This window comes from Lysobacter niastensis (genome assembly GCF_015453285.1).
Taxonomy (GTDB): Bacteria; Pseudomonadota; Gammaproteobacteria; order Xanthomonadales; family Xanthomonadaceae; genus Lysobacter_J; species Lysobacter_J niastensis.
This window is the reverse complement of record NZ_JADLZT010000004.1, coordinates 170,014-397,662: the sequence shown is the minus strand read 5'-3', so window position 1 is coordinate 397,662 and position 227,649 is coordinate 170,014. Positions and strand designations below refer to the sequence as shown.

The following is a 227,649-nucleotide window of genomic DNA, read 5'->3' as shown; positions in this document are numbered from 1 at the left end:
GCAAGCCGCGGATCCGTCAACCGGTTCAAGCCATCTTTTCGATCGCCTCAACCGCTCCAAACCCGTGCCGCTTCCGGCGCGCCCCGCTTCGATCAACTTCACCTCGGCGGGGCGCGCATTGTGCACAGCCGCAAACGGATTTGGAAGAGTTTTTTCGATAAATATTTTTGCGGCATCCGCTTGACTACCGATCACCACTAATATCTTCGCCGTCTCATCTCATGCCATGGAGCGAACCATGTACGCATCGCGCGTGTTGTTGGCCGGCTGCGCCCTGCTGCTCGCAGGATGCGCCTCGGGAAATGGCCTTTGGGTCGAGCTCGGCGGGCAACGCTACGCAATCGAGGTGGCGGACAACGATTCGGAACGCGCGCGTGGGCTGATGTTTCGCGACGAGCTTCCGAACGGCCACGGCATGCTGTTCATACACGAACAGCAGGAGCCCCTCGCGTACTGGATGAAGAACACGAAGATCCCGCTGGACATTCTCTACTTCGACGACACGCGCAAGCTGGTGTCGCAGCAGCGCGACGTACCGCCTTGTTCGCTGGGGGATCGCTGTCCGCCCTACCCAAGCAATGCGCCCGCGCGTTATGTGCTGGAGCTCAACGCCGGAGAGGCGGCACGACTGGGCATCGCCGAGGGGGCGGAACTGAAGCTCGGGCCGGGCATAGGCCCCGATAACGGCGGCGGCTGAGCCGCCGTGGGTCAAACCGCAACGCTCAGAGCGGCATCATCTCGAAATCGTCCTTGGTGACGCCGCAATCCGGGCACGTCCAGGTGTCCGGCACGTCCTCCCAGCGGGTACCGGGGGCAATGCCCTCTTCCGGCAGGCCCTGGGCCTCGTCGTAGATGAACCCGCAGACGACGCACATCCAGGTGCGGAAGGTGGTGGTCGCGGCGATCTCGGACATGGGCGGATAATGCGTGGTTTGCGAAGCGCGCATTGTCCCACCGCGCCCGCGCCCACGGAAGCTCCGAGCATGAATCCGCAATGGCCCCGACGCGGCCTGTATGCCATTACCCCCGATGACAGCGATACCGGACGGCTGCTCGCGCGCGTCGAGGCGGTACTCCGCGCTGGCGCCACGTGGCTGCAGTACCGCAACAAGACGGCCGACGCGGCCCTCCGGGAGCATCAAGCGCAGTTGTTGCAGCCGCTTTGCCGGGCTTTCGGGGTGCCGCTGATCCTCAACGACGACTGGCGGCTTGCTGCCCGGATATGCGCCGACGGTGCCCACCTGGGCGAGGACGACGGCGAAATCGCGGCGGCGCGGGCGGCACTGCCCACGGGCGCCATCCTCGGCGCGTCCTGTTATGCCGACCTCTCGCTCGCCAGCAGCGCCGCAGCCGCTGGAGCTGACTACGTGGCCTTCGGCGCATTCTTTCCGTCGCCGACCAAGCCTCATGCTCGTCGCGCTACACCCGGACTGCTCCATGACGCTGCTTCTCTGGGCCTTCCACGGGTGGCGATTGGCGGCATCACGCCGGACAATGCCCGTCCACTGGTCCAGTCCGGTGCCGACCTGATCGCCGTGATCAGCGGCGTGTTCGACACCTCCGACCCCGCCGCCGCTGTGCGCGCCTACCTTTCCTGTTTCGACGAAGCCCCCACGCCATGAACCAAGACCGCTCGCATGCCCTGTTCACCCGCGCCAAGGATCTGATTCCCGGCGGCGTCAACTCGCCGGTGCGCGCGTTCAAGTCGGTCGGCGGCGAGCCTTTCTTCGCCCAGCGGGCGGAAGGCGCTTACCTCTACGACGTCGACGGCAACCGCTACGTCGACTACGTCGGCTCCTGGGGCCCGATGATTGCCGGTCACGCACACCCGCAGGTGCTGGCCGCGGTCGAGAAGACCATGCGCGACGGGCTCAGCTTCGGCGTGCCGAACGCACTGGAAGTCACCATGGCCGAAGCGATCACGCGCATCGTGCCCAGCTGCGAGATGGTGCGCATGGTCAACTCGGGCACCGAGGCGACGCTGTCGGCGATCCGCGTTGCCCGCGGCGCGACCGGCCGCACGCGTATCGTCAAGTTCGAAGGCTGCTATCACGGCCATGGCGACAGCTTCCTGGTGAAAGCCGGCAGCGGCGTCATGACGCTGGGCCTGCCTAACTCGCCGGGCGTACCGGCGGCGCTTGCCGACCTCACGTTGACGCTTCCCTACAATGATTTCGATGCTGCGACGCGTCTGTTCAATGATGCCGGCAGCGAGATCGCCGGCCTGATCATCGAACCGATCGTCGGCAACGCCAACTGCATCCTGCCGCGCGACGGCTACCTGCAGCATCTGCGCGAGCTGTGCACGAAGCATGGCGCGCTGCTGATCTTCGACGAGGTGATGACCGGCTTCCGCGTGGCCCTCGGCGGCGCGCAGCAGCGCTATGGCATCACGCCTGACCTGTCCACGTTCGGCAAGATCATCGGCGGCGGCATGCCGGTGGGTGCTTACGGTGGACGTCGCGATCTCATGGAACAGGTCGCACCAAGCGGCCCGATCTATCAGGCCGGCACGCTCAGCGGCAACCCGGTGGCGATGGCGGCCGGACTGGCGTCGCTGGAGCTCATCGAGGCACCCGGTTTCCACGACGCGCTGGAGCGCGCGACGCACACGCTGTGCGACGGACTGGAAGCGGCCGCACGCGCCGCGGGCGTCGCCTTCACCACCACGCGCGCTCCCGGCATGTTCGGCCTGTATTTCCGCCATGGACCGGTGGAGACCTTCGAGGACGCGAAGGCTTCCGACACTGCGCGCTTCAATGCGTTCTTCCACGCGATGCTGGAACGCGGTGTTTACCTGGCGCCTTCGGCATTCGAGGCCGGGTTCATGTCGAGCGCGCACGGCCCTTCGGAAATCAAGCACACGCTGGAAGCGGCCCAGGCGGCATTCGGCTCGCTGTAAACAGAAACGCCACCGTGCGTCAGCGCGGCGGCGTTTCGATTCTCGGCAATTTGCTTACGGCGTCGCCTGTGCGAACGCCGCCAGCGCGGCGCGCAGCCGCTTGAGGCCTTCGGCGATGTCGTCGTCGCTGATGTTCAGTGCCGGCACGAAGCGCAGCACGTCCGGCCCTGCCTGCAGCAGCAGCAGGCCGTGCTCCACGCAGCGATCGAGGATCTCTCCCGCACGCCCCTGGAACGGATCGCGCAGTTGCGCACCGAGCATCAGGCCGCAGCCGCGGATTTCCGAGAACAGCTTGAGGTCGGCGTCGATCTGCGCGAGCGCATCGCGGATCGCGAGCGACTGACGCTCGACATTGGCCAGCAGTGCCGGCGAGGACAATTCGCGCAGCGCGGCGCGGGCCACTGCCGCCGCCAGCGGATTGCCGCCGAAGGTGGTGCCGTGCGCACCGAACTGCATGGCATCGGCGGCTTTTTCGCCGACCAGCATCGCGCCGATCGGGAACCCGCTGCCGAGTGCCTTGGCCAGCGTCACGACGTCCGGCGTGACGCCGTAAGAATGACAGGCGAACAACTGGCCGGTACGGCCCATGCCGCACTGGATCTCGTCGAGCACCAGCAGCGCGCCGTGGCGGTCGCACAGCGCGCGCAGGCCGAGCAGGAACTCCTCGCTCGCAGGCGTCACGCCGCCTTCGCCCTGCACCGGTTCTACCAGCACCGCGCACACATCGCCTGCTTCCATGGCCGCCTCAGCCGCTGCGAGGTCGTTGAAGTCGCTGTAGCGGAAGCCCTGCGGCAACGGTTCGAAGCCCTCGTGGTACTTCGGCTGCGCGGTCGCGGTCACGGCTGCAAGCGTGCGGCCGTGGAAGCTGCCGCGGAAGCTCAGGATGACGCGACGGTCCGGCGTGCGGCCCTGCGCGGTCGCCCACTTGCGTGCCAGCTTCACCGCGGCCTCGTTGGCTTCGGCGCCCGAGTTGCAGAAGAACACTCGCTGCGCGAAACGCGATGCAGCCACCAGTTCTTCGGCCAGGCGCAGCGGCGGCTCGCTGACGAACACGTTGCTGGTATGCCAGAGCTTGCCGGCCTGCTCGGTCAGCGCGGCGACCAGCGCCGGATGGGCGTGGCCCAGCGCGTTGACGGCGATGCCTGCACCGAAGTCGACGTATTCACGCCCGTCGCGATCCCATACGCGTGCGCCCTGGCCGTGATCGAGCACGATGCGGCGCGGCCGGTAGACCGGAAGGTAGTAGCGTTCGGAAAGCGAATAGAGGTCGGACGTGGTGGCGGTCATGGTGCGGGAGGATTGCGTGGGGCGGAAAACGCCATTGTCGCGCATCGCGCCCCCGGATGCCCGGCTCCCTCGCGTCGCGCACACCGGCGGCAGGGCACCATCGCCGGGCCGCGCCTCGCCCGGAGACCCCCATGCGCCTGCAGGCCGACCCGACGCTCGAACCGGCCAGTGAAACCGGCTGGCGGAGGACATGGTTCGACATCATCTACCGCCACGACACGCGGCGCGCACGCAATTTCGACCTGTTGCTGATCTTCGCCATCCTCGCCAGCGTGCTGGTGATCATGCTGGACAGCGTCGCCTCCATACACACTCGCCATGCCCGTCTGCTGTATTCGATGGAGTGGGCGTTCACGCTGCTGTTCAGCATCGAGTACGCGATGCGGCTTGCGGTTGTGCGCAATCCGCTGCGTTACGCTTTGAGCTTGTGGGGCCTGATCGATCTGTTCTCGATCCTGCCAACGTACCTGTCGTTGCTGGTACCGGGCAGCCAGAGCCTGCTCGTGGTGCGGGTCCTGCGCATGCTGCGGTTGTTCCGCGTGCTCAAGCTGACCCGCTATGTCGAGGAAAGTGGCGTGCTGATGGGCGCGCTGGTTCGCAGCCGGCGCAAGATCCTGCTGTTCCTGTCGGCGCTGGTGACGATCGCAGTGGTGTTCGGTGCGCTGATGTACGTCGTCGAAGGACCGCACCATGGCTTCACCGACATCCCGACCAGCATCTACTGGGCGATCGTGACGATGGCCACGGTCGGGTTTGGCGACATCGCGCCGCAGTCGGCGCTGGGGCGGTTCGTCACCTCGGTACTGATCCTGATCGGCTACAGCATCATCGCCGTGCCGACCGGCATCTACACCGCGGAACTCGCCAGCAGCCTGCGCGGCGGACCCGATGCCGGGCAGGCGGACCCTCGCCTGTGCACGGCCTGCGGCCTGCAGGGGCACGACCCACTGGCGGCGTACTGCCGCCAGTGCGGGCAAGCGTTGCCGCCTGCGCCGGGCTCGACCTAGCGCGGCTTGCGGGCGAGCTGCGACTCGGTCAGGAACAGGTCCGGAAGCAGGTGCTGCGCCCTCGGATCGACCGCATACTGGGTGAAATCGGTGACGCCAACGGCGAACAGCACGTCATCGTCGATGAGGAAGTGCCCGAAATATCCCTCCGCCGGCCGCAGCAGCACCGTGTGCGCGGCGTCGGCGACGATCTCGGGCTTGCGGCACTGCTCGGCCTGCACGCCGGGGATCATGTTGATCGCGTCCGTGGCGATGACGGTGCGCGGCCACAGGGCATTGACCGCCACGCCCTGCGGGCCGAACTCCGCCGCCAGGCCCAGCGTCACGAAGCTCATGCCCATCTTCGCCAGCGTGTAGGCCGTGTGCGGCGCCCACCATTTCGGCTCGAGGTTGAGCGGTGGCGCCAGCGACAGGATGTGCGGGTCCGGCGCTTTGAGCAGGTGCGGCAGGCAGGCCTGCGCGCACAGGAAGGTGCCGCGCGCATTGACGTCCTGCATCAGGTCGTAGCGCTTCATCGGCGTGTCGAGCGTGCCCCTCAGCCAGATCGCGCTGGCATTGTTGATGAGGATGTCGATGCCGCCGAACGCATCCACGGTCGCAGCCACGGCCGCGCGGACATCGTCTTCCTCGCGGATGTCGCACTTCAGCGGCAGTGCCTTGCCGCCGGCCGCCTCGACTTCGCGGGCGACGCTATGGATCGTGCCCGGCAGTTTCGGGTTGGGCACGTCCGACTTGGCGGCGATCGCGATATTGGCGCCGTCCTGCGCGGCGCGCAGCGCGATCGCACGGCCGATGCCCCGCGATGCGCCGGTGATGAACAGGGTCTTGCCGGACAGGGTACGCATGGCATGTCTCCTTGGAGCCCGCTTCGATCAGTGCCGAGAATTACGGCTTCGGGCCCTGGCCTTCATTGTCTTCCCATTGCAGCAACCGGCGCGTTACGAACCGGTAGACCGGCTTGCCGGTCGCGAACCATGCTTCGCGCAGCCATGAGTGGCGCTTAAGGACGCGCCGCTCGACCGGCGTCAACGCGGTCGCGCAATAGGTGCGCTTGTGCTTGAGCAGATGCCGCAGGTCCTCCCGCGCAAGCAGGCGCATCCAGCGGGAGCGCGGGCGGCCGCGGGTCGCCAGCTGGAAATCGATGATCGCCGGAGTGCCGTCGGCCAGAACCAGCCAGTTGGCTTCCTTGGCTAGGTCGTTGTGCGCCAGCCCGCGGCGATGCAGCAACTGGAGCAGGCGTCGTGCCTGGCGGAAGTAGGCGACATCCCCTCGTGGCGGGCGCTGGTACATCGCCGCACCGTCGAGGTAGCTGCGGTCGAGCCGCCGCCCGTCCCATCCGAGCAACTGCGGCATGGCAGGCAGGCCATCGACGCACTGCAGCGCGCGCGCCTCACGCCGTGCCAGCCACCAGGCTGGCAGCCGCACCCACAGCGGCACATGCCCGAGGTCGCGGCGTACGAACAGCCCGCGCTCGCCGCGCATCAGCGAGATCCGCCCGAAGGTGTCGGCCTTGAGGGCCTGCACTTCAATGGCGTCTGCACTGGCAACGGAATGGGCTCGCATGGCATCAGTGTACGTAATCGCCACCATCGGCCGCGAACGGCGCGCTTCACGCCGGTCCAGCCATCGCCCTGTCATCGACCCGCTGCCTATAATCGCCCGATGGAATCCGCCTGGCTCGAAAGCGCGACCGCATGGATCAGCGCCCACCCCACCGCTGCCGGCGCCCTCATCTTCCTGATCGCGTTCTGCGACGCCCTGGTGATCCTCGGCATCGTCGTGCCGGCGCTGCCGCTGCTGTTCGCCGTCGGCGCGCTGATCGGCCTCGGACACATCAATGGTCCTTACGCCCTGGTGTGCGCGACGCTTGGCGCCTTCATCGGTGATGGGCTGAGCTACTGGATCGGGCGCCGATGGGGGCCGCAGCTGCGCAGCCGCTGGCCGTTCTCGCGCTACCCGCAATGGCTGGACAGCGGCGAGTCGATGTTCCGGCGCCATGGCACCAAGAGCATCGTGATCGCCCGCTTCGTCGGGGCGGTACGCCCGTTCGTGCCGGCCATCGCCGGCATGCTGCACATGCCGCTGCGACGTTACGCGCTGCCCAGCCTGGCTGCCTGCGTCTTCTGGTCGGCATCGTTCCTGGCACCTGGCTGGGTGCTCGGGGCTTCCTATAACGCCGTCGCCGCGGTCGCCGATCGCCTCGCCATCGTGCTGGGCACGCTGGTGGTCGCGATCGCGCTGGTGTGGGCCTGCGTGCTCTACACCTGGCGCTGGTTCGCGGCGCATGCCGACAACCTGCTCTCCAGGGCGCTGCGATGGACGCGCGCGCATCCACACCTGGGACGCTACGCAGCAGCGCTGATCGACCCCAACCGCCCGGAGTCGCCTTCGCTGGTGATGCTGGCGGCATGCCTGCTGGCGATCAGCTGGGCCTGGTTCACGCTGCTGGCTTCGCTGCTCGCGAGCGGTGGCCCGCTTGCGATCGACCACCGCGTGCACGAGTTCATGTGGAACCTGCGCAACCCGCTGGCGGACCGCCTGATGGCGGCGCTGGCCAGCCTCGGCGATGCCGCCGTGCTCGGGCCGGCGGCGGTGGTCGCGCTCGGATATCTGCTGTGGCGCCGACGCTGGATGGCGGCGACGCACTGGGTGGCGGCGCTCGTGTTCGGCCTGGCACTGACGGCGTTGCTGGAACAGGCGATCGACATGCCACGTCCGCCCACTGCGCCGGAAGGCTTCGGCTTTCCGTCGGTGGCGGTGACGATGAGCACGATTGTCTTCGGCTTCTTCGCCGTGCTGATCGCACGCGAGTTGCCCGGGCGCACTCGCGTGTGGCCCTACCTGGTGGCCGGCATCGTGACCACGCTGCTCGGATTCGCGCGCCTTTACCTGGGCGCGCATTGGCCCAGCGACCTCGTCGGCGGCACGCTGTTCGGCATCCTGTGGCTGCTGATGCTGGGCATCGCCTACCGCCGCCACGTCGCCCGCTCCTTCTGGATGCGGCCGCTGGCGATCCTGTTCTACGGGACGTTCGCACTGGCCGCGGTGTGGCATGCGCCGCGCAGTGTGGATGCCCTGCTTGCGAAGTTCGAAGCCGCCACGCCGACCACCGTGCTCGCGCACGAGCAGTGGTGGCAACGGGATTGGGCGACGCTGCCCGACCAGCGCAACGAGCGCGACATCCGCCGCCGCTGGCCGCTGGACGTGCAGGTCGCTGGGCCACTGGAGCCGCTGCGTGCTCGCCTGGTCACCCAGGGCTGGCGCGTGCAGCCGCAGGCGGACTGGGTCGCGACCGTGGGCCTGCTCGACGAAGACACGCCGGCGCGCGAGCAGCCGGTGCTTCCGGCCACGCTGGATGCGCATGCGGAAACCCTGTTGCTGCTGCACGATGGCCGCGACGGCAATGAACAGTACGCCCTTCGCCTGTGGCAGGCGCCGGCGATACTCAATGACGGCACGCCGCTTTGGGTGGGCACGACGCAGACGCTGCGCTTGTCCCGCCCACTGGACTCGGCGGTGCTGTGGCTGCCCGAGAAGGACGACGGCCACGCGCACGCGCTGGTGAAGTCCGCGTTGAAGGACTTCGAGTCCGTCGAGAGTCCGCATCCCGCCAGTGGCGCGCCGGTGCTGCGGCTGCGCACCGCGCCGGCAACGTCAGGGCAGTAGCGCCAGCAAGCGATCCAGCCGCTGGTGCGGGTTGTCGATCTGCAGCAGCGCCTGGCGCTGCTCGTCCTGCAGGGGCAGCAACTCGGCCAGGCGCCAGCCAACCCAGGCGGCGTCGTCGAACTGCGCCTTGGGCGCACTCGCATGCTCGCCGCCGATGCGCTCGAGCAGCCGTTCCAGCAATGTTGTCAGCAGGCCGTGCTCGGGCCTGACCGATTCGCCGAGATCCGGGTCGCACCATTCCACGTCGGCCACCTGCAGGCCGTTGTCGCGAACCCGCACGCGTTGCGTGTGGAAGCGGCGGGCGCCGCGGACGCGCAACGTCAGCAGGCCGTCGTCGCCGCGGCCGAAGTCCTCGATCAGCGCCTCGGTGCCGTAGGCCGCGGCCGACGCGGGTGCGCCGACCTCCTCTCCGTCCAGGATCAGGCAGATGCCGAAGCCCTTGCCGACGCGGCCGCAGTCGCGGATCAGGTCGAGGTAGCGCGGCTCGAACACGCGCAACCCGAGCGAACCGCCGGGCACCAGCACGGTGTGCAGCGGGAACAGTCCGAGCGATTCGGTGGGCGCGTTCGGCATCGCGGCCAGTTTACGCGCGCCTGCACGACCGGCAAGCGCGTGCGGACACGATCAGCCCTGCTGCAGGACCGCGAGGAAACGGCGCGGGGCGCCGTCGAAGCCGCCGTTGGACATGAACACCACGTGGTCGCCGCGCCGTGCACGCTCGCGCAATGCTGCGATCAGGGCGTCGGCATCGGGGACTGCGACGCCCTCGCCGCGCAGTGCGCCGACCACCTTGCCGGCATCCCAGGCCAGCTCGGGGCGGTGCAGGAACACGACCGTGTCGGCGATGTCCAGCGACGGCGCCAGAGCTTCGGCGTGAGCACCCAGTCGCATCGAATTGCTGCGCGGCTCCATCGCCACCACGATGCGTGCGTCGCCGACCTTCGCGCGCAACCCGGCCAGTGTCGTCGCGATCGCGGTCGGATGGTGGGCGAAGTCGTCGTACACGGTGATGCCGTCGGCCTGGCCGATCACTTCCATGCGGCGCTTGACGCTGCGGAACTGGGCGAGCGCCGGCAGCACGCTGGCGACTTCGACGCCGACCGCGTGCGCGGCGGCCAGTGCCGCGAGTGCGTTCATCACGTTGTGCCGGCCCAGCAGCGGCCAGTGCACCTCGCCGACCTCGGCACCGTCGTGGATGACCCAGAACGCGCTGCCGTCCTCGTTGATCAGGCGTGCAGTCCAGTTGAACGCGGCATGCGCGGCGATGCGCTCGTCGGCGCGGTCGCCGTGCATCACGTGCGCTTCGGCGGCCTGCGGCACCAGGCTGGCGTCGAGGCCGAAGGTCTCCACCGGGGTCCAGCAGCCCATCGCCAGCACTTCGGCCAGGTGCTTGTCCTCGCCGTTGACGATCAGGCGGCCACGGCGCGGCACGGTGCGCACGAGATGGTGGAACTGGCGCTGGATCGCGGCCACGTCCGGGAAGATGTCGGCGTGGTCGTATTCCAGGTTGTTGAGGATCGCCACTAGCGGACGGTAGTGGACGAACTTGCTGCGCTTGTCGAAGAACGCGGTGTCGTACTCGTCGGCCTCGACCACGAACTCGCGGCCGCCGCCCACTCGCGCCGAGACGCCGAAGTCCTCGGCGACTCCGCCGATCAGGAAGCCCGGCTCGCGCCCGGCCGCCTGTAGCAGGTAGGTCAGGATCGTGGTGGTCGTGGTCTTGCCATGCGTGCCGGCCACCGCCAGCGTGTCGCGCCCGGGCAGGAGGTGTTCGCTGAGCCACTGCGCGCCGGAGGTGTAGCGGCGGCCGTCGTCCAGCACCTGCTCCACCGCGGCATTGCCGCGCGAAAGCGCGTTGCCGACGACGATCTCGTCGCAGCCGGCGGAGATGTGCTCGGGCTTGTAGCCCTGCCTGAGTTCGATGCCGAGCTGCTCGAGCTGCGTCGACATCGGCGGATACACCGCCTGGTCGCTGCCTTCGACCTCATGCCCGAGTTCGCGCGCGAGCGCGGCGACGCCGCCCATGAAGGTGCCGGCGATGCCAAGAATATGTAGCTTCAAAGTGACAGATCCCTACCCGTTCGCGGTCCGGTGCAGCGAAGCGACTCCCGCATGGCACCAACTCCCCCTCTCCCGCGTGCGGGAGAGGGCAAGGGGTGAGGGGGGCGGCCGGCTTCGCTGCCGGAGACTACCGCAGCAACCTCACTGCCCTCACCCCAACCCCTCTCCCGCAAGCGGGAGAGGGAGAAGAACCTCAACCGACTTCCTTCACCGGCGCCAGCGCCTCGATGATCCGGTTGAACACCTCGTCCAGCGAGCCCACGCCGTCGACGACGGTCAGCTGGCCATGCTGGCGATAGAACTCGATGACCGGCGCGGTGGAGTTCTCGTACACCTGCAGGCGCGTGCGCACCGATTCCGGGCTGTCGTCGGCGCGGCCTTCGGCCTTGGCACGGCCGGCGATGCGCTCGACCAGCAGTTCGGTCGGCACTTCCAGCTGCACGGCGAAGTCCATCGGCTGGCGGATGCGGCCCAGCAGCTTGTCCAGCGCGTCGGCCTGGGCCTGGTTGCGCGGATAGCCGTCGAGGATGAAGCCGCCGGCGGTGTCGGGGCGCGAGAAGCGATCCTCGAGCATGCCCAGCAGGATCTCGTCGCTGACGAGGTTGCCCGCGGCCATGATCTCCTTGGCTTCGAGGCCGAGCTTCGTGCCGGCGGCGACTTCGGCGCGCAGCAGGTCGCCGGTCGAGATGTGCGGCACCTGCAGATGCTCCTTGAGGCGCGCGGCTTGCGTGCCCTTGCCGGAACCGGGCGCGCCCAGAAGAACCAATCGCATCAACTTCACTCCTAGAACAAGAAAATCCGTGCGGCCCGTGGCGGACCCGCGCGACCTCGGGCCCTGCCCCAGCCGCTGGCCCGGGGTGCGGCGGCGCTACACTCGCGCGACACGCCCACCGGGCCCAACAATGCGGGCAGCTTACCGCATACCGGCCCCAATCCTGGAATGGACATGGCCTCCGGAACCTTGCTGTATGCGCAGTCTGGCGGTGTCACCGCTGTCATCAACGCGACCGCTTCTGCCGTTATCCAGACCGCGCGTGCGCGCCGGGTGAAGGTGCTGGCTGCCCGCAACGGCATCCTCGGCGCGCTGCGTGAGGACCTGATCGACACCAGCAAGGAGCCGGCTGCAGCGATCCGCGCCCTCGCCCATACGCCGGGCGGCGCGTTCGGCTCCTGCCGGGTCAAGCTCAAGTCGCTGGAACAGGATCGCGCCCGTTATGAGCGCCTGCTGGCGGTGTTCCAGGCCCACGACGTGCGCTGGTTCCTCTACAACGGCGGCAACGATTCGGCCGACACCGCATTGAAGGTGTCGCAACTGGCCGCCGAGTACGGTTACCCGTTGACCTGCGTGGGCGTGCCGAAGACGGTCGACAACGACCTGGCCGTCACCGATTGCTGCCCGGGCTTCGGCTCGGCCGCCAAGTACACGGCCGTGTCGGTGCGCGAATGCGCGCTCGACGTGGCCGCCATGGCCGACACCTCCACCAAGGTTTTCGTCTACGAGGCGATGGGCCGCCATGCCGGCTGGCTGGCCGCGGCGTCGGGCTTGGCCGGCCAGGGTCCGGACGAAGCACCGCACCTGATCCTGTTCCCCGAGCGTCCTTACGACGAGGCCAGTTTCTTCGCCCGCGTGAAGGCCACGGTCGAACGCGTCGGCTATTGCGTCGTCGTCGCCAGCGAGGGCATCCAGACCGCCGACGGCAAGTTTGTCGCCGATGCCGGCGCCGGCAAGGACGCGTTCGGGCATACCCAGCTCGGTGGCGTGGCATCGTTCCTCGCCGGTCGCGTCAAGGATGCGCTCGGCTACAAGGTGCACTGGACCCTGCCTGACTACCTGCAACGCTCGGCTCGCCATCTCGCGTCGCGGACCGACCTCGACCAGGCGCAGGCGGTCGGCATCAAGGCGGTGCAGTTCGCGCTCAAGGGCATGAACGCCGTGATGCCGGTGATCGTGCGCGCCAGCGATTCGCCCTATCGCTGGAAGATCGAGGCGGCTCCATTGGCGGACATCGCGAACCACGAAAAGAAGATGCCGTCCTCCTTCATCCGCAAGGACGGCTACGGCATCACCGATGCCGCGCGCCGCTATCTCGAACCACTGATCCGCGGCGAGTCGCCGCCGCCTTACGGACGCGACGGCATCCCGAAATACGTGCAGCTGAAGAACGTCGCAGTGGCGAAGAAGTTGCCGCCGTTCGAGGGCTGAGCAGTCACGCGATCAGCGGCAGGCCTCGCCCTCCACGGCCATCGTTGCCGCGTACATCGGCACCGCCGCCAACTGGTTGGCCGCTGCGGCCCGGCGTTGCTCTTCGAGGTAGATGCGCGACTTGCCCTGCGCATCGGTCTTCGGCGGCGCCGTGGTCGCTGGCTTGCGCCACACCCGCACCACCACCTGCTGCGATGGACAGTTCGCATTCGGCACGCGGATCAGGTCGTTGAACTTCCAACCCTTGGACGGTGACGGCTGCGCTTTCGTGGCATCGACGAAGCGCGCGCGCGGCTGGCAGGTCTCGCTGATGCGGACCACGGCGAACGCATAGGGATCGTCGGCCTGGCCGGTGAACATTCCTTCGAGGCGGGCGCAAGCCTCGGGAATCTGGCGCAGCGTGTGCACGCTGTTCTGCGGCTGGGGTTTGGCCGGATCGCGCGCGATCTCGGGCTTGGGGTCGCCCGGCGACAGCGTGGCCAGTGCAGGCAGGGCCATCGCGAACAGCAACGGGGCGAACACGGAGGGAACGGGACGCATGGGGGAAGGCTCCACAACGTGATGCTGGTCGCAGCCTCGCATGAAGGCGCTGAACCACGGTTTCACGGACAGGGTTCCGGTTCCACGGTCATCGCCCCTGTGCGATAGTCGGCGCGTTGCCGCGAGTACCCCACGCACTCGAGGCGGGGCACTCGAGGCCGGCAGCCAAAAAACGAAAGTACGAAATCGAAGGTTACGAGTCCGTTGTTTTCCGATGTCCACTCTGGGGAGGGGTTCATGCTGGAGCAATACGGTTTGACCTTGGCGCTGGTTTGCGCCGTCATTGCGATCCTCTACGGGATCATTTCAGCGCGCTGGATCAGCGCCCAACCCGCCGGCAACGAACGCATGCAGCAGATCGCCGGCGCGATCCAGGAAGGCGCACGCGCCTATCTCAATCGCCAGTACACGACGATCGCGATTGCCGGCGTCGTCCTGCTACTGGTGATCGGCTTCGCCCTCAACTGGCACACCGCGATCGGCTTCCTCATCGGCGCTGTGCTGTCGGGCGCAGCCGGCTACATCGGCATGAACGTGTCGGTGCGAGCCAACGTCCGCACCGCCGAAGCCGCACGCAAGGGCATCGGCCCGGCGATGGATGTCGCCTTCCGCGGCGGTGCCATCACCGGCATGCTGGTCGTCGGCCTGGGCCTGCTTGGCGTGGCCGGTTACTTCGCCGTACTCCACCTGCACATGGGCCTGAGCGTTGAAGCGACGCTGCACGCGCTGGTCGGCCTCGCATTCGGTTCCTCGCTGATCTCGATCTTCGCCCGCCTCGGCGGCGGCATCTTCACCAAGGGCGCCGACGTCGGCGCCGACCTCGTCGGCAAGGTAGAAGCCGGCATTCCCGAAGACGATCCGCGCAACCCGGCCGTGATTGCCGACAACGTCGGCGACAACGTCGGCGACTGCGCCGGCATGGCGGCCGACCTGTTCGAGACCTACGCCGTCACCGTGATCGCGACGATGCTGCTCGGCGGCCTGATGGCGAGCCAGGGTGCTGGCCAGCACGCGGTCCTGTATCCGCTGGTGCTCGGCGGCGTATCGATCATCGCCTCGATCGTCGGCGCGTTCTTCGTCAAGGTGAAGGCCGGTGGCTCGATCATGGGCGCGCTGTACCGCGGCGTGATCGTGTCTGCGGTCCTGGCTGCCATCGCGTTCTACCCGATCACGACCCAGTTGATGGGCGACAACAGCCACGGCGCAATGAATCTCTACGGCTGCGCGCTGATCGGACTGGTGCTGACCGGTGCGATCGTGTGGATCACCGAGTACTACACCGGCACGCAGTTCAAGCCGGTGCGGCACATCGCCGCCGCATCCACCACCGGCCACGGCACCAACATCATCGCCGGCCTCGGCGTGTCGATGAAATCGACCGCGATGCCGGTGATCGCGGTGTGCCTGGCGATCTGGTTCGCGTTCTACCTCGGTGGCCTGTACGGCATCGCCATCGCCGCGACCGCGATGCTGTCGATGGCCGGCATGATCGTCGCGCTCGACGCCTACGGCCCGATCACCGACAACGCCGGTGGCATCGCCGAGATGGCGGAACTGCCGCCTGAGGTTCGCAGCATCACCGACCCGCTCGACGCCGTGGGTAACACCACCAAGGCGGTGACCAAGGGCTACGCGATCGGTTCGGCGGCGCTGGCGGCGCTGGTGCTGTTCGCCGACTACACGCACAACCTGGAAACCGTCGCCGCCGCGAAGGCAGCCGCGACCGGCGTGGCCAGCGAAGCCCTGCGCTTCGACCTGTCCGACCACACAGTGATCATCGGCCTGCTGATCGGTGGCCTGATCCCGTACCTGTTCGGTGCGATGGCGATGGAAGCCGTCGGCCGCGCGGCCGGTGCGGTGGTCGAGGAAGTGCGCCGCCAGTTCCGCCAGATCCCCGGGATCATGGAAGGCACGGGCAAGCCGGAGTACGACAAGGCCGTCGACATGCTGACCAAGTCGGCGATCAAGGAAATGATCGTCCCGTCGCTGCTGCCGGTCGCGGTGCCGATCATCGTCGGCCTGCTGCTCGGCCCGAAGGCGCTGGGTGGTCTGCTGATCGGCACGATCGTCACCGGCCTCTTCGTCGCGATCTCGATGACCACGGGTGGCGGTGCCTGGGACAACGCCAAGAAGTACATCGAGGACGGCAACTTCGGCGGCAAGGGTTCGGACGCGCACAAGGCCGCGGTCACCGGCGACACCGTCGGCGACCCGTACAAGGACACCGCCGGCCCGGCGATCAACCCGCTGATCAAGATCATCAACATCGTGGCCCTGCTGATGGTGCCCCTGCTGTAACGGCCGGTTCTCCTGCGATACCGACGGCGGCCTGCGGGCCGCCGTCTTCGTTTGGGCCCCTCGGGACGCCCGTCACGCCCGCTCCCGGCCCGGCGTTCAGCCTTCCTGGCCGGTCCCTGCTGCGCCGCAGCACCGGGCCGCGTAAAATGCTGGGTTCCGCTTTTCGTAAACCCCCGGCCCCGCCATCACCGGCGCGGCCCCAGCAGTTGGAGCAACGCATGGGTCTGGACCTCGTCCCCACCGGCAAGAACCCGCCGGATGAGATCAACGTCATCATCGAAATCCCCAAGGATGCCGAGCCGGTCAAGTACGAGGTCGACAAGGCTTCGGGCGCGATCTTCGTCGACCGCATCCTGTCCACGCCGATGCGCTACCCGTGCAACTACGGCTATGTCCCGCACACGCTGTGCGGCGACGGCGACCCGGCCGACGTGCTGGTGATCCTGCCGCTGCCGCTGGTGCCGGGCTCGGTCATCCGCTGCGTGCCGGTCGGCGTGCTGAAGATGACCGACGAGGCCGGCAGCGACGAGAAGCTGATCGCCGTGCCGGTGCCGAAGATCTTCGGCGGTTACGCCCACATCACCGACATCGAACAGGTCTCCAAGCACTGGCTCGAGCGCATCGGCCATTTCTTCGAGCACTACAAGGACCTGGAAAAGGGCAAGTGGGTCAAGCTCGACGGCTTCGGCGGTGCCGAGGAAGCCAAGGCGATCCTCAAGGACGCGATGGCCCGCTACAACGCTGAAGAAGACAAGCCCAACTTCTAAGGGCTTGCTCCTAAGGGGCTTGCTCCCGCGCAAACAGGAAGGCCGCCCTTGGGGCGGCCTTCTTCGTTTCCAGCCCGGCAGTACGCCGGCCGCACTCAATGCACCCGCGTTACGCCGGCTACCCGCGCCGCGCGCTCGGCCGTGGCCTGCACCGAGGGCCAGACGCGCTGCAGGTCGGCGGCATGCCGGCGCACGATCTCGGCATCGGCCACGGTCGGCGGCTTGATCAATCCCGCGAGCCCTCCGTCGAGCGGACGGTCCCACGCGTAATCCAGCGACAGGCACAGGCGCGCGATCTCACCCGCCGGGTTCTCGATGAAGTCCTGGTAGCGCACCACGCGCCAGCGCTCGGCGTCGAGCGCAGCCAGGTCGTCCAGCAGCACCTCGGTCGCGGCACGCCACTGCCCGGCGACGATGTCCGCCAGCGGTTTGCCGGCGAGTTCGCGCCAGCCCGGCGTCAGCAGCAGCGACCAGTGCGGACGCGGCCAGCCCGGCAGCGTCTTGTAGGTGCAATAACGGTTCGACTCCCACGCCAGCAGCATGTTCGTCAGCGCCTCGCGCGGGTCGCGGTAGAGGTAGATGAAATGCGCCTGTGGGAATACTTCCGCGAGGAACGGAATGCGCAGCGAATGCTTCGGCGTCTTGTCGAGCAGGCGCAACGGCAGGCGGCGCGGATTCGCGCCATCGCGGTCGACGGCACCGTCGCGATAGCCCTGGCGAACCTGCGTGATGACCTCGGGCGTCGCATGCGCCGTGCCGAGGCGGTTGGAATCGAAGCCGTGCGCGCGCACGTGCAGCGCGTCGATGCCTTCGACCAGCTTGTGGCTGGCACTGCCGACCGTGAACACGCGCGGCGCGCGCATCAACGTCTCGAACAGCAGCTCCGCGCCAGACCGCGGCGAGGACACGATGAATACCGGACGGTCGAACTCGCTATCTTGGATATCGGACATGGGTCTTGATCGAAGGTCGTCAGGCGTTGTCGCCGACGTCGCGCTGCATCGCCGCGCTCACGGGAGCAGCGGCGCCCGACGTCACGGCGAACTTGGCGATGATGGTCTGCAGTGCATTGAACCAGCGCAGCTCGTTCTTCAGCACCAGTGGCTGCGCCGGGACGCGCAGTTCGTCGAGGAAGCGTTGCAGCGCCGCGCGGTAGCTGGCATGGCCTTCCGAGCGGTCGCCATATTCGAACCACAGGCCCTGCCAGGTGCGCGCGAACCGCTGCGCGATCTGCCGTACCTGGACCAGGTTGGGATGCGGCACTGCGTCGGCGAAAAGCAGGCCCAGATGCGCGTTGACTTCCCAAGGGCTCATCACCGTCGGCACGTTGACGGTTTCGCATGGGAACGATGCAACCGTGCCCGGCTTCGGCATCAGCGCCTGCATCGGCCAGCCCAAGCGCGGGGCATCGTGCGGACGGCCGCGTCCCACCAGGTCCCAGAAATCACCGCCGCCCACCGTGTCGATGACCAGGTGCACGCGCGACTCCACCGCGTCGTTGAACACGCGATGCTGGCGCCAGGTGTCGAAGATCCAGCACTCCCCCGCGGCCATGTTGATCGTCGCGTCGCCGCATTCGAAACGCACCGTCGGCTGCGTCATCACCGGCACGTGCACGCGCACGCGCTCGGTCCAGTAATACCCCTGGTCGGCGTGGCGGGTGACTTCGGCCTTGCCCGACAGGCGCATCAGCCGGCTGCGTCCGACAGTGGCGCCGAGGCTGGCGAACACCTGGGTGAGATACGGACAGGCGAGCAGCGCGGGCGTCGGCCGCATCGGGCCGGAAAACGCCTCGTTGCCGGCATCGCCGTTCACGGCCACCAGCGGCAGCATCGAGTTGCCGGGAAAACCCTGCGGGTGCGGCCGCCACGGCCCCTCGCCCAACGCGTCGATCTCCGCCGCCAGCGCCCCGGCGTCGATGGCCAGCGGCAATTGGATGAACGGCACCTGCAGCTTCATCTCGGATCCGGGAAAACAGTGAGCCGCTATCGTACAGGCCGCCACCCCACGAGGCAGCGTCCCGCTTGCCGGCGCCACAAAGAACTACGGCCCCTTGCGGGGCCGTAGTGGTCTTGCCTGATGGCCTTGCGGCTATCAGAAGCGCTGCTGGTACTTGAGGTACATGAAGCGACCGATGTCGAAGCCGCCGTAGTACGAGAAGCCCGAGTTCGGCTGCGCGTAGGCCGGAGCCGCGTAGTGCTCCCACAGGTTGTTGGCGCCCACGGCGATCGTGGCGTTCCACGGAGCGTTCCAGCGGACCTGCAGGTCGTGGAAGCTGTTGGAGCCCAGCTCGTTCATCGGAGTGATCGTGCCGCCGGTGTCCGGAGCAGCGTACTCAGGCAGCGAGCAGCGATCAGCGAAGAAGCACTCTTCCTTGGTACCCGAGTAGTAGCGGATGCCATAGGTCGCACCCCACGAGCCCTTCTCCCACGTCACGTTCATGTTCGAACGCAGACGGAAGTTGCCACCGAAGCCGTTGAGCTGCTGCGGGACGCCTTCGAGGTTGTCGGTCTTCAGCTCGTTCTTGCTGACGTAGGTGTTGAGCCAGGCCAGGCCAAACTTGCCGTAGTCGGTCGACAGCGAGTAGTTCAGGTCGAAGTCGAAGCCTTCGGTCTCCTGGAAGCCGGCGTTGCGGCCGCCGAACGACAGGAACGTCAGCTCGCCCGTGGTCGGATCACGCTGGAACGTGGTCGAGCTCTCGCAGCGCGACGAGATGCCACGGATGTAGCAGTCGTTGAGCATGTCGGTCGGCGTATCGGCAACGATGGTGTTGTCGATGCGGATGTTCCACCAGTCGAGCGACATGTTCAGACCTTCGGCGAAGGTCGGGCTCCACACGAAGCCCAGGGTCTTCGACTCGGAGGTTTCCGGCGTCAGGTTCGGGTTGGAACCGGACAGGAACGGAATCGGCGACTGCGTGCCCGGGCCCGGGGCAACGCCACCGGCCTGCGCCGGCTGGCGGTAACCGGCCGGAACGTCGGCCAAGCAGGCCGCGCTGCCGGCAGCAGAACCGAACAGGGTGTCGCACGGATCGGTGTAGTCCTCGAACGACTGCGAAACGCCACCGAACAGGTCGGCCACGGTCGGAGCGCGGAAGCCCTCGGACCAGGTACCGCGGACCAGCAGCTGGTCGAGCGGCTTCCAGGTGAAGCCGAACTTGCTGTTGGTGGTGTCACCGAAGGTGTCGTAGTCCGAGTAGCGCGTGGCGACGCTGAGGTTCAGCTCCTTCGCGAACGGCAGGTCGGCCAGCACCGGGATGCTGAGCTCGGCGTAGACCTCGTCCAGCGAGTAGCCGCCACCGGTCGGGCCAGCGGCCAGGTCGGTGGAGATGCCCGTCTGCGCCAGTGCGTCCGGCGAGAAGAAGCCGCTCTCATTGCGGTACTCGTAGCCCACCGCGACGCCGACGTCGCCGGCCGGCAGCGCGAACAGCGTGCCGCTGATGTTGGCGAAGTAGCTCTTGGTCTCGGTTTCCGAAATCGCCTGGCCCGGCAGGTACAGGAAGGCCTGGACGTTAGGATCGGCGAGGCTGTTCGGGGAGTCGTAGCCCTGCGGAACCAGCGGGTTCCACGGGGTGCACGCGCCCGGACCGAAGCCCAGCGGGATCGGGTTGGCGGCGGTTCCGCACTGGACGACGCCCTGGCTGTTGAGGAACGACGGACCCGTCGCCAGACCGACGGCCTGGGTGTTCAGGTTGCCGGTGCTGATCTGCACGCCCTTGTTCTGGTTGTACAGGTAGCCGGTGTCCCAATCCCAGTAGTGATCACCGGTCTGGAACGAGCCGCTGAACGCACCGGTGAAGCGGAACGTGGTCAGGCTGTTGTGGACTTCGCGCGGCACTTCCCAGCCACGGCGGATGTACTGGATCGCCTGCGGCGTCACGCCGGCCGGCAGGTTGACGGCCTGGTTGCCCACCGGGTTGAAGTAGCTGTCGGCCGACAGACCGCCCGAGGACAGGTCGAACGCGGCGCTCTGGAACGGATAGCCGGCGTTCTGCGCGAACGAGTCACGGTCCGTGTACAGCACGTCGGTGTCGAAGCCGATGTTGTCGGTGATGTCGAAGTGACCATTCACGAAGATCGACTTGCGCTCGATGCCCGAGTAGACCGTCGAGGCCTGGTTCGGGTTCGAGTTGTCGGTGGCGGCGTTGAAGGCGCGGTAGCTGGCGAGGTCGGCGGGATTCAGGCCGGCGACGTCACGGTTCAGGGTGAGCGTGCGGCCACCGAAGCTGAAACGACCGTACTGGGTGATGCCCGACGTGCCACCCGGACGCGGATCGCTCTTGTCGCCGGTCGGGAAACGGACTTCGGAGAACCAGCGGTCGCGCGCGAACACCGGATCTTCCTTCGAGTACTCGACGCCGGCGGTCACGGAGCCGCGGTCGCCGGTGAAGCCCAGCAGGAAGTCGTAGACCTGGCGGGTGCCGTCGCCCTGGTCGTACTGACCGAAGTAGGCGTTGGCTTCGGCGCCTTCGAAGTTCTTGCGGGTGATGATGTTCACCACGCCGGCGATGGCGTCGGAACCGTAGATGGTGGACGCGCCGTCCTTCAGGACTTCGATGCGCTCGACCATCGAGGCCGGGATCTGCGCGACGTCCTGCAGACCGTCGTTGGTGATGCCCAGGCGCTTGCCGTTGACCAGGATCAGCGTGCGGTTCGGGCCGAGGTTGCGCAGGTCGATGTACTGGCCACCGACGGCTTCACCCGACGACAGCGGCGAGGTGCGGCTGATCGCCGGCGAACCGGCAGCGGTGATGTTCTGCAGGATGTCGGCGACCGAGGCGAAGCCCTGGCCTTCGATGTCTTCGCGGGTCAGCTGCAGCACCGGTGCGGCCGTCTCGAGGTCGACCTGACGGATGCGCGAACCGGTGACTTCGATCTTGTCCAGCGTGGTGGCGTCCTGCTGGGGGGCGCCTTCCTGCGCGCTGGCAAACGCCGGCGCCAATGCGATCGCGATGCCGGCCGGGAGCAGGCCGAAGCGCATCGCGGTGCGCAAATTGCGATGGTTCATCTATCTCTCTCCAGAAAAAAGGGCGCGTCTGTTATGGGTGTGTTAAACGCCCATCAAACTTACGTTCCGGTGCGCGCCATCGCTTTGCGACCGGCGCCGAGAGACTTTGCAGATCCTGTCCGTGACGACTTTGCCGGTGATGACATGGCCGCGCTGTGGTGACGCGCGGCCGAAACGCCGAAGCGTGTGCGGAAAGCGCGCGAAGCTGCAGCAGTTGTCGAAGCCACTCGCTGCCGCGACTTCGCCGATCATCATCGTCGTCGAGGTGAGCAGGTCGGCGGCATGTCCCAGGCGCATGCGTGCCGAAGCCGCCTGCGGACTTTCCTCGTAGAGGCTGTGGAACGTTTGGAGAAGTACCAGTTGGAGAAACTGGTGAACTCGGCCAGCAGCTCGCTGGTGCGCACCACGCAATCGCAGCGGCCTTCCAGGTGCAGGCGCGCACGTTGCATCGCGGCTGGGCGAGCGGCCCAGGCAGAGGGGGGTGCGGGCGGCCAGCTCAGGCTGGACGCCCGGGACCATTACGTTCCGACGCGCACCATCGCCTTGCGGCCGGCGCCGAGAGACTTTGCGGAATCTGCCCGTGAGGACATGGCCGCGCTGCGGTAACGCGTCGCCGAAAGACCGAAGCGTGCGCGGAAAGCGCGCGCGAAGCTGCAGCAGTTGTCGAAGCCGCTCGCTGCCGCGACCTCGCCGATCATCATCGTCGTCGAGGTGAGCAGATCGGCGGCATGTTCCAGGCGCATGCGCGCCGAAGCGGCCTGCGGGCTTTCCTCGTAGAGGCTGTGGAACGTCTTGGAGAAGTACCAGCTGGAGAAGCTGGTCAGCTCAGCGAGTTCGCTGATGCGCACGACGCGGTCGCAATTGCCTTCGAGGTAGAGGCGGGCGCGCTGCAAACGGCCGAACACCTGGCGCTTGCGGCTGCGCGAACGGCCCGGGCAACGCGGGATGCGCGACGCCATGTCCTGCTGGATGCCGGCCAGGTGCAGCAGCACCGGACGCAGCCAGGTGACGTCGTGGGTCGAGGGGGCGACCCGGGCGGCGGCTTCGCGCCACAGGCGCAGGGTGATGCGGGCATCCCGGCGCGACAGGCGGCCGCGGCCGGCATACAGGCCTGCCTCGGAGAACCGCGCCATCGCCTTCAGCGCGTCGGGGCCGAGGGTGAGGCCGATGCAGGTGCCATAGCGGTCCGACTGGACGGTCGGCTTGGAGTCTTTCTCCAGGGCGATCCACTCACCCTGGCGGAGGCGGAAGCGCCCCTCCTTGGCCTCGACCCAGGAGCCGCCCCGGAGCTGGACCCAGATCGAGAACTGGTTGCCGGACAGCTGCATGCTGCCCAGTCGCGACACGCCCACGCATCCTGCCTGGCTGGTTCCTTCAGGGGGGTCGAGCTGCAGCAGCTGCCCGCGATCCGCCCACTGTGAATGCTCCATGGCCAACCTCATTGTGCTGAGAATGGCCTAACGATTTGCCTGACCCGGGCATGTGGATCAGGAAAGATCGCGGAGACTTATACGAAATCTTGACGATCCTGAAGACGAAAGAGTTCCGAAAGGACTTTTCGTTTATCGATCAATCACCTGGACCAACCCGGAGCAAACTTGTGAGGCTCCGAAGGCAACTCCATGAAACCGATATCAGCCCCATCCCACTCGGCAAGTGAGACGTAGATCACACCGCCGGGACCGGTGCTGAAGCCGGTCGGCGCCGATCGACGGGTCTGGTCGAGGCAACGCGGCGGCAGCGGCGTGGCGTTGCCCAGTTGGCGCAGGCGGGCGGCACAGTTCTGCAGCTGCTCCAGGTAGGCGATCTGCCCGTCCGGGCCGACGCTCCAGAAACGGTAGCGATCCGGGGCCGGACCCTCGTTGTCGACCTGGCGGACGCTGGCCAGGTCGAGGGCCAGGTTGGCCTCCCACAAGCCAGCCCGCGTCTGGCGGGCGAACAGCAGGCGCTGGCCGGTCTTATCCAGCTGGACATGCGAGACATCGTCGAGACTGGCCAGCTTGCGCCAAGGCTCGGCGCGGCGATCGTAGAGTTCCAGCTGAAGGCGGCCGTCGCCGGCAGCGGCCAGGACGAGCAGGCGATCCGGATCCGGCAGGTAGACGGCTTCGGCCGGATCGCGCACCGGCACCGGCAGGCGCACGACCTGTCCGCTCGACGGAGTGACCTCGAACACCGCCGCGTCCCCCGACGCATCGACACCCACCACCATCAGACGGCGGCTGTCCGGGGCCCAGACCGGCGCATAACGGGGCCGCGGCTGCAGCCCGGCGATCATGCGCAGCGATCCGGGGTCCGCCAAATCCGCCCACCACAGCGCCTGGACGCCGGAACGGTCAGACATGAAGGCGAGCTGCCGGCCGTCCGGCGACACCATCGGCGAGAGGTCGCGGGCCGACGACGGAAAGATCGGCTCGGCGACGTGGACGCCGGGCTGGCGCGGATCGGGCAGCACGATCTTGAAGAGGCCGTAGTAGGGCTTGCGCTGCACGAACGCGGCGGCCGGCCTGGCCAGGGCCACGGTTGGCGTCCAGACATCGTCGATGCCGAGGTCGCTGACCACGCCTTCGTCGAAGTCGAGCCGGTTCAGGCGCACCACGCCATCGGTCATGCGGCCGAACAGCAGGCCATCGCCGTCGGGCAGCCAATCCCAGCCGCGCACGTCGGCGCGCAGTTTGCTCAGCCGTTGCGCTTCGCCACCGTGTGCGGGCAGCCGCCAGAAGTCGCCGAGCGGGCCGTTGCGGACAAACACGATCCAGCGTCCGTCCGGCGAATACCGTGGCGACAGGTCGACGTCATCGGCACCGCTGCGGTACTGCACCGCGCGCCACGCGCCGTTGGCGAGGTCGAGAATGCGCAGGCCCGTGGAGCCGCTCTCGGTGACCATGCTGCCGAAGATCAGGCCCCGGCCGTCGGGCGTCCACGAGAACGTCGGCGCACTGCGGCGGTCGCAGTCGGCGACCTTGCGTTCGGCGCCACCGCCGGCGGCGACCACCATCACCTGGCATTGCTGGCCGGGGATCATGCGCACGTAGGCGATCTCGCGGCCGTCGGGCGACCATGCCGGTGCACTGTCCTCCGCCTCGCCGGAGGGCCGGGTCAGCTGGCGCGGCAGGCTCTGGTCGGTCGTCTGCACCAGGATCGCGGTGCTGCGCTGGCCTTCGGGCACTGCCATGTAGGCGACCATCGAGGCATCCGGCGACAGGGTGGGCGCAAGCTCGAACCCGGGCGCGGACGTGATCAGCCGATACGGTCGAGAGGCCGGCGGCGCCTGCTGCAGCCAGGCATCGCGCTGCATCGTCGCACGCCCATCGCCGCCGGCGCCTCGCCACCAGGCGAACAGCAGCACCAGCCCCAGCAGCACGAGCACGACAGAACTGGCAACGATGAGCTCGCTGTGCGACCGCCGCGGCGGCGCCGGCCATGGCACGACGTCGACCACGTCGTCGTCGGCGACATCCATGGCGAAGGTGGCGGCAGCCTCGCGTTCGCCAGCGCCCGGGCGCCCCTCTTCCTGCGCCAGCCATTCGACCGGCGCGAGCAGGCGGTAGCCGTTCTTCGCGATCGTTTCGATGTAGCGCGGATCGCCGCGCTCCTGGCCGAAAGCCTTGCGCAGCTGCGTGATCGCCTGGGTGATGACGTCGTCGGTCGGCAGCGTGTCGGGCCAGACCTCCGTCAGCAGTGCATCGCGACTGACCACCTTGCCCGCGTTCTCCACCAGCACCAGCAGCACGCCCATCGACTTCGGCGTGATGCGTTGCGGGCGGCGCGACGCTGGCGCACGCACCTCGCGCAGCGGCACATCGACGATGCAATCGCCGACGCGCAGGCGCTCAGAGGGGGGATGCAACGGCGATGGATCGAGGATGCGGGGCATGAATCCTGCGGATGGTGCGCGCCGGCCCGACGGCCGTCATGTGCCTGAATGAACAGATCATTCAGCTGCCACATCCGGCAAAGCGCCGCGACGGGATCCGGCAATGCGCAATACGAGGTTTCATTCTACCGTTCCGGGGATTACACGGGACGGACAGGACGCGCGCCGGGACCCTCTCCCCGGCCTCCGTCACAGGATTCAGCGTTCCATTGGCGCCCTCCGGGCGCTTTTTTTTAACCGCGCGACCGGGGCGGCACGCGCAGCATCGTCAGGCCGATCAGTCGCGACACCACGACGGCGACGTAGCCCACGCCGGCGAACTGCTCGAGCATGACCAGCACACGCGCGGTCGAGCCCAGCGGAATGACATCGCCCAATCCGACGGCGGAGAGGTTGGTGAAGCTCAGGAACAGCAGCTCCAGCCACGCGCGGGGGCGCTCTGGTTCGACCGCGCCGGTGAAGCTCCCCGGATACCAGGCCTGGCACACCAGGAATGCATAGGCGAAGCCCCACGCCAACAGCGTGAAGGTCGCGCCGGCAGCGAACAGTTCGTCGGTCGTGACGCGATGGTCGCTCATCATGTACGCGATCAGGCTGCCGGCGGCGTAGAAGTACAGCAGCGCCTCAAGCGCCGACGACGCCACCAGCAACGGTTCGCTTTCGATCGCCACCGACAACAGCGAAAGCACGAATGCAGGTGCCGCCAGCGCCCAGGCGATCCAGTTGATGGCCGGGCTGCGGTTCACCACCCAGACGGCCAGCGCCAGCACCAGCACGCCGAACGCACCGAACACCACGCGCCCGGCCGTGAGGTCATCGAACAACGGATAGATCAGCAGGCTCAACAACTGCGCGGCGAGCAGGAACGCCGACGGATGGCGGCGCGCCCTGATGCGCCAATGCTGCGAAGCGTTGCGTTGCTCGACCATGCCGGCGTCGTCAACCGATCATGCGGAAGTGATAGCGCAACGCGTAATAGACCACGTAGATCCACGACAGCAGGCCATGGACGATAGCCCACAGCAGCGACTTGTTCGCGGTCCACGAGATCACGATCGCCAGCGCGCTACCGAAGCTGATGCCCGCCTTGACCACCTGTCTGCCGCCGTCACCCATGACCCGTCCCTCGCGCGCTCACTATGGCAGGCCGAGCTTGCCCGGCCTGCCCTGATGGACGCAAGAAGCGACCAGCCCAGGCCGCCTCAGGTCTTGCGGCCTCAAGCCTTGTGATAAACCTGCGCGCCCTGTGCGCGGAACTCCGCCGCCTTCTCGGCCATGCCCTCGTCCAGCGCGGCCTCCTCGCCCATGCCGTGTTCCTTCGCGTAGTCGCGCACGTCCTGGGTGATCTTCATCGAGCAGAAGTGCGGGCCGCACATCGAACAGAAGTGCGCGACCTTGTGCGCATCCTTGGGCAGCGTTTCGTCGTGGTATTCGCGGGCGCGTTCCGGATCGAGGCCGAGGTTGAACTGGTCCTCCCAGCGGAACTCGAAGCGCGCCTTGCTCATCGCGTTGTCGCGCGCCTGCGCGCCCGGATGCCCCTTGGCGAGGTCGGCCGCGTGCGCGGCGATCTTGTACGCCATCAGTCCTTCGCGCACGTCGTGCTTGTTGGGCAGGCCCAGGTGCTCCTTCGGCGTGACGTAGCAGAGCATGGCGGTGCCGAACCAGCCGATCATCGCCGCACCGATGGCGCTGGTGATGTGGTCGTAGCCTGGCGCGATGTCGGTGGTCAGCGGGCCGAGCGTATAGAACGGCGCCTCGCCGCACTCGCGCAACTGCTTGTCCATGTTCTCCTTGATCAGCTGCATCGGCACGTGGCCGGGGCCTTCGATCATGGTCTGGACGTCGTGCTTCCACGCTATCTTGGTCAGCTCGCCCAGCGTTTCCAGCTCGCCGAACTGCGCGGCGTCGTTGGCATCGGCGATCGAGCCCGGGCGCAGGCCGTCGCCCAGCGAGAAGGCCACGTCGTAGGCCTTCATGATTTCGCAGATCTCTTCGAAATGCGTGTAGAGGAAGTTTTCCTTGTGATGCGCCAGGCACCACTTGGCCAGGATCGAGCCGCCGCGCGAGACGATGCCGGTGACGCGGCCGGCGGTCAGCGGTACGTAGCGCAGCAGCACGCCGGCGTGGATGGTGAAGTAGTCCACGCCCTGCTCGGCCTGCTCGATCAGCGTGTCGCGGAAGATCTCCCAGGTCAGTTCCTCGGCACGGCCGTCGACCTTTTCCAGCGCCTGGTAGATCGGCACCGTGCCGATCGGCACCGGCGAGTTGCGGATGATCCACTCGCGCGTCTCGTGGATGTGCTTGCCGGTCGACAGGTCCATCACCGTATCCGCGCCCCAGCGGATCGACCAGACCAGCTTTTCCACTTCCTCGGCGATGCCGGAGGACACGGCGCTGTTGCCGATGTTGGCGTTGACCTTGGTCAGGAAGTTGCGGCCGATGATCATCGGCTCGCTTTCCGGATGGTTGATGTTGTTGGGGATGATCGCGCGGCCGCGCGCCACTTCATCGCGGACGAACTCCGGCGTGATGATGCGCTGGATGTTCGCGCCGAAGCTTTCGCCCGGATGCTGCTTCAGCAGGTGCGCCTCGCGGATCGCCTCCAGGCGCTGGTTCTCGCGGATGGCGATGAACTCCATCTCCGGCGTGACGATGCCGCGGCGCGCGTAATGCATCTGCGTGACGTTGGCCCCGGCCACCGCGCGGCGCGGCTGCGGGCGCTCGCGGAAGCGCACGGCGTCGAGCTTCGGGTCGGATTCGCGGCGGCGGCCGAACTCCGACGACAGCCCGGCCAGCAGCTCGGTGTCGCCGCGCTCTGCGATCCATTGCGCGCGCAGCGGTGCGAGGCCGCGCGCCAGGTCGATCTCGGCGTTGCCGTCGGTGTAGGCGCCGGACGTGTCATAGACCGCCAAGGGCGCGTTGTCCTCGCCACCGAACATGGTCGGCGTCCGCGCCAGCGCAATCTCGCGCATCGGCACGCGGATGTCGGGACGCGACCCTTCGACATGGATCTTGTGCGAGCCCGGAATCGGGCGGGTGACGTCGGCCGACAGCTTCTCGGCCTGCTGGATCAATTCGGTGGGGACGGCATTCATGGTTCGCATCCGCTTGGAAGAGGTGTCCGCGCCGGAGGAGGCACGGGCTCGTGCGAGGACTCGCATAAAGCGGCGGCGCGCACCGCCGTCGGCGGTGACGCGAAGCTTCCCTACGGCGGTCTCAACCGCATCAGGTTCGAAGGGTGTGTCTCAACCGGCACCACTGACGGGCCGGTACCCCCGCTTCGGCGTGCATTTGACCACGCAGGGGCCACCGCGGCCAACCTCAGGCCTTTGCGGACGCGCCGGTTTCGCCTGCAACTGTTGACAGCCTCGGAAATCGCGTGGTCTGCTCGGGCCACATGACGCATCGCAACATGCCGCCGCAGGCCACCCGCTCGCTCCCCTCGCAGGGCGCGCCGGCTGCTGCCGCCGGCATGGCCGCGATTACCACCACCGGTACCGGTACCACTCCCACACGGGTGCGGACGGGCGTGTCCAGCTGAACCAAGACCACGCCTCCGCACCCGAATCGGGTGCGCAGGCTGGCACCCGATCCGGACGAGGAGGCCCCACCAGGAGCCACCCATGCCGTCCGCCGATGCCTCACCCCGCTCCGCGCCCGATTGCCATGTCCACAAGTTCGGCGGCAGCAGCCTCGCCGACGCCGCGCTGTACCGCGCGACGGTGCCGCTGCTCGACGATGGTTCACGCCGGCGCGTCGTCGTCGTTTCGGCCATGCAGGGCGTGACCGATGCGCTGATCGGTCTGCTCGCGGAGGCACGCGCAGGAAACGACTGGGCCCCGGCCTGGCACGCACTGCGCGAGCGTCACGCCGTCGCGGCTGCCGCGCTCGATCCGCACCGTCATGGCCTGCTCGCAGCACTCGAAGACGAGTTCGCGAAGCTGCAGGCCGAACTCGCGTCGATTGCCGGCGGCGAGGCGGGTAGCGACGTCGTCGCACGGGGCCTGCCCGCACTCGGCGAAGTCTGGTCGTCATACCTGATGCACGCAGCATTAGGCGGGCGCACGGCCGGTTGGCTTCGCCTCGACGCGCGCGACGTGCTGGTGTTGCATCCAGGTGAAATGGGCATGGCGGTCGACTGGGAAACCAGCCGCGTGCGGCTGGAAGCCTGGCTCGCCAATAACGGCCCCGGACACGTGGTCGTCACCGGCTTCGCCGCGCGCGACCGCGACGGCGCCGCCACCACGCTCGGCCGCAACGGCAGCGACTACTCCGCGGCGATCTTCGCCAACCTGTTCGGTGCCGATGCGCTGACGATCTGGACCGACGTAGACGGCGTGCTTTCCGCCGATCCGCGACTGGTCCCCGAGGCGGTGTGCCTGCCGACGATGTCCTACGCCGAGGCCTGCGAACTGGCCTACTTCGGTGCGAAAGTGCTGCATCCGCAGACGATGGCTCCCGTGCAGGAGCGCGGCATTCCGCTACGCATCCGCAACACGCGGCGTCCACACTCGCCCGGCACACTGATCTCGGCCGAAGGCGATCGCGACGGCGCACCGGTCAAGGGACTGAGCCTGGTCCACGACCTGGCGATCGTCGAGCTTGCCGGCAACGGCATGGTCGGCGTGCCCGGCACCGCCGAACGTCTGTTCGGTGCGCTGCGCCGTGCCGGCGTGTCGGTGACGATGATTTCGCAGGGTTCCTCCGAGCATTCCATCTGCTGCGTGGTGCGCGGCGAACAGGCCGAGCTCGCGCGCGACGCCGTCGCCGCCGCATTCTCGGAAGCCATCAGCGACGGACAGGCGCAGGGCGTCACGCTCACGCCCGGCATTGCCGTGCTCGCCGCGGTGGGCGACGGCATGGTCGGCATGCCCGGCGTCGCGGCTCGCCTGCTCGGCGGGCTGGCGCAGGCGCGCGTCAACGCCCGGGCGATCGCGCAGGGCGCCGGTGAGCGCAACCTGTCCGTCGCGATCGGCGCGCGCGACGCCACGCGCGCGCTGCGCGCCGCGCACGCCGCGTTCTGGCTGTCGCCGCAATGCGTATCGGTCGGCGTGATCGGTCCGGGCCAGGTCGGCCGCGCGCTGCTGTCGCAGTTGGCCGCGGCCCTGCCGCAGTTGCGCTCGCGATCCGGCCTGGACCTGCGCCTGCGCGCGCTGGCCAACAGCCGGTCGATGCGGCTGGACGAACGCGGGCTCGACCCGGCCGGGACCGACCGGCTGCTGGCCGCGGACACCACCGAGGCGGTCGACCTCGACCGCTTCGCCCGCCACGTCCGCGGCGAACACCTTCCGCACGCGTTGATCGTCGACTGCAGCGCCAGCGCCGAGGTCGCCGCGCACTACCCGCGCTGGTTGGCCGCGGGCATCCATGTGGTCACGCCCAACAAGCACGCCGGCAGCGGTGCATGGCCGCAGTACGCCGCGATCCAGGAGGCCAGCCGTAACGGCGAAGGCCGCTTCCGCTACGAGGCCACGGTCGGAGCCGGCCTGCCGGTGATGCTGACCCTGCGCAACCTGATCGACACCGGAGACGAGCTCTACGGCATCGACGGCATGCTATCGGGCACACTGGCATGGCTGTTCAACCGTTTCGACGGCAGCGTGCCGTTCTCGCAGCTGGTGCGCGAGGCGCAGGCGCTGGGCTATACCGAACCCGACCCGCGCGACGACCTGTCCGGCCTGGACGTCGCGCGCAAACTGGTGATCCTGGCGCGCGAGGCCGGTCGCGTGCTGTCGCTCGAGGATGTGGAAGTGGAAAACCTGGTACCCGCGGCGCTGCGCGGCGTCGGCCGCGACGAGTTCATGGCGCGGCTGGAGGAGATGGATGCGCCGATGCTGGCGCGCCTGCGCGACGCCGCATCGCAGCAGCGTGCACTGCGCCACCTGGCACGCCTGGACCGCGATGGCCGCGCCAGCGTCGGCGTGGTCGCGCTAGCGCCCGAGCATGCCTGCTGCCATACGCGCCTGACCGACAACCTCGTACAGTTCCGCACGCGCCGTTATGCCGACAATCCGCTGGTCGTGCAGGGGCCGGGCGCAGGCCCGGACGTGACGGCCGCCGGGGTGTTCGGCGACGTGCTCGCGATCGCGCAGTCGCTGTCATCGCCGCACGGCGTCGCGTGGACGCATGCCGGGGCGCATGCGGAGGCGCACGCATGAGTGAAGCCATCGAGCGGCAGGTATGCGCCTTCGCACCCGGCAGCGTCGGCAACATCGGCGTCGGCTTCGACCTGCTCGGCCATTCCATCGCCGGCGTGCGTGATGTCGCAACGGTACGCCGCATCGACGAGCCCGTCGTGCGCATCGCCGCGATCCGTGGCGACGTCGCCGGTGCCGACGCACTGCCGCTGGAAGCTGGGCGCAACACCGCGGGACAGGCGTTGATCAGCCTGCGTAACGGGCTCGGGCTTTCGTTCGGTTTCGAGCTGGAACTGGAAAAAGGCATCCCGCTCGGCTCCGGGCTCGGTGGTTCGGCAGCGTCTTGCGTGGCGGCACTCGTCGCCGCGAACGCACTGCTGGACACACCGCTGCCGCGTGAGGCCCTGTACGAGTTCGCGCTGGACGGGGAATCCGTCTCCAGCGGCAGCCGTCACGGCGACAACGTCGCGCCGATGCTGCTTGGTGGCGTGGTGATGGCGACCTCGACGCGGATGATTCCGCTGCCCGTGCCGGGCTGGCTGCACGCCGCGGTCGTGCATCCGGACCAGACGCTGGAAACGCGTCGCGCGCGTGCGGTGCTGGCCGAACCCTACCCGCTGCCGCTGGTGGTGAAGCAGAGCGCGCACCTGGCGCTGTTCCTGACCGGCCTGCAACGCGGCGATGCCGACCTGCTTCGCGAAGGCCTGCAGGACCTGCTGGTGGAACCGCGTCGCGCTCCGCTGATCCCCGGTTTTGCCGAGGCCAAGGCTGCGGCACTCGCGCACGGCGCGCTGGGTGCCAGCATCTCCGGCGCCGGGCCCAGCACGTTCGCCTGGTTCGCATCGAAGGCGGAGGCTGAAGCCGCGGCTCCGGCGATGCAGGCGGCCTTCGCCGCTGCCGGCTATGGCTCGCGCGCCTACGTCACGCCGGTGGCGGGACCGCGCGCCGACGTGATCGAAGTGCGGTAGCCCGATGGACTTCGTCAGCACGCGCGGCTACACGCCGCCCACCGGCATCGATGAGGCACTGATCGCCGGCCTCGCGCCCGACGGCGGGCTTTACGTGCCCGGACACATTCCGGTGCTCGCATCGCTGCCGCCCGCCACCAGCCTCCCCGAAACCGCAGGCGCGGTGCTGTCGCCCTACTTCAAGGGTTCGCTCTTGCACGACGAGCTCGACGGCATCTGCGCGCAGGCGTACTCGTTCCCCGCGCCGCTACGTTCTCTCAGGCACGGGGGCGATCATCTCCTCGAGCTCTTCCATGGTCCGACCGCCGCCTTCAAGGATTACGCAGCGCGCTTCCTGGCTGCGGCGCTCGCGCACCTGCGCCAAGCCGACGCACCGGCCATGACGATCCTCGTCGCCACGTCGGGCGACACGGGCGCCGCCGTCGCATCCGCCTTCCATCGCCGGCCCGGCTTCAACGTCGTGATCCTCTACCCCGACGGCCGTGTCTCGCCGCGCCAGGCACACGGCCTGGGATGCTGGGGCGACAACGTGCGCGCGTTCCGCGTGGATGGTAGCTTCGACGACTGCCAGCACCTGGCCAAGCAGGCACTTTCGGATGAAGCGCTGCGCGCGAACGTGCCGCTGAGCTCGGCCAACAGCATCAGCCTAGGCCGGCTGCTGCCGCAGGTTGCCTACTACGCGCATTCGGCGCTGCGGTTCCAGGCCGAACACGACCAGCCGCTGAACCTGATCGTGCCCACCGGCAACCTCGGCAATGCCTGCGCGGCGTTCGTCGCCCGACGCATGGGGCTGCCTGTGGGCGACATCGTGCTGGCCAGCAATGCCAACGACGTGCTGCCGCGCTATTTCGCCGGACAGGACTACTCGCCTCGTCCGACCGTCGCGACGCTGGCGAACGCCATGGACGTGGGCGCGCCCAGCAACTTCGAGCGACTGCGCCATTGGCACCACGACGACGCCGGGTTGCGCGCGTCGCTGCGCGCCTTCGCCGTCAGCGACGATGTCATCACCGAGACGATCCGCCACGCGCCGCAACGCCACGGCGTGGTGCCCTGCCCGCACACCGCCACCGGGCTGCACGTGCTGGAGCGGTTGCGCGAAGCGGGCGACCGCCGGCCGTGGACCGTGGTCGCGACGGCGCATCCGGCCAAGTTCGACGGCATCGTGGAACGCCTGGTGGGCCACGGCGTCGAACCGCCCCCGGCACTGGCGGAAACCCTGGCGTGGCCGGCGCATGCCGAGCCGTTGGCCGCCGACTACGCGGCGTTGCGTGATCAGCTATTGAACGAAGCGCGAGGCTGATCTCCTCCGTTCGCCCTGAGCGTAGGCCGCAAGGCCGGAGTCGAAGGGTGAGGACGCGGAAGGATCGCCACCCGCTCATCCTTCGACTCCGCGCCTGCAGCGCTACGCTCAGGACGAACGTTGGTGGAGGGGTGAGCTGGCCTATCAGTGCGCCGGTCACACCTTTGCGACGTTACAAACGAAACTGTTGACATGCCGCGAAGGGGCATGATTACCTCGACACCATGACGCAGCGCAGCAATCACACACAGACCGCAATGACCCGGCCCCATGGCCAGGCCGTTGCGCTGCGCGCTGCCAGCATGGATGCCTCGCTCCTTACCTTGATCACGCTCGCGCCGCTCGCGGCCGCGCTCATTCTTGTACTCGTACTTATTACCGGGCATTCCAGCGCGGAGTACGGGTTTGCGTAAGTAAGACGCCACCAAACCCAGGTCGAATCACCAAGACCCCGCGCCCGAAAAGGCGCGGGGTCTTTGTTTTTCGGCTTGTTTTTCCACCGAAGGAAAACGAGCTCGTGAGAAGCAACGCCATCAAGCAAGGTCCCGCTCGCGCCCCGGCACGCGCGATGTTGCGCGCCACCGGCCTGGACGATGCCGCGATCGCACGGCCGCTGGTCGCCGTCGTGCACACGTGGTCGGACGTGTCGCCGTGCAACCTCACGCTGCGTGACCTCGCCCAGCATGTCCGCGCCGGCGTGACCGAAAACGGCGGCACCCCGATCGAGTTCAACACGATCGCGGTGACCGATGGCATCGCGATGGGCAGCGACGGCATGCGCGCCTCGCTGCCATCGCGCGAAACCATCGCCGATTCGATCGAGCTCGCCGTCAGCGGCCATTGCCTGGACGCGATGGTGCTGCTGGTCGGCTGCGACAAGACCATTCCGGCGGCAGCGATGGCGGCAGCGCGGCTGGATATCCCGACCGTCATCCTCTACGGCGGCACGATCATGCCGGGGCATTGCCGGACGGGCGAGGACGACAAGGCGCTGACCGTGCAGGACGTGTTCGAGGCGGTGGGCGCGCACTCGGCCGGACGCATCGACGATGCGCAACTGCATCGCATCGAATCGCACGCCTGCCCGGGCGCCGGTGCCTGCGGCGGACAGTTCACCGCCAACACGATGGCGATGGTGCTGACGTTCCTCGGCCTGTCGCCACTGCAACTCAACGACATCCCGGCGATCCACCCCGCAAAGGCCGGTGCCGCCCGCCACTGCGGCGCGCTGGTCATACAGCAGTTGCACAGCGGAGGGCAGGGAGCGCGCGCCCTTCTCTCTCAGGCCGCGTTGCGGAACGCGGCGCGCGCGGTCTCGGCCACGGCCGGTTCCACCAACGCGGCGCTGCACTTGCTGGCGATCGCGCATGAGGCCGGCGTCGCGTTTGGCTTGGAAGAGTTCGAGGCTGCCGCGCAGACACCGGTCATCGCGGACCTGAAGCCTGGCGGCCGCTACACCGCCGCGGAGATGTTCGAGCAGGGCGGCACGGCGCTGGTCGCGCGCGAACTGCGTGCCGCCGGGCTGATCGAGGACATCGCGACGGTCACCGGCCGCAGCTTCTTCGAGGAACTCGACGAGGTGCCCTCGCCCGCCCATCAGGACGTGGTGCGCCCGGTGAGCGATCCGATCAAGCCGCGCGGTGGCTATTCGATCCTTTACGGCGACCTCGCGCCGGAAGGTTGCATCGTCAAGCTCGCCGGGCACGGCCGCGAATCGTTCGAAGGCCCTGCGCGCGTGTTCGACTCGGAGGAAGCCGCCTTCGCCTCGGTGCAGGCGCGCGCGATCCGTGCCGGCGACGTCGTGGTGATCCGCTTCGAAGGCCCTGCCGGCGGTCCCGGCATGCGCGAAATGCTGGCCGTGAGCGCCGCGCTGGTCGGCCAGGGCCTCGGGAACGACGTCGCACTGATCACCGACGGACGCTTCAGCGGTGCGACGCACGGCTTCATGGTCGGCCACATCGCGCCTGAGGCGGCCCGCGGCGGCCCGATCGCTCGTCTGCGTGACGGCGACCGCGTCCGCATCGACGTGGCCACGCGGCGCATCGACGTCGCCGCCGATCTCGGTTCACGCGAAGCCGCACGCATTGCGCCGCGCGTCACCACCGGCGCACTCGCCAAGTACGCCCGCGCCGTGGGCTCGGCATCGCGGGGCGCGGTCACCGCGCCGGGTCCGCTCGATGCAGGGCCAGACCGACGCATCGCGTCGACGCTCATCGACAGCACAGCCAGCAACGGAACACGCAACCCGATCCCCGCCTGAGCACGTCCCTTTCGAACACTCACCAGGACACCACCATGACCAGCACCACGCATCGCCCGCGCATCGCCATCGTCGGTTACGGCAGCCAAGGCCGAGCCCATGCGCTCAACCTTCGCGACTCCGGCTTCGACGTCACTGTCGGGCTGCGTCCGGGCGGACCGACCGAGATCAAGGCCAAGGCCGACGGCTTCACCGTCAAGGCGCCTGCAGACGCGGTCAAGGACGCCGACCTCGTCGCCGTGCTGACACCGGACATGGTGCAGCCGCAGCTCTACGGCGAGGTCATCGAGCCGAACATCCGCGACGGCGCGTGCCTGCTGTTCGCGCACGGCTTCAACGTCCATTACGGCCAGATCACGCCGCGCGAGGATCTCGATGTCGTGCTGGTCGCGCCCAAGGGCCCCGGTGCGCTGGTGCGCCGCGAGTACGAGATCGGCCGCGGCGTGCCATCGGTGTATGCCGTGCACCAGGACCGCAGCGGTCATGCCGAAGCGCTTGCTCTGACGTATTGCGCCGGCATCGGCGGCGCGCGCCAGAACGCCATACGGACCACGTTCAAGGAAGAGACCGAGACCGACCTGTTCGGCGAGCAGGCCGTGCTGTGCGGCGGCGCGACCAAGCTGGTGCAGGCCGGCTGGGAGACCCTGGTGGAAGCCGGCTACCAGCCGGAGGTCGCCTACTACGAGTGCCTGCACGAACTGAAGCTGATCGTCGACCTGTTCTACGAAGGCGGCATCACCCGCATGCACGAGTTCATCAGCGAGACCGCGCAGTACGGCGCGCTGACGCGTGGCCCCTACGTGGTTGACGACAACACTCGCGCGCAGATGAAGAAGGTACTGGCGGAGATCCAGGACGGCACGTTCGCACGTCAATGGATTGCCGAATACGCCGCGGGCAACGCTCGATACAAGGCGCTGAAGCAGGGCGACCTCGAGCATCCCATCGAAGCCGTCGGCAGGAAGCTGCGCGCCAACATGAAGTGGCTCGCCAACGCGCCGACGCCCGCCAAGTCCACCCCTGCCGATGCCCGCAGCGCACAACAGGAAGAGGCCGCGTGATGAACGGTGCCCGCTGGCTGGTCCAGGCGCTGGCCGCAGAGGGCGTGGACACGCTGTTCGGTTATCCGGGCGGCGCGATCATGCCCTTCTACGACGCCCTGCACGGGTCGGACCTCAAGCATGTGCTGGTCCGCCACGAACAGGGCGCCGCCTTCGCGGCCAATGGTTATGCGCGAGCCAGCGGGCGAGTCGGCGTATGCGTCGCGACCTCAGGACCCGGTGCGTCCAACCTGGTCACCGGGATCGCCGACGCGATGCTCGACTCGGTGCCGATGGTGGTCATCACCGGGCAGGTGTCCACCGCGCTGATGGGCACCGATGCCTTCCAGGAACTGGACGTGTTCGGCATGACGATGCCGATCGTCAAGCACAGCTTCCTGGCGCGACGAATCGATGAACTGCCGCGCATGGTCGCCGAGGCATTCCGCATCGCCCGCTCCGGCCGGCCCGGGCCGGTGCTGATCGACCTGCCCAAGGACGTGCAGGTGGGTGATGCGTCGCACCTGCCCGCGCATGCGCCGCTGCCCAGCGATCCGGTGCCGGCTCCGATCGACGCGTCGCTGCACGCCGCACTCGCGCTGATCTCGCAGGCGCAGCGGCCGGTGGTCTATGGCGGCGGCGGCATCGCACTCGGCGATGCGGTCGCGGCGTTCCGCACCTTCGTCGATGCCACGCAGATCCCGACGGTGCTCACGCTCAAGGGACTGGGCGCGCTGCCGGCCGCGCATCCGCTCAGCCTCGGCATGCTCGGCATGCACGGCAGCCGCGCCGCCAACCTCGCGGTGCAGGAGTCGGATCTGCTGATCGTCGTCGGTGCGCGCTTCGACGACCGCGCCACCGGCAAGCTGTCCGAGTTCGCGCCCAACGCGCGCGTCGTGCACATGGACCTCGACGCCTGCGAGATCGGCAAGCTGCGTCACGCCGATGCCGGCGTGCGCGGCGACATCCGTACCACGCTGACCGCGCTGACCCTGCCGTGCGCGGCGCATCTGCACGGCCGCAACGGTGCTGCGCGTCGCGCCTGGCGAGCGGCTTGCCAGCAGCGCGCACGCGAGCATGCAGCCCGCTACGACGCCCCCGGCGACAGCGTGTACGCGCCGGCGCTGCTCAAGCGCCTGTCGGAACTGGCGCCCGAAGCCGTCGTCGCCTGCGATGTCGGCCAGCACCAGATGTGGGTCGCGCAGCATTGGCACTTCAGCGATCCGCGGCGGCATCTGACCAGCGGCGGCCTCGGCGCGATGGGTTTCGGCCTGCCCGCGGCGATCGGTGCGCAGCTCGAGAGCCCCGCAGCACGGGTGATCTGCGTCAGCGGCGACGGCTCGTTCCTGATGAACGTGCAGGAGCTGGCGACGGTCGCGCGCTACAGGCTGCCGATCAAGATCGTGCTGCTCGACAACCAGGCACTCGGCATGGTGCGGCAGTGGCAGGAGCTGTTCTTCGACAAGCGCTATTCCGAGGTTGACCTGTCCGACAACCCCGACTTCGGCGCGATCGCGAGCGCATTCGGCATCCGCGCGCTGCACATCGACCGTGCCGATGGCGTCGAGGACGCGTTGCAGCAGTTGCTCGATGCGCCCGGCCCCGCACTGCTGCACGTCGCCATCGACCAGGCCGCCAACGTGTGGCCGCTGGTTCCGCCCAACCACAACAACGCGCAGATGCTCGACCCGGAACTCGATCCGGGGTCGGCATCGGCCGCCATCGTCTCCCCAGCCGAGGACTCCCGCCATGCGTTACCAGCTTGATCTCACGCTTCGTCAGGCCGAAGGCGCGCTGGCGCGCGTACTGGGCGCCGCCGAGCGTCGCGGTTTCCGTCCGCTCGCCGTCGATGGCGAAGCGCAGGCCGATGGCGACCGCTGGTACCTGCGCCTGACCGTCGAAGGCGATCGCCCTGACGACACGCTGCAGAGCCAGATCGCCAAGCTCTACGACTGCCTCGAGGTGGAGGTGTCGCCATGTCGATGACGACACAGGACCCGCAACGCGCTCACTCCTCGTCGCGACACGGTCGTGTCGCCGGTGGCGCGGGCTTCGCTGCCCCCTTGAAAGCGCCTGCGCCCCCGCTCCAGTCGAAGGGCGAGGCAGGCCTGCTCTGGTTCGACGGCGACCTAGTCCCGGCGGACGGGTTGCAGGCGCCGGTGACCACGCATGCATTGCACTACGGCTCCGGCGTGTTCGAGGGCATCCGCAGCTATGCCACACGCGACGGCGCGGCCGGCGGCGGTTCGGCCGTGTTCCGCTTGCCCGAACACCTGGATCGCATGCGCAAGGGCGCCGAACTGCTCGGCCTGGACTTCGATGCAGCCGGCGCCCGCGGTGCGATCGTGCAGACGCTGCGGGCCAACGGTCATCGCGATGCCTACATCCGCCCGCTGGCGTGGTACGGCACCGGCTCCATGGGACTGGATGTCGCGCCGCTGACACAACACTTCATGGTCGCGACGATGGCGCAGCCCGTGCACCTGTCCGGCGCACGCACGCGCCTGACCGTGTCGCCGTGGCGGCGAAACCCGGCAACGTCACTGCCACCGCTGAAGCTCAGCGGCGGCTACGTCAACTCGATCCTGGCCAAGCGCGAAGCCAAAGCACGCGGCTTCGACGAGGCCCTGTTCGTCGACGGCGACGGGCTGGTCGTGGAATGCACCGGCGCCAATGTCTTCATGGTGCGCAACGGCCAGGTCACCGCGGTCGAGCATCGCGACGCCCTGCCCGGCATCACCCGCGACACGCTGATCGCGCTGAGCGGGGCGGAGTCACGCCCGGTCACGCACCACGAACTGCTCGATGCCGATGAAGTCTTCCTCTGCGGCACCGCTGCCGAGACGGCGCCCGTCAGCGCACTGGACCGCCGCGAGTACGGCGACAACCCGGTCACGCGCGATCTGTCAGCCCTCTACGCGCGCGTGGTGCGCGGCGAGGAACCGGGCCGCTCGTCCTGGCTGACGGCGGTCTGACATGGACGACGGGGTACGATCCGATCCCACGGTGACTGCCGCAGACGTACTGGCGGCGCAGGCACGCCTGCGCCGCTACCTGCCACCGACGCCACTGCATCATGCCGAGCGCTTCGGCTGCTGGCTGAAACTCGAGAACCTGCAGCGCACTGGTTCGTACAAGGTGCGCGGCGCTCTCAACGCACTGCTGGCCGCCCGCGAGCGTGGCGACATGCGTCCGGTGATCGCCGCCTCCGCGGGCAACCACGCGCAAGGCCTTGCCTGGGCCGCCTACCGCCTCGGCGTCAACGCGATCACGGTGATGCCGCGTGGCGCACCGCAGACCAAGATCGCCGGCGTCGCCCACTGGGGCGCGGCGATCCGCCTGCATGGCGACAGCTTCGACGAAGCAAAGGCCTTCGCCGCCGAACTGGCGAGCCAGAACGGCTACCGGATGCTGTCGGCGTTCGACGATCCCGATGTCATCGCCGGCCAGGGAACCGTCGGACTGGAACTGGCCGCACTCGCGCCCGATGTCGTTCTGGTGCCGATCGGCGGTGGTGGCCTCGCGGCGGGCGTCGCACTGGCATTGAAAGCGACGTGCCTGTCCGGGACGCGAGCGTCCCGGCGCATCCGCGTGATCGGTGCGCAGGTCGAAGGTGTCGATTCGATGCGGCGAGCGCTGCACGGCGACCACGCGCTGCGCGAGCCAGCAGCGACGCTGGCCGACGGCGTGCGCGTCAAGGAGCCCGGCCGCCTGACCCTCCAGGTGCTCGAACAGCTGCTCGACGACGTGGTCGTCGTGCGCGAGGCCGAACTGCGCGAGACCCTCGTGCGCCTTGCGCTGGAGGAGCACGTGATCGCCGAAGGCGCCGGTGCGCTGGCGCTTGCCGCGGGCCGGCGCGTCGCCGGGCGGCGTAAATGCGCGGTCGTTTCCGGCGGAAATGTCGACGCGGGTGTGCTGGCGCAGTTGCTGGCCGACGTGCGCCCTCGCGCGCCGCGCCTTCCGCGCCGGCGCCATCGCGAATCGGCGATGCACGCGCCGCCGGAGCCGGCCATCGCCACGCTCTCCCCCTTTCCCCCTTCACCACGCACGCCCCGCGCCGCCACCGCCCCGCGCACCCACGACGAGGAGCTCCACGCATGAACGACCCCGCCGCCCGAGTACGCATCTTCGACACCAGCCTGCGCGACGGCGAGCAGTCGCCCGGCTGCAGCATGACCTCGCCGCAGAAGCTCCGCTTCGCCCATGCCCTCGCCGAACTCGGCGTGGACGTGATCGAGGCGGGCTTTCCGGCCAGCTCCGACGCCGACCGCGAGGCGGTGCGCGCCATCGCCCGCGAGGTCCGCGGGTCGACCATCGCCACGCTCGCCCGCTGCCATCCAGGCGATATCGAAGCCTGCGCCAGCGCGCTGGAAGGCGCGGTTCACCCGCGCATCCATGTATTCATCTCGACCAGTCCGCTGCATCGCGAGCACAAGCTGGGCCTCAGCCGCGAACAGGTGATCGAGCGCGCGGTGATGGGCGTCGAGCTTGCGCGGCGTCATGCCGACGACGTCGAGTTCTCGGCCGAGGACGCGCTGCGCACCGAGCCGGAGTTCCTGGCCGAGGTCTGCAGCGCCGCGGTCGCCGCCGGCGCGCGCACGCTCAACATCCCCGACACCGTCGGCTACACCACGCCCAGCGAGATCCGCGCGTTGTTCGAGTACCTGCGTGCGAACGTCCGCGACGCCGCGCAGGCGGTGTTCAGCGCGCACTGCCACAACGACCTCGGCCTGGCGGTGGCCAACTCGCTGGCCGCGATCGAGGGCGGTGCCCGCCAGGTCGAATGCACGATCAACGGCATCGGCGAGCGCGCCGGCAATTGCGCGCTGGAGGAGCTGATCATGGCGCTGCGCGTGCGCGGCGAGTACTACGACGCGCACACCCGCATCGACGCGCGCCGGCTGGTGCCGACCTCACGCCTGCTCTCGCGCATCACCGGCATGGCCGTCCAGCGCAACAAGGCGGTGGTCGGACAGAACGCGTTCGCGCACGAGTCGGGCATCCACCAGCACGGCATGCTCAAGCATCGAGGCACCTACGAGATCATGCGGCCCGAGGATGTGGGCTGGGCGCAGTCGCAGATGGTAATGGGCCGCCACAGCGGCCGCGCAGCACTGAACGACCGCCTGCAGGCGCTGGGCTTCAACCTCGACGAGTCGCAGCTCAATTCAGTGTTCGCCGGCTTCAAGTCGCTGGCCGAGAAGAAGCGGGAAGTATTCGACGCCGACCTGGAGGCACTGGTGCTCGGCGCCGACGCACGCGCAGTACGCGGCCATCGTCTGACACGGCTGCATGTCAGCACCGGCGTCGCCCAGGACAGCCTGCCCACCGCCAGCGTGCAAGTGGTCGATCCCGACGGCGCCACGGTCAGCGAAGCCGCCGTCGGCGATGGCCCGGTGCATGCGCTGTTCGCCGCGTTGGCGCGCGCCACCGGACTCGCGCTGGACATCGAGAGCTACCAGGTCTCCAGCGTCACCACCGGCGACGACGCGCAGGGACAGGCCAGCGTCACCGCCCGCATCGACGGCGCCGAGCTGACCGGCTCGGGCACAAGCACCGACATCCTCGAAGCCAGCGCGCTGGCGTGGCTCGACATCGCCAACCGCGTATCGCGCAACCGCCAGCCGCAGCGCATGGCCGCCACCGCCTGAGACCTCCCCATGACTACACCCAGAACCCTGTTCGACAAACTGTGGGATGCCCACGTCGTCACGCCGGAGAGCGACGCGGCGCCGGCAGTGCTCTACATCGACTTGCACCTGATCCACGAGGTCACTTCGCCCCAGGCGTTCGCGGAGCTCGAGGCACGCGGCCTGCCCGTGCGTCGTCCGGACCTCACCAAGGGCACGCTCGACCACTCCACGCCGACGCTGCCTCCGCAGGCCAATGGCCAGCGTCCCTACGCCAGCGACGAAGCGCGCGCGCAGGTTGATCGCCTCCGCGAGAACTGCTCGCGCTTCGGCGTGGAACTGTTCGACTACGACAGCCCCCAGCGCGGCATCGTCCACGTCATGGGGCCGGAGCTCGGACTGACACAGCCGGGGCAGACCATCGTCTGCGGCGACAGCCACACCGCCACGCATGGTGCGTTCGGTGCGCTCGCCTTCGGCATCGGCACCAGCGAGGTCGGCCACGTGCTGGCCACGCAGTGCCTGCTGCAGCGCAAGCCGAAGACGCTGGCGATCACCATCGACGGCGAGCTCCCTCCCGGTGTCGGCGCCAAGGACATGATCCTGCACGTGATCGGCGTGATCGGCGTCAACGGCGGCACCGGTCATGTCATCGAGTACCGCGGTTCGGCGATCCGGGCGCTGTCCATGGAGCAGCGCATGACGGTGTGCAACATGTCGATCGAGGCAGGCGCGCGCGCAGGGCTGATCGCGCCCGACGACGTGACGTTCGACTACCTGCGCGGGCGTCCGCGCGTCCCGCATGGAGAAGCTTTCGAACAGGCCGCTGCGCGCTGGTCGGAGTTCCACAGCGACGACGGCGCCCGCTTCGACCGCGAGGTCCATATCGATGCGCGCGACATCCAACCGACCGTCACGTGGGGCACGCACCCTGGCCAGGTCAGCGCCATCGCCGCGCAGATTCCGGCCAATGCCGACAGCGACGAAGCCAAGGCTCGCGACTACATGGGATGGCAGCCGGGACAGGAACTCGCCGGGCGCCCGGTCGACGTGGTGTTCGTCGGCAGCTGCACCAATTCGAGACTGTCCGACCTGCGCGAGGCCGCGCGCGTGCTGCGCGGGCGCCGCGTGCATCCGCGGGTGCGGATGCTGGTCGTGCCCGGGTCCGAGCAGGTCAAGCGCGACGCCGAGTCCGAGGGCATCGATCGCATCGTGCGTGCGGCCGGCGCGGAATGGCGCGAGCCCGGATGTTCGATGTGCATCGCGATGAACGGCGACATCGTCGCGCCCGGACAACTCGCCGTATCCACCAGCAACCGCAACTTCGAGGGCCGCCAAGGCAAAGGCGCACGCACGGTGCTCGCCTCGCCACTGACCGCCGCCGCCTGCGCGGTCGCTGGGGAGATCACCGATCCGCGGCCGTACCTGACCACCGAGCCGGCGGACCACTCCGCGATGGCCGAGCTGGAGACCGCATGATGCAGCCCTTCACCACACTCACCTCGCGCACCGTCGTGCTGCGCGAGCGCAACATCGACACCGACCAGATCATCCCGGCGCGATTCCTCACCACCACCGAACGCAAGGGACTCGGCAAGCACGCCTTCAGCGACTGGCGCACGCTGCCCGATGGCTCGCCGGATCCGGACTTTCCGTTCAACCGGCCGGAGAACATCGGCGCGCGCATCCTCGTCGCCGGCCGCAACTTCGGTTGCGGCTCCTCGCGCGAGCACGCGCCGTGGGCGCTGGCCGACCTGGGCGTCCGCGCGGTGATCAGCTCCGAGATAGCCGACATCTTCCGCAGCAACGCGCTGAAGAACGGCCTGGTGCCAATCGTGCTCGACGAGCCCGTCGTCGACGAGCTGATCGACCGACCGGGCATCGAACTGCAGATCGACATCGCCAGCCAGACGGTGACGTTGCCCGGCGGCACGCGTGTGCGGTTCCCGCTCGACGCCTTCGCCCGTACCTGCCTGCTCGAAGGCGTGGACCAGCTCGGCTACCTGCTCAGGCAGGCACCCGCCATCCAACGCTTCGAGGAATCCAATCAAAGGAGCCAACGCCATGCGCGCTGAAATCGTCGTATTGCCGGGTGACGGCATCGGTCCGGAGGTCACCGCCGCCGCGGTGGAGGTGCTGCGCGCCGTCGCGGAGCGTTACGGCCACGACTTCCGCTTCCATGAGCACCAGATCGGCGGCGCGGCCATCGATGCAACCGGCGAGCCGTTGCCGCAGCAGACGCTGGACGCGGCGCGAAGCGCCGATGCCATCCTGCTGGGCGCCGTGGGCGGGCCCAAGTGGTCGGACCCGAAAGCGAGCGTGCGGCCCGAGCAGGGCCTGCTCGCGATCCGAAAGGCACTTGGCCTGTACGCCAACCTGCGCCCGGTGAAACCGCATCCCGCAGCGCTCGGCGCATCGCCGGTCAAGCCGCACCTTCTGACCGGCGTCGACCTGGTGGTCGTGCGCGAACTCACCGGCGGCATCTACTTCGGACAGAAGCAGCGGACAGCCGACTCCGCCAGCGACCTGTGCGAGTACACCGTGGCCGAGATCGAACGCGTGGTGCGCCGCGCCTGCGAACTCGCCCGCACCCGCCGCGGCCGCGTGACCTCCGTGGACAAAGCCAACGTACTGGAAACCTCGCGCCTCTGGCGCGAAGTCGCGACCCGCGTGGTGCGCGACGAGTTTCCGGACATCGAGCTCGAGCATCAGCTGGTCGATTCGATGGCGATGCACCTGCTGGCAAAACCGCGCGAGTACGACGTGATCGTCACCGAGAACATGTTCGGCGACATCCTCACCGATGAAGCATCGATGCTCGCCGGCTCGCTCGGCTTGCTGCCGTCCGCTTCGCTGGGGGAAGGCCGGGTGGGACTCTACGAGCCGATCCATGGCTCCGCCCCGGATATCGCAGGCCGCGGCATCGCCAACCCCTATGCGACGATCCTCAGCACGGCGCTGCTGTTGCGTCATTCGCTCGGCCTGGAAAGCGAGGCGCACTGCATCGAGAAGGCGGTCGGGGCGGCGCTCGATGCCGGCGTGTTCACGGCCGACATCGCCGCAGCCGGGCTCGGTGCCGGAACCCATGCGGCAACTTCCGCCGTGCTGGCGCAGGTGCAGATCGAATGTGAGCCGGTGGTGATGCGGGACTGAAGTTTCCGTTGCGCGGAAACGGCGGCTGCCGAGTTGATGGCGCGGTCACGGCCGCATGGATAGGGTGCGCGCATGAAGCGTACCCTTCGGCTTGTCACGACGACCATCGCGGCGCTGCTTGTTCTGTCGGCCTGCCGCTCCGCGCCGTCCGAGGCAGACACGTCGCCAGATTCCCGTGTCGATGGAAGGCGGCCCGCGGATGCATTCTTCGCCAACCTGCAGGCGCTATGCGGCAAGGCGTTCGCAGGTCGGATCGTGATCGACGAGCCTCCGACGCCCGGGATGCCATATGCCGGCAAGGCGCTCATCATGCATATCCGCCAGTGCGATCGCGACCGCGTCGCCATCCCTTTCCACGTCGGCGACGATCACTCCCGCACGTTGCTGATCACGCGCACGGCATCTGGCCTCACGCTCGAACACGATCGCCGTAACCGCGATGGCAGCTCGGAGCTGTTGACGCTCTACGGCGGCGCCACGGTCGATCCCGGCAGCGCCACACGCCAGGTGTTTCCGGTCGACGCCCGGTCCAAGGCCCTGTTCCAGCGCAACCAGCGCAACGATTCCGTCACCAACGTATGGACACTGGAGATCCATCCCGGCCGGATGGCCGCCTACGAACGCACGCGCCCGGATCGCCGATTCCGCATCGAGTTCGACCTCACCCGCCGGGTGCCGGCACCGCCGACACCTTGGGGCTGGTAGGAGCCGGGCTGGCAGGCGAGGTCACTGCCCGGGTGCCTTCACCCTGAACCACGCCGCGTACAACGCCGGCAGGAACAGCAGCGTCAGGAACGTGGCCAGGGTCAGGCCGCCCATGATCGCCACCGCCATCGGGCCGAAGAACGCGCTGCGCGACAGCGGGATCATCGCCAGGATCGCCGCCAGCGCGGTCAGCACGATCGGACGGAAGCGGCGCACGGTGGCCTCCACTATCGCCTGCCACGGTTCGGCGCCTTCGCCGATGTCGTGCTCGATCTGGTCCACCAGGATCACCGAGTTGCGCATGATCATGCCGGCCAACGCGATCGTGCCGAGCATGGCGACGAAGCCGAACGGCACGCGGAACACCAGCAGGAACAGGGTTACGCCCACCAGGCCCAGCGGCGCCGTCAGCAGCACCATGAAGCTGCGCGAGAAGCTGCGCAACTGCAGCATCAGCAGCGTGAACACGACGAACAGGAACAGCGGCATGCCGGCAACGATCGACCTCTGCCCTCGTCCTGAATCCTCGACGCTGCCGCCCACATCGATCGAATAGCCGTACGGAAGCTGCGCGCGCAGCTCGTCCAGGGTCGGCGAAATCTGTGCGGTCACCGTGGCCGGCTGCGTGCCGTCGTAGATGTCGGCGCGCACGGTCATCGTCGGGCGGCGGTCGCGGTGCCAGATGATGCCCTCCTCGAAACCGTAGTCGAGCGTGGCGATCTGGGTCAGCGGCACGCTACGGCCACTCTCGGTGGGCACCATCAGGCTGCCGAGCATGTCCATGCGCAGCCGCTCCTCGGCGGGACCGCGCAACAGCATCTCGATCAGTTCATTGCCCTCGCGGTACGTGCTGATGTGCGAGCCCGACAGCGAACTGGACAGGAACTGCGACAGCCTCGCCGAGCTGACGCCCAGCGCGCGTGCGCGCTCCTGGTCGACCGTCAGCCGCACGACCTTGTTCGGCTCGTCCCAGTCGAGGTTGACGTTGGCGACGTGCGGGTTCTCGCGGAACTTCTTCTGCACCTGGTAGGCAATCTCGCGCACCTTCTCGATGTGCTCGCCGGAGACACGGAACTGCACCGGGTAACCGACGGGCGGGCCGTTCTCCAGGCGCGTGACGCGCATCTGCAGCTCTGGGAAACGCGGGAACACGTCCTTGATCAGCCAGGTGCGGATGTCCTCGCGCGCCTGCACGTCCTTCGGCGTCAGCACGAACTGCGAGAAGTTCGCGGCCGGCAGCTGCTGGTCCAGTGGCAGGTAGTAACGCGGCGAGCCGGTGCCGACGTAGGCGACGAAGCTTTCCACGTCCTTGCGCCCGCGAAGCAGCTTCTCCAGGCGCCGGGCCTGCGCGTCGGTGGCACGCAGCGAACTGCCCTCGGCCAGCTCGATATCCACCATCAGCTCCGGACGCGTGGAGTCCGGGAAGAACTGCTGCGGCACGAAGCGGAACAGGAATACCGACGCCACGAACGCGGCGATGGTGACCGCGATCACCAGCCATCGCCGGCGCACGCAGAACGCCACCCAGCCGCGGAAGCGCGTGTAGAAGCGGCTGGCATACGGGTCATGCACATGTCCGTCGATCGGAGGCTTGGGCATGAGGAAGTCCTGGAAGGCCGGGAAGCGGCCGGCCAGGCGCACGCGGAAGTCATGCCAGCGCGCCGGTAACGAACCCGGCTTCGGCGGCTTGGCGGCATGGCCGTAGTCGGGCAGCAGCTTGTCGCCCAGATACGGAATGAACGCCACCGCGGCGATCCACGACACCACCAGCGCGATCGTCACCACCTCGAACAGCGAACGCGTGTACTCGCCCGTGCTCGACTTGGCGGTCGCGATCGGCAGGAAGCCGGCGGCCGTGATCAGCGTGCCGGTCAGCATCGGGAAGGCGGTGCTGTCCCATGCGAACGCGGCTGCCTTGATGCGACTGAATCCCTGCTCCATCTTGATGGCCATCATCTCCACCGCGATGATCGCGTCGTCGACGAGCAGGCCCAGCGCCAGCACCAGCGCGCCCAGCGAGATCTTGTGCAGGCCGACGCCGAAGAACGACATCACCGCGAAGGTCATCGCCAGCACCAGCGGAATCGACAGCGCCACCACCAGGCCGGTGCGCAGGCCCAGCGAGAAGAAGCTCACCAGCAGCACGATGGCGACCGCCTCGGTCAGCACGCGCATGAATTCGCCCACCGATTCCGTCACCGCCGCAGGCTGGTCGGCGACCTTGCGCAGCTGCATGCCGGCCGGCAGCGTCTTCTGCAGGCTGGCGAACTCGCCTTCGAGCGTCTTGCCGAGCTTGAGGATGTCGCCGCCTTCCTTCATGGCGACGCCGATGCCGATGGCCTCCTCGCCCATGAAGCGCATGCGCGGCTGCGGCGGGTCGGCGAAGCCGCGGCGCACTTCGGCGACGTCGGCGAGGCGGAACGTGCGGTCGCCGACGCGGATCGGGAACTCGCGGATCTGTTCCACCGACGCGAATTTGCCACCCACGCGCAGCGGCACGCGCGTGCTGCCGGTCTCGAAGAACCCGGACGGGACCATCGCATTCTGCTCGTCCAGCGCCTGGCGCACGGCCGCGGCGGGTACGCCGAGCGTGGCCAGCTTGACGTTCGACAGTTCGACCCAGACTTTTTCGTCCTGCACGCCGAACAGCTCGATCTTGCCGACGTCGGGCAGCTTCTGCAGCGACAGCTGCACGCGCTCGGCGTAGTCCTTCAGCACCGCATAGTCGAAGCCGTCGCCGGTGAGCGCATAGATGTTGCCGAAGGTGTCGCCGAACTCGTCGTTGAAGAACGGACCGACGACGTCGCTCGGCAACGTCGGCTGGATGTCGCCGATCTTCTTGCGGACCTGGTACCACAGCGGCGGGATGTCCTTCGAACGCAGCGAGTCCTTGGCGACGAACATCACCTGCGACTCGCCGGCGCGCGAGTACGAGCGGATGAACTCGTACTGGCCGGTCTCCATCAGCTTCTTTTCGACGCGTTCGGTGACCTGGCGCGAGACTTCTTCCGCGGTCGCGCCCGGCCACAGCGTGCGGATCACCATCACCTTGAAGGTGAAGGCGGGATCCTCGCTGCGACCCAGCCGCAGGTAGGAGAACGTGCCCGCGATGGCCATCACCAGCATCGCGTAGATGATCAGGCTGCGATGGCGCAGCGCCCATTCGGAGAGGTTGAAGCGCATGGGGGCCTCAGCGCGCCGTGCTGGCAGCGGCTACCGCGACAGGACGATTGTCCCGGTCTACCGGCACCACCTTCTGGCCGTCGCGCAGCAGGTGTCCGCCGGCGGCGACGATCCACGCATCGGCGGCGAGGCCGTTCTTCACCGGCACGCGGTCCTCGCCGTAGGGTCCGGTCTGGATCGGCACGAGCTTCACCGTCGAGCTTTTCGCATCGACGACGTACACCGCGCTGCGGCCGCCCGCGCGCTGCAGTGCCGCCAGCGGCACGGCGATATCGCCGTTGCGCTGGCCGGCGAGGTAGACGCGCGCGCTTTGACCGAGTTCCAGCGCGCCAGCCGGCGCGTCGACAGTGACGCGCGCGGCGTAGGTGCGCGATGCGGGATCGGCGGCCGGCGCGATTTCGCGGATGCGGCCGTTCCAACGCTTGTCCGGCTGCGACCACGATTCCACCTGCACCGGCTGGCCCGCCTTGATGCCGGCGACCATGCCTTCCGGCAACGCGAAGGCCACCTCGCGCACACCGTCGGCGGCCAGCGAGAAGACGGTCTGTCCGGCCGCCACGACCTGCCCGGCTTCGGCGTTGCGCGTCGCGATCACGCCGTCGCGCGGCGCGCGCAACTGGGAATAGGCCGCCTGGTTGCGGGCGACCTCGAGGTTGGCGCGCGCGGCGTTGACCTGGCCCTGGGCGGCTTCGGCAGCGGCGTTCTGTGCATCGACCGTGGAGCGGCTCACCAGCTGATCCTTGGCGAGCTTGCCGAAACGGGCCTGGTCGGCGCGGGCGCGGCCGAGTTCGGCCTCGGCGGCGATCAGTTGCGCCTGGGCCGCGCGTGCCTGCGCCTGCAGGTCGCCCGGATCGAGCACGGCCAGCACGTCGCCCTGGCGCACATGCGCGCCGACGTCGACCTTGCGTTCGACCAGCTTCCCGCCCACCCGGAACGAGAGCGGGCTTTCCTCCCGTGCCCGGACTTCGCCGGCGAAGGCGTTGGCGGTGTGTGTGGACGACATCGGACGGGTCACCAGGACCGGGCGTGCGGCTTCTTCCGGAGCGGTATCGCCCCCGCAGCCGGCGAGCGCCAGCGGCAGGATCGACCAGAGCAGCACGGCTCGGGCAGCGGCGGGGGAACGGCTGCGCATTGCGGGCGACCTCGAGGTTAATTAATGTACCTGGCGGTACTGTATAAATATCAAACCCGTTAGTCTAGTATTGCCTTATGAGCGCCTCACGCAAGACCCCTGCCCCGAAATCCGCCGAACCGCGGTCGTCCGGCCCCGGCCGGCCCAAGGACCTGAGCAAGCGCGCCGCGATCCTCGAGGCCGCCAAGCGGATGTTCACGCAGCAGGGTTTCGACGGCGCCAGCATGGACCAGATCGCCGCCGAGGCGGGGGTCTCCAAGCTCACCGTCTACAGCCACTTCGGCGACAAGGACACCCTGTTCGTCGCCGCGGTCGAGTCCCACTGCGACACCTCGCTGCCGTCATCCCTGTTCGAGCCGTCCCCGATGACGCCATTGCGCGAGCGCCTGATGACGATCGCGCGCGCCTTCTACACGATGGTCAGCTCGCCCGAAGCCGTGGCCGGGCACCGCATGCTGTGCACTCCGCAGATGGCGTCCTCGCCGCTGCCGAAGCTGTTCTGGGAGGCCGGCCCGATGCGCGTGCAGGGCGATTTCGCCGCGCTGCTGCAGCGCCGGGTCAATGCCGGCGAGCTCGATATCCCGGACGTCGCCCGCGCCGCCTCGCAGTTCTTCACCCTGGCCAAGGGCGAACCCCACGCCTGCCTGGTCTTTGGGTGCGCCCAGACCAGCGAGAAAGAGATCGAAGAACACCTGGCCGAGACCGTCGACCTGTTCCTGCGCGCCTACGCGCCCCGCCGGTAGCGATGCGATGCCGGGGCCGGTGACGACAGTCTTGGTTACTTCCGGCACTCAGTCGCCGCCGCGCCGCCCGGCGATCCTTGGCGCCGGCCGTCACCGCGGCCCGGTAGAATGCGCGTTTTCCCCGCGCATGCCAGAGAACGAGATGAGCACCACGATCGATTACGCCAAGGCCCGTGAACTGATGGTCGAACAGCAGGTTCGGCCGTGGGACGTGCTCGACCCGCGCGTGCTCGAAGTGATCGCCGCGATGCCGCGCGAGGAGTTCGTCGCGCCGGAGCATCGCAACCTGGCCTACGCCGACCTCGCCCTGCCGCTGGCGCATGGCGAAGCCATGATGAAACCCGTGCTCGAGGGCCGCACGCTGCAGGCACTCGAGCTGAAGGCCACCGACGACGTGCTCGAGATCGGCACCGGCAGCGGCTACCTGACCGCCTGCCTGGGCCGCCTCGTCCGCGAGGTGGTGAGCCTGGAACGCCATGCCGACCTGGCCGACGCCGCGCGTGCGCGCCTGTGCGCCCAGCATGTCGACAACGTCCAGGTGATCGCCGCCGACGCGCTCTCGTACGCCACCGAGCGGAAGTTCAGCGTGATCTGCGTGACCGGCGCCGTCGACGCCATTCCGCAGCGTTTCATCGATTGGCTGCAGCCGGGCGGCCGCCTGTTCGTCGTCCGCGGCCGCTCGCCGGCGATGGAAGCCGTGCTGGTGCGCAACGAAGTCAACGCCCCGCGCATCCAATCGTTGTTCGAAACCGATTTGCCCTACCTCGCCGGCGCAGCCCCCGCGCCGACCTTTGAGTTTTAAGAACAAGGACCCCGCATGATCCGCCGCCCCATCGTTCTCGCACTGGCTCTCGCCCTGCTGCCGGCCGCCGCCTCCGCGGAAGACCTGCTGCAGACCTACGAACTGGCACGAAACAGCGACCCGCAACTCGCGGCGGCGGAATCCGGACGCCTGGCGATCAAGGAAGGCTCGGTGCAGACCCGCGCCGCGATGCTGCCGCAGATCAACGGCACGGCCAACTTCACGCGCAACCGCAGCTACAGCCGCGGCGATGCCGTCACCAACCCGGACGGCAGCATCAGCATCGGCAGCACCGAATCGGATACCAGCACGCGCGGCACCGAAGTGCGGCTGAACCAGATGATCTACGACCACAGCAACATCACGCGCCACAAGAGCGCGAAGGCGCTGGGCGAAGCCAGCGACTTCCAGCTGGAAGCCGCCGGCGACGACCTGATCACGCGCACCTCGACCGCCTACTTCAACCTGCTGATCGCGCTCGAGTCGCTGGCCGCAGCAGAGGCCGCCGAGACGGCGCTGAAGAAGCAGTTCGACTACGCCTCCAAGCGACTGGAAGTCGGCCTGGCGCCGATCACCGACGTGCACGAAGCGCGCGCCCAGTACGACAGTGCGCGCGCGAACACGATCCTGGCGCGCAACGCGGTCGAGGACTCCTACCAGGCGCTGACCGAACTGACCGGCCAGCCTGTCCGCAACATCAAGGGCCTGCCGAAGGACTTCCAGCCGAACCTGCCGGAATCGCGCGACGCCGAGGGCTGGGTGCAGGAAGCCATCGCCAACAACCCGGCCCTGCGCGCGAAGGAACTGCAGGTCGAGTCGGCCAGCCAGGACGTGCAGACCGCGCGCGCCGGCCACTACCCGACGCTGTACCTCAACGGCAGCTACGGCGACACCACCCTCTGGGGCGACCGCACCAGCAACCTCACGGGATCGCGTGATCTCGACAGCCGCGAGTTCGGCCCGAGCCTGGGCGTGATCCTGTCGGTGCCGATCTTCTCCGGCGGCGCCACGCAGTCCGGCGTCCGCGAGGCCATCGCCCGCCGCGACGTCGCCAGTGACGAGCTCGAGCAGCAGAAGCGCGCCCTGGTCCGCAATACCCGCAACGCCTACCAGACCCTCGTCGCCAGCGTCAGCGAGGTCGAGGCGCGCCGCCTGGCCCTGGTTTCCGCGCAGAGCGCCTACGACGCTTCGCAGGTCGGCCTGGAAGTCGGTACCCGCACCGTGCTCGACGTGCTGCAGAACCAGCGCAACCTGTTCGCCGCGCAGCTCGAATACGCGCGTGCACGCTACCGCCACCTGCAGAACCGCCTGGTGCTGGAGCAGGCCGCCGGTACGCTCGACGTGCAGGACGTGGAAGACATCAACCGCCTGCTGACCACCGATGCCGAGGCGCAGGTCGCGCTGACCGACATCCGCGGCTGAGCAGGCCGGCCGCCAAGGCCGCCCCGCGATCCGGTTCAGGAAACCGCCGATGACCTCGGCGGTTTTTTGTTGCCGGCATCCTGGACACGCCTGCTGCCGGGGTCGCCGTGTGAAGCAGTCATACGGCCAAGGGCCAATATCGTCCTGAACGCAGCGGAGTAGCTTTGTCGGCGCGGCCCACCGGGCCGTCGGGCTGTCAGTCCGCAGCAAAGGACATTTCCATGAATATCAAGAAGCAGTTGATGTTCGCAGCCGCGCTCGCGGCCATCCTGGCCGCGCTGCCGGCCTTCGCCGCCGACGGCGACAAGAGCAAGATCAAGGGCCTGATCACCGCCGTGCAGGGCAACACGATCACCGTCAAGGACGCCAACAACGTCGAACAGACGATCACCGTGTCACCGGCCACCAAGTACAAGAAGACGAAGGGCTTGACCGGCGTCGTGCACGAGAAGGTCGAGGCGGGTTCGCTGATCCCCGGATTGCCGATCACGGCCGATGTCGTGGCTGCCGGAACGGGCTTCGAAGCCACCGAGATCTCGTTCAAGTCGGAAGACTTCAAGACCGCGCAGCAGGTCCAGGCCGGGCTGGCCCCGACCACGGCGCGCATGAACGAGTTCGGCACCTATGAGGCGCTGGCGACCGCCGAAGTGCTGTTCGCCTCTGGCAGCACCGCGATCTCGTCACAAGGCAAGTCCGACCTGATGGCGCTCGCTGCCAAAGCGAAGGAAACCAAGAACTACCAGGTCGTCATGCAGGGCTTCACCGACTCCGTGGGCGACCCGGCTGCCAACCAGCGGCTGAGCACCGCACGCGCGAACGCGGTCGCGAACTTCCTTCAGCAGAAGGCCGGCCTGGCACCGGGGCGTGTCCGCGCAGGCGATGGCATGGGCGTGGCTAACGACGCTGGTTCCGGAAGCAACGCCAACGCGCGCAAGGTCGTGGTGAAACTCGTGGTCGACAAGGGCGTGCAGGCCGGAGACAAGTAACCGCATCTCCGCCCGAGCACACAAAGCCCCGCCTCGGCGGGGCTTTTCTTTTATCCGGACGTCACCGACAGCGTCATTGCGCCGCGGAAGCAGCGGGCGGAAACGCCGGCTGCAGCAGCGCCATCGTGCGGGCGAGCGCGCCGCGGCCGGTCTCGACCAGCTCCCGGCCATGGGCCACCATGCGTTCGCGCTGCGCAGGGTCGGCGAGCAATTCCGCCAATGCGGCCTGGACCCCGGCCGCATCGGCGCCGATGCGCAGCGCGCCGGCTGCGTCGAGGCGCTCGGCGATCTCGACGAAGTTGTGCAGGTGGGGACCTGTGACGATCGCGGTACCGGTCGCGGCCGGCTCCAGCAGATTGTGGCCACCGATGGGCTGCAGGCTGCCGCCGACGAAGGCGACGTCGGCGCAGGCGTAGAAACTCATCAGCTCGCCGAGTGTGTCGATGACGAAGACGTCGTCGCCGGCCTGCGGCCAGCGCCTGTGCGAGCGCGTCGACACGTGCCAGCCCTGCCCGCGCGCCTGCTCGGCCGCCGCGCGGAAGCGTTCGGGATGGCGCGGCGCCCACAGCATCAGCAGGCCCGGATAGCGCGCGCGCAGCTGGCGATGCATCGCAATCACCGCACCCTCCTCGTCCTCGTGCGTGCTCGCGGCGATCCACACCGGCTTTCCGCCGCAATGCCGGCGGCATTCCTCGGCAAAGGCCGGCAATCCGGCTGGCACAGCCACGTCGAACTTCAGGTTGCCTGCGACCTGAATCTGGTCGGCCCGCGCGCCGAGGCGGACGAAACGCTCACCATCGGCCTTGGACTGTGCGGCGACGGTACGCACGGTGCGCAGTGCCCGTCCGACCAGTGGCTTGAGCACGCGGTAGCCGCGCAGCGAACGTTCCGACAGGCGCGCGTTGAGGATGTAGGCGGGGATGCCACGCTCTCGGCAGCCGAACAGCAGACTCGGCCACAGCTCGGTTTCCATGATCAGCGCCGCATGCGGACGGAAGTGTCCGAGGAAGCGTCCCACTGCGCCGGGCAGGTCGTACGGCAGGTAGACGTGCTCGACCTGCCCACCCCACAGCGCGCGCACGCGCTCCGAACCGGTCGGAGTGATCGTCGTGACCAGCAGACGCAGGTCCGGGCGGCTGCGGCGCAGCGCGTTGATCAGCGGCACCGCGGCGTTCACCTCGCCGACCGAGACGGCATGCACCCACAGCGTGCGCGGCGGATCACCGTCGCGGTAGATCGCGTATCGCTCGAGCCATCGCTGGAAGTACGCCGGCTGGCGCAGGCCGCGCCAGATCAGGTGGTAGACCGTGATCGGCGCCAGCAGATAGAGCGCCGCCGAGTACAGGGCACGCAGCAGGCGCTCTAGGGGTTCGGTCGGCATCGCGGTAAGGATAACGAAGCGCACGCGATCCGGGCAGGCGCAGTGCTGTGGAACCGCCGCGGGCTACGTGCAGGCGGCGAACACGCCCTAGAATCACGCGCATGTCCGTGCCTTCCCCTGCGACCACCGTCGCGCCACCGCCGTTGGGTCCACGCTACTGGCCGATGTGGCTGGCCATGGCCGCCATGTGGCTGGGCGCCAGCCTGCCCTGGCCCGTGCAACGCCTGCTCGGGCGCGGCATCGGCCGGCTGGCGTATCTCATCGCCGGCGATCGCCGGCGCGCCGCTGCGATCAACCTCGCGCTGTGTTTCCCGGAGAAATCGCAGGCCGAGCGCGATGGTCTACTGCACGACTGCTTCCGCGATCTCGGGATTGGCCTGTTCGAATTCGCCCGCGCCTGGTGGGGCTCCGTCGAACCGATGCGCCGCACCGTTCGCATCGAAGGCCTGGAGCACATCGAACCGATCCGCGCGCAGGGCCGTGGCGTCCTGCTGGTTTCCGGACATTTCATGACCCTGGAGATGTGCGGTCGGCTGATGTGCGACCACCTGCCGCTGGCCGGCATGTACCGGCGCCATCGCAATCCGGTGATGGAATGGGCGGTCAAGCGCGGCCGCCTGCGCTATGCCAGCGCGATGTTCACCAACGAGGACATCCGTGCGGCGATGCGCCATCTCAAGCAGGGTGGCCTGCTGTGGTATGCGCCGGACCAGGACATGCGCGGCAAGGACACCGTGTTCGCGCCGTTCTTCGGCGTACCGGCGGCGACCATCACGGCGACGCACCAGTTCGCGCGGCTCAGCGGCTGCGCGGTGATGCCGTTCTTCCATCGCCGCGAGGGCGGCGACTACGTGCTGCGCCTGGGCGCGGCGCTGCCTGACTTCCCTTCGACCGACGCCACCGCCGACAGCGCGCGCGTCAACAGCGCGATCGAGGCCATGGTGCGCGAAGCGCCGACGCAGTACCTGTGGATCCACCGCCGCTTCAAGCGTCGTCCGCCGGGCGAGACTTCGCCCTACCGCAAGGACGGCTGACGCGCGTCAGTGGTCGGTCTGCGGACCACGCGCCAGCAGGCTGCCCGCGTACAGTGCCGCCAACAGCAGGGTCAGGCCGCCCCAGAACGTCGAGTAGAAGGCCAGGTGCGTGTTGAACGGGAACACCGTCACCGCCAGCGCCAGCATCGCCGGCCGCGCGCGTTCGCGCGCCTGCTCGTCGGCAAACCGCCATGCGCGCCAGGCCAGGGCGATGCCGGCCAGCCACATCAGCACGCCGAACAGGCCGGTCTCGCTGAGCACTTCCAGCACCATCTGGTGCGCATGCAGCGCCGGGCCCTCGCCCCATGCGGCGATCTCGCCGTGACCCGGATCGCAGGCAGGGAATGCCTCGCGGAATCCGCGCGCGCCGACGCCGTTGAACGGATGCGTCTTCGCCATGCACAACGCCGCGCTCCAGATCCGCGCACGTCCGGACAGCGCGCTGTCGAAACCTTCCTGGCTGGCGGAAAGCGCATGCGCGGTACGCGTCACGCGTTCGTGCACCTGCGGGGAGACGAAGTACAGCGCCACGGCGGCGGCGGCGCCGAAGGCGAACACCACGCCCAGCTTCTTCCATCCGAGCAGGCGCCAGCCCGACAGCAGCAGCACCAGCGAATAGGTCAGCCATGACGCGCGCGAGCCGGCGAGCAGCACCACCACGCCTACCGCCGCGGCCGCGCCCAGCCAGCCGGCCGTGCCGAAGCGCCGTCCGGCCGCATACAGCGCGAACGGCGACAGGCTGGCGATCACCTGGCCCAGCTTGAGGTTGCACGGACCGAGTACGCCGCTGAGGCGATCGACGCCGGCGATCTCCTCCGGGCTGCACATGCCATGGCCGCTGATCGAATGCTTGAGCCCATCGAGTGCGGAGAACAGCGGGCTGTTGCCGCTGAGTGCCTGGATGAGCGCATCGGCGGTCCAGATTGCGACGATCACCGCGAGCCCGCCGAAGGTGAGGCGGCGCCCGTGTGGATCGGCCACCGCCAGCGCCACCAGCCACAGGAACGGCAGATAGCGCAGGTCGACCACGGCCTCGCGCAGCGCGCGCGCCGGATCGACGGCATCCAGCGCCGACACCAGTTCGGGCAGCCAGTACGCACAGAACAGCACGCTGGTCAGCGCCCACGCCGAACTGCCCAGCAGCGCGGTGCCGCCGCGGAAGCGCGACGCCACCAGCTTGATGATCGCCGCCAGCGCGCCGAGCACGAGCACGCCTTCGGCGTATCCCGGCGCCGGCCACAGCGCGACATAGGCGAGGATCCACACCGGTGCCCAGCGCCAGCCCGCGGGCGTGGCCGGCAGCGCGGCGTTGGAATCAGTGGCGCTCATCGGTGAGTTCGTCATAGACGGCAAGCGTGGCGTCCTGCATGGCTCGCAAGGAATATGGAATCGTAGCCGGTGGCACGGGGGGATGCTGCAACAGCGTTCTCGCCACGGCATGCAGGCGCTCGCCGTCGAACGGCGCGACCGCGCCCGCAGGCTGCAATTCGCGCAGCAGTTCGCCGGCACCGCCGTGGTCCCAGCCCAGCACCGGGCGTCCCACCGACAGCGCCTCCACCACCGTGCGCCCGAATGACTCGGGCTTGCGCGAGAGCTGCAGCACCAGGTCGCTGGCCGCGTAGGCGCGGGCGATCGCGTCGGTGGGCGCGGTGAACGCGACCGCATCGGCGAAACCTCCCTCCTCGGCTTCCTGTTCCAGTTCGGCGATGTACGCCTCGCGCCCGCTTTCGCGCGCGCCCGGCAGCCAGAGTCGCGCGTCCAGGCCATCGGCACGCAGGCGGCCGAGCAGCGCCAGCGCATCGGCATGGCCCTTCAGGCGCGTACCACGTCCGGGCAGCAGCAGCAGCGGACCGTCGCCCGCGAGCGCCGGATGCTGCGCGACAGCCCAGGCACGTGCCTGGGCATCGGGATGCGGCACGCGCGGAAACGACGCGATGTCGATGCCACGCGGAATCACGCGCAGCTTGCCGGGATCGGTGTCGGGGTAGTGTCGGAGCACGTATTCGCGCACGGCCTGCGACACGCAGACGACGCGCTCGCCACGCGTCATCACCGCGCTGTAGCGCGAAGGCGAGTTGAGCCCGTGCACGGTGGTGACGTAGCGCGGCCGCCGCGCGGCTGGCATGCCGCGCAGCGCCAGCAGGCCGATCCAGGCCGGCAGCCGCGAGCGCGCATGCACGATGCCGGCGCGCTCGCGCTCGAACAGCGCGCGCAGCGCGCGCACGTGGCGCAGCGTCAGCAGCGACTTGCGGCCGATGTCGAGGGTGACGTGTTCTGCGCCGAGCGCCTGCAGGCGCGGCACCAGGCGTCCGCCGGCGGAGACGACGATGGCGCGATGCCCCGCTTCGACCAGTGCCTGGGCGATCTCCAGGGTGGAACGCTCGACGCCGCCGGACTCCAGCGCCGGCAGCAGTTGCACCACGGTCAGGGGCGCTGCGGTCATCCGATGCTCGCCACGCCGGTCACGGTCGGGCGGCAGCGGTCAGTCTTCGAGGACGAAGTGCGAGCCGCAGTACGGGCACTGGCACTCGCGTTCGGCTTCGATCGGCAGGTACACGCGCGGATGCGAGTTCCACAGCGCCATCGAAGGCAGCGGGCAGCTCAGCGGCAGGTCGCTGCGGTGCACGACGTAGCGCTGCTCGGCGTTGGCCTGGGTGGGATGGGCGTTGGCTGCGGTCATGATGCGGGACGGATAGGGCGACGCGGGGCTCGAAGTTTACCAGCCACCCGCCCCTGCCCGCCCGCTTCGTGCGGGCCGCCCGAAGCGCGGACCTATTCCGGCAGGTCGAACAGCAGCACGTCGGCGCGGCCTTCGCCCGTGCCCTTCAGTTGCAGCGTCCCCGACTCGGCCTGGAAGCCGAGCGCATCGCCGGCCTGCAGGTCGCGGCCGTTCACGCTGACGCTGCCCTGGGCCACGTGCAGCCAGTACAGACGGGCCGGGTCGAGGTCCTGGGCGGCGGTTTCGGCGGAATCCAGCCGGACGTTGCGCAGCCAGGCGTCCTGGCGGACCGGCAGGCTGCCGTCGCGCCCATCCGGCGAGGCCAGCAGCGTCCAGCCGCGCGCATCGGCCGGCACGGCCTCGCGCTGGGCATAGGCCGGCTGGTGATTCAGCCGCGACGGCTGGATCCAGATCTGGACGAAGTGCACGGGCTCGGCGTCGGAGGCGTTGTATTCGCTGTGCTCGACGCCGTGCCCGGCGCTCATCCATTGCAGCTCGCCGGGGCGGATGACCCCGCCACCGCCGGCGCTGTCCTTATGGGCGAGCCCGCCGGACAGCACGTAGCTGAGGATTTCCATGTTGGCGTGACGGTGCGGCGGGAAACCCGCGCCGGCGTCGACGCGATCCTCGTTGATCACGCGCAACGGACCGAAGCCCATCCACGCCGGGTCGTAGTAGCTGCCGAACGAGAACGTATGGCGGCTGTCGAGCCAACCGGCCTGTACGCGGCCGCGGGCGTGGGATGGGCGTTCGATGATCATCGCCGAAGTTTACTTCTTGTCGGCACCGGCCTTCGGCACCATCGCCTCGGTGGTGATGCGGATGGTGACGTTGTCGCTGACGTTCGGCGCGTACTTGTCGACGCCGAAATCACTGCGCTTGACCGTGGTGGTGGCATCGAAGCCGGCGGCGGCGCGCTTGGACATCGGGTGGTCGCCGACCTTGTTGATCGTGGTGTCGAGCACGACCGGCTTGGTCACGCCCTTGATGGTCAGGTCGCCGAACACGCGCAGCTTGTTGTCGCCGGCGGCCTCGACCTTCGTGCTCTTGAAGGTGATGGTCGGGTACTTCTCGGCGTCGAAGAAGTCGGCGCTACGCAGGTGCGCGTCGAAGTCGGCGACGTGCGAGTCCAGGCCGGCCAGCGGGAGGGTCACTTCGACCTTCGAGGTGCCGACATTGGCCGGGTCGTACGTGATGAAGCCATCGACCTGGCCGAAGTTGGCGATCGGGTTGGCGAAGCCGAAGTGGCTCCAGCTGGCGACGACCGAGGTGTGGTTCGCGTCGATCTTGTAGGTGAGCGGAGCGGCGAAGGCGGCGGCGCTGGCGGAAGCCAGGACCGCGGCAAGGGCAAGGCGCTTGAACATCAGGGCAAATCTCCGTGGTGGTGGGGGCGTTACAGGATCTGTGCGGCTTCGTCGAAGGACAGGCGTGGCGAACGCGGGAACAGCTTCGCCGGGTCGCCGTGGCCGAGGTTGATCAGGAAGTTGGACTTGATGCGGGTACCGGCAAAGAAGGCCTCATCGACCTTCGCGTTGTTGAAGCCCGACATCGGGCCGCAATCCAGTCCCACCGCGCGCGCGGCCATCAGCACGTACGCGCCCTGCAGGCTGCCGTTGCGCAGCGCGGCGACTTCCAGCGCCGGCTCAGGCTTGGTGTCGAACCAGGACTTGGCGTCGGTGTGCGGGAACAGGTACGGCAGCTTGTCGTAGAAGGCCATGTCGTAGCCGACGATGGCCGTCACCGGCGCGGCCATCGTCTTGGCGTAATTGCCCTCGTCCAGCGCCGGCCCGAGCTTGGCCTTGGCGTCGGCCGAGCGAAGGAACACCAGGCGCAGCGGCGACATGTTGGCGCTGGTCGGGCCCCACTTGGCGAGCTCGTAGAGGCGATGCAGGGTCTCGTCGCTGACCTCACCGCCCAGCTCGTTGTGGGTGCGGGCGGTACGGAACAACTGGTCGAGGGCGGCGTCGGACAGGACTTGGGACATCGGGAGCTCCATGAGGCACCGCAGGCAATGCGGTCCGGTTGCGGAAAACGAAGGAGGGAAGTGTAGAGTCTGGCGGGAACGGAACCGCCGACGGGTTCGGAACGGATCGATCACTTTCGTGCAACAAAGCAGCGCCGACGCCGCCATTGCCGCCAGGACTGGGCACGGTCCGGCCATGCCGCACGCGCCACTGACGAGCGCCTGGACGCTGACCGATGGCCATGCCGGCAACCGGCGCCAGGCGGACGCGCTGGCACGCGCGCTCGGGCTGGAGGCACGCGAGTGGACCCTGCAATCGCAGAAACCATGGCGGTGGCTGGCTCCGCGCCGCCTCCCGGGCGCCCATCGCGCCTTCGGAGCGTCGTTCGCAGCCGCCTTGTCGCAGCCGCCCGCGATCGCCATCGGCTGTGGGCGCCAAGGCGCGCTTGCGACGCGCCTGGCGCGGGAGAACGGCGCACGCGCGGTGCAGATCCTCGATCCGCGGATGCCGCCCCGGCATTGGGACGTGGTGGTCGCCCCGCAGCACGACGGCCTGCAGGGCGACAACGTCATCACCCTGCACGGCAGCCTGCATCCGGTCGACGACCTCTGGCTGGCGGCGGCGCGGCGCGAGTTCGCCACGTTCGCCGCGCTGCCCGCGCCGCGCACGGCCCTGCTGCTCGGCGGCAGCAGCGCGCATGCGCGCTTCGACGACGCGCTGTTCGAATCATTGCTGGGCCAGGTGGAGCGGCTGGTCCGCCACGAAGGCGGAAGCATCCTCGCCACCGCGTCGCGGCGCACGCCCGCCACCGTGCAGGTGCGGCTGCGCGATCGCTTCGCGCGCGTGCCGGGCGTGGTCTGGTGCGGCGAGGCGGACGGCGCCAATCCGTACGCGGGACTGCTCGGGTGGGCCGACCGCATCGTCTGCACGGCCGACTCGGTCAACATGCTGTCGGAAGCGGCGGCGACGCTGGCACCGGTATTCGTCGGTGGTGTCGAACGCATCGACGGCCGCCCGCGCCAGTTCCTCGACAGCCTGTTCGGGCTCGGCCGCATCCGCTTCTTCGACGCAGGCGGCGACAACACGCTGGGCAAAAGCACGCTCGAATCCATCGCGCCAATGCCGATGGACGTGACTCCGCTGCGTGAAACCGCGCGCGTGGCCGCGCTGGTGCAGGCCCGCCTCTAACCCTCGCCGAAATCCAATCCCTGCGCACGCGTGGCACTGCGGATCGCCGCCCGCGCGGCGTCCACAGCGTCGTCACAGGCGACACGGCGCTGGCGGCGGTCGAGCGTGCAGTCGAGTCCGCGCGCCAGCAGCAGCGCATGGGCTTCGTGCAGCGACTTCGCGGTCGCGGCATCGAGCTGCCCGGCCTCGCGCGCGGCCTCGATCAAGCCCGGCGTGTTGCGTGGCACCAGCAATGCGGGATGCGCGGCGGCGGCGCGCAGCACCGTCGCCTGCAGCAGGAACTCCAGGTCGACCAGGCCGCCGTCGCCCTGCTTCAGGTCGAACGCCGCGGCATCGCTGCGGTCGAGTTCGGCGCGCATGCGCCGTCGCATCGACACCACGTCGCCATTGAGTGCGGCAGGATCGCGAGAGGCACCCAGCGTCTGCGCTCGCACTCGCTCGAACTCCGCACACAGCGAGGCATCGCCGGCGACGCCGCGTGCGCGCACCAGCGCCTGGTGTTCCCAGGTCCAGGCGCGGTTGCGCTGGTAGTCGGTGTAGCTGGCGAGGTTCGATACCAGCAGACCCTTGGCGCCGTCGGGCCGCAGTCGCACGTCGACGTCGAACAGGCGGCCGGCCGCGGTGACGGCGCCGAGCAGGGCGACGATCTTCTGCGCCAGCCGTGCGAACCATCGCGCGGCTTCCAGCGGCCGCGCACCGTCGGAATGAGCGCTGTCGCCGTCGCGGGCGTCGTACAGGAAAACCAGGTCGAGGTCGGATCCGAATCCAAGCTCCTCGCCACCCAGGCTGCCGTAGCCGAGCACGGCGAAACGCGCCCCCGGCACGCGGCCATGCGCCGCCGCGACTTCTTCCTCGGCCAGCGCAAGCACGCGCATGACCACGCCGTCGGCCAGCCACGCCAGTTGCTGCGCGCTGTCGCCCGCGGGCTGGCGGCCGTCGCGCACCGCCATGGCGATGCGGAAGCTCAGCGCCTGGCGCACTTCGTTGAGCGCCTGCAACGTGGCTTCGGCATCACCGTCCTCGCCGGCCACCGAAGTACAGGCCGCGACCAGCGCCTCGCGCCCGGGCAATGGCCCGGCGACGCGCACGTCGAGCAGTTCGTCCAGCAGCAGCGGATACGCCGCCAGCCGCTCGGCCAGCAGTGCGCTGCGCGACACCACCTCCACGAGGCGAGCCAGGGCAGCGGGCTGCTCGTCGAGCAATGCGAGATATGCGCTACGGCGCAACACGTTGTGCAGCAGCGCCAGCAGACGCCGCAGCGCGAGCATCGGCTCGGAGGATTGCGCCGCGCCGTACAGCAGCGCCGGCAACACGCGGTCCAGGCGCGCGCGCGCCGCATCCGACAGGCCGCGCACGCCGGGGCTGCGCGCCAGATCGCGCAACAGACCATCGGCAGCGGTGGCTTCCTCGAAGCCTGCGGCGGCGAGCATCGTGCTGTCGCCGCTCTCGGGCAGGGCGCGCCAGTACACGGTGAGCTCGTCTGCATCGGTGGCACGGCGACGCGGCGCCAGCAGCGCTTCGAACTCGGCGGTCACAAGGGCGCGCTGCACGTCGAGCGCGCCGCGCAGCGCCTCCCATCCGGCGTACCCGAGTGCGATGGCGATGCGGGCGCGGTCATCGACGCTCTCCGGCAGCGCATGCGTCTGCGCGTCCCGCAGCATCTGCAGGCGATTCTCCAGAGCGCGCAGGAAGCGGTAGGCCCCGGCCAGCTGCGACCCGGCCTCCTCGCCGACGTGATGCGCCTCGACCAGCGCCTGCAGCGCCGGCAACAGGCGGCGGCCGCGAAGTTCCGGCTCGCGTCCGCCGCGGATCAGCTGCAGCGCCTGCACCAGGAACTCGATCTCACGGATCCCGCCCGGTCCGCGCTTGATGTCGTCGGCCAGTTCCTTGCGCGCAACCTCGGCGCTGATGGCCGCCTTCATCGCCCGCAGCCCGTCGAGTGCGCCGTAATCGAGATAGCGCCGGTATACGAAGGGCCGCAACAGTTCGAGGAAACGCTCCCCGGCCTCGCCGTCGCCGGCCACCGGCCGCGCCTTCTGCCAGGCGTAGCGCTCCCAGTCGCGGCCTTCGTGCTGGAAGTACTGCTCCATCGCCGCGAACGACCAGGCCACGCGGCCCGCGTTGCCGTAGGGACGCAGCCGCAGGTCGACGCGATGGCAGAACCCATCGGCCGTCATCTCGTCGAGCAGCTTCGCCAGTTGCTGGCCGAGTCGCGCGAAATACGTCTCCGCGGCCAGTGGGCGGTCACCGTCGGATTCGCCGTCGTGCTCGTAGGTGTAGACGAGATCGACGTCGGAACTGAAGTTGAGTTCTTCGCCGCCCAGCTTGCCCAGGCCGAACACGACCAGGCGCTGCTCGCGGCCTTCACGGTCGCGCACTACGCCGTGGCGCTGCACGAACTCCGCCTCCAGTGCCGCCAGTGCCGCCTGCAGGCAGCGTTCGGCCAGGCGCGTGCTGCCGGCGAGCGTGTCGTCCACGCCATCGAGGCCGAGCACGTCGCGCCAGATGAGCCGCGTCGATTCCGCGGCACGGTAGCGGCGAAGCAACGCCGGCCAGTCGGTCCGGTTCAGTGCCGTCAGCGCGGGCAGGTCGAACGGTGCCGCGCCATCGTCGGCCAGCAGCTTCGGCAGCAGCGCCGGCTGGCGAACCAGCGTATCGATCGCCAGGTCGCTGGCCATCGCCACTTGCCACACGCGCTCCGCGACCGAGGGCGCGTCGAGCTGGCCTGCCTGCTCGCCGAGCGACGCGCGCAGGCGCGAGAACGCGCGCGGCACCAGCGGTTCAAGCGACGGAGGGAGCACAGCGGGTTCGCCAGGATGATTCATCGCGCGATTCTGGCATGGTGCGTCGCGCGGACGAAAAAGAACGGCCGCCCGAAGGCGGCCGTCCGTACGTCGAACAGCGCGAATCGATCAGTACTGCACGGCGCGCGCCGCATTGACGCGGCCGTTGCCGAACGTGCTGTCGTTGCCCGGCTTGCCGAGGTCGTCGGCCGAAGCACGCAGGATGCGTTCGACTTCCGCCGGTGCCATCTCGCCGCCATGCTTGCCGATGATCAGCGCGGCCACGCCTGAGACGTGCGGCGCGGCCATGCTGGTGCCGGCATTCCAGCTGTACGAGCCCGGCGAGCGCGTGGTGCTCAGCACCATGTCGAACGCCCAGCACGGGATCGTGACGCCCTTGACCGTGCAGTTCTCGTTGCCTTCATAGGCAAAGTCGCCGCCCGGTGCACCGAACGAGATCGCCGACTGGCCGTAGTTGCTGTAGCTGGCGAGCCGGTCGAGGTTGGTGTTGAGGTCGTACGCCCACGCCATCGGGCCCAGCGCCGACACCGCCAGCACGCCCGGCAGCTCAGCCGGGAACGCCTTGAGGTTGGCGACGAAGCAGGTGCCATCGCTGTCGCAGATCTTGGTGCCGCTGTCGTGGTCGAGGTCGCGGCCATCGTTGCCCGCCGACACCACGACCAGCGCATTCTGCGAACGCGCGTACTGGACGGCGCGCTTGGTGGCATTGACCAGTTCGCTGACCTGGTTGGCGCCCTTGCCGTTGACCTGCAGTCCGCCGCGCACGCCGAGGCTCATGTTGATGACATCGGCACCCTTGTCGGCCGCGTACACGATGCCCTGGATGATGCCTTCGAAGCTGCCGCCGCCGGTCGCGGCGCTCAGCACTTTCACCGCGATCAGCTTCGCCTGCGGCGCAACACCGATCGTGCCGATGCCGTTGTCGGCGGCGAGGATCGTGCCCGAGGTATGGGTGCCATGCGAGTTCTGCGAGGCCACCGTGTTGCAGTAGCTCTCGCCCGGCACGAACGAAGTGGAGTCGGCCGCGAGCAGGTTCGGCGCGATATCGACGTGCTGGCAGAACACACCGGTATCCAGTACCGCCACCTTCACGCCCGCGCCGCGATAGCCCTGGTTCCAGGCGCCTGCGGCATCGATCGCGGCATGGCCCCACTGCAGGTCGAAGAAGGGATCGTTGTCGCCGGAGTTCGGCGGGTTGGCGTAGTCCGCTTCGACGTTGACTTCGCTTTCGGGCACGTCGAACTGCACCGTCAGGTCCTGCACGGCCGAACGCACACCCGGGATCTTGCTCGCGCGTGCGCCGAAATCGCTGTAGTCCGATTTCACGATGGCGACGCCGATCTGCGGCAGCCGTGCGGTGATGGTGCCACCGGCGGCTTCGACCTTGCGCGCAAGCTGCGCGTCGAAGGCGTTGGAGTTGGCGGTGACGACGAACGTCGCGGCCTGTGCTGAAGCAGAAAAGACGACCGTACCCAAGGCCACGGTGATGGCCCGTGCAAGCTTGCTCATGGAATTCCCTCTGTCGTGAATGGTCCGAAAGCGCCTTTCGTTCCCCTGTCGACCCCCAGCGCTTTCAAGTCGAGTCTAGGCAGCGGGATGTGAAGGAGTTTCTTCACGCGCCATGAGGCGCTTCCTTTCGCGGATGTCCTGGGCAATTCGCGCGCCAGGCACGACATTTGGGCAAATAAAAAGCCCGCCCCGGTCGAACCGGTTGCGGGCCTGCTCCCTCCCCCACGTCGGGATGCGAGTCGATCGTGAAGGAACCGTTATTCGGTTGCACGCTGCACTGCAAAAGAGAACTGGACAGTTCAGAAGATGCCCTGTTCAGGCTTAAAAAGAAGGGCCCCGGCATGCCGGGGCCCCTGTTCAGGCGATGCTTTCGAACGGCTTACGGACGCGCGACGGTGATGACTGGCGAGGCCCAGGTTTCCCAGTGCGCCGGATTGTCCTCGTCGCCGAGGGCCTTGAGCACCGACATCGTCACCACGTACTGGCCATTGGGCACGGTCCAGGTCTTGCCGCCGCCAGGCGAGGTAGTGAGGCCGTCCCACGACAGCGCGAAGAAGCCCGTCGGTGTGGAATTGCGGCCCATGTATTCCTCGGTGAGCGCGCGGTGCCAGTTCTTGCCCGTGTTGGCATCGGTGACATCCAGACGCAGCTTGCGCGACTGGTGATCGAAGTGCACGAGGAAGAACGGTACGTCGCTGCCCGCCATCGTGTAGGTGCCGCCGCTGGCCTGCTTGATGTAACTGGTGCCCGCCAGGCGGGCCAGCCACGGGAAGCCGTTCGTGGTGGGCACCAACACCTGGCGGAGCTGGTAGTCGCCGACATAGCCGCCGAACGGAACACGCAGCGTGGCGCTGCCGTCGCTCGGCGTCATCACCAGGTAACCGCCGTACATGCCGCCGGCCGGTGCAGCCGCCGGAGGCGTGATGGTCACCGTGACGGTGGCCTCCGCCTTCGGCTGCAGCGTGACGCTGTTGGCTCCGAACGTCACCGCCGTGTTGGGCAGGTAGAAGCCAAGGGGCAGATAAGTGCTGGGGCCTGTCGATACGCTGTTGACCGACGAGAACGCGTAGGTGACCGGCGTGCGGCCCGTGTTCTTCAGCGTCAGTTGGCGCGTGACCGGACCCGTCGTGCTCTCGCCCAGCGACAGCTTGCCTGGCGTGACGCGCGTGGCGTTGACGATGGCGTCGTCGATGCGCAGCATGCCGGCGCCCTGGCGATAGGCGACGTCGAGCAGGCCCGTCCCCGGGTTGCCGGACCACACCTTGGGCACGGCGGTGTTCTGCAGGATCGCGGCGACCTTCTTCGCATTCGTGTTCGGCGCGGACTGCAGCAGCAGCGCGGCGGCACCGGCGACGTGCGGCGAGGCCATCGATGTACCGCTGATGGTCGCGTAACCACCGTTCTCGAGCGGATAGGTCGAGTAGATCGCACCGCCCGGCGCGCCGATGTCGGGCTTGAAGTCCAGGTCCGGCGACATGCCGTAGGCGCTGAAGGCGGAAATCAAACCGCCAGCCGCGTTCGGGAACTTGTCCACCGAGCCCGTCCAGGTCAGCTGCACCGGCCCGGCGGCAAGACGGCCATCGATCAGGTCGCCGAACAGCTTGGTTGTGCCCACCACCGGGATCGTGATGGCGGGCGTGCCGGCCACGGTCGGATTCAGCGGCGCGGCGGTGACGTTGTCGTAGAGCACGACGGCTGCAGCGCCCGCCGCCTGCGCATTGGCAGCCTTGATGTAGAACGAGCACGTACCACGGCGGATCAGCGCGACCTGGCCGGTGAGGCTGCCAGCGGGCAGCGCGGTGCAGGCGTCGGCGGCGCTTTGCGCGGTGCCGGTGCGCGCCATCGACACGGTGCCGGACGACGGCGCCGTCGGCGATGCGGTCGCCTGGTTGAAGCCGACCTTGGTGCCGTCGGGCGAAATCGCGAAATAACGCTGCGTCGCGTGCGTGTTGTCGAACGACGCCACGCTGATGACGTTGTCACCCACGCTCGGCGCGCCGGTGGAATACAGGCCGGTGTCACCGCTGTTGCCCGCCGATGCCACCACGACCATGCCCTTGTTGACCAGGCGCGAAGCGGCCTTGGCGGTCGGGTACTCGGGCCACTGGTAGGTCGAACCGATGCTCATGTTGAGCACGTCCATGTTGTCGGCCAGCGCGCGCTCCATCGCCGCGATCATCACGTCGGCGGTGGTCGACCCCTGGCAACCGAACACGCGATACGCGCCGATCGTCACCTTCGGTGCGACGCCCTTGACCGCACCGTCGGCACCGATGATGCCGGCGACGTGCGTGCCATGGCCGTTGCAATCGTCCGGCCTGGCATCCGGCACCGGGTTCGGGTTGTACGTCGCCGAGGTGGAATCGGCATTGAAGGCATCACCGACGAAGTCCCAGCCCGTGACCACGCGTGCGCTCGGGAACGAGGTGCTTCCGTTGGTGCCGCCGCCGCCCAGGTCGGGATGATCGATATCGATGCCGGTATCCATCACCGCCACGCGGATGCCGGTACCGTCGAGACCGAGTTCGCTCTGTGCGACATCGGCGCCGGTCATCGCCAGCGCGGTCGTCAGCTCGGGCGAGGAGAGCTCCGGGTCCGGCATCGCCACGGTTTCCACCGGGTAGATCGCCTTGACGCCGGGCAGGCGCGCCAGCGTGCTCAGCTGCGAGCGCGGGACGCTGATCGACAGGCCGTTGAAGAGACCATCGAAGGCGTAGTGTTCCTGGTACTTCACGCCGGCCGCGCGGGCGTTGTCGCGGAACGACTTCTTCTCGCTCTTCAGTGAGACGGACTGGCCTCCGTCGGCTGCAGGTGCGCCGCTCAGCTCGACGAACCAGCGTTGCGGTGTTTCGTCGATCGGCTCATCGGAGGCGACGACCGTGGGCGGGTCCAACGGGACCAGCACATCCACGGCGGACGAGCCCGACGCCGCCAGCGCGGCCATGCAGGCGCTCGCAAGCGCCGTAACTGCGAGTACGGATGACTTCTTCACAGCGGATCCCCTTTCTCTAGTGATGTCGCAACGAACAGCCCCCTGTCGTGCCATCGTGCCTATCGGCGCGTGAAGGCGCGGCGTTACAGGAATCGACAACGCCACTACGCGCCTGCACCGGCCATCGGACGCCCTTACGCGGCGAACGATCTGTGTTGCGGCACAGCACGGCATTGCGCCGATATCGCCTACCAGGCGTACGAAACGCTCAGCACCCAGCCGCCATGGTCGCCACAGCCCGGGCAAGCCAGGTACAGCGGAAAGCGTCCCGACTGCCCTTCGGCGTACACCCAGGCCAACTGCAGGTCGGCGCCGGACCACGCCATGCCGGCACCCAGTCGCGCATCGAAGCGATGCCGCTCGAGGTATTCGTCGTATTCGCCTGCATCGCCACGCCGGAGCCATCCTGCATGCGCGAGCAGGCGCATGCGTGCGCCTACCGGATATGCGCCGTCGATCTCGACGTACACCACATGCGCCGGCACGCCGAAGTAGCGAGGCGCATAGTGCACGCGGGCGCTCATGTGCTCGGACGTGAGGCCCGCATGGAGCTCCGGGTAGTCGTAGTCCGCATTGCCGGTGAACATCGCGTACTGCGCGCCGACATCCCAGCTCAACCCCGATGGCAGGCGGCGCGCGTAACCGGCATACGGCAGCCACTGTACCTGCGTGCCGGAGTCCGGCTCGATGCGCACGCTTGATGCGAACACGCCGGCGTACCAGCCATCGGAATGGTCATACGCGAGAGTGGCCTGCACGGCCGGCCGCTCATCGCTTAATGACACGCCCCGGAAGCGGTAATCCGAGGCAACGGCCACGCGCGCGGACACCTGGGCGCAGGCAGCCCCGGCCGACAGCAAGCCCCACAGCGCGACCGCGCCACGCAGCAATGCAGGAGCGCCTCATCTGCGCGGCATCCGGTGCAACGTTTGGGCCGCAGCGCAATCGCAGGCGCAGCGTCCGGCCACGCGCACGACCGCGGCGCATGCGTCGACCGGCACGGGCCGCCTCGGGGGCGAGCCTAGCCCAGGTGCGCCGAGTGCCGCGCGAAGCTGGGGCGTAGGCAAACCGGGCGACAGTTCCCGCAGCAACGCGACCAGGCCGGACACCTGGGCGGCGGCGAAGGACGAGCCCGACACCATGCTCCAGCCACCGCCCGGTGTCGGCGCAGGAATTCCTTTAGCCGGTGCCAGTAGCACATCGGCCGCGTTGCCGGCCTGCCCCGGTGCCGCCACCGCAATCACGCCTTCGTGGTCCGCAGGGAAGCCGCCGTCTTTCGCCAGCGTGTCCACGGCACCGACGACGATGACGCCTTCGTCCAGCGCGACATCGATCAGCCGGGCCAGCAGGCGATCGGAAGGACCGCTCAGGCTCAGGTTGAACACCTGTGCCCTGCTCTGCAGAGCGAACTGCAATGCTTTGGCCAGCGTGAAGCTGCTGCAGTGCGACGCGCCTGAGCTCCCCTGCCAGCATGCGCGCAATGCCAGCAGCCGCGCATCCGGTGCGATGCCTGCGATGCCGATGCCGTCGCCGGCACGCGCGACGATGATCCCGGCCACCTGGGTGCCATGCGTCTCCGCCGGCGGGGTCGCGCCGTCGACGAAATCCCGCGCCAATGCCACTTGCCCGTGCAGATCGGGATGCGCCACGTCGACGCCGGTGTCGAGCTCGGCGACGGTGACGCTTCGTCCGGTCGCGACGGCGTGCAGTTCGCGCAGATGCCAGCGTGTCGTCGCCGGCTGCACCGGTGCCAGCGGATCCGAAGTGCCGAGAACGCGGAACAGGTTCATGCGCTGCACCGACTCCACGCGCGGATCGTCCGATAGCTCGCTCACGGCCTGGTCTCGCGTATCGGGCGACGCAGCCTCGAGCACGAAGCAGGCGAGCCCGAGCGAGGGCATCGGCCAGTCGTCGACCAACCGCAATCCGTGTTCGCGCGCGAGGATGCGCGCGATGCGCCGCTGCGACTGGCGATCCGGCGCCGCCAGGTACTGTCCCGAATACCCCGCGTCCGGCCTGTAGTGCGCGGGAGGTGCTCGCAGCATCAACAGGATCTGGCGGTCCGCCACCTCTCCTGCAGCAGCCGGCGCGTCGGCGACCGCCTGCGACGCCACTGCATCCGGCGGCGTCGCCATCACTCCGGCACCCGGAAACAGCAACGCCAGGCTCAGCAGCAGCGAACGCGAGATCAACGCCGTTCCCCCGCATCCAGAGTTTCGGCCATCGCGACACCCGGCTCGCGCCGAAGCGCTGCCAATGCCGCATCCCGCCGATCGACAGGCACCGCCAGCACGTAGGCGCCCGCATCGCTCGGCCCGTCGACGATGCGTGCCTGGCTCGACAACAACAACCGCTGCACATCGGCGTGGCGCAGGTGCGGCTGGAACATGACCACCAGCGTTGCCTCGCCGGCGCGCCGCGCGGGCTCCATGACCCCAAGGGTCCGGTACATCAGCGGCGACGATGGCGATGTACGGCGCAGCCCGGAACGCTCCTGTCCGACCAGCACACCGGCCAGTGCGAATACCGCACAGAACTGCGCGGCCAGCGCGAATCGCAGCCACGACGGCGCCTGCGACCAGTTCTGAAGCAGTCCCTGCCAGCGAGATGTGCGCGCCGGGTGCGGCGGCTGCAGGCGCTGGCGCAGCCGCGCCAGCGATGGTTCGGCATCGGCGACCTCGTGGGCTTGGACGGTGGGGGATTGCATGCAGTAGCCCTGCAGGCAGCGCAGTTCGTCGAGTTCGCCGCGACACTCCGCACACTCGGCCAGATGCCGGGTGATGCGCTGCGAGTCATCGTCGTCGAGGGTGCCGTTCGCGTACCAGGGCAGCAGGCGCAACGTCCGGGTGTGGTCGGAGCTTTCAAAGTTCAGTACGCGGCCGCTCATATCGCCTCCTCGCGGCTCAATCCGAGCACCGTCTTCATCTTGCGCCGCGCGTAGAACATGCGCGTCTTCACCGTATCGACCGGGCAGTCCATCACCTGCGCAACGTCCCGGCAGCTGTAGCCGAGGTAGTACGTCAGTTCGATCACCGCGCGTTGTTCCGCCGATAACGCATTCATCGCCTGGTCGATGCGCGCATGCAGCTCGAGGCGTTGAACCTCCATGTCGGGACCCACCTGCATCGGATCGGCCAAACCGTCCTGCAACGGCGCGACGGATACCGCAATGTCGTCCTGCCGGCGCAGCGCCTTGAGCGCCTGGCGATAGGCGATGCCGAATATCCACGTCGAAACCCTGGCGTCCGGCTGATACGTATGCGCCTTGCGCCACACCACCATCATCGTGTCATTGAGGATTTCCTCGACCAGCGATGGCCGTCGCGTCATGCCGCGCAGGAAGCGCGTCAGCCGCGGGTGGTACAGCCGGTACAGCGTCTCGAACGCCTCCATGCGCTCGGCGGCCACGCCGTCGATCAGCGCATTCTCATCGGGCGCGGAGCCCGTGCGGTGCTTCCCGCGTGCCTCGCCCTGCATGCCCGGCTCATTCGCCATGCGATTCATCGCCATGCGCGTCACCTCGCGCCGACGTCAATACCCGTGATCGCGAGGCCGGTTCAATAGTGCGCGCCGCCGTGTTCGGGAATGTTGCGCCGGCGTGAGGGTGAACCGTCGTTGTCGTGCGCGGGATTCACTCATTGCGGCGTCGGCGGCTTGCGCTGACGCACGTAATCCAGTCACTCCCGTTCCCAATCCAAGGAGTTGAAAATGAAGTCGCCTGCAAGTCTCCGCACGCATTTCTTCGCGCCCTTGGCACTCGCCTTCGCACTCACCCTGGCCGCCGCGCCGGCGGTGCAGGCCGCAGACGGGTTCCGCTTCGAGCAGCGAAATCTCGTGTCCGACGGATTCATTCCCGCCGAACACACCGACCCCAACCTCGTGAACTCATGGGGCATCGCCTTCAACCCATTCGGATTCGTCTGGGTCGCCGATGCCGATGCCGGGGTATCGACGCTTTACGACGGTGACGGCAATGCCAACGCGCTGGTCGTGGCGATTCCCTCGCCCGGCGATCCCAGTGGCGGCGGCGAGCCCACCGGCATCGTCTTCAATGCATCCAACTTCTTCACGGTCACCAACGGCACGGCCACTGGCGCCAGCCGCTTCATCTTCGCGACCGAGCAGGGCGTGATCGCCGGTTGGGCGCCGAACGTCGATGTCACCCACGCCATCACCGCGATCGACAATTCCGCCAGCGGCGCCAACTACAAGGGCCTGGCATTGAGCGCAGGCGGTAACGGGCAGTTGCTGTATGCCGCCGACTTCTTCCATGCCCGCGTCGACGTGTTCGACAGCACGTTCAAGCCGGTGCAGATGCCGGCCGGCGCCTTCAAGGACCCGCGCATACCGGCAGGCTTCGCGCCGTTCGGCATCCATGCGATCGGCGGCAACATCTACGTCACCTATGCCAAGCAGGACGCGGCGATGACCGACGAGGTGGTCGGACCGGGGCTTGGCTACGTCGACGTGTACACGCCTAACGGCCAGCTGATCCGGCGCATCGCTTCGCGCGGAAGCCTCAACGCTCCCTGGGGCGTCGCGCTGGCTCCGGCCAAGTTCGGCTTCTTCAGCAACGCGCTGCTGATCGGCAACTTCGGCGATGGGCGCATCAACGCCTACGAGCCGGTGTTCGGCTTTGCGCTGGGGCCGCTGCGCGACAAGCACTTCCAGCCGATCGAGATCGAGGGGCTGTGGGGCATCGGGTTCGGCAACGGATTCCTCAACCAGCCGGTCAACACATTGTTCTTCGCCTCAGGACCGGATGACGAGGAGCACGGACTGTACGGGCGCCTCGACGTCATTCCGTAGTCCGACAGCGCAAGAGGAACCGACGAAAGAAAGGCCCGCGTGAGCGGGCCTTTCGATGTTGCTGCAACGGTGGAGGCGGGACTTAGAAGTCCATGCCGCCCATGCCGCCCATGCCGCCGCCCGGCATCGCCGGCTCGTCCTTCTTCGGCAGCTCGGCGACCATCGCTTCGGTCGTGATCATCAGGCCAGCGATCGAAGCTGCGTTCTGCAGCGCGGTGCGGGTGACCTTGGTCGGGTCCAGGATGCCGAACTCGATCATGTCGCCGAACTCGCCGTTGGCGGCGTTGTAGCCGAACGCGCCGTTGCCTTCCATGACCTTGTTGAGGATGACCGACGGCTCGTCACCGGCGTTGGTCACGATCTCGCGCAGCGGCGCTTCCATCGCACGCAGGGCGATGGCGATGCCGTGGTTCTGGTCTTCGTTGATGCCCTTGAGGCCGGCGATCGCGGCCTTGGCGCGCAGCAGCGCGACGCCGCCGCCCGGGACGATGCCTTCTTCAACGGCAGCGCGGGTAGCGTGCAGCGCGTCTTCGACGCGAGCCTTCTTTTCCTTCATCTCGACTTCGGTGGCGGCACCGACCTTGATGACGGCCACGCCGCCGGCCAGCTTGGCCACGCGCTCCTGCAGCTTCTCGCGGTCGTAGTCGGAGGAGGTCTCCTCGATCTGCGCCTTGATCTGCTTGATGCGGCCTTCGATGCCAGCGACTTCGCCGGCGCCGTCGATGATGGTGGTGTTTTCCTTCGAGATCTGCACCTTCTTGGCGCGACCGAGGTCCTTGATGGTGGCCTTGTCGAGCTGCAGGCCGACCTCTTCGGAGATCACGGTGCCGCCGGTCAGGATGGCCATGTCTTCCAGCATCGCCTTGCGACGGTCGCCGAAGCCCGGAGCCTTGACGGCGCAGACCTTGACGATGCCGCGGATGGTGTTGACCACCAGGGTCGCCAGCGCTTCGCCTTCGACTTCCTCGGCGATGATCAGCAGCGGCTTACCGGCCTTGGCCACGCCCTCGAGGACGGGCAGCAGGTCACGCACGTTGGAGATCTTCTTGTCGTGCAGCAGGATGAACGGATCTTCCAGTTCGGCCTGCATCGACTGCTGGTTGTTGATGAAGTACGGCGACAGGTAGCCGCGGTCGAACTGCATGCCCTCGACGACGTCGAGTTCGTTCTCCAGGCCCGAGCCGTCTTCGACGGTGATCACGCCTTCCTTGCCGACCTTGTCCATCGCCTGCGCGATGAGGTCACCGATGTTGGTGTCGGAGTTGGCCGAGATCGCGCCGACCTGGGCGATTTCCTTGCTCGTCGAGGACGGCTTGGAGATCTTCTTCAGCTCCTCGACGGCGCTCACGACGGCCTTGTCGATGCCGCGCTTGAGGTCCATCGGGTTCATGCCGGCGGCGACCGCCTTCATGCCTTCGCGGATCAGCGCCTGGGCCAGCACGGTCGCGGTGGTGGTGCCGTCACCGGCGTTGTCGGAGGTCTTGGAAGCGACTTCCTTGACCATCTGCGCGCCCATGTTCTCGAACTTGTCGGCGAGCTCGATCTCCTTGGCGACGGACACGCCGTCCTTGGTGATCGTCGGGGCGCCGAAGCTCTTCTCGAGCACGACGTTGCGGCCCTTCGGGCCCAGGGTGGCCTTGACGGCGTTGGCGAGCGTGTTGACGCCGCGCAGCATCTTGGTGCGCGCGTCCTCGCCGAAGCGGATTTCCTTGGAAGCCATTGCGGATTACCTCAAAAAAGAATCAGGGAAAAAGGATTCGCGGGAAGCGGGCGATCAGCCGAGGACCGCGAAGATGTCGTCTTCCTTCACGACCAGCAGCTCGACGCCGTCGAGCTTCACTTCGGTGCCGCTGTACTTGCCGAACAGCACCTTGTCGCCGACCTTGACCTTGGGCGCGCGCACGTTGCCGTTGTCGAACACCTTGCCCTCGCCGACGGCGACGACTTCGCCCTTGATCGGCTTTTCGGTGGCCGAATCCGGGATCACGATGCCGCCGGCGGACAGCTTTTCTTCTTCCATGCGCTTGATGACCACGCGGTCGAACAGCGGCTTGATATTCATGGCAACGCCTCCGAAGAGAGAATGTAAGTGGTTGAATGAGCGGGAAAAGTTGCGAGATTTTAGCAGTCACTCGAAGAGACTGCCAAGGCCGCATGCAAAGAAATCCCGGCGAACCGGGACGAGCGAGTAATGGGGCCGGCGCCAGGCCTTTCAAGGGCGACGCGGTGGCAGGGGCCCAGAAAAAGAAAGAGCGCGTCCCCCGAGGAACGCGCTCCGTGGTGTTGAGATGGCCGTCGTCCTCGGCGTGGCGCAATCCTGCGCCGATCCCTAACCGACCCCTTGTCTGTGCCGACGTCCGTGTCGGCGAGGGCAATGGTGGGCGGCGGCGGGGATATTGCCTAGAGGCACCGACTTGCGGCACTGTTGACTCCCGGTAGCGGGCGCCCAACGAAATCCCTGAAAAAAGCCGGTTTCCCGTGATGGGTAATGTTCTACACGCTACCAATAGGACACAGCCTGAGGCGTTTATTGGTCACATCGTGAGCGTCGCTGTCCTCGTCGATATTCAACGGAAGGAGCCGACATGACACCGCAACAACGCATACGCCTGGCCCGACGGCACGCCGGTCTTTCGCAGGCGGCCCTCGGCGCCGCCGTGGGAGTGCAGCGCAGCGCCGTCGGGCATTGGGAGGCGGCACAGGGCAAGTTCCCGAGCGCAGCACACCTGCGCGAGGTGGCGATGGTGACGGGGGTGCAGTTCGAATGGCTGGCCACCGGCCGCGGCAAGATGACGCTGTCACCGGATACTGCGCTGGACTCGGTCGCTGCGGTCGACGCCATCCTGGTCGACGACCCGCTGGAACTGCGCCTGCTCGGCGCCTTCCGCGATGCGCCGACGCTGGCCAAGGCGCCGCTGGTGGAACTGGCCGAGCAACTCGCCCTGCAACGGACGGGGAGGCCGCGCGGGACGCGCGAAGCCGCACGCATCCCGAGTTGACGGCCCGCGGGGGACGACGGCATGGAACGCTGGGTTTCCCGCCTCGCCCGCCGCAGGGGCGGGCGCTAAACTGGCGCCCCTCATGCCGACCCCGACCGATTCCGCCGTGCGGCTGCTGCTGAGCACCTGCCCGGACGTTCCGACCGCCGACACCATCGCCAGGACCCTGGTGGAGGAACGGCTGGCCGCCTGCGTCAGCCGGTTGCCGGGCCTGCACTCGACCTATCGCTGGCAGGGCTCCGTCGAACAGGCCGGGGAAGTGCTGCTGCTGATCAAGACCACCGCCGGGCGTCAGGACGCGCTGATCGCGCGGCTACAGGCCCTCCATCCGTATGAACTGCCCGAAGCGATCGCGGTCGAAGTCCGCGGCGGCCTCGCCCCGTACCTGGATTGGGTGGCCGAACAGACCCGTGACGATGACTGATTCCACCTTGCGTTCCCTGATCCGTTTCCCCGCCGTCCGATTCGTCGCGGCCCTGTTTGCCGGCCTGGCGCTGGCCGGCCCGGCCAGTGCGGCGATCGATCCCGACGACCTGCTGCCGGTCGACGAGGCCTTCGCGCTGTCCGCGCAGGCCGCCTCGCCGGACCGCATCGCGATCCAATGGCGCATCGCCGACGGTTACTACCTCTATCGGCACCGGATCAGCGTGCAGACCGACGCCGGCTTTGCCGCGCAGCCGCTGCAACTGCCGAAGGGCGAGTCGCACGAGGACGAGTTCTTCGGCCGGGTCGAGACCTACCGCCAGTCGCTGACTGCGGAGCTGCCGGGACAGGCCCGCGCTGGCAGCGTCACCCTGAAGATCAAGTACCAGGGCTGCGCCGACGCAGGCATCTGCTATCCGCCGCAGACCCGCAGCGTGACGGTCGCGCTGTCGAGCGCCGCCGCGGCCGAACCGCTGGTGCCGTTCGGCGCGCAGCCAGGCAGCGCGCCATCAGGTGGCGGATTGCTCGGCAATACCCCGGGTGCGACCGATGCCCTGCCGTTGCCGCCGGAGCAGGCATTCCGCTTCGAAGCGATCGCCCAGGACGGCAACACGCTGTTGCTGCGCTTTACTCCCGCGCGCGGCTACTACCTCTATCGCGACAAGACCTCACTGAAGCTCGATGCCGCGGCCGCGAAGTCCGGACTCTCGCTCGGCGCGCCGCGCTGGCCACAGGGCGTGGCGCATCGCGACGAACATTTCGGCAACGTGGTGGTGTTCTTCGATGAAGTGGAAGTGCCGGTGCCGCTCGGCCGCACCCACGCCGATGCGACGCCGCTGCGCCTGACCGCAACGTTCCAGGGATGCCAGAACGACGGCATCTGCTACCCGCCGATGACGCGCAGCATCGATGTCGCGCTGCCCGCCGGCAGCGTGCAGGCGGCGGCGCCACCGGTTGCGCCCGTTGCAGCCGCTGAGGCACCGCTGTCCGCGGACGATGCTTCGCGCTCCAGTGCATCCGTATCCGAATCCGCGGCAGCGCCACAGGCGCGCAGCGAAGCCGCCGCTGCGGCGCCGGACAGCAATCTCGCCGAAGACAGCCGCCTTGCCGCGGCCCTCTCCGGCCCGAACCGCTGGTGGGCGCTGCTGAGCTTCTTCGGCTTCGGACTGCTGCTGGCCTTCACGCCCTGCGTGCTGCCGATGATCCCGATCCTCTCCGGCCTGATCGCCGGCCATGGCCCGGGCCTGGGTGCGCGCCGCGCATTCGCGCTGTCGTTCATCTATGTACTGGCGAACGCGCTGGTGTTCACCGTGGCCGGCGTGGTCGCCGGGCTGGTCGGCGCCAACCTGCAGGTCGCCTTCCAGACGCCGTGGGTGATCGTCGCGTTTGCGGCGCTCTTCATCGCGCTGGCGTTGTCGAGTTTCGGGCTCTACGAATTGCAGTTGCCGGCCGCGCTGCGCAACCGGCTCGGCTCGATGAGCGACAGCCAACGTGGCGGTTCGTGGATGGGCGTCGCGGTGATGGGCGCACTGTCCGCGCTGATCGTCGGCCCGTGCGTGGCGCCTCCGCTCGCGGCTGCGGTGCTCTACATCGGCCAGACCCAGGATCCGGCGTTCGGCGGTGCCGCGCTGTTCCTGCTGGCGATGGGCATGGGCGTGCCGCTGCTCGCGTTCGGCGTGGCCGCCGGCAAGGGCCTGCCGACCAGCGGACCGTGGATGGTCGCGGTGCAGCGCGTGTTCGGCTTCGTGTTCCTCGGCCTGGCGGTGTGGATGCTGTCGCGCGTGCTGCCGGCGCCGGCGACGCTGGCGCTGTGGGGCGTGCTGCTGCTGGCCGCTGCCGCTGCGGTCGCGCTGGCATTGAAGGCGGTTCGCCGCGACGGCGCGCGCGTGCTTGGCTGGACCACCGCGCTGCTGCTCGGGCTGCTCGGCACCGCCCAACTGGTCGGCGCGATGGCCGGGAGCCGCGATCCGCTGCAGCCGCTGGCCGGGCTGTCCGGGGGTGTCGCCGAAGCCCGCGAACTGCCGTTCCGCAAGATCAAGTCGGTGGCCGACCTCGACCGCGAAATCGCCGCCGCCCGGGCCGCCGGCAAGCCGCTGCTGCTCGACTTCTATGCCGACTGGTGCGTGTCCTGCAAGGAAATGGAGAAGTACACGTTCCCGCACCCATCGGTGCAGTCGGCGCTGTCCGGGTTCGTGCTGCTAAAGGCCGACGTCACCGCCAACGACGACCTCGACCAGGCCCTGATGAAGCGGCTGGGCATCATCGGCCCGCCGGCGACGCTGTACTACACCGGCGGCGGCGAACGCCGCGAGCTGCGGCTGTTCGGTTTCGAAGAGGCTGACAAGTTCGTCGAGCGCGCCAGGCGGGCCACGCGCTGATGGGCCCCACCGCGAAGGTGCTGCTGGTCGCGGCGGTCGCCGGGGTACTGGGCGCGGTCGCGGGGTTGTGGCTCAACGGCCCTGGCCCGCTGCTGCGCACCGAAGTCGGCCAGCGAGCCCTCCAGGGCGCCCTCGAGGCCAGCGCCCCCAAGCCGCCGGCGGATCTCGCGGTGGCCCGGCGCGGCGAGGTCATTCCGACCGTGAAGCTGCCTGGTCTGGACGGGAACGTCCGCGAACTGCCAGCGAACTTCACGGGACGCCCCCTGCTGGTGAACCTCTGGGCGAGCTGGTGCGGACCCTGCATCGAGGAAATGCCCGAGCTGGACCGGTTCGCGGCCGCCCAGGGCACGAACGGCACGCAAGTGGTCGGCATCGCGCTGGATGATGCCGCAGCGGTGCAGGACTTCCTGACGCGCATCCCCGTCCGTTACCCGATCCTGCTGGACCAGGCGGGCCCGCGAGACGCCGGCGTGCAACTGGGCAATCCCAAAGGGGTTCTGCCCTATACCGTGCTGGTTTCGGCCGACGGCCGCCTGCTCAAGCAGAAGATCGGGCCTTTCCGGCATGGCGAAATCGAGGACTGGGTCTCGAATTAGAGCGGCCACTCAAACAACTGCTTAATTCCTGACAACTTCGCCGATACGGTAGCGAACGTCTGGACACCCCGGCTGGCATCGCGCACACTGCCCGCCCTTGAGTCCTTTGCCGGCTTTGCCGGCGCGCGAATGGCGAAGCTGCTGGTCCTGCATGGCCCCAACCTCAACCTGCTCGGCATGCGCGAGCCGGAGGTGTACGGCCACGCCACGCTCGACCAGATCGACGCGGACCTGCGTGCACGCACCGAGGCCGCCGGCCACGCCTTCGACAGCCTGCAGTCCAACGCCGAACACGCGCTGGTCGACCGCATCCAGTCCGCACGCGCGGACGGCACCGCACTCATCCTGATCAACCCCGCCGCCTTCACCCACACCAGCGTGGCGATCCGCGACGCACTGGCCGCGGTGGCCATCCCGTTCTACGAAGTACACCTGTCCAATCCGCACCGGCGCGAGCCGTTCCGCCACACCAGCTACTTCAGCGACCTCGCCGTGGGCGTGGTGTGCGGCTTCGGCGCGGACAGCTACCGGTATGCCCTCGACGCCGCGTTGTCCCGGCTTGCCGCCGGCACCGCTCACTGATTCCAACTCACCCGCCCGTTGCCACGGGCACAGACCTAGAGGCCCATCCATGGACCTGCGCAAGATCAAGAAGCTCATCGACCTGCTCGAGGAATCCAACCTCGCCGAGATCGAGATCAAGGAAGGCGAAGAATCCGTCCGCCTGGCCCGCACGCCGAAGGGCACGATGGTCGCCCCGGCACCGGTCATGCACGCCGCGCCTGCCGCCCACGCGCCGGTGATGCCGATGCACGGCCCGACCGAAGCGGCCAGCGGCGGCACGCCCAAGCCCGCCGCCGACCTGCCGCCCGGCCACATCATGCGCGCGCCCATGGTCGGCACGTTCTACGCCTCGCCGGCGCCGGACAAGCCTGCGTTCGTCACCGTCGGCCAGGCCGTCAAGGCCGGCGACACCCTCGGCATCATCGAGGCCATGAAGATGTTCAACCCGATCGAAGCCGACGTGGCCGGCACCGTGCTCAAGGTGATGGTCGAGAGCGGCCAGCCGATCGAGTTCGACCAGCCGCTGTTCGTGATCGGGTGAGCGGGGACTTCGAGCGGCGCAAGCCGCGAGCCCGCGAATGCCATCGCGCATGCAGTCGCGATGGCCGGGGGCACAGCCCCAACTACTTCGTAACGGAATAAGCCCATGCTCGACAAAGTCGTAATCGCCAATCGCGGTGAGATCGCGCTGCGCATCCTGCGCGCGTGCCACGCGCTGGGCATCCGCACGGTCGCGGTGCACTCCACCGTCGACCGCAACCTCAAGCACGTCGCGATGGCCGACGAGTCGGTCTGCATCGGCCCCGCGCCGTCGACCGACAGCTACCTCAACATGGCGCAGATCATCGCCGCGGCCGAAGTCACCGACGCACAGGCGATCCATCCCGGCTACGGATTCCTCTCCGAGAACGCCGACTTCGCCGAACGCGTGGAACAGTCCGGCTTCATCTTCATCGGCCCCAAGGCCGACACGATCCGCCTGATGGGCGACAAGGTCGAGGCGATCCGCGCGATGAAGTCGGCCGGCGTGCCCTGCGTGCCCGGCAGCGGCGGTCCGCTCGGCGACGACCCGGCGACCAACATCAAGATCGCGCGCGAGATCGGCTACCCGGTGATCGTCAAGGCCGCTGGCGGCGGCGGCGGCCGCGGCATGCGCGTGGTCCACACCGAAGCGCACCTGACCACGGCGATCCAGACCACCAAGACCGAAGCCAAGGCCGCGTTCGGCAACGACATGGTCTACATGGAGAAGTTCCTGGAGAACCCGCGCCACGTGGAGATCCAGGTGCTCGCCGACGGCCAGGGCCATGCCATCCACCTGGGCGAGCGCGACTGCTCGATGCAGCGCCGCCACCAGAAGGTGGTCGAGGAAGCGCCCGCACCCGGCATCACGCCGGAGCAGCGCGCCGAGATCGGCAAGGTCTGCGTGGAAGCCTGCCTGCGCATCGGCTACCGCGGCGCCGGCACGTTCGAGTTCCTCTACGAGAACGGCCGCTTCTACTTCATCGAGATGAACACCCGTATCCAGGTGGAGCATCCGGTCACCGAGATGGTCACCGGCATCGACCTGGTGCGCGAGCAGCTGAACATCGCCGCCGGCCACAAGCTCTCGATCAAGCAGAGCGACATCGTGCTGGAAGGCCACGCGATCGAGTGCCGCATCAATGCGGAAGATCCGGATACGTTCATGCCGTTCCCGGGCCTGATCCAGCACTTCCACGCACCGGGTGGCCCGGGCGTGCGCGTCGACAGCCACATTTACGAAGGCTATCGCGTGCCGCCGAACTACGACTCGATGATCGGCAAGCTGATCGTGCACGGTCCCGACCGCGAGACCGCGATCGCGCGCATGCGCGTGGCACTGTCGGAAATGGTCGTGGATGGCATCAAGACCAACATCCCGCTGCAGCAGCGGATCATGTCGGATGCCGGATTCCAGCAGGGTGGCATGAACATCCACTACCTGGAAAAGCGCCTGAAGGAACAGAAGGAAAAGGCGCTGTCGATCGTGTGACCGACCGCCCTTCCCGATGCGGAAGGGCGTTGAAACGAGCGTGATAACGGAAAGCCGCGGCGCGAGAGTGCCGCGGCTTTGTTGTCAGCGGGCCTGTTCGGCCAGCGCCTGCGTCTGCGGCGCGTCGACGACCTGCACGCCCGCGCTCGAAATCGGGCTGAGCACCTGCACGTACTCGGTCGAGCCGTCGGGCCAGACGACCTTGAACGTGCTGCCAGGCGGCAGCGACGAGAACGGCGAACCGCTGCGCGCGCGATGGATCGCGGCGATCTGGGCGGCGCCCTGCGCACGTACCTCGGCCGGCGAGTCCGCCGAAGCCGCCGCCACCGCGGACAGCTCGTGATATTCCTCGCCGTTGATGACGTCGATCACGACGTCCGCGGTTGCGACCGAATAGATGCCGACCAGCAGCAGCCAGAAGCAGGCCTTGGCTCTGCGTAAATTGCGGTTCTCGCTCATATTCATCCTCTCCCCCCGCCCAATAGCGAGGCGACCATCTCGTCCACCGCTTCCGCGCCTTGCGCGCGCGTAGCGCTATTAACGAATCGTTGGAAATCCTGCCCCTGCTCGCGTGAACAGATGCCACCGTTCGCGCAATAAGAAGTCATCAGGGCACTGTCCGGGCCGCAGCTCATCCCGAGTTCGCATGCCGCCACTTGCCAGGCCAGTTCGCTTTGCTGGCTTCCGGCGACCTGGTCGGCCAATTCAGGTTTGCCGTTCGCGACGGCGCCCATCACGGGCGACAACGCCAGATAGGCTTCCGCATCCTTCGAACGGCGTACGCGCAGCACGAGGCTGCGCAGGTAATTCTCATCGTTGCTCAGTGGCCGACCCATTGCGACCAGCGAGGCCTCCGCAGCCAGGCTGCCGGCGCGCGCCGCCTGGATCCGGCGCACGAGCATCGCCTGGAACAGCCGGTCCTGAGGCGCGAAACGCGCGCAACGCTGGCTCACGCGCTGGCGCGAAGTCGCCATCGCCTCCGACGTGGACAGACGCATCGCGGCGATGGCTTCGGTGTCGTGGGCGTAGCCGGTCGGCGCCATCGCGAAGCCGGCGCAATAGTCGTACGCACGGCTCGCCATCCAGGCGGCATCGGGATCGCCCGCGCGCACGGCGGCATCGAGCCTCTGCACGTAGGCATACAGATCCGGCGCGGTTTCGAATTCCTGCCGGGGCGTCGGCGCACGCAGTGTCACGTGGCGATTGGCGACAACGGCATCCTCGATACGACCCGAGAACGGCGCCGCCGGCAGGTCATGCACCTCGGCGGGACCGCCCACGGATACCGCGTCCACCACCCCGCCATCCGGCATCACCGGAGCGCCATGCCGCTGCCAGCCATGGTCGCGCGCAAAAAACAGCGCGGCCAGCATCGCGGACGCCGCGATGAGACCGAACACATGTTTGTTGGCGCTGCGCGGCACCATCCGTCAGCGGCCTTCGCCGATGTGCGGACGGGGCCGGCCGTGGGGCGCGGGCATCCTCGTCTCCTGGAGCGCCTGCCGGGCAGGCACAAAATCCCGGCCATTCTAGGGGGAACTGGCTCCGGTTGCCGCATCGACATTGTCGCTTTCCACGCAACCCAGCATGCCGGCGGCAGGACGCTCTTTACGCCGTCCCGGGCGCGGCCCAACATGCCCGCTCCCCCGTTGCCCGTTGCCCCATGCCGTTCCTCGAACTCACCCTGCCCTGCACCGAAGTCCAGCAGCCCCGCTACGAGCGCGCGCTGGAGAGCGTCGGCGCGCTTGCCGTCACCCTCGCCGACGCCCACGCCGACGCCCCGGACGAGCAGGCGATCTTCGAGCCCGGCGTCGGCGAAACGCCGCTCTGGCACGAACTGGTGCTGACCGCGCTGTTCGAGGCCGGCACGCCGCAGGAACTGCTGCTTTACGCGCTGGGCGCGGCCGACGAAGGCCTGGACTGGTCGCAGGTGCGCTTCCGCGAGGTCGAGGACCAGGACTGGGAACGCGCCTGGATGGACCAGTACGAGCCGCTGCGCTTCGGGACGCACACCTGGATCGTGCCCTGGAACTGCGATCTGCCCGAGGGCGCCGACGCGCCAGATGCGGCCGTGGTCCGGCTCGATCCCGGCCTGGCGTTCGGTTCGGGCACACACCCGACGACCGCGCTGTGCCTGCAATGGCTCGACGAACTGGCATCGCAAGGTCATCTGCGCGAAGCGCGGGTGCTCGATTTCGGCTGCGGCTCGGGCATCCTCGCGCTGGCCGCGCTCAAGCTCGGCGCCCAACAGGCCGTCGGCGTGGACAACGATCCGCAAGCGCTGATCGCCACCCGCGACAACGCCGAGCGCAACGGCGTCAGCGACCGCATGGCCGTGCACCTGCCCGATGACGAACCGCAGGCGACCTACCCGGTCGTGGTCGCCAACATCCTCGCCACCGCGCTGATCGCGCTTGCCGACACGCTGGCATCGCGCGTTGCTCCGGGTGGGCACATCGCGCTGTCGGGCATCCTGGCCGGACAGGAAGACGAAGTGCTGGCGCGCTATGCGAAGGACTTCGACCAGCTGCGCGCCGACCGGCTCGAAGACTGGATGCGCGTCACAGGCGTGCGTCGGGGCTGAGGCCAATCGTGCCCGCTGCGTGATTGAATAACCGGAATGTTCGCGCCCTGCCCGCATTGCGGTTTCCTGGTCGCCCTGGCCACGACCCGCCACAACCCCAAGCAGCGCTGCCCGCGCTGCGACGAGTTGCTGCGCGCCGAGCCCGCCGCCAAAGCCGCGAAAACACGGGCCGCGGCGCAACCGACGGCCGATGCGTCGGTTCCTGCGGCGACGGAAGTGGCCGCAACGCAAACGGCGGCAGCAACTCCTGCGCCCGTGGCGGAAGAATCGCCGCCAGCGCACACGGAGCCGGATTCCGATCCACCCGCTACGCCCGCGGTGGAAGCGCATCCGCAAGCCCCGGAAACGGCCCCGGCCGATACGGCTGAGGTATCGGTGCAGCCCCTCGCCGACGCACCAGCCGAGCCTTCCTTCGAGGAATCCATCGCCGCATCGTCGCTGGCGCCAGCGAATGCGCGCGCCGCCACGCCTCGCCGTCCGCACGCGCGCGCCACGCCAAGCTTTGCCCGCGCTCGCCAGGCCGCGCCCGCGCGACCGCACAACTGGCGCGGACCGGTGGCCATCGCCGCGCTGCTGCTGGTACTGGCGCTGCAGTTGCTGTTGGCGCAGCGCGCGGAACTGGCCATGCAGGCGAACTGGCGGCCTGTCGTCGCCGCAGTGTGCAGCGTGCTGCGCTGCGAGCTTCCGCCCTGGCATGAGCCGGTGGCATTCACGATGCTGGACCGCAACGTGCAACCCAAACCCGGCATGGCCGGCGTACTCGCGGTCAGCGCCAGCTTCCGCAACGACGCTCGCTGGCCCCAGCCCTGGCCCACACTCGTGCTGAGCCTGTCGGATGTCGACGGCCGCCAGGTCGGTCAGCGGGCGTTCGCCCCCGCCGAGTATCGCGAGCACGGCACCGCCGATCTGCTGGCGCCCGGCCAGAGCGCCGCGGTCCAGCTCGATGTCATCGAACCTGCACCGCGGATCGTGGCGTTTACCTTCGATTTCCGCTGACGGCCACCCCCCGACGGTCGCGTTGTTTACCGCGACGCCCCCGCGCTAGACTCGCCGTCCCGTCTGCAGGACCGCGTGCAAATCGCGGGCAGGGGAACCAGACCGGGATTACGTCAGGGGACGCCTTTTGAACGCAGCTGCCAACGAAGCCAATCGCCATCGCGTGCCGTTGCGCGACCATGTGGCCACGTCCATCCGCCGTTACCTCGGCGACCTCAATGGGTCTGACACCGAGAACCTGTACGAGATCGCGCTGCGCGAACTCGAGATTCCGCTGTTCGCGGAAGTCCTGGAGCACTGCGACGGCAACCAGAGCCGCGCGGCGGCCATGCTCGGCATCCATCGCGCCACATTGCGCAAAAAGCTGAAGGACTACGGGCTCGCCTGAGCCGGGATCCGATCACCCTGCCGCAGCCGGCATCGGTGGTCAGCGCGGCGCCCAGCCCGGCGCGACCGCATGACCCATGTACCGGAGCGCGCGAGTCCGCCCGGGCCGCGGCGTATAATTCCGGGGCTTTTTCCTCCTCCCAAAGCCCCCTCATGAGCATCGATCCTGCCGCCCCGCCGGTGAAACTCCGCCGCGCGCTGCTTTCCGTTTCCGACAAGACCGGCCTGATCGAACTGGCCCGGTCGCTCCACGCCCACGGCGTCGAACTGCTGTCCACCGGCGGCACCGCCAAGGCGATCCGGGATGCCGGCCTGCCGGTCAAGGATGTCGCCGACGTCACCGGCTTCCCCGAAATGATGGATGGCCGCGTCAAGACGCTGCATCCGATCGTGCACGGCGGCCTGCTCGGCCGCGCCGGCACCGACGACGAGGTGATGGCGCAGCACGGCATCGCGGCGATCGACCTGCTGGTGCTGAACCTGTATCCGTTCGAGAAGGTCTCGGCCAATCCGGACAGCTCGATGGAGGACATCGTCGAGAACATCGACATCGGCGGCCCGGCCATGCTGCGTTCGGCGGCGAAGAACTTCGCGCGCGTCGCCGTGGCGACCGATCCGGCGCAGTACGCCGGCATCGTCGCCGAGCTCGACGGCAACGGCGGCACGCTGTCGGCGGCCACGCGCTTTCGCCTGTCGGTCGCCGCGTTCAACCGCGTCGCCCAGTACGACGCCTGCATCAGCGACTACCTGTCGGCGCTCAACGACGACGGCTCGCGCGCCTTGTTCCCGGCGCAGCAGAACAGCAACTTCGTCAAGGTCATGGACCTGCGCTACGGCGAGAACCCTCACCAGCACGGCGCGTTCTACCGCGACCTGTGGCCGGTGCCGGGCACGCTGGCGACGTTCACCCAGCTGCAGGGCAAGGAACTGAGTTTCAACAACCTGGCCGACGCAGACGCGGCGTGGGAATGCGTGCGTCAGTTCGAGCGCCCGGCCTGTGTGATCGTCAAACACGCCAACCCCTGCGGCGTCGCCGAGGGCGTGGCCTGCGGCGATGCCTACGAACTGGCCTACGCCACCGACCCGACCTCCGCCTTCGGCGGCATCATCGCCTTCAACACGAAGCTCGATGCGGCTACCGCCAAGGCCATTCTCGACCGGCAGTTCGTCGAGGTGCTCATCGCGCCGGATTACGAGGATGGCGCGCTCGATTACGCGAGGAAGAAGGCGAACGTGCGCGTGCTGCGCATCCCGCATGGCGAAGGCCGCAACAACATGGACGTCAAGCGCGTCGGCTCGGGCCTGCTGATGCAAACCAGCGACATCCGCGAAGTGACGCGCGAGGAATTGAAGGTCGTCACCAAGCTCGCGCCCACGAAGGAGCAGCTCGACGACCTGCTGTTCGCCTGGCGCGTGGCCAAGTACGTCAAGTCCAACGCCATCGTGTACGCCAAGGACCACCGCACGATCGGCGTCGGCGCGGGCCAGATGAGCCGCGTCTATTCGGCGCGCATCGCCGGCATCAAGGCGACCGATGCCGGGCTGGTGGTGCCGGGTTCGGTGATGGCCTCCGATGCGTTCTTCCCGTTCCGCGACGGCATCGACGCCGCGGCGGAAGCCGGCATCAAGGCGGTGATCCAGCCGGGCGGTTCGATGCGCGACAACGAAGTCATCGCCGCGGCCGACGAACACGGCATCGCGATGGTGTTCACCGGCGTGCGTCATTTCCGCCACTGAGGCTTCCGGCCTTGAGCGCTACGCAATCCCGGCTCCGGCCGGGATTGTCGTTTTGGTGGGGCCGACCCCACTGACCGCGCCATAACCGCAGCCGCGGCACACTGCGCGGAACAACGGAGGTTCCCATGTGGATACGCACTGAAACCGAAGCTGACCACGCGGCGATCCGCGACGTCATCGGCGCTGCCTTCGCCGGACAACCCGGCGATGGCGGCCCCGAACAGCGCATCGTCGATGCACTGCGTGAAGCACAGGCGCTGTCGCTGTCGCTGGTCGCGGACATCGACGGCCGCATCGCCGGCCACATCGCCTTCTCACCGGTCACGCTCTCGCCCGCCACGACTGGCCAGTGGTACGGCCTGGCGCCGATAGCGGTACTGCCGCGCGACCAGCGCCACGGCGTCGGCAAGGCGCTGGTGCGGGCCGGCCTCACCGAACTCGAACGCATGCGCGCCGCCGGTTGCGTGGTGCTGGGCGAACCCGGCTTTTACCAGCAGTTCGGCTTTCGCGCCGGCGAAGGCGCGCGCCTCGCCAACGTTCCGCCCGAATATTTCATGGCGCTTGCCCTGGGCGGCACGATTCCTGACGGCGAAGTCCGCTACCACACCGCTTTCGGCCTGACCTGACTCGCGAAGCCGAAGACCGCAGGCCGATCGTGGCCTCCGGCGACGTTCGACTGACTGACACCGGTTCATCGCGCGCTGATTTTCGCCGTCGCTGGGGCCGGTCACGTAAAATCGAGTCCCACGTCGCGCACAGGCAGGAGCCCGCCGCATGAAAGTCCTCGTTATCGGTTCGGGCGGACGCGAGCATGCGCTGTCCTGGAAGCTGGCGCAGTCGGCGCGCATCTCCGAAGTGCTGGTGGCACCTGGCAATGCCGGCACCGCCACCGAGGACAAGTGCCGCAACGTCGCCGTTGCCGCCACCGACATCGACGGCCTCCTGAAGCTGGTCAAGGACGAGGACATCGCCGTCACTGTCGTCGGACCCGAGGCACCGCTGGTGGCGGGTGTCGTCGACCGTTTCCGCGAACACGGGCTTCGCATCTTCGGGCCGACCGCCGCCGCTGCGCAGCTGGAAGGCAGCAAGGCCTACGCCAAGGACTTCCTCGCGCGCCACGGCATCCCGACCGCGCACTACGCCGTCTTCACCGAGGCCGACGCCGCGCTGGAATACGTGCAGGCGAAAGGCGCGCCCATCGTCATCAAGGCCGACGGCCTGGCGGCCGGCAAGGGCGTCATCGTCGCGATGAGCCTGGCCGAAGCGGAGGCCGCCATCACCGACATGCTGTCCGACTACGCATTCGGCGCGGCCGGCGCGCGCGTGGTGATCGAGGAGTTCCTCGACGGCGAGGAAGCCAGTTTCATTTCGATGGTCGACGGCAAGACCGCCCTGCCGATGGCGACCAGCCAGGACCACAAGCGCGTGGGCGATCGCGACACCGGCCCCAACACCGGCGGCATGGGTGCGTACTCGCCGGCGCCGGTGGTCACGCCGGAAGTGCATGCGCGCGTGATGCGCGAAGTCGTCGAGCCGACCGTGCGCGGCATGGCCGCCGACGGCATTCCGTTCACCGGCTTCCTCTACGCGGGCCTGATGATCGACAAGCATGGCGCGCCGAAGGTCATCGAGTACAACGTGCGCTTCGGCGACCCGGAAACGCAGCCGGTAATGCTGCGCCTGCAGTCGGACCTGCTCGACCTGGTCGAAGCGGCGATCGACGAAAGGCTGCACGAAGCCAAGGCGAAGTGGGACCCGCGCCCGTCGCTCGGCGTGGTGATGGCGGCAGAGGGCTACCCCGGCACGCCGCGTACCGGCGACGTGATCAGCGCCTGGGATACGCCCGACATCGAAGACACCAAGGTCTTCCACGCCGGCACCACGCTGGAAGGCGAACACGTCATCACCTCTGGCGGCCGCGTGCTGTGCGTGTGCGCGCTGGGCGACTCGGTGGCCGATGCACAGCGCCTCGCTTATGCAGAAGTGGCGGGCATTTCGTGGCACGGCGAGTTCCACCGCCACGACATCGGCTGGCGGGCGATCGAGCGCGAGGATGAGGAAGCGCTGGCCTGACGGTTTCATGCGCGGCACCGGCGGCAGGATGACCCGTCGCCGGCACCACCGTGTCAACGCGCTGCTTCGGCTTCTCCATTCGAAGGCAGCGGCGTCAGAAGAGGCTTGTCGCTGTCGTTGAGGATCCACACCAGCAACTTGGCCGGCTGCGTGCTGCTCGCGTTGCGCGAAACGAGGTGGCCGATGCCGGGCGTCTCATACCAGGACTGGCCCGCGCGGTAAGTAACAGGCGCCTCGCCCTCGAGCTGCGAAACCACGGCGCCTTCCATGACGTACGCGATAGCGGAACCTCCATGCAGGTGCGGGATCGACTGCTGGCCCGGCGCGTATTCCACCGTGAACGCCAGCGCGGTCTTTCCCGGGGCGTCGGAGAGCTTGCGCTCCTGAAGGATGCTGATCTTCTCCTCGCCATCACGAGAACCGGGGCCGTGGGCGAGCACGGAGGGGGCTGCAGCGGCGAGGGAGGCCAGCAGCAGGACGGCGGATATGCGGATGTTCATGGCGTTCACCTCGATCACATTCACCTCGATCAAATGGCGGAAACCGAGCGGAAGCCGATCGCAAGACGGTTCCAGCTGTTGATGGCGTTGATCGCGAGCGTCAGGTCCACCCGCTCGCGCTCGTCGAAGTGGCCGCTCAGCCACTCGTAGTCGGAGTCCGGGGCGCGCGTTTCGGCGATGCGGGTCAGCGCTTCGGTCCACGCGAGCGCGGCGCGCTCCCTGTCGGTGAAGAAGGGCGCTTCGCGCCACACAGCGACGGCATGGAGGCGCCGCTCGCTCTCGCCCCGCTTGCGCGCATCGCTGCTGTGCAGATCGACACAGTAGGCGCAGCCATTGATCTGCGATGCGCGAAGCTTCACCAGTTCGATGAGGTGCGGTTCAAGGCCGAGTTTGCCGACGGCCGCTTCGAGGGCGAGCATGGCCTTTGCGGCGTCGGGCGAGGCTTTGTAGAAATCGAGACGAGGTTGCATAGCGTTGTTTACTGCTTGGAGGGGGTAGGCGCAGCGTAGGTGCCAGCGCCGCCCCGCAAGGACGCCAATTCCGACAATCTTCGGAGGCCACTCGCCGGCGGTCGGCGCCCCGCTCCCGTGACCCGGCCCACGCACGCGATGTCCGATAATCGCCACGGCCATGGAACTCCACCTCGTCATCGAAGGCACGCGTGGGCTGGCGGAGCAGATCCATCGCCAACTGCGCGACGCCATACGCTCGGGCCGCCTAGCGGCCGGCCAGCAACTGCCGCCGTCGCGCCTGCTCGCCGAGCAGCTCGGGGTGTCCCGCAAGACGGTCGCCCAGGCCTATTCGAAACTGACGTTCGACAGGCTGATCGTCACGCAGGTCGGCGCCGGCACCTTCGTCGCATCGCGACTGCCCCCTCAGTCGCATCCGCTTGCGCAGGAAGACCTGGCAGGCAGTGCGGTCACCCGCCTCTGGCAAGGGATGGAAACGCCACTGCGCCATCCGCTGCCCGAGGCGCGCGTTCGCTACGAATTCATCGCCGGTGCGTCGTCAAGGCGGCTGTTTCCAGAGGCGGAGTGGCGACAGTGCTCGCTTCACGGACTGCGGCGCAGTGCCCTGCATCGCGGCTACTACGCAGAACCGGAGGGGCTGCTCGAACTGCGCGAGGCGGTCAGCCGCCACATCGGTTTCAGTCGCGGCGTGAACTGTCGCCCCGAAGACCTGGTGATCACGAGCGGCGCGCAGCAGGCGCTGGACCTGATCGCACGCGTGCTGATCGAGCCGGGCTGCATCGTGGCCATGGAAGAACCCGGGTATCCGCTGGCGCGCATGCTGCTGGAGGCACAGGGAGCGCAGGTGGTTCCCGTGCCCGTCGATGCGGAGGGAATTTGCGTCGATCGCATTCCCGACGGCGCACGGCTCATCTACACGACGCCGACGCATCAGTTCCCCCTCGGCATGCCCATGAGCGCCGCGCGGCGCCACGCATTGCTCGACCGGGCCCATGAACTCGGCGCGATCGTGGTCGAAGACGACTACGACAGCGAGTTCCGCTACACGACGCAGGCGTTCGAACCTCTCCTGACACTGGATCGGCGGGGACTGGTCGCCTACATCGGGACTTTCTCCAAATCCCTGTCTCCCGAGCTTCGCCTCGGTTATGCCATCGCACCGCCGGCGCTGCGTACTGCGCTGGTCAACGCCAAGCACCTGTGCGACTGGCACACGCCCACGGTGCTGCAATGGGCACTCGCGCGCTTTGTGGCCGACGGAAACCTGCTGAAGCACATCCGCCGCTGCCATGACGTGTTCTCCGAGCGCCGCAATCGCCTGCTGGCTCGTCTGTCGGGCGACCTCTCCCCGTGGCTGGAGCCGCTTCCGGCGATTGCCGGCTACCACATGGCCGTGAGGTTCCGCCGCCCTGTGCCGGTGTTGCAGCTTTGCCAGTTGGCACGGCGTGTCGAGGTCGGTCTGTATCTGTTGAACGCCTGCTACCGGCATCCTCCCCAGGACGATGGTCTGCTGGTCGGCTTCGGCGCCATCGAAGCCGAGGACATCGATCCGGCCCTGGATCGCGTGCGCGGGATCCTCGAACAGTTGAGCGGATAATCGCGGTGCTGGTCGACAAGCACTCGTCGGTCTAGCGATGCCGGTGGTGAGGGGGGAATGGGCCCAGTCTCGGCAAATTGGGCGGCAACTTCGTGTGCGCCAGCCAGTCGAACGCTTCACGCTCAGTGGGGACCACATTCGCGGCCAGGCCATGAATGCGCGCGATGGCGACGCCGATCCGCTCCCGGTCGATGTAGTTCTCTGGAACAACCAGCACCAGCTTCATGGAGCCGGCCGTCAGACGACCCCACTCAGTGATCATTTCGTCCTGCGCGCTCGCGGCCCATTCGGTGACCATGTCCTTTCGCGCCATGACATCTGGAGGAAGGAAGCCCTTCACGTCCGGCATGACCACGACCAGTCCGTCCAGCCCCAGTCGCTTCGCGCGACGAACAGAGACTTTCACCACGTTGATGAAAGCACCAAGGACCAGGTCGGGGTCGGGGCGGGAGATGGCGAACTTGCCAGATCTATCGATGTGCAAACCGGCTTCCACGGCGTAATGACCTGCAAACGCGTCAAGCCCTCCGTGGCCTCAGGACGCTCCCCGTCGACCGACATCCTGACGCCTACTCCTCAGATCGTTGTGGCGCCGTGACGCCCCTTGTCCGGTGCAGGGTGATACCCGAAGTCCGCGAACCGGGACCAGACGATCGGCACTGCCCAGAGGTTGCTCCTGGCCGTTCAGAGCCCGATGTCCTTGGGCGGAAACTTCTTGAACGTCGCCGCATGCGCCTTCAGTTCCGCCGACATGGGCGCAATGAACGCGTTCATTCGATGGCCGACCGGATACTCTTCCTTAGGGTCGATGTAGAGATTGAAGAGCCAGGGGGCTATGCCGACCGAGGCGACGGTCGTCATGTCGATATCGAGCCACTGCGCATGGGTGGTCATGACCTTGATGTGGATCTTGTACTCGTACATGCGCATGGCCATGAGGTCCTTCTCGGCCCATATGAACACCTTCTCCCGGCACGACTCGCCACCGTCGCAGAGCAGGAACGAGGTCTGGCAGATGCCGTCGATGTAGCGGTCCTGCGGCACCTTGTCCCCGGCGCCCGCCAGGGCCAGGCAGGTGTTGAACAAGTCCATCAGGTCGAACAGGCCATCGCTCTCGCGGCCCGGCGAAATCATTCCCTTCCAGTAGGCAATGCCGGGAACGCGGACGCCACCCTCCCAAGCGGAGGACTTGGCACCCCGGAATGGACTGTATCCGGCATCCGGCCAGCTATCGCGTTGAGGCCCGTTGTCCGACGTGATGAAGATGAACGTGTTCTCCAGCACGCCTGCCTGCTCCAACGCGCTGACGATCTCGCCGATGTACGTGTCGACTTCAACAACGCAGTCCTTGTAGGGGAACTTGCTTTTACTGGCCCCCTCGAAGGCTTTTGACGGAAAGTTGTCGGCGTGCACCTTCATGAAAGCGTGTTCCAGGAAGAACGGCTTTCCTGACGCCGCCAGCTCCTTGATCTTCCCTATCGAGAACTCCTTCAGCTTGCGATCGCCGTCGGCGACATCGTCCAGGCACGTGATCCTGCTGGCCTCTTCCGTCTTTCCTCCCTTCCATCCGTGAATCAGCGCCTCGCTCCCGCCCTCCGCGCGCAAGGCGGCCAATCGCTCCGGGTTCAGCACCAGATCCGGATAGCGCCGCTTGTCGAACGCCTGAGACAGCTCCTTCTGGGCTGGATAGAAGCCGTAAAACTCATCGAATCCCACGTCGTGGGGTCGCATGCCCTCCGCTTCGCCGACATGCCATTTGCCGCTGAGCACCGTGGTGTAGCCGGAATCGCTCAGCAGCGCGGCCAGGCTGACTTCGTCGCTCCACGGATTCTTGCCGACACGATCTCCGGCCAGGATCGGTCGAGTGAGGCCGGTCCGTACCGGCAGTCGCCCGGTAAGAATCGCCGAGCGGGTGGGCGTGCACGTGGGTTGCGAGTAGGTCGACGTCAGTTTCAGGCCTTCGCGTGCCAGCCGGTCCATGTTGGGCGTTGCAGCACCAATGGCCTCGCCACCACCGAATGCGCCAGGGTCGCCGTAGCCCATGTCGTCGATCAGGAACCAGACGATGTTCGGCCGCTGGCCCTTTGCCTTGAAGAGCGCGTCGAGCTTTTGCTGCGCGGCATTCGCCTGGTCCACATGCGGAACCGCCGGCTCAAGGTTGTCTCGGGTGCGCTCGGCCTTGCTGAGTGTGCTGGTGCGCTCGCTCACGTCCGACTCCGTCCATCCGAAGCCCCCGACTTCACAGCCGGTCCCATCAAGGGTGCGTGAATGCACTGTAGTCACGCCCGACGCGCACAGCCCACTCCCAGAAAAGAGCTGCGAGTCAGCGGAACTAGGACTTGGAACGTGGCCTGCGTGGCGTTGCTTTGGCGCGCTTCGAACCGGCCACTTTGCGCGGCTCTTCCTCCACCATCGTCACCGCGCCAGAACCCAACCGCTCCATCCATGTCAGCGTATCGACGTACGACAGGAACTGCTGCAGATAGCCCGGCGACAGTTCGCGCATCAGCTTGAGGGAGCGGTGCACGAGGCTGGCGGAGTTGAGTGGGCCGGCGCCGGTGGGGGCCGGCTGCAGCGATTGCCGAAGCTGGCTCTCGGTGCGGACGCGGGTCCAGAGTCTGCGGGCATCGGCCAGCGCGCCCAGCTCCGGAAAGACCACGGCATTCGACTGTCCGCTTGCGCCGGCATCACGCGCTGCCGCGTGGAGCGCGATGTGGCCCAGGAGTCCGGTCAATGCGGCGTGCGCGTCGGCATCCGCCGCATAGCCGTCGATGTCCACTTCCGTCCGGGCGGCCGCTCGTTCGAGATCGTCGGCGTAAGCGGCGATCAGTTCGGACAGCCGAACTTCCAGCTCGCGCCGCACCGTTCCGTCGTGGCCAACCGCGCGGCGCTCCAGTGCGTCGATGCGATGGAAGCGCACCGGATCCAAGCGATCGGCGCCCTGCTCGCGCCACGCATCGAGCATTTGCCGGGCAGTGTTCCCGTCAACACTCATCAACGTTCACGCTTCGCCTTGGGCTTGGGCATCGGAGCGATCTCGACGCGGCGGTTCCTGGCGCGCCCTTCCTCGCTGTTGTTCGCACTCACCGGCTGCTCCGAGCCGAACGCAGCGGCGAACACCGAAGACGACGGCAGTCCGTCGGCGATCAGCGCGCGGGTGACGGTCAGGGCGCGGCGGGCCGACAACTCCCAGTTGTCGGCGAACTCGCGGTTGCCGTCGCGCACCAGGCGATCGTCGGTGAAACCGCTGACCATCAGGATTTCGTCGCGCGCGCCGAGATAGTCGGCGAGCGGGCCAGCGAGGCTCTTCAGCAACTCACGCCCTTCCGGCTGCAGCTGGTCGGAGTTCAATGCGAACAACACGTTGCCGCGGATGCCGATGCGGCCGTCGACCAGCGTCACGCGGCCGGCCGCCAGCGGCGCGGCCAGTGCCTGCTCCAGGGTCTTGCGGCGTTGCGCTTCGATCTGCCGCTGCCGGACTTCTTCTTCCAGCCGGTTCGACAGCTGCATCTGCGCGCCGATGACGCCGACCAGGATCAGCACGAACACGCCGAGCAGCACCGACATCAGGTCGCCGAAGGCGGCCCAGACGGGGGTGGTCGATTCGGCGTCGGCGTCGATCTCGACGCTCATGCCGCCTGCGCCCGCGAGGATGCGCGCTGGTCAGCCAGCTGCTGCAGGTCCTCGATGATCTGCTTCTGCGCGAGCATGCTGAGATCGACGACCTCGCGTGCCTGCGCCACGTAGTACGCCATCTGCTCGTCGCTGCGCGCCTGCGACTTGTCGAGCGCGGCCTCGATACTCTCCAGGCGCGCCACCAGCGACTGGTTCGAGTCGCCGAACTGCTGCACGGCGGCGCCGAATGCATCGCCGAGGCTCGCCACTTCGATGGCACCGACGGTGACGCGGGTCGCCGCGGCTTCCAGCTTGCCGGCCTCGGCTTCTACCTGGGCGGTGAAACGGCTGCCGACGCGATCGAGCAGATCGGCCGACGTGGTGATCAGGGCATCGACGCTGGCGCGCTGCTCGGTTGCCGCATGGTTGACCGCATCCAGCAGGCTCTCGAGCGTGGCCAGCAGGCGCGTGCGTTCCTCGAGCATCGCCGTGTCGCGGACCATGCTGTCGGAGAGTTTCTGGCGCAGCTCGGCGACGACGTCGGCGGCGGCCTTCGGCGCTTCCGACGCGGTCTGCACGAGGCGGGAGATTTCAGCGATGGTGTCGCTGGCATGCGCCTGCGTCTGCACCGAGATCTCGGTGGCGGTGCGTGCGAGGGTTTCGCAGATTTCCCGCTGCAGGTCGGCGGCGCGTGCGTTGGCGTGCTCCCAGCGCTCGTTCATGCCGGTCGTCATCGCGGCGAACGATTCCGACCACGCCGACAAGCGCTCGCGGTCGCGCGATTCCAGCGCCGACTGCAGGTCCGCGTGGGACTGCCGCACAACCTCGACCAGCGACGCGGCATGCTGTTCGAAGGTGGCCGAGGCAGCGGCCATCGCCTGCTGGTTGCGGCCGCTGAGCTCTTCGCCGAGCGCCTGCTGGCGGGCCAGCGCCTCGTTCCACGCCAGCGCGGTGCTGCTCGCGTTCGCTTCGAAGCGTGCCGAGACCGCGTCGACCAATCCGGCCGAACGCTGGTCGAATGTATCGGTGAACTGCTGCAACGAGCCGCGCAGGTCGCGGGCGAGTGCCTCGTTGCTGCCGCGCTGCTCGGCCAACGCTTCGGTCCAGAGACCCGCGACGGTGGCAGTGGTCGACGCGAACCCGCTCGACAACCCGTCCAGTTGTCGCTGTACGGCATCTGCGACGGTGCCGTGCAGCGATGCAGTCTCGCGCGACAGCACGGCCATCGTCGCCTCCACTGCCGGCTGTAGCGCCGCGCCGGCCGCGCGTGCGCTCTCGGCCACGCCCTGCTGCAACGACTGCTCCATCGACTGCGCCAATCGGGTGTACGCGGCTTCGACCTTGCCGTGGAAGGCGTCCTGATGCGCCAGCTGGCGCTCGTTCGCAGCCTGGCTGTGCTGCTCGATGGCGCCCATCATCGCCTGCATCCGCTCGACCAGCGCAGGCATGACTTCGACCTGGCGCTGCAGCAGCTTGAGGGTTTCCTCGCGCTGGTGCGCCTGCGAATGCATGCGCAGCGTCGTCGCGATAGCCGAGTCGAGACGCTGCACCACCTTGATCCGCTCGCGCTTGCACAGCGTCGAGAGCAGGCCAAGCATCGCCGAGGCGGCGACGCCTGCAATCGAGGTGCCGAAGGCGAACGCCAGGCCCTTCACCGGGCCGGCCAGGGATTCACGGATGGCCTGCAGGTCGGCGGCGCTTTCCAGCGCCATGCCCGTGCCGCGCAGGGTCGACATCATGCCCAGCAGCGTGCCGAGCATGCCCAGCAGCACCAGCAGGCCGACCAGGTACGGCGTGAGTGCAGGCGCGGGCAATGCCACACGCTCGCCCTCGATGCGCAGGCGCACCGCACTGCGCAGCGACGGATGCAGGCGGTCGAGCCATTCGCCCAGCGCTGCCGGCGGCGACGACAGTTCGGCGACGGCATGTTCCAGCGTGGCGGTGGCCTTGCGATAGCGATGCAGTTCGATGCCGCCGGCGATGTAGCAGCCGGCGATGAGCAGCGCGACCGACAGCGCGAGCGCGTTCGAACCGAGGTAGCCCGCGCCGATCCAGCACACGGCGGCGAGGCCGGCGAGAAAGACCACGGTCTTGAGCAGATTCTTTTGCATGTTATCCAGCGTTGCGTTGGCGGAGGGCTGCAAGCAGCCCCTCGGCCGGTTGTAGGCGAACATCCAGTTCGGCGAGAAGTACGTTGCGCATGTCCCGGCGGAATACGTCCAGCCAGGCATCGCTCGCGGCGACGGGCATGTCGCCCGTAGCCGCATCGTCAGGGCCCGGCGCGCCTCCGCGCAGGCGTTCGAAGTGTTGGCCCAGCAGCGCGGGCACGGTCGAGAGCAACGCGCGTTCGCGCCGGCCCAGCGCCCGCTCCATCACCGCATCGACCGCGGCCAGCCGCGCCATGTCGGCCGGCCCCTGGGCCAGTCGGTCGCGCAGGCGCTCACGCAGGCGGCCACTGCCGGCCTCCATCGACTGCTGCAACATGAGGTAACGCTGGCGGAAGAACCCGGGGTCGACGGGCGTTTCATCGACACCGTCCTCGGGGACGCGCAGCGCCCGGTCACTGACGATCGCCTGGATCAATGCCGCGCGCACGCGCGCGCAATCGTCCGCATCCGCGCTGTCGTGCGCCTCGGAGTCTGTCTCGGCCGGCCTGGCATCCAACGCCGTGGACAGCACCACGGCGTGAGTCCAGTCGATCCACTGACTCAAACGGTCCGAAAGTGCTTGCCCCGGCGGCGAAATGTCCGTGTCGCTCAGGCGAGCGAGCAGGCGGATGAACGTCGGACCGCTGACCGCGGCCCGCTCAGGTGTTTCCACAAGGGGGGTACTGGCTAATAAAGCGCCATTTTACACGTGATCGGCCACGTCCCGGCCCATTCAGGCAGTGCGCAGCGGCCGCCCCCCCCGTCTCGGCAAGCGTGTCCGTGCGGGCCACTCCGGCTCCAGGCCCCTCCCCCACGGCGCTGGCTGTCCATTGCTCGCGGTCATGGGCCGCGGCCAGATGGCGGTCTGGATAGGCGTGGCGACCTGCTGCCGCTCGCATTGCTGCTCAGCGGGCTCTATCTGTTCGCGCTGCCCCAACGTGAAGCGGCGCAGTGTGCGTGCGGTGCAGGCGCAGCGAAGTCCACCGGGTTGAGCATCGTGGCGGGAACACCGGACTGGCATCCAGACTCCGGAGCGGAACCCGGCTCTGCTAGGCTCGCGCGAACCGAACGGACCTCGTGAGCGCATGGCGCACAACCAGCTCGACCTGCTCCGGCAGCGCCGATTCCTGCCCTACTTCTTCGTCCAGGCGCTAGGCGCCTTCAATGACAACGTGTTCCGGCAGGCCATCATCGGCCTGCTCGGCTACCTCGCGGTCAGCCCGCAGGACAAGACGCTCTACACCAACCTCGCGCCGGCGATCTTCATCCTGCCCTACTTCCTGTTCTCGGCCACCGCCGGGCAGATCGCCGAGAAGCTGGAAAAGTCGAAGCTGATCCGTATCACCACGGCGATGGAGATCGCGATCATGTCGATGGCCGCGGTCGGCTTCGTGACGCAGAACATGGTCGTGCTGCTGATCGCGCTGTTCGCCACGGGCCTGCAGTCGACGCTGTTCGGGCCGGTGAAGTATTCGATCCTGCCGTCGGTGCTGAAGCCGGAGGAACTCACCGGCGGCAACGGGCTGGTCGAGATGGGAACGTCGATCTCGATCCTGATCGGCATGATCTTCGGCGGGCTCATCTTCGCCGTCGCCGGCGCGCAAGGCCCGTGGGTAGCGGGCGTGGCGGTCATCCTGCTCGCGATCACCGGCAACCTCGTCAGCCGCGCGATTCCGCGTGTCGAGGCAGGCGCGCCCGATCTGCGCATCAACTGGAACCCGATCCCGGAATCGCTGGCGATCATCCGGCTGGCGCGCAAGCAGCCGGCGGTGCGTAACTCGATCCTCGGCGTGTCGTGGTTCTGGTTTGTAGGCACGGTGCTGACTTCGAACCTGCCGACCTATGCCGAAGTGAATCTCGGCGGCACGCCGACGCTGTACGTGTTTGCGCTGGCGCTGTTCTCGATCGGCACCGGCGCCGGTTCGATGCTGTGCGAGAAACTCTCGGCGCGCACGGTCGAGATCGGCCTGGTGCCGCTCGGCGCGTTCGGCATGAGCGCCTTCATGATCGACCTGTACTTCGCCCGCAGCGGCGCCGCGACGGCGGCCGGCCTGACCGTGGCGGGTTTCATGCAGCAGCCTGGCAGCTGGCGCATCGTCATGGACCTGGTCGGCATTGGCCTGTTCGCCGGATTCTTCGTGGTGCCGCTGTTCGCGCTGATCCAGAGCCGCACGCCGCGCAGCGAGCTGTCGCGCGTGATCGCCGGCATGAACATCCAGAACTCCGGTTTCATCGTGCTGGCCGCCGTGCTCGGCATCGCCCTACAGCGCTACCTGCACTGGAGCATCCCGCAGGTGTTCCTGGCGCTGGCCATCGCGAACGTGATCGTCGCCATCTACATCTTCACGATCGTGCCCGAGTTCCTGATGCGGTTCCTCAGCTGGGTGCTGGTGCGCGGCCTGTACAGGCTGAAGCTGCACGGCATCGAGAAGAACGTACCGGACGAAGGCGCGGCGCTGATCGTATGCAACCACGTCAGCTACATGGACGCGCTGATCCTGGCCGCGAGCATCCCGCGTCCGGTGCGCTTCGTCATGTACTACAAGATCTTCAACATCCCGGTGATGAGCTGGATCTTCCGCACCGCCAAGGCGATCCCGATCGCCGGCGCAAAGGAAGACCCGGAGCTGATGCGGCGCGCGTTCGAGGAGATCGACGCGGCGCTGGCCGAAGGCGAGATCGTCGGTATCTTCCCGGAGGGCGCGCTGACGAAGGACGGCGAAATCGCGCCGTTCAAGTCGGGCGTGGAACGCATTCTCGAGCGCCGCCCGGTGCCGGTCGTGCCGATGGCCCTGCGCAACATGTGGACCAGCATGTGGAGCCGCCGCGACGGCCGACTGCGGCGCATGCGGGTGCCGCGTCGCTTCCGCGCGCATGTCGATGTGGCCGCAGCGGAGCCGCTCGACGGTGCCAGCGTGGACGCACAGACGCTGGAGGCGAAAGTGCGTGAGCTGCGTGGGGACGCCGCTTAGCCGAAGACCCGCTCCGCGGCCAGGCATGCGACTGACAAGTGTCAAGGTCCGCTGCTAGCATCCGGCGCAGGGGACGCCGCGCGCCGCGTGGCTTGAATACAAACGGGGATATCCATGAGCATGCCGCCGCCGGTTCCGTCGCAGTCGATTCCGAATTACATGGTGTGGTCGATCCTGATCACCGTCGCCTCGCTGTGCCTGTGCTGCATCGTCGGCACGATTCCCGGCATCGTCGCGATCGTCTATTCCTCGCAGGTCAACAGCAAGTTGAACGCCGGCGACCTCGCCGGTGCCACGCAGGCGTCCAGCAACGCCAAGCTGTGGTGCTGGATCACGACCGGCCTGTGCATCCTCGGCCTGCTGCTCAACATCGTGTGGGTCGCCACCGGCGGTGCCGCGCAGTACATGGAAATGATGCAGCAGCTGCAACAGGCGCAGCCCTGATGCTGGCACGGCGGCCGCTGCCTGCATCGAGGGTCGCCGCCGCACTGGTCCTGGGCGCTGCTGTCGTCGCCGGCGTCGCGCTGTTGCTCGTGTTCGACCCGAACGCGGGCGACAACCCCTTGCCGCGATGCGTGTTCCAGATGGTGACGGGGCTGTACTGCCCCGGCTGCGGCATGACCCGCGCCCTGCATGCATTGCTGCATGGGGATCTGGCGACTGCCTGGGCGATGAATCCGCTGGTGGTGCTGATGCTGGCGACCGCGCCGCTGATGGCCTGGCATCAGCTCAAGCTGCAACCCGCGCTGCCCGCGCGCATGTCGCGCTTGCTGATGGACGGAAAGCTCTGGATCGCCTCGCTGATCCTGTTCGGCGTCCTGCGCAACCTGCCGTGGAGCGGGTTCGCCTGGATGGCGCCAGGCTGAGCCTCAGTTGACCCAGCCGGCGATCACGAACAACGCCAGCACCGCCAGCCACACCAGCAGGATGCGCCAGACCAGGCTCATCGCATCGCGCAGTTCCGGCATCTCGCCAACGGGTGCCAGCGGCGGCGGTGCCGGCGGCAGTCCGCCTTCGCCGGCATCGGCGTTGTTCGCTTCGTCGGCGTAATCGGCGGCCTCTTCGGCGAGCTCGCATTTGACGCTGGCGCGCGCCGCGGCACCGAGGAAGCGGGTGTCGAGACGGAACGTCGCGCCACCGGCCTCACGCCACGCGCCGAGCACGGTGTCGAAGTTGCCCACCAGCGCCAGCGACAGCGTCATCAGTTGCGCCACCGGCCAGTCGAGGATCGTTTTCAGGCTGCGCGCACCCGTGCGTGTCTCGTGCGGCAGCGATGCGGCGGCCGTGCCTTCCGCGGCCAGCGCGGTGAGCCGGTACAACAACGCACCCATCGGGCCCAGCAACAGGAACCAGAACAGCACCCCGAACCAGCGCAGCAGCGCGTTGCGGAACACCGCTTCCACCAGCGAAGCGCCGTCGAGCGCGGGCGTTGCGCCTTCGGGCCACAAGCGTGCGGCCGCGGCGCGACGGGCGACGGCATCGGGCGCGTCGACGATCGCCTGCACGTCCAGATCCAGGTCGCGCGGGCCCCATGCGTAGAACAGCACCGCCACGGCGAACACCAACCCGACCAGCCCGTACAGCGGCTCGCGCAGGGCCGCCTGGAACAGGCCGACGCCCAGCACGGGCGGCACCAGGGCAATGACTATTCCCCAGCGTCCACGCCAGAAACTGCCTTCGGGGAAGCGCGTGTCGAGCCAGCGCAGCCAGTTCGCGAACCAGTCGAAGTGGCGCACCGAGGCCGCCAGCGACTGCGCCATGTGCCCCAGCAGCAACGCGATGACGACGGCGATCAGCGTGACGGAGATGGACATTCAGCGGTTCTCCCGGGCCCGGCAACGGGGACTTCGGGCGATTCTAGCCGCGTCGACGTTCAAGCGTTGCGGCCGGCCTCTGCGAACGTGAGCCATTGCACGATCAGCCAATGCGAAATGGAGATGCTCGGTGACAACAACGGACCGCCATCGTCGGCCTGGCCACCCTGCTCCCCGCGCGCCAAGGCCGCCCGCACTTCCTCGGCGGTGAACCAGCGCGCTTCTTCCAGTTCGTCGTCGACCTGCGGCTCGTCGGGCTCGGCATCCGCCGAGAACCCCAACATCAACGCTCCCGGGAACGGCCAAGGCTGGGATGCCAGGTACTGGCAGCGCCGCACGCGCACACCGGTTTCCTCCAGTACTTCGCGGGCGACGGTCTGCTCCAGCGACTCGCCGGGCTCGACGAATCCGGCAATCACCGAATAGCGGCGCGGCGGCCAGGCGGCCTGACGTCCGAGCAGGAGGCGCGCGCCATCGCTGACTGCCACTATTACGGCCGGATCGGTGCGGGGATAGTGTTCGGCGCCGCATGCGCCGCAGCGGCCTTGCCAGCCGCCGCGCGAGAGCGCGACTTCGCCGCCGCAGACGCCGCAGTAGCGATGGCGATGACGCCAGTGCTGCAGCGCGCGCGCCTGTGCGAACACGCTGGCCTCGAACGCGGGCCACAATGCCGCGGCACTGCGAAGGTCGATTCGCTGTGGCGCGACGAAGGCGGTCAACGCGGCGTCGAGTGCGAACCAGGCGCCGCCCTGCGCATCGAGGCCCAGGAAGGTCGCTGCACCGATGCCACCCGGCCCCTCGCTGATGTCGGCGCCGCGTGGTGCCAGCAGTCGCCGTTGTTCATCGGCACCGGCATGCCCCTGCTCGTCGAGCAGGATCACGCGCGCGTCCGGCCAAAGGGCGTTCAGTGCCTCGGCGTCGTCGCGCAGCCGGTCGGCACGATCGAGCGCGCCGCGACAGGCACCGTCGGTGCCTGCCTCGACGAAAGCGAAAGGTGCCGCGGAGTTGCTCACACCGCGAAAGAAGAACCGCAGCCGCAGGTCGTCTTCGCGTTCGGATTGCGGATGACGAACTGGGCGCCGTGCAGGCTCTCGGTGTAGTCGACTTCCGCCCCCATCAGGTACTGCAGGCTGAGCGGATCGACCAGCAGTGTCACGCCGTCGGTCTTCACCGCCAGATCATCCTCGGCCTGCTGCTCGTCGAACTCGAAGCCGTACTGGAAGCCCGAGCAGCCACCGCCCTGGATGTAGACGCGCAGCTTCAGCGCATCGTTGCCCTCCTCCGCAATGAGTTCGCGAACCTTGGCGGCGGCGGCGGAACTGAACTGCAGGGGGCGGTTAAGCGACTGGTAATCCGGCGTCGCGACGGTGGGGATGAACGATTCCATCTGCTCAGGATGGGGCCCGCGACCTTGTCATTCAAGCCGCGTGCGTCAACGCAGCGTTACTGCGCGGCCGTCGCAGGCGCGGCATCGCGCGTGGCATCGGCCCAGGTGAACGACTGCTCGACCGGCGGGCCGGACTGCGGCACCAGGCGTACGGTGACCCGTACCGGCGCGAACCCCTGCGGCAGGAACACGTCGCCCTCGATCTGCTGGAAATACTTGAACGAATACCCCAGGCCGGGCGCCGTCGGCTGCTGGCGCAGGTCCGTCCAGGCCAGCTTCTCCAGCCGGCCGTTGCGCGTGCCCTCGATGGTCATCGTCAGCTGCCCGGCGCTGACCGCACCGCGGTTGAGGTTCTGGGTCAGCGTCGAGGTGAAGTGCCAGGCCATATCGCTCTGCGGCTGCATGCGCAGGGCGTGCACGGTCAGACCGCGGCGCTGGGCCGTGCTGCCCACCAGCCGCTCGTAGAAGGCCACGTCGGCACGCAGACCGGCGATCTCCTCGTCGCGTTCGGCCAGCGTGCCCTGCAGGTCGCGGTTCGCTTCGCGGCTGATCTGGTCGGACCGGGTCAACGTGGTGACCCGCTGCTGCAGCTGGTCAACCTGGGCCTGCAGGCTGCGCGCCTGCCGCTGGCTGTCGCCGAAGCGCCCCCGCAGGTCGCCCGGCGCGGGCGACAACACGCGCCACAAACCCCACGCGCCGAACACCAGCGCGAGCGCCACGACCACGGCGCCGGCCAGTTGCCAGCGACGGTCCTTGCGCTCGGTTGCCACAGGGGCTGCGGGTGAATCCATGCCGGTCACCGGGAAAGGCCGGTGACCAGCCTACTACCCGGGACGGAGCCGGTCAGCCCACCACGGCGTGCGCGTCCACCATCGCTTCAGCTCCCGGCCATGCCACCGCTTCGGCGGCATCGGCATGGATCAGGCGACCGGTCAGCTGCGCGCCCGCGGTCATCTCGACCACCTGGTAGTGCACGTTCCCACGGACACGGGCCTTGGCGGCCAGTTCGACGCGATCGGTGGCGTGGACGTCGCCGTGCAACTGGCCGTTGATCACCACCACCGGCGCGCGCACTTCGCCTTCGATGCTGCCGTGCTCGGACAGCGTCAGGATCGCCGGCTGTCCCTCTTCCGCGATCACCTTGCCGATGATGCGACCCTCGATGTACAGGCCACCGCTGAACTGCAGGTCGCCACGGATCACGACCTGCGATCCGATCAAGGTGTCGATCTGACCCGCGTTCTGGGCCGGCTTGTTCTTGAACATGTTGCTCATGTATCCCCAATGGTGTTGGCGCGCTTCCAGCCCAGCATCTGCTCCACGGTACCTCCGTCGCCACGCAGCGATACGCGCACGCGTTGCGGCGTGAAGCCGGCCGGAAGCATGACGCTGCCGGCCACCTGCTGGAAGTAGCGGAATGAATAATCCTGCGGAGGCGCGGCGGGCCGCTGGTGCAACTCGTCCCAGCCGATGGTCGTCAGCTTGCCGTGGCGCACGCCTTCCAGGGCGAACTGCAGCTTGCCGTTGCTGACCGCGCCGCGGTTGAGACTCTGCGTCAGCACCATCTCGTAGCGCCACGTACCACCGGCTTCCGGCACGAAAGCGGCCGAATAGACGGCCAGTCCCTTCGGTTGCGAGGTGGCGCCGACCAGGCGCTCGTAGAAGGCGACGTTGGCGCGCAGTGCGGCGATCTCCTGCTCGCGCTCGGCCAATTCGCCCTGCACCTGCTGGTTGGCGTTGCGGCTGATCTGGTCGGACCGCTGCAGCGTGGCTTCGCGTTGCCTGAGCGATTCGGCCTGCCGATGCCACTGCCGCAACTCATCGCGGACGCGATCGAGCTCCGCGCTTAGTTGCGGCAATCGCGGTGCCGCCAGCTGCTGCGCCCAGAGCCAAGTCGCGCCGATCGACGCGGCCCAGAGCACGGCCGCGCCCGCCCACACCAGCGGACGCCGGTCGCGGTGTTGCTGGACGATCATCAAACGCGGCGATGCCGCCGATCTGGATGCACTCATGCCGACCCGGCGGTGGCCGCCGACTTCCCCCTATACTCGGGACGAGTCTAGCCGGAGTGCTGCCATGTCCTCTGCGCACCTGTTCGCAATTGGCGTGATGCTCGCCTGGCTGGCTGGAATTCGGGCCTATCTCACGGTTTTCGGCGTCGGCCTCGCGGGCGCGATGGGCTGGGTGGACCTTCCTACTGCCCTGGAACCGGCCCAGTCGCCGTGGGTGCTGGGCGTGTCGGGCGCACTCGCCGCGGCCGAGTTCTTCGCCGACAAGATTCCCGGGGTGGATTCGGTCTGGGACCTGCTGCAGACGCTGCTGCGCGTGCCCGCCGGCGCCTTCCTCGCGGCTGCCACACTGTCGCCGGACGGCCACCTCGGTGCGGGCGCGCTGGCGGCCGGCGCCGGCATCGCCCTCACCAGCCACGTGCTCAAGAGCGGCTCTCGCGCTCTGCTCAACACTTCGCCGGAGCCTGTCAGCAACTGGACCGCCTCGGTGACCGAGGACATGGCCGTGGTCGGTGGCCTCGCGCTCGTGTTCGCCCACCCATGGATCGCGCTCGCCATCGCGCTGGTGCTGACGACGCTGGTCGCACTGCTGCTGTGGTGGGTGTGGCGCAAGCTGTTCCGGCGCGCACCGAAGCCCGGCACGGCCTGACGCGCAGATACGAAAACGCCGCCGGAAGGCCGGCGGCGTTCATGCATCACTTCCGCAAAGCGGCGGACGTCACTCCTCGATCTTGGTCAGCAGGTAGTTCTGCTCGCCCAGGCGCTCGATCAGCGACAGCTGGGTCTCGATCCAGTCGATGTGCTCTTCCTCCGAATCGAGGATGTCGGCGAACAGCTTGCGGCTGACGTAGTCGCCCACCGTCTCGCAGTATTTGATCGCCTCGCGTAGCAGGGGCAGCGCTTCCAGCTCCAGCGCCAGGTCGCAGGTGAGGATCTCGCGCGGACTCTCGCCGATGCGCAGCTTGCCCAGCGACTGGAAGTTGGGGAGTCCGTCGAGGAACAGGATGCGCTCGGACAGCTTGTCCGCATGCTTCATCTCGTCGATCGACTCGTGGTACTCGTGGTCCGCGAGTTCCTTGAGGCCCCAGTTCTTCAGCATCTTGGCGTGCAGGAAGTACTGGTTGATCGCAATGAGTTCGTTATAGAGCGCCTTGTTGAGGTACTCGATAACCTTGGCGTCGCCCTTCATGGCGCTGCTCCTTATGCCAATGACTGGCCGGAACTGTAATCCTGTTCACGCAAGCCTGCCGGAACGCGAATCGAGTGCATCCGCGTCCGAGAATCACTAGCGATTGGGAAGCGTCAGGCGGCTTCCTGGAGGACCGGGAACGGCAGCTCGCGGACCGCGTGCGCCTCTTCGAGCAGCGAACCCGCCATGTCCAGGCAGCTGCCGCAGTTGGCGCCGGCGCCGGTACGCATCGTCAGTTCGGTCACGCTCCGGCAGCCGGCTTCGGCCGCGTTGCGGATGTCGTGATCGGTAACCCCATTGCAGATGCAGACGTACACGGCGGGAACACTGGGCAAGCAACCGGTTTGGCTGCGGGGCCCATTCCGCCATGAATGAGAATGATTGTCAATTAACGGCAGGGTCGTTGCCGCCCCGGGAGGCCGGACCGGGCCTGAACCGCCGCCGTGGCCGGGCTCGCGCCGCTGTATCGGAGCGCGGGCCAGGAGCGGGCACGGCCTGGGCGCCAGCCACCTGCCGGGCAGCCGGGGCCAGGTGCCGCAGCGCGCTGGCATAGACCCCCCGCTTGAAGATGACCACGTGCTCGACGGGGTACCAGAAGTCCACCCAGCGCCAATGGTCGAATTCAGGCTTGTCGGTCAGGTCCAGGCGCAGGTCCGACTCCTGCCCGGTCAGGCGCAGCAGGAACCACACCTGCTTCTGGCCGATGCAGACCAGGCGGTCGTGGCGTCGGATGGCGCGCTGCGGGAGCCGATAACGGAGCCAACCCGGCGTCGCGCCCAGCACCTCGACATGCTCCGGCAGCAGCCCGGTTTCCTCGCGCAGCTCGCGATACATGGCCTCGAGCGGCGTCTCATCGGTGTTCATCCCGCCCTGCGGGAACTGCCAGCCGTCCCGGTTCACGCGCCGCGCCCAGAAGACACGGCCGTCCGGGTGCATCAGCACGATGCCGACGTTGGGGCGGTAGCCGTCCGGATCGATCACGATGCGGACTCCAAATTCACTGTTACCGACTCTGCCACGGGCCTGCGCAAAACCACAAGCCGAGCAAACCAGGTTGACGGGCACCGCCGCCACGTGAATAATTGGCGATTCTCCGCGCGGCTATGTAGCTCAGCCGGTTAGAGCACAGCACTCATAATGCTGGGGTCGGTGGTTCGAGTCCACCCATAGCCACCAACTGCACGCGCCAGAGAAACATCGAACCCCGCCATCGCGGGGTTTTTGTTGTCCGCGCTCGTCCAGCTCGGAAATGGTCCGCTCCTAGCGCATTTCCGAACGATCCGACGCGGACGCGCATGCGTATTCGCCGCTCCAGATCGCCGAAACCCGCGCCGCCATTACGTGGCGCGTCGCGTCACTCTCTTACGCGCCCCCTCTTCGACGCTTTCGCCCCCGCACTAGCACCGCGCTGCAACCCTCGGGCAACGCGGCAACGATTGAGACCGCCTGCTCGTCCGGCAGCTCCCGTCTCTCACTAGCGAAAGACCGCGCCCGCATCGATCGACCCGACGAAACGAGCCGGCAGGCTGACCAACACCCCAAGCATCGATCACTCGCAGTGACGCTCTACGCGGCGGATGACGCGGGCTCGGCCTGTGATGGCCGCCTGCGCTCTGTCTGGCGGTGGCAGCCCTTTCGGACACGCGGCCAGGCGCGCCGGCATGGCGGCGCCCCCGAGCGTGTCGGGATCTACGCCCGCATTCACCAACCACAACGCGCGCCCGCTCCCACCCCCCCAAAAAAGGGGGGGGATTCGGCCGGGAATTCCGGTTCAACTCCGAAGACATTCCGCCGGGGATGCGCCGCAACAGAACGGCCGCCCCGGAGGTTCTGCCAAACGGGGGGGGTGAAGTGAAGTCGTTGAACAAGAGAAATGGAAAGTCGATGCGCGTGCTCAGCGCCGCGATCCTGGCATCGCTCGCAGTCGCCGGCAGCGCCGGTGCGGTCGAGATCAATACCGGGAACCCGGACATCGTACTGCGCTGGGACAACACGATCCGCGTCAACCTGGCCAATCGCGTCGAAGGCCAGGATCGCGGAATCCTCGCCAGCCCCAACTTCGACGACGGCGACCGCAATTTCGATCGCGGCATGGTGTCCGAGCGCGTCGACCTACTGAGCGAATTCGACTTCATCTACCAGGACCGCATGGGATTCCGCGTCAGCGGCGCCGGCTGGTACGACGCGGCCTACGAGAGCCTGGACAATGAACACCTTGTCTCGTCTAACCACATGAACAACGGTCGTGCGTCGCTGGGCCTCAGCGACGAAACCGAACGCTACTTCCGCGGCCCGTCGGGCGAGATCCTCGACGCCTTCGTGTTCGGCAAGTTCGACGTCGGCAGCGTGCCGGTCAACGTGAAGCTCGGTCGCCACACCGTGTTCTGGGGCGAGGCTATGCTCAACCCGGTGCACAGCCTCAGCTACGGCCAGTCGGCACTCGACCTGGGCAAGCTGTTCTCGGTCCCGGGCACCGAAGCCAAGGAACTGTTCCTGCCGCGCGAAGCGTTTTCGATGCAGGTGCAGGCGACGCCCGAGCTCTCCTTCGCCGGTCAGTACTTCTTCGACTGGGAACAGGCGCGGATCCCCGAGTCGGGATCGTTCCTCGGCTTCAACGACCACCTGCTGCGTGGCGGCGAATCCTTCATCTTCAGTGCCGCGCCGGTGACTGCCGCCAACCCGCTGGGCGTCAATCGCCTGGTGCGTGGCGAGGACAGCGAACCCGACAAGCACGGCGACTGGGGCATCTCCACGCGCTGGAGCCCGGAGTGGCTCGACGGCACGCTCGGCGCGTACTACCGCGTCACCGCCGATGTGCTGCCGCAGGGCAATGCCACGCCTGCGGTGCGCCCGGGCACGCCCGCGGCCCTGTGCCGCGCACTCGGCCTGACACCGCTCAACGCGACCACCTGCTACATCAATCCGTCGGCAGCGACGGTGCCGGAAGTCCTTGGCGGCACCATCGGCCGTTACGCCGCGGCCTATGCCGACGACATCAAGGTCTACGGCCTCAGCCTGTCCAAGAACCTGTGGGGCGTGAGCATCGGCGCGGACCTGAACTACCGCGAGAACATGCCGCTGCTGAGCGATACGGTCAGCGTGCTTCCGGCTTCGCTGGCGCCGCTCGCCGCGTCCCTGCCGGCGGGCAGTCTGTTCGCTCCGCCCACGGAAGGCGAAACCGGCGCCGCGCGCGGCAATACCTGGCACGGCGTGCTCAACGGCTTCGCCACCTTCTCCGAAACGCCGGTGTGGGATGCGGCGAACCTGATCGTCGAGCTGGCCTGGAACCACTGGAGCGACGTCAAGGAAGGCGCGGCGGTCTTCAAGGGCCGCAACAACTACACCGTGATCGGGCCCGCCGGCACGCCGGTCACGCCGGCCGACAAGGTAACCAAGGATTTCTACGGCCTGGCGATCAACTTCACGCCGACCAAGTACCAGGCCTTCCCGGGCGCCGACCTGTCCTTCCCGATCAGCTACTCGCAGGGCCTGAGCGGCAACTCCGCCGTGCTGCTGGGCGGCAATGAGGATGCCGGCAGCTACTCCCTCGGCGTCGCCGTCGACCTGTACTCGAAGTACCGCTTCGACCTGAAGTACGTCGACTTCCTCGGCGACGACACCACCAACCCGAGTGGCGCGATCACCTCCAACGGTGGCGCCAATTCGTTGCTCACGGATCGAGGTTTCGTGGTCTTCACCTTCAAGACCACCCTGTGATTGTTCCACCAACATTCGAGAGGAACGCAACATGAAATCTTCCAGAATCATCCTCGCCGGCACCCTGCTGTCGGTCCTGGGCAGCGCCCAGGCGGCGGTCGGAGCGGATGAGGCCAAGCAGCTCGGCACCAAACTGACGCGCGTCGGCGCCGAGGCGGCCGGGAATGGCGAGGGCACCATTCCGGCCTACACCGGCGGTCTGACCAAGGCGCCGGCAGGCTTCAAGGCCGGCAGCGGCATCCGTCCCGATCCCTTCGCGAGCGAGAAGCCGCGCCTGACGATCACCGCGAAGAACATGGCGCAGTACAAGGGCCAGCTGACCGTGGGCTCGATGGCACTGCTGAAGAAGTACCCGAACTTCCGCATCGACGTCTATCCGACGCACCGCACCGTGGCACTTCCGGACCGAGTGCTGGACAACACCGCGGCTAACGCGACGCGCGCCAGCACCAGTGACGGCGGCCTCGGCATCTCGGGCGCCATCGGCGGCTATCCGTTCCCGATCCCGAAGAGCGGCTTCGAAGCGATGTGGAACCACCTGCTGCGCTATGTCGGCGTGGCCAGCAACTTCAAGTACGACAACTGGAACGTGGACGGGTCGGGCACGCCGGCGCTCGCCACCAGCGGCAAGCTGATCGTCGAGTATCCGTACTACGACCCGAAGAGCACGCAGCCGGCGCAGGAAACGGACGTCTACTTCCGCACGAAGATCGCCTACAACGCGCCGGCCCGGCGCGCTGGCGAGGCGCTGATGGCGGTGGACGTGGTCAATCCGAACAAGCGTCCGCGCCGCGCCTGGCTGTATCTGCCCGGTCAGCGCCGCGTGAAGCTTGCGCCCGACATCTCCTACGACACGCCCAACCCCGGCACGGCCGGCGCCGCGACATACGACGACGCCTGGATCTTCAACGGCTCGATGGACCGCTACGACTTCAAGCTGGTCGGCAAGAAGGAAATGCTGGTGCCGTACAACACGTACCGGCTGACCTATGCCAACAAGGCTTCCGATGTGACCACGCCGCGCTTCCTCAATCCGGACCTGGTGCGCTGGGAACTGCACCGCGTCTGGGTGGTGGAAGCGACGTTGAAGCCGGGCAAGCGCCACATCTACGCCAAGCGCACCTTCTACCTCGATGAGGACAGCTGGACCGCGCTGTCCGCGGACCAGTACGACGCGAAGGGCCAGCTGTACCGCGCCTCGTTCGCGCACATGGCGCCCAGCTACGACGCCAAGACGCCGAATGCCGAGACGCAGGTGTTCTACGACCTGACCTCGGGCGTCTACAACGTCAGCTTCCTGATGGGCCCGTATGACGGCGTGCGTTACACCAACCCGCTGCCGGCCAAGGAATGGTCGCCCGACGCGCTCGCCGGTGCTGGCATCCGCTGACACCTGACGTATGCGGACTCCGGCTGCCGCAAGGCGCCGGAGTCCGCCATCGCTCTCCGCAGAACGAAGACTCCCCATGAAATCCCCAGCACCGCTGGCCGCCATGCTCGGCCTGGCGATCCTTGCCGCCGCTTCGGCGGCCACCGACCGCAGTTTCATCGACGTGCTGGACCAGCCTTCAGTGTCCAGCGAACAGGCCTCGCAGCGCCTGCTGCAGGCCAGCGCCGCGGCCGGCACGCGTCTCGTCGCCGCCGGCGCACGCGGCCACATCGTCTACTCGGATGATCGCGGCACCTCGTGGAAGCAGGCCAAGGTGCCCGTCAGCGCCGACCTGACCGCACTGCACTTCGCCAACGCGCGCGAAGGCTGGGCTGTGGGCCACGAAGGCGTTGTGCTGCACACGCGCGACGGCGGCGCCACCTGGGAAGTGCAGCTCGACGGACGGCGCGCCAACGCGCTGGTCCTCGAAAGCGTTCGACGCATGGCCGCCAACGGTGTCGACCCGGAAGTCGTCGAGCCCTTGCTGGGCGAAGCCGAACGCGCGGCACAGGAAGGCGCCAGCCGGCCCTTCCTCGACGTCTGGTTCGCCGACGCGCGCGAGGGTTTCGCCGTCGGCGCATACAACCTGATCTTCCACACGCGCGACGGCGGAAGCACGTGGGAGCCGTGGACGGATCGCACGCAGAACCAGCGCTTCTACCACCTCTACGGCATCCGCGGTGGCGGCGATGGCCTCTACATCGTGGGCGAACTGGGACTGGCGCTGCGCTTCGATGCCGCTTCCGGCCGCTTCGTCGCGATGCAGACGCCGTACGAGGGCAGCTACTTCGGCCTGCTGACCAAGCCCGGCCTCGTGCTCGCCTACGGCCTGCGCGGCACGGCCTATCGCTCGCGCGACGGCGGCCAGAATTGGGAGCAGGTGGATACCGGCATCACGGCCTCGATCACGGGCAGCACGGTGCTCCCGGACGGTCGCCTGCTGCTGTGTTCGCAGGCGGGCGATGTCCTGCTGAGCGACGACGACGGCGCGAGCTTCAAGCGCATCGCCACCAAGTCGCCCATGCCCTACACCGGGCTCGCCGCTTCCGGCGATGCCCTGCTCCTGAGCGGCCTTCGCGGTGCGCGGATCGAGCGCCCCGAACTGTAAGAGGATCCTGCTTTGGATACGTCCCGTTCCACACTCGGCGAAATGCCGGTCGTCCGCACGATCGAGGAATTCGACCAGCGCTCCGGTCACTTCTTCGAACGCGCCATCTTCAACAACCGGTTCTGGATTGTCGCCGCCTGCGCCCTGCTGACCCTGCTGCTCGGCTTCCAGGCCACGAAGCTCGCGATCAACGCCGGCTTCGAAAAAATGATCCCGCATGGCCACGCCTATGTCAGGAACTACCTGGAAAGCCGCGGCAGCCTGCGTGGACTGGGCAACTCCGTGCGCGTCGTGGTCGAGAACACCAGCGGCGACATCTTCGATCCGACCTATCTGGAAACTCTCAAGCAGGTCAACGATGAGCTGTTCCTGACGCCGGACGTCGACCGCGCCTGGATGAAGTCGATCTGGACTCCGGCCGTGCGCTGGAGCGAGGTCAACGAGGAAGGTTTCGTCGGCGGTCCGGTGATGCCCGACAACTACGACGGCACGCCCGCCTCGGTCGATGCGCTGAAGCTCAACATCCGCCGCGCCAACATCGTCGGCAACCTGGTGGCCAACAACTTCCGCTCGAGCATGGTGTTTGTGCCCGTGCTGGAGCGCAATCCCGAAACCGGTGCGCGGCTGGACTACCAGGCCTTCTCGCAACGGCTGGAAAAGGTGCGCACGAAGTATGAGAAGGCTTCCAACGGGAAGGTCAGGATCCATGTGATCGGTTTCGCCAAGCTGGTGGGCGACCTGATCGATGGTCTGGTCAAGGTCGCCAGCTTCTTCCTGGCGGCAGCGCTGATCGCCGCGCTGATCATCTTCCTGTACACCCGCTGCCTGCGAAGCACGTTGCTGGTGGTCGCCTGCTCGGTGGTCGCCGTGGCCTGGCAGCTGGGCCTGGTGCGCCTGCTCGGCTTCGAACTGGATCCGTTCTCCGTGCTGGTGCCGTTCCTGATCTTCGCCATCGGCGTCAGCCACGGCGCCCAGAAGATGAACGGCATCATGCAGGACGTGGGACGAGGCACCCATCGCCTGGTCGCCGCGCGCTACACCTTCCGCCGCCTGTTCCTCGCCGGCCTGACCGCGCTGCTCGCCGACGTGGTCGGTTTCGCCGTGCTGATGGTGATCGACATTCCGGTGATCAAGGAGCTGGCGCTGACCGCGAGCATCGGCGTCGGCGTGCTGGTGTTCACCAACCTGATCCTGCTGCCGGTGCTGCTGTCCTACGTCGGCGTCAGCCCGGCCGCGGCGCAGCGCAGCCTGCGCGAAGACGACAAGGAAGCGGCCGGTCGCGGTTTCGGCGCGTTCTGGTCGCTCCTCGACCGCTTCACCGAACGGCGCTGGGCCATCGGCGCGATCGCCTGCGCGGTCCTGCTCGCGGCAGGTGGTTTGTGGGTCAGCCGCGGGTTGCAGGTCGGCGACCTCGATCCGGGCGCTCCCGAACTGCGCAAGGACTCGCGCTACAACCAGGACAATGCCTACATCACCGGCAACTACGCGCTGTCCAGCGACGTGTTCGCGGTGATCGTCAAGACGACGAAGGACGCCTGCCTCAACTACAAGACGCTGGTGCAGGCCGATCGCCTGGGCTGGGCGCTGCAGCAGGACCCGGCGGTGCAGACCACCCTGTCGCTTGCCGACGCCGTGCGCAACATCACCGCCGGCTCGTTCGAGGGCAACCCGAAGTGGCTGACCATCAACCGCAACCAGGACGTGATCAACTACGCGGGTCAGCAGGCCACGGTGCTCAATCCGGAGCTGTTCAACACCGAATGCTCGGTGCTTCCGGTGATCGCCTTCCTGGCCGACCACAAGGCAGAGTCGCTCAAGCGCGTGGCGGGCATCGCCGAAGACTTCGCAGCCCGGCACAACGACAAGGACGTGACGTTCAAGCTGGCCGCGGGCTCCGCCGGCATCGAGGCCGCCACCAACGAAGTGGTCGGCCGCGCCAGCCGTTCGATGCTGCTGTACGTCTACGGCGCGGTGGTGCTGCTGTGCTTCGTCGCCTTCCGCAGCTGGCGTGCGGTGGTCGTCGCGGTGCTGCCGCTGATCCTGACCTCGATCCTGTGCGAGGCGCTGATGGTGTACCTCGGCATCGGCGTCAAGGTCGCGACACTTCCGGTCATCGCCCTTGGCGCCGGCATCGGCGTCGACTACGCGCTGTACCTGCTGAGCGTGCAGCTGGGCCAGCAACGCGCCGGACTGCCGCTCTCCGAGGCCTACCGGCGCGCGGTGATGTTCACCGGCAAGGTGGTCGCGCTGGTCGGCATCACCCTGGCTGCAGGCGTGATCACCTGGGCGTTCTCGCCGATCAAGTTCCAGGCCGACATGGGCATCCTCCTCACCTTCATGTTCGTGTGGAACATGATCGGTGCCCTGGTGCTCGTGCCCGCGCTCTCGCATTTCCTGTTGCGCAAGGTGGAGGCATGACATGTTCGGCCTGATGCAGGATCACAAGCTTCTCGTCCCGTCCCTGATCGAGCATGCGGCGGCATGCCACCCCGACGCCGAGATCGTTTCGCGCACGGTCGAAGGCCCCATCCATCGCTGCACGTACCGCGACATCCACGGGCGCGCGAAGCAGGCCGCCAACGCGCTTTCCGCGCTCGGCGTGCAGCGCGGCGAGCGGGTCGCGACGCTGGCGTGGAACGGCTACCGCCACATGGAGCTGTACTTCGCCGTATCGGGCATGGGCGCCGTCCTGCACACGGTCAACCCGCGCCTGTTCCCCGAGCAGCTCGAGTACATCATCAACCACGCCGAAGATGCGGTGCTGTGCTTCGACCTGAGCTTCGTCGCACTGGTGGAGAAACTCGCGCCGCAACTGAAGAGCGTGCGCGCGTTCGTGCTGATGACGGATCGCGCGCACATGCCCGAATGCGCCATTCCCGGGTTGCTGTGTTACGAGGACCTGCTCGCGGCCGAGTCCAGCGACTACGCCTGGCCGGACCTGGACGAGTGCTCCGCCGCCTCGCTCTGCTACACCTCGGGCACGACCGGCATGCCGAAGGGCGTGCTCTATTCGCACCGGTCGACCGTGCTGCATGCCTTCGGCGCCTGCACCGCGGACAGCTTCGCCCTGGGTCGAAGCGATACCGCGCTGCTGGTAGTACCGATGTTCCACGTCAACGCCTGGAGCATGCCCTATGCCGGCGCGATGAGTGGCGCCAAGCTGGTGCTGCCCGGCCCGGCCCTGGACGGTGCCAGCGTGTACGCACTGCTGCGGGACGAGCGGGTAACCCTCGCCCTGGGCGTGCCCACGGTCTGGATGATGCTGCTGCAGCACGCCTCGACCATGGGATCGAAGCCCGTCGAAGAGCTCATGCTGGATCGCGTCGTCATCGGCGGCGCTGCCGTGCCGCGGGCCATGGTCGAGGCGTTCGAGCGCGATTTTGGCGCGTCAGTGGTACACGCCTGGGGCATGACCGAGACTTCACCGGTGGGCACCGTCTGCAACCTGCTGCCCGTACACCGCGCCTTGCCGCTGGAGGAGCGCCTGCAGGTGCAGGCCAAGCAGGGCCGCGCCGTGTTCGGCGTCAGCCTCAAGCTGACCGACGACGAAGGCCGGCGCCTCCCGCACGACGGCCAGGCCGCGGGACACCTCAAGATCCGCGGCCCGTGGGTGGCGCGTGCCTACTACCGCGACGAAGGCGGCCCGATCCTCGACGACGAGGGTTACTTCGATACCGGCGATGTCGCCACGATCGATCCGGACGGCTACATGCAGATCACGGACCGTTCCAAGGACGTGATCAAGTCCGGCGGCGAATGGATCTCGTCCATCACGCTCGAGAACGCGGCCATGGGCCATCCCCTGGTCGCCGAGGCCGCGGTCATCGGCATCGCACACCCGAAGTGGCAGGAACGGCCGCTGCTGCTGGTCGTCGTCAAGGACGGCCAGACGCTGGAGCGCGAGAGCGTGTTGCACTACCTCAGTGACCGCGTCGCCAAGTGGTGGCTGCCCGACGATGTGGTGTTCGTTCCGAAACTGGCGCACACCGCGACCGGCAAGCTGCACAAGGCGGTACTGCGCGAGCAGTTCCGCGACTACAGCTTCCCCGGCGTTTGACAGTGAGACTCGCGCGGCGACGCGCGCGTGCGACGGGGTCGCGAAAGCGGCCCTCGTCGACTTAAGGCCTGGGAGCGGTTATCAACGTCCGCTTCCGACCCATTGCGGGCATTCACTCTTTTCGGCTAGTCGCACGATCAGGCCGAGCCGAGCCGCTCTAGGCACTACAAGAAGGGCCAGGTTCATTTCTTGGCAACTGATCCAGAGGCCAACGCTACTGCGACGCCTCCACGGAAAACTCGAAGAATCCATCGTCGTTCCAGACGACCAGCGTCGCGCCGTCGGGGGTGAATGCCATCTCCTCGAAGTCCATGCTCGTGAACTGCGCGGGGATGGTGCGCAACCGCTGCGAGCTGGCCACGTCGTATACCGCCAGACCCTCGGCCACTGCGAATGCCATGCGTGTGCCGTCGAGCGTGGCGGTCATGCCGATGACTCGCTGCATGTCGAGGTCATTGAACGGCGACGGCACGACTTTGTCAGCGCGCAGATCGAACAGCACCCGCGTCCCCGTGCCGATGCCGGCGCCTTTCGGCTGTTGGAGCTGGATCCACGGGCCGGCGTCCGGGAAGGTGAAGTGCGGGAGGTAGTTCGACAGTTGCGCGTTCAACGCCTGCTCGAGGCCGGGCTTGAGGGCGCCCACCGTGCCTTGGCAATCGATGGTCTTCCACGTCCTGTCCTTCATTCCCTTGCTCTCACGGACGACAAAGTTGCGGGCGACGGGGTTCCAGAACTGCACGTAGCCGTCCGTCGCCGGCGTGAGCACGCGCAGGCGATCCTGCGCGTACAGCACCAGCAGGCTGTCCGGCTGCCCAGGTGCGAGCTTCGGTGCGCGCACTGGGTAGTTCACGGCCATCAACCAACAGGCGTCGCCCGCGCGCGCGGAGCGAATCACGCCACGCATTGGCAACTCGGTCTGCACCGCGTCGACTGGCGATGTTGCGCCCGCGGCCAGCGCCTTGATGACGAGCTTGTCGTGGCTCACCGGGTCCGTTCCGGTTTCGGTGTGTGCCCACAACAGTCGGCCCTCGGCATCGAAGCCGAGCAGCGTCCAGTCCTTGAGCGGCAGGTACTGCGGCTTGATGCGGTCTTGTCCCGTCGTCAGGTGCTTGATCTTCAGCGCCGTCGGCTTGCCCATTTCCACGCCCGGACAGTCGCGGAACATGGCCAGTTGCCCGGCACCGACGACGGTATCGCGCAGTCCCACGTTGCAACGGTACGGGCCGGGCTTGTCGAGGAACACGCGGTCCGTCCCGACAACGGCCGCCTCGAGCGGCGATTGCACGCGCGCGGTGACGTACTGAAGCCCACGTTTTTCTTCGATGCGACGCAGCGTCTCCAGTGCGTCTTGCCGTTGCTGCAGAACCGCCGAGTCCATGCGAACGCCATCGCGCTGCAGCACGGCCATCGCCTTGCGGTATTCCGGAATGGCCAGGAGCGTGGAGATGGTGTCGAACGACTTGGACTGCACCGCCCGGATCTCGTTCGCCTTTGCCTGCACCTCGTCCGCGGGCTTGGCCTTTTCGTAGTCCCAGCCGGGGTCATAACCTGCAGGAGGCACGATCGACCAGGCCTCGAAGCGCCGGGAAATCGCAAGATAGATCGCCGGGTCTGCGACCAGCGTCGGCAGGATCTGGCTCTTGGCCTGTGCCGCGATCGCCGACAACGCCGGGTTCGCCGAGCCGGTTTCGTCGGGATAGGCCTGGAGATCGAGCACGGAGCGGGCGCGCCCGGCGAAGAACAGAAAGCCTGCGTCCTCCGCGCGTCCAAGCCGATGGGCGCTGGAGGCGGCGATGAGCAGTGCCATCGCGTTCGCGCGATCCGCGTTGGCGAGCACGGCGTCCACCAGCACGCGTTTGCCCTTGGCATCCTGTAAGGCCTGCTGCAGGTCCGCGTCCGTCCATGGCACCGCGCCGGCGGCCATCATCGGCGCCAGTGGCAACGACGCGGGTCGTGCAACGCTCCAAGCGAGCATCAATGCGACCGCCAAGCCTGTGCCCCAAGCGGCCTCTCTGCGGATCCTGTGCATACCCCCTCCAGTCCTTGCGCCCCAGGGCGAAGGGTAACCCTAGTCGCGCTTAGGATGCCCTGGTGGTTAGCTCCGGCCGAACCTGCGCCGGTAACTTGATGCAATGGCCGCTCCTGGCCGTTAGCGGTCGTTGCCAGGGCACTGCTGTCCAGCAATGGCGAGATGATCAGCCCGGGCCGGTCCGAGCGATCGACCTCATCGGTGCGCGTCTTTCTTCGTTGGAGCTCCGAGCTCCATCGCCGGAGCTCGAGAGCTCGGGCCGTCGAGCCATCAGCTTGGCCGTTGGTGAGACTTTCACCGCCACCGAGGCTTCGAGCTCCACGTGTGATTTTTCAGATTCAGAGGCCGAGCACTTTGCTCCATCGCTGGAGCTCCAGGCTCGGCGCGCCGGGCCACTTGCTCGGACGATGGCGAACATTCGTCCATCGCCCGGTCTCGGAGCCCGGCGTTGGTGAGCTTTCGGATCCAACGTCAGGGCACTGCTCCGCATCGCCGGTGCTCGGAGCTCGGCACGCCGAGCAAATAGTCACAAACGCCGAGCAATTTGCTCGGGCGATGGTGAACATTTGTCCATCGCTCGAGCTCCTGAGCCCCACGTCTGTGACTATTTGCTCCGACGTCGGGGCAGTTTGCTCGGTCGCCGGGGCTCGGAGCTCGGCGCGCCGGGCAAATAGTCACAAACGCCGAGCTCGGAGCTCGGCGCGCCGGGCAAAATCAGTCGCGCGCCGGGCTCAAAGACCCAAACGGCTAAACGGCATTGGCCTCGCGGGCCCGTCTGATGCGGTTTTCAGGCCGGAAGGCGCTCGAAGCAGTGCGCCCAGCGCAAGGGGGTTCGGCCAGGCGGGCAAGCAGGCGCAGGTGGTCGCGGGCACTGAAATGAACCTGACCCCTTTCTGCGGCGCTTGACCCGGGGGCGGCGCCTAGAGATCCGCGACAGCCGGATCGCAGCGGGCGAGGATGACATCGAGGTCGGCGGGCATGCCGTCTGGTCTCGCCATCTCAACGCCCAGGTCCCGGGCGATGCCGCGCGACACCTCGACGTTATCCACGAGCGTCGCATCGAGGTAGGCCGCCTGCTTGATGATGGCGCGGATCGCGCGCCGGTCGTGCAGGGGCAACGTGCCGGGTTCCGCATAGGGATTGAGCCGGTTCCAGACCTCCCCTTCGAGGGTGATGAGGCGGGCGTTGTTGTCGAGCTCGTCGTAGAACTCGGCGTATTTCGCTCGCAGCAGGACCGGAAGGTGCTGGAACACCGCCGCGTTGCGGTTGTCCCAGGCGCTGCGGTATGGGCTGAGGGTGTACGGGCCCGACGTCTCCAGACCCGGCACCTAGTCGCCGGAACGGGCCTGTCCGAGCCAGCGGTCCACCTGGCCGAGGGCATCGACGATGCAGCCGTGCTGGCGGACACGCACGTCGTAGGTGTAGAGGTTGAGGGCGACTTCGCGATCGATCGTCTCGCGGAAGGTCCCGACCTCCTCGCGGATCTGCATTTCCTCGACCGCCTCCTGTGCGCCCAGTGCCAGCAGCACGCCCAGCACGATCACGCCGACCTCGCCGGTGAAGGCGCGCCAGCCGTGCATCGGTTTCGGCAGGTAGATTCGCATCGACGGATCTCCGGGAGATGAGGCCGCGGCTCAGGCGGCCACGAACCGCTGCAACAGCTCGACTGCCCGCGGCCATTCGCCGTAGCCGGACGCCGGATTGAGATGGCCGACCTCACCCAGATCCACCAGCTCGCTGCCCCACTCCTGCGCCAGCGTATCTGCGCGCTCGAACGCACACAGCGGGTCGTTGCGGCTTGCGGCAAGCAGGCTCGGGAACGGCAGCGCGCTGCGCGGAATCGGCAGCCAGCCGTGTTCGCGCAGCGTGTCCGTCGTCGGATACGCCGCGGGAAACGGACTCTCCACGTCGGCGGGCGTGGCCAGCAGCGCGCCTTTGATCGAATGATTCGCCCCGTGCTTGCGCGCCCAGTGCGCCACCATCATCACACCCGCGCTGTGCGCGACCAGGACAACCGGTCCTGCGATGGCGCGAAGCGCACGGTCCAGGGCCTCGACGCGTGCCGCGCAGCTGAGCTTGTCATCCTCCAGCGGCGGCACCGTGTGCACGTGCGGCAACTTCGCCGCGAGCAGGGTCTGCCAGTGTTCGGGCACGTGATCGCGCAGGCCGGGGACGATGAGGATGGTGGATGGCGTGGTGGTCATGGTTTCCTGCACATCAAAGTCAGCGGGCCAGCCACAACATCCCCAGCACCCAAGCCGCGAGGAACGCGGTCTGGCCGAGCATCAGCAACACGGGCCTGATGCCGACGGTGGTGAGTTCCTTGAGCTGGATCTTCATGCCCAGTGCGGCGATCGCCGTGATCAGGCACCAGGTCGACAGATCGGTGCCGGCCTTACGCAACACCGGCGGGATCGCGCCGAAGCTGCTCAGCACCGCGAATCCGAAGAAGGCGACCGCGAACCACGGCAGCAATGGCGGACGCTGACCGCTTTCGTGCCCGCCGCGGGCGCGCGTGATCATCGTGGCGGCGAGGATGACCGGCAGCAGCATCGCCACGCGCAGCAGCTTCACCACCGTCGCCGTGTCCCCGGTTTCGTGCGACAGGCTGTAGCCCGCGCCGACGACCTGGGCGACATCGTGGATCGTCCCGCCGAGGAACACGCCGGCCTGGATCGGATCGAGCCCGAAGGCGCGCGCGATGACCGGGTAGACGATCATCGCAGCCGTCGACAGGGCGGAGACGCCGATGACGGTGAACAGGGTCGCTCGCTCCTTGCCCGGATGCGCAGGCAACGCTGCCGAAAGTGCCAGCGCCGCGGACGCGCCGCAGATCGCGGTGGCGCCACCCGACAGCAGTCCGAACAGGACGTTGAACCCCATCGCGCGTGCCGCGAGCATCGACAACAGGATCGTGACGACGACCGAAGCGATCACCAGCAGCACCGGATGCCATCCCAGCGCCGCGATCTGTTCCAGCGTGATGCGCGTGCCGAGCAGCGCCACGCCTAAACGCAGCACGCCGCGCGCGGCCAGATCGATGCCCGGCTTGCACGGCCCTTCCGACGACAGGAAGTTCATCGCCATGCCGAGCAGCAGGGCGAACAGCATCACCGGCGCCTGGTATTGGCTGGCCAGCGAGTGCGCCGCGATCGCGACGATGACGCTGGCGAGCAGGCCGGGCACATAGCGCCCGGCAAGCATCCGCAGTCCCGTCATGCGTGTGTCGGGTCCGTAAGGGCCGGCCACTGGATGGCACGGTGCATCGCAGCGAGCAGCGTCGCGGCATCCTGCGCGCCGGACACGGACAGGCGTCCGTTGAACACGAAGTACGGCACGCCGTTGAAGGCCACGACATCCCGGGGCCATGCCTCATCGGGCGTCGCATCAGCGCACAGGTCCGCGGGCACGCCGGTCTCGTGCGCCAGCGCGCGAAGCGTCGAGGCATCGCCGATGTCCTGACCGCGCTGGAAGTACGCAGCAAAGAGCCGCTCCAGAAGCGACTCGTACAACGCGGGCACTCCCAGCGCTTCGACACGGAGCAACAGGCGATGCGCGCGCGCGGTGTTGGGCATGCGCTCGATTCTGGTCAGATCGAGGTCGAGGCCGACGTTGCGCGCCGCTTGCGTGACCTGCTCCTGCCTCATGCGCACCGCATCCGGCGAGCCGAGGCGTCGCTCGTAGAACTCGGCGAACGGCAATCCCTGTTCCGGAATATCCGGCAGCAACTGCACGGGTTTCCACACCGTTTCCACCGCCACGTCGGGGCGCTGTTGTTCGAACCTGTCGCGCGCAAGCGTCAACTGACGCTTGCCGATGAGGCACCAGGGGCAGATCAGGTCGAAGTGGATGCCGATCGTGAGCGGGTTGCTAGTGAGCGGGCTGCTAGTAGACGTGTTGCTGCCGCTCACGTCGTCGCCTGCGTGCCGACGGTGCATGGCGACACGATGCCCACCTGCTGGATGTCGCTCAGGTAGTGCCGCTTGGCGAAATAGAACACCGCGGCTGCAGCCAGGCTGATCAGCGGTACCAGCTGGAAGGCGTTCGCCAGACCCAGCCGGTCGGCAAGCACGCCGGTGACCAGCGGTCCGGCGGCGAGTCCCAGCAGGTTGTTCACCAGGGTCAGCGTCGCGAACGCGGTGCCATGGATCGGCAGCGGCGTGAGGTTGGCGACCATGGCCCCGGCGGGACCGCTGGTACCTGCGGCCAGGAACATGCCCAGACCGATCACGACCAGTTGCGGCGTGCCGTGCGGCAGCGCGAATGCCAGCGACAACAACGCGCAACTGCCGAGGCTGTAGGCGATTGCCAGGCGGATCTTGCTCGCCGGTGCGTTGCGGCACATCCGGTCGCTGAGCATGCCGCAGGCGATCATTCCCACGCCGCTGACCAGCACGATGATGGCCGCGACGGCGCCAGCGGCATCGGTCGCCATCGCGTAGTAGCGGTTGAGGTAGCTGGGCAGCCAGACGATGACGGTGCCGCCAACGAACAGCTGCAGGCCGCTGCCGATGTAGGCACCGACCACGGAACGGCTGTTGACCAGGGTGCGCAGCGGCGTACGCGCCGCCATCGCGGCCGCCTTGGGCTCACCGGGACGCGACGATGGGGTAATCCGCTTCTCGTTGACGATGATCGGATACAGCAGTGCCAGCACCAGGCCGAACAACGCCATCACGCCGAACGCCCAGCGCCAGCCAAGGTGCGCTGCGACGGCACCGCCGAGCGCCATGCCCAGCACCGAACCGAACATGCCGCCGGCCATGAACGCGCCGGTCAAAGTCGCCCGCATGTGCTTGGGGAACACCGACAGCACCACGGCGATGCCGACGCTGCCGTAAGCCGCCTCGCCGACGCCGACGAGGAAGCGCGCTGCCAGCATCTGCGGGTACTGCTGCGCCAGGCCGCAGCCCAGGGTCGCGAGGCTCCAGACCGTCGCCATGACGGCCAGGCTCCTGACCCGTCCGAACCGGTCGGCGAGCAGCGACAACGGAAACGTCAGCACCCCCACCATCAGCGCGACGATGCCGCTCAGCAGGCCAAGACGGGCATCGGACAGCGCCCACTCCACCTTGAGCAGCGGAAACACCGCGTTGAGCACTTGCCGCGACATGTAGTCCGACAACAGCAGGCCGAAGCTCAGCGCGAACACGACCCAGGCATAGCGGCGCGGAATGCGCGCGCCCGGGTCGTCGTTGCCGCTGTCTGGAAGTGAGTGGAATGCCATGGCGTCGACGTCGTACGGGTGGATCAGGCCGGCTGAAGCTCGGACTGCGGGGCGGGCGCCGGAACTCCCTTCCAGACCGGCTTCCGGTTCGGCGCGAAGCCATTCGCCGCCAGCGTCTCGTCGGCATCCTTGTAGAACGTGCCGATCCTGTAGATCGCGCGCGCCTCGGATGCGTTGGCGATGTCGCGGCCGAATTCGCGCGAGATCCGCACCAGCTGCTCGATCTGCTCGACGCTGCTCATCTTGCGGTCGCGGCGCTGGGTCCAGATGTTGTCCTCGATGCCGCAGCGCACGTGCAGGCCCATCGCGATGGCCATCATGTTCACCGGCAGCACGTTCAGCATGGACGACTCCAGCGTCAGCACCGAACCATCCGGGCAGGCGCGGACGAAGTTGGCCAGGTTGTAGATGTTCGGCGCATCGAAGCCGCCGCCAATGGCCACCCAGGTCAGGATCAGCGGCACGTTGCAGGTACCACGGCGCATCATGCGTTCGACGGTTTCGAGCTGGGCGTTGTTGGCCAGCTGGAAGTGGGTCTGGATGCCATTGGCCGACAGGCGACGGATGTGTTCCTCGACCCACTCGGGACCGGCCGGGATGGTCATCTCGCGGTACGCGCGGTAACCCTCCGGCGTGCCGAGGCTGGTGCCGGCGAGGTCGGCCTCGCACATCTGCTCGACCACGTTCATCTGGTTGGTGTTGATGGCGATGGTGACCTGGTCCGGCGTCGGCTGCAGCTCGGCCAGCATGTGGCGAGTGTCGTCGGACAGCCACTTGGCCACGGCGCCATCGCCTTCCGGCGAGAACGAGATCGAACCGCCGACCTGGATGATCATGTCGGGCACGGCATTGCGCACGCCGGCGATCAGCTCGTTGAACTTGGACAGGCGCTTGGAACCCTTGCCGTCGAGTTCGCGCACATGCAGGTGCAGAACGGTGGCGCCGGCGTTGTAGCAGTCGACCGCCTTCTGGATCTGCTCGTCCATCGTCAGCGGAATGTCTTCCGGGAAGTCGGACGGCATCCACTCCGGGCCGTAGGGCGCAGCGGTGATCACCAGCTTTTGCTGATTCTCGGGAAACAACGAGCCATCGAGGAAGTTCATGGTTATCTCCGTGATCGCGTAGCGAGGCGATCGGTGCGGGTCAGTAGGGCAGGTCGCCGATGATTCCGGCTCGTTCCATCTTTCGATGGCAGGGCGGGTAATCCATCACCGCGTAGTGCTGGGTGCTGCGGTTGTCCCAGATGGCGACGGCGTTCTTCGACCAGCGCCAGCGCACCTGGTACTCGGGAATCTGCGCCTGGCTGATCAGGTACTGCAGCAGGCGCTGCGCGCCCGGCGCGTAATCCTGGCCATAGCGCACGTTGTCCGGCGTGTGGAAGTTGGTGAAGTGCGTGGTGAACGCGTTGACGAACAGGATCTTCTCGCCGGTATCGGGGTGGGTACGCACCACCGGGTGTTCGGCGTCGGGAAAGTGTTGCTTCAGCGCGAGGCGCTTCTCGGTCGGCATGGCGGCGCCGAAGGTGGCTTCGATGCTGTGCCGGGCATACAGGCCGTCGATCTGCCGCTTGATCTGCTCCGGCAGCTTCTCGTAGGCGAGCACCATGTTCGCCCACATCGTGTCGCCGCCCGTCGGCGGGCATTCCACGCAGCGCAGCACGCAGCCGAAGGGAGGCGCATCGCGCCAGGTGGCATCGGTGTGCCAGGCATTCTCGTAACGCTCGTTCGGCTGATCGGGCGACTTGTAGATGCGTACCAGCCCCGGATGATCCGGATCGCTGCCGGCGACCGGGTGATCCTCCAGCTCGCCAAAGCGGCGCGCGAAGGCCACGTGCTCGGCGCGGCTGAAGCCCTGGTCGCGCAGGAACAGCACCTTGTGCCGGACCAGCAGCGCGCGCAGTTCTTGGAACAGGCCGTCGTCGTGGATCGCATCGGCGAGGTCGACGCCGGAGAGCTCGGCGCCGATGGCGCAGGTCAGTGGTTCGATGCGCATGTCGGCCTCAGATGACGAAGATCGAAGAGCCGGTGGTTTTGCGCGATTCGAGGTCGCGATGCGCCTGCACCGCGTCCTGCAGCGCGTAGCGCTGGTTGATCTCGATGCGGATGCGGCCGGCGGCGACGTGGTCGAACAGCTCGGCGGCCAGTTCGGCCTTCTCGGCCGGGTCGGCGATGTAGTCGGCCAGCGCCGGGCGAGTGAGGTACAGCGAGCCCTTCATCGCGAGCATCTGCGGATTGAACGGCGGGATCGGGCCCGACGCGGTCCCCACGCAGACCATCAGGCCGCGCCGCTTGAGCGAGTCGAGCGAGGCTTCGAACGTGGTCTTGCCGACGCTGTCGAACACCACCGACACACCGGCACCATCGGTCAGCTCACGCACGCGCCGGGCGACGTCCTCGTGGCTGTAGTTGATGACGTGGTCGCAGCCGTGCGCACGGGCGATTTCCGCCTTGGCCTCGGTCGACACCGTGCCGATCACGGTCAGGCCAAGCAGCCGCGCCCACTGCGCGACGATCAGGCCGACGCCGCCGGCAGCGGCGTGCAGCAGGATCGCGTCGCCGGCGCGGAACGGGTAAATGCGCCGCATCAGGTAGGCCGCGGTCAGGCCGCGCATCGTCATCGCTGCCGCGGTCTCGCAGGCGATGGACTCGGGCAGCCGGATCAGCGGCGCGGCCGGTACCAGGCGCTCGGTGCTGTAGGCACCCAGCGTGTTGACGAAGCCGGTGTAGGTCACGCGATCGCCGACCGCGACATGGTCCACGCCGGACCCCACCGCCTCCACCACGCCCGCCGCCTCGACGCCGATGCCTGCCGGCAGCGGGATCGGATAGGTGCCGTTGCGGAAGTAGGTGTCGGCGTAGTTGAGCCCGACCGCGACGTGCTGGAGACGCACTTGGCCGGGACCGGGGTCGCCAACCTGGACAGCCTCGTAGCGCAGGACCTCAGGGCCTCCGGCCTCATGGAACCGAACCGCATGCGCCATGGCACTTCGACCTCTTTACAAGTGAATCGGACTGCCCCCCGGGGGAGGCCTTTACGTCCTGACTGTAGGAAAGGGGGGTGCGCGATTCTTTGCAAACAGCGACAATGACTTGTCATTTCATGACACCCCCCCGACGACCCGGGACACCCCCCGAAACCGTCTGAACCGCGCCGGCGCCTCCTCATGAGCAGCACGAACCGGGCCTCCCTGATCCGCGCGGCCACCCTGACCAACTACTTCGAAGTGGCCCAGCAGCTCGGCCTCAACCCGCAGCCGTTGCTGCGCGCGGCCGGCCTCAGCCAGACGATGCTCGCCGATCCCGACCGGCGCATCCCGGCCGCCGGCGCGGTCCGATTGCTGGAGGACTCGGCGCGCGAGAGCGGCTGCGACACCTTCGGCCTGCGCATGGCCGAGTCGCGGCAGTTGTCGGACTTCGGCGTAGTCAGCCTGCTGCTGATCCACCAGTCGACGCTGCGTGATGCGCTGCTCACGACGATGAAGTACCGACACCTGCTCAACGAGTTGCTGGCGATCCACGTGGAGGAAAGCGGCCGGACCGTGGTGATCCGCGAGGAATTCGTGCCCGACGCGGGGACGACCTCGCGGCAGACCATCGACCTCGCGCTCGGCGTCCTGCACCGCCTCTGCGGCGCCCTGCTGGGTCCGAACTGGAAGCCCCACAGCGTGAACTTCACCCACGGCCCGCCCGAGAACCTGCAGGTCCATCGCCGCGTGTTCCGCTGCGCGCTGGAGTTCGACCGCGAGTTCAACGGCATCGTCTGCGATGCCGCAGACCTGGACATGCGCAACCCGACCGCCGATCCCGTCATGGCCCGCTACGTCAAGCGCCTGGTGGAATCGCTGCCGGCGCCGGACCGGGCCTCCATCGCCACCGACGTGCGCAAGGACCTCTACATCCTGATGCCGATGGGGCAAGCGACCATCGAGCAGGTCGCACGCGGCCGGGGCATGAACGTGCGCACGCTGCAACGCAGGCTGGAGGAGGCCGGCGAGACCTTTTCCAATGCGCTGAACTCGGTCAGGACCGAGCTGGCGTTGCGTTACATGGAAAATCCGCGCTACTCGCTGCAGGCGGTCGGACGGCTGCTGGGCTTTTCCTCCCCCAGTTCGTTCTCCCGCTGGTTTGCGGCCGAGTTCGGCAAAGCGCCGCGCCTGTGGCGCAAGGACTTCCGACAGCAGCGCGGCTAGCCTGCGCGAAGCCGCCCCCCCAATTCCGGGGGCGGCGCGACGGCCCGATCCGGGCGGTTCATCGTCCATCACGGTAAAATCGCCGCGTTCCCGCACCGTTGACGAATGGCCGGACGCGCCGCGATTTCCGCCCGAACCACGGTACGGATCCCAGGGCGTCACCCCTCCGTCCCTCCCGACTCCGTCGCGGCCTCGGCCGCGCCCGCAACCGATCGCCGCCATGAATATCGAATACCGCAAGCCGCTTCCGGGTACCCAGCTCGATTATTTCGATGCGCGCGCCGCCGTCGACGGCATCCAGCCGGGCGCGTGGGACACCCTGCCCTACACCTCTCGCGTGCATGCCGAAAACCTCGTGCGCCGCTGCGATCCGGCGCTGTTGACCGATGCACTGCGCCAGCTCATCGAGCGCCGCCGCGATCTGGACTTCCCGTGGTTCCCGGCGCGCGTGGTCTGCCACGACATCCTCGGCCAGACCGCACTGGTCGACCTGGCCGGCCTGCGTGATGCGATCGCCGACAAGGGCGGCGACCCGGCGCAGATCAATCCGGTGGTGCCGACGCAGTTGATCGTCGACCACTCGCTGGCCGTCGAGGCCCCGGGCTTCGACAAGAATGCGTTCGCGAAGAACCGCGCGATCGAGGACCGCCGCAACGAGGACCGCTTCCACTTCATCAACTGGACGAAGAAGGCGTTCAAGAACGTCGACGTGATCCCGCCGGGCAACGGCATCATGCACCAGATCAATCTGGAGAAGATGTCGCCGGTGATCCACAGCGACAACGGCGTCGCGTATCCGGATACCTGCGTCGGCACCGACAGCCACACGCCGCATGTCGATGCACTGGGCGTGATCGCGATCGGCGTCGGCGGCCTCGAGGCCGAGAGCGTCATGCTCGGACGCGCCTCGTGGATGCGCCTGCCCGACATCATCGGCGTCGAGCTCACCGGCAAGCCGCAGCCGGGCATCACCGCCACCGACATCGTGCTGGCGCTGACCGAGTTCCTGCGCAAGGAAAAGGTCGTGGGCGCCTACCTGGAGTTCCGCGGCGAAGGTGCCGCCGCGCTGACGCTGGGCGACCGCGCGACGATCTCCAACATGGCGCCGGAGTACGGCGCAACGGCGGCGATGTTCTTCATAGACGACAAGACGCTCGACTACCTGCGCCTCACCGGCCGCGAGGATGCGCAGGTGAAGCTGGTCGAAACCTACGCCCGGCACACTGGCCTGTGGGCGGATGCGCTCCAGGATGCGCAGTACGAACGCACGCTGACGTTCGACCTGTCGACGGTCGGCCGCAACATGGCCGGCCCGTCGAATCCGCACAAGCGCCTGCCGACGTCGGCGCTGGCCGAGCGTGGCATCGCCACCGGGCTCGACGAAGCCCGCGCCCAGGAGGCGCAGGGCCTGATGCCGGACGGCGCGGTGATCATCGCCGCGATCACCAGCTGCACCAACACCAGCAACCCGCGCAACGTGATCGCTGCCGCACTGATCGCCCGCAACGCGAATGCGCGCGGCCTCGTGCGCAAGCCCTGGGTGAAGACCTCCCTGGCGCCCGGCTCCAAGGCCGTGCAGCTGTACCTGGAAGAAGCTGGCCTGTTGACCGAGCTCGAGCAGCTCGGCTTCGGCATCGTCGCCTTCGCCTGCACCACCTGCAACGGCATGAGCGGCGCGCTGGATCCGGCGATCCAGAAGGAAGTGATCGAGCGCGACCTGTACGCAACCGCCGTGCTGTCGGGCAACCGCAACTTCGACGGCCGCATCCATCCGTACGCGAAGCAGGCGTTCCTCGCCTCGCCGCCGCTGGTCGTCGCCTACGCGATCGCCGGCACCGTGCGTTTCGACATCGAGAAGGACGTGCTCGGCCATGACGCCAACGGCCAGCCCGTGCTGCTCAAGGATATCTGGCCGAGCGATGCCGAGATCGACGCCATCGTCGCGCAGCACGTGAAGCCCGAGCATTTCCGCCAGGTGTACGAGCCGATGTTCAAGTTCGCGGTCGAGCACGGCGAGAAGATCAGCCCGTTGTACGACTGGCGCCCGCAGAGCACCTACATCCGCCGTCCGCCGTATTGGGAAGGCGCGCTGGCCGGCGAACGCACGCTCAAGGGCATGCGTCCGCTCGCGGTGCTGGGCGACAACATCACGACCGACCACCTGTCGCCGTCGAACGCGATCCTGCTCGACAGCGCCGCCGGCGAATACCTGGCGAAGATGGGCCTGCCCGAAGAGGACTTCAATTCCTACGCGACGCACCGCGGCGACCACCTCACCGCACAGCGCGCGACGTTCGCCAATCCGAAGCTGCTCAACGAGATGGTCCGCGACGACGCGGACAACGTGAAACAGGGCTCGCTGGCGCGCATCGAACCGGAAGGCCAGGTCGTGCGCATGTGGGAGGCGATCGAAACCTACATGGAGCGCAAGCAGCCGCTGATCATCGTGGCCGGCGCCGACTACGGCCAGGGCTCCTCGCGCGACTGGGCCGCCAAGGGCGTGCGCCTGGCAGGCGTCGAGGCGATCGCGGCCGAAGGATTCGAGCGGATCCACCGCACCAACCTGATCGGCATGGGCGTGCTTCCGCTGGAGTTCCTGCCCGGCGTGAACCGAACCACGCTGGGCCTCGACGGCACCGAGACCTACGACGTCGTCGGCGCGCGCACGCCGCGTGCCACGCTGACGCTGGTCATCCACCGTCGCAACGGCGAGCGCGTCGAGGTGCCGGTCACCTGCCGCCTCGACACCGCCGAGGAAGTCTCGATCTACGAAGCCGGCGGCGTGCTGCAGCGCTTCGCCCAGGATTTCCTGGAGTCTTCGAAGGCGGCCTGATCCATCCACCCCAACGCAAGGAGCAACGACATGCCTGGCACCGTCACCCTGCACCGCGTCCTGCGCGCTCCGTCGGAGCGCATCTACCGCGCGTTCCTCGATCCCGAGGCGATGGCGAAGTGGCTGCCACCGCACGGCTTCACCGGCAAGGTGCACGAGATGGACGCGCGCGTCGGAGGCGGCTATCGCATGTCGTTCACCAACTTCGGCACGGGCAGCAGCCATTCCTTCGGCGGCACGTATCTCGAACTCGTGCCCGGCGAGAAGCTCCGCTACAACGACCAGTTCGACAACCCGGGCCTGCCCGGCGTGATGGAAGTGACGGTGACGCTGAAAAGCGTCATGTGCGGCACCGAAGTGCACATCGTGCAGCAGGGCATTCCCGACGTGATCCCGGTCGAGTTCTGCTACCTGGGCTGGCAGGAATCGCTGACGCTGCTCGCGCAGCTGGTCGAGCCGAACATCCCGGACAACGCCTGATCCAACACTCGAACACCCTCAACCCAACCCTCTCCCGCAAGCGGGAGAGGGGGAAGTAGACCGAACTCCGGAACCACGACATGACCCACGCACCGCAGATCCGCATCCCCGCCACCTACATGCGCGGCGGCACCAGCAAGGGCGTGTTCTTCCGCCTGGAAGACCTTCCGGAGGTCGCGCAGGTGCCGGGCCAGGCGCGCGACGCGTTGCTGATGCGCGTGATTGGCTCGCCGGACCCCTACGGCAAGCACACCGACGGCATGGGCGGCGCCACGTCGAGCACCAGCAAGTGCGTGATCATCTCGAAGTCGGCGCAGCCGGGACATGACGTCGATTACCTGTACGGCCAGATCTCGATCGACACCGCCTTCGTCGACTGGAGCGGCAACTGCGGCAACCTGTCGTCGGCGGTGGGTCCGTTCGCGATTGCCAATGGGCTGATCGACCCTTCCCGCGTGCCGCGTGATGGCCTGTGCACCGTGCGCATCTGGCAGGCGAACATCGGCAAGACCATCGTCGCGCACGTGCCGGTCAGCAACGGCCAGGTGCAGGAAACGGGCGACTTCGAACTCGACGGCGTGACGTTCCCGGCAGCGGAGATCCAGCTGGAATTCCTCGATCCGTCCGACGAAGGAGAAGGCGGCGGCGCGATGTTCCCGACCGGCCGCCTGGTCGACGACCTTGAAGTGCCCGGCGTCGGCACGTTCAAGGCGACGCTGATCAACGCCGGCATCCCGACGATCTTCCTCAACGCCGCCGAACTCGGCTACACCGGCACGGAGCTTCAGCCTGCGATCAACGACGACAAGCAGGCGCTGGCGAAGTTCGAGGCCATCCGGGCACACGGCGCGGTACGCATGGGCCTGATCGACAGCATCGAGCAGGCCACCACGCGCCAGCACACGCCGAAGGTCGCGTTCGTCGCGCCGGCGCAGGACTACGTGGCGTCCAGCGGCAAGTCGGTCGCCGCCGGCGACATCGACCTGCACGTGCGTGCGTTGTCGATGGGCAAGCTGCATCACGCGATGATGGGCACGGCGGCCGTGGCGATCGGCACGGCCGCGTCGATTCCCGGCACGCTCGTCAACCTGGCGGCGGGTGGCGGCGACCGCACGGCGGTGCGCTTCGGCCATCCGTCCGGCACGATGCGGGTCGGCGCCGAGGCCCGCCAGGCCGAAGGCGAATGGACCGTGACCAAGGCGATCATGAGCCGCAGCGCGCGCGTGCTGATGGAAGGTGCCGTACGCGTGCCCGGCGACTCGTTCTGACGTTAATTTGAACTGCCCGCCCCGGCGCCCCAGCCGGCACGGCGGGCCGGGCGTAGACTACCCGCATGAAGATATTCAAGGCATTCACCCTCGAAGCCGCCCACCGCCTGCCCAACGTGCCGGAAGGCCACAAGTGCGCGCGCCTGCACGGGCACAGCTTCCGCGTCGAGATCCACGTCGAGGGCGACATCGATCCGCACGCCGGCTGGGTCATGGATTTCGCCGACCTGAAGTCGGCCTTCCAGCCGCTGTACGACCGCCTCGATCATCACTACCTCAATGAGATCGAAGGCCTCGAGAACCCCACCAGCGAGCGCCTGGCGGTGTGGATCTGGGAGCGCCTGAAGCCCGAACTGCCGCTGCTGTCCGAAGTGGTCGTGCACGAGACCTGCACGTCCGGCTGCCACTACCGAGGCAGTTGAAACCGCGTTAGTTGAAGCCGCGGCGTCTGTCGCCGCGGCGCACGCGCCCTACTTGATGCGCGGCCGCAGCAGCGAGCCGAAGGTCAGGTACCAGGAACCCTGGTCCTCGTCGTTGCGGCCATAGGCGAGGAACATCGGCCCGAGCCACGTGCTGAATCCGACGAACACGCTGCCGGCGATGATCAGGTCGTCTGGGTCGACGTCGTCCTTGCTCTGCCACGCATTGCCGGTTTCCAGGCTGGCGCCGACGAACATCGGCAACGAGAACAGCCGGCTGGTGTTGCCGGTGCGCCGGTACAGCACGGCGCGAGCGAGCGCGCTCTGGTTGCCGAACAGCGCGCGTTCCTCGAAGCCCGACAGGTTGAGGAAGCCGCCGAGGAAATCCTGGGTCTGGAAGAAGTTCTCGTCGTCCAGCGCGCTGCTCAGCCGCGCGCCGAGCAGCAGGTGGTAGCGGCCCCAGGCCTGCGCCCAATCCGCGGTCACGCGTGCGACGTCGCCTTCGACGTCGGCGCCCATCACGCTGTAGTAACGCTCGAGGTCGAGACTGAGGCGCGCGCCCTTGGTGGGAAAGTTGACGCTGTCGAGTGTGTCCCACGTTGCGTTGTAAAGCGCGCCGGCGAACGACTCCTCGCTGTCCTCGAAATCCTGCGGATTGCCGATCAGCATGTCGCCCCGGTCATTGCCTCGCACCAGTTCGGCACTGATGCGCCAGGTCGGCTGCGGTGAATAGCCGGCCTCCACACCCACCTGCCGGCGGTTGACCCGGAACTCGGCGAGCTGGTTGCCGCCCTCCCACAGCGGCAGCGATTCGTTGCGCAGCTCGAGCATGGGTTGCAGGTAGAACGCGCCGGTCTGGCCGAAAGGCTGGTAGAACTCCGAGCGCAGGCCGGTGATGCGGCCCATCCGCACGACGTTGCGCCATTCGGCGCCAAGGTCGTTGATGTCGTTGAAGGTCAGCTCGGCCGACACCAGGTAGCTGCTGTCACCGTTGAAATTGTCGTCTAGCTGGAACCCGAGCTTGCCGAACGCCGACCAGGGCTTGTTGACCGGAATGATCTGCAGTCCCCGCACACCGTCGCGCTCGACGATGCGGTAATCGATCTGCTGGAAGCGGCCGTCGCCGTAGGCGCTGCCCATGTCGTGCTCGAGTTTCTCCAGGTCCAGCGGCTTGCCGACGTTGTCGGCGAGCGCACGCTCTACATGGCGGTCCGCAGAGGGCGATCGGCCCTTCACCACATCCAGGAAAGACACCAGTCCCGGATCGAACTCGCGGCGCTGCTGGCGAGCGCGGTGCGCGGCGTACGTCGCTTCGTCCACCGACATCGCGCGCAACTGCGGCACCACGGCCTCGGCGGCGCGCTCGCCGATCTCGATCGCCTCCTTGCCGCGGTTGAACTCGGCCGCGGTGATGTCGCCGAGTTCGGGGCGAATCAGCACATCCTGTGGTCCCAGCGTGGCCAGCGTGTGCTTGGTCTTCTCGTTCATGAGCGCCGAGACCATCTGGTCCATGATCACGACCGGATTGGTCAGCGCTTCTTCCTTGTGCAGCGGCGAGCCGACGTCGACGACGATCATGCGAGTCGCGCCCATGCCGCGCACGACGTCGACCGGCACGTTGTCGACCATGCCGCCATCGACCAGCAGGCGGCCGTCGACGCGCACCGGTGCGAATGCGCCGGGCACCGACATGCTCGAACGGATCGCAAGCGCCAGGTCACCATCCTCGAAAACCACCTTCTCGCCGGTGACGATGTCGGCGGCGACTGCCCGGAACGGGATTGGCAACTGATCGAAGTCCTGCGCGTCCCAGGTCGACAACGTCAGCCGGCGCAGCAGCATCAACAGCTTCTCGCCCTGCACGAAGCCGACCGGCAGGACCACGCGGCCGTTGGCGTAGCCGATCTCGAGGTCGAGCAGGTAGCGGAAGTCGGCGTCCTTGCGCCGCATCGGAATGTCGCGGCGCGGCGGGTCGTCGATGAACATGTCGCCCCAATCGATCGTCTCGATGAGCGTGGCCATCTCGTCCGGCGTATAGCCGGTCGAATACAGGCCGCCGACGATCGCGCCCATGCTGGTGCCGGCGACCTGGCAGACCGGGATGCGCTCGCGTTCGAGCACCTTCAGTACGCCGATGTGCGCCGAACCGCGCGCGCCGCCGCCGCCGAGGACCAGGCCGACGCAGCCCGGCGGGGATGGCGGCGCAGGCTCGGCGGCCAACGCCAGGCCGGGTACCGAGAGGGCCATGGCCAGCAGCGCGCCGGCCAGCCCGCCGTGAGTCTTCCGGGAACGAACATCCATCATCGTTTCGTCATCCTTCACGGCCACCCTTGGGTGGCAACGGTACGCGTCCGCCTGTCACGGCCAAATCTGCCCGGTCCTGGATTTCTTCGCTACCCCGGCCCGCAGGCGTTCCGCCGCGCCTCAACCATCCCTGAATCGTTGAGGGGGTATTGTTGCATCGCAACAAGAACCCCGCTATGCTGCACCGCACAATCCGGTCAAACCCGGTTTCCAACCTCACCCGAAGTCCAGGAGTACGCCATGTACCAGCCTTTCAACGAACAGTTTGCCGCCGCTACGCGCCAGTTCGCGGAAACGGCCGCGCAGGTCAACCGCCTGGCCCTCGACAGCGCCGAGGCCGTGTTCGGCCTGCAGCTGGCCGCGATCGAAGAGCGCGTCAACGCCACTTTCGCCTTCCTCGGCGAAGCCGCCGAAGTGCGTGACCTCGACGGCCTGAAGACCCTGTGGCCGAAGGGCGTGCAGGTTGCCCGCGAGAACCTCGAGCGCGGTGTCAGCACCGGCCAGGAAGTGTTCGGCCGCACGCTGAAGGCCCAGGGCGCGATCAGCGAACTGGCCAAGTCGCAGTTCGAAGCCGCCGCCAAGACCACGCTCAACGACGTCGACAAGGTGGTCAAGGGCGCAACCGCGACCGCCACCAAGGCCGCTGCCAAGTAAGCGCTACGTTCATACCGATATCTCTCCTCTCCGCCTCACGGCGGATTGCAGACCCGGCAACGCGAGTTGCCGGGTTTTTTCTTTTCCGTCGCGAAAAGCGGGCGGCAGGCCTTCAAGCCGGCTGGCGGCGGAACCGCCAGAACCCGGGAATGACTGGAGTCTCACAAGCCCCGGCTACTCGTCCGTGTCGGCATGGATGGGATACGAGAACGCCTGGCTGTCGGTTTCGACCACGAACCTGGATCCATTCAACGGAACCGAGATCTGGATCTCGCCGGCCGGGTTGATCCAGCCGTTGCCATACGAGTCGTCGATGGTTCCGTCGTCACGGTCAGCCTTGGTAGTGATCAGCTGGTCTGCACCCAGGGCTTGAAACCGGTCGAGAACCGAATCGTCCGGATGGCCGTGGGAACCGCCGCAGGAATAGATCACCAGTTGCGGTGCCAGCAAGTCGGCCAACGGCTGCGAGGACGAGTTCTTCGAGCCATGGTGTGAGGCGCGATAGATCTCGACCCGGCTTTCCCGCCCACTGGCCTTCCACAAGTTCGTCAGCGCCTTCTCGATGTTGGTGTAGACCTGATCGTTCTGCGTGACCTGGAAGTCAGCATCGGCGTCATCGGGGGGCGCGCCGCTCAGATCGCCGGCACTGAACAATTCGAACTCGCCAATGGTGATCTCCATGCCGATCGAAAAGTCGTTGGGCGACGCCGGCCTTCCTGCCGAATACAAGCCAGGATTGACCGAGGCGACGGCCATGTGCACCGGGTTGGCCGCATTGGTCAGTCGGCCATTGCTGACGACAATATCGACCTCCATGCCGTTGCCTAGATTGATCTGCCCGGAACCACCGCGAGCGTCCTCGCGCCGCTTGAGGGTGCCCTGGGCCAGCCAGGTGTCGGTCAGGAGCTCGATGCCCCGCAAGGACGGAGATGCCTCCGGCATGAACGCTTGCGGAGGCCTGCCCGAATCGATCAGCGTTCCCACGGTGAAGAAGCCTGGACCGCCGCCGAGCAAGCAGAAAAGGCCGCCACCCTCGGTGCTTCTCTCGTTCGTCGTGATCGGCGGCGCACCCGCGTGGTCCTGGTGGTAGTGCGTGAGCAGGAAGTAGTCGACGTGGTGCTTGCCGGTGATTTCCTTGATGCGGTCGCGCACGTGCAGGCAGCCTTTCCTGGTGTTCCAGTTCGTCTCCCCTGCATCGACCAGCAAGGTGCGCCGGGCCGGCGCCGGACCGACCACCAGCATCGAATCGGCCTGACCCATGCTGAGGATGTAGATGTTCGCCGTGGGTCCCGCGAAAGCCATGGCGCTCGGGAGCCGTGCCAACGCGGTGCCGGCGGCCCTCGGCGTGATGCCCCTGCCAACGACATACTTGCCGCTGGCCATCATCGCCTTCAGTTCGGCGTCCGGATCGGTCTCGTCCACGCGAGCGGATGCCTGGCCGTCGGGTGGCCGGGTGATCGCCGCGGTTGGCACGGGTCCCGTGTCGGATGCCGGCGGCGCCGAGGCGCAAGCAGACAGCAGTATCGCGATGCTGGCCAGCCATTTCTTCACGCTGCCTCCTGATCTTGTGTTGGCTTGCCGTCAGTCCGATCCATGCGGCACTAATCCGCTATTGGGACTTCTCCCGTTGGGCGACACGGAGCAAACCCCAAGTACCAGCGGGTGAACCGTGCATCTGCCGCGACATGCCATCCAATTGCGAAGGGATCGGCCACGGACGGCAGGTCGCGCAACGTGCTCCAGAATCAGTCCGGCTTCACATACTTGACGTCGAGCTGGTACGTAGCGGCGGTATAACCGCGCACTTGTACGAATGCCGTCTGGCGGTTGGCCGGAACCTGCAGCTCGCAAGTCTCGTTGGCGTTGCTCAGGAAGGGGCGGCAAGACCAGCGCTTGAGCTCCGGTACGCCCGTGAAACGCACGTACAGGTCGGGGTCGCCGGGACCGGCGCCGCTCATGCGCACCTGGAAGACCGAGTTCGGCTTTACCGCGAATACCGCATAGTCCTTCTTGGCGCCCTTGGCGACGCTCTCATTGGCGAAGCTGACACTGGTCTCGCTACCGGTGGTCGTCACGTCTGGCAGCCGGAACAGGCACTGGCCAAGGGACTCGGTGTTGTTGCTTCCCTTGCCATAGATGCAGGCCGCACCCGCCTTGTCCTTGGAGGTGAGCATCAGGGACCAATCGCCGCCACCGTTGCAATGCGGGTAGTGCATGACCGAGAGGCTGTCGTATGCGGTGATCGGATCGAACTGCGAGTCCTCGAAGCAGGCGCCAGCTTCCGGCCGGGTGTGCTCGTGACGCCAGCCCAGGGTGTGGCCCAGTTCGTGGCGAAGAATTCCGGCCAGCGTCAGTGCCTCGTCCCCCGGGAGTTCGAACGAGCTGTTGTCGATCAGCACGTTTCGTGCGGCCCGCTGGTCGTTCGGGAAGAAGGCGCGCGCGTAGTACTGGCCGCCCACGTTGACCGGACGCACGTCGAACACCACGTTCGGATTGCTGGCGGTGCAGTTCGCGTCTTCCGATGGGACATGCACGAACGCGACATTGGCGGCTTCTTCCCAGGCGCGTGCCGCTGCCTTCATGTCGGCCAGGACGGCATCGTGGCGCGCCGCAAACGTGTTGCTGACGCAGTAGCGCAGCTGCTTCTTCTTGGCGCTGTTCCAGATGTCGGCACGGCCGTTGGCGACCATGACCGCGAGATCCGACGTGCCGGGCGCCGCATCCTCGCCGGCGATCTGGTTGACCACCAGTTTCCCCTGCGCGGTGCCGTTCAGTCCCGCCTGCATGTCGGCAAAGAACTCCTGCAGCAGCTTGCGGTCGGCGATTGCCACATCGGCGTCGACAATGTACTTGCCGTTCTCGCCCGGCTCCTTGAAGACCGTGGCTTCGAAGTCTTCGAACGTCTTGCCGGCCCACTTCTGTCGCATCGCGGCCGCGGATGCCTTGATCTGTTCCTTGACCTTCGCAATCGATTCCTCCGTGGGCGGGACCGCTCCCGTGGCAGGCCTGATCGAATGCGCCGGCGGCTCGGAAGCAGGGGCTGGTTCGGCGGCAACGGGTTCGGCCGGAGCCGGCTCGGCGGTGGCGGGTGTCGCCGGCTGCTCGCGCTTGCAGGCGGTGATGACCAATGCACTGGCAAGCGCAAGCGTCAGTGGCGTGGCGACGATGAGACGGGCATTCATGGCAGCTCTCCCTTGGTGTCCTGGCAGGGTTCCTCCACGACATTGAGCAGTTCAACGTCGGTGGCGATCTGGCGTATCTCTTTGAGCGCGGCGTCGGCTTGTTCCCGATCGCGGAACTGCGCGCACAGTCGGGTTTCGCCCTCGAGGCCGAGACGGCGCGAGCTGACGGAGGAAACCGCCGATGCCGCCCGTTGCTTCTCCAGCAGCGTGCGGATCCTGCCGTATGCCTCGCGCGTCGGTTCGGGCACGCCGCGTCCCTTGGACAGCGCGTAGATCGCGATGGAAACGGGAGCCCCATCGCTTGCGCCGGCAGGCGGGGGTTCGCTCTTCACTTCCGTTGTCGGGGGCGGCGGCCTCGGTTGCTCCGCGACGGGCACCGGTGGCGATTGGACTTCAGCGGGTGGTGCCGCCGGTGCCTGTGCAGCGGCAGCGGGCGGTGGCGTTTCGGACGCCGGTGCAGTCGCCGTCGTCGCAGGCTCGGACGCGGACGCCGATGTCGCCGGTTCCGGCGGCGTCGGTGCCTTGCAGGCGAGCAGGAGCGCGACCACCAGCGGCAGTGGCAGGCTGCGGACAACGCCCTTGACGCGTGTGTGCAGGTTCATGGTCAGGGTGCTGCCTCGAGGCGAGCGCTCAGCGCGCGTGAGGAGCGGGCCTTCAACGGCTGCGACGGTGGCGCAAGAGCGCCCGGCGCCGGCGGCTGCAACGACAGCAGGAAGGCCTCCGGATCGCGCGCGGCGAGTTCGAGCAGCTCGCCGCCATAGCGCTGGAGCTCGGCGTCGAGATCGGCCGGTTGGCCGAAGAGGCGATTCAGTCCCACGCGGAGCTCCGCCGGGTCGCGATCGAACATCCGCGACAGCAGCATCACCGTGTCGTCGCGCGGCGGCGCTTGCAACTCGGTGCGAGGCGTTCCCAGCGGTTCCGTCAGCAGCGCCTCCAGGTCAAGGATGCCGGGGCCATAGTTCCGCGCGTCCCAGTTGGGCGGTGGGTCGGCAGTGGCTTGCGCGAGGCGCACGAACAGATCGCGACGCGTCAGGCTTCCTTGCGCGGTCTTGATCGCCGCGCGGCCATGGAAGGCAATCCAGTCAGCGGCAGCTCCGGCGACAGCCGTGGTGGCGAAGGAGGTACCGTCGCCCGGCTCGACGTTCGTGCCCGTCCCGTTCGCGGCCGCGCGCGCAACATGGACATCCTCGCCCGGTGCGGAGATGTCGATCGCGCGCCCGTTCGACGAGCCCTTCCATGGCTTGTGGTCGACGTTGGTCGCCGCCACCGCGATCGCTTTGTCGTAGCTGGCGGGCGCCACCACGAATCCGACGCAGTTGCCTGACGCGGTGACCACGATGATGTCTCGCCGCACAGCGTCGTTGATCGCCCGCTCCAGCCCGAAGAAGAGACGGCCCCCCAGGCTCATCGAGATGACATCGCACTGCGCCGTGGTGGCATGCCGGACCGCGCGCGCGATGTCGGAATCGAGTATCTGGACGACGCTGTTGAGCGCACGGATCGGCACCAGCGTTGCCTTGGGCGCCAGTCCCGTCACCACGCCCGGTGGCGTCGTGCCGCCGTTGCTGGCAAAACCACCATGGCTGATCAGCACGCTGCCGGTGGCTGTGCCATGCCCCGGGTTGCCCTGGTACCCGAGCGGATCGCGGGCATTGGTCCCGCCTTCCATCAGGTTGAGCGAAGCGGTCTTGTCGATCTGCGCCGCATCGAGATCGATGTGATCGGTCCAGCCGCTGTCCGGATGGCAGATGCGAACGCCTTCGCCCAGCGCCTTGCCACCGGCAGGCGGAACCAGCTTGCGCGCTTGATCGACCTTCATCTCCTTCAATGACCAGTCCGCCTTGCACGCCCGCGGTTGTGGCGAGGTCGTGCAGTCCAACGGCGGCGCCACGCAGGCGGCTGCGGCGGATCGCCGCCGCGCTTCCAGGATCGTGTCGTCGGTGTCGGGTTCGACCTGCAGGAAGCCGCCACGATCGCGCAGTCGATAGGCCAGGTCCCACGCACTCTCATCGCCCGCCGGATCAGCCACGCGCAGCCGGTAGATCCGGCGCAGACCAAAGGGATCGTCGTCGGCCGGCACATCGGGGAACAGCGCTTCCACCGACACGACCTGGTTGAAGACCTGCGCCGCCGCGGCGCGAATGTCATCGGCATCCTGTTGCGGCGCCAGTTCGATGACGAAGCCCTGCGAGAACGTCCTGGCAGCGGCTGGCTGCGGTTCGGGCGCCGGGTCGGCGGCCACGACGGGCTCAGTTCCGGCACAGGCGCCAAGCCCCAGCGAGAGGACCAAGACCAGGAAGCAATGGACGTTGGACATGGAGCCTCCTAGCTGGCGGGGCGGATGCAGACCTTGGGATCGGCGCGCCAGGTCGGCTCGGCCACGTCCAGGCGTTCGACGACCCGCGTGATCGGGAGAATCGCTTCGTGCGAGCGCCAGCCCGGTTCCCATGGCTGCGACAGATCTTCCTGGCCGTCGAACAGCAGGCCGATCACGGCGTGGCTGCGGCGGCTGTAGACCGGTGATCCCGAGTTGCCGTGGTAGGTGTCGCTGTCGGCGCCGATCGTGGGCTGGTTGGCGAATCGGACGCTGATGTACTCGTAGTGGGTCGCGCCGGCCGCGTCGGACATCTTGCGGTAGCTGTCGGTGAACTCCTTGAGCTTGCCGTCGATGTAGGACTGCTCCTCGGCCTGGAGCGAATCGAACTCCTGGCGCACGAGCATTTCCAGTTCGGCGTATTCGTTCTCGCTCACCCGATAAGGGAAATAGACGAATGTGTTGTCGTGCACCGTACGGGGCTCGCCCAGCGGAAAACCGATCACGTACAGCGGGTCGTCGCGACGCACGTGTGCCATCGACAGGCATTGCACCGGATACACGCTGCCCGGAAGTTTGCCGTCGGCGTTGGCTTCAAGCCGCAGCAGCACAAAGTCAAGGTTGTCGCGATCTTCCTCGGCCGTCAGCCGCACCGCGCCTATCGGGAACACCTGGCTCGTGAGGTGGTTGCCATCGAGGTCGTCCTCGTAATCGAAGACTGCCTCCAGTTCGCCGGGAAGCTCTTCCAGGATGCAGTGGTTGTTGGTCAGGCCCAGGGCTTCGCCAATCAGGACCGCGCTGCAGCGCGGCTTGTCTGCGCCCTTCACGCGCAAGGCGAAGGCCCCATGCGAGTTGGCGTAGATGCGCTCGTAGGCCTGGGGTGGATAGCGATCGTCGCGATTGAATCCATACAGGGACTTTTCCGCGCGGCGCAGTTCGCCATGCTGTTCCACCAGGATGCGCTGCTCCGAGCGTTGCGTGCTGGGAATGGCTTTGTAGGCCAGCAACACCTGTTCCCGCGTGTCATCTACGGCCTGCTTCAGCTGGCGCAGGTCGGCCTCGGTGGAGTCGGGTTTCAATGCCGTGTCGGCCGCGGCGCTGAGCTTTCGCTGGGCCGTGTCGACGTTGCCGAAGCGCCGCCGCTGGCCTGCCGGCAGCGATTCCCATCGCTTGGTCGCCTGCAGCTTGACGTCGACCAGATTGACCGAGTCGTCCGGCCCCTGGCTCACCACCGCTTCGACCGGCAACTGCCTTACCTGTTGCCCCAGGAATTCCGAATTTGCCACCGGCACGGCCGCGTCCGCGGTCTGCAGAACCAGGTCGCCGCCGCGCTTGGTGATCTCCGCGGGCACGGTTACTCCCTGTGGCCTGCGCTGCAGTTCGCGTTCCAGTGCCCGGGTACTGGTGCGTTGTTCGGGAGACGGGTCCTGGGCGAATGCCGGAAGAGGCAACGGCAAGGTAAGCAGTGCCATGACGGCGAGCGACCGAAACCGAGAAGTCCCGCAGAGCGGCCGCGTGGCCCTCGTCGCGGGTCCATGCCGAACACCCATGTTCAAATGGGTAGGAATGCCCGTCATTGGTCTTCTCCAGAGGAGATCGACGGTCTGCCGCACCTGCGGATGTGCGCAACCGTCACGGTACGCAGACGGTGGAGGGCGAGCTAACCGGACGCGCCACCCCGCGACGGCGGGTGAACTTTGGTAACTGCTGCGGCGCGCACCGCCCACCGGCGGCGAGACCGGACCACAGGTGATACCGCCGGCGCACAGCCTGATGCTAATAACGGTCTCGTCGCTACGACTGGTCACGGACCCCGCATGTCCGGACGGTGCCGGGCCGCCGTGCGCAGAAGACCGGCATCACGCCCTTCGCGTTCGCTACCTGGGCGGAGGGCTCGGCTCCACTGAGTGAACGCAAGCTTGGCGTGCTTCGCGTTTCATGCCGCGAGCTGTCGTCGCCGCATACGCATCGACATCACTGCAGAGGGAATGCGGGAGCCAACGCCAGGGACTTGAGCCGAAGTATCAACGTGCTCGCTGCCAGAAGGAACGTCGGCTCCGACAAAAACAAGGCCCGCCGGAGGGCGGGCCTTGCGTGTGCAACTGACGAACCGGCGGAGTTACGTCACCGGCCTGGTCTGCGGCTCGGCGTCATCCTCGTCCGCTTCGATTACCGGCTTTTCGTCGAGCTTGTCGCCGAGCATGCGGCGCACCGCGACGTAGAACACCGGGATCAGCAGCAGGCCGAGGAAGGTCGCGAACAGCATGCCGCCCGCCACGCCGGTGCCGATCGCGTGACGCGAGTTCGCGCCAGCGCCGGAGGAAATCGCCAGCGGGATCACGCCCATGATGAAGGCGAATGACGTCATCAGGATCGGACGGAAGCGCAGGTGCGCGGCCTCGATCGTCGCCTCGCGCAGCGTCTTGCCGTGCTTGCGCTGCTCGATCGCGAACTCGACGATCAGGATCGCGTTCTTCGCTGCCAGGCCAATCACCGTGATCAGGCCGATCTTGAAGTAGATGTCGTTCGGCAGGCCGCGCATCATCGAGAACAGCACCGCGCCCAACGCACCGAGCGGCACCACCAGCAGCACCGCCACCGGCACCGACCAGCTTTCGTACAGCGCCGCCAGGCACAGGAACACCACGAGGATCGACAGCGCCAGCAGCGCGGGCGCCTGGTTGCCGGCGAGGATTTCCTGGTAGGACTGGCCGGTCCAGTCGTAGCCGAAGCCCGGCGGCAGGTCCTGGTTGACGATGTCCTGCATCGCGTTCATCGCCTCGCCGGAGCTGTGGCCGGGCGCCTGCGAACCCACGATCTCCACCGCCGAGTAACCGTTGTATCGGGTCAGCGACGGCGAGGCCATGATCCAGTGGCTCTTCACCACGTTCGACAGCGGGATCATCGAGCCGGTGGTCGGATCGTTGTCGGCGGAGCCGTTCGGGCTCGGCGTGTAGAAGCGCGACAGCGAATCCGGGCCGGTGCGATACGGCGCATCCGCCTGCATGGTCACGCGCTTAACGCGGCCGGCGTCGACGAAGTCGTTGACGTAGACCGGCGCCAGCATCAGCTGGATCGCGGCGTAGATGTCGCGCACCGACAGGCCCATCGACTGCGCCTGCACGCGGTCGACGTCGAGCTTGACCTGCGGCGCCTCTTCCAGCGCGTTCGGGCGCACCGCCGTCAGCGCCGGGTTCTGCCCGGCCTTGCCCAGCAGGACGTTGCGCGCATCAGTCAGTGCCGCTCGGCCCTGGCCACGACGGTCCTGCAGGTACATGTCGAAACCGCCGAACTGGCCCAGGCCGCTCACCGTCGGCAGGTTGATCACGAAGATCTGCGCGTCGCGGATGCCGAACAGCGCCATGTTCGCCTTCTGGATGAACTCCGAGGCGGTGACCTTGCGATCGTCCCACTGCTTGAGGCGGATGAAGGCGATGCCGACGTTCTCGCCCTGGCCGACGAAGCTGAAGCCCGCCACGGTGAAGATGCCGTCGAAGCCCTCTTCCTTCTTGACCGTCTCGCGCACCTGGTCGAGCACGGCGTTGGTGCGCGTGATCGACGCGCCCGGCGGCAGGTTGATCAGCGCGATCGCGTAGCCCTGGTCTTCCTCGGGCAGGAAGCTGCCCGGCATGCGGTAGAACAGGAAGCCGCACAGCAGCACCAGCAGGCCGAACACCATCATCCAGCGCGGCGTGTGCTTGATCGCGCTGCCGATGTGGCCGACGTAGGTCGAGCTGACCTTGTCGTAGAGCTTGTTGAAGTTGCGGAAGATGAAGTTGTCGCGGTGGTGGTCCGCGGTCGGCTTCAGCAGCGTCGCGCACAGCGCCGGGGTGAAGCCCAGCGCGAGGAACGCCGAGAAGCCCATCGCCATGGCGATGGTGATGGCGAACTGCTTGTAGATCTCGCCGGCCGAACCGCCCTGGAACGCCGACGGAATGAAGACCGCCGCCAGCACCACCGTGATCGCGACGACCGCGCCGCTGATCTGGCTCATCGACTTGCGCGTGGCGGCCTTCGGCGACAGGCCCTCCTCGGTCATGATGCGCTCGACGTTCTCGATCACCACGATCGCGTCGTCGACCACGATGCCGATCGCCAGCACCATGCCGAACAGGCTGAGCTGGTTGATCGTGAAGCCGATGAAGTACATGCCCAGGAACGTGCCGAGCAGCGCGATCGGGATCACCAGCGTCGGGATCAGCGTGGCCCGGAAGTTCTGCAGGAAGATCAGCATCACCAGGAACACGAGCACGATCGCCTCGAACAGCGTCTTGATCACTTCCTTGATCGAGACGGCGACGAAGGTCGAGCTGTCGTACGGCGAGAACCAGGTCACGCCGGCCGGGAACGTCGGCTCCAGCTCGGCCATGCGGTCGCGGATCGCCTTGGCCACGCCGAGCGCGTTCGCACCCGGCGCCAGCTGCACGGCGAAGCCGGCGGCCGGCTTGCCGTCCCAGCGGCTGTCGAAGCCGTAGAACGTCGCGCCCATCTTGATGCGGGCGACGTCACGCAACCGCACCGAAGTGCCGTCGGTGTTGGTGCGCAGGATGATGTTGCCGAACTGCTCGGGCGTGCTGAAGCGGCCTTCGGCCGACACCGTCGCGGTGAAACCCTGCTCCTCCGGCGCCGGATCGGCGCCGATCTTGCCGGCGGCGAACTGCACGTTCTGGCCGCGCACGGCCGCCAGCACGTCACTGGCCGACAGGCTGTAGCCACGCAGCTGGTCGGGGTTCAACCAGATGTTCATGGCGTATTCGCTGCCGAACTGCTGGGTGCTGCCGACACCGGGCACGCGCGCGATCTGGTCGAGCACGCGCGAGCCGATGATGTCGCTCAGCGCGTCGCGGTCCATCGACTCGTCTTCCGAGCGCAGCGCCACCACCATCAGGAAGCCGGCGTTGGCCTTGGCCACGACGACGCCCTGCTGCGTCACTTCGGTAGGCAGGCGCGGCGTCGCCAGCGCGACCTTGTTCTGCACCTGCACCTGGGCGATGTCGGGATCGGTGCCGGGCGCGAAGGTCAGCGTGATGTTGGAGCCGCCGCTCGAGCTCGACGACGAGCTGAAGTAGACGAGGTTGTCGATGCCGGTCAGCTGCTGCTCGATCACCTGCGTGACCGCGCCTTCGGCGGTTTCGGCGCTGGCGCCCGGGTAGTTGGTCGAGACCGTGACCTGCGGCGGGGCGATGCTCGGGTAGGACTCGACGCCGAGGTTGAGGATCGCGAGCACGCCGCACAGCGAGATCAGGATCGCGATGACCCAGGCGAAGACCGGGTGGTTGATGAAGAATCTGGACATGGCGGGCTCAGTCCTTGGTGGCCTGGTCCTTGGCCTCGCCGGCAGGCGCCGGCCCCTGTGCCGTCTTGGCGCCTTCCGGCTGCCACGGCGCTGCCTTGGCCGGCTGGCCAGGCTGCGCACGCTGGACGCCGGATACGACGACCTGGTCGCCGGCGGCCAGACCGCTGCTGATCACCCAGTTGCCGTTTTGCACGCGGTCGGCGACGACATCCTTGCGCGCGACCTTGCCGTCCTTGCCGACCACCAGCACGAACGCGCTCCTGGCGTCGCGCTGCAGGCCGGCCTGCGGCACGAGGTAGGCGTTGCCCTGCTGGCCGAGCAGGGCCTTGAGGGTCACGTAGGTGCCGGGAAGCAGCGTCTTGTCCGGGTTGGGGATGCGCGCGCGCAGCGCGATCGCACCGGTGGCCGGATCGACCACGTCGCCGGAGAAATCGATCGTGCCCTGGCGCTCGTACGGCGTGCCGTCCGGCAGCACCACCTGCACGCGGTATTCGCCCGGCGAACCGAGCTGGGCGCGGCGCACCTGCTCCAGTTCGGTCACGCTCAGCGAGAAGTTCACGTACAGCGTGTCGATCTGGTCGACCGTGGTCAGCAGCGTCGCGGTGTCCTGGCCGACCAGCGCGCCTTCGGTCACCTGCTGCTTGCCGGCGCGGCCGTCGATCGGCGCGCGCACGGTCGCATAGCCCAGGTTGATGCGGGCATTGGCCAGTGCGGCCTGCGCCTGCTTGACCGCGGCGGAAGCGCTGCGCTCGGCGGCGAGCGCGTTGTCGAGGTCCGACTGCGAGACGAACTTGGCCGGCGCCAGCTTGCGGGCGCGGTCGGCGGCGGCCTTGGCGTTGGCGAAGGTCGCCTCGGCCGACGCCAGCGAGGCCTGCGACTGGCCGACCTCGGCCTGCAGCTGCGCCGGATCGATGACGAACATGACCTGCCCGGCCTTTACGTCCTTGCCTTCCTCATAGACGCGGCGCTGGAGCACGCCGGGCACGCGGGCGCGCACGTCGGCACTGCGGAACGGCGCCAGGCGGCCGACCAGATCCTTCTGCAGCGCCACGTCGCCGGGTTGCACCGTGACCACGCCGACTTCCGGCGGCGGCATGCCGCCCCCCTGTGCCTGCTCCTTGCCGCCGCAGGCGGACAACGCAATTGCCAACGCGGCGGCGAACATAACCGACCGCGGGGCCACCGAACGCGGGTTCATGACCATGGGGGACTCCGAAGTTTTCATGGTGAGCGTGACTGCTCAGATTGATCTAATTCCTATACTGTCCAGTCTAGCATTCTGCTCACGCCGCCCACGTCCCAGAAGTCACGGAGACCGGGGCTACGCCAGATCCAGCAAACGCGCCAGCCGCTTCGGGTCGGGAGCGGGCGAATACGGGAGCCGACCCCAGCACGGTACCGGCAGGCGTCGCTGCAGCAGCGTGAAGTTCTCGTCGATCCGCTGCATGTCCGGATCGATTTCGTTGGCGATCCAGCCGATCAGGCGCGCGCCGTCGGCTTCGATCGCGCGCGCGGTCAATCGCGCGTGGTTGAGGCAGCCCAGGCGCAACCCGACCACCATCACCACCGGCAGTTCCAGCGCGCGCACGAGGTCGGCCTGGTCGAGCGTGGCCGACAGCGGCGCGGCCCATCCGCCCACGCCTTCGACGACCACGATATCGGCGTTAGCCGACAGGCGCGCATGAGCGGCCAGGATCGGCGGCAGCGACACCTTGATTCCGGCCTCGTCCGCCGCCAGTTCTGGAGCTAGCGGGAGCGGCAGCGCAAACGGGTTGACGTCGTCGTAGAACGGCGTCGGATCGCTGTGCGCTTGCAGCAGCAGCGCGTCTTCGTTGCGCCAGCCGGAAGACGTGTGTTCGCAGCCGCTGGCCAAGGGTTTCATGCCCACCGCACGCAGGCCATGCGTGCGCAAAGCGCACAATAACGATGCCGTGGCCACGGATTTGCCGACACCGGTGTCGGTCCCGGTGATGAACAGGCTCCGTGGAGTCATGAACGGCACCGGGCCGCCGTTGCGGCACTGCTACACTGGATTCGAGGAGTCTTCATGTTCACGACGCAAAGTCTAAGCGGCGACAAGACCGAGCAGTATGCGCAGCTGGCCCAGCAGGCGCGTGCGCTGCTGACGGGCGAGCGTGACCGCACCGCCAATGCCGCCAACCTTTCGGCACTGATCTATCACTCGCTGCCGGCACTCAACTGGGCCGGCTTCTATTTCTTCGACGGCACCGAACTGGTCGTGGGCCCCTTCCAGGGCCTGCCTGCCTGCGTGCGCATTCCGCTCGACAAGGGCGTGTGCGGCGCCGCCGCTACGACGCGGCAGACGCAACGCATCGCCGACGTGCACGCCTTCCCCGGCCATATCGCCTGCGACTCGGCTTCGAACTCGGAGCTGGTCGTGCCTTTGTTCGCCGCCGATGGCAAGCTGATCGGGGTGCTCGACCTGGACAGCCCGGAACTGGACCGCTTCGACGCGGACGACCAGGAAGGGCTGGAAGATATCGCCAAAGCGTTCGTGGAGTCGCTGGCGTGAACGGATTGAAGATGCGCAACATCGGGCCCAAGTCCGCCGCCTGGCTCCGCCAGGTCGGACTGCGCACACCCGAGGACATCGCCGCGCTCGGTTCGGTCGAGGCGTACATGCGCGTCAAGCGAGCCGGCTTCAAGCCGACGCTCAATCTGCTCTACGCCATCGAAGGCGCACTGCTGGACTGCCACTGGCAGGAAATTCCCGATGAGCGCCGCAACGAACTGATCGCCGCCGCAGAGGCTGCGACCGCCTTGCTGCCGCCGCCCCGCCATCGCCCTGCCGCGGCCCCGTGCACCACGAGCGTGCCGGACGAAGCCCCGGCCATGGCGATGCCGTCGCTGTTCGACGAACCCGAGAACTGACGGCTCCCGCGAGCCGCTCCGCAAGCTCCATCACCGATCGTCCTTTGGACCGGGCTGCCGGATCGCGTAGACTGCGCGCGCTTCGAGGTGACCCGGCGGCGTCCTGCTCACGGGTTGAAACGGGAAGCCGGTGACGCCGCAACACGGCCAGTCCGGCACTGCCCCCGCAACGGTAAGCGAGTCCACGCTCGGCATCCGCCACTGTGCAACGCACGGGAAGGCGCCGAAGCAGGAGGTATCCCTCCAGCTCGCGAGTCCGGAGACCGGCCTGGATGCATTGGGTCCCAGGACCCACACGGGTTGCGATGCGGAGGGCGTCGCGGCGGCGATGCCTGCGCTTTCGCGCGACGCACGCGGCCGGATTTCTCCATCGCAACCTCCCTTGCTGATGTCGCGGCGTTCCGGGGACGGTGCGCCGTGCGATGGAGACTATCGATGCCGATTCACCGCCTTACCCTCGCTGTCGCCTGTGCGGCTGCGCTCGCCCTGCCCGCTACCGCGTTCGCGCAGGACCAGGACGCCACCGACCTCGACCAGGTCGTGGTGACGTCCAACCGCACCGCCGTCAGCGTCAACGACGCGCTGACGCCCGTCGAAGTCATCGACAGCGCTCAGATCCGCGCCAGCCAGGCCCGCTCGCTGCCTGACCTGCTGCGCGGCCGCGCCGGCATCTCGATCGCCAACCAGGGCGGCCAGGGCAAGCTGACCACGTTGTTCCTGCGCGGCAGCGAGTCCGACCACGTGCTGGTGCTGGTCGACGGCATCCGCGTCGGCTCGGCGACCTCCGGCTTGACCGCGTTTCAGGACCTGCCGATCGAGATGATCGACCGCGTCGAGATCGTGCGCGGCCCGCGTTCGAGCCTGTATGGCGCCGACGCCATCGGCGGCGTGATCCAGGTGTTCACCCGCCGCGACCGCGGAAGTTTCGCGCCGCGCATCCGCCTCGATGCCGGCAGCCACGATACGCAGGGCTACGGCCTCGGCTTCGGCGGCAGCAGCGAGCGCGGCTGGTTCGGCGCCGACTTCCAGCACAGCCGCACCGATGGCATCAACGCCTGCTACGGCCTGTTCGACCCGGTGACGTTCGAAGGCGGCGGCTGCTTCATCGCACGCGACTCGCAACCCGATCGCGACGGCTACGAGAAGGACGCGCTGTCGCTGCGTGGCGGCGTTTCCTTCAACGAGCAGTGGAGCCTGGAAGGCCACGCGCTGCGCAACGAAGGCGACAACGAGTACGACGGCGACTTCACCGACCGCTCCGAAACCGTGCAGCAGGTGATCGGCGGCAAGCTGCGCTGGCGCCCGTCCGAGCGTGTCGACCTGCACCTGACCGCGGGCCGCAACGAGGACTCGTCCGACAATTTCCTCGGTGACGCGCCGGCCGGCTTCTTCAGCACCGACCGCGACAGCGCCACGCTGCAGGGCGACTTCGGCATCGCCCAGAACCAGCTGGTGAGCGTTGGCCTGGACTGGCTGCGCGACAGCGTCGACGCCTCGACGCCCTACGACGAGACCGAGCGCGACAACAAGGCCGCGTTCGTGCAGTACCAGGGCAGGTTCGGCGCGCAGTCGCTGGAGGCGAGCGTGCGCAACGACGACAACGAGCAGTTCGGCAACCACACCACCGGCAGCGCCGCCTGGGGCATGGCTTTCGCCGAGCACTGGCGCGTCACCGCCGGCTACGGCACCGCCTTCAAGGCGCCGACGTTCAACGAGCTGTACTTCCCGTTCTTCGGCAACCCGAACCTCGACCCGGAGGAGTCCGAAACCTGGGAGCTGGGCCTGGCATGGCGCGGCGATGCGTTCAACGTCCACCTGGATACGTTCCAGACCGATGTGGACGACCTGATCGCGTTCGACATCTCGATCAACCTGCCCAACAACGTCGAAGAGGCGCGCATCCGCGGTGCCGAACTCGGCGCCGACGCCACCGTCGCTGACTGGACCTTTGCCGGCGCGATCAGCTACGTCGACACCGAGAACCGCTCCGGCTTCTTCGAGGGCAATGAGCTGGCCCGCCGTGCGAAGAACAGCGCGCGCCTGGACGTCGACCGCGCCTTCGGCAACTTCCGCGTCGGCCTGACCGCCGTCGGCGAAGGCGCACGCTACGACGACGTTGCCAACACCCGCCGCCTCGGCGGATACGGAACGCTCGACCTGCGCGCGGAATACGCGTTCACGCCGGCCTGGTCGCTGCAGGCACGCGCGGCCAATGTGTTCGACCGCGACTACGAGACGGTGGCGTTCTACAACCAGCCGGGTCGCGAGTGGTACCTGACGCTGCGCTACGCGCCGGCGAACTGATCCGGCTATAAGAAAGAAGCCCGGCTACCGCCGGGCTTTTTTTTGCCCGCACGAAAGCGGGAAGCCACTACCTCTGCTTGCAGTGGCATTGCTGCATTACGTCGCTGGAGTCCCTCCTTCACGAGAATGAGCCCGTCGTCCTGTCCGCTCTGCGCACAGCCTCGCCTCGCATTGACACCATCGTTGACGCCGGAAAATCATGGCGCGGGGAAGTCCAATCTTGGCTGGGCCCGCAGTGGCCCGCGCATCAGGGCGAGGCGAATGAAGTCATTGGTGATGGAGCTGGTGGATCAGTACGACCCGAGCCTTCCGCTCGAGGAAGCTTCGACGATTCCCTCATCCTGGTACATCGACGACCGCATCTACGAGCGCGAGCGCCGCACCACCTTCTCGCGCACCTGGCAGCTTGCCGGCCGTGTCGACCAGCTGCGCGAACCCGGCCAGTACGTCACCTGCGAGATCGCTGGCGAGCCCATCGTGCTGGTGCGCGGAAGCGATGGCGAGCTGCGCGGCTTCTTCAACGTCTGCCGCCACCACGCCGCCGCGGTGATGACCGAGCCCTCCGGCTGCGCGCAGAACCTGCGCTGCCCGTATCACGGCTGGACCTACACGCTCGAAGGGGCGCTCAAGGGCACGCCGAGCTTCAACAGCGAATGCCATTTCGACCGCAGCGAGCACGGTCTCGCGCCGGTGGCGACCGCGGTGTGGGAGAACTGGGTGTTCGTACGGCTGGATGCACAGGGCCCGAGCCTGGAGGAGTTCCTGGGCCAGGACCTGATCGAGCAGATCCGCCCACTGCAACTGGGCAAGCTGCACTGGTTCGAGCGCCGCCATTACTTCTTCGACTGCAACTGGAAGGTCTTCGTCGACAACTACCTCGACGGTGGCTACCACGTCCCGCACCTGCACAAGGGGCTGGACAGCGTGCTGGATTACAAGAACTACACCATCGAGAACGGCACGCGCTTCTGCCTGCAGTCGAGTCCGCTGACGACGAACAAGGCGCAGGACGACTACGCGGCCGTACGCAAGGGCGACCGGGCGCTGTACTACTGGATCCACCCCAACCTGATGATCAACTGGTACGAGGGGATGATGGACACCAACCTCGTGCTGCCGATGGGCGTGGACAAGACCGAGGTGATCTTCGACTTCTGGTTTGCCGATGTTTCCGAGACCGCGCACGCGTACAACCGCGCCAGCATCGACGTCGGCCAGCAGATCCAGGACGAGGACATGGCGATCTGCAAATCCGTGCAGCGCGGCCTGCACTCGCGGGCGTATTCGACCGGGCGCCTGTCGGCTCGCCGCGAGGGCGGCGAACACCTGTTCCACCGCCTGCTGCACGCCGACCTGACGACGGGCGGCTGACCCGCGCCGCCCCTCAATCCGGAGGCAGACGCACCGGGACCGCCTGCGCGGCCTGCAGTTGCTGGCTGCGCAGCCACCAGGCGGCGGAGCCCAGCCACATCAGGATCAGCGTGATCACGGTCTTCTGGCGGAGGCCCTCCGGCGCGCCGTGCCAGTAGGCATAGATCCACAGCGCGATGAAGGCGGCCACGGCCAACGGGAAGGCCAGGCCGAAATGCCGGCGCCAGCGATCGTCGTAATGGAATCGCCACGACTGCAGCATCATCGCCGACGTCACCGACAGGAAGGTCGTCAACGCCGCGATGCGGTGCAGCAGGTTTTCCTGGTCGTGCGTGAAGTACGGCAGGTCGTTCTCGGTGATGGCAGTAGCCCACAAACCGACGCCCGCGACCACCAGCAGAAGCACCGGCGCGGCACTGCGTGCCTGCGGCCGCAACGCGCCGTAAAGACCGGCGCCGAGCAGGATCAGCGCCATGCTCAGCACGTAGTACGCGCCGCGCACCCAGCCACCGTAATGACCCTTCAGGTAGTTGCTCAGCGGATCATTCCGCCAGTCAAGGTCGGGCCGCATCCACTGCGCGAGCAGGCAGATCGTGGCGAACAGCAACACCGCGGCAAAGCAGAGCAGGCCCGAGCGCCGGCGCACGATGCCTTCGAGTACGAATGCGCTGAGCAGCGGCATCTTCATGCGGAGGTTGTACAACGCGGTGTCGAAGATGAGCCTCATACACGCGCCAACGACAGCGGCGTGCGGCGACGGCCACGCTTCATCGAGCAGCCGTTCTTTACCTTGCGGCGATCGCCGTTCTCACCGAGTGAACGTTTCTCACCCGCGGCGCAACGAAGCGATCACGCGCGACCGGATCGGACAGCACGTCGCGTGGATACTCATCGAATAGCGGATTGTCCGGCCACGCGAGCAGGTCTGCGTGGCGCGCACGGAACTCCGGCCATGCCTGCGTGGCCGGTTCGCCGCTCATGCGTTCATGAATCAGCAGCAGGAAGGCCAGCGTGACCGTCTCGTGATACAGGCCGTGCTTGCCATGCGTGGCGGCATAAGCCTGCAACGTCGCGCGAAAGCACGCGATCGCCTGCAACAGTGGATGGCGCTGCAGGTACAGCCAGGTCAGGCGGACATGCTCGGCGTGGCTGAAGCACTCCAGAGGCAAGCGGCCGCTTTCGACCTCCTGCAGCAGGTCGTCGTCATGCACGTTCATGGCGCGTCGCCCTCGACCAGCTGATGACTGTCGTCAGCGGTCAGCGTCAGGCCATAGATCTTCTTCAGCTCGACGGCCTGCCGCAGCGTCTCCTCGGAGAACGGGCACTTGCCTTCCAGACTGTGCAGCAGCACGCCTTCGAGCAGGTCGCTCAGCGACAGGTCGTGGTATTCGGCCAAGCCCTTGAGCACCTTGAGCAGGCGCTTCTCGATGCGGACGCCGGTCTGGACGCGCTCGATGACGACGGGCTGGGACGCTCTGGAGGCAGGCATGGGGAAGGTCGAGCTTCGTGAACTTGGTACAAATGTACCACGGTCACAAGACTCCTCCCTGAACCAGCCGGACCGCCTCGGCCACCCGCGGCGGTCCCGCCTCGCCTACTTCGCCTTCAGCACCGCCTGCGCCGCATTCCGTCCCGCCGCACCGCTGATGCCGCCACCGCCATGCACACCGGCACCGCACAGGTACAGGCCATCGATTGGCGTCAGATGGGTCGACCAGCCCGGCATCGGCCGCATGAAGAACATCTGGTCGAGGATCAGCTGGCCGTGGTTCGGATCGCCTTCGGTCAGCGAGTAGTCGCGCTCGAGGTCGACCGGCGTGATCGAACGCAGCGAGCGCACCGACGCTTTCAGCTGCGGGAAGCGCTCGGCCAGCGTGTCGACGGCCAGTTGCTCGACGCGCGCGCGGGCGGTGTCCCAGGTTTCGTGGCGCAGCTTGTACGGCGCCGACTGGACGTGGATCGAGACGACGTCGCCCGCCGTGGTCACTTCGAGGTACGGCCGCTCGGCGAGCTCGCCGTACTTGGCGGCGTCGAAGGCACGCTCCAGGTACTTCAGCGTCGGTGCGATCGCGACCGTGCCGGCGGGAATGCCGTGCTTGCCGTCGGTCAGCAGGTGCACCTTGGCCTGCGAGCCACGCATCTTGATCGAGCGCGTGTGCCAGACGAACTCCGGTGGCAGTTCCGGCGCGCCGACCAGGCCGAGCAGCGTCGTGCGCGGATCCGCTGCGGACAACACGATGCCTGCAAGGATTTCCTCGCCGCTCTCCAGGCGCACACCGGTGGCTCGCTGACGGTCGACCACGATCTGCGCCACGGCAGCAGCCGTGCGCACTTCGCCGCCACGCGACTTCAGCGCCGCCACCAGCGCCTCGGCGATGCGTACGCTGCCGCCCGCGGGCGCGCGATGGGCCACGCCGCCGCGGTTGAGCCAGTTGTGCATCAGCGTGTAGCCGGTGCCGGCCGACATCGAACCCAGCGTGTGGCCATGGATGGCGACCGCGGCGATCGCCGCCTTCAGTTCCTCGGACTCGAACCATTCCTCGGTGAGTTCAACCGCCGACATCGACATCGCGCGGATCACCCGGAACATGTCGCGGCCGCCGAGGCGGCGCAGCGTCCACGCCAGCTTCGCCAGCGGCCAGCCTTCGGCGAGTCCGATATTCGGCAGGCGCGGCATCGGCGTGCGGTAGGCCGCATCGAGGAACGCCGCGGCGCGATCCATGAAGGCGGCGAACTCCGGCCACGCCCCAGCGTCCTTCGCCGAGAACTGGCGGATCGACTCCAGTGTCTTCGCGTCATTCGGCTTTGACGACAGCGACAGCGTGCGGCCATCCGGCAGCATTGAGGTGTAGACCGCGTCCACGCTGTCCGCGTCTGACAGACCGAAACGTGCGAGGTCCAGGTCGCGCACGATGTCGGGACGCAGGCGTCCGCCCGCGTGCAACGGCGGATACGCCTGGCCATCGAACGATGCACCTGCCAGCTGCCCGCCGGCATCGGCGCGGCGCTCCAGCACCAGCACTTTCTTTCCGGCCTTCGCCAGGTAGTTCGCCGCGACCAGGCCGTTGTGGCCGGCGCCGACGACGATGGCGTCGAATGTGTTGTTTGCGCCCATGGCTTACTTCCAGTCCTTCAGCACTTCCATCGCGGCCATCTTGCCGGCCGCCCCCATGACACCGCCGCCCGGATGCGCACCGGACGCGCCGAAGTAATAGCCCGGCAGCGGCGTGCGGAAATCCGCCCATTGCGGCGCAGGACGCAGGAAGAACAGTTGATGCAGCAGAAGTTCGCCGTGGAAGATGTTGCCGCCGGTGATGCCGGCGATGTTCTCGATGTCCTTCGGCGTGATGACCTGCTTGCCGACGATGGCGCGGCGGATGTTCGGCGCGTAGCGCTCGATGGTGGAGATGACCGTCTCGCCGAACGCGTCGCGCTTGGCGTCGTCCCAGCCGCCTTCGATGTCGTACGGCGCGTACTGCACGAAGCACGACATCACGTGGTGGCCCGGAGGCGCCATGTCGCGGTCGATCATCGACGGGATGATCATGTCGATGTACGGATTCTTCGCGAACTGTCCGTACTTGGCCTCGTCGTAGGCGCGCTCGATGTACTCCATGCTCGGACTGATCGAGATCGCGCCGCGGTGCAGCGGGCCCTCGCCCGGCAGGCAGGTGAAATCGGGCAGTTCGCTGAGCGCGATGTTGACCTTGCCCGACGAGCCGCGCACGCGGAAGTTGCGGATCTGCTGGACGAAATCGCCTGGCAGGTGCTTCTCCTCGACGAACTGTAGGAAGCTGCGCTTCGGGTCAGCGGCGGATATCACCACCTTGGCCTGCAGCTCGTCGCCGTTGGCGAGGGCGACGCCGGCGGCGCGGCCGTTCTTGACGATGACCTGCTGCACGGCGGCATTGGTGCGGATCTCCACGCCCAGCGCGCGCGCCGAACTGGCGATCGCCTGTGTCACGCCGCCGTTGCCGTTCTTGCAGAAGCCCCAGGCGCGGAACGCGCCGTCGATTTCGCCCATGTAGTGGTGCAGCAGCACGTAGGCCGTGCCCGGTGAGTTCGGACCGAGGAACGTGCCGATGATGCCGCTGGCCGACTTGGTGCCCTTGAGTGGGTCGAACTCGAACCATTCGTTGAGCAGGTCCGCCGCCGACTGCGTCAGCAGCTTCGAGATGCGGTACAGCTCCTGCTCGCTCAGGCTCTTGCCGTACTGCCCGAGCTTGAGCAGGCCCTTCATGTCGCGCAGGCTCAGCGACGACGGATCCGGCGGCACCAGGCCGATGATCGGCTTGATCGCCTTGGCGGCGCGCGCCATCACGCGGCCGTATTCGTCGGAGGCCTCGGCGTCGAGCGGCGAGTGGCGGTACAGCTCCTGCCGCGACAGGTCGTGGTCGTCCCACGCGGCGAGGTAATCGCCGTTGTCCATCGGCGTGACCGTGCTCGGCAGCGGCAGGATCTTCAGGCCGTGCCGCGGCAGTTCGAGGTCGCGGATGATCTCCGGCCGCAGCAGGCTGACCACGTAGGAGAACTGGCTGAAGCGATAGCCGGGGAATGGTTCGGCGGTGACGGCGGCGCCGCCGACCACTTCGCGTCGCTCGAGCACGGCCACCTTCTTGCCCGCGCGCGCCAGGTAGGCGGCGGCGATCAGGCCATTGTGTCCGGCGCCGATGACGATGGCGTCGTATTGATTGCTGGTCATGAGGTCTTCAAGTCGTTGGTTGTCTTAGCCCCTCTCCCGCATGCGGGAGAGGGGTTGGGGTGAGGGGCTTCTGCCTCGGCAAACAAAACAGAGCACCCTCATCCGCCCTGCGGGCACCTTCTCCCGCGCGCGGGAGAAGGGACTTGCTACTTCTTCTTCCACTCCGGCTCGTAGAACGGCAGCTTCACGACCCTGCCCATCGCGTGCAGGCGCTTGTGCTCGACCGTGATCTCCATGTTGAGCTGGGTGCCGGGTTCGTAGTGCGGGCGCTGCAGGTGCACCAGCGCGATGTACTTCTTCAGCACCGGCGACCATGTGCTGGTGGAGGCGTAACCGACCTGGTTACCTCCCAGCATCAGCGGCAGGCTGCCGCGCACCGCCAAGCCCGGAATCTGCGGCGGCAGGCCGGCGGCGGCGTACAGGCGCTCCATCGATTCCCAGTCGACCTCGAAGCCCATCAGCTTCCACGCGGAACCTTCGCGCTTCTCGCGCTCGAGCGCGCGGCGGCCGACGAAGTAACCCGGCTTGTCGAGCTGCACCGCCCAGTCCAGGCCCATTTCCAGCGGCGTGGACTTCTGGCCTTCGATCCAGGCGTGGTTCGCGGCGGTGTAGTCGACGTCGATCATGAAGAGGCCGGCTTCGACGCGCGCCATGTCCATGGCCAGGATGCCGCACGGGACGATGCCGTAGTCGTGGCCTGCAGCCATCAGCGCGTCCCACACGTGCAGCGCGTCGGCGACGTCGATCCAGATTTCGTAGCCGAGGTCGCCGGTGTAGCCGGTGCGCGAGATCGTCACCGGCTTGCCGGCCAGCGTGTTCTGCATCACGCGGAAGTACTTGAGCTTGTCCAGCGGCTTGCCGCAGACGAGGTTGAGCACGGTGCGCGACTTCGGGCCCTGCAGGCTCAGCGCGGCGACCTGCTCGGTCACCTCGGTGATCGTCACGTCCATGCCGACCGCGTTCATCGTCAGCCAGCGCAGCGACGGCTCGGCCGAGGTCAGGCGGAACAGGTTTTCGCCCAGGCGCGACACGGTGCCGTCGTCGAGCATCTTGCCGTCCTCGTCGCACCAGCCGGTGTAGCCGACCTGGCCCACCGCCATCTTGTGCACGTCGCGCGGCGTCAGCTTGTGCAGCAGTCGCGCGGCGTCGGGGCCTTCGATCATGTATTTCATCAGCGGCGAGACGTCGATCATCGCGACGGCGTCGCGGATCGCCCAGTACTCGCGGTCGAGGTGCAGGTCGTAGGAGCCGGCGACGATGTGGCCGGCCCAGCGCCGCCAGTTCTGCGGCAGGCACAGCTTCGACGTGCGCTCGTGGAAGGGAGTTCGCTTGAGTTGCAGCATGAGGGTCGTTTGCGGAGTTCGTTCGGGAGAAGCGCCGGCACCAGTGAGTGTGGTTCAGTGCTTCTGGTTCGGAAGGGGACCGGCGTCGCCGGATCGTAGCGGCGTTGCGGCTCCGCGCATACGCAGGAAGCCGTAGACCGGCAATCCCGCAGCGGCGAGAGCGATCGCCCACAGGAACGGCTCGTGGCCGAGGCCGATGAAGGCGAACACCACGTAGGCCAGTCCCGGGATCGCCAGCACCATCAGGTCGCTGCCGGCCGGGCGCTGCCCGCGCTTCCACAGCACCATCAGCGCCACCGCGCAGCACAGGTACAGCGGCAGGTTGGCGGCGGTGACCACGGTGGTGATGAAGGTGAACCCCTGCACCAGCGACTTGCTGTAGTTCATCAGCACCATGGCGCTGGCCAGCACGCCGGTCACCAGCAGTGCGCGCGCCGGTGCACCGTGGCGGTTGCTGTGCGCCAGCATCGACGGCAGGCCGCCGTTGTTGGCGATGGTGCGGGTCAGTTCGCCGACCAGCAGCACCCAGCCGTTGAGCGCGCCGAGGCCGCTGACGATCACGAACAGCGCCAGCACGCGGCCGTAGCCCGGGCCTGCCAGTCGATCGAGCAGGTCCGCGAACGGCGCCTTGGACGCGGCCAGCTCGGTGGCCGGGATCAGCAGCAGCGGGATCGCCGACACCAGCAGGTAGATGCCGGCGGTCACCAGCGTGCCGACGATGGTCGCGCGCGGGATCGTGCGGCCCGGATCCTTGACGCGGTCGGCCGGCACGGTCGCCGACTCGAAGCCGAGCATCGCGAACAACGCGATGGTGGAAGCCGCCATCAGCGGATGCAGGCCGACGGCCATCGGCGATGCGTGCTGCGTGTAGCTGGACGGGCTGGTCACCAGCAGCGACACGCCGAGCACGGCCACCGCCAGCATCGGCAGCAGCTTCAGCACCGTCGTCACAACCTGGACGCGGCCACCGGTGCGCACACCGAGCAGGTTCACCATCACAAACAGCCACAGCAGCGCCAGCGCCTGCAGCGCCGGGGGAATGCCCTGCAGCGCCGGAAAGACCGTATCGAGGTAGCCGACCACGCCGATCGAGATCGCGGCGTTGGTGATCCACAGCGACACCCAGTACGACCACATCGCCACGAACGCGGGGATCTCGCCGAGCGTGCCGCGGATGTAGCCGTACGGGCCGTCGGCGGCCGGCATGTCGCGGGCCAGGCGCGCGAACACCCGCGCCATCGCCACGCAGCCCAGGACTGTGATCACCCAGCCGAACATCGCGTTGTGGCCGTACGGCGCCAGCGAGGCCGGCAGCATGAAGATGCCGATACCGATGGTGTTGCCGACCACCAGCGCGGTGCACATCCAGAAACCGAGCTTGCGCCCCGCCTGCGTGTCGCCTGTCGTGTTGCCCTGGTCCTGCATGTACGCGCCCCTCGTCGAATTATGTGCCGGCCATGCCGGTGGTGCTTCCAGGCGAACCGCGCTCCCCGACTCAGGGTGCCCCATCCGCGCACGGATCGCCATCTGCAGTGCACACAAGATGACCGCGGGCCACGACGGCCTGCACGTTTTCCAGCGTGGTGATGTCGGCCAGCGGATCACCGGACACCGCGACCAGGTCGGCGGACTTGCCGGGCGTCACCGAGCCCAGCTCCGCCTCCCGTCCGAGCGAGCGCGCCGCGTTGATCGTCGCGGACTGGATCGCCTGCATCGGAGTCAGCCCGTAGCGCACCATGTACTTGAACTGGCGCGCGTTGTCGCCGTGCGGATACACGCCGCTGTCGGTGCCGTAGCCGATGTTGACGCCGGCCTTGGCCGCCTTGCGGAATCCCTGTCGCTGGACGTCGGTCGTTTCCAGGTTCTTGCGCAGCTTTTCCGCCGACCAGCCTTCCTGCCGGCCGACCGTGTCGATGTAGTCGCCGTTGTAGATGTCGGCGACCAGCCAGGTGCCGTGCTGTTTCATCAGCGCGATGCCTTCGTCATCGAGGTAGGACGCGTGCTCGATCGAGCGCGCGCCGGCACGTACCGCGCGCTTGATGCCCTCGGCACCGTGTGCGTGCGCGGCGACGAAGCCGCCGCGGCGCTTGGCCTCTTCCACCGCCGCGCGGATCTCGGCCTCGGTGTACTCGGACTCGCCCGGCTCGGTGCCGTCGGCAAGCACTGCGCCGGTGGCGATCACCTTGATGAAATCCACGCCGTGGTCGAACAGGTAGTTGACCTTCTGCCGCACCTCCTGCTCGGAGTCCGACACGCCGAGGCGGAATTCCTGCGGGACGACGGTACCCTCGGGCAGGCCGGTGATTTCGCCGCCACCGCCTGTGATCGTGATGTACGCGCCGGCCACGAACATGCGCGGTCCGGGAATGAGCCCGGCGCTGATCGCATCGCGCAGGGCGACATCGGACAGGCCGCGGAAGACGCCGACGTCGCGCACGGTGGTGAACCCAGCGCGGACCGTGTCCCTTGCATTCTTCGCGCCGATGAAGGCGTCGCGCGCCGGCGTGCTCTTCAACGGCGCGGCGGGGTCGGCGGACTGGCCTTCGTCGGCGATGTGCGTGTGCAGGTCCATCAGGCCGGGCAGCACCGTGTAGCGCGACCAATCGAGCACCTTCGCGTCGCCCACGTTGGCACTGGCGTACGGCTCGACGCGGGTGATGCGCTCGCCTTCGATGCGGATCGCCTGGTCGGCGAGCACCTTGCCGTGGTCGACGTCGACCAGCTTGCCGGCGTGGATGACCACGACGTCCGCCTTCGGCGCCGCCGAAGCGAGCGAGGTTCCAGCCAGTGCCAGTACGAGTGCGGAGGCGAGCAGCGTGCGGTTCCGGGTCATGGCGTCTCGGGGTCGAAGTGGATGGGGTGTCGTGGAACTCATCGTGACCGCTCGTAGCGACCGTAGCGCTTGAGCAGTTTCACCAGCTCGGCATGCGGCAGCGCCTTGGCGTAGTGGCCGTCTTCGCCGCGCATGTCGCGGGCGGCGACCATCGCGTTGACGATCGCCTCCTCGGTGGCCTGCACGGTCGCCTCGAACAGCGTGTCGAGATGATCGTTGCCGACGAACTGTGCCTGGTTGACCGCGGCGCCTGCGGCTGCCGCGGCGTTGGCGGTCGAGAACGCGATGAATATGTCGCCGGAGCCGTTGCCGGCGTAGCTGCCCATCCGCGCCAGACCCATGCCTGCACGTTTGGCCAGGCGCTTGAGCTGATGCGGGAGCAGCGGCGCATCGGTGGCTATCACTACAATGATCGAGCCCGTATCGCCGCCCGGCTGCTCGCCGGCCACCGCCAGCGCGAGATCGGTGTAGACGCGGTCCTCGCGAAGGTGCTGGCCGACCGGCACGCCGGCGATGCGCAGCGTGTCGCGCACGCCGTAGTTGGCCTGCACCAGCGCGCCTACGGTGTAGCCCTGTCCTTCAGCGGCGACGCGGCGCGAGGCGGTGCCGATGCCGCACTTGAACTCGTGGCAGACCATGCCGGTGCCGCCACCGACATTGCCTTCGGCAACCGGCCCGTCCTTCGCGTCACTCAATGCCTGCGCGGCATGTTCGGGCTTCACGTGGAAGCCGTTGATGTCGTTGAGGTGTCCGTCCCACGTCTCGGCGACGACCGGCAGCGACCACCAGTAACCGCTGGCATCGGCGCCACCGGCGCGCACGCGCTCGGCGATCACCGCGTCGCGCACAACGCCGACGCTGTGCGTGTTGGTCAGCATCACCGGCCCTTCCAGCTGGCCGGATTCCTCCAGCCATGCGGTGCCGGTCATCTCGCCATTGCCATTGAGCGCGAACCAGCCGCCGAACACCGGCGTGTCGAAGCTGCCCCGGCCGCGCGGCAGGATCGCGGTGACGCCGGTGCGCACCTTGTTTCCGTCGGCGAGGTCCTCCACCAGTGTCACCTGGCCGACGCTGACGCCGGCGACATCGGTGATCGCGTTGAGCGTGCCGGGGGAGCCCTCGAACGGCACGCCGAGGTCGCGGGCACGGGGTTCGGCGGCGGTGGCGGCGAAGATGCTGCTTGCCGCCAAGGTCATGAGCAGAAAGCCCACAAACACCGTTCGTCCTGAGCGTAGGCGCGCAGCGCCGGAGTCGAAGGATGAGCGGATCTGGAACCACGCCGGCGCGCCCTTCGACTCCGGGCCTTCGGCCCCACGCTCAGGACGAACGGAGATCACTCTTGCAGCGGCAATGCCTGCGTTATGTGCCCCGAACGTCGCGCTGCGCATCACGGCGCCCCCTTCAGATACTGGTCGTACCAGGCCAAATTGCGTGTCAACCGGTCGCGCAGGTAACTCGGCACCGTCAGGCCGTGGTTCTCGCCGGGATACACCACCAGCCGCGTGGGCACGTTGCGCGAGCGCAGCGCCTGGTACATCTGCTCCGCGCCGAGGCACGGCACGTTGGCGTCAGCATCGGCACACTGGAACATCGTCGGCGTCGTGATGCGGTCGGAGTGCAGGAACGGAAAGCTGGCGCGGTCGTACACCTCGCGGTTGGCCCATGGTGTGCCGAGCTCCAGTTCGTACTCGCGGATGTACTGGTCGTGTCCGTACATGCCGTACATGTTCGAGGCGCCCGCGCCGCTGATTGCCGCCTTGAAGCGCGTGTCGCTGGCGATGACCGCGTTGGTCAGGATGCCGCCGTAGCTCCAGCCGCCAACACCGAGGCGCTGCGGATCGGCGATGCCCTGCGCGACGACATGGTCCACGCCGGCCAGCACGTCGCGCACGTCGACGTTGCCCCAGTCGGCATAGATCGCCCTGGAGAAATCGAAGCCGCGCCCGGAGCTGCCGCGCGGATTCACCGCCAGCACCGCGTAGCCGTTGGCGGCGTACACCTGCCAGTCGGGCATGAACTCGTGGCTGAACTGGTAAACCGGCCCGCCATGCAGGCGCACGATCATCGGGTAGCGCCGGCCGGGCTGGTAGTCCAGCGGTTTGACCAGCAGGCCTTCGATCTGCGTGTCGTCGCCACTGCGGAAGCGGATCGCCTCGGTCGGTGCGAGCTGCTTCTTCGACAGGAACTCGTTGTGGTCGGCCAGCGTGCGCAGGCCGCTGCCTTCGACGGCATCGATCGTGTACGGATGCAGGTCGCCGCCGCCAAGCACGGCGATGCGGCCGTCGCGCGAGACGTCGAGGTCGTAGTCGAAGCGCGCCCCCTGCGTGACTGCGGTCACCTGCCCGCTGTCGAGGTCGATGCGCGAGAGGTTCGTCACGCGGCTCTGCTCGACCAGCGCGTAGACACTGCGGCCGTCTGGCGACCAGTGCGGCTTGGTGAAGCAGCGATCAATTGGCGCCGGGATGCGCTCGGTGCCGGTGGCGACGTCGACGATCGCCAGCTGCCACGGCGCGTAGTAAATCCACTTGTCCTCGCCGCTGCGCAGGTAGGCGATGCGCGTGCTGTCAGGGCTCCAGGTCGGACGTGTTTCCCAGTAAGGATCGAGGTCGGAACCGGTGAAGGTCGTCAGCTGTCGCTCGGCAGCACCCGCCTTCGGCTCGATCACGTATATGTCGAAGTTGAGGTGCCGGTCCGGATCGACTCCGCGCTTGGTGACGTAAGCGATCAGGCGTCCGTCCGGCGACCACGACGGCAACTGTTCGTCGTGCGCGCCGGGCGTCAGCAGGTCGGCGCGGCCGCTGGCGATGTCGAACACGTACAGATGCTTGCGGCGCCCGTCGAGATAACCGACGCCGTCCTCGCGGAGCTGGTAGCGCTCGGTGACGATGGGTGGCGGATTCTTCGGCTTCGGCGTGCCCGCGGGGCGCTCTGGGTCGCGTGCGATCAGCGCCAGGCGCTTGCCGTCCGGCGACCAGACGAAATCCTCGACGCCGTCGGCGAACTTGGTCAGCCGTCGTGGCTTGCCGCCGCCGGCCGGCATCAGCCAGACCTGCGTTGTTGCGTCGTCCTCGTCCTCTCCAGGCATCGGTGCGTCTGACAGGAAGGCGATCGACTTGCCGTCCGGCGACCACTGCGGCCGCCATTCGCTGTGTTTGGGCGTGTCGGTCAGACGCACGCGGCCGGTGCCGTCATAGCCGACGCGCCACAGGTCCGACTGCGTCTTGTCTTCGGCCAGGTTGGCGGTGCTGACCGTGTAGGCCAGCGTATTGCCATCGGGCGAGAACACCGGCTCGGTCAGGTCGGCGAGCCTTGCGAGATCGCCTGCGCCGAAACGCGCGTCCGTGTCCGCGGCCCAGGCGGGCGCGGCGAGCAGCAGCACCGAGAGCAACGCGCCGCGCATCAACGCGGCTCTGCCATGCGCGCATACACCTCGCGCGCCTGCCGCAGGTAGTCGAGCGTCGCGCTCTTCTCGCCTGCGTCGTTGTAGTCGTCGCGCGCGGTCGCGGCCTCGATCACGCGGCCGATCCATGCGGCGAAGTACTTCGCGTCCTCCTGCGAGCCTGGCACTTCGCCCGTCTTCCCCAGCCACACCGGGTTGGTGGTGGCGTACGGGTACAGGTCGAGCAGCAACGGATCGGCGCCGTCGTTCCAGGCGCGCAGCAGCAGCCAGCCGTCCCCCAGCGCAATGTCGCCTTCGGCATCGAGCGTGCGGCGATCACCGGCCAGTTCGAAACGCTTGACGACCTGGCCGTTGTGGACGAGCTCCACGTGATCAACCGCCACCGGCGAGCGCAGCGCCAGGCGGAAGCGATGCGTACCCGCCGCGACGGTGTCACCCGGCTTGCGGCCATCCAGCAGCAGGCCCAGCAGCGGACCGTTGCTGGCGAATCCGTGCCCGGCCTTGAGCGCCGACAGCATGGACGCGTGGTCGCGGCGTCCGTCGCCTTGACCACTTACGTCCAGGAACACGCGATTCATGCCGACCGGTCCGCGCAGCGAGGCGTAGTTGGCCATGGCGTCGGTGCCCGCACCCGCGGACACGCGGAAACCGAGGTTGAGCAGGCGATACCAGACGCTGGCCGTGGCCTTGTGGTCGGAGAATCCGACCACTTCCAGGTAATCGACCTTGCCGTGCGCGACGTCGGCCGGCAGCTGGTGGCTCAGCACCGGGTCCTTCGCAGGATCGGGCACGGTGTCGAACGGATGTACGTAACCGACCAGACCCTGCTGCGCGTCCGCGAGGTCGGCGATCACGCCGTTGTGCGGATACGGGCTCGCCAGCGCGGTGTGCCGGTAGGCGGTGAAGTCCGGCGTCAGGTAGTGACTGCGCAGATTGAGCAGGCCCAGATGCCCCCAGAAGCTGGTGTGGTACTCCTGCGCGTGCTCGATCCGCACCGGTGTGGTGTCGTCCTGGCGCCCGAACTGCGCGATATCGGGGATGCGCTCTTCCTTGTTGACGATCAGCTGCTCGACGACGTCGAGGTCTTCGGCTTGCGCCTGCGCCGCAAGGCGTTGCGGTGTGTTTCGGTAATGGCCGCCGTAGTTCATGTGCACGTGCAGGTCGGCGCTGATCCAGTCGCCGAACTCGGGCGGCAGTGCCTGCGCCTGCAGTTGCGCGCGCACCGCCGTGTCGCGACCAGCGACGGCATCGATGCGCTTTTGCCACAAGGCATGGGCGAAGCCGTGCTGCACGGTGACATCGGCGGCGCCAGCGGGAACGTCGATCGTGCACGGCGGCGCGCAATGGAAGTAGTGGGCCTCGCTGCGCAGCTTCGCGCGATCGAAGCCGTCGTCTGCATGCATCCAGGCGCTGGACGGCGCGTACGCGCGCCCATCGCTGCCGGTGACCGACACGCGTGCCGGCACCCGGCGGCCCTGGCCGTCGGCGACGTCCAGCACCAGCCGCGCCGTCGGCGCCAGCGTGCGCCGCCGCTTTGCCTCGACTACCCGGGTCGCACCGCCGACCACGTCCATCACCATCAGCGTGGTGTTGCCGTCCGCGCCGTCGTTGCCGATATAGGCGATGCGGCGTGCGTCCGGCGACCAGCGCGCGTTGCGGCGCTCGCCATCGCCGAAGGTGACCGGCAACGGCGCTGCGCCGGCCATCGTCGTCAGCCACAGCTGGTGCGTCTGGCGGCCGCGGTAGCTGGCGTACAGCACGCGCTTGCCGTCCGGGGCGATGTCAGGGCGCGCGCTCCAGCTGGTTTCCTCGGACAGGAGCTTCTTCGCCTGCGACGGCGCATCCACCGGTACCGACCACAGGTCGCCGGAGCCCCAGGCGACTTCGGCGTTACCGACGAACACCAGCGTCTTGCCGTCGGGCGACCAGGCCGGGTTGATGGCGTGATCGAAGGCCGAGTAGTAGTAGCGATCGATGTTGCTCTTGCGCTCGCCCAACAGCGGGCGTGCGTTGCGCAGGCCGTCGGGACCGAGGTCGGCGACGAACAGGTTGAAGTGCCCGGTGCCCTGCGTCGACACCCAGGCGATGCGCTTGCCGTCGGGCGACAGTCGCGGCTCGACGTTGACTGCACCGCCGCGTGTCAGCGCCTGCGCGCGGCCGTTGGCGAGGTCGAGCCGCCACAACTCCATCGCGTTGCCGTCGTAGCGCGTGAACACCACGCTGCGGCCGTCGCGCGCGACGTCCGGCTGGTAGTCGTAGGCGTCGTCGGCGCGGGTCAGTTCGACCGCTTCGTCATCGCCGATGCGCTGTCGCCACAGCGACCCGGCCATGCTGTAGACGAGCGATTGCCCGTCCGGCATGAACGCCGCCGACGACGGCCCCGTGGTCAGCTGCGGCAGGTACAGCTCGCGCCAGTAGTAGCTGTGCGGCAGGTCGACCTGCTTGAGCACCGCCTCGCGTCCGTCCGCCCAAGTGGGTCCGGCCACGGACACGAGCAGCGCCGCGGCCAGCCCCCAGTGTCGTGGCCGCACCGGCTCAGCCCTCCCGCTCGAACAGCGCTTCGTCGAGGCTGGTGCGCAGCAGCACCACGGCCTCGTCGATCTCCTCGCGCGTCACGTTCAACGGCGGCATGAAGCGCACCGTGCTGGTGCCGCAGGACAGCAACAGCAGGCCGTTGTGGTAGGCGCGGGTGATCACGTCGTCGCACAGTTTGCGCGCCGGTGTGCGTTCCTCGTCCTGCTCGATGAGTTCCATGCCGATCATCAGGCCCTTGCCGCGGATCTCGCCGATGCAGGGATAGTCGCGCGCCAGGTCGCGCAGCTTCGACATGAAATGCGCGCCGACGGTGGCGGCGTTGCCCATCATGCCGCCCTCGACCAGGTCGATCGTGGCGTTGGCGGCGGCGCAGGCGATCGGATTGCCGCCGTAGGTGTTGCCGTGCGCGCCACGCTTCCACTGCGAGATCAGGTGCTTCCTCGCCACCATCGCGCCGATCGGCAGGCCCGAGCCCAGGCCCTTGGCCAGCGTCATGATGTCCGGCTGCACGCCCCAGTGCTGGCTGGCGAACATGCGCCCGGTGCGGCCGATGCCCGACTGCACCTCGTCGAAGATCAGCAGGATGCCGTGCTCGTCGCACAGCGCGCGCAGGCCGGCGAGGAAACCGTCCGGCGGGACCACGTAACCGCCCTCGCCCTGGATCGGCTCGACCAGGATCGCTGCCACTTCCGACGGCGGCACGCTGCGTTCGAACAGCATGCGGATGTAATCGAGCACCGCCTTGCCCTGGTCGGCACCGGCGAACAACGGCCGGTACGGATTCGGGTACGGCACGTGCGTGACGCCCGGCATCGTCGCGAAGAAGCCTTTCTGCTGCGTGTACTTGCTGGAGGTGAAGGCCAGCGAGCCCATCGTGCGGCCGTGGAATCCGCCGAGGAAGCCGATGAAGCGCGAGCGCCCGGTGACATAGCGCGCCAGCTTGATTGCCGCTTCCACGGCCTCGGTGCCGGACTGGCACAGGAAGCTCATGGCCGGTGCGCCCATCGGAGCCACGCGCGCAAGGCGCTCGCCGAGACCCACCATCTGCTCGTGCCAGTAGTCGCTGGAGATGTGCAGGAAACGGTCGGCCGCGTCCTTCACGGCCTGCACCACCTGCGGATGCGCATGACCGGTGCTGCATACGGCGATGCCCGCGGCGAAGTCGAGGAAGCGGTTGCCGTCGACGTCCCATACCTGCGTACCGCGGCCGTGCGACATCACGAACGGGTAGTCACGCGGGTAGGACGGCGAGATCACCTCGGCGTCGCGCGCGATCAGTGCGCGCGCCTTCGGGCCTGGCAGTTCGGTCTGGATGTTGCGGTTGCGGCTCATGGGTTTCCTCGGCTGACATTCCCGCGAGCGCGGAAATGCGGCTCCTGTTCCTGTATGAAGGACCGCGGCCGGTTCGCCGGGTTCCCTCCGCTGGACGAACTCAAAGCGTGCAGGCGCATGCCGATCATGCGCCTCCCGGCATGGCGATCGGCCTGCTGTGCGCCTCGCGGGTGCGCGCATGCAGCGCGCGCAGCGATGCCAGCTCGGCTACGGTCGGCGCGGCGATCAGGTCCACCTTGTCGGCCAGCGCCAGCGGCCAGCCGGTCGCAGCGCGCGCCTCTTCGATGGTGGCCTCCTCGAACAGCGCGCTCAGCTGCAGTTCGTCGGTCTGCGGGTGCGGCGTCAGCACGCCGTAGTCGGTGATCACCGCGCGCGGGCCTCCACCGGAGGCGCGGCTGCGTTTTCTCGCGCCGCCGCCTTCCAGGTATCCGGCGGTGGTGCGGAAATCGAGTTGCGGCACCAGGCTGCGCGGGCTGGCCTTGAGCATCACGAAGGTCTGTTTCGCATGCGCGGCGATCTCCGGCGCGCCGCCTGCACCCGGAAGGCGCGTGCCGGGCTGCTCGTAGCGGCCGATCACGGTGCTGTTGAGGTTACCGTGGCGGTCCACCTGCGCCGCGCCGAGGAAACCGACATCGACGCGCCCGCCCTGCAGGTAATGACTGAAGACCTCCGGCAGCGGCACGACGAACGCCGCGGTCTCGGCCAACTCGCCATCGCCGATCGACAGCGGCAACACGTCGGGCCGCGTTCCGATCGTTCCGGACTCATAGATCAGCACGACACCGGGCGCGTGCGTGAGCCGCGCGAGGTTGCACGCGGCACTGGGAAGGCCGATACCAACGAAGCACACGCAACGGTCCCACAACATCCGGGCTGCAGTGACGGTCATCCATTCGTCGCGTGTGGCGTCGCTCATGCTGCTTTCCTTTGCAGTCTGGCCAGAAACCCGGCGTGGTCGCGCGTCTCCATGACGTGCTCGCGCATCCAGTCGAGGAACCGCTCGCGGTCGCGCGAGATCGCATCCCAGGACTGGTAGAAGGCGTTGTCGCGCGCGTAGTGCCCGTGCGCGTACGACGGATAGGCGCCGCCCGGGCAATGCACCACGGCATCGACGATCCAGTGCGGCAGTACCACCGAGTTCATCGCCGGCGGCAGGCGGTCGACGATTTCCTCGACCGTTACGACCAGCGCTTTGGCCGCCATCGCCGCCTCGCGCTGCGCGCCGACGATGCCGTGGATGGCGACGTTGCCTTCGTGATCGGCGCGCTGCGCATGCAGGATGGTCACGTCCGGATGGATGGCCGGAACCGCCGCCAGTGTTTCGCCGGTGAACGGACAGTCGACGCGGCGGATCTTCGCGTTGACCTGGTCGAGGTCGTTGTCGAGGTAGCCGCGCAGCACGCCGAACGGAAGGTGCGCGGCGCCGGCGCAGTACGCGGCCGCCATGCCGGCGTGGCTGTGCTCGTCGAGCTCGATCGCGCAAGGCCACGCCCGTTCGGCGGCATCGCGCAACCGGTGCAGCGAACCCACGCCGGGATTGCCGCCCCACGAGAACGTCAGCGTGCGCGCACATCCCATGCCGATCATCTGGTCGTAGATCAGGTCCGGCGTCATCCGCACCAGGTGCAGGTCGCGCCGGCCCTGCCGGATGATCTCGTGGCCGGCGGCGAACGGGATCAGGTGAGTGAAGCCTTCCAGCGCGACGCAGGCGCCATCGAAGACGTGGCGCGCGATCGCTTCGTTGAGCGGGAGGAACTCCATGGTCAGGGCCTTACTCCACCACGGTGCGCGACTGCTCGCGCAGGTACTGCTGCAGGTAATAGAACGACGCGATCGCCTTGCCGGTCGAACCCGAACCCTTCCAGCCGCCGAACGGCTGGTAGCCGGGCCAGGCGCCGGTGGTCGCGCCCTGCGGGCGGTTGGCGTAGGTGACGCCGGCCTCGATGTGCTCCTGGAACCACGGCACTTCGTCGGCGCCGCCGTAGAACCCCGCGGTCAGGCCCATGTCGGTGTCGTTGGCCAGCCGCATCGCTTCTTCGCGGTCGTGGTAGCGGTGCATCATCACGATCGGCAGGAACATCTCCTGCTTCCACAGCGGATGCGACAGATCGGCCTCGGCCAGCACCGGCTCGACGTACCAGCCGCGTGCCAGGCCGTCCTCGCGCAGTTGTTCGCCACCGGACAGCACCTTCGCCCCTCCGGCGCGGAGCAGCTGCACATAGTTTGCGTAGTTGCCGTACGCACCCTCGTTGATCACCGGACCCAGCCAGTGTTCGCGCCTGCGCGCATCGCCGATGCGGACTGCGTCGATCTTCTCCATCACCTTCGCGGCCAGCTCGTCGGCGACGCTTTCGTGCACGTACAGCCTCGACAGCGCCGAGCACTTCTGCCCGCCCATGCCGAAGGCCGAGCGGACGATGCCGGCGGCGGCACGCTCCAGGTCGGCATGCTCGGTGACGATGCAGGGATTCTTGCCGCCCATCTCGGCGATGCACGGACGCGGCCAGGCGCCGCTGGCCATCTGCCGCAGCAACTGCATGCCGACGCCGACCGAGCCGGTGAAGGTGATGCCGGCTGTGAGCGGATGGTGCGCCAGCGCTTCACCGACCTCGCGCCCCGAACCCGACACGTAGTTGAAGACGCCCGGCGGCAGGCCGGCGTCGCGTATGCAGTCGGCGAGCAGCCGGCCCGACCACGGCGTGTCGCTCGCCGCCTTGCACACCACGGTGTTACCGGTGACCAGCGCGGCGGCGACGGGTCCGCCGGCCAATGCCAGCGGAAAATTGAAGGGGGCGATCACCACCCACACGCCATGCGGCCGCATCACGCTGCGGTTGCGCGACACCGTGCCTTCCAGCGGATCGTTCGGCAGTTCGTTCTCGTAGCCGGCATGGCGCTCGAAGTCGTCGGCGTAGTGATGGAAGAAATCCACCGTCTCCTGCGCCTCGCCGAGCGCCTCCATGCGGTTCTTGCCGACTTCCAGCGTCAGCGCCGCGGCGATCTCGTAGACGCGCTGCTCCATCAGGTCGCCGACCTTGCGCACCAGGCGCGCTCGCTCGGCCACCGGCAACGCGCGCCAGGCCGGCCAGGCCGCCTTCGCCGCCTTCATCGCGACGTCGACGTCGGCTTCGTCGGCCAGCGCGAACTCGCCCAGCAGCAGTTCGCTGTCGATCGGGCTACGACGCTGCGCATGGCGCTTGGCTGCGCGGTCCTCGCCGTCGATGAACAACTCGTGGCGCGCGCCCAGCCCGGCCTCCACCTTCGCCATCGCGGCGTCGAAGCGCTCGTGCATCGCTTCGGGCGGGTTGAACATCGTCGCGTAAGTCAGGCGGAAGGTCATGGCGGTCTCGTGACGTGTCCGAAGCGGTGATCGGGTTCAGTGAGGGAAGTGGCGGGCCAGCAGGCGGTCGAGCAGTGCCACCGCGTCGGCGAGCTCCCTCTCTTCAATAACCAACGGAGGCGCGAGCAGGATCAGGTTGCCGCGCGTCGCGAACGACACGCCCTGCGCCATCGCCTCGTCGACCAGCGCCTTCAGCGGTGCCGGCGTCTGTGGCCATGGCGCCAGCGGCTCGCGGCTGTTGCGGTCGGCCACCAGCTCGACCACCGCGAACAGGCCATGCCCGCCGCGCACGTCGCCGATCACGGCGTGGCGCTGCTGCAGCTGCTGCAACTGGCTCAACAACGCCGCGCCCAGCGTGCGCGAGCGCTCGATCAGGCTCTCTTCCTCGTAGGCCTGGAGCGCTGCAAGGCCGGCCGCGCAGGCCAACGGGTGGCCGCAGTAGGTCAGGCCGGTGTAGAGCGTCTCGTGCTGCAGGCGCGCGGCGACGTCGCGACTCAGCACCACCGCGCCCAGCGGCAGCGCAGCGCCGGTCAGGCCCTTGGCCAGCGTCATCAGGTCGGGGCGACCGGCTTCGCCGTGGCGCTGCCAGGCGAACCATTCGCCGCAGCGGCCGAACGCGCTCATCACCTCGTCGGCGATCAGCCATACGCCGCGCTGCGCGGTGTGCTCACGCAGCGCCGGCCAGTACGAATCGGGCGCGACGATGCCGTTGGAGCCGGCGTTGGGCTCGACGATCACGGCGGCCACGCGCCCGGCACCGAGCGCGTCGATGCGCTGCGCGACCGCATCGGCGGCCAGTTCGCCGCACTGCGCGGCATCGCGGCTGCCGAACGGGCACCGGTAGGCGTACGGCGGCGGCACATGCTCCACGCCGAACGCGTCCGGATCGACCTGCACGCGCGTGCGTGTGTCGCCGGACATCGCCATCGCCAGGTGCGTGGCGCCGTGGTACGAGCGGTCGCGGGCAATGACGATGCCGCCGTCGCCGGTGCCGCGCAGCTTGCCGGAGGCCTGACGCGCGATCTTGACCGCGTGCTCGTTGGCGTCGGCGCCGGCGAGCGTGAAGAACACGCGCCCGCCTTCGAAGCCGGAACGCTCCAGCAGCGCCTGCGCGAGTTCCGCGCGCGGCGTCGCCCCCCATGCGTTGGTGACAAAACACAGCCGCTGCGCCTGTTCGCGGATCGCTGCGACCAGCCGCGGGTGCTGGTGGCCGAGGTTGCTGCACTCGGCAAGACTGCTCATGTCGAGGATCTGGCGGCCGTCGGCGAGGCGCAGCCGCGCGCCTTCGCCGCCGACGACGGTCGGCGCGTCCCAGTCGGCCTGGACCGACCAGCTGTGCAGCACCGAATCGCGCTCCGCCATCACCATCGGTCGACCGCCATCGTCCCTGCCCCCAAGGAATGTGCGCTATGCGCACATATGTGCGTATTGCGCACCACTCTACGGAAGCCCTAATCTCGCCGTCAATCGGTGCCCGACCGCCAAAACGGCGGAGGGCGAAGCGTGCGGACCGGACCACGAACGGCGGCCGGACGGACACATGAACAGGCAGGGGAAACGCCGGGCATGGCAAGGAAAGCGGGAGATTCGGGGCAATTCGAAGATAGCGGCGACTATGTGCAGTCGCTGTCGCGCGGGCTGGCGGTGCTGGCCGCGTTCGACCGAGAGCACATCCGCCTGAGCCTGGCCGAGATCGCCTCGCGCACCGACCTGTCGCGCGCCGCCGCTCGCCGGCTGGTGCTGACGCTGCAGCACCTGGGCTATGTCCGCGAAATCGGCCGCGAGTTCATGCTCGGGCCGCGCGTGCTGGAACTCGGCTTCGGCTACCTCGGCTCGCTCAACCTCACCGACCTCGCCCAGCCGCTGCTCGAGGACCTGGCGCGTCGCGTCAACCAGAGCAGTTCGATGGCGGTGCTGGACGGCCAGTCCATCGTCTACGTGCTGCGCGTGCCCGGCCGCCGCGTCATGAGCGTGACGCTCGGCGTGGGTGCGCGGCTGCCGGCGTTCTGCGCGGCGATGGGCCGCGTGCTGCTGTCGGGACTGGACGATGGCGATTTCGACCGCTGGCTGACGCAGTGCAAGCCGGTGCGGCACACGCCGCACACGGTCACCGACCTGCGCGCCCTGCGCCGCATCGTCGAGGACGTGTCGCGCCAGGGCTACGCCTACGTCGAACAGGAACTCGAACTGGGCCTGTGCTCGATCGCCGTGCCGCTGCGCAATGCGCAGGGCCGCATCGCCACCGCGATCAACGTCAGCATGCCCTACCACCCGGACGCCGCCCGCCACGCCGTCGACACGATCCTGCCGCAGTTGCAGCAGACGGCGGCGGCGATCGAGTGCTGCGTGCCGGCCAACCGCCTGCCCGCTGCGAAACCATGACGTCGGTGCGTCCGGTCTACCTGTGCGATGGCGTGCGCACGCCGTTCGGGCGATTCCGTGGCGGCCTGTCCAGCGTGCGCGCCGACGACCTGGCCGCGTTGCCGATCCGCCACCTGCTGCAGCGCCACGCCGGCCTCGATCCCGCCGCCATCGACGAGGTCGTGCTCGGCTGCGCCAACCAGGCCGGCGAGGACAACCGCAACGTCGCTCGCATGGCCGCGCTGCTCGCCGGACTGCCGGTGTCGGTGCCCGGCATCACCGTCAACCGCCTATGCGCGTCCGGCCTGGAAGCGGTCGGCCTGGGCGCACGCGCGATCGCGCTGGGCGACGCCGAACTGGTCATCGCCGGTGGCATCGAAAGCATGTCGCGCGCGCCCTACGTGATGGGCAAGGCCGACACCGCGTTCGGGCGCGAGCAGAAACTCGAGGACACCACGCTGGGCTGGCGCTTCGTCAATCCGGCGATGGGGGCCATGCATGGCGTCGACTCGATGGCGCAGACCGCGCAGCACCTCGCCGACGAGCACGGCATCCGCCGCGAGGACCAGGATGCGTTCGCGCTTCGCTCGCAGCAGCGCGCCGCACGGGCCACCGCGTCTGGCTGGTTCGACGAAGAGCTGATGCCGGTCGGCAAGGTCATCGCCGACGAACAGCCGCGCGCCGATACCAGCCTGGAAAAACTCGCCGCGCTCACGCCATTGCTCGGCGCCGGCACCAGCATCACCGCCGGAAATGCCTCCGGCATCAACGATGGCGCATGTGCGCTGCTGCTCGCTTCGGCCGAAGCGGTCGAGCGCTGGAACCTGACGCCGCGCGCGCGCGTCACCGGCATCGCCTCGGCCGGAGTGCCGCCGCGCACGATGGGCATCGGCCCGGTGCCGGCGATCGCGAAGCTGCTGGCCCGCCACGGCCATGCCCTTTCCGACTACGACGTCATCGAGATCAACGAAGCTTTCGCCGCGCAGGTGTTGGCGGTGACGCGCGCGCTCGGGCTCGACGACGACGCGCCGCACGTCAACGCACATGGCGGCGCCATCGCACTCGGCCATCCGCTCGGCGCCAGCGGCGCACGGCTCGCATTGACCGCGATGCGTTCGATGGAACACGGCGGCGGCCGCCGTGCGCTGATCTCGATGTGCGTCGGTGTCGGCCAGGGCGTGGCACTTGCGCTGGAGCGCGCCGGATGAGCCAGAGTCACAAAGCGTTACAAAAGCGTGATTGTTTGCACCACATTCGGCATAGTCCGGTGAAAGTATTCGTTTCTTCGACCCTGCCCACAGCCTGAGACGAGACCGCATGAGTGCAGCACCCGAGCCCACCGCCTCGCTGGACATTGCCCTGGCGCACGCGGCTCGCCTGCTCGACACCAATCCGTCCATGGCCGCGACGCAGGCCGAGGAAATCCTGCATGCGGTGCCCGGCCACCCGACCGCGCAACTGTTGCTCGGCGCGGCCCGCAACGCCGGTGGCGACGCGATCGCCGCACTCGACATCCTCGAACCGCTCGCGTCCGCGCAGCCCGGCTCGGCGCGCACACAGCTCGAACTGGGCCTCGCGCTGGGACGGGCGGGCCGCAGCGAGGAAGCCCTGGTGGCACTGCGCCGCGCCGTGGCGATCAAGCCCGACCTGCCGACCGCCTGGCTGGCGCTGGGCGATCAGCTGATCGCCGCGGGCGACCTGGACGGCTCCGAGGCCGCCTACAGCCAGCATCTGCGGTACGCCAGCCGCGATCCCGACCTGTTGAAGGCCGGCATGGCGCTGGCGGACAACCGCATCCCCGAAGCCGAAGCGCTGCTGCGCGCGCATCTGCGCAGGATGCCCAACGACGTTGCCGCCCTGCGCATGCTGGCCGAACTCGGCGCGCGCCTGGAGCGCTTCGGCGACGCCGAGCAGTTACTTGCGCGCTGCCTGGAACTCGCACCGTCTTTCCACGCCGCGCGCCAGCACTACGCCATGGTGCTGCACCGTGCGAACAAGCCCGCGCGCGCCTTGGCCGAAGTAGAGCGGTTGCTGGCGATCGCGCCGGACAATCCGGGCTACCGCAACCTCAAAGCCGTCGTGCTGTGCCGCATCGGCGACTACGCACCGGCGATCGACATCTACGCCGACCTGTTGCAGCGCCATCCGCGCCAGACCCGGATCTGGCTCAGCTACGGCCATGCGCTCAAGACCGCTGGCCGCCAGCAGGACGCCATCGCCGCCTACCGCCGCTGCATCGCCCTGGAGCCCGCCTTCGGCGAGGCCTGGTGGAGCCTGGCCAACCTCAAGACCGTGCGCTTCGACGGCGACGACGTGGCGACGATGCAGCGCCAGCTGACGCAGTCCGACCTCTCCGCCGAGCATCGCCTGCACCTTGAGTTCGCGCTCGGCAAGGCACTGGAAGACGCGGAGGCGTACGAGGCTTCGTTCGGGCATTACGCACGCGGCAATGCGGTGCGCAACGCGCAGCTGGGCTACAGCGCCGAGGCGACGTCGGCCAAAGTCCGCCACATCCGCTCGCTGTACACGCGCAAATTCTTCGAGGATCGCAAGGACAGCGGCGACGATGCGCGCGATCCGATCTTCATTGTCGGCCTGCCGCGTTCGGGCTCCACGCTGCTGGAGCAGATCCTGTCGAGCCACAGCCAGGTCGAGGCGACGGCCGAACTGCCGGAGGTCACCTCGATTAGCCGCGAACTGCGAGGCCGCGCCCTGCGCGCCCGCGCTGGCCGCGATGCCGAAGGCCCGGGCCCGTACCACGACGTGCTCGCGACGCTCGATGCCGGTGAACTGCGCGCGTTCGGCCAGCGTTACCTCGAACGCACCCGCATCCAGCGCAGGACCGACGCACCGTTGTTCATCGACAAGATGCCCAACAACTTCATGCATGTCGGCCTGATCCACCTGATGCTGCCGAACGCGAAGATCATCGATGCTCGGCGCCATCCGCTCGCCTGCTGCTTCTCCAACTTCAAGCAGCACTTCGCCCGCGGCCAGAGCTTCAGCTACAGCCTCGACGACATCGGCCACTTCTACCGCGACTACGTCGCGCTGATGGCGCATTTCGACGACGTGCTGCCCGGTCGTGTGCACCGCGTGATCTACGAGCGCATGGTCGAGGACACCGACGCCGAAGTGCGCCGCCTGCTTGACTACTGCGGCCTGCCCTTCGAAGCCCAGTGCCTGCGCTTCTTCGAAAACGAGCGGCCGGTGCGCACTGCCAGCTCCGAACAGGTTCGACGCCCGATCTTCCGCGAAGGGCTCGACCAATGGCGCCATTACGAGCCCTGGCTGGAGCCGCTCAAGGCGGCGCTCGGCCCGGTGCTCGACACCTACCCTGAGCCACCCGGGGCTTCATAGCGTGGTGGCACTACCGTTTTCTTGATCGTCCATCTGGGGAGAGTAGAACGATGCAGAAGTCCGGCAGTAGACCATCCAAACGCGTTGAACACGCACGGCCCAGGCGCTTCCCGCTCACTGCGGCGATCTGCCTGGCTTTTGCCTCGCCCGCCTTCGCGCAGGATGCCGCCACGCAGGCGCCCGCACCGCAGACGCCCGCGCAACGCGAAGCGGTCGTGCTCGACACGGTGACGGTGACCTCGCAGAAGCGCACCGAGAACCTGCAGAAGGTGCCGATCAGCATCGAGGTGCTGGGCGAGCAGAAGCTCGACGAGCTCAACGTCACCGACTTCGAGGATTACGTCAAATACCTGCCGAGCGTGTCGTACCAGTCGTTCGGCCCGGGCTTCGCGCAGATCTACATGCGCGGCGTGGCCAGCGGCGGCGACGGCAACCACTCCGGTTCGCTGCCCAGCGTCGGCGTGTACCTGGACGAGCAGCCGGTCACGACGATCCAGGGCCCGCTCGACATCCACATCTACGACGTCGCGCGCGTCGAGTCGCTGTCCGGTCCGCAGGGCACGCTGTACGGCGCCAGCGCCCAGGCCGGCGCGCTGCGCATCATCACCAACAAGCCGGACCCGGGACAGTTCTCGGCCGGTTACGACCTCGAGGTCAATGCCGTCGACCACGGCGGCATCGGCCACATCGAGGAAGGCTTCGTCAATATTCCGCTGACCGACAATTCGGCCATTCGCCTGGTCGGCTGGAACCAGCACGATGCCGGCTACATCGACAACAAGCCGGGCGACCGCCAGTTCCCGCAGCGCGTGGCGAGCGACGGCGGCACGCCGGACGACGACAGCGACGACGTCGCGCCCAGCTGGGGCGGCGTGCTGACCAACCGCGACTGCACCTCGACCGACCTGCTGGTCTGCACCGGCCGCGCCGAGGACGACTACAACGAAGTCGACACCACCGGCGCGCGCCTGGCGGCGAAAATCGATTTCGCCGAGACCTGGTCGATCACTCCGGTGATCATGGGCCAGACCGCGAAGGCCAAGGGCAACTTCGCCTTCGACGAGCAGGTCGGCGACCTGGCCCTCAACCACTTCTACAAGGAAGAGTCCGACGACAAGTGGTGGCAGGGCGCCCTCACCGTCGAGGGCAAGATCGGCAACTTCGACCTGACCTACAACTACGCCCACCTCAAGCGCAACGTCGATGTCGACTCCGACTACAACGACTACGGCTTCTGGTACGACACGCTGGCGTCGTACAACGCGTACGACGACAACGACAACCTGATCAACCCGTCGCAGTACATCCAGGGCGAGGATCGCTACAAGAAGGACACGCACGAACTGCGCATCGCCTCGCCCAACGAGAACCGCCTGCGCTTCGTCGGCGGCCTGTACTGGGAAGACCACAAGCACGACATCCAGCAGCGCTACAAGATCGACGGCTTCGGCGACCAGTACACGATCACCGGCTGGCCCGACACGATCTGGCTGACCAAGCAGGAGCGTGAGGACCAGGGCGAGGCGGTGTTCGGCGAACTGTCCTTCGACTTCATCCCGAACGTGCTGACCGGCACCATCGGCGGCCGCCATTTCCGTTCCGAGAACAGCCTCAAGGGCTTCTTCGGCTTCAGCGCCGGGTGGGCCCCGGGCTCTTCCTACGGCGAGCAGGTCTGTATCGACCAATTCGGCGACGACCCGGCCAACTGGCCCTCGTTCAACGGCGCGCCGTGCGAAGTGTTCGACAAGACGGTGAAGGAGTCCGGCAACCTCGGCAAGGCCAACCTGACCTGGCAGATCACGCCGGACAAGATGGTCTATGCCACCTGGTCCGAAGGCTACCGTCCGGGCGGCATCAACCGCCGCGGCACGCTGCCGCCGTACCTGTCGGACTACCTGACCAACTACGAGATGGGCTGGAAGACCAGCTGGGCCGACCATCGCCTGGTGTTCAACGGTTCGGTGTTCCACCAGGAATGGGAGGACTTCCAGTTCTCCATCCTCGGCGCCAACGGCCTGACCGAGATCAAGAACGCCAACCAGGCCAGCATCGACGGCCTGGAAATGGACCTCAACTGGGCCGCCACCTACAACCTGACGCTCGGCGGCGGCGTGGCGTTCTACGACGCCAAGCTGACCGAGAACTACTGCGGCTTCACCGACGACGCCGGCAACCCGGTCACCGACTGCGACGCCCCCGAGGCTCCCGACGGCACCCGCCTGCCGGTCACGCCGGAGTTCAAGGGCAACCTGATCGCGCGCTACAACTTCAACGTCGGCGAGTACGACGCATTCGTGCAGGGCGCGTTCGTGTACGTGGGCGAGCGTGAGTCGGACCTGCGCATCCTCGAGCGCGGCATCCTGGGCGATCTCCCGTCGTACAACGTCACCGACCTGTCGGCCGGCTTCAGCCGCAACAACTGGGCGGTCAGCCTCTACCTCAACAACGTGTTCGACGAACGCGCCGAGATCTACCGCTTCACCAACTGTGCGGAAACCGTCTGCGGTGCATCGGGCGTCGTGCCCGAGTACCCGAACGGTCAGGTGTACACGATCACCAACCAGCCGCGTACGTTCGGCGTGAGGTTCTCGCAGAAGTTCTGATAAGTGCAGTGCGGGGCCGGCGGCGAACTTGGGGAGGTTCGTCGCCGGCCCTTTTTTATTCCCACTGTTTTGATTCCCGTCGTTTCAACCCGATCGGCACATGGAACGCGCCAGACCATCCGCTACAGTCCAGCATTCGCGTGTCCGACCATCGCGAACCACTCAATGCACGGAGTCCGCATGTCCCGCACCTCTCTGATGGCTGCCCTGCTCGCCCTTGCCGCGGCGGCACCCGTCGTCCATGCCGCCAAGGCCGACGCCAACGACGCGCGCGCCCGCGACATTTTCGCCAAGCTGATCTCGTACAAGACTTCGGTCGGCTTCGACCAGGTACCGGCGATGAGCGAGTACCTCGCCAGCCAGTTCCGTGCCGCCGGTTTCCCCGATGCCGACATCCACATCCTGCCGGTGGGCAAGACCAACTCGATGGTCGTGCGCTACCGCGGCGACGGCAGCGGCGGCAAGCCCATCCTGCTGATGGCGCACATGGACGTGGTCACGGCCAAGCCGGAAGACTGGGAGCGCGACCCGTTCAAGCTGATCGAGGAGAACGGCTACTTCTACGGCCGCGGCACCAGCGACGTGAAGGACGGCGTGGCGACGCTGACGTCCACCTTCCTGCGCCTGAAATCCGAAGGGTTCGTGCCGACCCGCGACCTCGTCATCGTCTTCAGCGGCGACGAGGAAACCGAGATGGCGACGATCCGCGACCTGGCCAACAACCATCGCGACATGATCGACGCCGAGTACGCGCTCAACAGCGACGGCGGCGGCGGCACGCTCGAAGAAAACGGCAAGCCGCGCATGTACAGCGTGCAGACGGCCGAGAAGACCTACGCCAGCTTCGAGCTGACCACGCACAATCCGGGCGGCCACAGCTCCCAGCCGCGCGCCGACAACGCCATCTACGACCTCGCCGATGCGCTGAAGAAGGTGCAGACGTATCGCTTCCCGACGATGTGGAACGACACCACGCTGGCCGCGTTCAAGGCGGTCGGCGCTGCGACGCCGGGCGCAACCGGCGAGGCGATGCGCAAGTTCGCCGCCAACCCGCGCGACGAGGCGGCGGCCAACGTGCTGGCCGGCATCCCCTATGAGGTCGGCAAGACCCGCACCACCTGCATCCCGACCCTGCTGCGTGGCGGCCATGCCGACAACGCGCTGCCGCAGTCGGCCACGGCGACGGTGAACTGCCGCATCTTCCCCGGCGTCGCCATCGACGACGTACGCAAGACGCTGCAGGACCTCGCCGGTAGCAGCGTCGAGGTGAAGACGATCGGCTCGCCCACCGCCAGCGACGCCTCGCCGCTGCGCCCGGACGTGATGACGGCAGTGACGAAGGTGGTGCACCAGTTGCATCCGGGCGTAGCAGTCGTGCCGTCGCAGGAGTCGGGCGCGACCGACGGCCTGTATTTGCGCGCCGCAGGCATCCCAACCTACGGCGTCAGCGGCATGTTCCTGAAGGACAGCGACTCCTTCGCGCACGGCCTCAATGAGCGCATTCCTGTGAAGGGGTACTACGACGGCCTCGACCATTGGTACCTGCTGGTCAAGGAACTGGCCGGGCGCAAAAGCTGAAGTTCGGGCAGCACCTCCGCAAAAAAGCCCGGCATTGCCGGGCTTTTTTGTTCGCTACTCGCTGTGGTCAGCGGCCAAAGAACAGGGAGATGTCGAAGTAGATGACGTGCTCGGTGCCGTCCTGGTCTTTGGCGGTGATCATGTCGTAGTGACCCTTCGGCGATGCGACCAGCGCCTGCTTGGTGGGCTCCAGGCCGAACTGATCGACGACCGCGTACTCCTCGAGGGTGTTGATCACCTGGTAAGCAGTATCGGCGGATTTTCCGTCGCCGCTGTCGAGGATGCTTTGGAGGATGGCGTTGGCCTTCTCGCGCCTTTCGCTGGCAATCTCCAGCAGTTCCGGGTCGGGCTCCTCCGCCTGTTTGACCAGGTACTCCAGGAAGTCGGCCACCGCGAAATTGACCTGGATGCCCAGCGGGTACAGGTCGAGCAGTTTCTTGAGGGGCGCATTGACCTCGCTTACCGACGTCTTGGGATCGTTGGCGAGGCGGAAGTGCTCCTCCAACATCTCCTTCTGGGCCACGACCAAGCCATAAGGGTCATAACCCGGATCCGCCGCGAACTTCAGACGCTCAGCGCGATAGTCGGGCTGCGCCGCCATGGCCGGCAGCGACAACAGCAGCAGGAGCATGCAATACAGTCTGGCCACAGCGATCCCCCGGTGAGCGACTGTGCGGGGCCTTCGGCCTCCGGCTTCCCGGCGAGCTTAGGCCCCTGTGTGCCGGCCAACAAGCCACGCGGCCTGATTGGGGATGGGCGGAGCGCCCGTCCTGAAACGAGGGTTATTGGACATTTACGCCGTCACTCGCACGGGGCTATCGTTCGCTCACACCTGGAATCCCCGAACCGAGATTGGAGTCACCCCGTGAGCATCGTGAAAGCCGCCGCCGTCCAGATCAGTCCCGTGCTGTACAGCCGCGCGGGCACCGTCGAGAAGGTCGTGAAGAAGATCCGCGAGCTGGGCCAGCAGGGCGTCCAGTTCGCGACGTTCCCCGAGACGATCATCCCGTACTACCCGTACTTCTCGTTCGTACAGGCGCCTTACGTGATGGGCAAGGAACACCAGCGCCTGATGAACGAGGCGGTGACCGTTCCGTCCGCGGAAACCGATGCGATCGGCGAGGCTGCGCGCGAAGCGAACATGGTGATCTCGATCGGCGTCACCGAGCGCGACGGCCATTCCCTCTACAACACCCAGTTGCTGTTCGACTCCGATGGAACGCTGATCCAGCGCCGGCGCAAGCTGACGCCGACCTACCACGAGCGCATGGTCTGGGGTCAGGGCGATGCTTCCGGCCTGCGCGCCATCGACAGCGCCGTCGGACGCATCGGACAGCTGGCGTGCTGGGAGCACTACCTGCCGCTTGCACGTTATGCCCTCATCGCCGATGGCGAGCAGATCCACTCCGCCATGTATCCGGGCTCTTTTGCTGGTCCGCTCTTCGCTGAGCAGACGGAAATCAACGTGCGCCAGCACGCGCTCGAATCGGCTTCGTTCGTCGTCGTCGCGACCGCCTGGCTCGATGCCGACCAGCAGGCGCAGATCGCCAAGGACACCGGTGCTCCCGTCGGGCCGATCTCGGGTGGCCACTTCACCGCCATCATCGATCCGGAAGGGCGCGTCATCGCCGGTCCGATCGAGAGCGGCGAAGGCGACGTCATCGCCGACCTCGACCTCTCGCTGATCGAGATGCGCAAGCGGTTGATGGATGCACGTGGCCATTACAGCCGTCCGGAACTGCTCAGCCTCGCGATCGATCGCACTCCGGCCGCGCATGTGCATGAGCGCGGCGACGAGGCGAATCCACGCTGACGTTCCGCTCGCTGCCGCTGCCGCTTATGCTGCCGGGGCAATGCTGACGCCCCGGCAGCAGAGGTTCACAGCGTCTTGATCACGTCGCCACCGGACTGCTTGAGCAGTTCGGCCGACACCGCCATCTGCTCGTGCGAGCGCGCATGGACAACGACGGCGTACTTGCCTTCTTCCAGCTCCTCACGCACTTTGAGAATGTAGCGATCGTGATCGGGGCGAAGGGTCACCAGCCCGCCGAACATCAGTCCCGCGACGCCACCGAAGAAGATCAACACGCCCGCGGCCAGCGGCGCTGAGTTGACGATGAGGGGCAGGCCCATCGCGAACAGTATTCCGAAGAGCACTGCACCCGCCGCAAGGCCGGCTAAACCAAGCCAGAAGTGCGCGCGGAGCGCCGTCAGGAAGATTCCCGGGCTTTCCGGCTCCAGCTTCCGTCCGACGCCTTTCCGGGAGGTAATCAGTTCGACCTGGGAGTGGGCCCCCCCCAGCGTGCGCCGCAGTTTTTCGGCCGCACGTTGGGCTTCCATCTCGCCATCGAACAACGCGCCCACCTTGCTGTTCGAGACTTCACCGGTTATGACGTGATCCGCCATGGCCATGCTCCCGCTGCTGTTACCCGGTCGAGGCTGGGCGGGAGCAGGTTCCGCGCGGGTGAATTCAAGCCGGAATCGCGATTCCGGTTGTGGCGATGCTTACCAAGATGACGCCAACGTGAGGCGCGGTGTTACGCGGGGCCGATTCATGCACCGACGATACCGTTCGGCGTCCGGTCATGGAGTCTGCGCAATCGCGGTCGGCGGGAACTGGGCAAAGATGCCGTCGACGCTCGCCTGCAGGTTGCTCGTCTGTGCGACCGGAGAATCGGGAACGGTGCCCATCGCGATTCCGCGCCAGATCGGGCGCTCCGTCTGCGCGTCGTACATGTCCAGCACCAGCGTGCCGTAGGTGTAGGTGCGCATCGTGCTCGTGCTGTAGTAGCCGCCACCCCAACCCCAGCCGCCGGGCCCCCAGCCCGAGCCCCAACAGCAGCCACCCCAACCCCATCCGCCCCACATCGGGTCGTTGTAGGTGTCGATGCGGTATCGGGTCTCGGTCGTGATGCGGCCGACCAGGTTCACCTGCGCCGTGGTGGACTGGGTCCAACCGCGTTCGCGCAGCTTGGCGTCGACGGCGGCGACCAGGCGCTGTTCCTGTAGCGGCGAAAAACCTTCCGGCTTCTGCGTCCAGCGATACGTGCGGTATTCGCCGAAGTTGATGCCCGGATCGTAGTCGGTGAAAACGGCGGGACTCGTGGCGCACGCGGACAGCAGCGTGATCGCGACTAAAACCGGTAGTGAGCGTTTCATGACCGACTCCCGCAGCGCCGGGACTTCAAGCATACGCCCGCGTCCGCCGGGTGGCGTTAATCGCCCGGTGCTGCACTGAATCATTCAGCCGGGCGTTCGGGAGCGCCGGGCATTCGACACTCGCCCCGCGTCGGCCGGCCCATGGCCGGCGGAGTGGACGTCCGCCGGCAAGGCCACCACACTCGCCCCGAACGCCGGGTCCGGCTGACTGTCGAGTTCCCCCATGAAGCTCCTGCTCTTCGGTTCGACAGGCCTGGTGGGCCGCCATGCTCTCGAGCTCGCGCTGGAGCATCCCGCGATCGACACCGTGACCGCGCCCGTTCGCCGCGATTCGCCGATCCAGCATCGCAAGCTCTTCGCCCCGCTCGTCGACTTCGATGCGCTGCCCGGAAATGCCCCCTGGTGGCACGCCGATGCCGTCATCTGCGCGCTCGGCACGACGATGCGCATTGCGGGCTCCGAGCAGGCCTTCCGGCGCGTCGACCACGACTATCCGCTGGCGCTGGCGCGCCTGGCGCGCGAGCACGGCACGCGGGTCTTCGTGCTGAACTCCGCCCTTGGCGCCGATGCGGGTTCGCGCTTCTTCTACAACCGGGTGAAGGGCGAGCTGGAACGCGACCTCGGCGGCCTGGGCTTCGATTCGCTGGCCCTGGTGCGGCCCGGCCTGATCGGCGGCCAGCGCGACGAGTTCCGCTTCGGCGAACGCGTGGCGATGTCGGTACTCGGAACGCTGGGCCCACTGCTGCCGCGGCGATGGCGGATCAACCCGGCCGACCGGATCGCGGCGCGGATGATCGAAGCTGCCGTCAGCCCCCTGCCTGGCACCCACGTCGTGGCCTCCGATCGCCTGACCTGAGCCGGGGAGCCACGATCACTCGACGTTCGGCCGGGGTTCGGCAGCCAGCTTCGCGCCGCCGATCACGCGGGTGAATCGGATCCGCACGAGCCAGAACAGCATCACTCCGAAGGGTGCGAAGGCCAGGACGAACAGGATCGGCGAGCCACGGACCGCCTGCGGCAGGACGTCCTGCTGTCCGAGGAAGAAGGAACCGGTGGCGATGAACAACGCGAAGCACATGCGCCACAGGTGGCGCACGATTCGCTGCGTGCTGGTCAGCTTGCCGCGGATGAACCTCAGGTCCGACAGGCCGGCGAGAAGGCAAACCCCGCCCAATCCGAATAGCGCGCCCGGGCCTGGCGGGCCGGGTGGCGGGGAAATCACCGCCTGGAACCCGGAACCTATGATCGCGACCGCCATCGCCAGCACGAGCGCGCAGGCGATCTTGTCGAATATGCCCGGCCTGCCGTCCCGGCGGCGTGCGGCCATCCATGCGGTGGCGACGAAGTAGCAGACCATGATGCCGCCGACCGGCGAATCCGGAGGCGACTTGAGCGGCGACAGGATCGAGGCGGTGATGCCGAGGACGAACATCGCCACGCAGAACCACGTGCCGGCGGAGACATGCATCCGGCCACCCTTGCGCGCAACCACGGCGACCGTGCCGGTCGCGAGCGCGGCCATGCCGCCGGCGATGTGGATCCAGGTGATGCCGCTCATGGGATCTTCCGTTCGATGCGCCCGCGTGGAACGACTAGTCCCCGTCCTTGCGGAACTCGAGCAGGTCTCCGGGCTGGCAGTCCAGCGCCTCGCAGATCGCCTCGAGCGTCGCGAACCGCATGCCGCGAGCCTTGCCCGTCTTCAGGATCGACAGGTTGGCCAAGGTGATCCCGACCTTCCCGGACAACTCCGTGAGGGTCATGCGCCGATCGTGGAGCACCTCGTCGAGTTTCACGAAGATGGCCATGTCAGATCATCGTTTCCAGGTCTTCGCGCATGCGCGTGCCCTCTTCGAAGACGCTCGCGAGCACGAACAGCAGGACCACGGCGAGCCATCCGGTCGCGTCGAACTTCCAGTCGATGTTCGAACCCGCAGCGTTCATCGCCGCAGCCAGCACGCCGTACACCAGCCCGAGCAGTTCGTTGACGAGCGCACACCACGCAATCGTCTTCAACCGCACGGCGTTTTCCGGGACGAAGGGGTCGCCGGTGCGCACCGTCTCGACCACGGCCAGCAGGCGCGACAGCAGGATGTGGACCGACGCGACCAGGGGCAGCGCAAGCACGATCCAGATCCGCAGGACCGGCATCAGCCAGGTCGGATCGATGCGCGCAGGCTTCTTGCTGAAGAACTCGAAGAACAGCGGCTCGAACGGGAAGCTGGCCACGAACGCGACGACCAGCATCGCCCCCATGGCGAGGTTGAAGACGAGCAGGAACCTGAGGAAGACCCGGGAAAGGCTCAATGCGCTGGAGTGGGACTGGACCACGTCGGCTCTCCTGCTGTTTTATCGTAATACGATATGTTGATTATCGTATAACAGCAAGAAACTTATCGCGCAACGATGTGTCGACGAACGGTCGCCCTCTTCGTCCGGGGCCGGGGGCGGGAACGGGAACGGGAACGGGATGGCCGGGGCAGGCGGAGGCACCAGCAGCCGAAGTCCACTCCCGCCAGCGGAGCGTCGCCGGCACCTACGCGGGATTGTCGTCCAGCGCGTTGTGGACGGCTGTCGCCGCGATGGCGGCATGGCCAGTCGCCACTGCGATCTGGTTGAGAGCACTCACGACATCGCCGATCGCGTACAGGCCATCGACCGTCGTCATCTGGTGGCGCGACACGATCAGGCTGCCCTCGTCGTCGCTGCGAGCCCCAAGCGTGGCAGCCAGTTCGGAGCGCGACACCGCACCCAGCGTCGGATAGGTCACGTCGAATGCCCTCATGCCGTCTTCGAACGCGAACTCGCATCGACCGTCGCGGAAGGACAGTCCGTTCGGCGGAGGCGCGATCTCGATGCCTGCATCGTTCAACGCACGAACAACATCTCCGTCCTCGAACGGCTTGTCCGGCACGAAGGTGACGTGCCGGGAAAATGTCCTGACAAACCGGGCGTGGGACGCGGCGCTTTCCGCAGGACCGTAAACCGCGATGGTCTTGTCGATGGCTTCGTAGGCATCGCAGATGGGACAGAGCCTGATGGCGCCGCATTCGATCGCACCGGCCAGGTCATCCATATCCGGAAACACGTCCTCGCACCCCGTAGCGAGAATGACCTTGCGCGCGCGCCACTGCCGATTCGCGCTGGTCACGAGGAAGCCGCGGCCACTGCGTTCCAATCCAGTGACGCGATCCTCGACCAGGCTCGCACCGAAGCCCAGCGCTTGCTGGCGCATCCTGGACAGCAGTTCGCGTCCGTGGATTCCACTGGGAAATCCCGGGCAATTGTGGCTCGCGGGGATCCAGTTCGCCCTGCTTTGCCCGGCATCGACGATGACGACCTCGCGGCGATAGCGGCCCAGGTAAGTGCCCGCGGTCAGGCCGGCAGGCCCGGCCCCGATGATCACGCAATCGACTTCGGTGTCCATGCAGATGGTGCTTCGCTCCGCGGCCGATCAGGATCGCCGCAAGCCGCCATGCTGCCCATGGCAGCGTGAACGGGTTGTTCGCCTGCATGCGCGAACCCGAAACGACTTTTACAGGACCGGCTCCACCGCGATGTCGCGTTCGCCGCGCAACGCCTCCACCCGCTTGAGCGCGGCGGCCGCCATGTCCGGATCACCCAACGCGCGATACAGGCGCAGCGTCACCCACGCGACGCGGTAATCGCTCGCGGCGAATGCATCCAGATCGCCGAGCACGGCGGCGGCAGCGTCACGCTGACCCTGCTGCAGCAGCAGCATCGCCTGCATCACGCCGGCACGAACGCGATCATCCGGACTGCCGCCGCGTTCGGCGATGGCCATGGCCGAGCGAGCGAACTTCAGCCCTTCTTCGCTCCGGCCTTCTGCCTGTGCCAGCAGTGCGCGAGCTAGTTCCCATGAAATCGCCGCCGGATCACCATTTGCAGCCGGGTCCGCGGCCGGTGCCGGCAGGAGCAGCTTGCGCGCGGTGACGATGTCCTGGCTGCGCAGGCTCGCCTGCACCGCAGCCAGTGCGAGCGCACCGCTCGCATCGCCACCGGCTTGCGCATGACGCCTCGCCAGAGCCGCGGCCGGAGCGCGCGCGTCCTGTGCGAGCAGGAAACGCAGGCGCAGTTCCTTCATCGGCGGCTTGTCACGAAGATCCTCGCGTGTTTCCAGCGCATCGAGGGTCTGCCCGGCTTCGCGCAGGCGTCCGTTCGCAAGCAGTGCTTCGGCCTTCACGCTGCCGATCCTCGCCGCCAGGAACGGGTCCTGTTCCTTGAGCGCCTTGGCCACGGCATCCGCACGCACGATCGACGCGAGTGCCTCGGCGGGCTGCACCAGGACCAGCTGCGCCTCACCCTTCGACATCAGCGTCGCAGCGAGATAGTCCTGCACGCCAAAGCGCTCGTAAACGGCAATCGAATGCTCGAACTCCTGCAGTGCCTGCGGGTAATGCCCACGCAACACCTCGATCTTGCCGAGGTTGGTGCCGACCATCGCGGCCTCGACCAGGTCACCGGAACGCTGCATGGCGATGCGCGCCATGCCCATGTCGCGCACCGCCGGCTCCATCCAGCCCTGCTGCACGCGAGCCACGCCGCGGCCGTTGTAGGCGTTTCCGATCAGCGCCGGATCGTCCGGGTGGCCGCCTTCGGCCTCGATGATCTGCAGCGCCTGGGTGTAACGCGATTCCGCACCCGGGAAATTGCCGCGCCTGATCTCGACCGCACCCTGCCCCATCAGCGTTTCGGCGCGGACTCCCGCATCCACGGCCGTGCCGCGATCCGTGATCGTGCCGAAGATGCGCGCCGCTTCGTCTATCCGCCCGGCCCGGAACTCCACCTGGCCTTCGCGCAGCAGCAGCGCCGGCTCGCCGCGTTGTTCCGCGGGGGCGGCAGCGATGAGGCGGCGCGCGGCGTCGATCTGGCCGACCAGCAGTTCCGCATCGATCCGCTGCACGCGCTCGGTCAGCGCACTGGGCGTTGCCTCGGCATCGCCGCTGCGGCGGCCCAGTCGGCTCAGCCACGAATCGGTCGCCGACGCAGCCGCGGCCAACGGCGTCGACCCGCGCGCTTCCACGACCTGCTGTTGATCGGCTTGTTGCAGGCGAAGACTCACGCGCCAACCGCGTGCGTCGCGAACGGCCTGCGGCAATACGATCCAGCGCGCGCCGCTGTTGGCCTGCAAGGAGTGCAGCGACGACTTGTCGATCTCGGCGGCATCGCCGAGCTGTGCACTCAGGTGCAAAGTCTGGTCGCTGGGCAGCACTTTCAGTCCACTGCGGCGCAGCCGGTTGGCGACGTAATCCATCGCGCCCAGGCGTACCCAGGCATTCTCGCCTTCTGCCGGCGTCACCTCGACCGGCAACACCAGGACGACATCCTCAGTGGTTGCGGAAGGCGTTTGCACCGAACGCGGCCACAGCCAGATCGCTGCGGCGGCGATCACGCCAATGAAGATCAGCACCCACAGAAGCCACCGTGCGAAGCGCTTGCGCGGTGGCGCGGCGGTGGCACCCGCAGCGCTTGCGGCTGCCGCTGCAAGCGCCGTTTCGGCAGTGGCTTCGACCGATGGCTCGTCCACCAGCACCGGCGCGGGCGGCACGCCGATCGCCATGTCCGCGGCGATGGTCTCTTCCGCTTCCGCGTCGCGCGCGACTTCCTGCGTCGATGCCACCCAGCGATAGCCGAAGCGCGGCACCGTGCGGATCGTCTGTTGTTTGTTGCCGGTATCGTCGAGCGCCTTGCGCGCGCGCAGCAGCGTCTGCGCGACGACGGTGTCACTGACTTCAACGCGTCCCCAGACCGCAGAGATCAGTTCGTCCCGTCCCACTGCACGGTCGCGATGCGCGATCAGATAGGCCAGGCACTCGAACGATTTCGGAGGCAGCGCGACACGTTCGCCGCCACGCGTGAGTTCGCGTGACGCCGGGTCGAGTTCGAACTCGCCGAACCGGTAAATCGGAAGGCGCATGCGCCCGACCTGTCCTCATGCTCGCCCCGACAACCCAGCGCATCGGGCAGCGCAAAGGCCCATGCTAAGCGATCCGCGCACATGGCGGCAGCGCCTTCGTTCTCATTCCACCTCGATGTCGAATACCGCCGCACGCACGGGCGGCATCGAGGTGTTGTCCCATTGCCTGCGATAGGCGTAGCGCAAGCTTGCCCGGCCCTGCTTCTGCGCGCGGAACGTCCACGTATCCACGCTCGCCATCGCATTTCGCGTACGCAGACTCGCAGCCGCACCGAGCCCGGGATCGGTCTCCATCAACAGGAACGGTGGCGGACTTGCTTCGAGCTGCCAGCTGTAGCCGCTGGCCGGGCTCGCGGGCAGATGAACGCGCAGGCGTTGGCCGATGTCGAGGCGGATCGGATTTGCCACCGCTTCCGGACCGACGTCGACCACCGCAGCCGTTTCGACAGTGCGCAGCGGCATCGCGACGAGGCCATGCGCCTCCGCACCTGGCTGCGCGTGATAGGCCACGTCGCACAAGGCAATCGTGACGAGTACGACGGGCAGGATCAGCCAACGCCGTTCGAGTTCCATGACTTCGTCCTTGCCGTTGCATCCGGCTGAGGCGTCCCCGCCCCAGCCGGTCGGCTGCTGCTTCAATACGCCGTCTCGCACACCATCACACCGAGGCGGCGGTGTCCGAGATTATTGAGGGTGTAAATGTCCACGCACCGCCTGCGCATGACCGGGACCCGAAGGTCCCGGCCTGCCTGCTTGCTCAGCGCACCGTGGCCCGGATCAGCGCACCGGAGGTGTCCGCCGTGGCCTGCACCTTCAGATAGTAGGTGCCGGCAGCGACCGGGCCGAGGGAGATCGTCTGGTTCGTGCCCGGACGGTTCGAGGCGCCGATGTTCTTCGATGCCAGCGGCTCGGCTTCGTACTGGGCATACATGGCCAGCGTTCCGCGGCCGCTATAGGTCAGCACTTCGAGGCGGGTGGCACCGCTCGGAACGGTGATCTTGTAGATCACGCTCTTGCCCATCGTCAGTGCCGGCAGCGCGGTGGCGACGCCCGAGGTCAGCGCGATGCCTTCCACCGGCTTGCCCCAGTTGCGGGCGGCGCTGACGGCTGCGTCGGCGTCGACGATGCCCGCGCCGACCGGCTTGTCCGGCTTGGCCGGGAACGGACGCGCCGTCGAGACCAGCAGGCCTTCGATCTGCGCCGGGGTCAGCGGCTGCGGCGCCACGCTCTGCATCAGCGCGACGATGCCGGCGACGTGCGGAGTGGCCATCGAGGTGCCGGTCATGCCGACCATCTGGTCACCCTCGGGATTCGCGACCGGCGTGGTCGCGCCCTTGTTGTGCGTCGACCAGACGTAGCCGTTGGGCACGCCTTCCGTGCCAGCGCCGCCCGGAGCGGACAGGTCCACTCCGGTGCCGTAGTTGGAGTAGCCGGCACGCTGTCCCAGCGAGCCCGTGGCGCCGATCGTGACGACGTTGGCGCAGTTGGCGGGCGAATGGCCGGAGACGTCGGCGTTGCTGTTGCCGGCGGCGATCACGATCGTGGCGCCCAGCGAGACGGCCTGGTTGATCGCGGACTGGGTCTCGACTTCGCAGGCGTGCGCGCCGCCCAGGCTCATGTTGATCACTTCGGCCGGAGTGGTGTTGTCCGGCACGCCGTCGATGTGGCCACCGGCCGCCCACACGATCGCGTCGTTGATGTCAGACGTGTAACCGCCGCAATGGCCGAGCACGCGAACCGGCACGATTTTGGCGTCCGGAGCCACGCCGGCGCCATTGAGTGCGTTGTTGGTCGACTCGGCGATGGTGCCGCTCACGTGCGTGCCGTGGAAGGTGCTGTTGCGGGCCGAGCCGCAGCCCATCGCGGACGTGATCCAGTCGCCCGTGTCCCAACCACCGGCAACGCGGCCATCGTCTGCGCGACCGGAGACGTCCTTGTCGGTAATGAAGTCATAGCCCGGCAGCAGATTGCCGACCAGGTCGGTGTGCGCGGTGACGCCGGTGTCGAGCACCGCGACGACGACGCCGGCACCCGTCGCACCCGTGTCCCACGCCGAAGTCACGCGTGCGCCGCCGGCGCCGTTGCCGTACTGCCAGATCTGGTGCGAGCTCAGCACCGGGTCGTTCGGCATCGCGGTCGCCTGCATCATCGTGTCGACCTTGACCGATTCGACGTTCGGGTTGGCGGCGATTTCATTCATCAGCGCCTGCACTTCGGTGCTGGTCATGCGCTTGCTGGCACGCACGACGTGGGCGCCCGAGGCGGTGCCGCGCAGCGAGACTGCCTTGAACGATGCGTTGCCGGTGCCGGTGAAGGCGGAGGACGCGGCCCCCATGCGGGTCTTGGTGCGGGAGACGGCAAGGTCGAGCGAACGCTGGCGCTCGGCAAGCTTCAGCTGCTCGGCGCTGCCGTTCTTGTACTTGACGATGAAGCGGGGTGCGCGGGGACCGGTGGCGTCCTTCATGCCGCTCAGGTCGACGCGTCCGGCGGCGAAGGCCGGAACGCAGGCGCAGGCCAGCAGCAGGCTGGCGGTCATACGGCTGATTTTCATGTGTGTTTCCTGTGATGGGTGCGTATAGCGGAGCGCCCGCGTACGGGCGCCCCGTCGTGGTGTGCCGTACGTGAATTACAGGTCGATACCGAAGCCAACGCCCGCGGAGGTGTCGTCGCTGCTGAAGGCGCCGCCGACCGAGAACGAAGCGCGCTCGCCGATCTGCTTTGAGTAGCCGACCGACAGTGCGCTCTCGCCGTTCTGCCAGCCCGCGCCGACGCCGATGCGGCCACGCTCGCTGCGGCTGTTGGCCGCGTTGATCGCCATGTTCATCATCGCGGCGTTCATCGCGCCCTCGCGGTCGATGCGCTCGTCCTGCTTGTTCAAGCGCATGCCGATGTCGTTGCTGAGGTTGGTGAACTGATCGTTGAACGACTGCAGCTGGGTATCGGTGTAGGCGTTGGCGCGGGTCAGCGTCTGCGTCGCGGTGGTGTCGGTGTAGGCGCGGGCGGTGGCCACGGCCTGCGCGTCACCGTCCTGCATCTGCTGGACGTTGGCAGCGTCGGTTGTTGCGGTGCCGGCGGCGACGTTGGTCACGCGACGCTGCTGCGTGGCGCTACCCATCGACACGGTGTTGGCCTGGTCGGCCACCGAACCGCGACCGATGGCGACTGCGTTGTCGGCCGAGACCGAAGCGCCCTGACCGATGGCCGTTCCCGAAGCAGCGCTGACGTGCGTGTCGGCACCGACCGCAACGGCATTCGTCGCCGCGGCGTCGATCACGCTGTTGGCGCCGACCGCGACGCTGCCGTCGGCGTGGACGTTGGCGCCACCGCCCAGAGCGACGTCGTTGCTGTCCTGCGCATGGCTGCCCTCGCCGATCGCGAGGCCCGCACCGGTGCCGACCGGCATGCCGAGGCCCGGGGTCTGCTCGAGCTGGATCACGCGGTCGCTGAGCGTCGTGAAGGCGGAGTTCAACGTGGTGAACGCCGAATCCAGCGCGCCAAAGGCCGAGCCGACGTTGCCGTAGCTGCCGCCCTGGATGCTGTAGCTCGGCGCACCGAGCACGCCGTTGACGTCGATGAGTGCACCGCCGCCGAAGGCCGAGGCCACAGTGTCGAGCTGCGCGGCGCTGCTCGCGCCGATCGCGACCAGCATGTTGTTGACCTGGCCCAGGTTGACGGCATCGGTGTCCTGCGTACCGGCTGCGACATTGGTGATCTGGCGCTCGTAACCGGCCGAACCCACCGACACCGCGTTGCCGCGATCGGCGACCGAGTAGGCACCGATGGCGACGCTGTCGTCTTCAAGGGCGATGCTGTTGTAGCCCAGAGCGGCGCTGTTCATGCCGATCGCGAAGGCGTTGGTGCCGGCTGCGAAGGCGTTGTCGTTACCCGCGAAAGCGTAAGCGCCGACGGCCGACGACATGTTGCCCGTGGCCTGTGCCGACGTACCGGCGGCGAACGCGTCATTGCCCGTGGACATCGTGTCCAGGCCAATCGCAATGGAGCCGGTGGCTTCACCCGCGATGCCGGCGGTGGCGTTATGGCCGATGGCGATGGTGTCGTGCCAGGAGGCGTCGGCGCCTTCGCCCAGCGCCGTGGCGTGCATGCCCCACGCGTTGCTCATGTAGCCCACTGCGGTGGCGTTGAGGCCAGCCGTGGACTTGGTGCCGATCGCGGTGCCGTACTCGAAGGAGGTCGAGGAGTCGTAGCCGATCGCGATGCTCTGATGACCGTTGGCCTGGGCGATGAAGCCGACCGCGACCGAGCCGTTGATCTTGGTCGGGTCGGTGCTGTTGTAGAGCGAACCGGTCACGCCGTACACGGCGTCGCTGGTGGTGGCCGACGGGCCGATCGCGGTGTCGTAGTTACCCCAGGTCTGGGCGCCGCTGCCGAACGCCTGCGAGCCGTGGCCCAGCGCGACGGTGCGGCCGTAGCGGCTGCTCAGGCTGCCCGGGTCGGGGCGCGCGGGCACGCCATTGCAGTAGCCCGGGGTCGAGTCCACTTCCGGACCGTTGCGGAACGCGGTGCAGGGGTCGATGTAGCCACCGATCGCCGACGAATAGCCGGCGATCGCGTACGACTGGACGCCCATCGCGGTGGACTTGTCGCCATAGGCGACGGCGCTGTTGCCCACGGCCGTGCCCCAGCCCTTGACGGTGGCGGCCTGATAGCCGATCGCGGTGTTGAACTGGTCCTTGATGATCGTGAACACATTGTCGCCGTTGGCGTCCAGGATCGGCGCGCCGGTGGCCTCGTCACGCAACTGCTGCGCGCCGCCGCCGCTGGTGGTGGCGCCGCCGCCGATCACGACGTTGTTGATGCCCTGCGAGCGGGCGCCGAAGCCCATCACGGTGGAGTTGGTCGCCGGTGCGACGGTCGTGGTGCCTGCCAGCTGGTTGCTGGCGGGGTCACGGTAGACCAGCGCGACCTTGGCCTCGGCCGAGGCGCCGTAGCCGATGACAATGGTTGAGTTACCGTTGGCGCGGGCGCCGTTGCCGATGGCGATGGCGTTCTGGCTCGGGCTGGCCGTCGTCGTCGTGATGTAGGTCGGGCCGGTGGTCACGCTGCCGGCAAACGTGCTGGTGGCCAGCTCGGTGACGGCGCCGGTGCCCAGGGCGATGTTGTTGCTGCCGTTGGCACGCGCGCCGGTGCCCTGCGCGATGCTGCCGGTGAAGGTGCCGGAGGCCGCAGCGGTGGTGCTGGCGGTGACGTCGGTCCGCGGCGGGCCGAGGGCGACGGTCCGGGTCGTGGTGGTCGTCGTGGCCTGCGTCGTGGCCCCGTTGCCCAAAGCCATGCTGTTGTTGCCGGCGGCCACGGCCTGCTGGCCGATGGCCACGGTGCCGGTGCCCAACGCCTGCGCGGCCGCGCCCATGGCAGTGGCGTTCTGACCCTTGGCCCAGGTGATCTCGTTGGCGTCGACGATGCCGTCGTTGTTCAGGTCGATCCACGAACCGACAGCGGTCGCGTTCTTGCCATCGGCCTTGGTCTCCGTGCCCTCGGCCACGGAGCGCTCACCATTGGCCTGGGCGTTCTTGCCGCAGGCCTGGGCGTCGAGGCCCGCTGCCGTGCTGGGGACAGGAAGGCCGGTCGCCTGGTCGATCAGCGTGCAGTTGGCGCCGGCGTACACCGGCAGCGACATGGCGGACAGGAGCGCGACGGTCAGGACGCGGCGTTGAAGACGTGTTGCGGACGGCAGCATCGAAGGCATGACGGTTCTCGGTTAAAGGAGTCGGAGGGTTCCCCCGGCCACTTCCCCCGCCGAGTCCCCTGCGACCCAACCTCCTCCCACCGGCCCGCTGCGGCTTGAAAGCGCCATCAAAACCGGCCGCCGCGCCATCACATTTCGATGACAGAGCGGCGACAACGCCATGAATTTTCTCGGGTCCGTGCCGATAGGCGCGCGCCGTCCGCCATGCGCACAAAAAAGCCCGCACCTCCGCCGAGCTCTGAGCCCGGAGAGCCGAGCACTTATCCCCAATTGTGGAGCTCTGAGCCGCAACGACTGAGCTGATTTGCCCCAACGATGGAGCTTGATGACCCAAGGACGGAGCTCCGAGCTCCAACGATGTGAGCAGAAAGACCCAAAGGCGGGGCTCTGAACCCCAACGGTGGAGCAAGGAGGTCCAACGAGCGGGCTTTTTGCCCCAACTACCGAGCTCCACAACCCCGACGCCGGAGCACTTATCCCCAACTGGCAAAGGCCAATCGCCCGACCACTCGCCTAGCGGCCTGACACGTTGATCAGCAGAGGGAGCGAAGGTGCCTTCGTCCGTCGCCCCAACCTGATCGCTTCGGCCAACCGCCCTCGAACGCGCGGCGGTATTCCTGCGGGACGTCAGGCGGTGCGGCCGGCCCGCGAACGCTCGAACCACCAGAGGGCTGAACTTGCCAGCAGCCAGGCCAGCCACCACGGCCAGCGGCTTCCGGGTTGGCCGGGCACGAGTGTCGGCGCGGCCTTTACGTCACCGGCTCCGGCGGCGAGCCGCTGCGTCGCCTCGCGCAACACCGCGGCATGCAACCCCGGCACCGCATCGGCGGCGCGGACATGGAACAGCTGGCTGCGTTCGCCGGACTGCAGGCGGTGCCAGCCCGGCTGGCGCGGCCAGTACGCGGCGCAGGCCGGCGTGCCGGTGGCCGGGTCGGCCAGCAATGCGGTCTTCGCGCCACCGGGCGAGATGACGCTGGCCCCTGCAGCCGTCCCGCACAGCGCCAGGCGCTGGTCCACGCGCGCCTCGCCACGCACCTCGAACGCCGGTTGCGGCTGCGCACGGGCCAGTGCGGCCAGCACACCACTCCACAGCTCGCCATAGCGATCGCCACGGCCGGCCAGCACCAACCGGTAACTGTCGGTCAGCGTCCACACCGCGATGCGGCCGCGGCCGAGCGCCCGCCACAGTCCCAGCGGCTGGCCGGATTCGTCGCGCGACAGCGGCTGTGCGTCGCTGCCGTCGAGGCGCAGCGTGCGCCGGGTCAGCGCCGGAATCTCGGCGATGTCGGCATCCGCCGCGCGCGGCGCATCGACGGTACCGGGCCCGAGGCGCGCACGCTCGGCATCGGTGTCGCGCTGCCCCGTGGCCAGTCGGACCGCCACCGAATCGCTTCCGCCATCGACGTCGAAACCCAGCGCGCGCAGGCGCCGGCGTTCGCCATCCGGCAAGGTCGCGGTGACACGCAGCAGCAGGCCCAGTCCGCCACGGACCGCCTCGATCAATGCCGAACGCTGCGCATCGCCGAGCGCCGCCCATGCGCGTTCATCGAGCACGACGACGTCGAAGCGCGACAAGCTCGCGGCATTCAACGCGATCGGCACGTCGCCCAGTTGCATGCCGCCACCGGCGGCGATCTGCGTGTGCATCGCCAGGCCGGCATCGAGCGCCCATCGCCGCAGGTACTTCCACTCGGGATTCGGCGCACCGGCGAGCACGAGCACGCGTGGCGCCGGATCGGCGTCGATCTGCAGCGGCAGTTCTACATTCTCGACCTGCTTTTGCTGCGCATCGCGCAGCCGCAACCGGTAGATCGCCACGCCGGGCACGCGGGTCGTCGCGCCCAGCGCGAAGCGTCCGTCGGCATCGAGCGGCACGCGATCGACGCGCTGGCTGCCGGGATCGAGCAGTTCGGCGACGCCGCCCTTGAGGTCCTGCGCGCGCCCGGCGATGCGGAACTCGCCGCCGGACGCGGCGCGCTGCGGCGCCGCGAGTTCGACCAGGCCGCGCGGCAGTGGCGCGGGCACGAACTCCAGTGCGATGCCTTGCACTGCTGCGCGATCGCGCGACGTCAGTCCTGCGCCGGCGACGCGGATTCGCTGCGTACCCGGATGGCGGCGCAGCGCGGTCCCGAGATCCGGGACGCGTTCGACGCCGGGAAGTTCCGGCGCTTCGGGCAATGCGACCATCGCATCGCCCGCCTTAATGGCATCGAGTTGCGCGCCGGCACTGACCACGACCAGCGTGCCCGCCTCGCCCGGCGTCGACGGCGGGAACAGCGCGAAATACAGCAGTGCCGCGCACAGCGGCTGCGCCAGCACCAGCAGCGTCACGCGCCAGGCACGCGAGCGCTGCGCGGGTTCCGCGCGCCACTGTCGATACAGCAGTCGCGCAATGCTCGCCAGCACGGTCACGGCCAGCAGCACCGCCACCGGCATCGCCAGGTCGAACTCACGGGCACCGAGCATGAGGGTGTTCATCGCGCACGCTCCTCGCGCAGGGCGTCGAGGTAACGGCGTCCGGCGGCGCCGCCGTCGTCACGACGCGGCACCGTCGACGCCGGCCGCGGCAGCAGCGGCCAAAGCAGCGCACGCAGTTCACGGCGGCACGGCACGCAGGCCGGATCGGCGCGCAACGTTTCCATCACCGCGATGAACGCCAGCGGATCGGCCAACTGCGACGGGTGCTCGCGCAGCCAGCGTTCCAGCACGGCGAAATCGACGTCCGTTGCGCCAGCCGCCGATGCCGCAGGCGCTTCATCCAGCGCGCGCCACAGGTTCGCCAGCGTCGGATCAGCCGCGGTGGCCGCGACCAGTGCATCGTCACGGCGCGCCAGTCCGGCGCGATCGCCGCCCATGCGCCGGCTTTCATCGATAGGTGGCAACTCGGTACCGACGCGCGCCAGGTAGATCCGGGTCGCCTGCTGCACCTGCTTGATGAAGCCCAGCGCCTTGTATGCATACGGCAGCGCAAGCTCCGGATGTCCCTGGCGCAGGTTCAGTTCCGACTGCCACATCTGGTCGAGCGCGGCCTTCAGCGTCGTGCGCGTTTCCGGATCGAGCAGCGTCGCCGCTTCGGCGTGGTCGTGCGTGTGGCCGTATTCCTCCAGCACCGAGGTTTCCTGGCCGAAGGCTTGCGAGTCTGCTGCGGGCGCATGGTCGTGATCGGCGTCCGCGGCCGCACCTTCTTCGGCATGCGCGGTGTCGCCTTGTTCGTCGCTGGTCGGCGGCGGCTTGGGACCGCCTTCGGCTTCCTCACCGAGGAACTGGCCGTAACGCAGGCGCAGGATGCGCTGGTCCACGCCGATCCCGTCGCTGCGCTCGGTGTATTGCGCGGCATCGAGCTTGCGCTTCTGCTTCAGCAGCGTCTCGGCGTCGATGATGATCTGGCGCTGGCTGCGGAAGTACGCGGGCATCACCTTCTTGACCATGCCTTCCAGGCCCGTCGATTCATTGCCGAGGTCCGGCGGCCAGCGCAGGATCAGGCTGGCGCTGTTGGCGCTTTGCGGCGACGGCGAGCGGTTGTCCTCGACACGCAATTGCACGATCAGGTCGTCGCCGACCGCATACCCGAGCGCGGACAGGTCCACGCGCTGCACGTACCGCTTCTGCGTGGCGCCACCGCTGCCACGCACCGCGACGGTCTGCTCGCGGAAGGTGATGTTCTCTCCGCTGCCCTGCGCCAGCATGATGCGCAGCCGCGCGTTCGCCGCCAGGCCGTAGTCGTCGCCGGCCTCGAACGTCAGCGCCCAGCCCCGCTGCCCGGGCTTCATCAGGCTCAGGCTTCGATCCGGCTCGATTACGCGCAGCGTCGGCGGACGGTCGGCAATCGCATCCAGGCGATGCCGAACGGCCGGCGTCAACGGCGGCGCGTCATGCAGCACGATGCGGTACAACGCCGAGCGGGTCAGCACGTCGCTGCCATGCCAAACATCGCCCTCTCGCGTCAACGCGACACTGCGGCCGTCGTGATACACCAGTTCGGCAGCGCCGGGCTGCGGCGCGAAGCGCAGCGTCCATTGCAGGCGCGTACCCTGCGGCGCCTTGGCGTCGAGCGTCGCCTCCTCGCGCGCCGGCAGGCGCGTATAGGCGGGCGGCACGATGCGCAGTTGCTGTTCGAGCAGGCGTGTCTGCGTGGGTTTCGCCTCGGTCCCGCCGATCGCAGCCACGACCTCGTCGAAGCTGGCGGGCGGGCGAGCCGGCCACAGCAGCAGCGCGGCAATCGCGACGGCGGCGACACCGAACCCCGTGGCGATCGCCTTCGCCGACCAGCGCGGACGCAGGTCCGGCATGCGTGCCGTTTCGATGCGTTGCTGCAGGCGCGCGAGCTGCAGTCGTGGAAGCGCCAACAGAGAACCCGCCTGCGCGAACAGCAGGTCGGCGCTGTCCTCCATGTCCGGGCGGCGCGCATCGAGCTCGCGGACCAGCCAATGATGGTCGAGCCTGCGCGCGCGATGCAACGCGAACGCCGCGATTGCCGCCACGGCTACCAAGACCACGATGATGGCCGCGATTACACCACTGAAGCGCCATGCCGCAACGCCCACCATGGCTGCCCACGGCAAGCCGGCCAGCGCGGCATCGAGGCCGCGGCGCAGGCGCGCATCGCGCAGCGTGTCGCGCAGGATCGACGCCGCGTTCATGGCGCGCTCCGTTGGCGCTTCGCGCTCGCCATCCAGCGCTCGACGGCGAACAGCATCGCGATCAACGCCAGCAACCAGGGCTGCAGTTCGCGCGGCGCCACCGGAAATGCGATGCCACCCGTAGACGGCGCGTGTGCGGCCGCATGGACGCGCGCGGGCTCCGGTGCGGCCGCCACGAACAGACCGCGCAGCTGTCGCGGGAACTGCGCGTCAAGCAGTTGCGGAATGGCCTTGGCCTGCAACGGGCGCGTCAGGCGCATGACCTTGCCGCGCCCGTACGCGCTGCCTTCCACCAGAGCGGCGCCATCGTCATCGCGCCAGAGCACCGACATCGGCACGGCATCGGCGAGCGTCGCCTCGGGATCGAGCAGTGCGACGCCGCCATTGCGGATCCAGTCCGCTACCGCTTGCGGCAGCGGACCCGGCGCAAGCCACATCAGGTGCAGCGTCTGTGCGGCAACCGGTTTAGCGGAGAGCGCGATGTCCTGCCCAGCCACTGCTTTCGACGATGGGTCCTGCCAGGCGGCGTTGGCAGCGCGCAGATATCGCAGCGAGCCTTCACGATCCGGCGAGTAGCGCACGCTGAGCGAAGGCGCCGCGGCGACTGCGGCGGCGCGCGGCTTCGTTTCGATGCCGGGCAGCACGCGCCAATCGACGCGCCGGCTCAGCACCGGACGCTGTCCGTCGACGCCGTTGAGTTGTTCGGGCACCAGCACTGTCAGCGCCACGCCCGGTGCGAGGTCGGCGTCGAGTTCGCGCAGCAGGCTGGTAATTGCGACCCGAGACGGCGCGGGCGCGCGTGCTCCCGATTCGAAACGCGGGAAGCCCGGCGTCAGCCAGTGCCAGCGCGCGTTGGACGGCGCGGACTGCATGCGCGCCTGATGCGGATCGATGCCGGGCGCGACCGCGACCCACGGCTGACGGTCCTCGGCGCCGAACAACACCGGACGAGCGATGAGCAAGGCCAGCAGCGCCAGCAGCAGCAGGCGAACCAGCAGCAGCGGCCACTCGTCGAAGCGGATGCGATGACGCGGACGCGGTTTCTGCCGCAGCCACTGCAACGCGGCGAACACGGTCGGCCGCTGCTCGCTGCGTCGCGCGAGGTGGATCAACAGCGGCAGCAACAGCGCCGCAAGCGCGGCCAGCCCCGCAGGCAGCAGCAGGGCCAGGTTCACGCGTACTCCGCGGCGTCGCGCGCACCGAACAGCCGCCGCAGCGGCAGGTCCAGCGGCTGGTCGAGGAAGTAGTCGGCGTGGCGGATGCCGCTGGCATCGAGACGGGCGTTCAGTTCGCGCCGCGCCTGCGCGAAACGGGCGATGAACTCGCCGCGCATCGCCGCGCCGTCGCCGAGCAGCTCCTCGCCGGATTCCGGATCGCGGAAGCGATGGCCACCGGCGAACGGGAAGTCGCGCTCCTCGGCGGTCAGCAACTGGACCGCGGCCACTTCGCGCCGCGCCGCGGCGAGCCGGGTGGCGACGTCGGCCGCACCGTCATCGAACAGATCGCTGAGCAGCACGACCAGGTCGCCCGCGCCGATGCGTTCCCACAACGGGCGCAACTGTTCGGCGGAAGGCCAGTGTCCGTGTGCCGACAAAGCATGCAGCTCCAGCAGGATGCGGTCGCGTTGCCGCACCGACGCGCCGGGTGCGATCAGGCGCACGCCATCTCCACGCAGCGACACCAGCCCGAAACGGTCGCCCTGGCGCAGTGCCAGTTCGGCGATGCAGGCGGCGAGGCCCTTGGCAGCGGACAAGCGCGACCAGCCGGGACGCGCCGCGTCCTCCTGCGCCATCGATGCGGTGGCGTCGATCAGGATCCACACTGCCAACGGACTTTCACGCTCGGCTTCGCGCACGAAGAACCGGTCGGAGCGTGCGTACAGCTTCCAGTCGACCTGGCGCAGTTCGTCGCCGGGTTCGTAGGCGCGGTACTGGGCGAACTCGAGCCCGGCGCCGCGGCTTCGGCTGTGGTGCAGGCCGAGGCCCTGCAGCCCGACCGCGCGTCGCGAGGTCAGGCGCAGGTCCTTCAACCGCGCGCGAACCTGCGGCGGGATGAAGTCGGCGATGCTGGAGCCGGTGGTCATGCAGGGAGCTGAAATCAGGCGGCGAAAATCAGGCGGCGAACGGAACGCTGCGCAGCAGCACCGCGATCACGTCGTCGGCGCTCTTCTGTTCGGCCTCAGCGGCGAACGACAGCAGCAGGCGGTGGCGCATCACCGGAGCGGCCAGCGCGACGATGTCCTCGCGCGTCGCGGCGAGGCGACCGTGCAGCAGCGCGCGCGCCTTGGCCGCGAGCACCAGCGACTGGCCGGCGCGCGGGCCCGCGCCCCACTTCACCCATTGCCGTATTTCGGCCGGGGCGTTTTCGCCGGGACGGCTCGCACGCACCAGGCGCGTGACCCAGTTGAGCAGGTCGTCGCCGAAATGCACCTCGCGCACGCGCGCCTGCAGCGCCAGCACCTCTTCGCCGTGCATCACGCGCGGCACCTGCGCGCTGTGCGTGCCGGTGGTCTGGGCGAGGATGTCGTGCTCCTCGCGTTCGCTTGGATAATCGACGCGGATGTGCAGCAGGAAACGGTCGAGCTGCGCTTCCGGCAGCGGATAGGTGCCAGCCTGCTCGAGCGGGTTCTGCGTGGCCAGCACGAAGAACGGCGCCGGCAGCGAATGCGTCACGCCGGCGTAGCTGACGGTGCGCTCCTGCATCGCTTCCAGCAGTGCGGCCTGCGTCTTGGGCGGCGTACGGTTGAGCTCATCGGCCAGCAGCAGATTGGTGAAGATCGGACCGGGCTGGAAGCGGAAGTGGCGATGACCGGTGCCGTGGTCTTCTTCCAGCAGCTCGGTGCCGAGGATGTCGCTGGGCATCAGGTCGGGCGTGAACTGCACGCGGCGGAACTGCAGCTCCAGCGCCTGTCCCAGCGAGCGCACCAGCAGCGTCTTGCCGAGTCCGGGCACGCCTTCGAGCAGGCAATGGCCGCCGGCCAGCAGGCCGATCAGCAGCTGTTCGACCACCGCCTCCTGGCCGACGATCGCCTGCGCGATCGCGGTGCGCAGCGTGCCGAGGCGCGCGAGCTGGGCCTGGATGTCGGTTTCGGTGAGGGTGTCGTTCATGACGGTTCCTGTGGAGATTCGGTCAGCTGTTCAGTGCGTACATCACGATGTTGACCGCGAACCTGGTGTTGTCCTCGGCCAGGAAGCGCTTGTTGCGCCAGTCGTAATCCCACTCGCAGCCGTAGTCCTTGTTGCTGTAGAGCACGCCCAGACGCCCGTCGATCTCGATGCCCTTGAGGTAGTCGTGCACCAGGTCGTCGCCCCAGCCGTTGAGCTCGAAAGTCGTCGCCGGCGGGCCGTCCTTGAAGGTGAAGAAGCTCCGGTACAGCGGATGCGTGTTCGGCAGCTTCTTCAGCGCCTTGGCGCCGAAGATCGACGCCATCTGCGACTCGAACGACTTGGCGAACAGGCCGTCGATGTCGTGGTTGCAGTCGTCGACCAGGACGAAGCCGCCATTGCGTACGTAGCGCTCGAAGTTGCGGCGCTCGTCCGGGTTGAACTCGACCAGCTTGTGCCCGGCCAGATAGCAGAACGGCGCCGACAGCATCTTCGGATCGGCCAGCGCCACCACGTGTTCCTTGGGGTCCACGCGCAGGTTGGTGTAGTCGATCAGCGAGGTGATCAGGTTCGACGGCATGCGCTGGTCGACGTCCCAGTCGCCCGAGTCGTACTTCAGGCGCGTCAGCCAGAAGTCGTACTCCGCGCCGGCAGCACGGGCCAGGGGCGACAGCAGCGCCCCCGCCGCGCCGCCCAGCATCAGGCGGAGGAACTGCCCGCGCGTCATATCGAACGCGCGGTATTGATGATGTTGATGCCGTTGAAGCGCGTGGTGCTCGATCCGTGCGACACCGCCGAGACCTGGCTCGGCTGGCCCTTGCCGTCGAAGAACGAACCGCCCAGGCGGAAGTCGCGCTCGTCGCAGATCGCCACGCATGCGTTCCAGAACTCCGGCGTGCGGATCTGGTAGGCCGCGTCCTCGACCATGCCGGTGACCTTGCCGTTCTTGATCTCGTAGAACAGCTGGCCGCCGAACTGCGCGTTGTAGCGCTGCTGGTCGATCGAGTACGAACCGCGTCCGTGCACGTACAGGCCGTTCTCCACGTCCTTGACCATGTCCGCGACGCTGAGCGGCTGCTTGCCCGGCATCAGCGAGACGTTGGCCATGCGCTGGAACTGCACGCTGGACCACGAATCGGCATAGCTGCAGCCATGCGACTCGGTGTGGCCGAGGATGTGCGCCTCGTCGCGCGTGGCCTGGTAGTCGACGAGAATGCCGTCGCGCACCAGGTCCCACTGCCGCGTCTTGACGCCTTCGTCGTCGTAACCAACCGCACCGAGGCTGCCCGGGCGAGTCTTGTCGGCGACGAAGTTGACGATCCCGCTGCCCCAGCGATAGCCCTGCTCGCGCTTGTCGAGCGTGGCGAAGCTGGTACCGGCGTAGTTGGCCTCGTAGCCAAGCACGCGGTCGAGTTCCAACGGATGGCCGACGTTCTCGTGGATCGTCAGGAACAGGTTGGACGGATCGACCACCAGGTCGTACTTGCCCGGCTTGACCGACGGCGCCTTGAGCTTGGCGCGGGCATCGCGGGCACTGGCGACCGCATCCGCCATAACGTCGTAGCTGCTGCCGTAGCCGATGACGCCACCCGGCAGCGTGTACTTGCCGGCCGGGTCCGCATCGAGGAACTCGTAGCCCATGCCCATCGGCGAGGACAGGCCGTTGCGGGTGCGGAACTTGCCGCTGGCCTTGTCCACCGCAGTCGCGGTGATCGGCAGCCAGATGCGGTGCACGTCCTGGTCGATGTAGCTGCCGTCGGTCGAGGCGAAGTACTTATGCTCGTTGACGAGGAACAGCGTCGAGTTGAAGAAGTCGGCGCCGGCCTTCATCGCCGCGGCATTGACGCCGAGCAGCAGGTCGACCTTCTCCTTCACCGGCACCGCCATCGCGTTCTTCTTGACGGGCGTCTTCCACGACACCTCGCCGACGCCGCGCACCGGCGCCAGCTCGACCTTGCGGGTCTGGCTGCGCGAGTTGGCACGGGCGATGGCGACGGCCAGCCGGGTCGCTTCGGCCACCGCGTCGGTGGTCATGCGATGCGTGGCGGCGAAGCCCCACGCGCCGTCGAACAGCACGCGGATGCCAACACCGGTCGACTCGTTGTTGACGATGTTCTCGACGCGGTCTTCGCGCGTGACGACGAACTGGCGCAGGTAGCGGCCCACGCGCACGTCGCAGTACGAAGCACCGGCGGCGCGGGCCGAAGCCAGCGCGGCGTCGGCCAGCAGCCGGCGCCGCGCGGTGTCGGCGGGTTCCAGCAACGCCTCGGCGGCGATGCTGCGGCCGTGAGGCAGCAGCATGCCGGCGAGACCGATACCAGCAAAACTCAGGAAATCACGGCGTTGCACGATCGATCACCCTTGCAGATCACACCGCGTCAGACAACGAGGTGAAGGTGAAATCGCGCAGCTTCATCGGCGGGATCATCATCACGAACGAGGACTCGTCGCCGGAGACGCGCACCGGCTTGCCCAGCTCCTCGATGTTGTTGAGCATGATCACCGGCGACTCGTTGAAGCGGAAGTTCTTCACCGGATGCTTGATCTGGCCGTTCTCGATGTAGAACGTGCCGTCGCGGGTCAGGCCCGTCAGCAGCACGGTCTGCGGATCGACCATGCGGATGTACCAGGTGCGCGTGACCAGGATGCCCTTCTGCGTGCCCGCCACCAGCTGCGCCGTGGTCTTGTCGCCACCGGCCATCAGCAGGTTGCCCGGCTCGCCGACGGCGCGCTTGCCCTGCTTCTTCGCCCAGAAGCGCGAGTACTGCAGGTAATCGACCTTGCCGTCCTTCACGATCGCGGTCTTCTCGCGCGGCAGGCCTTCGGAGTCCCACGGCATCACCGGCGCACGCGGATCCCACGGGTCGGAGCTGATGTTCACGCGCGGGTCGTAGACCTGCTCGCCGAGCTTGTTGCCACCGCCCTTCTTCGACAGGAAGCTGCGGCCTTCATCGGCCTGGCGCGCGTCGAAGAAGTTCATCATGAACGAGATCAGGCCCGCGGCCGCGGCCGGTTCCAGGATCACCGTGTACTTGCCTGGCTCCAGCGCCTTGGCCTCGGCCGACTCGGTGGCCTTGCGCATGGCGATGCGGATGTCGGCGTCGGTCTTGAAGTCGGAGGCGTCCTTCAGGTTGCGGCCGACCCAGCCCGAACCGCGGCCGTCCTCGGTGCGCACCGTGCAGGTGTAGTTGAAGTTGGTGGCGCGCTGGTAGCCGAAGTTGCCCTTGCTGTTGGCGAAGGCAACGAAGCTCTGGCCGTCCTCGAGGAAGCCGGCAGCGATCAGCTTCTCGGCCTTGCACGGGCCGATCGAGTCGGCCGCGATCTTCGCGCGCAGATCCGGGTTGATGGCCGCCGTCGATTCGCTGAAGGTCGGGCTGGCCTGGTAGGTCTGCTTCTCGATCGCCGGCATGAACTCCGGGTTCTCCGGTGCCAGGCGGGCCAGGTCCTCGGCGCGGCGCACCACGCGCTCAAGCGCGGCGTCATCGAACTCGTTGATGGTGGCCGTGCCGACGCGGTTGCCGAACGCCACTTCCACGGCCAGCTCGGTGTTATCGACGATGCCACTGGTGGAGATGTTGTTCAGCGCGAAACGGATGTTGCCGTCGATCGAGCCGGTCAAGGACGCCGTGCACTGGTCGGCCTTGGACAGCTTGATGACCTTGTCCAGGATCGCCTTGGCTTCCTGTTCGGTGAAGATGCTCATTTATCTGTCTCCTGTCCCGATCAGCCGAGGTTGCGGGCGGTGTTGATGACGTTGATGCCGTTGAAGCGCGCCGTGCTCGAGCCGTGCGAGACCGCCGAGACCTGGCCCGGCTGGCCCTTGCCGTCGAAGAAGCTGCCGCCCAGGCGGTAGTCGCTTTCGTCGCAGACCGCGGCGCAGGCGTTCCAGAACTCCGGCGTGCGGATCTGGTAGGCCACGTCCTCGATCTGCTGGGTGATCTTGCCGTTCTTGATCTCGTAGAACAGCTGGCCGCCGAACTGCGCGTTGTAGCGCTGCTGGTCGATCGAGAACGAGCCGTCGCCGATGATGTAGATGCCGTTCTCGACGTCCTTGATCATGTCGGCGACGCTGAGCTTGTTCTTGCCCGCCGCCAGCGACACGTTGGCCATGCGCTGGAACTGCACGCTCGACCACGAGTCTGCGTAGCAGCAGCCGTCGGACTCGGTCTTGCCGAGGATGTGGGCCTGGTCGCGGATGGTCTGGTAGTCCACCAGCTTGCCGTTGCTGATCAGGTCCCATTTCTTGGTCTTGACGCCTTCGTCGTCGAAGCCGACCGCGCCGAGGCTGCCGGTCTGGGTCTTGTCGGCGAAGATGTTGACCAAGTCGCTGCCGTACTGGAAGCGCTGCTCGCGCTTGTCCAGCGTGGCGAAGCTGGTGCCGGCGTAGTTGGCCTCGTAGCCGAGCACGCGGTCGAGTTCGAGCGGATGGCCGACCGACTCGTGAATGGTCAGCCAGGTGTGCGACGGGTCGAGCACGAGGTCGTACTTGCCCGGCTTGACCGACGGCGCGGTCAGCTTGGCGCGAGCCTGCTTGGCCGAGGCCACCGCGTCTTCCATCATGTCGTACGACAGGCCGTAGTTGACCACGCCGTTGGGCGAGACGAACTTGCCCGAGGCGGCGCCGTCGAGGTACTCGAAGCCCATGCCCATCGGCGAGGACAGGCCGTCGCGCGTGCGGAACTTGCCGCTGGCCTTGTCGATGGCGGTGACCGTCATCGGTGCCCAGATGCGGTGCACGTCCTGGTCGATGTAGCTGCCGTCGGTCGAGGCGAAGTACTTCTGCTCGTTGACCAGGAACAGCATCGAGTTGACGAAGTCGCCGCCGGCCTTGATCGCCGCGGCGTTAACGCCGAGCAGCAGATCGACCTTGTCCTTGAGCGGCACTTCCATCGAGTTCTTCTTGATCGGCGTCTTCCACGACACCTCGCCGACGCCCGGCGCCTTGGCCAGCTGCACCGGTGTGGTCTGGATGCGCGCATTCGCCTTGGCGATGGCGACAGCCTGCTGCGCGGCCTTGACCACGCCCTGCGTGCCCATCTGGTTGGTCGCGGCGAAGCCCCAGGCACCGTTGACCAGCACGCGGATGCCGACGCCGGTGGACTCGGTATTGACCACGTTCTGGACCTTGTCCTCGCGCGTGATCACGAACTGGCGCAGGTAGCGGCCGATGCGCACGTCGCAGTACGAGGCGCCGGCCGCGGTCGCCGCGGCGAGGGCGGCGTCGGCCAGCTGCTTCTTCTTGGCCACGTCGATCGGCACCAGCAACGCCTCGGCGGCGATGGCGCGGCCGAACGGCATCATCAGCCCGGCCACGCCGATGCCGGACATCGTCAGGAATGAGCGTCTATCCACTTTAGTTGTACCCCCCAGATGGGCCCGCCCGCGTCGTCCGACGCGCCGGGCAAGCGAAGACCGCAAAGAGTCCCGACTGTGAAGAGCGTCATCACGCCTCGTCAAGTGACGTTCGGGCCATGCCGGGAAACAATCAGGCGTGCGACGCGCGGATTTGTGGCGACGGTCCGGGCGGGGTCGCGGCGGCTGTGCCGGATCTGGCGGGTCGGACGGTTCCGTCTTCGACTGCCCGGCACGCCGCCTCGAATTCAGATCTGGCCCGCGCCGGTGGAAGCCGCCGCAACGGTCATTCGGCCGTGGCCAGCGTCAGGGCCTTGTCGAATGCCTGGTCGACGAGCACCTCGCTGTCGGGAACGATGCCCGTGCCTTCCCAGTTCCTGCCCGTGCCCGGATCGTAGGCGCGCCCCGCCGGTATGAGCACGGCCAGTCCCGCGCCATGCCGCCGACATGGTTGGCGCCCGGGTGCGCTCGCGGATGAGCGTTGCACGATGCGTGCGCAGACCCTTCGCGCTGCCGCAGCGGACGTCCACGGGGCCGTAATGGTTCGCGGCGTAGAAAAGCACCTCGCGGACACCAGGATTGGCCTCGCAACCGCAAGGGTTGCACGCAAGGGCCATGCCACGCGGGGCTTCCCGCATGTGTTGCGCGAAAACCAAGCCACTTCAAGGAACGAGCCCAGCTGGCTGCGGAATCAGCCAAACCAGCACGCCGTTCTTTGCTTCATGCGTGCCTGTCAAAAATCCCTTTGTTGTTCCTCCACAGCAGTCTGCGCGTCCAAGGAGGCCGTATGTCAGACGATCATCAACTCCAGTCTCCGGTGAGGCGAAGGCTCTGCACTGCCGCCGCCGCAGCGCCCCTCGTCGCTGCCCCGTTCGGCCTGCTCAGCAGCAAGGAGAATTCCATGAATGAGACCACACAGAAGACCGGTGGCGCCAACGCGGCAGTCCGCCCATTCAAGTACAACGCATCCGACGCCGACCTCGCCGACTTGCGCAGGCGCATAGAGGCGACGCGATGGCCCGATCGCGAAACAGTCCAGGATTCGAAACAAGGCGTGCAACTAGCGACGATCCAGAAGCTCGCACAGCACTGGGCGACGAAGTACGACTGGCGAAAGGTCGAGTCCAGGATCAATGCCATCCCCAACTTCATCATGAACATCGATGGGCTGGACTTCCATTTCATGCACATACGCTCCAAGCATGAGAACGCCCTCCCACTGCTCGTGGCCCATGGCTGGCCCGGCTCGATCATCGAGCAGATGAAGATCATCGGACCGCTCACCGATCCAACTGCCCACGGCGGCGGCGAAGCGGATGCGTTCCACCTGGTGATCCCGTCGATGCCCGGATACGGCTTCTCTGCCAGGCCCACCACGACCGGATGGAATCCCCCGCGCATCGCCGATGCCTACAACGAGTTGATGAAGCGCCTCGGATACACGAAGTGGGGCGCCGCGGGCGGCGATTGGGGTGCGATAGTGGTCGAGCAGATGGCCCTGAAGACTCCGCCCGGCCTGGTCGGCATCCATACGAACATGGCGAACGTCATCCCGCCGGATCTCGACAAGATCCTCTTCCAGGGCGACCCGGTTCCGACGAACCTGACCGGCGACGAGAAACACGCCGCTGAGCAGCTCCACGAGTTCTACCGGCACATCGGGTACGCCGTCCTGATGGGCGACCGGCCGCAGACGCTGACGGGCCTCACGGACTCGCCCGTGGGACTGGCGGCCTTCATGATCGACCACGACCCGGCGAGCTACGAGATGATCGCGCGCTCGATCAGCGGAACACCGGAAGGACTGAGTCCGGATGACGTGCTCGACAATGTCACCCTGTTCTGGTTGACCAACACCGCGATCTCCGCGGGACGCCTGTACTGGGAGAACAAGACTCCGTTCTTCTCCGTGAAGGGCGTCAAGATCCCCGTCGCGGTGAGTGCGTTCCCCGATGAACTCTTCCAGGCACCGAAGAGCTGGGCCGAGCAGGCCTATCCCAAGCTGGTGCACTACAACAAGCTCCCCAAAGGCGGGCACTTCGCCGCCTGGGAACAGCCGAAGTTCTATTCCGAAGAAGTACGCGCGGGCTTCAAGACGTTGAGGTGATGCGGCAGAGCGATGCCTCAGGCATGCGCTCCCGGGCGACGGATTTTTCAGCCGTCGCCCGCAGGCGCGACGACGGAAGAAGCTCCCCATTGGTGTCGATCACTCAACAGCCCCGTTCCGCCCAATGGCCTACCGGCGCAGCACCGATCCGCCTAGATTGCCGGCGACCCATCGCAGCCGCCCGACCTCCTTGCGAGAACGCAGCCGTTCGCCGCGGTGCGTCGGGCGCACAGCCCGGAGACGAAATGAACGCTGGCACCCCGCTGCCGGTCGACCTGCACCATCCGGTGCGCACCCTGTCCGACCGCGTCGCCTACACCATCACGCGCGCGTTGCGCTTCTTCGCGGACACCCTGTTCGCCAAGCGCTACGGCAATCGCGCCATCGTGCTGGAGACGGTCGCGGCCGTGCCCGGCATGGTCGGCGGCGCGCTGCTGCACCTGCGCTGCCTGCGCTGGCTTCGCGACGACAGGGGCTGGATCCGTGCCCTGCTGGACGAGGCCGACAACGAACGCATGCACCTGATGACGTTCATGGAGATCGCCCGGCCGAGCGCGTTCGAGCGACTCATGGTGCTGGTGGCGCAGGCGCTGTTCTTCACCTTCTACCTGCTGCTGTACCTGCTGTCATCGCGCACCGCGCACCGCCTGGTCGGCTACTTCGAGGAAGAGGCGGTGGTGAGTTACACGCGCTATCTCGAAGAGATCGATGCCGGGCGCATCGCCAATGTTCCCGCCCCGCCGATCGCCATCGCCTACTGGAAGCTGCCGCCGCATGCCCGCCTGCGCGATGTCGTCATCGCCGTGCGCCAGGACGAGGCCGGCCATCGCGACGTCAACCACGACATCGCCAGTGAGGACGCGCGTTCGGTTCCTTCGACGAATGCGTTGTGAAATGGTGCGCCTGCGCCAGGTCAGGTTGCGTTCGCGCAACTACTCCTCGAAGCGACCCGACGCGTCACGGTCGCGTTCGTATCGTCTCGTGAGCGGAAACGGCGGCAACCACGACTCGCGGCGGATGGTCCAGAGTTCGTAGGTCGGCGTCAGCTGGCCAGGGGCGTCCAGGCATCCCAGGTTCACCTCGATCTCGTCCGCGCTGCGCCCATAAACGGACGAACCGCAGCGTGGACAGAAATGCCGCCCGGCGTAGTCGCGGGTTTCGCCATCGATGGTCACCGCCTCCTGCGGGAACACCGCGGAGGCATGAAAAAGAGCCCCATGATGCTTGCGGCAATCGAGGCAGTGACACAGGCCGACCCGGTATGGCCGTCCCGACGCCACGATGCGAACGTTGCCGCAAAGGCACCCACCCGTGAACCGGTCCATGATGCGCCTCCTCTAGCGAGCGGCGGCGCAAGTCATACGCCGTCCGGCCGCGCCAGCACCGTGGCATCCCCATACGCGGAATCCGCTACGCGCCCGTCGCGTATCCAGTCGACCAGCATCCGGAAGTAGCCGTCAGCCACACGCGTCTCCACGCGTTCGCCATCAGGCTCGACGTCGAACTTGATGATCCCGTGATCCGTGCCCGGGAATTCCACGACGGTGACGTTCTGCTTGCCCTTGGCGACGGCGAGCAGCCGGCGCCGCGTCTCCTCCGGCGGCGCCTCGCGATCCGCGCCGGCGATGATCCACAACAACGGCTGCTTGACCGACTGCAGCACGGGCATCGGCTCGTACTCCCATGACGTGCCCTGGTCGTGCATGGGTCCGAACAGACGCAGCGCGATCGGCGGGTAGCGCACGAGGTCGCCGGTGTATTCGCCCTTCATGTCCTTCCACCACGGCTCGCTGGCGTACTTGGCCTTCACCGCGTCAAGGCGTTCGTAGCCACCCTTGAAGCGCGCGACCATCACCGCGCCCGTGGCGTCGGTGACTTCCCGCGCCTTGGCCAGCACGTCCGGGCCGTGGCCGGCGGCCACCAGGTCGAGCCGCACCTGGTCGCGGTCTTCGGCCATCGGCGTGTCCGCAAGGCCGTAGGCGACGGCAACGAAGTCGGCATCGCTCTTCGTCGCGGCCAGCGGCTCGATCCAGCCGGCCTGGCTGCCACCGCTGAAGCCCACGCGCCCGGCGCGCGCTCCTGCCAGTCGGCGTGCTTCCTTCAATGCGGCGACGGCGTCATCGGCGAGCAGGTGGAAGTCCTGGCTGTACTTGCCGGTGCTCCCGCCGGTGCCGCGCTTGTCGTAGACGAACACGCCGATGCCGTTGGCCGGGAACAGGCGCTGGAAGTAGTTGTAAGTGCGCGCGGAGGTCGCCTCGGAGCCGTGCACCATCACCGCGATCGGCACGGGACCGTCGCCCGGCGGCATCACCAGTCTGCCGGCGAGGGTTTCGCCATGGCCCTGGAAGCGCGTTTCGGTCGTCGCGAACGACAGGGGCTCGCCGCGATGGCCTTCGAACGTCATCGCCGGCTGGCTGCACGTTCCCAGTTGCACGCCGGTGGGATCCGGGCGCTCGCTCCAGCCGATGGTGCCGCTCCACTTGCCGGCCTTGTCCTGTTGCAGCTTGCCGGTACGGCCGTCCATCGCGCGCCAGCGCAGGCCATCGCCGGTGACCGGGGCGATGTCGATCAGACGTCCGTCGTCGAGCCGGTACACGGCGACATGGCAGGCCATGCTGGGATCGACGGGCTTTTCCTTCTCGGGGCGTGTCCACCAGTAACCGATGGCAGCGGCAGCCGCGACGGCGATCAGGGAAACGACCAATACCTTTCTGGCTCGCATGTGTCTGTCCTTGGCAGTGCGTTCGCCGACGGTAACGCATGCGGACGGGCTGACGAGTGCCAATGGTCAGGCTTTGCACGATCTGCGCAGAAATCCTGATGGGTCGCCACCGGGCGGGGGACGCTTCAGGCTGAATTACAAGGTGGTCGTGCGGCAACGCCGGGGCAAGCCGTGCAGTGAAGCGGCGTCGAAGTGTCAGGAATCGGGTGCGATTTCCCGCTTGCCGACGCCCGCCGCAAAGTGCTCGCGCACCAGCGCCTCGCACGCCGCCCATAGTGTCGGTGAACCACGTTCGATGACGGGGCCATACCGCTGAAGGACCTGTTCGAGCGTAACGCCGTTTTCCGTCCAGGTGCCGCCGCCTGTGCTTACATTCACGAGCAGGGGTTGCACCCTGTCGAGGGCCTTGGCGAACTTCGCGTCATTCGACTCCGCAAGTTCGAACTCGCGCCAGAGCGCCAGCAAGTCACTCCCCTGCTCGCCTGGGACCATGCCGAAGAGACGCACCGCGGCCTTCGCTTCCAGTTCGGCTTGTGATGCACCTGAAGCGACCTGATGGATGGGCGTGTCTCCGACGTCCACCTCGACAATGTCGTGTATCAGGAGCATCTGGATTACACGCTCAGGGTTGATGGGCCCGACGGCATACTCATGCAGGAGCAGTGCATACATGGCGAGGTGCCAGGAATGCTCCGCGCTGTTCTCCTTCCGGCTACGGTCAAGCAGCGGCGACTGTCGGATCACATTCTTCAGTCGATCAATCTCGCGCAGGAACGCGAGTTGTTGATTCAATGAACTGGGAGACATGATGGCGTGCCTTAGACTTTTCCTGCTGCCGCCTGAGTCACCAAACGTCCCGCGCGAAATCCCCACACACTCAGCCCAGCAGCAACGAACAGACCGAGCCAGGAAGCCCACATGGGAACAGTCGCTGCGCCGATCTGTATGGGAACAGCGAGCGCTAATCGCGCGACATGGGCCAACGCGACGATGCCAAAGAGTGAAGCAGCAACCCTGCAGAAAGCTGGACTGGACATTCCACTTCTCCGGTATCTCAAGACCCTTGCCGCCTATCGCCTCAAAAAGGAGCGTGAATCGGCTTCGGCTTGAGTGAATTGTTATGACACGGCTAGCGCGCGTGGCCCGCCGAGCGAGACTTGATTGCCTGGCTCATTTGCTCGTTGAGCTGCTGAAAGTCACGCACGAGCTGGTCGCATGGTGCTTTATCAGCTTGGCACAGCACGCTCATCTCCATGTAAACGGAGCCATTCTTCTCGACGGCCTCGCGACGAACGGCTGATGGGTGAGCTGGATGAGTTGATGGAGTAAACGACCAGAGGGTGTTATGGGCTGTATCCGCGAATATGAGCCAGCCCCCTTGCTCACTTTCCGAGATGCTTCCATCGGCCCTCAAGGCCGCCAGAGCTTCCGAGACGGTTTGATAACCAATGGAAGATTTCTGACTCTCTGGAATGGGGGGCTCGCTTGCCTGCGAAAGACCGGCAATCAAGATGAGCAGCGCTGCCAGATAGCGGGGCATACCTTCTCCGTGGTCCTAGTGCCTAATAGACGGACCAGTGGGTCCGGTTTTTGCGAACGGGTGCAGCGCTGATTCGGCTTGAGCTTATGTAAGCCGGCTCGGGCTAACAAGACAGTGAGCAGCCGGAAGCCTGCGGGCTTGGATGACCTGATGCGAAGTGGCGTGCATGACATGCGCCGCGCAGGTCACTTCACGGCGACTCCGTCCAGGAAGATGTGCACGACCCGCTCCACCCGTGAACGCTGGGCGCGTTCGCCGAGCGGCTTGCGCACGCCCAGCACCACTTCCAGGTGCGAATCGTCGCGCAGCATGCCGATGAAATGCTCGGCGGCCTGCTTGGGATCGTGCACGTCCAGCAGCCCACTGTTCGCCCACCGTTCCAGAAGGCGGGTCAGGCCCGACGTCGCGCGACCGGGGCCATAGCGGAGGAAGCTTTCAGCCAGTCCGGGCATGCGGCCGGATTCCGACACTACCAGCCGGTACAGGGCGATCGTCCGCGGATCCATCAGGATCCGCATGATCGCCCTGGCGAAATCGACCAGGCTTGCGCGCACATCTTCCTCGGCGCGCTCGTTCGCTTCCGGGATCGCCTCGAGCGCCTGCTCCGACAAACCGGCCACCATCGCCGCGAACAGGTCTTCCTTGCCGCCGAAATGGCTGTAGATCGCCCGCTTGGACCCTCCGACCCGCTCGATGACGGCGTCGATGCTGGTGTTGGCGTAGCCCTCGCGCAGAAACAGCTCGCTGGCGGCGTCCAGGATCTGCGTGCGCAGCGCATCCGGGCTGCGTCGCGTCCTCTTGGCGGGTGCTGGGTCGCTTGGGAGGGCCATGGCCGGTTCCGTTGAACTTGACACATAGGGTACCTGCCATTACCTTTCGCCTCAACGGTACCGCACGGTACCTAGCAATGCCGCGACCACCGCACAGGCCAGAAGATGGAAACCACCTCCCCCAAGAACGGGCGCCACCGGCGCTCCCGTTTCCTCATCGCCGGCACCGGGTGTGCGGTGGTCGCGGCCCTGGCGTGGGCGACGCACGGCTGGCTCTGGTCCGGCGCCTCGGTGTCCACGGACAACGCCTACACGCGTGGCGAGATCACGTTGATCGCGCCCCGTGTCGCCGGCTATGTCTCGGACGTCGCGGTCCATGACAACGAGCCGGTCAAGCGCGGCCAGATCCTGTTCCGCATCGACGATGCCGACTACCGGGCCCAGTTGGACCAGGCGCTTGCAAACGTCGCGCGCCAGCAGTCCGCGCTGGGCAGCCTGGAAAAGCAGATAAACCTGCAGGGCTCGATGATCGAACAGGCGGCTGCCGACGTCCGTGCCGTCGAAGTCGAGGCGCACCGCGCGGCCCTGGATTCGCGCCGGTATCGAACCCTGTTGGACGAGCGCGCCGTCAGCCGGCAGATGCACGAGACGGCCGACGCGACGCATCGCAGGGCGCTCGCGTCGACGGACGCGGCGCGGGCGCGCAGGAAGGCGGAAGCGGACAAGCTCGAAGTCCTGCGTGCGCAGAAGCGGGAGGTCGAGGCCGTCCTTCTGCAGGCCCAGGCCGCGCGCCGGCTGGCTTCGATCGCGCTGGAACACACGCTGGTGCGCGCGCCGGTCGACGGTGTCGCAGCCAATCGCCAGGTGCGCGTGGGACGTTACGTAACTCCGGGCGCGCCGTCCCTGTCGCTGGTGCCGCTGGACGGTGTCTGGGTGGTCGCCAACTACAAGGAAACCCAGCTGACCGACGTGCGGATCGGTGATCGCGCGCGCGTCAGGTTCGACATGTATCCCGACGTCGAACTCGCCGGCACGGTCGACAGCATCGCACCGGGAAGCGGTGCCCAGTTCGCGTTGTTGCCGCCCGACAATGCCACCGGAAACTTCACCAGGATCGTCCAGCGCGTGCCGGTCAAGATCGTTCTCGATCCCGCGCACCCGCTGGCCGGCCGGCTGTACGCCGGACTGTCGGCGAAGGTGACGATCAGTCTCGAACGCGGCAATGCCGGGCCGGTCGCAGCCAGCGGACCGCGCACGGCCTCCATGCCCTGATGCAGCCCGCCCTGATGCAGCGCGGGCCCGTGGCAAGCCAGCTGCACGACATGAACTCGTTCACGCGCATCGTCGGCCTGCTGGCCATCGTCGTCCTGATGGCGGTGGACGGCATCAACAGCACGTTGCTGGTGGTCAACCGCGGCCAGGTGACGGGCCATTACGCGGCCGCTCCCGATGAAGCGTCCTGGCTCGGCATCGGCTACCTCGCCGCCAAGCTGCTGGCGTTCGTGTGGGCGCCATGGATCATCGGGCGACTTGGCTCGCAACGGGCCCTGCTGGCCGGCGGCTTCGGTTTGGCGATCTGCACGGGTGCGCTGGCGTTCGCGCCGAACCTCGAGATGGCCGTCCTCATCCGTATCGCGCAGGGCGTGTGCGGCGCGATGGCGCTGGTCGCCGGACAGACCCTGGTGTTCCAGAGCCACGCCCCTGCCCGGCAAGCACCGCTACAGGCGGCGCTCGCGCTCGCGGTTGTGGTGGTGCCGGTCATGCTCGCGCCCGCGCTGCATGGATGGATCACCGACCGCCATGACTGGCGTTGGGTCTTCGTCGGCTCCTCGCTGGCCGCGTTGGTCGCAACCGCTCTGCTCAGGCTTGCGCGTCGCGCGGCCCCTCTTCCGCATTCGTTGCGTTCGCCCGGACTCGCACCATCGCTCCTGCTCGCGTCCGGCATCGTCGGAAGCGTGTACGTGCTGCACCAAGGCGCCAGGTTCGACTGGTTCGACGACGGCCATATCCGCCTGGTCACCGTCGCATCGCTGGGCGCTCTCGCCGCGGCGCTTTGGAGCCATGGCTCTTCGATCAGGCGCTTCGTTCAGACCTCAGCGGCGAACCCCGACTTCCTGTTCGGCCTGTGCGCGAGTGTGTTCGCGGGCTTCGCGCTTTTCGGAAGCGGCGCGGCGATTCCGCTGTTCGGCAGCGTCGTGCTGGGGCTCGGGCCTGAGCATGTTGGTGAACTGGCATTGTCGAGTTCGATCGCGGCCGCGCTCGGCCTGGTGCTGGTCGCCGGATTCCTGCAGTCCGGCCGCATGCCCGTTGCGGCACCGATCCCGATCGGCATCGCCCTGTTCATGGCGGGCATGTGGCTGTTCTCGTTGTCGAGCGCCCAGACCGGCGCACCACAGGTCAGGCTGGCGACCTGGCTTCGCGGTCTGGGCATGGGTTTCCTCTTCATGTCGCTCACGATGATCACGCTCAGCCGAGTTGCCGCTGGACTGCTCGCACAGGGCGTCGCGCTCTTCAACCTGGGCCGGCAGGTGGGCGGCCTGGCCGGCACGGCCTTCGTCACGACCATGCTCGAATGGCGGGCGCCCGGCCACGCCACGGTCCTCGCGCAATACCTGCAGCCGGGCAGTCCCGCACTGGAATCCGCACAGGCTTCGATGGCGGGCCTGCTGGTGGAACACGGCCAGGCCGCGACCGATGCGCCGGCAGCGGCCGCGGCATTGCTGTCGCGCCAACTCGGTCAGCAGGCCGGCGCCCGCGCCTTCGACGAGATCTTCCTGGCGCTCGCGCTGTTCTTCTTCGCGGCCATCCCCGCGCTCGTGGGCGTCAAGCTTGTCCTTTCGCGCGTTCACGCCCGTCGCGTCGAGCAGGTGCAGAAACCGGCGTAGCCCGCAGCAGCCGCAGAAAGGATGGCGCGCGCGCCGCCATTCGCGGTGCATCATCTCCCATACTTCCAAGGCTTCGGGAAAATGCGGTGCATCGCGTGTTCCACTGGCTTGCCATTGTCCTGCTGGTCCTGCTCGCCATCGTTGTCGGTGGGCTGCTGGTCGTGAATCGCATCGCGCCCCCGGCCACCGGCGCGCCGAGCCACGCCTTGCCTTCGCAGCCGGATCAAACCGGGATCGACCGCGAACTGTCGCCCCTGCTCGCTGCCCATCCCGGCAAGACGGGCGCAATCTTCCTGACCGATGGCATCGACGCCTTCGCCGCGCGTGCGATCTCCGCGCGCAAGGCAGGCCGTAGCCTCGACCTGCAGTACTACATCTGGCACAACGACCTGACCGGACGCCTGCTGGCGAGCGAAGCCCTCGATGCTGCCGAGCGCGGTGTGCGTGTGCGCATCCTGCTCGATGACATGAATGCCTACGGCCTGGATGGGCACCTGCTCGCGATGGACGCGCATCCCAACATCGAGCTGCGTCTCTACAACCCGTTCCGCAACCGCGAAGGCGCCGGACGCGCGTTCGAACTGATGCGGCGACTGGTCAGCATGAACCATCGCATGCACAACAAGGCGTGGATCGCCGACGGCCAGGTCGCGATCATCGGCGGGCGCAATATCGGAGAGCAGTACTTCAGCGCCGATTCCGAGGTGAACTTCCGGGACCTCGACTTGTTGCTGCTCGGGCCGGCCGTGCAGCAGGCCAGCACCATCTTCGATGCCTATTGGAACAGCGCCGCCGCAGTCCCGATCTCCATGCTCGGGTCGAAGGATCCCGAGGCGTTGCGCACGCTGCTTGCCGACGTCCATCGGGATGCGCGCGGCGCGGACGCGCGGCGCTACCTCGATCACGTGGCCGATTCACAACTCGTGCGGGACTACTACCGAAGCGCGCTGCAACCTCATTGGAGCGATGGCATCCAGGTCGTGGCCGATCCGCCGGTGAAGTGGACCCGCGACAACCATGCCGAATGGCTGGTGGAACGACTGACCCCGATGATCTCCAGCGCGACCAGTGAAGCGCTGGTGATCTCGCCGTACTTCGTCCCAGGCGATGACGGCACGGCGAGGCTCACGGCCCTGACCGGGCGTGGCATCCACGTGGGCATCGTCACGAACTCATTGGCCGCCAACGACGTGTATGCCGTGCACAGCGGGTACGCGGATTACCGGGATCGCCTGTTGCGCGAAGGCGTGAACCTCTACGAACTCCGCACGAATGCACGCGACCGCAAGGAACCGGTCTTCATCGGCAGGAGAGCCGCGCTTCACACCAAGGCCTTCGTGGTGGATGGCGCCCGTGGCTTCGTCGGATCGTTCAACGTCGATCCGCGCTCGAAGAACCTCAACACCGAGATGGGCGTGCTGCTCGACGACCCGGTCATGGCCTTGCAGTTGCGCGAGGAGTATCTGCGCCTGAGCCATCCGGCCTTGAGTTATTGGGTATACCGGAACAAGGAGGGAGAGCTGCGATGGCTCGATCGCACACCGCCCTCGCCCGTCGTGCTTGATCAGGAACCGGACGCAGGCTTCTGGCGGCGCGCCTTCGTGCGGTTCTCGGGCTGGTTGCCCATTGAGTCGCAGCTGTAGCAGTCGTGTCGACACACTCATCCCCTGCGGATCGCCTCGAGGCTGCGCGCGTCTGGGCCATACGAGCCGAACAATCCGCGCATGACTCGTCGCAGGCCTGGGTGCACTGCGCAATCGACGCGTACCACGCGCTGGCCACGAACGACCGCATGCTCGCCGATGCTGCAGCGACCATGGCGACGCAGGCCACCGCAGAAGCACTCTCGCGCCTCCTGCAGGAACATCGCGAAGGATGGATGCCGGGCCCCCTTCAGGCAGGCGACGTTCGAATGCACATCGAGTTTCGCCAGGTGTCGCCTTGGCTGCGGCCACCGCTGCGCATCAGGCGTGCCCAGGATGTATCGATGGAGGCCTTCAACGGCCAGCGTCACGCTCGCCCGGGCTTCGGCGTGCCGTTGGCAACCCTGTCGGCGCGCAATGAAGCATCACCCCTGTCGCGACTGGAACCCCACTCCGGAATATTCCGCAATCTCACTGCGTGGATCGAGCCCGATGCCCGGCAGTGGGACGCGCCGCCTCGCCTGGTATTGGCGGACCCGCTGAAGCTTGATGCCGTTGCCATCGGCTCCCATCGCTTCCAACTCGCCAGCGATACTTCTGCCGCCTATGCCTGGGCCATGCAAGTCTCGAAGCTGGAGCGCCTGGGCCTGTGGGGATTGCTGGGCGGAACCGGTATCGGACGTCGGGCTGGTTTGTACCTGCTCGAAGACTACGATCCGCATAAGCGTCCGCTGGTGATGATCCACGGCCTGGGCAGCAATCCGCTCATCTGGGCACAGCTCTCGAATGCGTTATGGGGCGCGGAGGACCTCCGCGCTCGATTCCAGATCTGGCAGGCGGTCTACCAGACCGATACCCCGCTGCTCGCGGCGCGTTTGCATGTACACGACTATCTGGACGATGCCTGGCGTCTGCTCGACCCGCGAGGCGACGCCAAGGCCCGGGCCGGTGCCGTGCTGGTGGGCCACAGTTTCGGTGGCGTGATTTCACGCCTGCTGTGTGTCGAAAGCGGCGATGCGCTGTGGAACGCCGCCTTCCTGGTTCCGCCCGACTCGCTCGATGCCAGCGTGGAAGACCTGGACGTGGTCAAGCGCATCTTCTCCTTCCATCCCTATCCAGGCGTGGCTCGTGCCGTCTTTCTCGCCGCGCCGCATCGCGGCATCCCCAGCGCCGCCAAGCTGCTGGGACGCCTTGCCCGTGATCTTGTCGGCCGTCGCACGATGGAAGTGCACGCATTGCGCCGCATCGCGCTGTCCAATCCAACCGCGATCCGGCCGGAAATGCTCGATGTCTTCCAGCAAGGCTGGATCAACAGCATCACGACTTTGCAGTCGGACCACCCTGTACGGCGGGCAGCCGAGTCGCTGTTGCCGCCCCGTGAAATCCCGTATCACACGATAGCCGGCGTGCAACCGGGACACCGGGACCAGACGGACGGCGCCGTGCCGCTGGACAGTGCGCTGATTCCCGGCGCTGCATCATCCCTCGTACTCGAGTCCGGGCACGGGATCTACGAGAATCCGCTTGCTGTCGAGGAAGTCCTGCGCATCCTTCGCGACTGACCAGACTGCTCTGGAAGCGTTACTGCTGCGCGATATCAAGATGCGTCAGGTAAAGGCGCAGATCGAACTCCAGCTGGTGGTAGCCGGGCTCCATGTGCGTACACAGCTGGTAGAACGACTTGTTGTGCTCGGCTTCCTT

194 protein-coding genes, 1 tRNA gene, 1 pseudogene and 2 riboswitches (1 of these 198 only partly in view) are annotated in these 227,649 nt (G+C 67.6%); of the genes and pseudogenes, 80 read left to right on the top strand and 116 right to left on the bottom strand.

Annotated elements, in window-relative coordinates; all coding sequences use genetic code 11:
- Both IU514_RS18950 and IU514_RS09285 read left to right on the top strand, forming a co-directional pair.
- Window positions 1–184 (top strand): hypothetical protein (locus IU514_RS18950; RefSeq protein WP_228760594.1); only part of this gene is annotated, 184 nt, incomplete at its 5' end.
- Between the two features lie 54 nt (window positions 185–238).
- Entirely contained in the window at window positions 239–697 is a 459-nt protein-coding gene (locus IU514_RS09285; RefSeq protein ID WP_194930807.1) for a DUF192 domain-containing protein, read from the top strand.
- Window positions 698–722: 25 nt separating this feature from the next.
- Here the strand turns inward: IU514_RS09285 and IU514_RS09280 are convergent, their stop codons facing one another.
- A complete protein-coding gene (locus IU514_RS09280) occupies window positions 723–947 on the bottom strand; it encodes a rubredoxin (protein WP_228760593.1) in 225 nt (74 codons plus the stop codon).
- A gap of 36 nt (window positions 948–983) precedes the next feature.
- On the opposite strand from IU514_RS09280, the gene thiE reads away from it, so the two are divergent.
- Together thiE and hemL are read left to right on the top strand one after the other, a co-directional pair.
- The gene (gene thiE, locus IU514_RS09275) at window positions 984–1,622 is read left to right on the top strand and encodes a thiamine phosphate synthase (protein WP_194930806.1); all 639 of its coding nucleotides are present in this window, start codon (window positions 984–986) and stop codon (window positions 1,620–1,622) included.
- Window positions 1,619–2,902: a glutamate-1-semialdehyde 2,1-aminomutase gene (gene hemL / locus IU514_RS09270; protein ID WP_194930805.1), complete on the top strand. Its 1,284-nt coding sequence runs from the start codon at window positions 1,619–1,621 to the stop codon at window positions 2,900–2,902. Before thiE ends, hemL begins: the two co-directional genes overlap by 4 nt.
- Window positions 2,903–2,956: 54 nt before the next feature.
- Here the strand turns inward: hemL and IU514_RS09265 are convergent, their stop codons facing one another.
- Window positions 2,957–4,189, bottom strand: coding sequence for an acetylornithine/succinyldiaminopimelate transaminase (locus IU514_RS09265; protein ID WP_194930804.1), 1,233 nt, complete (start codon window positions 4,187–4,189; stop codon window positions 2,957–2,959).
- A gap of 131 nt (window positions 4,190–4,320) precedes the next feature.
- On the opposite strand from IU514_RS09265, the gene IU514_RS09260 reads away from it, so the two are divergent.
- Window positions 4,321–5,196 (top strand): ion transporter, encoded by an 876-nt coding sequence (locus IU514_RS09260; protein ID WP_194930803.1) that lies wholly within the window; start codon window positions 4,321–4,323, stop codon window positions 5,194–5,196.
- On the opposite strand, the gene IU514_RS09255 is transcribed toward IU514_RS09260, so the two are convergent.
- Both IU514_RS09255 and IU514_RS09250 read right to left on the bottom strand, forming a co-directional pair.
- The gene (locus IU514_RS09255) at window positions 5,193–6,041 is read right to left on the bottom strand and encodes an SDR family oxidoreductase (protein WP_194930802.1); all 849 of its coding nucleotides are present in this window, start codon (window positions 6,039–6,041) and stop codon (window positions 5,193–5,195) included. The two genes, IU514_RS09260 and IU514_RS09255, sit on opposite strands and share 4 nt — an antisense overlap.
- A 40-nt stretch (window positions 6,042–6,081) precedes the next feature.
- Entirely contained in the window at window positions 6,082–6,759 is a 678-nt protein-coding gene (locus IU514_RS09250; protein ID WP_194930801.1) for a protein kinase family protein, read from the bottom strand.
- Window positions 6,760–6,858: 99 nt separating this feature from the next.
- Here IU514_RS09250 and IU514_RS09245 point away from each other — a divergent pair, with 99 nt between their 5' ends.
- On the top strand, window positions 6,859–8,862 hold the full coding sequence (locus tag IU514_RS09245; RefSeq protein WP_194930800.1) for a bifunctional DedA family/phosphatase PAP2 family protein: 2,004 nt from the start codon (window positions 6,859–6,861) through the stop codon (window positions 8,860–8,862).
- Here the strand turns inward: IU514_RS09245 and IU514_RS09240 are convergent.
- The 3 genes from IU514_RS09240 to IU514_RS09230 all read right to left on the bottom strand — a co-directional run bounded on the left by IU514_RS09240 (window position 8,851) and on the right by IU514_RS09230 (window position 11,695).
- The gene (locus IU514_RS09240) at window positions 8,851–9,435 is read right to left on the bottom strand and encodes an LON peptidase substrate-binding domain-containing protein (RefSeq protein ID WP_194930799.1); all 585 of its coding nucleotides are present in this window, start codon (window positions 9,433–9,435) and stop codon (window positions 8,851–8,853) included. The genes IU514_RS09245 and IU514_RS09240 overlap by 12 nt on opposite strands.
- A 51-nt stretch (window positions 9,436–9,486) precedes the next feature.
- On the bottom strand, window positions 9,487–10,887 hold the full coding sequence (locus IU514_RS09235; RefSeq protein WP_194930844.1) for a Mur ligase family protein: 1,401 nt from the start codon (window positions 10,885–10,887) through the stop codon (window positions 9,487–9,489).
- Between the two features lie 229 nt (window positions 10,888–11,116).
- Window positions 11,117–11,695 (bottom strand): adenylate kinase, encoded by a 579-nt coding sequence (locus tag IU514_RS09230; RefSeq protein WP_194930798.1) that lies wholly within the window; start codon window positions 11,693–11,695, stop codon window positions 11,117–11,119.
- 174 nt (window positions 11,696–11,869) lie between these two features.
- Between IU514_RS09230 and IU514_RS09225 the strand changes: the two genes are divergently transcribed.
- The gene (locus tag IU514_RS09225; protein WP_194930797.1) at window positions 11,870–13,126 is read left to right on the top strand and encodes a 6-phosphofructokinase; all 1,257 of its coding nucleotides are present in this window, start codon (window positions 11,870–11,872) and stop codon (window positions 13,124–13,126) included.
- A 12-nt stretch (window positions 13,127–13,138) separates the two neighbouring features.
- Here the strand turns inward: IU514_RS09225 and IU514_RS09220 are convergent, their stop codons facing one another.
- Entirely contained in the window at window positions 13,139–13,666 is a 528-nt protein-coding gene (locus tag IU514_RS09220) for a hypothetical protein (RefSeq protein ID WP_194930796.1), read from the bottom strand.
- Window positions 13,667–13,903: 237 nt separating this feature from the next.
- Between IU514_RS09220 and IU514_RS09215 the strand changes: the two genes are divergently transcribed.
- On the top strand, window positions 13,904–15,964 hold the full coding sequence (locus tag IU514_RS09215; RefSeq protein WP_194930795.1) for a sodium-translocating pyrophosphatase: 2,061 nt from the start codon (window positions 13,904–13,906) through the stop codon (window positions 15,962–15,964).
- Between the two features lie 218 nt (window positions 15,965–16,182).
- On the top strand, window positions 16,183–16,731 hold the full coding sequence (gene ppa / locus IU514_RS09210) for an inorganic diphosphatase (protein WP_194930794.1): 549 nt from the start codon (window positions 16,183–16,185) through the stop codon (window positions 16,729–16,731).
- Window positions 16,732–16,826: 95 nt separating this feature from the next.
- Here ppa and IU514_RS09205 read toward each other — a convergent pair whose 3' ends face one another.
- The 9 genes and pseudogenes from IU514_RS09205 to thiC form a co-directional block, all read right to left on the bottom strand.
- Window positions 16,827–17,684 carry a sulfotransferase family protein gene (locus tag IU514_RS09205; RefSeq protein ID WP_194930793.1) on the bottom strand — a complete coding sequence of 286 codons (858 nt, stop codon included), beginning with the start codon at window positions 17,682–17,684 and terminating at the stop codon, window positions 16,827–16,829.
- 19 nt (window positions 17,685–17,703) lie between these two features.
- Complete coding sequence (locus IU514_RS09200) at window positions 17,704–18,690, bottom strand: aspartyl/asparaginyl beta-hydroxylase domain-containing protein (protein WP_194930792.1); 987 nt, start codon at window positions 18,688–18,690, stop codon at window positions 17,704–17,706.
- Window positions 18,691–18,825: 135 nt separating this feature from the next.
- Window positions 18,826–21,738, bottom strand: a complete 2,913-nt coding sequence (locus tag IU514_RS09195; protein ID WP_194930791.1) for a TonB-dependent receptor plug domain-containing protein — start codon at window positions 21,736–21,738, stop codon at window positions 18,826–18,828.
- A 59-nt stretch (window positions 21,739–21,797) separates the two neighbouring features.
- Window positions 21,798–22,187, bottom strand: a pseudogene (locus IU514_RS09190) (helix-turn-helix domain-containing protein); the annotation flags it as partial.
- A 69-nt stretch (window positions 22,188–22,256) separates the two neighbouring features.
- Window positions 22,257–23,168: a helix-turn-helix domain-containing protein gene (locus IU514_RS09185; RefSeq protein WP_194930790.1), complete on the bottom strand. Its 912-nt coding sequence runs from the start codon at window positions 23,166–23,168 to the stop codon at window positions 22,257–22,259.
- A gap of 143 nt (window positions 23,169–23,311) precedes the next feature.
- Window positions 23,312–25,612 (bottom strand): winged helix-turn-helix domain-containing protein, encoded by a 2,301-nt coding sequence (locus IU514_RS09180; protein WP_194930789.1) that lies wholly within the window; start codon window positions 25,610–25,612, stop codon window positions 23,312–23,314.
- A 233-nt stretch (window positions 25,613–25,845) separates the two neighbouring features.
- Complete coding sequence (locus tag IU514_RS09175; protein ID WP_194930788.1) at window positions 25,846–26,541, bottom strand: ion channel; 696 nt, start codon at window positions 26,539–26,541, stop codon at window positions 25,846–25,848.
- Between the two features lie 10 nt (window positions 26,542–26,551).
- Window positions 26,552–26,728, bottom strand: coding sequence for a hypothetical protein (locus IU514_RS09170; RefSeq protein WP_194930787.1), 177 nt, complete (start codon window positions 26,726–26,728; stop codon window positions 26,552–26,554).
- Window positions 26,729–26,829: 101 nt separating this feature from the next.
- Complete coding sequence (gene thiC / locus IU514_RS09165) at window positions 26,830–28,707, bottom strand: phosphomethylpyrimidine synthase ThiC (protein ID WP_194930786.1); 1,878 nt, start codon at window positions 28,705–28,707, stop codon at window positions 26,830–26,832.
- Between the two features lie 89 nt (window positions 28,708–28,796).
- A riboswitch (TPP riboswitch) is annotated at window positions 28,797–28,899 on the bottom strand.
- Between the two features lie 110 nt (window positions 28,900–29,009).
- Between thiC and IU514_RS09160 the strand changes: the two genes are divergently transcribed.
- From IU514_RS09160 to IU514_RS09085, 16 genes are all read left to right on the top strand, one after another.
- Entirely contained in the window at window positions 29,010–29,153 is a 144-nt protein-coding gene (locus IU514_RS09160) for a hypothetical protein (protein ID WP_194930785.1), read from the top strand.
- A gap of 82 nt (window positions 29,154–29,235) precedes the next feature.
- Window positions 29,236–31,770 carry a bifunctional aspartate kinase/homoserine dehydrogenase I gene (gene thrA, locus IU514_RS09155; RefSeq protein WP_194930784.1) on the top strand — a complete coding sequence of 845 codons (2,535 nt, stop codon included), beginning with the start codon at window positions 29,236–29,238 and terminating at the stop codon, window positions 31,768–31,770.
- Window positions 31,767–32,717, top strand: a complete 951-nt coding sequence (locus IU514_RS09150; protein WP_194930783.1) for a homoserine kinase — start codon at window positions 31,767–31,769, stop codon at window positions 32,715–32,717. Before thrA ends, IU514_RS09150 begins: the two co-directional genes overlap by 4 nt.
- A 4-nt stretch (window positions 32,718–32,721) precedes the next feature.
- Entirely contained in the window at window positions 32,722–34,020 is a 1,299-nt protein-coding gene (gene thrC, locus IU514_RS09145) for a threonine synthase (protein ID WP_194930782.1), read from the top strand.
- 224 nt (window positions 34,021–34,244) lie between these two features.
- Window positions 34,245–34,433 carry a hypothetical protein gene (locus IU514_RS09140; RefSeq protein ID WP_194930781.1) on the top strand — a complete coding sequence of 63 codons (189 nt, stop codon included), beginning with the start codon at window positions 34,245–34,247 and terminating at the stop codon, window positions 34,431–34,433.
- 104 nt (window positions 34,434–34,537) lie between these two features.
- A complete protein-coding gene (ilvD, locus tag IU514_RS09135) occupies window positions 34,538–36,280 on the top strand; it encodes a dihydroxy-acid dehydratase (RefSeq protein ID WP_194930780.1) in 1,743 nt (580 codons plus the stop codon).
- A gap of 35 nt (window positions 36,281–36,315) precedes the next feature.
- The gene (gene ilvC / locus IU514_RS09130; protein WP_194930779.1) at window positions 36,316–37,341 is read left to right on the top strand and encodes a ketol-acid reductoisomerase; all 1,026 of its coding nucleotides are present in this window, start codon (window positions 36,316–36,318) and stop codon (window positions 37,339–37,341) included.
- Entirely contained in the window at window positions 37,341–39,086 is a 1,746-nt protein-coding gene (ilvG, locus tag IU514_RS09125) for an acetolactate synthase 2 catalytic subunit (RefSeq protein ID WP_194930778.1), read from the top strand. The genes ilvC and ilvG overlap by 1 nt, the downstream gene beginning before the upstream one ends.
- Window positions 39,070–39,306: an ACT domain-containing protein gene (locus tag IU514_RS09120; protein ID WP_194930777.1), complete on the top strand. Its 237-nt coding sequence runs from the start codon at window positions 39,070–39,072 to the stop codon at window positions 39,304–39,306. The genes ilvG and IU514_RS09120 overlap by 17 nt, the downstream gene beginning before the upstream one ends.
- Window positions 39,297–40,295 (top strand): aminotransferase class IV, encoded by a 999-nt coding sequence (locus tag IU514_RS09115; protein WP_194930776.1) that lies wholly within the window; start codon window positions 39,297–39,299, stop codon window positions 40,293–40,295. The genes IU514_RS09120 and IU514_RS09115 overlap by 10 nt, the downstream gene beginning before the upstream one ends.
- A gap of 1 nt (window position 40,296) precedes the next feature.
- On the top strand, window positions 40,297–41,421 hold the full coding sequence (locus IU514_RS09110) for a threonine dehydratase (protein ID WP_194930775.1): 1,125 nt from the start codon (window positions 40,297–40,299) through the stop codon (window positions 41,419–41,421).
- Window positions 41,418–42,971, top strand: a complete 1,554-nt coding sequence (locus IU514_RS09105; RefSeq protein WP_194930774.1) for a 2-isopropylmalate synthase — start codon at window positions 41,418–41,420, stop codon at window positions 42,969–42,971. The genes IU514_RS09110 and IU514_RS09105 overlap by 4 nt, the downstream gene beginning before the upstream one ends.
- 9 nt (window positions 42,972–42,980) lie before the next feature.
- Entirely contained in the window at window positions 42,981–44,429 is a 1,449-nt protein-coding gene (gene leuC / locus IU514_RS09100) for a 3-isopropylmalate dehydratase large subunit (protein ID WP_194930773.1), read from the top strand.
- Complete coding sequence (gene leuD / locus IU514_RS09095; protein WP_194930843.1) at window positions 44,429–45,025, top strand: 3-isopropylmalate dehydratase small subunit; 597 nt, start codon at window positions 44,429–44,431, stop codon at window positions 45,023–45,025. Before leuC ends, leuD begins: the two co-directional genes overlap by 1 nt.
- Window positions 45,015–46,103: a 3-isopropylmalate dehydrogenase gene (gene leuB, locus IU514_RS09090; RefSeq protein ID WP_194930772.1), complete on the top strand. Its 1,089-nt coding sequence runs from the start codon at window positions 45,015–45,017 to the stop codon at window positions 46,101–46,103. The genes leuD and leuB overlap by 11 nt, the downstream gene beginning before the upstream one ends.
- Before the next feature lie 72 nt (window positions 46,104–46,175).
- Entirely contained in the window at window positions 46,176–46,808 is a 633-nt protein-coding gene (locus IU514_RS09085) for a hypothetical protein (RefSeq protein WP_194930771.1), read from the top strand.
- Between the two features lie 21 nt (window positions 46,809–46,829).
- Here the strand turns inward: IU514_RS09085 and IU514_RS09080 are convergent, their stop codons facing one another.
- Both IU514_RS09080 and IU514_RS09075 read right to left on the bottom strand, forming a co-directional pair.
- Window positions 46,830–49,991: an efflux RND transporter permease subunit gene (locus IU514_RS09080; protein WP_194930770.1), complete on the bottom strand. Its 3,162-nt coding sequence runs from the start codon at window positions 49,989–49,991 to the stop codon at window positions 46,830–46,832.
- 7 nt (window positions 49,992–49,998) lie between these two features.
- Complete coding sequence (locus tag IU514_RS09075; RefSeq protein WP_194930769.1) at window positions 49,999–51,123, bottom strand: efflux RND transporter periplasmic adaptor subunit; 1,125 nt, start codon at window positions 51,121–51,123, stop codon at window positions 49,999–50,001.
- A 77-nt stretch (window positions 51,124–51,200) separates the two neighbouring features.
- On the opposite strand from IU514_RS09075, the gene IU514_RS09070 reads away from it, so the two are divergent.
- The 4 genes from IU514_RS09070 (at window position 51,201) to IU514_RS09055 (ending at window position 55,076) form a co-directional block, all read left to right on the top strand.
- Window positions 51,201–51,866: a TetR/AcrR family transcriptional regulator gene (locus IU514_RS09070; protein WP_194930768.1), complete on the top strand. Its 666-nt coding sequence runs from the start codon at window positions 51,201–51,203 to the stop codon at window positions 51,864–51,866.
- 142 nt (window positions 51,867–52,008) lie between these two features.
- Window positions 52,009–52,668 (top strand): protein-L-isoaspartate O-methyltransferase family protein, encoded by a 660-nt coding sequence (locus IU514_RS09065; RefSeq protein WP_194930767.1) that lies wholly within the window; start codon window positions 52,009–52,011, stop codon window positions 52,666–52,668.
- Between the two features lie 15 nt (window positions 52,669–52,683).
- On the top strand, window positions 52,684–54,090 hold the full coding sequence (locus IU514_RS09060) for a TolC family outer membrane protein (RefSeq protein ID WP_194930766.1): 1,407 nt from the start codon (window positions 52,684–52,686) through the stop codon (window positions 54,088–54,090).
- Between the two features lie 221 nt (window positions 54,091–54,311).
- A complete protein-coding gene (locus IU514_RS09055; RefSeq protein ID WP_194930765.1) occupies window positions 54,312–55,076 on the top strand; it encodes an OmpA family protein in 765 nt (254 codons plus the stop codon).
- A 73-nt stretch (window positions 55,077–55,149) separates the two neighbouring features.
- Here the strand turns inward: IU514_RS09055 and waaA are convergent, their stop codons facing one another.
- Window positions 55,150–56,457, bottom strand: a complete 1,308-nt coding sequence (gene waaA / locus IU514_RS09050; RefSeq protein ID WP_194930842.1) for a lipid IV(A) 3-deoxy-D-manno-octulosonic acid transferase — start codon at window positions 56,455–56,457, stop codon at window positions 55,150–55,152.
- Window positions 56,458–56,564: 107 nt separating this feature from the next.
- Between waaA and lpxL the strand changes: the two genes are divergently transcribed.
- Window positions 56,565–57,491, top strand: coding sequence for an LpxL/LpxP family Kdo(2)-lipid IV(A) lauroyl/palmitoleoyl acyltransferase (gene lpxL, locus IU514_RS09045; protein WP_386760571.1), 927 nt, complete (start codon window positions 56,565–56,567; stop codon window positions 57,489–57,491).
- Between the two features lie 6 nt (window positions 57,492–57,497).
- On the opposite strand, the gene IU514_RS09040 is transcribed toward lpxL, so the two are convergent.
- From IU514_RS09040 to IU514_RS09015, 6 genes are all read right to left on the bottom strand, one after another.
- Entirely contained in the window at window positions 57,498–58,835 is a 1,338-nt protein-coding gene (locus tag IU514_RS09040; protein ID WP_194930763.1) for an O-antigen ligase family protein, read from the bottom strand.
- Entirely contained in the window at window positions 58,807–59,934 is a 1,128-nt protein-coding gene (locus tag IU514_RS09035; protein ID WP_194930762.1) for a glycosyltransferase family 4 protein, read from the bottom strand. Before IU514_RS09035 ends, IU514_RS09040 begins: the two co-directional genes overlap by 29 nt.
- A gap of 39 nt (window positions 59,935–59,973) precedes the next feature.
- Window positions 59,974–60,171, bottom strand: a complete 198-nt coding sequence (locus IU514_RS09030; RefSeq protein WP_194930761.1) for a zinc-finger domain-containing protein — start codon at window positions 60,169–60,171, stop codon at window positions 59,974–59,976.
- A 92-nt stretch (window positions 60,172–60,263) separates the two neighbouring features.
- Window positions 60,264–60,971, bottom strand: coding sequence for a pirin family protein (locus IU514_RS09025; RefSeq protein ID WP_194930760.1), 708 nt, complete (start codon window positions 60,969–60,971; stop codon window positions 60,264–60,266).
- A 9-nt stretch (window positions 60,972–60,980) separates the two neighbouring features.
- Window positions 60,981–61,574, bottom strand: coding sequence for a YceI family protein (locus IU514_RS09020; protein WP_194930759.1), 594 nt, complete (start codon window positions 61,572–61,574; stop codon window positions 60,981–60,983).
- 29 nt (window positions 61,575–61,603) lie between these two features.
- On the bottom strand, window positions 61,604–62,194 hold the full coding sequence (locus IU514_RS09015; RefSeq protein ID WP_194930758.1) for a malonic semialdehyde reductase: 591 nt from the start codon (window positions 62,192–62,194) through the stop codon (window positions 61,604–61,606).
- Between the two features lie 190 nt (window positions 62,195–62,384).
- Here IU514_RS09015 and IU514_RS09010 point away from each other — a divergent pair, with 190 nt between their 5' ends.
- Window positions 62,385–63,362, top strand: coding sequence for a mitochondrial fission ELM1 family protein (locus IU514_RS09010; protein WP_194930841.1), 978 nt, complete (start codon window positions 62,385–62,387; stop codon window positions 63,360–63,362).
- Here the strand turns inward: IU514_RS09010 and glnE are convergent.
- The 7 genes from glnE to IU514_RS08975 form a co-directional block, all read right to left on the bottom strand.
- Complete coding sequence (glnE, locus tag IU514_RS09005; protein WP_194930757.1) at window positions 63,359–66,187, bottom strand: bifunctional [glutamate--ammonia ligase]-adenylyl-L-tyrosine phosphorylase/[glutamate--ammonia-ligase] adenylyltransferase; 2,829 nt, start codon at window positions 66,185–66,187, stop codon at window positions 63,359–63,361. The two genes, IU514_RS09010 and glnE, sit on opposite strands and share 4 nt — an antisense overlap.
- Window positions 66,188–66,274: 87 nt before the next feature.
- Window positions 66,275–67,675 (bottom strand): S8 family serine peptidase, encoded by a 1,401-nt coding sequence (locus IU514_RS09000; protein WP_194930756.1) that lies wholly within the window; start codon window positions 67,673–67,675, stop codon window positions 66,275–66,277.
- 379 nt (window positions 67,676–68,054) lie between these two features.
- Complete coding sequence (locus IU514_RS19145) at window positions 68,055–70,667, bottom strand: S8 family peptidase (RefSeq protein WP_324187805.1); 2,613 nt, start codon at window positions 70,665–70,667, stop codon at window positions 68,055–68,057.
- Between the two features lie 188 nt (window positions 70,668–70,855).
- Window positions 70,856–71,557 carry a TorF family putative porin gene (locus IU514_RS08990; RefSeq protein ID WP_194930755.1) on the bottom strand — a complete coding sequence of 234 codons (702 nt, stop codon included), beginning with the start codon at window positions 71,555–71,557 and terminating at the stop codon, window positions 70,856–70,858.
- A 12-nt stretch (window positions 71,558–71,569) separates the two neighbouring features.
- The gene (locus IU514_RS08985; protein ID WP_194930754.1) at window positions 71,570–72,859 is read right to left on the bottom strand and encodes a S8 family peptidase; all 1,290 of its coding nucleotides are present in this window, start codon (window positions 72,857–72,859) and stop codon (window positions 71,570–71,572) included.
- The gene (locus IU514_RS08980) at window positions 72,856–73,554 is read right to left on the bottom strand and encodes a zf-HC2 domain-containing protein (protein ID WP_194930753.1); all 699 of its coding nucleotides are present in this window, start codon (window positions 73,552–73,554) and stop codon (window positions 72,856–72,858) included. The genes IU514_RS08985 and IU514_RS08980 overlap by 4 nt, the downstream gene beginning before the upstream one ends.
- Window positions 73,551–74,177 carry an RNA polymerase sigma factor gene (locus tag IU514_RS08975; protein ID WP_194930752.1) on the bottom strand — a complete coding sequence of 209 codons (627 nt, stop codon included), beginning with the start codon at window positions 74,175–74,177 and terminating at the stop codon, window positions 73,551–73,553. Before IU514_RS08975 ends, IU514_RS08980 begins: the two co-directional genes overlap by 4 nt.
- A 198-nt stretch (window positions 74,178–74,375) precedes the next feature.
- Between IU514_RS08975 and IU514_RS08970 the strand changes: the two genes are divergently transcribed.
- Window positions 74,376–75,476, top strand: a complete 1,101-nt coding sequence (locus tag IU514_RS08970) for a TIGR03118 family protein (RefSeq protein WP_194930751.1) — start codon at window positions 74,376–74,378, stop codon at window positions 75,474–75,476.
- Between the two features lie 82 nt (window positions 75,477–75,558).
- Here IU514_RS08970 and groL read toward each other — a convergent pair whose 3' ends face one another.
- Window positions 75,559–77,196 carry a chaperonin GroEL gene (groL, locus tag IU514_RS08965; protein ID WP_194930750.1) on the bottom strand — a complete coding sequence of 546 codons (1,638 nt, stop codon included), beginning with the start codon at window positions 77,194–77,196 and terminating at the stop codon, window positions 75,559–75,561.
- Between the two features lie 54 nt (window positions 77,197–77,250).
- Complete coding sequence (gene groES / locus IU514_RS08960; RefSeq protein WP_194930749.1) at window positions 77,251–77,538, bottom strand: co-chaperone GroES; 288 nt, start codon at window positions 77,536–77,538, stop codon at window positions 77,251–77,253.
- Between the two features lie 523 nt (window positions 77,539–78,061).
- On the opposite strand from groES, the gene IU514_RS08955 reads away from it, so the two are divergent.
- The 7 genes from IU514_RS08955 (at window position 78,062) to accC (ending at window position 84,450) form a co-directional block, all read left to right on the top strand.
- Entirely contained in the window at window positions 78,062–78,475 is a 414-nt protein-coding gene (locus IU514_RS08955; protein WP_194930748.1) for a helix-turn-helix transcriptional regulator, read from the top strand.
- Between the two features lie 82 nt (window positions 78,476–78,557).
- Window positions 78,558–78,899 (top strand): divalent-cation tolerance protein CutA, encoded by a 342-nt coding sequence (gene cutA, locus IU514_RS08950; protein WP_194930747.1) that lies wholly within the window; start codon window positions 78,558–78,560, stop codon window positions 78,897–78,899.
- The gene (locus IU514_RS08945) at window positions 78,892–81,276 is read left to right on the top strand and encodes a protein-disulfide reductase DsbD (RefSeq protein WP_194930746.1); all 2,385 of its coding nucleotides are present in this window, start codon (window positions 78,892–78,894) and stop codon (window positions 81,274–81,276) included. Before cutA ends, IU514_RS08945 begins: the two co-directional genes overlap by 8 nt.
- Window positions 81,276–81,872: a TlpA family protein disulfide reductase gene (locus IU514_RS08940; protein ID WP_194930745.1), complete on the top strand. Its 597-nt coding sequence runs from the start codon at window positions 81,276–81,278 to the stop codon at window positions 81,870–81,872. Before IU514_RS08945 ends, IU514_RS08940 begins: the two co-directional genes overlap by 1 nt.
- 129 nt (window positions 81,873–82,001) lie before the next feature.
- The gene (gene aroQ / locus IU514_RS08935; RefSeq protein ID WP_194930744.1) at window positions 82,002–82,454 is read left to right on the top strand and encodes a type II 3-dehydroquinate dehydratase; all 453 of its coding nucleotides are present in this window, start codon (window positions 82,002–82,004) and stop codon (window positions 82,452–82,454) included.
- 49 nt (window positions 82,455–82,503) lie between these two features.
- Window positions 82,504–82,977: an acetyl-CoA carboxylase biotin carboxyl carrier protein gene (accB, locus tag IU514_RS08930; RefSeq protein ID WP_194930743.1), complete on the top strand. Its 474-nt coding sequence runs from the start codon at window positions 82,504–82,506 to the stop codon at window positions 82,975–82,977.
- 105 nt (window positions 82,978–83,082) lie between these two features.
- Complete coding sequence (gene accC, locus IU514_RS08925) at window positions 83,083–84,450, top strand: acetyl-CoA carboxylase biotin carboxylase subunit (RefSeq protein ID WP_194930742.1); 1,368 nt, start codon at window positions 83,083–83,085, stop codon at window positions 84,448–84,450.
- 84 nt (window positions 84,451–84,534) lie between these two features.
- Here the strand turns inward: accC and IU514_RS08920 are convergent, their stop codons facing one another.
- Window positions 84,535–84,909 carry a hypothetical protein gene (locus tag IU514_RS08920; RefSeq protein ID WP_194930741.1) on the bottom strand — a complete coding sequence of 125 codons (375 nt, stop codon included), beginning with the start codon at window positions 84,907–84,909 and terminating at the stop codon, window positions 84,535–84,537.
- A gap of 2 nt (window positions 84,910–84,911) precedes the next feature.
- Window positions 84,912–85,823 carry a hypothetical protein gene (locus IU514_RS08915; RefSeq protein WP_228760590.1) on the bottom strand — a complete coding sequence of 304 codons (912 nt, stop codon included), beginning with the start codon at window positions 85,821–85,823 and terminating at the stop codon, window positions 84,912–84,914.
- Between the two features lie 290 nt (window positions 85,824–86,113).
- Here IU514_RS08915 and prmA point away from each other — a divergent pair, with 290 nt between their 5' ends.
- The 6 genes from prmA (at window position 86,114) to purD (ending at window position 92,227) form a co-directional block, all read left to right on the top strand.
- The gene (gene prmA, locus IU514_RS08910; protein ID WP_194930740.1) at window positions 86,114–87,034 is read left to right on the top strand and encodes a 50S ribosomal protein L11 methyltransferase; all 921 of its coding nucleotides are present in this window, start codon (window positions 86,114–86,116) and stop codon (window positions 87,032–87,034) included.
- Window positions 87,035–87,070: 36 nt separating this feature from the next.
- Window positions 87,071–88,030 (top strand): DUF3426 domain-containing protein, encoded by a 960-nt coding sequence (locus IU514_RS08905; RefSeq protein ID WP_194930739.1) that lies wholly within the window; start codon window positions 87,071–87,073, stop codon window positions 88,028–88,030.
- A gap of 127 nt (window positions 88,031–88,157) precedes the next feature.
- Window positions 88,158–88,418 (top strand): DNA-binding transcriptional regulator Fis, encoded by a 261-nt coding sequence (fis, locus tag IU514_RS08900; protein ID WP_194930738.1) that lies wholly within the window; start codon window positions 88,158–88,160, stop codon window positions 88,416–88,418.
- A gap of 152 nt (window positions 88,419–88,570) precedes the next feature.
- Window positions 88,571–90,154, top strand: a complete 1,584-nt coding sequence (purH, locus tag IU514_RS08895; protein WP_194930737.1) for a bifunctional phosphoribosylaminoimidazolecarboxamide formyltransferase/IMP cyclohydrolase — start codon at window positions 88,571–88,573, stop codon at window positions 90,152–90,154.
- A gap of 125 nt (window positions 90,155–90,279) precedes the next feature.
- Entirely contained in the window at window positions 90,280–90,780 is a 501-nt protein-coding gene (locus IU514_RS08890; protein WP_194930736.1) for a GNAT family N-acetyltransferase, read from the top strand.
- 148 nt (window positions 90,781–90,928) lie between these two features.
- Window positions 90,929–92,227 carry a phosphoribosylamine--glycine ligase gene (gene purD / locus IU514_RS08885; RefSeq protein WP_194930735.1) on the top strand — a complete coding sequence of 433 codons (1,299 nt, stop codon included), beginning with the start codon at window positions 90,929–90,931 and terminating at the stop codon, window positions 92,225–92,227.
- A 53-nt stretch (window positions 92,228–92,280) separates the two neighbouring features.
- Here the strand turns inward: purD and IU514_RS08880 are convergent, their stop codons facing one another.
- Entirely contained in the window at window positions 92,281–92,727 is a 447-nt protein-coding gene (locus IU514_RS08880) for a cupin domain-containing protein (RefSeq protein ID WP_194930734.1), read from the bottom strand.
- 29 nt (window positions 92,728–92,756) lie between these two features.
- A complete protein-coding gene (locus IU514_RS08875) occupies window positions 92,757–93,197 on the bottom strand; it encodes a carboxymuconolactone decarboxylase family protein (RefSeq protein ID WP_194930838.1) in 441 nt (146 codons plus the stop codon).
- 160 nt (window positions 93,198–93,357) lie between these two features.
- Here IU514_RS08875 and pdxR point away from each other — a divergent pair, with 160 nt between their 5' ends.
- Complete coding sequence (gene pdxR / locus IU514_RS08870; RefSeq protein WP_194930733.1) at window positions 93,358–94,794, top strand: MocR-like pyridoxine biosynthesis transcription factor PdxR; 1,437 nt, start codon at window positions 93,358–93,360, stop codon at window positions 94,792–94,794.
- 31 nt (window positions 94,795–94,825) lie between these two features.
- Here the strand turns inward: pdxR and IU514_RS08865 are convergent, their stop codons facing one another.
- From IU514_RS08865 to IU514_RS08840, 6 genes are all read right to left on the bottom strand, one after another.
- The gene (locus IU514_RS08865) at window positions 94,826–95,290 is read right to left on the bottom strand and encodes a hypothetical protein (RefSeq protein ID WP_194930732.1); all 465 of its coding nucleotides are present in this window, start codon (window positions 95,288–95,290) and stop codon (window positions 94,826–94,828) included.
- 188 nt (window positions 95,291–95,478) lie between these two features.
- Window positions 95,479–97,002, bottom strand: a complete 1,524-nt coding sequence (locus IU514_RS08860) for an arylsulfatase (RefSeq protein WP_324187804.1) — start codon at window positions 97,000–97,002, stop codon at window positions 95,479–95,481.
- A gap of 124 nt (window positions 97,003–97,126) precedes the next feature.
- On the bottom strand, window positions 97,127–97,759 hold the full coding sequence (locus tag IU514_RS08855) for a DUF2894 domain-containing protein (protein WP_228760615.1): 633 nt from the start codon (window positions 97,757–97,759) through the stop codon (window positions 97,127–97,129).
- A gap of 29 nt (window positions 97,760–97,788) precedes the next feature.
- Window positions 97,789–98,427 carry an OmpA family protein gene (locus tag IU514_RS08850; RefSeq protein WP_194930729.1) on the bottom strand — a complete coding sequence of 213 codons (639 nt, stop codon included), beginning with the start codon at window positions 98,425–98,427 and terminating at the stop codon, window positions 97,789–97,791.
- Window positions 98,424–100,520 carry a DUF802 domain-containing protein gene (locus IU514_RS08845; protein ID WP_194930728.1) on the bottom strand — a complete coding sequence of 699 codons (2,097 nt, stop codon included), beginning with the start codon at window positions 100,518–100,520 and terminating at the stop codon, window positions 98,424–98,426. Before IU514_RS08845 ends, IU514_RS08850 begins: the two co-directional genes overlap by 4 nt.
- 1 nt (window position 100,521) lies before the next feature.
- Window positions 100,522–101,229 (bottom strand): DUF3348 domain-containing protein, encoded by a 708-nt coding sequence (locus IU514_RS08840; RefSeq protein ID WP_194930727.1) that lies wholly within the window; start codon window positions 101,227–101,229, stop codon window positions 100,522–100,524.
- A gap of 412 nt (window positions 101,230–101,641) precedes the next feature.
- Between IU514_RS08840 and IU514_RS08835 the strand changes: the two genes are divergently transcribed.
- From IU514_RS08835 to IU514_RS08825, 3 genes are all read left to right on the top strand, one after another.
- Window positions 101,642–103,528, top strand: a complete 1,887-nt coding sequence (locus tag IU514_RS08835) for an MFS transporter (protein WP_194930726.1) — start codon at window positions 101,642–101,644, stop codon at window positions 103,526–103,528.
- A 114-nt stretch (window positions 103,529–103,642) separates the two neighbouring features.
- On the top strand, window positions 103,643–103,972 hold the full coding sequence (locus IU514_RS08830; protein ID WP_228760589.1) for a CD225/dispanin family protein: 330 nt from the start codon (window positions 103,643–103,645) through the stop codon (window positions 103,970–103,972).
- Window positions 103,972–104,394 (top strand): DUF2752 domain-containing protein, encoded by a 423-nt coding sequence (locus IU514_RS08825; protein WP_194930725.1) that lies wholly within the window; start codon window positions 103,972–103,974, stop codon window positions 104,392–104,394. The genes IU514_RS08830 and IU514_RS08825 overlap by 1 nt, the downstream gene beginning before the upstream one ends.
- A gap of 3 nt (window positions 104,395–104,397) precedes the next feature.
- Here IU514_RS08825 and IU514_RS08820 read toward each other — a convergent pair whose 3' ends face one another.
- The 6 genes from IU514_RS08820 to IU514_RS08795 all read right to left on the bottom strand — a co-directional run bounded on the left by IU514_RS08820 (window position 104,398) and on the right by IU514_RS08795 (window position 108,705).
- Window positions 104,398–105,336: a hypothetical protein gene (locus IU514_RS08820; RefSeq protein ID WP_194930836.1), complete on the bottom strand. Its 939-nt coding sequence runs from the start codon at window positions 105,334–105,336 to the stop codon at window positions 104,398–104,400.
- 65 nt (window positions 105,337–105,401) lie between these two features.
- Window positions 105,402–106,355 carry an NAD(+) diphosphatase gene (nudC, locus tag IU514_RS08815; protein WP_194930724.1) on the bottom strand — a complete coding sequence of 318 codons (954 nt, stop codon included), beginning with the start codon at window positions 106,353–106,355 and terminating at the stop codon, window positions 105,402–105,404.
- Window positions 106,352–106,729 carry an iron-sulfur cluster insertion protein ErpA gene (gene erpA / locus IU514_RS08810; protein WP_194930723.1) on the bottom strand — a complete coding sequence of 126 codons (378 nt, stop codon included), beginning with the start codon at window positions 106,727–106,729 and terminating at the stop codon, window positions 106,352–106,354. Before erpA ends, nudC begins: the two co-directional genes overlap by 4 nt.
- Before the next feature lie 56 nt (window positions 106,730–106,785).
- On the bottom strand, window positions 106,786–107,520 hold the full coding sequence (locus IU514_RS08805) for a DUF6776 family protein (RefSeq protein ID WP_228760587.1): 735 nt from the start codon (window positions 107,518–107,520) through the stop codon (window positions 106,786–106,788).
- A gap of 52 nt (window positions 107,521–107,572) precedes the next feature.
- A complete protein-coding gene (locus tag IU514_RS08800; RefSeq protein WP_194930834.1) occupies window positions 107,573–107,995 on the bottom strand; it encodes a bactofilin family protein in 423 nt (140 codons plus the stop codon).
- 5 nt (window positions 107,996–108,000) lie between these two features.
- Window positions 108,001–108,705, bottom strand: coding sequence for a DUF6776 family protein (locus tag IU514_RS08795; RefSeq protein ID WP_194930833.1), 705 nt, complete (start codon window positions 108,703–108,705; stop codon window positions 108,001–108,003).
- Window positions 108,706–108,805: 100 nt separating this feature from the next.
- Here IU514_RS08795 and IU514_RS08790 point away from each other — a divergent pair, with 100 nt between their 5' ends.
- On the top strand, window positions 108,806–109,387 hold the full coding sequence (locus tag IU514_RS08790; RefSeq protein WP_194930722.1) for a DUF4126 domain-containing protein: 582 nt from the start codon (window positions 108,806–108,808) through the stop codon (window positions 109,385–109,387).
- Window positions 109,388–109,456: 69 nt separating this feature from the next.
- Here the strand turns inward: IU514_RS08790 and bfr are convergent, their stop codons facing one another.
- The 3 genes from bfr to IU514_RS08775 form a co-directional block, all read right to left on the bottom strand.
- Window positions 109,457–109,927 carry a bacterioferritin gene (gene bfr / locus IU514_RS08785; RefSeq protein WP_194930721.1) on the bottom strand — a complete coding sequence of 157 codons (471 nt, stop codon included), beginning with the start codon at window positions 109,925–109,927 and terminating at the stop codon, window positions 109,457–109,459.
- A 113-nt stretch (window positions 109,928–110,040) separates the two neighbouring features.
- Window positions 110,041–110,244, bottom strand: coding sequence for a bacterioferritin-associated ferredoxin (locus IU514_RS08780; RefSeq protein WP_194930832.1), 204 nt, complete (start codon window positions 110,242–110,244; stop codon window positions 110,041–110,043).
- Between the two features lie 67 nt (window positions 110,245–110,311).
- Window positions 110,312–110,908, bottom strand: coding sequence for an RNA pyrophosphohydrolase (locus IU514_RS08775; protein WP_194930720.1), 597 nt, complete (start codon window positions 110,906–110,908; stop codon window positions 110,312–110,314).
- 118 nt (window positions 110,909–111,026) lie between these two features.
- On the opposite strand from IU514_RS08775, the gene IU514_RS08770 reads away from it, so the two are divergent.
- The 6 genes from IU514_RS08770 (at window position 111,027) to IU514_RS08745 (ending at window position 120,238) form a co-directional block, all read left to right on the top strand.
- Window positions 111,027–111,103: transfer RNA gene (locus IU514_RS08770), tRNA-Met, on the top strand.
- Between the two features lie 708 nt (window positions 111,104–111,811).
- Window positions 111,812–113,644 (top strand): DUF1302 domain-containing protein, encoded by a 1,833-nt coding sequence (locus IU514_RS08765; RefSeq protein WP_194930719.1) that lies wholly within the window; start codon window positions 111,812–111,814, stop codon window positions 113,642–113,644.
- A 31-nt stretch (window positions 113,645–113,675) separates the two neighbouring features.
- On the top strand, window positions 113,676–115,034 hold the full coding sequence (locus IU514_RS08760; RefSeq protein WP_194930718.1) for a DUF1329 domain-containing protein: 1,359 nt from the start codon (window positions 113,676–113,678) through the stop codon (window positions 115,032–115,034).
- A 76-nt stretch (window positions 115,035–115,110) separates the two neighbouring features.
- Entirely contained in the window at window positions 115,111–116,181 is a 1,071-nt protein-coding gene (locus IU514_RS08755) for a WD40/YVTN/BNR-like repeat-containing protein (protein WP_194930717.1), read from the top strand.
- Between the two features lie 12 nt (window positions 116,182–116,193).
- Window positions 116,194–118,599 carry an efflux RND transporter permease subunit gene (locus tag IU514_RS08750; RefSeq protein WP_228760585.1) on the top strand — a complete coding sequence of 802 codons (2,406 nt, stop codon included), beginning with the start codon at window positions 116,194–116,196 and terminating at the stop codon, window positions 118,597–118,599.
- 1 nt (window position 118,600) lies between these two features.
- Window positions 118,601–120,238, top strand: a complete 1,638-nt coding sequence (locus IU514_RS08745; protein WP_194930716.1) for a 3-(methylthio)propionyl-CoA ligase — start codon at window positions 118,601–118,603, stop codon at window positions 120,236–120,238.
- A 214-nt stretch (window positions 120,239–120,452) separates the two neighbouring features.
- Here the strand turns inward: IU514_RS08745 and IU514_RS08740 are convergent, their stop codons facing one another.
- The 10 genes from IU514_RS08740 to IU514_RS08695 all read right to left on the bottom strand — a co-directional run bounded on the left by IU514_RS08740 (window position 120,453) and on the right by IU514_RS08695 (window position 130,474).
- Window positions 120,453–122,213, bottom strand: a complete 1,761-nt coding sequence (locus tag IU514_RS08740) for a hypothetical protein (RefSeq protein WP_194930715.1) — start codon at window positions 122,211–122,213, stop codon at window positions 120,453–120,455.
- Window positions 122,214–123,187: 974 nt separating this feature from the next.
- Window positions 123,188–123,595, bottom strand: coding sequence for a hypothetical protein (locus IU514_RS08735; RefSeq protein ID WP_194930714.1), 408 nt, complete (start codon window positions 123,593–123,595; stop codon window positions 123,188–123,190).
- Complete coding sequence (locus IU514_RS08730; RefSeq protein ID WP_194930713.1) at window positions 123,596–123,871, bottom strand: hypothetical protein; 276 nt, start codon at window positions 123,869–123,871, stop codon at window positions 123,596–123,598.
- Between the two features lie 30 nt (window positions 123,872–123,901).
- Window positions 123,902–124,471, bottom strand: coding sequence for an RBBP9/YdeN family alpha/beta hydrolase (locus IU514_RS08725; protein ID WP_194930712.1), 570 nt, complete (start codon window positions 124,469–124,471; stop codon window positions 123,902–123,904).
- A 19-nt stretch (window positions 124,472–124,490) separates the two neighbouring features.
- Window positions 124,491–125,486, bottom strand: coding sequence for a YeiH family protein (locus tag IU514_RS08720; protein ID WP_194930711.1), 996 nt, complete (start codon window positions 125,484–125,486; stop codon window positions 124,491–124,493).
- A complete protein-coding gene (locus IU514_RS08715) occupies window positions 125,483–126,205 on the bottom strand; it encodes a DsbA family oxidoreductase (RefSeq protein ID WP_194930710.1) in 723 nt (240 codons plus the stop codon). The genes IU514_RS08720 and IU514_RS08715 overlap by 4 nt, the downstream gene beginning before the upstream one ends.
- Window positions 126,175–127,494, bottom strand: coding sequence for an MFS transporter (locus IU514_RS08710; RefSeq protein WP_194930709.1), 1,320 nt, complete (start codon window positions 127,492–127,494; stop codon window positions 126,175–126,177). The genes IU514_RS08715 and IU514_RS08710 overlap by 31 nt, the downstream gene beginning before the upstream one ends.
- 23 nt (window positions 127,495–127,517) lie before the next feature.
- Window positions 127,518–128,597, bottom strand: coding sequence for a beta-keto acid cleavage family enzyme (locus IU514_RS08705; protein WP_194930708.1), 1,080 nt, complete (start codon window positions 128,595–128,597; stop codon window positions 127,518–127,520).
- Between the two features lie 40 nt (window positions 128,598–128,637).
- Window positions 128,638–129,486 (bottom strand): TauD/TfdA dioxygenase family protein, encoded by an 849-nt coding sequence (locus IU514_RS08700; protein WP_194930707.1) that lies wholly within the window; start codon window positions 129,484–129,486, stop codon window positions 128,638–128,640.
- A 7-nt stretch (window positions 129,487–129,493) separates the two neighbouring features.
- The gene (locus tag IU514_RS08695) at window positions 129,494–130,474 is read right to left on the bottom strand and encodes a quinone oxidoreductase family protein (protein WP_194930706.1); all 981 of its coding nucleotides are present in this window, start codon (window positions 130,472–130,474) and stop codon (window positions 129,494–129,496) included.
- A gap of 183 nt (window positions 130,475–130,657) precedes the next feature.
- Here IU514_RS08695 and IU514_RS08690 point away from each other — a divergent pair, with 183 nt between their 5' ends.
- From IU514_RS08690 to queD, 5 genes are all read left to right on the top strand, one after another.
- Window positions 130,658–131,683, top strand: coding sequence for an AraC family transcriptional regulator (locus IU514_RS08690; RefSeq protein ID WP_228760584.1), 1,026 nt, complete (start codon window positions 130,658–130,660; stop codon window positions 131,681–131,683).
- Between the two features lie 220 nt (window positions 131,684–131,903).
- Window positions 131,904–134,516: a Fe/S-dependent 2-methylisocitrate dehydratase AcnD gene (gene acnD, locus IU514_RS08685; protein ID WP_194930705.1), complete on the top strand. Its 2,613-nt coding sequence runs from the start codon at window positions 131,904–131,906 to the stop codon at window positions 134,514–134,516.
- A 30-nt stretch (window positions 134,517–134,546) separates the two neighbouring features.
- On the top strand, window positions 134,547–134,996 hold the full coding sequence (locus tag IU514_RS08680) for an SRPBCC family protein (RefSeq protein WP_194930704.1): 450 nt from the start codon (window positions 134,547–134,549) through the stop codon (window positions 134,994–134,996).
- 80 nt (window positions 134,997–135,076) lie between these two features.
- Window positions 135,077–136,264: a 2-methylaconitate cis-trans isomerase PrpF gene (prpF, locus tag IU514_RS08675; RefSeq protein ID WP_194930703.1), complete on the top strand. Its 1,188-nt coding sequence runs from the start codon at window positions 135,077–135,079 to the stop codon at window positions 136,262–136,264.
- A gap of 65 nt (window positions 136,265–136,329) precedes the next feature.
- Window positions 136,330–136,686, top strand: a complete 357-nt coding sequence (queD, locus tag IU514_RS08670) for a 6-carboxytetrahydropterin synthase QueD (RefSeq protein WP_194930702.1) — start codon at window positions 136,330–136,332, stop codon at window positions 136,684–136,686.
- Window positions 136,687–136,734: 48 nt separating this feature from the next.
- Here the strand turns inward: queD and IU514_RS08665 are convergent, their stop codons facing one another.
- Window positions 136,735–138,984 carry a patatin-like phospholipase family protein gene (locus IU514_RS08665; protein WP_194930701.1) on the bottom strand — a complete coding sequence of 750 codons (2,250 nt, stop codon included), beginning with the start codon at window positions 138,982–138,984 and terminating at the stop codon, window positions 136,735–136,737.
- Window positions 138,985–139,227: 243 nt separating this feature from the next.
- On the opposite strand from IU514_RS08665, the gene IU514_RS08660 reads away from it, so the two are divergent.
- Window positions 139,228–139,641: a phasin family protein gene (locus tag IU514_RS08660; protein WP_194930700.1), complete on the top strand. Its 414-nt coding sequence runs from the start codon at window positions 139,228–139,230 to the stop codon at window positions 139,639–139,641.
- A gap of 174 nt (window positions 139,642–139,815) precedes the next feature.
- On the opposite strand, the gene IU514_RS08655 is transcribed toward IU514_RS08660, so the two are convergent.
- From IU514_RS08655 to bioD, 8 genes are all read right to left on the bottom strand, one after another.
- A complete protein-coding gene (locus IU514_RS08655; RefSeq protein ID WP_194930699.1) occupies window positions 139,816–141,063 on the bottom strand; it encodes a ComEC/Rec2 family competence protein in 1,248 nt (415 codons plus the stop codon).
- Between the two features lie 323 nt (window positions 141,064–141,386).
- A complete protein-coding gene (locus tag IU514_RS08650) occupies window positions 141,387–142,823 on the bottom strand; it encodes a matrixin family metalloprotease (RefSeq protein ID WP_194930698.1) in 1,437 nt (478 codons plus the stop codon).
- Window positions 142,820–143,425, bottom strand: a complete 606-nt coding sequence (locus IU514_RS08645; RefSeq protein ID WP_194930697.1) for a hypothetical protein — start codon at window positions 143,423–143,425, stop codon at window positions 142,820–142,822. Before IU514_RS08645 ends, IU514_RS08650 begins: the two co-directional genes overlap by 4 nt.
- 2 nt (window positions 143,426–143,427) lie before the next feature.
- Window positions 143,428–145,140: a S8 family peptidase gene (locus IU514_RS08640; RefSeq protein ID WP_194930696.1), complete on the bottom strand. Its 1,713-nt coding sequence runs from the start codon at window positions 145,138–145,140 to the stop codon at window positions 143,428–143,430.
- Between the two features lie 8 nt (window positions 145,141–145,148).
- Window positions 145,149–146,609, bottom strand: coding sequence for a trypsin-like serine peptidase (locus IU514_RS08635; RefSeq protein ID WP_194930695.1), 1,461 nt, complete (start codon window positions 146,607–146,609; stop codon window positions 145,149–145,151).
- 647 nt (window positions 146,610–147,256) lie between these two features.
- Window positions 147,257–150,433 carry an efflux RND transporter permease subunit gene (locus tag IU514_RS08630; RefSeq protein WP_194930694.1) on the bottom strand — a complete coding sequence of 1,059 codons (3,177 nt, stop codon included), beginning with the start codon at window positions 150,431–150,433 and terminating at the stop codon, window positions 147,257–147,259.
- 7 nt (window positions 150,434–150,440) lie between these two features.
- Entirely contained in the window at window positions 150,441–151,631 is a 1,191-nt protein-coding gene (locus IU514_RS08625; RefSeq protein ID WP_194930693.1) for an efflux RND transporter periplasmic adaptor subunit, read from the bottom strand.
- A gap of 123 nt (window positions 151,632–151,754) precedes the next feature.
- Entirely contained in the window at window positions 151,755–152,426 is a 672-nt protein-coding gene (gene bioD / locus IU514_RS08620) for a dethiobiotin synthase (protein ID WP_194930692.1), read from the bottom strand.
- Between the two features lie 54 nt (window positions 152,427–152,480).
- On the opposite strand from bioD, the gene IU514_RS08615 reads away from it, so the two are divergent.
- From IU514_RS08615 to IU514_RS08600, 4 genes are all read left to right on the top strand, one after another.
- Window positions 152,481–152,966: a GAF domain-containing protein gene (locus tag IU514_RS08615; protein ID WP_194930691.1), complete on the top strand. Its 486-nt coding sequence runs from the start codon at window positions 152,481–152,483 to the stop codon at window positions 152,964–152,966.
- Window positions 152,963–153,325, top strand: a complete 363-nt coding sequence (locus IU514_RS08610) for a TfoX/Sxy family protein (protein ID WP_194930690.1) — start codon at window positions 152,963–152,965, stop codon at window positions 153,323–153,325. Before IU514_RS08615 ends, IU514_RS08610 begins: the two co-directional genes overlap by 4 nt.
- Before the next feature lie 68 nt (window positions 153,326–153,393).
- Window positions 153,394–153,611, top strand: a riboswitch (cobalamin riboswitch).
- A gap of 149 nt (window positions 153,612–153,760) precedes the next feature.
- On the top strand, window positions 153,761–155,629 hold the full coding sequence (gene btuB / locus IU514_RS08605) for a TonB-dependent vitamin B12 receptor (protein ID WP_194930689.1): 1,869 nt from the start codon (window positions 153,761–153,763) through the stop codon (window positions 155,627–155,629).
- A gap of 261 nt (window positions 155,630–155,890) precedes the next feature.
- The gene (locus IU514_RS08600; protein ID WP_194930688.1) at window positions 155,891–157,000 is read left to right on the top strand and encodes an aromatic ring-hydroxylating oxygenase subunit alpha; all 1,110 of its coding nucleotides are present in this window, start codon (window positions 155,891–155,893) and stop codon (window positions 156,998–157,000) included.
- Window positions 157,001–157,013: 13 nt separating this feature from the next.
- Here IU514_RS08600 and IU514_RS08595 read toward each other — a convergent pair whose 3' ends face one another.
- The 16 genes from IU514_RS08595 to IU514_RS08520 form a co-directional block, all read right to left on the bottom strand.
- Window positions 157,014–157,727: a DUF998 domain-containing protein gene (locus IU514_RS08595; protein ID WP_194930687.1), complete on the bottom strand. Its 714-nt coding sequence runs from the start codon at window positions 157,725–157,727 to the stop codon at window positions 157,014–157,016.
- 58 nt (window positions 157,728–157,785) lie between these two features.
- A complete protein-coding gene (locus IU514_RS08590; protein WP_194930686.1) occupies window positions 157,786–158,217 on the bottom strand; it encodes a hypothetical protein in 432 nt (143 codons plus the stop codon).
- A complete protein-coding gene (locus IU514_RS08585) occupies window positions 158,214–158,489 on the bottom strand; it encodes a hypothetical protein (RefSeq protein WP_194930685.1) in 276 nt (91 codons plus the stop codon). Before IU514_RS08585 ends, IU514_RS08590 begins: the two co-directional genes overlap by 4 nt.
- Before the next feature lie 105 nt (window positions 158,490–158,594).
- On the bottom strand, window positions 158,595–160,115 hold the full coding sequence (locus IU514_RS08580; RefSeq protein ID WP_194930684.1) for a phytoene desaturase family protein: 1,521 nt from the start codon (window positions 160,113–160,115) through the stop codon (window positions 158,595–158,597).
- Between the two features lie 3 nt (window positions 160,116–160,118).
- Window positions 160,119–161,702, bottom strand: coding sequence for a phytoene desaturase family protein (locus IU514_RS08575; protein WP_194930683.1), 1,584 nt, complete (start codon window positions 161,700–161,702; stop codon window positions 160,119–160,121).
- Window positions 161,703–161,848: 146 nt separating this feature from the next.
- Complete coding sequence (locus IU514_RS08570) at window positions 161,849–163,045, bottom strand: aminomethyl transferase family protein (RefSeq protein ID WP_194930682.1); 1,197 nt, start codon at window positions 163,043–163,045, stop codon at window positions 161,849–161,851.
- Window positions 163,046–163,099: 54 nt separating this feature from the next.
- A complete protein-coding gene (locus IU514_RS08565; protein ID WP_194930681.1) occupies window positions 163,100–164,470 on the bottom strand; it encodes an APC family permease in 1,371 nt (456 codons plus the stop codon).
- Between the two features lie 70 nt (window positions 164,471–164,540).
- Window positions 164,541–165,878, bottom strand: a complete 1,338-nt coding sequence (locus tag IU514_RS08560; protein WP_194930680.1) for a Xaa-Pro dipeptidase — start codon at window positions 165,876–165,878, stop codon at window positions 164,541–164,543.
- Window positions 165,879–165,916: 38 nt separating this feature from the next.
- Complete coding sequence (locus IU514_RS08555; RefSeq protein WP_194930679.1) at window positions 165,917–167,074, bottom strand: DmpA family aminopeptidase; 1,158 nt, start codon at window positions 167,072–167,074, stop codon at window positions 165,917–165,919.
- Window positions 167,075–167,265: 191 nt separating this feature from the next.
- The gene (locus tag IU514_RS08550; RefSeq protein WP_194930678.1) at window positions 167,266–169,278 is read right to left on the bottom strand and encodes a S9 family peptidase; all 2,013 of its coding nucleotides are present in this window, start codon (window positions 169,276–169,278) and stop codon (window positions 167,266–167,268) included.
- Window positions 169,278–171,809 carry a CehA/McbA family metallohydrolase gene (locus IU514_RS08545; RefSeq protein WP_324187803.1) on the bottom strand — a complete coding sequence of 844 codons (2,532 nt, stop codon included), beginning with the start codon at window positions 171,807–171,809 and terminating at the stop codon, window positions 169,278–169,280. Before IU514_RS08545 ends, IU514_RS08550 begins: the two co-directional genes overlap by 1 nt.
- Before the next feature lie 4 nt (window positions 171,810–171,813).
- Window positions 171,814–173,145, bottom strand: coding sequence for an acetyl ornithine aminotransferase family protein (locus IU514_RS08540; protein WP_194930677.1), 1,332 nt, complete (start codon window positions 173,143–173,145; stop codon window positions 171,814–171,816).
- 124 nt (window positions 173,146–173,269) lie between these two features.
- Window positions 173,270–174,061 carry a CoA-transferase subunit beta gene (locus IU514_RS08535; RefSeq protein ID WP_194930676.1) on the bottom strand — a complete coding sequence of 264 codons (792 nt, stop codon included), beginning with the start codon at window positions 174,059–174,061 and terminating at the stop codon, window positions 173,270–173,272.
- Window positions 174,058–174,906 carry a CoA transferase subunit A gene (locus IU514_RS08530; RefSeq protein WP_194930675.1) on the bottom strand — a complete coding sequence of 283 codons (849 nt, stop codon included), beginning with the start codon at window positions 174,904–174,906 and terminating at the stop codon, window positions 174,058–174,060. The genes IU514_RS08535 and IU514_RS08530 overlap by 4 nt, the downstream gene beginning before the upstream one ends.
- Window positions 174,907–174,916: 10 nt before the next feature.
- Window positions 174,917–176,485 (bottom strand): aldehyde dehydrogenase family protein, encoded by a 1,569-nt coding sequence (locus IU514_RS08525; protein WP_194930674.1) that lies wholly within the window; start codon window positions 176,483–176,485, stop codon window positions 174,917–174,919.
- A gap of 36 nt (window positions 176,486–176,521) precedes the next feature.
- Entirely contained in the window at window positions 176,522–177,847 is a 1,326-nt protein-coding gene (locus IU514_RS08520; RefSeq protein WP_228760583.1) for an aminotransferase family protein, read from the bottom strand.
- A 204-nt stretch (window positions 177,848–178,051) separates the two neighbouring features.
- On the opposite strand from IU514_RS08520, the gene IU514_RS08515 reads away from it, so the two are divergent.
- From IU514_RS08515 to IU514_RS08495, 5 genes are all read left to right on the top strand, one after another.
- Window positions 178,052–178,867, top strand: a complete 816-nt coding sequence (locus IU514_RS08515; protein ID WP_194930673.1) for an IclR family transcriptional regulator domain-containing protein — start codon at window positions 178,052–178,054, stop codon at window positions 178,865–178,867.
- 5 nt (window positions 178,868–178,872) lie between these two features.
- A complete protein-coding gene (gene pcaF, locus IU514_RS08510; RefSeq protein WP_194930827.1) occupies window positions 178,873–180,054 on the top strand; it encodes a 3-oxoadipyl-CoA thiolase in 1,182 nt (393 codons plus the stop codon).
- Between the two features lie 109 nt (window positions 180,055–180,163).
- The gene (locus IU514_RS08505) at window positions 180,164–182,206 is read left to right on the top strand and encodes a tetratricopeptide repeat-containing sulfotransferase family protein (protein WP_194930672.1); all 2,043 of its coding nucleotides are present in this window, start codon (window positions 180,164–180,166) and stop codon (window positions 182,204–182,206) included.
- A 50-nt stretch (window positions 182,207–182,256) separates the two neighbouring features.
- Window positions 182,257–184,809: a TonB-dependent receptor gene (locus IU514_RS08500; RefSeq protein ID WP_194930671.1), complete on the top strand. Its 2,553-nt coding sequence runs from the start codon at window positions 182,257–182,259 to the stop codon at window positions 184,807–184,809.
- Window positions 184,810–184,989: 180 nt separating this feature from the next.
- Window positions 184,990–186,387, top strand: a complete 1,398-nt coding sequence (locus tag IU514_RS08495) for a M20/M25/M40 family metallo-hydrolase (RefSeq protein WP_194930670.1) — start codon at window positions 184,990–184,992, stop codon at window positions 186,385–186,387.
- A gap of 67 nt (window positions 186,388–186,454) precedes the next feature.
- Here IU514_RS08495 and IU514_RS08490 read toward each other — a convergent pair whose 3' ends face one another.
- On the bottom strand, window positions 186,455–187,018 hold the full coding sequence (locus tag IU514_RS08490; RefSeq protein WP_194930669.1) for a DUF4919 domain-containing protein: 564 nt from the start codon (window positions 187,016–187,018) through the stop codon (window positions 186,455–186,457).
- Between the two features lie 234 nt (window positions 187,019–187,252).
- On the opposite strand from IU514_RS08490, the gene IU514_RS08485 reads away from it, so the two are divergent.
- Window positions 187,253–188,200, top strand: coding sequence for a nitrilase-related carbon-nitrogen hydrolase (locus IU514_RS08485; protein WP_194930668.1), 948 nt, complete (start codon window positions 187,253–187,255; stop codon window positions 188,198–188,200).
- A gap of 65 nt (window positions 188,201–188,265) precedes the next feature.
- Here IU514_RS08485 and IU514_RS08480 read toward each other — a convergent pair whose 3' ends face one another.
- Window positions 188,266–188,793 (bottom strand): riboflavin biosynthesis protein RibA, encoded by a 528-nt coding sequence (locus tag IU514_RS08480; RefSeq protein WP_194930667.1) that lies wholly within the window; start codon window positions 188,791–188,793, stop codon window positions 188,266–188,268.
- 177 nt (window positions 188,794–188,970) lie between these two features.
- Entirely contained in the window at window positions 188,971–189,546 is a 576-nt protein-coding gene (locus IU514_RS08475) for a DUF4136 domain-containing protein (protein ID WP_194930666.1), read from the bottom strand.
- Between the two features lie 223 nt (window positions 189,547–189,769).
- Between IU514_RS08475 and IU514_RS08470 the strand changes: the two genes are divergently transcribed.
- Entirely contained in the window at window positions 189,770–190,402 is a 633-nt protein-coding gene (locus tag IU514_RS08470; protein ID WP_194930665.1) for a Rossmann-fold NAD(P)-binding domain-containing protein, read from the top strand.
- Window positions 190,403–190,417: 15 nt separating this feature from the next.
- Here the strand turns inward: IU514_RS08470 and IU514_RS08465 are convergent, their stop codons facing one another.
- From IU514_RS08465 to IU514_RS19085, 18 genes are all read right to left on the bottom strand, one after another.
- A complete protein-coding gene (locus tag IU514_RS08465) occupies window positions 190,418–191,104 on the bottom strand; it encodes a DUF2306 domain-containing protein (protein WP_194930664.1) in 687 nt (228 codons plus the stop codon).
- 34 nt (window positions 191,105–191,138) lie between these two features.
- Complete coding sequence (locus tag IU514_RS08460) at window positions 191,139–191,351, bottom strand: helix-turn-helix domain-containing protein (protein ID WP_194930663.1); 213 nt, start codon at window positions 191,349–191,351, stop codon at window positions 191,139–191,141.
- A gap of 1 nt (window position 191,352) precedes the next feature.
- A complete protein-coding gene (locus IU514_RS08455) occupies window positions 191,353–191,874 on the bottom strand; it encodes a DUF2975 domain-containing protein (RefSeq protein WP_194930662.1) in 522 nt (173 codons plus the stop codon).
- A gap of 205 nt (window positions 191,875–192,079) precedes the next feature.
- Complete coding sequence (locus tag IU514_RS08450; protein WP_194930661.1) at window positions 192,080–192,970, bottom strand: NAD(P)/FAD-dependent oxidoreductase; 891 nt, start codon at window positions 192,968–192,970, stop codon at window positions 192,080–192,082.
- Between the two features lie 108 nt (window positions 192,971–193,078).
- Window positions 193,079–195,481, bottom strand: a complete 2,403-nt coding sequence (locus tag IU514_RS08445) for a winged helix-turn-helix domain-containing protein (RefSeq protein ID WP_194930660.1) — start codon at window positions 195,479–195,481, stop codon at window positions 193,079–193,081.
- A gap of 102 nt (window positions 195,482–195,583) precedes the next feature.
- The gene (locus tag IU514_RS08440) at window positions 195,584–196,054 is read right to left on the bottom strand and encodes a protease inhibitor I42 family protein (protein WP_194930659.1); all 471 of its coding nucleotides are present in this window, start codon (window positions 196,052–196,054) and stop codon (window positions 195,584–195,586) included.
- 184 nt (window positions 196,055–196,238) lie between these two features.
- Window positions 196,239–198,032 carry a S8 family peptidase gene (locus IU514_RS08435; RefSeq protein ID WP_194930658.1) on the bottom strand — a complete coding sequence of 598 codons (1,794 nt, stop codon included), beginning with the start codon at window positions 198,030–198,032 and terminating at the stop codon, window positions 196,239–196,241.
- Between the two features lie 75 nt (window positions 198,033–198,107).
- Window positions 198,108–201,185: a YadA-like family protein gene (locus tag IU514_RS08430; RefSeq protein ID WP_194930657.1), complete on the bottom strand. Its 3,078-nt coding sequence runs from the start codon at window positions 201,183–201,185 to the stop codon at window positions 198,108–198,110.
- Between the two features lie 627 nt (window positions 201,186–201,812).
- The gene (locus tag IU514_RS08425; protein ID WP_194930656.1) at window positions 201,813–203,663 is read right to left on the bottom strand and encodes a carboxypeptidase regulatory-like domain-containing protein; all 1,851 of its coding nucleotides are present in this window, start codon (window positions 203,661–203,663) and stop codon (window positions 201,813–201,815) included.
- The gene (locus IU514_RS08420) at window positions 203,660–205,825 is read right to left on the bottom strand and encodes a hypothetical protein (RefSeq protein WP_194930655.1); all 2,166 of its coding nucleotides are present in this window, start codon (window positions 205,823–205,825) and stop codon (window positions 203,660–203,662) included. The genes IU514_RS08425 and IU514_RS08420 overlap by 4 nt, the downstream gene beginning before the upstream one ends.
- Window positions 205,822–207,000: a BatA domain-containing protein gene (locus IU514_RS08415; protein WP_194930654.1), complete on the bottom strand. Its 1,179-nt coding sequence runs from the start codon at window positions 206,998–207,000 to the stop codon at window positions 205,822–205,824. Before IU514_RS08415 ends, IU514_RS08420 begins: the two co-directional genes overlap by 4 nt.
- Complete coding sequence (locus IU514_RS08410) at window positions 206,997–207,908, bottom strand: DUF58 domain-containing protein (protein WP_194930653.1); 912 nt, start codon at window positions 207,906–207,908, stop codon at window positions 206,997–206,999. The genes IU514_RS08415 and IU514_RS08410 overlap by 4 nt, the downstream gene beginning before the upstream one ends.
- A 28-nt stretch (window positions 207,909–207,936) precedes the next feature.
- Window positions 207,937–208,932, bottom strand: coding sequence for an AAA family ATPase (locus tag IU514_RS08405; RefSeq protein ID WP_194930652.1), 996 nt, complete (start codon window positions 208,930–208,932; stop codon window positions 207,937–207,939).
- A 22-nt stretch (window positions 208,933–208,954) separates the two neighbouring features.
- Window positions 208,955–209,656 carry a DUF4159 domain-containing protein gene (locus IU514_RS08400; protein WP_194930651.1) on the bottom strand — a complete coding sequence of 234 codons (702 nt, stop codon included), beginning with the start codon at window positions 209,654–209,656 and terminating at the stop codon, window positions 208,955–208,957.
- Window positions 209,653–211,278, bottom strand: a complete 1,626-nt coding sequence (locus tag IU514_RS08395) for a TldD/PmbA family protein (protein WP_194930650.1) — start codon at window positions 211,276–211,278, stop codon at window positions 209,653–209,655. Before IU514_RS08395 ends, IU514_RS08400 begins: the two co-directional genes overlap by 4 nt.
- A 19-nt stretch (window positions 211,279–211,297) precedes the next feature.
- A complete protein-coding gene (locus IU514_RS08390) occupies window positions 211,298–212,632 on the bottom strand; it encodes a TldD/PmbA family protein (RefSeq protein WP_194930649.1) in 1,335 nt (444 codons plus the stop codon).
- Between the two features lie 20 nt (window positions 212,633–212,652).
- Window positions 212,653–214,281, bottom strand: coding sequence for a TldD/PmbA family protein (locus IU514_RS08385; protein WP_194930648.1), 1,629 nt, complete (start codon window positions 214,279–214,281; stop codon window positions 212,653–212,655).
- 286 nt (window positions 214,282–214,567) lie between these two features.
- Entirely contained in the window at window positions 214,568–214,702 is a 135-nt protein-coding gene (locus IU514_RS19085) for a hypothetical protein (RefSeq protein WP_267464036.1), read from the bottom strand.
- Window positions 214,703–215,182: 480 nt separating this feature from the next.
- Here IU514_RS19085 and IU514_RS08380 point away from each other — a divergent pair, with 480 nt between their 5' ends.
- Both IU514_RS08380 and IU514_RS08375 read left to right on the top strand, forming a co-directional pair.
- Window positions 215,183–216,388: an epoxide hydrolase family protein gene (locus IU514_RS08380; RefSeq protein WP_228760581.1), complete on the top strand. Its 1,206-nt coding sequence runs from the start codon at window positions 215,183–215,185 to the stop codon at window positions 216,386–216,388.
- A 245-nt stretch (window positions 216,389–216,633) separates the two neighbouring features.
- The gene (locus tag IU514_RS08375; RefSeq protein WP_194930646.1) at window positions 216,634–217,281 is read left to right on the top strand and encodes an alternative oxidase; all 648 of its coding nucleotides are present in this window, start codon (window positions 216,634–216,636) and stop codon (window positions 217,279–217,281) included.
- Between the two features lie 39 nt (window positions 217,282–217,320).
- On the opposite strand, the gene IU514_RS08370 is transcribed toward IU514_RS08375, so the two are convergent.
- The 3 genes from IU514_RS08370 to IU514_RS08360 form a co-directional block, all read right to left on the bottom strand.
- Window positions 217,321–217,713, bottom strand: a complete 393-nt coding sequence (locus IU514_RS08370) for a GFA family protein (RefSeq protein WP_194930645.1) — start codon at window positions 217,711–217,713, stop codon at window positions 217,321–217,323.
- 32 nt (window positions 217,714–217,745) lie between these two features.
- Complete coding sequence (locus IU514_RS08365; protein WP_194930644.1) at window positions 217,746–219,110, bottom strand: alpha/beta hydrolase family protein; 1,365 nt, start codon at window positions 219,108–219,110, stop codon at window positions 217,746–217,748.
- Between the two features lie 195 nt (window positions 219,111–219,305).
- Complete coding sequence (locus IU514_RS08360; RefSeq protein WP_194930643.1) at window positions 219,306–219,917, bottom strand: HD domain-containing protein; 612 nt, start codon at window positions 219,915–219,917, stop codon at window positions 219,306–219,308.
- A 111-nt stretch (window positions 219,918–220,028) separates the two neighbouring features.
- Here IU514_RS08360 and IU514_RS08355 point away from each other — a divergent pair, with 111 nt between their 5' ends.
- Window positions 220,029–220,220 (top strand): hypothetical protein, encoded by a 192-nt coding sequence (locus IU514_RS08355; protein WP_194930642.1) that lies wholly within the window; start codon window positions 220,029–220,031, stop codon window positions 220,218–220,220.
- 19 nt (window positions 220,221–220,239) lie between these two features.
- Here IU514_RS08355 and IU514_RS08350 read toward each other — a convergent pair whose 3' ends face one another.
- Together IU514_RS08350 and IU514_RS08345 are read right to left on the bottom strand one after the other, a co-directional pair.
- Entirely contained in the window at window positions 220,240–220,650 is a 411-nt protein-coding gene (locus tag IU514_RS08350) for a molecular chaperone DnaJ (protein WP_194930641.1), read from the bottom strand.
- Between the two features lie 185 nt (window positions 220,651–220,835).
- Window positions 220,836–221,480, bottom strand: coding sequence for a TetR/AcrR family transcriptional regulator (locus IU514_RS08345; protein ID WP_194930640.1), 645 nt, complete (start codon window positions 221,478–221,480; stop codon window positions 220,836–220,838).
- A gap of 105 nt (window positions 221,481–221,585) precedes the next feature.
- On the opposite strand from IU514_RS08345, the gene IU514_RS08340 reads away from it, so the two are divergent.
- The 4 genes from IU514_RS08340 (at window position 221,586) to IU514_RS08325 (ending at window position 227,510) form a co-directional block, all read left to right on the top strand.
- Window positions 221,586–222,692, top strand: coding sequence for an HlyD family secretion protein (locus IU514_RS08340; protein ID WP_194930639.1), 1,107 nt, complete (start codon window positions 221,586–221,588; stop codon window positions 222,690–222,692).
- Window positions 222,692–224,305 (top strand): MFS transporter, encoded by a 1,614-nt coding sequence (locus tag IU514_RS08335; RefSeq protein WP_194930638.1) that lies wholly within the window; start codon window positions 222,692–222,694, stop codon window positions 224,303–224,305. The genes IU514_RS08340 and IU514_RS08335 overlap by 1 nt, the downstream gene beginning before the upstream one ends.
- A gap of 95 nt (window positions 224,306–224,400) precedes the next feature.
- A complete protein-coding gene (locus IU514_RS08330) occupies window positions 224,401–225,948 on the top strand; it encodes a phospholipase D family protein (protein ID WP_324187802.1) in 1,548 nt (515 codons plus the stop codon).
- 344 nt (window positions 225,949–226,292) lie between these two features.
- Window positions 226,293–227,510, top strand: coding sequence for an esterase/lipase family protein (locus tag IU514_RS08325; protein WP_194930636.1), 1,218 nt, complete (start codon window positions 226,293–226,295; stop codon window positions 227,508–227,510).
- Between the two features lie 19 nt (window positions 227,511–227,529).
- Here the strand turns inward: IU514_RS08325 and IU514_RS08320 are convergent, their stop codons facing one another.
- A protein-coding gene (locus IU514_RS08320) for a M48 metallopeptidase family protein (protein ID WP_194930635.1) crosses the window boundary here: on the bottom strand, window positions 227,530–227,649 show its 3' portion. 378 nt of this gene lie beyond the right edge of the window; the window shows 120 of its 498 coding nt (coding positions 379–498); its start codon lies beyond the right edge, outside the window; it ends in the stop codon at window positions 227,530–227,532.

Excerpts from the sequence above, each read along its gene's own strand:
- IU514_RS09285 (WP_194930807.1), top strand. The coding sequence starts at position 239 with ATGTACGCATCGCGCGTGTTGTTGGCCGGCTGCGCCCTGCTGCTCGCA.
- IU514_RS09280 (WP_228760593.1), bottom strand. The coding sequence starts at position 947 with ATGCGCGCTTCGCAAACCACGCATTATCCGCCCATGTCCGAGATCGCC.
- thiE (WP_194930806.1), top strand. The coding sequence starts at position 984 with ATGAATCCGCAATGGCCCCGACGCGGCCTGTATGCCATTACCCCCGAT.
- hemL (WP_194930805.1), top strand. The coding sequence starts at position 1,619 with ATGAACCAAGACCGCTCGCATGCCCTGTTCACCCGCGCCAAGGATCTG.
- IU514_RS09265 (WP_194930804.1), bottom strand. The coding sequence starts at position 4,189 with ATGACCGCCACCACGTCCGACCTCTATTCGCTTTCCGAACGCTACTAC.
- IU514_RS09260 (WP_194930803.1), top strand. The coding sequence starts at position 4,321 with ATGCGCCTGCAGGCCGACCCGACGCTCGAACCGGCCAGTGAAACCGGC.
- IU514_RS09255 (WP_194930802.1), bottom strand. The coding sequence starts at position 6,041 with ATGCGTACCCTGTCCGGCAAGACCCTGTTCATCACCGGCGCATCGCGG.
- IU514_RS09250 (WP_194930801.1), bottom strand. The coding sequence starts at position 6,759 with ATGCGAGCCCATTCCGTTGCCAGTGCAGACGCCATTGAAGTGCAGGCC.
- IU514_RS09245 (WP_194930800.1), top strand. The coding sequence starts at position 6,859 with ATGGAATCCGCCTGGCTCGAAAGCGCGACCGCATGGATCAGCGCCCAC.
- IU514_RS09240 (WP_194930799.1), bottom strand. The coding sequence starts at position 9,435 with ATGCCGAACGCGCCCACCGAATCGCTCGGACTGTTCCCGCTGCACACC.
- IU514_RS09235 (WP_194930844.1), bottom strand. The coding sequence starts at position 10,887 with ATGGGCGGCGTCGCCGCGCTCGCGCGCGAACTCGGGCATGAGGTCGAA.
- IU514_RS09230 (WP_194930798.1), bottom strand. The coding sequence starts at position 11,695 with ATGCGATTGGTTCTTCTGGGCGCGCCCGGTTCCGGCAAGGGCACGCAA.
- IU514_RS09225 (WP_194930797.1), top strand. The coding sequence starts at position 11,870 with ATGGCCTCCGGAACCTTGCTGTATGCGCAGTCTGGCGGTGTCACCGCT.
- IU514_RS09220 (WP_194930796.1), bottom strand. The coding sequence starts at position 13,666 with ATGCGTCCCGTTCCCTCCGTGTTCGCCCCGTTGCTGTTCGCGATGGCC.
- IU514_RS09215 (WP_194930795.1), top strand. The coding sequence starts at position 13,904 with ATGCTGGAGCAATACGGTTTGACCTTGGCGCTGGTTTGCGCCGTCATT.
- ppa (WP_194930794.1), top strand. The coding sequence starts at position 16,183 with ATGGGTCTGGACCTCGTCCCCACCGGCAAGAACCCGCCGGATGAGATC.
- IU514_RS09205 (WP_194930793.1), bottom strand. The coding sequence starts at position 17,684 with ATGTCCGATATCCAAGATAGCGAGTTCGACCGTCCGGTATTCATCGTG.
- IU514_RS09200 (WP_194930792.1), bottom strand. The coding sequence starts at position 18,690 with ATGAAGCTGCAGGTGCCGTTCATCCAATTGCCGCTGGCCATCGACGCC.
- IU514_RS09195 (WP_194930791.1), bottom strand. The coding sequence starts at position 21,738 with ATGAACCATCGCAATTTGCGCACCGCGATGCGCTTCGGCCTGCTCCCG.
- IU514_RS09185 (WP_194930790.1), bottom strand. The coding sequence starts at position 23,168 with ATGGAGCATTCACAGTGGGCGGATCGCGGGCAGCTGCTGCAGCTCGAC.
- IU514_RS09180 (WP_194930789.1), bottom strand. The coding sequence starts at position 25,612 with ATGCCCCGCATCCTCGATCCATCGCCGTTGCATCCCCCCTCTGAGCGC.
- IU514_RS09175 (WP_194930788.1), bottom strand. The coding sequence starts at position 26,541 with ATGGTCGAGCAACGCAACGCTTCGCAGCATTGGCGCATCAGGGCGCGC.
- IU514_RS09170 (WP_194930787.1), bottom strand. The coding sequence starts at position 26,728 with ATGGGTGACGGCGGCAGACAGGTGGTCAAGGCGGGCATCAGCTTCGGT.
- thiC (WP_194930786.1), bottom strand. The coding sequence starts at position 28,707 with ATGAATGCCGTCCCCACCGAATTGATCCAGCAGGCCGAGAAGCTGTCG.
- IU514_RS09160 (WP_194930785.1), top strand. The coding sequence starts at position 29,010 with ATGACGCATCGCAACATGCCGCCGCAGGCCACCCGCTCGCTCCCCTCG.
- thrA (WP_194930784.1), top strand. The coding sequence starts at position 29,236 with ATGCCGTCCGCCGATGCCTCACCCCGCTCCGCGCCCGATTGCCATGTC.
- IU514_RS09150 (WP_194930783.1), top strand. The coding sequence starts at position 31,767 with ATGAGTGAAGCCATCGAGCGGCAGGTATGCGCCTTCGCACCCGGCAGC.
- thrC (WP_194930782.1), top strand. The coding sequence starts at position 32,722 with ATGGACTTCGTCAGCACGCGCGGCTACACGCCGCCCACCGGCATCGAT.
- IU514_RS09140 (WP_194930781.1), top strand. The coding sequence starts at position 34,245 with ATGACGCAGCGCAGCAATCACACACAGACCGCAATGACCCGGCCCCAT.
- ilvC (WP_194930779.1), top strand. The coding sequence starts at position 36,316 with ATGACCAGCACCACGCATCGCCCGCGCATCGCCATCGTCGGTTACGGC.
- ilvG (WP_194930778.1), top strand. The coding sequence starts at position 37,341 with ATGAACGGTGCCCGCTGGCTGGTCCAGGCGCTGGCCGCAGAGGGCGTG.
- IU514_RS09120 (WP_194930777.1), top strand. The coding sequence starts at position 39,070 with ATGCGTTACCAGCTTGATCTCACGCTTCGTCAGGCCGAAGGCGCGCTG.
- IU514_RS09115 (WP_194930776.1), top strand. The coding sequence starts at position 39,297 with ATGTCGATGACGACACAGGACCCGCAACGCGCTCACTCCTCGTCGCGA.
- IU514_RS09110 (WP_194930775.1), top strand. The coding sequence starts at position 40,297 with ATGGACGACGGGGTACGATCCGATCCCACGGTGACTGCCGCAGACGTA.
- IU514_RS09105 (WP_194930774.1), top strand. The coding sequence starts at position 41,418 with ATGAACGACCCCGCCGCCCGAGTACGCATCTTCGACACCAGCCTGCGC.
- leuC (WP_194930773.1), top strand. The coding sequence starts at position 42,981 with ATGACTACACCCAGAACCCTGTTCGACAAACTGTGGGATGCCCACGTC.
- leuD (WP_194930843.1), top strand. The coding sequence starts at position 44,429 with ATGCAGCCCTTCACCACACTCACCTCGCGCACCGTCGTGCTGCGCGAG.
- leuB (WP_194930772.1), top strand. The coding sequence starts at position 45,015 with ATGCGCGCTGAAATCGTCGTATTGCCGGGTGACGGCATCGGTCCGGAG.
- IU514_RS09085 (WP_194930771.1), top strand. The coding sequence starts at position 46,176 with ATGAAGCGTACCCTTCGGCTTGTCACGACGACCATCGCGGCGCTGCTT.
- IU514_RS09080 (WP_194930770.1), bottom strand. The coding sequence starts at position 49,991 with ATGCGCTTCAACCTCTCCGAATGGGCGCTGCGCCATCGCAGCCTGATC.
- IU514_RS09075 (WP_194930769.1), bottom strand. The coding sequence starts at position 51,123 with ATGCGCAGCCGTTCCCCCGCCGCTGCCCGAGCCGTGCTGCTCTGGTCG.
- IU514_RS09070 (WP_194930768.1), top strand. The coding sequence starts at position 51,201 with ATGAGCGCCTCACGCAAGACCCCTGCCCCGAAATCCGCCGAACCGCGG.
- IU514_RS09065 (WP_194930767.1), top strand. The coding sequence starts at position 52,009 with ATGAGCACCACGATCGATTACGCCAAGGCCCGTGAACTGATGGTCGAA.
- IU514_RS09060 (WP_194930766.1), top strand. The coding sequence starts at position 52,684 with ATGATCCGCCGCCCCATCGTTCTCGCACTGGCTCTCGCCCTGCTGCCG.
- IU514_RS09055 (WP_194930765.1), top strand. The coding sequence starts at position 54,312 with ATGAATATCAAGAAGCAGTTGATGTTCGCAGCCGCGCTCGCGGCCATC.
- waaA (WP_194930842.1), bottom strand. The coding sequence starts at position 56,457 with ATGCCGACCGAACCCCTAGAGCGCCTGCTGCGTGCCCTGTACTCGGCG.
- IU514_RS09040 (WP_194930763.1), bottom strand. The coding sequence starts at position 58,835 with ATGACGAACTCACCGATGAGCGCCACTGATTCCAACGCCGCGCTGCCG.
- IU514_RS09035 (WP_194930762.1), bottom strand. The coding sequence starts at position 59,934 with ATGACCGCAGCGCCCCTGACCGTGGTGCAACTGCTGCCGGCGCTGGAG.
- IU514_RS09030 (WP_194930761.1), bottom strand. The coding sequence starts at position 60,171 with ATGACCGCAGCCAACGCCCATCCCACCCAGGCCAACGCCGAGCAGCGC.
- IU514_RS09025 (WP_194930760.1), bottom strand. The coding sequence starts at position 60,971 with ATGATCATCGAACGCCCATCCCACGCCCGCGGCCGCGTACAGGCCGGT.
- IU514_RS09020 (WP_194930759.1), bottom strand. The coding sequence starts at position 61,574 with ATGTTCAAGCGCCTTGCCCTTGCCGCGGTCCTGGCTTCCGCCAGCGCC.
- IU514_RS09015 (WP_194930758.1), bottom strand. The coding sequence starts at position 62,194 with ATGTCCCAAGTCCTGTCCGACGCCGCCCTCGACCAGTTGTTCCGTACC.
- glnE (WP_194930757.1), bottom strand. The coding sequence starts at position 66,187 with ATGAATCATCCTGGCGAACCCGCTGTGCTCCCTCCGTCGCTTGAACCG.
- IU514_RS09000 (WP_194930756.1), bottom strand. The coding sequence starts at position 67,675 with ATGAGCAAGCTTGCACGGGCCATCACCGTGGCCTTGGGTACGGTCGTC.
- IU514_RS08980 (WP_194930753.1), bottom strand. The coding sequence starts at position 73,554 with ATGAGCGGCCGCGTACTGAACTTTGAAAGCTCCGACCACACCCGGACG.
- IU514_RS08975 (WP_194930752.1), bottom strand. The coding sequence starts at position 74,177 with ATGGCGATGAATCGCATGGCGAATGAGCCGGGCATGCAGGGCGAGGCA.
- IU514_RS08970 (WP_194930751.1), top strand. The coding sequence starts at position 74,376 with ATGAAGTCGCCTGCAAGTCTCCGCACGCATTTCTTCGCGCCCTTGGCA.
- groL (WP_194930750.1), bottom strand. The coding sequence starts at position 77,196 with ATGGCTTCCAAGGAAATCCGCTTCGGCGAGGACGCGCGCACCAAGATG.
- groES (WP_194930749.1), bottom strand. The coding sequence starts at position 77,538 with ATGAATATCAAGCCGCTGTTCGACCGCGTGGTCATCAAGCGCATGGAA.
- IU514_RS08955 (WP_194930748.1), top strand. The coding sequence starts at position 78,062 with ATGACACCGCAACAACGCATACGCCTGGCCCGACGGCACGCCGGTCTT.
- cutA (WP_194930747.1), top strand. The coding sequence starts at position 78,558 with ATGCCGACCCCGACCGATTCCGCCGTGCGGCTGCTGCTGAGCACCTGC.
- IU514_RS08945 (WP_194930746.1), top strand. The coding sequence starts at position 78,892 with ATGACTGATTCCACCTTGCGTTCCCTGATCCGTTTCCCCGCCGTCCGA.
- IU514_RS08940 (WP_194930745.1), top strand. The coding sequence starts at position 81,276 with ATGGGCCCCACCGCGAAGGTGCTGCTGGTCGCGGCGGTCGCCGGGGTA.
- aroQ (WP_194930744.1), top strand. The coding sequence starts at position 82,002 with ATGGCGAAGCTGCTGGTCCTGCATGGCCCCAACCTCAACCTGCTCGGC.
- accB (WP_194930743.1), top strand. The coding sequence starts at position 82,504 with ATGGACCTGCGCAAGATCAAGAAGCTCATCGACCTGCTCGAGGAATCC.
- accC (WP_194930742.1), top strand. The coding sequence starts at position 83,083 with ATGCTCGACAAAGTCGTAATCGCCAATCGCGGTGAGATCGCGCTGCGC.
- IU514_RS08920 (WP_194930741.1), bottom strand. The coding sequence starts at position 84,909 with ATGAGCGAGAACCGCAATTTACGCAGAGCCAAGGCCTGCTTCTGGCTG.
- IU514_RS08915 (WP_228760590.1), bottom strand. The coding sequence starts at position 85,823 with ATGCTGGCCGCGCTGTTTTTTGCGCGCGACCATGGCTGGCAGCGGCAT.
- prmA (WP_194930740.1), top strand. The coding sequence starts at position 86,114 with ATGCCGTTCCTCGAACTCACCCTGCCCTGCACCGAAGTCCAGCAGCCC.
- IU514_RS08905 (WP_194930739.1), top strand. The coding sequence starts at position 87,071 with ATGTTCGCGCCCTGCCCGCATTGCGGTTTCCTGGTCGCCCTGGCCACG.
- purH (WP_194930737.1), top strand. The coding sequence starts at position 88,571 with ATGAGCATCGATCCTGCCGCCCCGCCGGTGAAACTCCGCCGCGCGCTG.
- IU514_RS08890 (WP_194930736.1), top strand. The coding sequence starts at position 90,280 with ATGTGGATACGCACTGAAACCGAAGCTGACCACGCGGCGATCCGCGAC.
- purD (WP_194930735.1), top strand. The coding sequence starts at position 90,929 with ATGAAAGTCCTCGTTATCGGTTCGGGCGGACGCGAGCATGCGCTGTCC.
- IU514_RS08880 (WP_194930734.1), bottom strand. The coding sequence starts at position 92,727 with ATGAACATCCGCATATCCGCCGTCCTGCTGCTGGCCTCCCTCGCCGCT.
- IU514_RS08875 (WP_194930838.1), bottom strand. The coding sequence starts at position 93,197 with ATGCAACCTCGTCTCGATTTCTACAAAGCCTCGCCCGACGCCGCAAAG.
- pdxR (WP_194930733.1), top strand. The coding sequence starts at position 93,358 with ATGGAACTCCACCTCGTCATCGAAGGCACGCGTGGGCTGGCGGAGCAG.
- IU514_RS08855 (WP_228760615.1), bottom strand. The coding sequence starts at position 97,759 with ATGCTCGATGCGTGGCGCGAGCAGGGCGCCGATCGCTTGGATCCGGTG.
- IU514_RS08850 (WP_194930729.1), bottom strand. The coding sequence starts at position 98,427 with ATGAGCGTCGAGATCGACGCCGACGCCGAATCGACCACCCCCGTCTGG.
- IU514_RS08845 (WP_194930728.1), bottom strand. The coding sequence starts at position 100,520 with ATGCAAAAGAATCTGCTCAAGACCGTGGTCTTTCTCGCCGGCCTCGCC.
- IU514_RS08835 (WP_194930726.1), top strand. The coding sequence starts at position 101,642 with ATGGCGCACAACCAGCTCGACCTGCTCCGGCAGCGCCGATTCCTGCCC.
- IU514_RS08830 (WP_228760589.1), top strand. The coding sequence starts at position 103,643 with ATGAGCATGCCGCCGCCGGTTCCGTCGCAGTCGATTCCGAATTACATG.
- IU514_RS08825 (WP_194930725.1), top strand. The coding sequence starts at position 103,972 with ATGCTGGCACGGCGGCCGCTGCCTGCATCGAGGGTCGCCGCCGCACTG.
- erpA (WP_194930723.1), bottom strand. The coding sequence starts at position 106,729 with ATGGAATCGTTCATCCCCACCGTCGCGACGCCGGATTACCAGTCGCTT.
- IU514_RS08805 (WP_228760587.1), bottom strand. The coding sequence starts at position 107,520 with ATGGATTCACCCGCAGCCCCTGTGGCAACCGAGCGCAAGGACCGTCGC.
- IU514_RS08800 (WP_194930834.1), bottom strand. The coding sequence starts at position 107,995 with ATGTTCAAGAACAAGCCGGCCCAGAACGCGGGTCAGATCGACACCTTG.
- IU514_RS08795 (WP_194930833.1), bottom strand. The coding sequence starts at position 108,705 with ATGATCGTCCAGCAACACCGCGACCGGCGTCCGCTGGTGTGGGCGGGC.
- IU514_RS08790 (WP_194930722.1), top strand. The coding sequence starts at position 108,806 with ATGTCCTCTGCGCACCTGTTCGCAATTGGCGTGATGCTCGCCTGGCTG.
- bfr (WP_194930721.1), bottom strand. The coding sequence starts at position 109,927 with ATGAAGGGCGACGCCAAGGTTATCGAGTACCTCAACAAGGCGCTCTAT.
- IU514_RS08765 (WP_194930719.1), top strand. The coding sequence starts at position 111,812 with ATGCGCGTGCTCAGCGCCGCGATCCTGGCATCGCTCGCAGTCGCCGGC.
- IU514_RS08760 (WP_194930718.1), top strand. The coding sequence starts at position 113,676 with ATGAAATCTTCCAGAATCATCCTCGCCGGCACCCTGCTGTCGGTCCTG.
- IU514_RS08755 (WP_194930717.1), top strand. The coding sequence starts at position 115,111 with ATGAAATCCCCAGCACCGCTGGCCGCCATGCTCGGCCTGGCGATCCTT.
- IU514_RS08745 (WP_194930716.1), top strand. The coding sequence starts at position 118,601 with ATGTTCGGCCTGATGCAGGATCACAAGCTTCTCGTCCCGTCCCTGATC.
- IU514_RS08740 (WP_194930715.1), bottom strand. The coding sequence starts at position 122,213 with ATGCTCGCTTGGAGCGTTGCACGACCCGCGTCGTTGCCACTGGCGCCG.
- IU514_RS08730 (WP_194930713.1), bottom strand. The coding sequence starts at position 123,871 with ATGCGAATCTACCTGCCGAAACCGATGCACGGCTGGCGCGCCTTCACC.
- IU514_RS08725 (WP_194930712.1), bottom strand. The coding sequence starts at position 124,471 with ATGACCACCACGCCATCCACCATCCTCATCGTCCCCGGCCTGCGCGAT.
- IU514_RS08720 (WP_194930711.1), bottom strand. The coding sequence starts at position 125,486 with ATGACGGGACTGCGGATGCTTGCCGGGCGCTATGTGCCCGGCCTGCTC.
- IU514_RS08715 (WP_194930710.1), bottom strand. The coding sequence starts at position 126,205 with ATGCACCGTCGGCACGCAGGCGACGACGTGAGCGGCAGCAACACGTCT.
- IU514_RS08710 (WP_194930709.1), bottom strand. The coding sequence starts at position 127,494 with ATGGCATTCCACTCACTTCCAGACAGCGGCAACGACGACCCGGGCGCG.
- IU514_RS08705 (WP_194930708.1), bottom strand. The coding sequence starts at position 128,597 with ATGAACTTCCTCGATGGCTCGTTGTTTCCCGAGAATCAGCAAAAGCTG.
- IU514_RS08700 (WP_194930707.1), bottom strand. The coding sequence starts at position 129,486 with ATGCGCATCGAACCACTGACCTGCGCCATCGGCGCCGAGCTCTCCGGC.
- IU514_RS08695 (WP_194930706.1), bottom strand. The coding sequence starts at position 130,474 with ATGGCGCATGCGGTTCGGTTCCATGAGGCCGGAGGCCCTGAGGTCCTG.
- IU514_RS08690 (WP_228760584.1), top strand. The coding sequence starts at position 130,658 with ATGAGCAGCACGAACCGGGCCTCCCTGATCCGCGCGGCCACCCTGACC.
- acnD (WP_194930705.1), top strand. The coding sequence starts at position 131,904 with ATGAATATCGAATACCGCAAGCCGCTTCCGGGTACCCAGCTCGATTAT.
- IU514_RS08680 (WP_194930704.1), top strand. The coding sequence starts at position 134,547 with ATGCCTGGCACCGTCACCCTGCACCGCGTCCTGCGCGCTCCGTCGGAG.
- prpF (WP_194930703.1), top strand. The coding sequence starts at position 135,077 with ATGACCCACGCACCGCAGATCCGCATCCCCGCCACCTACATGCGCGGC.
- queD (WP_194930702.1), top strand. The coding sequence starts at position 136,330 with ATGAAGATATTCAAGGCATTCACCCTCGAAGCCGCCCACCGCCTGCCC.
- IU514_RS08665 (WP_194930701.1), bottom strand. The coding sequence starts at position 138,984 with ATGGATGTTCGTTCCCGGAAGACTCACGGCGGGCTGGCCGGCGCGCTG.
- IU514_RS08660 (WP_194930700.1), top strand. The coding sequence starts at position 139,228 with ATGTACCAGCCTTTCAACGAACAGTTTGCCGCCGCTACGCGCCAGTTC.
- IU514_RS08650 (WP_194930698.1), bottom strand. The coding sequence starts at position 142,823 with ATGAATGCCCGTCTCATCGTCGCCACGCCACTGACGCTTGCGCTTGCC.
- IU514_RS08645 (WP_194930697.1), bottom strand. The coding sequence starts at position 143,425 with ATGAACCTGCACACACGCGTCAAGGGCGTTGTCCGCAGCCTGCCACTG.
- IU514_RS08640 (WP_194930696.1), bottom strand. The coding sequence starts at position 145,140 with ATGTCCAACGTCCATTGCTTCCTGGTCTTGGTCCTCTCGCTGGGGCTT.
- IU514_RS08635 (WP_194930695.1), bottom strand. The coding sequence starts at position 146,609 with ATGGCACTGCTTACCTTGCCGTTGCCTCTTCCGGCATTCGCCCAGGAC.
- IU514_RS08630 (WP_194930694.1), bottom strand. The coding sequence starts at position 150,433 with ATGTCCAGATTCTTCATCAACCACCCGGTCTTCGCCTGGGTCATCGCG.
- IU514_RS08625 (WP_194930693.1), bottom strand. The coding sequence starts at position 151,631 with ATGAACCCGCGTTCGGTGGCCCCGCGGTCGGTTATGTTCGCCGCCGCG.
- bioD (WP_194930692.1), bottom strand. The coding sequence starts at position 152,426 with ATGACTCCACGGAGCCTGTTCATCACCGGGACCGACACCGGTGTCGGC.
- IU514_RS08615 (WP_194930691.1), top strand. The coding sequence starts at position 152,481 with ATGTTCACGACGCAAAGTCTAAGCGGCGACAAGACCGAGCAGTATGCG.
- btuB (WP_194930689.1), top strand. The coding sequence starts at position 153,761 with ATGCCGATTCACCGCCTTACCCTCGCTGTCGCCTGTGCGGCTGCGCTC.
- IU514_RS08600 (WP_194930688.1), top strand. The coding sequence starts at position 155,891 with ATGAAGTCATTGGTGATGGAGCTGGTGGATCAGTACGACCCGAGCCTT.
- IU514_RS08595 (WP_194930687.1), bottom strand. The coding sequence starts at position 157,727 with ATGAGGCTCATCTTCGACACCGCGTTGTACAACCTCCGCATGAAGATG.
- IU514_RS08590 (WP_194930686.1), bottom strand. The coding sequence starts at position 158,217 with ATGAACGTGCATGACGACGACCTGCTGCAGGAGGTCGAAAGCGGCCGC.
- IU514_RS08585 (WP_194930685.1), bottom strand. The coding sequence starts at position 158,489 with ATGCCTGCCTCCAGAGCGTCCCAGCCCGTCGTCATCGAGCGCGTCCAG.
- IU514_RS08580 (WP_194930684.1), bottom strand. The coding sequence starts at position 160,115 with ATGGGCGCAAACAACACATTCGACGCCATCGTCGTCGGCGCCGGCCAC.
- IU514_RS08575 (WP_194930683.1), bottom strand. The coding sequence starts at position 161,702 with ATGACCAGCAATCAATACGACGCCATCGTCATCGGCGCCGGACACAAT.
- IU514_RS08570 (WP_194930682.1), bottom strand. The coding sequence starts at position 163,045 with ATGCTGCAACTCAAGCGAACTCCCTTCCACGAGCGCACGTCGAAGCTG.
- IU514_RS08565 (WP_194930681.1), bottom strand. The coding sequence starts at position 164,470 with ATGCAGGACCAGGGCAACACGACAGGCGACACGCAGGCGGGGCGCAAG.
- IU514_RS08560 (WP_194930680.1), bottom strand. The coding sequence starts at position 165,878 with ATGACCCGGAACCGCACGCTGCTCGCCTCCGCACTCGTACTGGCACTG.
- IU514_RS08555 (WP_194930679.1), bottom strand. The coding sequence starts at position 167,074 with ATGACCTTGGCGGCAAGCAGCATCTTCGCCGCCACCGCCGCCGAACCC.
- IU514_RS08550 (WP_194930678.1), bottom strand. The coding sequence starts at position 169,278 with ATGCGCGGCGCGTTGCTCTCGGTGCTGCTGCTCGCCGCGCCCGCCTGG.
- IU514_RS08540 (WP_194930677.1), bottom strand. The coding sequence starts at position 173,145 with ATGAGCCGCAACCGCAACATCCAGACCGAACTGCCAGGCCCGAAGGCG.
- IU514_RS08535 (WP_194930676.1), bottom strand. The coding sequence starts at position 174,061 with ATGAGCGACGCCACACGCGACGAATGGATGACCGTCACTGCAGCCCGG.
- IU514_RS08530 (WP_194930675.1), bottom strand. The coding sequence starts at position 174,906 with ATGGAGTTCCTCCCGCTCAACGAAGCGATCGCGCGCCACGTCTTCGAT.
- IU514_RS08525 (WP_194930674.1), bottom strand. The coding sequence starts at position 176,485 with ATGACCTTCCGCCTGACTTACGCGACGATGTTCAACCCGCCCGAAGCG.
- IU514_RS08520 (WP_228760583.1), bottom strand. The coding sequence starts at position 177,847 with ATGGCGGAGCGCGATTCGGTGCTGCACAGCTGGTCGGTCCAGGCCGAC.
- IU514_RS08515 (WP_194930673.1), top strand. The coding sequence starts at position 178,052 with ATGGCAAGGAAAGCGGGAGATTCGGGGCAATTCGAAGATAGCGGCGAC.
- IU514_RS08505 (WP_194930672.1), top strand. The coding sequence starts at position 180,164 with ATGAGTGCAGCACCCGAGCCCACCGCCTCGCTGGACATTGCCCTGGCG.
- IU514_RS08500 (WP_194930671.1), top strand. The coding sequence starts at position 182,257 with ATGCAGAAGTCCGGCAGTAGACCATCCAAACGCGTTGAACACGCACGG.
- IU514_RS08495 (WP_194930670.1), top strand. The coding sequence starts at position 184,990 with ATGTCCCGCACCTCTCTGATGGCTGCCCTGCTCGCCCTTGCCGCGGCG.
- IU514_RS08490 (WP_194930669.1), bottom strand. The coding sequence starts at position 187,018 with ATGCTCCTGCTGCTGTTGTCGCTGCCGGCCATGGCGGCGCAGCCCGAC.
- IU514_RS08480 (WP_194930667.1), bottom strand. The coding sequence starts at position 188,793 with ATGGCGGATCACGTCATAACCGGTGAAGTCTCGAACAGCAAGGTGGGC.
- IU514_RS08475 (WP_194930666.1), bottom strand. The coding sequence starts at position 189,546 with ATGAAACGCTCACTACCGGTTTTAGTCGCGATCACGCTGCTGTCCGCG.
- IU514_RS08470 (WP_194930665.1), top strand. The coding sequence starts at position 189,770 with ATGAAGCTCCTGCTCTTCGGTTCGACAGGCCTGGTGGGCCGCCATGCT.
- IU514_RS08465 (WP_194930664.1), bottom strand. The coding sequence starts at position 191,104 with ATGAGCGGCATCACCTGGATCCACATCGCCGGCGGCATGGCCGCGCTC.
- IU514_RS08460 (WP_194930663.1), bottom strand. The coding sequence starts at position 191,351 with ATGGCCATCTTCGTGAAACTCGACGAGGTGCTCCACGATCGGCGCATG.
- IU514_RS08450 (WP_194930661.1), bottom strand. The coding sequence starts at position 192,970 with ATGGACACCGAAGTCGATTGCGTGATCATCGGGGCCGGGCCTGCCGGC.
- IU514_RS08445 (WP_194930660.1), bottom strand. The coding sequence starts at position 195,481 with ATGCGCCTTCCGATTTACCGGTTCGGCGAGTTCGAACTCGACCCGGCG.
- IU514_RS08440 (WP_194930659.1), bottom strand. The coding sequence starts at position 196,054 with ATGGAACTCGAACGGCGTTGGCTGATCCTGCCCGTCGTACTCGTCACG.
- IU514_RS08435 (WP_194930658.1), bottom strand. The coding sequence starts at position 198,032 with ATGAAAATCAGCCGTATGACCGCCAGCCTGCTGCTGGCCTGCGCCTGC.
- IU514_RS08430 (WP_194930657.1), bottom strand. The coding sequence starts at position 201,185 with ATGCCTTCGATGCTGCCGTCCGCAACACGTCTTCAACGCCGCGTCCTG.
- IU514_RS08425 (WP_194930656.1), bottom strand. The coding sequence starts at position 203,663 with ATGAACACCCTCATGCTCGGTGCCCGTGAGTTCGACCTGGCGATGCCG.
- IU514_RS08420 (WP_194930655.1), bottom strand. The coding sequence starts at position 205,825 with ATGAACGCGGCGTCGATCCTGCGCGACACGCTGCGCGATGCGCGCCTG.
- IU514_RS08410 (WP_194930653.1), bottom strand. The coding sequence starts at position 207,908 with ATGACCACCGGCTCCAGCATCGCCGACTTCATCCCGCCGCAGGTTCGC.
- IU514_RS08405 (WP_194930652.1), bottom strand. The coding sequence starts at position 208,932 with ATGAACGACACCCTCACCGAAACCGACATCCAGGCCCAGCTCGCGCGC.
- IU514_RS08400 (WP_194930651.1), bottom strand. The coding sequence starts at position 209,656 with ATGACGCGCGGGCAGTTCCTCCGCCTGATGCTGGGCGGCGCGGCGGGG.
- IU514_RS08390 (WP_194930649.1), bottom strand. The coding sequence starts at position 212,632 with ATGAGCATCTTCACCGAACAGGAAGCCAAGGCGATCCTGGACAAGGTC.
- IU514_RS08380 (WP_228760581.1), top strand. The coding sequence starts at position 215,183 with ATGAATGAGACCACACAGAAGACCGGTGGCGCCAACGCGGCAGTCCGC.
- IU514_RS08375 (WP_194930646.1), top strand. The coding sequence starts at position 216,634 with ATGAACGCTGGCACCCCGCTGCCGGTCGACCTGCACCATCCGGTGCGC.
- IU514_RS08370 (WP_194930645.1), bottom strand. The coding sequence starts at position 217,713 with ATGGACCGGTTCACGGGTGGGTGCCTTTGCGGCAACGTTCGCATCGTG.
- IU514_RS08365 (WP_194930644.1), bottom strand. The coding sequence starts at position 219,110 with ATGCGAGCCAGAAAGGTATTGGTCGTTTCCCTGATCGCCGTCGCGGCT.
- IU514_RS08360 (WP_194930643.1), bottom strand. The coding sequence starts at position 219,917 with ATGTCTCCCAGTTCATTGAATCAACAACTCGCGTTCCTGCGCGAGATT.
- IU514_RS08355 (WP_194930642.1), top strand. The coding sequence starts at position 220,029 with ATGGGAACAGTCGCTGCGCCGATCTGTATGGGAACAGCGAGCGCTAAT.
- IU514_RS08350 (WP_194930641.1), bottom strand. The coding sequence starts at position 220,650 with ATGCCCCGCTATCTGGCAGCGCTGCTCATCTTGATTGCCGGTCTTTCG.
- IU514_RS08345 (WP_194930640.1), bottom strand. The coding sequence starts at position 221,480 with ATGGCCCTCCCAAGCGACCCAGCACCCGCCAAGAGGACGCGACGCAGC.
- IU514_RS08340 (WP_194930639.1), top strand. The coding sequence starts at position 221,586 with ATGGAAACCACCTCCCCCAAGAACGGGCGCCACCGGCGCTCCCGTTTC.
- IU514_RS08335 (WP_194930638.1), top strand. The coding sequence starts at position 222,692 with ATGCAGCCCGCCCTGATGCAGCGCGGGCCCGTGGCAAGCCAGCTGCAC.
- IU514_RS08325 (WP_194930636.1), top strand. The coding sequence starts at position 226,293 with ATGGAGGCCTTCAACGGCCAGCGTCACGCTCGCCCGGGCTTCGGCGTG.